This window comes from Pseudomonas sp. URMO17WK12:I7, from assembly GCF_003269045.1.
GTDB lineage: Bacteria > Pseudomonadota > Gammaproteobacteria > Pseudomonadales > Pseudomonadaceae > Aquipseudomonas > Aquipseudomonas putida_J.
Genome location: NZ_QLTL01000007.1, coordinates 115,192 through 292,451 on the forward strand (window position 1 = coordinate 115,192; position 177,260 = coordinate 292,451).

At 61.9% G+C, this 177,260-nt stretch carries 148 protein-coding genes, 2 tRNA genes and 6 pseudogenes (1 of these 156 running past the window's edge); 85 read left to right on the forward strand and 71 right to left on the reverse strand.

What is annotated here, in order from left to right; translation table 11 throughout:
* On the forward strand, positions 1-1,740 hold the 3' portion of the coding sequence (locus tag H040_RS11435; protein WP_027917519.1) for a dermonecrotic toxin domain-containing protein. 1,278 nt of this gene lie to the left of the window's left edge; the window shows 1,740 of its 3,018 coding nt (coding positions 1,279-3,018); the start codon falls outside the window, past its left edge; its stop codon occupies positions 1,738-1,740.
* Here the strand turns inward: H040_RS11435 and H040_RS11440 are convergent.
* The 8 genes from H040_RS11440 to glnE all read right to left on the reverse strand — a co-directional run bounded on the left by H040_RS11440 (position 1,701) and on the right by glnE (position 11,817).
* Positions 1,701-3,143, reverse strand: coding sequence for a lipopolysaccharide kinase InaA family protein (locus H040_RS11440; protein ID WP_027917520.1), 1,443 nt, complete (start codon positions 3,141-3,143; stop codon positions 1,701-1,703). The two genes, H040_RS11435 and H040_RS11440, sit on opposite strands and share 40 nt — an antisense overlap.
* Positions 3,143-3,895, reverse strand: coding sequence for a lipopolysaccharide kinase InaA family protein (locus tag H040_RS11445; RefSeq protein WP_027917521.1), 753 nt, complete (start codon positions 3,893-3,895; stop codon positions 3,143-3,145). Before H040_RS11445 ends, H040_RS11440 begins: the two co-directional genes overlap by 1 nt.
* Entirely contained in the window at positions 3,892-4,626 is a 735-nt protein-coding gene (locus H040_RS11450; protein WP_027917522.1) for a lipopolysaccharide kinase InaA family protein, read from the reverse strand. Before H040_RS11450 ends, H040_RS11445 begins: the two co-directional genes overlap by 4 nt.
* Positions 4,626-5,432 carry a lipopolysaccharide core heptose(I) kinase RfaP gene (gene rfaP, locus H040_RS11455; protein WP_027917523.1) on the reverse strand — a complete coding sequence of 269 codons (807 nt, stop codon included), beginning with the start codon at positions 5,430-5,432 and terminating at the stop codon, positions 4,626-4,628. The genes H040_RS11450 and rfaP overlap by 1 nt, the downstream gene beginning before the upstream one ends.
* Positions 5,429-6,553 carry a glycosyltransferase family 4 protein gene (locus H040_RS11460; RefSeq protein WP_027917524.1) on the reverse strand — a complete coding sequence of 375 codons (1,125 nt, stop codon included), beginning with the start codon at positions 6,551-6,553 and terminating at the stop codon, positions 5,429-5,431. Before H040_RS11460 ends, rfaP begins: the two co-directional genes overlap by 4 nt.
* Positions 6,553-7,611 carry a lipopolysaccharide heptosyltransferase I gene (gene waaC, locus H040_RS11465; RefSeq protein WP_027917525.1) on the reverse strand — a complete coding sequence of 353 codons (1,059 nt, stop codon included), beginning with the start codon at positions 7,609-7,611 and terminating at the stop codon, positions 6,553-6,555. The genes H040_RS11460 and waaC overlap by 1 nt, the downstream gene beginning before the upstream one ends.
* Positions 7,612-8,661: a lipopolysaccharide heptosyltransferase II gene (gene waaF, locus H040_RS11470; RefSeq protein ID WP_027917526.1), complete on the reverse strand. Its 1,050-nt coding sequence runs from the start codon at positions 8,659-8,661 to the stop codon at positions 7,612-7,614. It lies immediately after the preceding gene.
* Between the two features lie 222 nt (positions 8,662-8,883).
* Complete coding sequence (glnE, locus tag H040_RS11480) at positions 8,884-11,817, reverse strand: bifunctional [glutamate--ammonia ligase]-adenylyl-L-tyrosine phosphorylase/[glutamate--ammonia-ligase] adenylyltransferase (RefSeq protein WP_027917527.1); 2,934 nt, start codon at positions 11,815-11,817, stop codon at positions 8,884-8,886.
* 383 nt (positions 11,818-12,200) lie between these two features.
* Here glnE and aceE point away from each other — a divergent pair, with 383 nt between their 5' ends.
* The 5 genes from aceE (at position 12,201) to H040_RS11505 (ending at position 21,175) form a co-directional block, all read left to right on the forward strand.
* Complete coding sequence (gene aceE / locus H040_RS11485; RefSeq protein WP_027917528.1) at positions 12,201-14,846, forward strand: pyruvate dehydrogenase (acetyl-transferring), homodimeric type; 2,646 nt, start codon at positions 12,201-12,203, stop codon at positions 14,844-14,846.
* Positions 14,847-14,859: 13 nt separating this feature from the next.
* Positions 14,860-16,500: a dihydrolipoyllysine-residue acetyltransferase gene (gene aceF / locus H040_RS11490; protein WP_027917529.1), complete on the forward strand. Its 1,641-nt coding sequence runs from the start codon at positions 14,860-14,862 to the stop codon at positions 16,498-16,500.
* A 526-nt stretch (positions 16,501-17,026) separates the two neighbouring features.
* A complete protein-coding gene (locus H040_RS11495; RefSeq protein ID WP_027917530.1) occupies positions 17,027-19,711 on the forward strand; it encodes a putative bifunctional diguanylate cyclase/phosphodiesterase in 2,685 nt (894 codons plus the stop codon).
* A 168-nt stretch (positions 19,712-19,879) separates the two neighbouring features.
* The gene (msrA, locus tag H040_RS11500) at positions 19,880-20,548 is read left to right on the forward strand and encodes a peptide-methionine (S)-S-oxide reductase MsrA (RefSeq protein ID WP_027917531.1); all 669 of its coding nucleotides are present in this window, start codon (positions 19,880-19,882) and stop codon (positions 20,546-20,548) included.
* 3 nt (positions 20,549-20,551) lie between these two features.
* Positions 20,552-21,175 carry a glutathione S-transferase gene (locus tag H040_RS11505; RefSeq protein ID WP_027917532.1) on the forward strand — a complete coding sequence of 208 codons (624 nt, stop codon included), beginning with the start codon at positions 20,552-20,554 and terminating at the stop codon, positions 21,173-21,175.
* Between the two features lie 84 nt (positions 21,176-21,259).
* Here H040_RS11505 and rloA2 read toward each other — a convergent pair whose 3' ends face one another.
* Positions 21,260-21,760 (reverse strand): retropepsin-like aspartic peptidase RloA2, encoded by a 501-nt coding sequence (gene rloA2, locus H040_RS11510; RefSeq protein ID WP_027917533.1) that lies wholly within the window; start codon positions 21,758-21,760, stop codon positions 21,260-21,262.
* 182 nt (positions 21,761-21,942) lie between these two features.
* On the opposite strand from rloA2, the gene H040_RS11515 reads away from it, so the two are divergent.
* Positions 21,943-22,830, forward strand: a complete 888-nt coding sequence (locus H040_RS11515) for an acyltransferase (protein WP_027917534.1) — start codon at positions 21,943-21,945, stop codon at positions 22,828-22,830.
* A 245-nt stretch (positions 22,831-23,075) separates the two neighbouring features.
* Positions 23,076-24,425 (forward strand): APC family permease, encoded by a 1,350-nt coding sequence (locus H040_RS11520; protein WP_027917535.1) that lies wholly within the window; start codon positions 23,076-23,078, stop codon positions 24,423-24,425.
* A gap of 199 nt (positions 24,426-24,624) precedes the next feature.
* Here the strand turns inward: H040_RS11520 and H040_RS11525 are convergent.
* Positions 24,625-24,930, reverse strand: a pseudogene (locus H040_RS11525) (DUF2780 domain-containing protein); the annotation flags it as partial.
* 186 nt (positions 24,931-25,116) lie between these two features.
* On the opposite strand from H040_RS11525, the gene H040_RS11530 reads away from it, so the two are divergent.
* Positions 25,117-26,097, forward strand: a complete 981-nt coding sequence (locus tag H040_RS11530; RefSeq protein ID WP_081784244.1) for an RHS repeat-associated core domain-containing protein — start codon at positions 25,117-25,119, stop codon at positions 26,095-26,097.
* 222 nt (positions 26,098-26,319) lie between these two features.
* Here H040_RS11530 and H040_RS11535 read toward each other — a convergent pair whose 3' ends face one another.
* Positions 26,320-26,895, reverse strand: a complete 576-nt coding sequence (locus H040_RS11535) for a DUF2780 domain-containing protein (protein ID WP_027917536.1) — start codon at positions 26,893-26,895, stop codon at positions 26,320-26,322.
* 311 nt (positions 26,896-27,206) lie between these two features.
* On the opposite strand from H040_RS11535, the gene H040_RS11540 reads away from it, so the two are divergent.
* From H040_RS11540 to H040_RS11575, 8 genes and pseudogenes are all read left to right on the forward strand, one after another.
* Entirely contained in the window at positions 27,207-28,097 is an 891-nt protein-coding gene (locus tag H040_RS11540) for an RHS repeat-associated core domain-containing protein (RefSeq protein WP_081784245.1), read from the forward strand.
* Between the two features lie 256 nt (positions 28,098-28,353).
* Positions 28,354-28,559 (forward strand): annotated as a pseudogene (locus H040_RS27735) (hypothetical protein).
* 174 nt (positions 28,560-28,733) lie between these two features.
* Positions 28,734-28,994: pseudogene (locus tag H040_RS27740) on the forward strand (DUF3077 domain-containing protein).
* A gap of 87 nt (positions 28,995-29,081) precedes the next feature.
* Positions 29,082-30,056 carry an RHS repeat-associated core domain-containing protein gene (locus tag H040_RS11555; protein ID WP_256208030.1) on the forward strand — a complete coding sequence of 325 codons (975 nt, stop codon included), beginning with the start codon at positions 29,082-29,084 and terminating at the stop codon, positions 30,054-30,056.
* Positions 30,057-30,311: 255 nt separating this feature from the next.
* Complete coding sequence (locus tag H040_RS11560; protein ID WP_050437182.1) at positions 30,312-30,584, forward strand: hypothetical protein; 273 nt, start codon at positions 30,312-30,314, stop codon at positions 30,582-30,584.
* A gap of 96 nt (positions 30,585-30,680) precedes the next feature.
* Positions 30,681-30,935 (forward strand): annotated as a pseudogene (locus H040_RS11565) (DUF3077 domain-containing protein).
* Positions 30,936-31,105: 170 nt separating this feature from the next.
* Positions 31,106-31,309 (forward strand): hypothetical protein, encoded by a 204-nt coding sequence (locus tag H040_RS11570; RefSeq protein WP_027917537.1) that lies wholly within the window; start codon positions 31,106-31,108, stop codon positions 31,307-31,309.
* Positions 31,310-31,511: 202 nt separating this feature from the next.
* A complete protein-coding gene (locus H040_RS11575) occupies positions 31,512-32,420 on the forward strand; it encodes an RHS repeat-associated core domain-containing protein (RefSeq protein WP_081784247.1) in 909 nt (302 codons plus the stop codon).
* Positions 32,421-32,478: 58 nt separating this feature from the next.
* On the opposite strand, the gene fdhA is transcribed toward H040_RS11575, so the two are convergent.
* The 7 genes from fdhA to H040_RS11610 all read right to left on the reverse strand — a co-directional run bounded on the left by fdhA (position 32,479) and on the right by H040_RS11610 (position 41,518).
* A complete protein-coding gene (gene fdhA / locus H040_RS11580) occupies positions 32,479-33,678 on the reverse strand; it encodes a formaldehyde dehydrogenase, glutathione-independent (protein ID WP_027917538.1) in 1,200 nt (399 codons plus the stop codon).
* A gap of 273 nt (positions 33,679-33,951) precedes the next feature.
* Positions 33,952-34,809 carry a formyltetrahydrofolate deformylase gene (gene purU, locus H040_RS11585; protein ID WP_027594310.1) on the reverse strand — a complete coding sequence of 286 codons (858 nt, stop codon included), beginning with the start codon at positions 34,807-34,809 and terminating at the stop codon, positions 33,952-33,954.
* Positions 34,810-34,821: 12 nt separating this feature from the next.
* On the reverse strand, positions 34,822-35,454 hold the full coding sequence (locus tag H040_RS11590; RefSeq protein WP_027917539.1) for a sarcosine oxidase subunit gamma: 633 nt from the start codon (positions 35,452-35,454) through the stop codon (positions 34,822-34,824).
* Positions 35,455-35,634: 180 nt separating this feature from the next.
* Positions 35,635-38,652: a sarcosine oxidase subunit alpha gene (locus tag H040_RS11595; protein WP_027917540.1), complete on the reverse strand. Its 3,018-nt coding sequence runs from the start codon at positions 38,650-38,652 to the stop codon at positions 35,635-35,637.
* Positions 38,649-38,984, reverse strand: a complete 336-nt coding sequence (locus H040_RS11600; protein ID WP_027917541.1) for a sarcosine oxidase subunit delta — start codon at positions 38,982-38,984, stop codon at positions 38,649-38,651. The genes H040_RS11595 and H040_RS11600 overlap by 4 nt, the downstream gene beginning before the upstream one ends.
* A 14-nt stretch (positions 38,985-38,998) precedes the next feature.
* Positions 38,999-40,249, reverse strand: a complete 1,251-nt coding sequence (locus tag H040_RS11605; protein ID WP_003255680.1) for a sarcosine oxidase subunit beta family protein — start codon at positions 40,247-40,249, stop codon at positions 38,999-39,001.
* 15 nt (positions 40,250-40,264) lie between these two features.
* Complete coding sequence (locus tag H040_RS11610; RefSeq protein WP_027917542.1) at positions 40,265-41,518, reverse strand: serine hydroxymethyltransferase; 1,254 nt, start codon at positions 41,516-41,518, stop codon at positions 40,265-40,267.
* A 550-nt stretch (positions 41,519-42,068) separates the two neighbouring features.
* Between H040_RS11610 and H040_RS11615 the strand changes: the two genes are divergently transcribed.
* Complete coding sequence (locus H040_RS11615) at positions 42,069-43,109, forward strand: threonine aldolase family protein (protein ID WP_027917543.1); 1,041 nt, start codon at positions 42,069-42,071, stop codon at positions 43,107-43,109.
* Positions 43,110-43,220: 111 nt separating this feature from the next.
* On the opposite strand, the gene H040_RS11620 is transcribed toward H040_RS11615, so the two are convergent.
* The 3 genes from H040_RS11620 to H040_RS11630 form a co-directional block, all read right to left on the reverse strand.
* The gene (locus tag H040_RS11620) at positions 43,221-45,158 is read right to left on the reverse strand and encodes a methyl-accepting chemotaxis protein (protein WP_027917544.1); all 1,938 of its coding nucleotides are present in this window, start codon (positions 45,156-45,158) and stop codon (positions 43,221-43,223) included.
* 193 nt (positions 45,159-45,351) lie between these two features.
* Positions 45,352-45,654, reverse strand: a complete 303-nt coding sequence (locus H040_RS11625) for a cell division protein ZapA (RefSeq protein ID WP_027917545.1) — start codon at positions 45,652-45,654, stop codon at positions 45,352-45,354.
* Entirely contained in the window at positions 45,651-45,881 is a 231-nt protein-coding gene (locus H040_RS11630) for a hypothetical protein (RefSeq protein WP_027917546.1), read from the reverse strand. Before H040_RS11630 ends, H040_RS11625 begins: the two co-directional genes overlap by 4 nt.
* 293 nt (positions 45,882-46,174) lie before the next feature.
* Here H040_RS11630 and H040_RS28090 point away from each other — a divergent pair.
* Both H040_RS28090 and H040_RS28095 read left to right on the forward strand, forming a co-directional pair.
* Positions 46,175-46,930 (forward strand): annotated as a pseudogene (locus H040_RS28090) (MCP four helix bundle domain-containing protein); the annotation flags it as partial.
* The gene (locus tag H040_RS28095) at positions 46,922-47,785 is read left to right on the forward strand and encodes a methyl-accepting chemotaxis protein (RefSeq protein ID WP_371260234.1); all 864 of its coding nucleotides are present in this window, start codon (positions 46,922-46,924) and stop codon (positions 47,783-47,785) included. The pseudogene H040_RS28090 and the gene H040_RS28095, both read left to right, overlap by 9 nt.
* Positions 47,786-47,913: 128 nt before the next feature.
* Here the strand turns inward: H040_RS28095 and gbcB are convergent, their stop codons facing one another.
* Entirely contained in the window at positions 47,914-49,014 is a 1,101-nt protein-coding gene (gene gbcB, locus H040_RS11640) for a glycine-betaine demethylase subunit GbcB (RefSeq protein WP_027917548.1), read from the reverse strand.
* Positions 49,015-49,309: 295 nt separating this feature from the next.
* Here gbcB and gbcA point away from each other — a divergent pair, with 295 nt between their 5' ends.
* Positions 49,310-50,602 carry a glycine-betaine demethylase subunit GbcA gene (gene gbcA, locus H040_RS11650; protein ID WP_027917549.1) on the forward strand — a complete coding sequence of 431 codons (1,293 nt, stop codon included), beginning with the start codon at positions 49,310-49,312 and terminating at the stop codon, positions 50,600-50,602.
* Positions 50,603-51,087: 485 nt separating this feature from the next.
* On the opposite strand, the pseudogene H040_RS27745 reads toward gbcA, so the two are convergent.
* The 7 genes and pseudogenes from H040_RS27745 to H040_RS11690 form a co-directional block, all read right to left on the reverse strand.
* Positions 51,088-51,261 (reverse strand): annotated as a pseudogene (locus H040_RS27745) (RHS repeat-associated core domain-containing protein); the annotation flags it as partial.
* A gap of 1,118 nt (positions 51,262-52,379) precedes the next feature.
* Positions 52,380-53,150, reverse strand: a complete 771-nt coding sequence (gene etfB / locus H040_RS11665; protein ID WP_027917550.1) for an electron transfer flavoprotein subunit beta — start codon at positions 53,148-53,150, stop codon at positions 52,380-52,382.
* Positions 53,151-53,160: 10 nt separating this feature from the next.
* The gene (gene etfA, locus H040_RS11670) at positions 53,161-54,393 is read right to left on the reverse strand and encodes an electron transfer flavoprotein subunit alpha (protein WP_027917551.1); all 1,233 of its coding nucleotides are present in this window, start codon (positions 54,391-54,393) and stop codon (positions 53,161-53,163) included.
* Positions 54,393-56,345, reverse strand: a complete 1,953-nt coding sequence (dgcB, locus tag H040_RS11675; protein ID WP_027917552.1) for a dimethylglycine demethylation protein DgcB — start codon at positions 56,343-56,345, stop codon at positions 54,393-54,395. The genes etfA and dgcB overlap by 1 nt, the downstream gene beginning before the upstream one ends.
* A 209-nt stretch (positions 56,346-56,554) precedes the next feature.
* Positions 56,555-58,615, reverse strand: coding sequence for a dimethylglycine demethylation protein DgcA (dgcA, locus tag H040_RS11680; protein WP_019096852.1), 2,061 nt, complete (start codon positions 58,613-58,615; stop codon positions 56,555-56,557).
* Between the two features lie 15 nt (positions 58,616-58,630).
* Positions 58,631-59,161 carry a DUF5943 domain-containing protein gene (locus tag H040_RS11685; RefSeq protein WP_008091518.1) on the reverse strand — a complete coding sequence of 177 codons (531 nt, stop codon included), beginning with the start codon at positions 59,159-59,161 and terminating at the stop codon, positions 58,631-58,633.
* A gap of 77 nt (positions 59,162-59,238) precedes the next feature.
* Positions 59,239-60,216 (reverse strand): dipeptidase, encoded by a 978-nt coding sequence (locus tag H040_RS11690; protein WP_016392223.1) that lies wholly within the window; start codon positions 60,214-60,216, stop codon positions 59,239-59,241.
* Positions 60,217-60,502: 286 nt separating this feature from the next.
* On the opposite strand from H040_RS11690, the gene H040_RS11695 reads away from it, so the two are divergent.
* The 3 genes from H040_RS11695 (at position 60,503) to H040_RS11705 (ending at position 62,355) form a co-directional block, all read left to right on the forward strand.
* Positions 60,503-60,904, forward strand: coding sequence for a lysozyme inhibitor LprI family protein (locus H040_RS11695; protein ID WP_027917553.1), 402 nt, complete (start codon positions 60,503-60,505; stop codon positions 60,902-60,904).
* Positions 60,905-61,019: 115 nt separating this feature from the next.
* Positions 61,020-61,736, forward strand: a complete 717-nt coding sequence (locus H040_RS11700; protein WP_081784249.1) for a hypothetical protein — start codon at positions 61,020-61,022, stop codon at positions 61,734-61,736.
* A gap of 67 nt (positions 61,737-61,803) precedes the next feature.
* Positions 61,804-62,355 carry a hypothetical protein gene (locus tag H040_RS11705; RefSeq protein ID WP_027917555.1) on the forward strand — a complete coding sequence of 184 codons (552 nt, stop codon included), beginning with the start codon at positions 61,804-61,806 and terminating at the stop codon, positions 62,353-62,355.
* Here the strand turns inward: H040_RS11705 and H040_RS11710 are convergent.
* Positions 62,346-63,308, reverse strand: a complete 963-nt coding sequence (locus H040_RS11710) for a GlxA family transcriptional regulator (protein ID WP_027917556.1) — start codon at positions 63,306-63,308, stop codon at positions 62,346-62,348. The genes H040_RS11705 and H040_RS11710 overlap by 10 nt on opposite strands.
* A 145-nt stretch (positions 63,309-63,453) precedes the next feature.
* Here H040_RS11710 and choX point away from each other — a divergent pair, with 145 nt between their 5' ends.
* From choX to H040_RS11735, 5 genes are all read left to right on the forward strand, one after another.
* Complete coding sequence (choX, locus tag H040_RS11715) at positions 63,454-64,398, forward strand: choline ABC transporter substrate-binding protein (RefSeq protein WP_027917557.1); 945 nt, start codon at positions 63,454-63,456, stop codon at positions 64,396-64,398.
* A 120-nt stretch (positions 64,399-64,518) separates the two neighbouring features.
* Entirely contained in the window at positions 64,519-65,403 is an 885-nt protein-coding gene (locus H040_RS11720) for a 3-keto-5-aminohexanoate cleavage protein (RefSeq protein WP_027917558.1), read from the forward strand.
* 164 nt (positions 65,404-65,567) lie between these two features.
* A complete protein-coding gene (locus H040_RS11725; protein WP_027917559.1) occupies positions 65,568-66,533 on the forward strand; it encodes an L-carnitine dehydrogenase in 966 nt (321 codons plus the stop codon).
* Between the two features lie 10 nt (positions 66,534-66,543).
* Entirely contained in the window at positions 66,544-67,014 is a 471-nt protein-coding gene (locus H040_RS11730; protein WP_027917560.1) for a thioesterase family protein, read from the forward strand.
* A gap of 270 nt (positions 67,015-67,284) precedes the next feature.
* Positions 67,285-67,542: a hypothetical protein gene (locus H040_RS11735; RefSeq protein ID WP_027917561.1), complete on the forward strand. Its 258-nt coding sequence runs from the start codon at positions 67,285-67,287 to the stop codon at positions 67,540-67,542.
* A gap of 120 nt (positions 67,543-67,662) precedes the next feature.
* Here the strand turns inward: H040_RS11735 and H040_RS11740 are convergent, their stop codons facing one another.
* Positions 67,663-68,769, reverse strand: a complete 1,107-nt coding sequence (locus tag H040_RS11740; RefSeq protein WP_027917562.1) for a GlxA family transcriptional regulator — start codon at positions 68,767-68,769, stop codon at positions 67,663-67,665.
* A gap of 492 nt (positions 68,770-69,261) precedes the next feature.
* Positions 69,262-70,638, reverse strand: coding sequence for an L-serine ammonia-lyase (locus H040_RS11750; protein WP_027917563.1), 1,377 nt, complete (start codon positions 70,636-70,638; stop codon positions 69,262-69,264).
* 442 nt (positions 70,639-71,080) lie between these two features.
* Between H040_RS11750 and H040_RS11755 the strand changes: the two genes are divergently transcribed.
* The 3 genes from H040_RS11755 to choV all read left to right on the forward strand — a co-directional run bounded on the left by H040_RS11755 (position 71,081) and on the right by choV (position 74,133).
* Positions 71,081-72,028 (forward strand): choline ABC transporter substrate-binding protein, encoded by a 948-nt coding sequence (locus H040_RS11755; RefSeq protein WP_027917564.1) that lies wholly within the window; start codon positions 71,081-71,083, stop codon positions 72,026-72,028.
* A gap of 81 nt (positions 72,029-72,109) precedes the next feature.
* Positions 72,110-72,958, forward strand: coding sequence for a choline ABC transporter permease subunit (choW, locus tag H040_RS11760; RefSeq protein WP_177326675.1), 849 nt, complete (start codon positions 72,110-72,112; stop codon positions 72,956-72,958).
* Positions 72,955-74,133 carry a choline ABC transporter ATP-binding protein gene (choV, locus tag H040_RS11765; RefSeq protein WP_027917566.1) on the forward strand — a complete coding sequence of 393 codons (1,179 nt, stop codon included), beginning with the start codon at positions 72,955-72,957 and terminating at the stop codon, positions 74,131-74,133. The genes choW and choV overlap by 4 nt, the downstream gene beginning before the upstream one ends.
* Before the next feature lie 117 nt (positions 74,134-74,250).
* Here choV and hisF read toward each other — a convergent pair whose 3' ends face one another.
* The 6 genes from hisF to H040_RS11795 form a co-directional block, all read right to left on the reverse strand.
* Complete coding sequence (gene hisF, locus H040_RS11770; protein ID WP_011536177.1) at positions 74,251-75,021, reverse strand: imidazole glycerol phosphate synthase subunit HisF; 771 nt, start codon at positions 75,019-75,021, stop codon at positions 74,251-74,253.
* Positions 75,022-75,031: 10 nt separating this feature from the next.
* Positions 75,032-75,769, reverse strand: a complete 738-nt coding sequence (hisA, locus tag H040_RS11775) for a 1-(5-phosphoribosyl)-5-[(5-phosphoribosylamino)methylideneamino]imidazole-4-carboxamide isomerase (RefSeq protein ID WP_027917567.1) — start codon at positions 75,767-75,769, stop codon at positions 75,032-75,034.
* Positions 75,770-75,796: 27 nt separating this feature from the next.
* On the reverse strand, positions 75,797-76,057 hold the full coding sequence (locus H040_RS11780) for a DUF2164 domain-containing protein (protein ID WP_027917568.1): 261 nt from the start codon (positions 76,055-76,057) through the stop codon (positions 75,797-75,799).
* Positions 76,058-76,696: an imidazole glycerol phosphate synthase subunit HisH gene (gene hisH, locus H040_RS11785; protein WP_027917569.1), complete on the reverse strand. Its 639-nt coding sequence runs from the start codon at positions 76,694-76,696 to the stop codon at positions 76,058-76,060. It abuts the gene before it with no gap.
* Positions 76,697-77,290, reverse strand: a complete 594-nt coding sequence (hisB, locus tag H040_RS11790; protein ID WP_027917570.1) for an imidazoleglycerol-phosphate dehydratase HisB — start codon at positions 77,288-77,290, stop codon at positions 76,697-76,699.
* Positions 77,291-77,562: 272 nt separating this feature from the next.
* Positions 77,563-79,224 (reverse strand): OFA family MFS transporter, encoded by a 1,662-nt coding sequence (locus H040_RS11795; protein WP_027917571.1) that lies wholly within the window; start codon positions 79,222-79,224, stop codon positions 77,563-77,565.
* A gap of 457 nt (positions 79,225-79,681) precedes the next feature.
* On the opposite strand from H040_RS11795, the gene H040_RS11800 reads away from it, so the two are divergent.
* The 6 genes from H040_RS11800 to H040_RS11825 all read left to right on the forward strand — a co-directional run bounded on the left by H040_RS11800 (position 79,682) and on the right by H040_RS11825 (position 85,144).
* Entirely contained in the window at positions 79,682-81,919 is a 2,238-nt protein-coding gene (locus H040_RS11800; RefSeq protein WP_027917572.1) for an AsmA family protein, read from the forward strand.
* Positions 81,916-82,983: an A/G-specific adenine glycosylase gene (gene mutY / locus H040_RS11805; protein WP_027917573.1), complete on the forward strand. Its 1,068-nt coding sequence runs from the start codon at positions 81,916-81,918 to the stop codon at positions 82,981-82,983. Before H040_RS11800 ends, mutY begins: the two co-directional genes overlap by 4 nt.
* Entirely contained in the window at positions 82,980-83,252 is a 273-nt protein-coding gene (locus H040_RS11810; protein ID WP_027917574.1) for an oxidative damage protection protein, read from the forward strand. Before mutY ends, H040_RS11810 begins: the two co-directional genes overlap by 4 nt.
* Before the next feature lie 91 nt (positions 83,253-83,343).
* A tRNA-Phe gene (locus tag H040_RS11815) sits at positions 83,344-83,419 on the forward strand.
* 190 nt (positions 83,420-83,609) lie between these two features.
* On the forward strand, positions 83,610-84,599 hold the full coding sequence (gene ppk2, locus H040_RS11820) for a polyphosphate kinase 2 (RefSeq protein WP_027917575.1): 990 nt from the start codon (positions 83,610-83,612) through the stop codon (positions 84,597-84,599).
* A gap of 101 nt (positions 84,600-84,700) precedes the next feature.
* Positions 84,701-85,144, forward strand: a complete 444-nt coding sequence (locus H040_RS11825) for a hypothetical protein (RefSeq protein ID WP_027917576.1) — start codon at positions 84,701-84,703, stop codon at positions 85,142-85,144.
* A 180-nt stretch (positions 85,145-85,324) separates the two neighbouring features.
* Here the strand turns inward: H040_RS11825 and gabP are convergent, their stop codons facing one another.
* The gene (gene gabP, locus H040_RS11830) at positions 85,325-86,710 is read right to left on the reverse strand and encodes a GABA permease (RefSeq protein WP_027917577.1); all 1,386 of its coding nucleotides are present in this window, start codon (positions 86,708-86,710) and stop codon (positions 85,325-85,327) included.
* 632 nt (positions 86,711-87,342) lie between these two features.
* On the opposite strand from gabP, the gene H040_RS11835 reads away from it, so the two are divergent.
* From H040_RS11835 to H040_RS11860, 5 genes are all read left to right on the forward strand, one after another.
* Positions 87,343-88,116: an ABC transporter ATP-binding protein gene (locus H040_RS11835; RefSeq protein ID WP_027917578.1), complete on the forward strand. Its 774-nt coding sequence runs from the start codon at positions 87,343-87,345 to the stop codon at positions 88,114-88,116.
* A gap of 11 nt (positions 88,117-88,127) precedes the next feature.
* Complete coding sequence (locus H040_RS11840; protein ID WP_027917579.1) at positions 88,128-88,877, forward strand: ABC transporter substrate-binding protein; 750 nt, start codon at positions 88,128-88,130, stop codon at positions 88,875-88,877.
* 53 nt (positions 88,878-88,930) lie between these two features.
* On the forward strand, positions 88,931-89,623 hold the full coding sequence (locus H040_RS11845) for an ABC transporter permease (protein WP_027917580.1): 693 nt from the start codon (positions 88,931-88,933) through the stop codon (positions 89,621-89,623).
* On the forward strand, positions 89,623-90,312 hold the full coding sequence (locus tag H040_RS11850) for an ABC transporter permease (protein WP_027917581.1): 690 nt from the start codon (positions 89,623-89,625) through the stop codon (positions 90,310-90,312). The genes H040_RS11845 and H040_RS11850 overlap by 1 nt, the downstream gene beginning before the upstream one ends.
* Positions 90,313-90,447: 135 nt before the next feature.
* Entirely contained in the window at positions 90,448-91,653 is a 1,206-nt protein-coding gene (locus H040_RS11860) for a methyltransferase (RefSeq protein ID WP_027917582.1), read from the forward strand.
* 380 nt (positions 91,654-92,033) lie between these two features.
* Here H040_RS11860 and H040_RS11865 read toward each other — a convergent pair whose 3' ends face one another.
* Both H040_RS11865 and H040_RS11870 read right to left on the reverse strand, forming a co-directional pair.
* Positions 92,034-92,306: a DUF3077 domain-containing protein gene (locus H040_RS11865; protein WP_027917583.1), complete on the reverse strand. Its 273-nt coding sequence runs from the start codon at positions 92,304-92,306 to the stop codon at positions 92,034-92,036.
* Positions 92,299-92,571 carry a hypothetical protein gene (locus tag H040_RS11870; protein WP_027917584.1) on the reverse strand — a complete coding sequence of 91 codons (273 nt, stop codon included), beginning with the start codon at positions 92,569-92,571 and terminating at the stop codon, positions 92,299-92,301. The genes H040_RS11865 and H040_RS11870 overlap by 8 nt, the downstream gene beginning before the upstream one ends.
* Positions 92,572-93,054: 483 nt before the next feature.
* On the opposite strand from H040_RS11870, the gene H040_RS11875 reads away from it, so the two are divergent.
* The 5 genes from H040_RS11875 to H040_RS11905 all read left to right on the forward strand — a co-directional run bounded on the left by H040_RS11875 (position 93,055) and on the right by H040_RS11905 (position 96,586).
* Positions 93,055-93,303: a hypothetical protein gene (locus tag H040_RS11875; RefSeq protein WP_027917585.1), complete on the forward strand. Its 249-nt coding sequence runs from the start codon at positions 93,055-93,057 to the stop codon at positions 93,301-93,303.
* Between the two features lie 97 nt (positions 93,304-93,400).
* Positions 93,401-93,476 (forward strand) — tRNA-Thr (locus H040_RS11880).
* Between the two features lie 247 nt (positions 93,477-93,723).
* Positions 93,724-94,047 carry a helix-turn-helix domain-containing protein gene (locus H040_RS11885; protein WP_027917586.1) on the forward strand — a complete coding sequence of 108 codons (324 nt, stop codon included), beginning with the start codon at positions 93,724-93,726 and terminating at the stop codon, positions 94,045-94,047.
* Between the two features lie 930 nt (positions 94,048-94,977).
* Complete coding sequence (locus H040_RS11895; protein ID WP_027917587.1) at positions 94,978-95,958, forward strand: integrase domain-containing protein; 981 nt, start codon at positions 94,978-94,980, stop codon at positions 95,956-95,958.
* Positions 95,959-96,226: 268 nt separating this feature from the next.
* Entirely contained in the window at positions 96,227-96,586 is a 360-nt protein-coding gene (locus H040_RS11905; protein ID WP_081784252.1) for a hypothetical protein, read from the forward strand.
* A 116-nt stretch (positions 96,587-96,702) separates the two neighbouring features.
* Here the strand turns inward: H040_RS11905 and H040_RS11910 are convergent, their stop codons facing one another.
* Positions 96,703-98,628 (reverse strand): ATP-dependent helicase, encoded by a 1,926-nt coding sequence (locus tag H040_RS11910; RefSeq protein WP_027917588.1) that lies wholly within the window; start codon positions 98,626-98,628, stop codon positions 96,703-96,705.
* A complete protein-coding gene (locus H040_RS11915) occupies positions 98,613-100,751 on the reverse strand; it encodes an ATP-dependent nuclease (protein ID WP_027917589.1) in 2,139 nt (712 codons plus the stop codon). Before H040_RS11915 ends, H040_RS11910 begins: the two co-directional genes overlap by 16 nt.
* Positions 100,752-101,461: 710 nt before the next feature.
* Between H040_RS11915 and H040_RS11920 the strand changes: the two genes are divergently transcribed.
* Positions 101,462-101,662: a hypothetical protein gene (locus H040_RS11920; RefSeq protein ID WP_027917590.1), complete on the forward strand. Its 201-nt coding sequence runs from the start codon at positions 101,462-101,464 to the stop codon at positions 101,660-101,662.
* A gap of 40 nt (positions 101,663-101,702) precedes the next feature.
* On the opposite strand, the gene H040_RS11925 is transcribed toward H040_RS11920, so the two are convergent.
* Positions 101,703-103,982 (reverse strand): TonB-dependent siderophore receptor, encoded by a 2,280-nt coding sequence (locus H040_RS11925; protein WP_371260233.1) that lies wholly within the window; start codon positions 103,980-103,982, stop codon positions 101,703-101,705.
* A 158-nt stretch (positions 103,983-104,140) separates the two neighbouring features.
* Here H040_RS11925 and H040_RS11930 point away from each other — a divergent pair, with 158 nt between their 5' ends.
* The 3 genes from H040_RS11930 (at position 104,141) to H040_RS11940 (ending at position 108,003) form a co-directional block, all read left to right on the forward strand.
* Entirely contained in the window at positions 104,141-104,860 is a 720-nt protein-coding gene (locus tag H040_RS11930) for a response regulator (protein WP_027917592.1), read from the forward strand.
* 1 nt (position 104,861) lies between these two features.
* Entirely contained in the window at positions 104,862-106,229 is a 1,368-nt protein-coding gene (locus tag H040_RS11935; RefSeq protein WP_027917593.1) for an ATP-binding protein, read from the forward strand.
* A gap of 103 nt (positions 106,230-106,332) precedes the next feature.
* The gene (locus H040_RS11940) at positions 106,333-108,003 is read left to right on the forward strand and encodes an FMN-binding glutamate synthase family protein (RefSeq protein ID WP_027917594.1); all 1,671 of its coding nucleotides are present in this window, start codon (positions 106,333-106,335) and stop codon (positions 108,001-108,003) included.
* A gap of 30 nt (positions 108,004-108,033) precedes the next feature.
* On the opposite strand, the gene H040_RS11945 is transcribed toward H040_RS11940, so the two are convergent.
* The gene (locus H040_RS11945; protein ID WP_027917595.1) at positions 108,034-109,353 is read right to left on the reverse strand and encodes an OprD family porin; all 1,320 of its coding nucleotides are present in this window, start codon (positions 109,351-109,353) and stop codon (positions 108,034-108,036) included.
* Between the two features lie 444 nt (positions 109,354-109,797).
* Between H040_RS11945 and H040_RS11950 the strand changes: the two genes are divergently transcribed.
* Entirely contained in the window at positions 109,798-111,900 is a 2,103-nt protein-coding gene (locus tag H040_RS11950; RefSeq protein WP_027917596.1) for a TonB-dependent receptor, read from the forward strand.
* Between the two features lie 79 nt (positions 111,901-111,979).
* Here the strand turns inward: H040_RS11950 and H040_RS11955 are convergent, their stop codons facing one another.
* Positions 111,980-112,177 carry a hypothetical protein gene (locus H040_RS11955; protein WP_081784253.1) on the reverse strand — a complete coding sequence of 66 codons (198 nt, stop codon included), beginning with the start codon at positions 112,175-112,177 and terminating at the stop codon, positions 111,980-111,982.
* Positions 112,178-112,360: 183 nt separating this feature from the next.
* Complete coding sequence (aguA, locus tag H040_RS11960) at positions 112,361-113,467, reverse strand: agmatine deiminase (protein ID WP_027917597.1); 1,107 nt, start codon at positions 113,465-113,467, stop codon at positions 112,361-112,363.
* Between the two features lie 453 nt (positions 113,468-113,920).
* On the opposite strand from aguA, the gene rfbC reads away from it, so the two are divergent.
* Genes rfbC through H040_RS11985 form a run of 5 tightly spaced genes read left to right on the forward strand, consistent with a single transcriptional unit; the run spans position 113,921 to position 119,031 of the window.
* The gene (gene rfbC / locus H040_RS11965) at positions 113,921-114,463 is read left to right on the forward strand and encodes a dTDP-4-dehydrorhamnose 3,5-epimerase (protein ID WP_027917598.1); all 543 of its coding nucleotides are present in this window, start codon (positions 113,921-113,923) and stop codon (positions 114,461-114,463) included.
* Complete coding sequence (rfbD, locus tag H040_RS11970) at positions 114,460-115,320, forward strand: dTDP-4-dehydrorhamnose reductase (RefSeq protein ID WP_027917599.1); 861 nt, start codon at positions 114,460-114,462, stop codon at positions 115,318-115,320. Before rfbC ends, rfbD begins: the two co-directional genes overlap by 4 nt.
* Before the next feature lie 38 nt (positions 115,321-115,358).
* Positions 115,359-117,173 carry a sensor histidine kinase gene (locus tag H040_RS11975; protein WP_027917600.1) on the forward strand — a complete coding sequence of 605 codons (1,815 nt, stop codon included), beginning with the start codon at positions 115,359-115,361 and terminating at the stop codon, positions 117,171-117,173.
* Positions 117,170-118,579 (forward strand): sigma-54-dependent transcriptional regulator, encoded by a 1,410-nt coding sequence (locus H040_RS11980; RefSeq protein WP_027917601.1) that lies wholly within the window; start codon positions 117,170-117,172, stop codon positions 118,577-118,579. Before H040_RS11975 ends, H040_RS11980 begins: the two co-directional genes overlap by 4 nt.
* Positions 118,576-119,031: a thioesterase domain-containing protein gene (locus tag H040_RS11985; RefSeq protein ID WP_027917602.1), complete on the forward strand. Its 456-nt coding sequence runs from the start codon at positions 118,576-118,578 to the stop codon at positions 119,029-119,031. The genes H040_RS11980 and H040_RS11985 overlap by 4 nt, the downstream gene beginning before the upstream one ends.
* A 127-nt stretch (positions 119,032-119,158) precedes the next feature.
* On the opposite strand, the gene cysQ is transcribed toward H040_RS11985, so the two are convergent.
* Entirely contained in the window at positions 119,159-119,977 is an 819-nt protein-coding gene (cysQ, locus tag H040_RS11990; protein ID WP_027917603.1) for a 3'(2'),5'-bisphosphate nucleotidase CysQ, read from the reverse strand.
* Positions 119,974-120,540, reverse strand: coding sequence for an ADP compounds hydrolase NudE (gene nudE / locus H040_RS11995; RefSeq protein ID WP_027917604.1), 567 nt, complete (start codon positions 120,538-120,540; stop codon positions 119,974-119,976). The genes cysQ and nudE overlap by 4 nt, the downstream gene beginning before the upstream one ends.
* Before the next feature lie 64 nt (positions 120,541-120,604).
* Between nudE and yrfG the strand changes: the two genes are divergently transcribed.
* A complete protein-coding gene (yrfG, locus tag H040_RS12000; protein WP_027917605.1) occupies positions 120,605-121,267 on the forward strand; it encodes a GMP/IMP nucleotidase in 663 nt (220 codons plus the stop codon).
* Positions 121,268-121,360: 93 nt separating this feature from the next.
* Here yrfG and lysM read toward each other — a convergent pair whose 3' ends face one another.
* Entirely contained in the window at positions 121,361-121,798 is a 438-nt protein-coding gene (gene lysM / locus H040_RS12005; RefSeq protein ID WP_027917606.1) for a peptidoglycan-binding protein LysM, read from the reverse strand.
* A 177-nt stretch (positions 121,799-121,975) separates the two neighbouring features.
* On the opposite strand from lysM, the gene fdhD reads away from it, so the two are divergent.
* The 3 genes from fdhD to H040_RS12020 all read left to right on the forward strand — a co-directional run bounded on the left by fdhD (position 121,976) and on the right by H040_RS12020 (position 125,851).
* Complete coding sequence (gene fdhD / locus H040_RS12010; protein WP_027917607.1) at positions 121,976-122,806, forward strand: formate dehydrogenase accessory sulfurtransferase FdhD; 831 nt, start codon at positions 121,976-121,978, stop codon at positions 122,804-122,806.
* 5 nt (positions 122,807-122,811) lie between these two features.
* Positions 122,812-125,157, forward strand: a complete 2,346-nt coding sequence (locus H040_RS12015; RefSeq protein WP_027917608.1) for an FdhF/YdeP family oxidoreductase — start codon at positions 122,812-122,814, stop codon at positions 125,155-125,157.
* 214 nt (positions 125,158-125,371) lie between these two features.
* A complete protein-coding gene (locus H040_RS12020) occupies positions 125,372-125,851 on the forward strand; it encodes a glycine zipper domain-containing protein (RefSeq protein WP_027917609.1) in 480 nt (159 codons plus the stop codon).
* 56 nt (positions 125,852-125,907) lie between these two features.
* Here the strand turns inward: H040_RS12020 and H040_RS12025 are convergent, their stop codons facing one another.
* The 3 genes from H040_RS12025 to hslO all read right to left on the reverse strand — a co-directional run bounded on the left by H040_RS12025 (position 125,908) and on the right by hslO (position 129,182).
* Positions 125,908-126,348: an acyl-CoA thioesterase gene (locus tag H040_RS12025; protein WP_027917610.1), complete on the reverse strand. Its 441-nt coding sequence runs from the start codon at positions 126,346-126,348 to the stop codon at positions 125,908-125,910.
* A gap of 213 nt (positions 126,349-126,561) precedes the next feature.
* Positions 126,562-128,103 (reverse strand): phosphoenolpyruvate carboxykinase, encoded by a 1,542-nt coding sequence (locus H040_RS12030; protein ID WP_027917611.1) that lies wholly within the window; start codon positions 128,101-128,103, stop codon positions 126,562-126,564.
* A gap of 179 nt (positions 128,104-128,282) precedes the next feature.
* On the reverse strand, positions 128,283-129,182 hold the full coding sequence (hslO, locus tag H040_RS12035) for an Hsp33 family molecular chaperone HslO (protein ID WP_027917612.1): 900 nt from the start codon (positions 129,180-129,182) through the stop codon (positions 128,283-128,285).
* Positions 129,183-129,290: 108 nt separating this feature from the next.
* Between hslO and H040_RS12040 the strand changes: the two genes are divergently transcribed.
* Complete coding sequence (locus H040_RS12040; protein WP_027917613.1) at positions 129,291-130,085, forward strand: phosphatase PAP2 family protein; 795 nt, start codon at positions 129,291-129,293, stop codon at positions 130,083-130,085.
* A gap of 126 nt (positions 130,086-130,211) precedes the next feature.
* Here the strand turns inward: H040_RS12040 and H040_RS12045 are convergent, their stop codons facing one another.
* Positions 130,212-130,613: an RNA-binding S4 domain-containing protein gene (locus H040_RS12045; RefSeq protein WP_027917614.1), complete on the reverse strand. Its 402-nt coding sequence runs from the start codon at positions 130,611-130,613 to the stop codon at positions 130,212-130,214.
* A gap of 109 nt (positions 130,614-130,722) precedes the next feature.
* Here H040_RS12045 and rimB point away from each other — a divergent pair, with 109 nt between their 5' ends.
* Both rimB and rimK read left to right on the forward strand, forming a co-directional pair.
* Positions 130,723-131,205, forward strand: coding sequence for a retropepsin-like aspartic endopeptidase RimB (gene rimB, locus H040_RS12050; protein WP_027917615.1), 483 nt, complete (start codon positions 130,723-130,725; stop codon positions 131,203-131,205).
* Positions 131,202-132,107 carry a 30S ribosomal protein S6--L-glutamate ligase gene (gene rimK, locus H040_RS12055; RefSeq protein WP_015268602.1) on the forward strand — a complete coding sequence of 302 codons (906 nt, stop codon included), beginning with the start codon at positions 131,202-131,204 and terminating at the stop codon, positions 132,105-132,107. Before rimB ends, rimK begins: the two co-directional genes overlap by 4 nt.
* A 98-nt stretch (positions 132,108-132,205) precedes the next feature.
* Here the strand turns inward: rimK and H040_RS12060 are convergent, their stop codons facing one another.
* Both H040_RS12060 and ompR read right to left on the reverse strand, forming a co-directional pair.
* Positions 132,206-133,519, reverse strand: coding sequence for an ATP-binding protein (locus H040_RS12060; protein WP_027917616.1), 1,314 nt, complete (start codon positions 133,517-133,519; stop codon positions 132,206-132,208).
* A gap of 13 nt (positions 133,520-133,532) precedes the next feature.
* On the reverse strand, positions 133,533-134,273 hold the full coding sequence (gene ompR, locus H040_RS12065; protein ID WP_012270052.1) for an osmolarity response regulator transcription factor OmpR: 741 nt from the start codon (positions 134,271-134,273) through the stop codon (positions 133,533-133,535).
* Between the two features lie 217 nt (positions 134,274-134,490).
* Here ompR and H040_RS12070 point away from each other — a divergent pair, with 217 nt between their 5' ends.
* The 4 genes from H040_RS12070 to H040_RS12085 all read left to right on the forward strand — a co-directional run bounded on the left by H040_RS12070 (position 134,491) and on the right by H040_RS12085 (position 139,562).
* Positions 134,491-136,815: a Tex family protein gene (locus tag H040_RS12070; RefSeq protein WP_027917617.1), complete on the forward strand. Its 2,325-nt coding sequence runs from the start codon at positions 134,491-134,493 to the stop codon at positions 136,813-136,815.
* Positions 136,815-137,198, forward strand: coding sequence for a PaaI family thioesterase (locus H040_RS12075; RefSeq protein ID WP_050437180.1), 384 nt, complete (start codon positions 136,815-136,817; stop codon positions 137,196-137,198). Before H040_RS12070 ends, H040_RS12075 begins: the two co-directional genes overlap by 1 nt.
* A gap of 154 nt (positions 137,199-137,352) precedes the next feature.
* Complete coding sequence (gshA, locus tag H040_RS12080) at positions 137,353-138,930, forward strand: glutamate--cysteine ligase (protein WP_177326673.1); 1,578 nt, start codon at positions 137,353-137,355, stop codon at positions 138,928-138,930.
* Positions 138,930-139,562, forward strand: coding sequence for a TetR/AcrR family transcriptional regulator (locus H040_RS12085; protein ID WP_027917619.1), 633 nt, complete (start codon positions 138,930-138,932; stop codon positions 139,560-139,562). Before gshA ends, H040_RS12085 begins: the two co-directional genes overlap by 1 nt.
* Positions 139,563-139,605: 43 nt before the next feature.
* Here the strand turns inward: H040_RS12085 and H040_RS12090 are convergent, their stop codons facing one another.
* The 7 genes from H040_RS12090 to H040_RS12125 all read right to left on the reverse strand — a co-directional run bounded on the left by H040_RS12090 (position 139,606) and on the right by H040_RS12125 (position 146,369).
* Positions 139,606-139,821 (reverse strand): TOBE domain-containing protein, encoded by a 216-nt coding sequence (locus H040_RS12090; protein WP_008095172.1) that lies wholly within the window; start codon positions 139,819-139,821, stop codon positions 139,606-139,608.
* A gap of 44 nt (positions 139,822-139,865) precedes the next feature.
* Positions 139,866-140,678 carry an aliphatic sulfonates ABC transporter ATP-binding protein gene (gene ssuB / locus H040_RS12095; RefSeq protein WP_027917620.1) on the reverse strand — a complete coding sequence of 271 codons (813 nt, stop codon included), beginning with the start codon at positions 140,676-140,678 and terminating at the stop codon, positions 139,866-139,868.
* Positions 140,675-141,472: an aliphatic sulfonate ABC transporter permease SsuC gene (gene ssuC / locus H040_RS12100; protein ID WP_027917621.1), complete on the reverse strand. Its 798-nt coding sequence runs from the start codon at positions 141,470-141,472 to the stop codon at positions 140,675-140,677. The genes ssuB and ssuC overlap by 4 nt, the downstream gene beginning before the upstream one ends.
* A gap of 10 nt (positions 141,473-141,482) precedes the next feature.
* On the reverse strand, positions 141,483-142,631 hold the full coding sequence (gene ssuD, locus H040_RS12105) for an FMNH2-dependent alkanesulfonate monooxygenase (RefSeq protein WP_027917622.1): 1,149 nt from the start codon (positions 142,629-142,631) through the stop codon (positions 141,483-141,485).
* A gap of 60 nt (positions 142,632-142,691) precedes the next feature.
* Entirely contained in the window at positions 142,692-143,657 is a 966-nt protein-coding gene (locus H040_RS12110) for a sulfonate ABC transporter substrate-binding protein (RefSeq protein WP_027917623.1), read from the reverse strand.
* A 567-nt stretch (positions 143,658-144,224) separates the two neighbouring features.
* The gene (locus tag H040_RS12120; protein ID WP_027917624.1) at positions 144,225-144,863 is read right to left on the reverse strand and encodes a peroxiredoxin; all 639 of its coding nucleotides are present in this window, start codon (positions 144,861-144,863) and stop codon (positions 144,225-144,227) included.
* A 162-nt stretch (positions 144,864-145,025) separates the two neighbouring features.
* On the reverse strand, positions 145,026-146,369 hold the full coding sequence (locus H040_RS12125; RefSeq protein WP_027917625.1) for an OprD family outer membrane porin: 1,344 nt from the start codon (positions 146,367-146,369) through the stop codon (positions 145,026-145,028).
* 500 nt (positions 146,370-146,869) lie between these two features.
* Here H040_RS12125 and tauA point away from each other — a divergent pair, with 500 nt between their 5' ends.
* The 4 genes from tauA to tauD are packed head-to-tail and all read left to right on the forward strand — an operon-like array spanning position 146,870 to position 150,372.
* Entirely contained in the window at positions 146,870-147,841 is a 972-nt protein-coding gene (tauA, locus tag H040_RS12130; RefSeq protein WP_027917626.1) for a taurine ABC transporter substrate-binding protein, read from the forward strand.
* A 23-nt stretch (positions 147,842-147,864) separates the two neighbouring features.
* Positions 147,865-148,653 carry a taurine ABC transporter ATP-binding subunit gene (gene tauB, locus H040_RS12135; protein WP_027917627.1) on the forward strand — a complete coding sequence of 263 codons (789 nt, stop codon included), beginning with the start codon at positions 147,865-147,867 and terminating at the stop codon, positions 148,651-148,653.
* A complete protein-coding gene (tauC, locus tag H040_RS12140; protein ID WP_027917628.1) occupies positions 148,650-149,489 on the forward strand; it encodes a taurine ABC transporter permease TauC in 840 nt (279 codons plus the stop codon). Before tauB ends, tauC begins: the two co-directional genes overlap by 4 nt.
* Before the next feature lie 49 nt (positions 149,490-149,538).
* The gene (tauD, locus tag H040_RS12145; protein ID WP_027917629.1) at positions 149,539-150,372 is read left to right on the forward strand and encodes a taurine dioxygenase; all 834 of its coding nucleotides are present in this window, start codon (positions 149,539-149,541) and stop codon (positions 150,370-150,372) included.
* A gap of 133 nt (positions 150,373-150,505) precedes the next feature.
* On the opposite strand, the gene betT is transcribed toward tauD, so the two are convergent.
* Positions 150,506-152,467 carry a choline transporter BetT gene (betT, locus tag H040_RS12150; RefSeq protein ID WP_177326678.1) on the reverse strand — a complete coding sequence of 654 codons (1,962 nt, stop codon included), beginning with the start codon at positions 152,465-152,467 and terminating at the stop codon, positions 150,506-150,508.
* Between the two features lie 311 nt (positions 152,468-152,778).
* Positions 152,779-153,711 carry a serine O-acetyltransferase EpsC gene (gene epsC, locus H040_RS12155; RefSeq protein ID WP_027917631.1) on the reverse strand — a complete coding sequence of 311 codons (933 nt, stop codon included), beginning with the start codon at positions 153,709-153,711 and terminating at the stop codon, positions 152,779-152,781.
* A 274-nt stretch (positions 153,712-153,985) separates the two neighbouring features.
* Here epsC and tcyJ point away from each other — a divergent pair, with 274 nt between their 5' ends.
* The 9 genes from tcyJ (at position 153,986) to H040_RS12210 (ending at position 162,955) form a co-directional block, all read left to right on the forward strand.
* Positions 153,986-154,780: a cystine ABC transporter substrate-binding protein gene (tcyJ, locus tag H040_RS12160; RefSeq protein ID WP_027917632.1), complete on the forward strand. Its 795-nt coding sequence runs from the start codon at positions 153,986-153,988 to the stop codon at positions 154,778-154,780.
* Entirely contained in the window at positions 154,777-155,445 is a 669-nt protein-coding gene (gene tcyL / locus H040_RS12165; RefSeq protein WP_027917633.1) for a cystine ABC transporter permease, read from the forward strand. The genes tcyJ and tcyL overlap by 4 nt, the downstream gene beginning before the upstream one ends.
* A 1-nt stretch (position 155,446) precedes the next feature.
* A complete protein-coding gene (gene tcyN / locus H040_RS12170; protein WP_027917634.1) occupies positions 155,447-156,205 on the forward strand; it encodes an L-cystine ABC transporter ATP-binding protein TcyN in 759 nt (252 codons plus the stop codon).
* A 262-nt stretch (positions 156,206-156,467) separates the two neighbouring features.
* A complete protein-coding gene (locus H040_RS12180; protein ID WP_027917635.1) occupies positions 156,468-157,709 on the forward strand; it encodes an SfnB family sulfur acquisition oxidoreductase in 1,242 nt (413 codons plus the stop codon).
* A gap of 135 nt (positions 157,710-157,844) precedes the next feature.
* Positions 157,845-159,026 (forward strand): SfnB family sulfur acquisition oxidoreductase, encoded by a 1,182-nt coding sequence (locus H040_RS12190; RefSeq protein WP_027917636.1) that lies wholly within the window; start codon positions 157,845-157,847, stop codon positions 159,024-159,026.
* A complete protein-coding gene (locus H040_RS12195; protein WP_027917637.1) occupies positions 159,026-160,417 on the forward strand; it encodes an LLM class flavin-dependent oxidoreductase in 1,392 nt (463 codons plus the stop codon). Before H040_RS12190 ends, H040_RS12195 begins: the two co-directional genes overlap by 1 nt.
* Entirely contained in the window at positions 160,410-161,210 is an 801-nt protein-coding gene (locus H040_RS12200; protein WP_027917638.1) for a MetQ/NlpA family ABC transporter substrate-binding protein, read from the forward strand. The genes H040_RS12195 and H040_RS12200 overlap by 8 nt, the downstream gene beginning before the upstream one ends.
* A gap of 1 nt (position 161,211) precedes the next feature.
* Entirely contained in the window at positions 161,212-162,321 is a 1,110-nt protein-coding gene (locus H040_RS12205) for a methionine ABC transporter ATP-binding protein (protein ID WP_027917639.1), read from the forward strand.
* Positions 162,311-162,955 carry a methionine ABC transporter permease gene (locus H040_RS12210; RefSeq protein WP_027917640.1) on the forward strand — a complete coding sequence of 215 codons (645 nt, stop codon included), beginning with the start codon at positions 162,311-162,313 and terminating at the stop codon, positions 162,953-162,955. The genes H040_RS12205 and H040_RS12210 overlap by 11 nt, the downstream gene beginning before the upstream one ends.
* 94 nt (positions 162,956-163,049) lie before the next feature.
* On the opposite strand, the gene dibA is transcribed toward H040_RS12210, so the two are convergent.
* Entirely contained in the window at positions 163,050-164,945 is a 1,896-nt protein-coding gene (dibA, locus tag H040_RS12215; RefSeq protein ID WP_027917641.1) for a phosphodiesterase DibA, read from the reverse strand.
* Between the two features lie 148 nt (positions 164,946-165,093).
* Between dibA and desA the strand changes: the two genes are divergently transcribed.
* Positions 165,094-166,278, forward strand: a complete 1,185-nt coding sequence (gene desA, locus H040_RS12220; protein WP_027917642.1) for a delta-9 fatty acid desaturase DesA — start codon at positions 165,094-165,096, stop codon at positions 166,276-166,278.
* Between the two features lie 139 nt (positions 166,279-166,417).
* Positions 166,418-167,404: a GGDEF domain-containing protein gene (locus tag H040_RS12225; protein ID WP_050437181.1), complete on the forward strand. Its 987-nt coding sequence runs from the start codon at positions 166,418-166,420 to the stop codon at positions 167,402-167,404.
* A gap of 26 nt (positions 167,405-167,430) precedes the next feature.
* On the opposite strand, the gene H040_RS12230 is transcribed toward H040_RS12225, so the two are convergent.
* The 5 genes from H040_RS12230 to H040_RS12250 form a co-directional block, all read right to left on the reverse strand.
* Positions 167,431-168,693 (reverse strand): response regulator, encoded by a 1,263-nt coding sequence (locus tag H040_RS12230; RefSeq protein WP_027917644.1) that lies wholly within the window; start codon positions 168,691-168,693, stop codon positions 167,431-167,433.
* Between the two features lie 137 nt (positions 168,694-168,830).
* A complete protein-coding gene (gene gabT, locus H040_RS12235) occupies positions 168,831-170,108 on the reverse strand; it encodes a 4-aminobutyrate--2-oxoglutarate transaminase (protein ID WP_027917645.1) in 1,278 nt (425 codons plus the stop codon).
* A 182-nt stretch (positions 170,109-170,290) separates the two neighbouring features.
* On the reverse strand, positions 170,291-171,733 hold the full coding sequence (gene gabD, locus H040_RS12240; RefSeq protein ID WP_027917646.1) for an NADP-dependent succinate-semialdehyde dehydrogenase: 1,443 nt from the start codon (positions 171,731-171,733) through the stop codon (positions 170,291-170,293).
* Between the two features lie 340 nt (positions 171,734-172,073).
* A complete protein-coding gene (locus H040_RS12245; protein ID WP_027917647.1) occupies positions 172,074-173,750 on the reverse strand; it encodes an aryl-sulfate sulfotransferase in 1,677 nt (558 codons plus the stop codon).
* A gap of 17 nt (positions 173,751-173,767) precedes the next feature.
* Positions 173,768-176,104, reverse strand: a complete 2,337-nt coding sequence (locus H040_RS12250; RefSeq protein ID WP_027917648.1) for a TonB-dependent receptor — start codon at positions 176,102-176,104, stop codon at positions 173,768-173,770.
* A gap of 193 nt (positions 176,105-176,297) precedes the next feature.
* Between H040_RS12250 and H040_RS12255 the strand changes: the two genes are divergently transcribed.
* Positions 176,298-177,212: a LysR family transcriptional regulator gene (locus H040_RS12255; RefSeq protein ID WP_027917649.1), complete on the forward strand. Its 915-nt coding sequence runs from the start codon at positions 176,298-176,300 to the stop codon at positions 177,210-177,212.
* Positions 177,213-177,260 lie beyond the last annotated feature (48 nt).

Below are 177,260 nucleotides of genomic sequence, written 5' to 3' on the forward strand. Positions count from 1 at the left end.
GCCCGCCAGATCGGCCCCTCCTTCAACCCGCTCGACATCAGTGCCTACATTCCCGTGGCCAGCCGCCCTCAGGTAGGGCCCAGTATCGAACTGGTCAAGCAGACCTATCGGCTCGATAAACTGGCACTGCTCAACATCGCCTGGTTCGATGTCGACTACTGGCTCACCGCCCGCGTGCACCTTGCCGATGGCCAGCCACTTCCAGCCCTCACGCCGCTGCGGGTCAAACAGATCATTCGGCGCTTGAATGCCGGCAATGGTTACCAGGCCTACCTGCGCACGCACCTGCTTGACTCCCCCCACGGCCATTGGCGTCAGCGGGCACATGTTCAACTCAACCGCACGCGCATGAAGGCCGAGGCGGTCAAGGCACGCTACGCAGGCCACTTTCAGCCGGACACCTTCGAGCAAGGGTATGGATGGGCCAGCACGGTGATCCGTTGGCCCGACAGCCATGCCCGGCCGCATTACAACGAACAGCAGGTTATCGCCCGCCAGTTGCTTGTCCAGGGTCAGAGCCTGCAGGGCGTTTTCCTGCTCGTTTCGCCGGAAAACTCCAACCGTATCGTCGCCTACTGCCCGGATGCCCCAGACCGTCGACCCTGGCGTGAATACACCAACACCAGGGCCCTGATAAGAGCAGTACGCAACGATGCCGACTTGCGCAGCTATGTGCTCGAGCGACTGCCACTGGGCAACGGCAAAGCGCTTGAGGCGCTGCTGCGCAAAGGCCGCCTGGGCACGCACATCAAGCTGCAGACCATCACCGGCAACCTGTACGAAGCCCAGTATCGTGCCGAGGTCAACTTCCTGATGGCACAGGCCGATGCTGCCACCCGCAGCAATAGCGAGCTGCTGGGCGAATACTCGGTCAACGTGCTCAGGGTGTTGCTGGATATAGTCGCACTCGTGCTGCCACAAGCGGGTGCCACAGCCCTGGCGTTCGGGCGCTTGGGGATTTCCATCTGGGATGGCTTCGAAGCGTTCGACCAGGACGACCATGCCGGTGCACTGCACCACGCCACCGCCGCATTCGGCCATGCAACAGCAGGCCTCCACAACATGGCAGGTACGGGGCTGATGCGCCGGGTCATGCGCGGGCTGCCCAAGCCACCGCCCGTACCGCTACCGCCGCACTATGAAGTAACCCCCGACGAGACCAGGCTGCGCTACCGCATCGATGCGCTCCACGGCGAGGCGGTCTATGAACGCCAGACGGCGAACCCCGGCCTGACGCAGTACTACGTCACAGATAACCTGGGCCGCTATTTCGGTGTCACCTTCAACGGCAACCGCTGGCGCGCAATTGACCCTGACTTGCCAAATGCCTACCTGAAGCTGCCCATCAAGCGCTGCCGTGAAGGTAACTGGGTGGTCGACTCACCCCTGCTCTGGCATGACGGGCTGCCGGATATCCAGCAACTGCTTGGCGACTGCCGGTTGGCTGCGCCTGTGCAGGGCACCGTTACCGCAGACGATGCCAACCTGTTCGAAGACAACACCCTGCTGTACCTTCAGCTCGGCCTGCATCAGTTGCCCGTGCGCCGCCATCCGCTCAGCAACCATTACCACCTGGTGCTGGCAGATGCCTTGCGCGGCAGCGTGCCTGGCGGCGCGGTGCTGCGCCGGCAGGACGAAGAATGGCGCATACGCGTGCGCCAGACCGGCCGCAGCAGCAACTGGCTGCCACTGCCGGCGGATTATTCCGACAACCGAGGCAGCAGCCGGTCCAGCCGCTGATGCAATGCGCTGCCGCTCGGCCAGTTGCGCAAAAGCCGTGCCCGGTCACGGGCATAGGCCGGGGCGAAACTGAGCTGGGTGGCGTGCTGGCACATGGCGTCAAGGTCGATCAGCGACCATTGGCCGTTGTCCCAGAACAGGTTGTGCCCCTTGAAGTCGCCATGGCTGATGCGCTCGCGGATCAGCTGCTGCATCACATGCACCAGCGCGTCGACCTGCTCTTCAGGTGCCTCGCCGTTGTCCACATAGGGCGCAAAGCATGCGGTCAGGTCCGGGCCATCGACATATTCTGTGACCAGGTAGGCGCGGCTGCGCAGGCCCATCACACGTTGTTCCAGCACCGCCAACGGGCGTGGCGTGGCGATGTCGAGGAACTCCAGGCGGTGCCCTTCGATCCACGAGTGCCAAGCCCTGCTCGGGCGCCAGAAGCGCTTGAACCAGTGCGCGGTGTTCTTGATGTTGTAGCGCTTGAGTACCAGCTTGCGGCCGTTTACCTCGATACGCGCCACGCTGGCAGCACCACCGGTCTTGTACAGGTGGCCCTTGTCGATCAGTTCATCCGCCTGCTCCAGCACCGGCAGCATGGCATCCACTTCATTGCGACGAATCGCCCGCAGGCCTGAAAGGCTGCGCTCGACACTGAACAGGCTGCACTCGCGGCCAGCTTTTTCCAGGTAGTCCTTCTGCCGCCAGTTACGCACCTTGTCCACCTGCTTCTGCAGCGCTTCCAGCGGCAGCGCATGCTCGGCGTTGGCCAGCAGGTAGTGCACCAGCAACGCTTCGATGAACGGTTCCAGGCGCTTGGGCAACTGGGCGAAGAACACCCCGAGGTTTTCCAGCACGCGCGGGCGTGAAAGCTGCTGACCGGGTGTTTCGGCCTTGATACCGGCGCCGTCGATCAGGTACAGCTTGCCGTCGTGGCGCAACAGGTTGTCCAGGTGCAGGTCTTCCTGCCACAAGCCTTGTGCATGCATCTGTGCCACGGCAGTGAGGGCTTCGCCCAGCACCAGAAGCTGCTCGTCAGCCAGCACAGGCAGATCTTCTACCGCTGCCCAGGCATCGGCCAGGCTTTCGGCACCCTCGAGGAACTCGAACAGCAGCCAGCCACCCTCGCCTTCCTTGAGGCCGTCGGCAAGCAGTTGTGGCGTGGTCAGGCCTTCTTTGGCCAGTAGCTTCACGCCGTCCAGTTCGCGCTGGAAGTGCCGTGCGGCATTGCCGCCGACCAGCAGCTTGGCCAGCACCGGGGTGCCGCGCCAGATGCCAGCGCCGACATAGCGCTGACCGGGCAGCACCCGCAACAGGCTGAACAACTGCAGGTCAGCCGTGCCGGCGGCATCGGCCAGGGTAATGCTCAGGGGGAGCGACGGGCTGCGCCCGGCCGCCTTGAGTTCAGACAAACGCATCAGCGGGCCTCTTTTTCACGACGGCGTTGCGTCAGGCGTTGCAGCCAGGTACCGACCAGCGCGCTGTCAGCAGGCTGCTGCAGGTAGGCGGCCAGCAACTGGCGAACCTCTGCCTCGCCCCAGGCGGGGGCACGGCGCAGCAGCGGCTCAAGGTCACGCAAGCGGTCACGCATGCCAAACAGCAGCGGCCGGGTCTTTTCCAGGTCGATCAGCTGCGCATCCCAGCCTTCGCGGCGTTGGCGCAGAAAGATGTGCTTGGGATAGAAGCAACCGTGTACCTGGCCAGCACCGTGCAGGGTGCGCGCCAACTGGCCGCAGGCCTTGAGGATGCCCGCCTGGGCGCCCTCGGCGAGCTGCGGCCACTGGGCCAGCAGGCCCTCCAGGTCGCTCCATTCGTCCAGCGCACGGGTCATCAGGATCGCCCGGTGCTGGCCGTTGTGCTTGCGCTCGCCGTAGAACACAGCCTGCAAAGCCGGAATGTGCAGCTTCTGGTAGCGGCTGATGTTGCGGAACTCGCGGGCGAAGGTCGGTTCGCCAAACGGCCGGTGCAAGGTGCGGGTCAGGTAATCACTCTGGCGCTTGAGGTAGTAGCCCTTGCCTTCGAGCTCCAGGCGGTAGACGCTGCTCCAGCCACCGCGGCCAGTGTTGGGTTCGTCCACGGCGTCGAGCTGCAGCGCCCACAGCGCTTCGAAGTCGTTCAAGCCATGGCGTTTGAGCAGCGCGAGGTCCGCGCTGGCCAGGTAATCGGTCATTCCCTTCCCTCGAAGAAGCTCAGCACCTGGCGAATGCGCCGCTTGTCGCGCACATTCAGGCGCTGGCGCCCACGGTACTGCAGGTAGAAACGCAGGCGCTGGGTCGCCGACAGGTGATATTTGGCCACCTTGTCCAGGCAGGCCAGGTCTTTGATCATGCGGTGGCGCCACATGAAACCACGCCAGAAGTCGCCGGTCGGGCAGTCGATGAAGAATAGCGTGCCCAGATCGTCGACCAGCAGGTTGCGCCATTTCAGGTCGTTGTGGGCGAAACGGTGCTCGTGCATTACCCGGGTGTGGCGCGCCAGCTGGCGGCTCAGCTTGTCGACCCAGACACGGTCGGCCAAGCGTGGGTCGTTGCGTTCGGCCAGGGCCGAGAGGTCTTCGGTACGCGGCAGTTCGCGGGTGATCATCGCACCACGGCCAAAGGCCAGGCCTTTGCGTTCCAGCCCCCAGGCCACCACTTCGGCAGTGGGAATTTCCCACTTGGCGAACTGTTTGAGGTTCTGCCATTCGGCCTTGATGCGCGGCCGGCCCAGGTAGCGGCGCATGTGCTTGCCAGCACCGGTGTAGCGTTTGACGTAGTAGTTGACCCCGTCACGCTCGATGCGGATGACCTCGCTGAGTGGGTCACGCGTGAGGTGTTCACCCTTGAGGGCAAACACCGCATCGAGGCTGCCGAAGTCCGACGCCAGATGTTCGTAGCCTGGCGCCAGTGTCCAACTCGCCATCAGAGTGCATCCCCATAGCGTTGCTTGCGATCGTAAAGTTTCTGCGCCTTGCCTTCGAGCCAGGCGAGCAGCGCAGCCTCTTCGGCCAGAATCTGCCGCAGCGGGCGCTGGAAATAGCCACGCAGGAAGCGCAGCTTGTCGCGCCGCGTAAGGCCGATGTCCAGCGCCGAAAAGTACAGCGCAGCCAGGTCCTTGTCGCGCCAGCGGCGGCTGATTTTCGCCCGGGTCTGCGCACGATGCAGGTCGATCACCGACAGTTTGAAGTCTTCAGGCGTCACCGGCCTGTCCGTGTGCAGCAGGAAGTGGCAGATGTAGCAGTCGCGGTGGTTCACCCCGGCGCGGTGCATGCCGCCGGTCATCTTCGCCACTTCAGCGATCAGCGCGCGCTTGAGGCGCGGCTCGGGCGGGTTCTTTACCCAGTCGATGCTGAAGTCTTCCAGGCTGATGGTCGGCGCCAGCTCTTCGGTGACGATGAACGAATGCTGAGTCGCCGGGTTGCTGCCACGCTCGCCATAGGCCACGGCCGTCATGGTCGGCACGCCAACCTCATGCAGGCGCTGGATGGCTTGCCATTCCTGGCCGGCACCGAGTACTGGCAGCTTGGCGGTGAGCAGGTTCTTGAAGATCTCGCCCCAGCCGATGCCGCGGTGGATCTTGACGAAGAACCCTTCGCCAGCGACCTCGGTACGCAGCGTGCGGCGGCCTTCCAGCTCGCGATAGACCTCGCCTTGCAGCGCTTCCACGGCCTCGAAGGCGTCACGCCCGGCCCACAGGCGCTTGAAAGGTTCGGCCAATATCAGCTTCATGCGTTCTCCTGCCCCAGGATCACATCGGCAGCATGCTGCGGCATGCTGTACAGGTCGGCGCTGTCGGCAAAGGCCAGGCCATTGCGCGACCAGCCGGCGCGGGCCTGCCCGTCTTCGAGCATGCGTTGCAGGTAGCTGTTGAGCTGCTCCTGTTCGAACGGCTCGTCCAGCACCAGGCCGCAGTCGGCCTCGGCGATGTAATGGGCGTAGCCGCAAACCTTGGACACCAGCACCGGCAGGCCGGCCACCAGGGCCTCCAGCAGTACCGTGCCAGTGTTTTCGTTGTACGCCGGGTGAATCAGCAAGTCGGCGCCCAGCAGGAAGCGCGGGATGTCGCTGCGGCCCTTGAGGAACTGCACCTGCTCGCCCAGGCCCAAGGTGGCGCTCTGCAGCTGGAAACCCTTCGGGTCGTCCTGGCCGATGACCATCAGCTTCGTGCGCTTGCGCAGGGCCGAGGGCAGCGCGGCCAGGGCCTTGAGGCTGCGGTCGACACCCTTGGTCTTGAAGCCTGAACCGATCTGCACCATCAGCAAGTCGTCATCGCCCAGGTTGAACTCCTTGCGGAAATCAGCGCGGATCTCGGCGGCATTGGCCGGCGCGCGACGGTCCTGGGAGATGCCCGGCGGCAGCAGGTGGAAGCGTTCCACCGGGGTGCCGTAGTGCTTGATGAACAGCGGCTGCTGCACCTCGGAAATCATCAACACTTCGGTGCGGGCGTCCTTGGCGAACACGGCGCGCTCGTACTCGGCGAAATGCCGGTAGCGGCCCCAGCGGCGGTACAGGCCGCCGCGCAGGGTCTGCGCCTTGTCTTCGAAGCAGCCGTCGGCAGCGTAGTAAACGTCCAGCCCGGGCATCTTGTTGAAGCCGATCAGGCGGTCGACAGGGCGCTTGGCCAGGTCCGCTTCCATCCAGGCGCTGAGCTTCTCGTTGCGCCGGTGGTTGAAGATCGCCTTTACCGGCGCCACCAGCACCTCGAAGCCCGGCGGGATGTCACCCTCCCAGATCAGCGTGTACACGCGGATCTGGTGGCCCCGCTTCTGGCATTCCAGGGCAATGCGCATGAAGTCGCGCTGCAGCCCGCCGAAAGGGAAATATTTGTAAAGCACGAAAGCCAGTTGCATCAACGAACATCCTCAGCCAGCAGCAGCGCGCTCAGGCGGCTCGCTACATGCTCGGGATTCAGGCGAGTGAAGCACAGCGGCCACTCGCGTTTCAGATCGAACCGGCGCTGGTCATCAGCGCTCGGTTTGTAGGTGCATTTCTTCTGCAGGCACGGTGCGCAAGGGAAATCGCTGGCCTGGTGAACCTGCACGCGGCCATAGGCGCCAGTCAGGCCCGGGTTGGTCGGGCCGAACAGCGAAATGGTCGGCACATCCAGCGCTGCGGCCAGGTGGCCGAGGCCGGTATCCACCGCCACACACGCCTTGGCCGCCGCCAGCACACGGGCGACGCCGGCAAGGTTCAATTTGGGGAGCACCTGGCAGTTGTTCAACCCCTGGGCGATGCGCTCGGCGCGGGCCTTCTCGGCCGGGTTGCCCCATGGCAGGCGCACCTGCAGCTTGCGCCGGCCAAGGCGTTCGGCGAGTTCGCGCCAGTAGGCTTCGGGCCAGTGCTTGGTCGCCCAGGTCGTGCCGTGCAGGAACACCACGTAGGGCGCGGCCGGCGGCAGCTGCAGGCGGTCGAGGTCGAGGCCGTAATGGCCGATGCCTTCCGGCAGGTCGTAGGCCAGGGCCATGGCGAACAGCTGGCGCACACGCTCCACGGCATGCTGGCCGACGGCAACCGACAGCGGCCGGTCGTAGAAGCGGCTGGCCCAGCCTTCACGGGCCGAGAAACGGTCCAGGCCGGCGACCGGTGCCTTGACGTAGCGGGTCAGCCAGGCCGACTTTACCAGGCCCTGGGCATCGATCACCAGGTCATACTTGCGCTCGCGAACGCGCTGCTTGAACGCCTTCCACTCGCCGCTCCTGATCGTCTGCCAGATATTCTTGCGCCAGCGGCGGATCGCCACCGGGATGACCTGGTCGACCGCCGGGTGCCAGCTGGGGATCTCGGCGAAGCCTTCTTCCACTACCCAGTCGAAACGGATGCCCGGGATGGCATGGGCAGCGTCGGTAAGCGCCGGCAGGGTGTGGATCACATCACCCAGCGACGAGGTCTTGATGATCAGTACCCGCACTTAGTCGACCTCGGCCACGGTATCGATCAGGTTCGAGCCACCCAGGCTGTGCAGGGCGGCGATGACTTTGCCGGGCTCCAGCAGGCGCAGGCAGTTGTAATGTCCGAAGCGGCAGGTGCGGTCGAAACACGGGCTGCACTCGATGCCGGTGCGCACCACTTCCACTTTTTCAGCCAGTGGCGGCGTAAAGCCTGGCGAGGTAGAGCCGTACACCGCTACCAGCGGACGGTTCAGCGCGGCAGCCACATGCATCAGGCCGGAATCGTTGGAAACCACGGCGTCGGCGCAGGACATCAGGTCGATGGCCTCGGCCAGCGAGGTTTCACCCGCCAAATTGTACGACTCTTCACGCAAGCCCGGGATCAGGCGGTCACGGATCTGCTCACCAACCGGGTGATCGTTCTTCGAGCCGAACAGCCATACCTGCCAGCCCTGGCGGATCATCGCGTCGGCAACGTTCGCGTAGTGCTCGGCCGGCCAGCGCTTGGCCTCGCCGAACTCGGCGCCTGGGCACAGCGCCAGCACCGGGCGATCCAGCGCCAGGCCGAACTTGGCCATGGCGGCTTCACGGCTCTGTGCTTCGATCTGCAGGCTTGGCCGCGGATACGGCTGCGGCAGCTCGGCGCCGGGCGCGTAGGCAAGCGCCATGAAGCGCTCGATCATCAACGGGTAGCGGGCTTTGTCCAGCTTGCGCACGTCGTTGAGCAGGCCGAAACGCATTTCGCCGCGCCAACCGGTGCGCTTGGGGATACCGGCAAAGAACGGCACCAGCGCCGACTTCAGCGAGTTGGGCAGCAGGATGGCCTGGTCGTACTGGCCAGCCAGGGACTTGCCGATGCGCCGCCGCGTGGCCAGCTCCAGCGCGCCGTGGCCGAGCGGGAAGCTCAAGGCCTGGCGTACTTCGGGCATGCGTTCGAGGATCGGCCGGCTCCACTCGGGCGCCAGCACGTCGATCACGCAGTCGGGGTGCTGCTGTTTCAGGCACTGGAACAAGGTCTGCGCCATCACCATGTCGCCGACCCAGCTGGGGCCAATGATCAGTATTCTCATGCTTAGTCCAGAAACGCTCGGGGAGGCTACAGGCTGCTTACAGCCTGGCCTCCCCTCTTTATATTCAGGCTATGTGGCGGACAGTGTACCACTCAGGCATATCCGTCGCTGATTGCAGACCCTGTGGGAGCGGGTTTACCCGCGAACACCGGCGAAGCCGGTGCCATGCACCGCGTGGCCTTCTTCGCGGGTGAACCCGCTCCCACAGGGTTGGCGGGGCCTTCAGGTAAGGCCCAATTCGCTCCAGATCCGCCGCACCTCGCGGCGCTCATCGGCAAACTGCGCCGCATCGATCACCCCGGCCTGCTTCTGCAGGGCCTGGCGGTGCGACGCAGAGCGGAACGCCTTGTACACCTCACGCAACAGCACCGCGTCACTGGCCGGCATCAACCCTGCCTGCTCCAGCTCTTCCAGAATGCGGATGTTATCGGTCCATCGAAGTATGGCCGGATGCGCGTGAGACCAGGCCAAAGCGGCGTATTGCACCATAAATTCGATATCGACGATACCGCCGGCATCCTGCTTGATATCGAACGCAACGCCAGCATCGAAGGCATTGGCCGCGGTGCCGGCAGCCGTGGCTTTGGTGCCAAGGTTGTCACGCATCTTGGCGCGCATCTCGCTCACTTCGCTGCGCAACTTGCCAAGGTCGCGGGCCTGGCCCAGGACCTTGGCCCGCACACCCTCGAACGCCGTCGCCACCTGCTTGCAGCCCACCAGCACACGGGCGCGCACCAAAGCCTGATGTTCCCAGGTCCAGGCTTCGCTCTGCTGGTAACGCTCGAACGCCCCCAGCGAACTGACCAGCAGCCCCGCCGCACCGGAGGGGCGCAGGCGCATGTCGACGTCGTACAGCTGGCCGGAGTTGGTCTGGGTGGTCAGCAGGTGGATGATGCGTTGGCCCAGGCGCGTGAAGAACTGCGCACTGTCGATCGGCTTGGCGCCGTCGGTTTCCGCTTGCGGGTCGCCATCGTGGATGAACACCAGGTCCAGGTCCGAACCGTGGCCCAGCTCCAGGCCGCCGACCTTGCCATAACCGATGATGATGAAGCCTGGGTCGCACAAGCTGCCGTCGCTGCGCTTGGGCTGGCCATGGCGGGCCACGGTCTGGCGCCAGGCCAGGGCCAGCACCTGGTCGAGAATCGCTTCGGCCAGCCAGGTCAGGTAATCGCTGACTTTCATCAACGGCAGGTTGCCGCTGATTTCCGACGCGGCGACACGCAGGCTGTGCGCCAGCTTGAAGTGGCGCAGCGCTTCCATCTGCTGCTCCAAGTCGTCCTCGGGAATGCGCGTCAGCCGCTCACGCAGCTCGGCGGCCAGCTCCGGCGCCAGCGGCGGGCTGAACAGGCGGCCTTCGTTGAGCAACTCATCGAGCAGCAACGGGTAGCGGGCGATCTGCTCGGCGATCCATGGGCTGGCCGCACACAGCGTCAGCAAGCGCCGCAGGGCACCCGGGTTTTCGGTGAGCAGCACCAGATAGGCCGAACGCCGCGCCACGGCTTCGACCAGTGGCAGCACGCGCTCCAGCACCAGGTCCGGGTTGTCGTGCTCCACGGCCTGGGCCAGCAAACGTGGAATGAAGGCATCCAGTCGCTCGCGGCCGATACGTTGCATCGACCGCAGCTGCGGGCTGGCACGCAGCCCGGCCAGGCGGCGCAGGGCTTCGGCCGGTTGCTTGAAACCAGCCTCCTCCAGTTGGCGACCTGCAGCATCTTCATCCTGGGCCTGTTCCCAGAGGGGCGACCACTCGCCACCCACTACCAGCTCGCCTTCACTTTCGTCTTCATCCGGGTCGGCAATCACCTGGCGGAAGTGCCAGTCGACCCGACCGCGCCAGTACATCAGCTGATCGTGGAAGCTCTGCCAGTCGGCAAAGCCGAGGATATAGGCAACACGCTCACGGTCGAGCTCGCTGTCCGGCAGCATCTGTGTCTGGCGGTCGGCGATGGCCTGGATGGCGTGCTCGGTATAACGCAGGAATTCATAACCTTCGCGCAGCTCCGCCACCACTGCCGGCGGCAGGTAACCCTGGCCTTCCAGCGTCGCCAGCACCTTGAGCAGCGGCCGCTGCTGCAGGCTCAGGTCGCGCCCGCCGTGGATCAGCTGGAAGGCCTGGGCGATGAACTCGACCTCGCGGATACCGCCAGCGCCGAGCTTGATATTGTCGGCCATGCCCTTGCGCCGCACTTCCTGCTGGATCAGCTGCTTCATGGTGCGCAGCGCTTCGATCGCCGAGAAGTCCAGGTAACGCCGGTATACGAATGGCCGCAGCATTTCCTGAAGTTGCGCACCTGCGGCCTGGTCGCCAGCCACCACCCGCGCCTTGATCATCGCGTAGCGTTCCCAGTCGCGGCCCTGGTCCTGGTAATACTGCTCCAGCGCATTGAAGCTGAGCACCAGTGCGCCGGCCGAGCCGTAAGGGCGCAGGCGCATGTCGACGCGGAACACGAAGCCGTCGACGGTGACCGGGTCGAGTGCCTTGATCAGGCGCTGGCCCAAACGGGTGAAGAACTCCTGGTTGTCCAGCGAGCGCTTGACCCCTTCCGTTTCACCACCTTCGGGGAAGCCGAAGATCAGGTCGATATCCGACGACAGGTTCAACTCCACCGCGCCCAGCTTGCCCATGCCCAGCACCACCATGTGCTGTGGCTGGCCGCTACGGTTGCCGATTGGCGTGCCGAACTGCTGGCAGTGGCGCGGGTACAGCCACTGGTAGGCTTCGTCGATGGCGGCATCGGCGAGGTCGGACAGGTCGCGGCAGGTCTCGCCCAGCTCGGCCTGCCGTGTGATGTCGCGCCAGATGATGCGCAGCTGCTGGCGGTTGCGCTCGCGGCGCAGGTTACGCGCCAGCTCGTCTTCGCTCTGCGCGGCCTGGGCCGCAGCGGCGATCTGCCCGCGCAACTCGCCTGCGGCGTAACGGCGGTCCAGCTCACCGCTGGCGATCAGGGCAAACAACATGGCCGGTTCACGCTGGGCCAGGCCAAGCACGAAGTCGCTGGCGGCGGCTACTTGATCGAACTGTTGCCGGTGCAGCGGGGTCCAGGTTTGCAGGTCGAGTTCAGCGTGGCCTGCCACGGCATCGCTCAGAAACTGCTGGTTGCGAACGACCAGCGGTTGCAGGGAAGCAGGCAGTTCGAGCGGCAAAGGTAGGCGCATGGTCTATCCTTGATCGGCGTGAAATGGAGGGGAAAACGCGGCCAAGAGGAAGCCGGACCACGGTTGGACTGTCATACAAAAGTTGGAAATAGCTGAAAAAAACGAATCATTGGCACGAAACATCAAGATCCACCTGTTCGCGACACACCGCCAACCAACATGAACGTTTTTCCTCACAAGCCGAGGTGCGACCAAACGTCGCATTTGTGTAGTTTTACTACTACCCATGGCGTGCAAAAGCATGAAATGCCGAAGCAAATGTAGTAAAACTACACGGCGCCGGGAGACACCCCGGTAATCCAAGAATTCACGACGTCTGCCCATAAGGCCAGTCGCAAACTCAGGCCCCCGATTCTGGTGGCCTTTCCGCCCTGGAGCAAGCCATGCAAGACCTCGATCCAATCGAAACCCAGGAATGGCTGGATGCCCTGGAGTCGGTCCTCGACAAAGAAGGCGAAGACCGCGCTCATTACCTGATGACCCGCATGGGCGAGCTGGCCACCCGCAGTGGCTCCCAGCTGCCGTACGCGATCACCACGCCATACCGCAACACCATCCCTGTCACCCACGAAGCACGCATGCCTGGCGACCTGTTCATGGAACGCCGCATTCGCTCGATGGTGCGTTGGAACGCGCTGGCCATGGTGATGCGCACCAACCTGAAGGACTCGGACCTGGGCGGCCACATCTCCAGCTTCGCTTCCAGTGCCACCCTGTACGACATCGGCTTCAACTACTTCTTCCAGGCGCCGACTGAAGAACACGGCGGCGACCTGATCTTCTTCCAGGGCCACGCATCGCCAGGCGTTTACGCCCGTGCCTTCATGGAAGGCCGCATCAGCGAAGACCAGATGAACAACTTCCGTCAGGAAGTGGACGGCAACGGCCTGTCTTCGTACCCGCACCCATGGCTGATGCCTGACTTCTGGCAGTTCCCGACCGTTTCGATGGGTCTGGGCCCGATCCAGGCTATCTACCAGGCACGTTTCATGAAGTACCTGGAAGCGCGCGGCTTCATCCCGGCCGGCAAGCAGAAGGTCTGGTGCTTCATGGGCGACGGCGAGTGCGACGAGCCGGAATCCCTGGGCGCAATCGCCCTGGCCGGCCGCGAGAAGCTGGACAACCTGATCTTCGTCATCAACTGCAACCTGCAGCGCCTCGACGGCCCGGTTCGCGGCAACGGCAAGATCATCCAGGAACTCGAAGGCGTGTTCCGTGGCGGTGGCTGGAACGTCAACAAAGTCGTCTGGGGCCGTTTCTGGGACCCACTGCTGGCCAAGGACACCAACGGTGCCCTGCAGCGCCGCATGGACGAAGTCATCGACGGCGAGTACCAGAACTACAAAGCCAAAGACGGCGCGTACGTTCGTGAGAACTTCTTCAACACCCCAGAGCTCAAGGCCATGGTCGAAGACCTGTCCGACGACGAGATCTGGAAGCTCAACCGTGGCGGCCACGACCCGTACAAGGTCTACGCGGCTTACCACCAGGCTGTGAACCACAAAGAGCAGCCGACTGTCATCCTGGCCAAGACCATCAAGGGCTACGGCACCGGTGCTGGCGAAGCCAAGAACACCGCGCACAACACCAAGAAGGTCGACGTCGACAGCCTGCGTCACTTCCGTGACCGCTTCGACATCCCGGTCAAGGATGCGGACCTGGAGAACCTGCCGTTCTTCAAGCCGGAAGAAGGTTCTGCCGAAGCCCGTTACCTGGCCGAGCGCCGCGCAGCCCTGGGTGGCTTCGTACCGCAGCGCCGTGCGAAGAGCTTCAGCGTACCGACCCCCTCCCTGGAAACGCTTAAAGCGATCCTGGACGGCTCGGGCGACCGCGAAATTTCCACCACCATGGCCTTCGTGCGTATCCTCGCGCAACTGGTCAAGGACAAGGAAATCGGCCAGCGCATCGTTCCGATCATCCCGGACGAAGCCCGTACCTTCGGTATGGAGGGCATGTTCCGCCAGCTGGGCATCTACTCGTCGGTCGGCCAGCTCTACGAGCCAGTCGATAAAGACCAGGTGATGTTCTACCGCGAAGACAAGAAGGGCCAGATCCTCGAGGAAGGCATCAACGAAGCCGGCGCCATGTCGTCGTTCATCGCTGCCGGTACCTCGTACAGCTGCCACAACCAGCCGATGCTGCCGTTCTACATCTTCTACTCGATGTTCGGCTTCCAGCGCATCGGCGACCTGGCCTGGGCCGCTGGCGACAGCCGCACCCGTGGCTTCCTGATCGGCGGTACCGCCGGCCGTACCACGCTCAACGGTGAAGGCCTGCAGCACGAAGACGGTCACAGCCACATGATGGCGGGCACCATCCCGAACTGCCGCACCTACGATCCGACCTACGGCTACGAGCTGGCGGTGATCATCCAGGACGGCATGAAGAAGATGACCGAAGAGCAACAGGACATCTTCTACTACATCACCGTGATGAACGAATCCTACCAGCAGCCAGCCATGCCGGCCGGTGTTGAGGAAGGCATCATCAAGGGCATGTACCTGCTCGAAGAAGACACCCGCGAAGCCGCGCACCACGTACAGCTGATGGGCTCCGGCACCATCCTGCGCGAAGTCCGCGAAGCGGCGAAGATCCTGCGTGAAGAGTTCAACGTCGGTGCCGACGTGTGGAGCGTCACCAGCTTCAACGAACTGCGTCGCGACGGTTTGGCCGTGGAACGCGCCAACCGCCTGAAGCCTGGCCAGAAGCCACAGCAGACTTACGTCGAGCAGTGCCTGAACGGTCGCAAGGGCCCGGTCATCGCGTCCACCGACTACATGAAGCTGTTCGCCGAGCAGATTCGCCAGTGGGTTCCAAGCAAAGAGTTCAAAGTCCTGGGTACCGACGGTTACGGTCGCAGCGACAGCCGCAAGAAGCTGCGTCACTTCTTCGAAGTCGACCGCCACTTCGTGGTGCTGGCTGCCCTGGAAGCCCTGGCTGACCGCGGCGAGATCGAACCCAAGGTTGTGGCTGACGCCATCGTCAAGTTCGGCATCGACCCGGACAAGCGCAACCCACTGGACTGCTGAGGAGTATTTTTAAGTGAGCGAACTCATTCGCGTACCTGACATCGGCAGCGGTGAAGGTGAAATCATCGAGCTGTTCGTCAAGGTCGGTGACCGTATCGAGGCTGACCAGAGCCTGCTGACCCTGGAGTCCGACAAGGCCTCCATGGAGATCCCGGCGCCCAAGGCCGGTGTGATCAAGGAACTGAAGGTCAAGCTGGGCGACCGCCTGAAAGAAGGCGACGAGCTGCTGGTCCTGGAAGCCGAGGGCGCCGCTGCTGCGGCCCCTGAGGCCCCGGCGGCCGCCGAAGCTCCGGCTCCAGCGGCTGCGCCTGCTCCGGCCGCCGAAGCGGCTCCTGCTCCGGCAGCAGCTCCGGCTGCCGCCAGCGTGCAGGACATCCACGTGCCGGACATCGGTTCGTCGGGCAAGGCCAAGATCATCGAAGTGCTGGTCAAGGTCGGCGACACCGTCGAAGCCGACCAGTCGCTGATTACCCTGGAGTCCGACAAGGCCTCCATGGAAATCCCGTCGCCGGCTGCCGGCGTGGTCGAAGAAGTCCTGTGCAAGCTGGAAGATGAAGTTGGCACTGGCGACCTGATCTTCAAGCTCAAGGTTGCAGGCGCTGCCCCTGCTGCCGCTCCGGCTCCAGCCGCTGCAGCACCAGCCAAGGCCGAAGCTGCTCCAGCTGCCGCGCCTGCCGCTGCCGCCCCGGCTGCTGCCCCGGCTCCGGTCGCTACCGCCCCGGCTGCCGGCAGCAATGCCAAGGTTCACGCCGGCCCGGCGGTTCGCCAGCTGGCCCGTGAATTCGGTGTCGACCTGGGCGCAGTTGCCGCCACCGGTCCGCACGGCCGCATCCTGAAAGAAGACGTGCAGGTCTACGTCAAGGCGATGATGCAAAAGGCCAAGGAAGCCCCGGCAGCCGCCGGCGCAACCGGTGGCGCTGGCATCCCGCCGATCCCTGCCGTGGACTTCAGCAAGTTCGGTGAAGTGGAAGAAGTGGCCCTGACCCGCCTGATGCAGGTCGGTGCCACCAACCTGCACCGCAGCTGGCTGAACGTGCCGCACGTGACCCAGTTCGACTCCGCCGACATCACCGAGCTGGAAGCCTTCCGCGTTGCGCAGAAGGCCGTGGCCGAGAAGGCTGGCGTCAAGCTGACCGTGCTGCCACTGCTGCTCAAGGCCTGCGCCTTCCTGCTCAAGGAACTGCCGGACTTCAACAGCTCGCTGGCGCCAAGCGGCAAGGCCATCATCCGCAAGAAGTACGTGCACATCGGCTTCGCCGTGGACACCCCGGACGGCCTGCTGGTCCCTGTGATCAAGAACGTCGATCAGAAGAGCCTGCTGCAACTGGCTGCCGAAGCCGCTGCACTGGCCGAGAAAGCGCGCACCAAGAAGCTGTCGGCTGACGACATGCAAGGCGCCTGCTTCACCATCTCCAGCCTCGGCCACATTGGCGGCACCGGCTTCACGCCGATCGTCAACGCGCCGGAAGTGGCGATCCTGGGCGTCTCCAAGGCGACCATGCAGCCAGTCTGGGATGGCAAAGCCTTCCAGCCGAAGCTGATGCTGCCACTGTCGCTGTCCTACGATCACCGTGTGATCAACGGTGCTGCCGCCGCGCGCTTCACCAAGCGCCTGGGCGACGTGCTGGGCGACATCCGCACCATGCTGCTGTAAGGCGGCCCCCTGCCCCTCCTTGCGGGGGGCAGTACACTTTTCGAGCTGCCACGCTCGTCCCTCAACCCCGTCGATTGGCGGGGCTTTTTTTTGTCCGCCTTTAGCGTTTTAGCGCCTGGGAGACCGAGCGCCGCCCGCGCGGCGCATCGCGGATGAATCCGCTCCTACATTTGTTGCAACGTGGCCATGCCTGTGAGGCCATGGTTGCCCGCCTTGTCTGCAAGGCTCAAGTCGTGCGCGAGGCAGGCGATCATGGCCTGTCAGGTTCGGCACGTTGCAACAAATGTAGGAGCGGATTCATCCGCGATGCGCCGCACGGGCGGCGCTCGGTTTCACAGGCGGCAAAACCGTCAGGGCGAACACCCGCCTGCCCCCAAAAATCCGACAGGCGCCTAAGGATTTCAGCCCAGCGGCCGAAAACATATACATGACAGCCCTCATGGCCGCTTGCCAGCCTCAGGGACATGATGCAACCTTGCCAGATGCGCCGCCGACCAGGCCGCGTCCCCCTTCAAGCGAGTCTTCGATGAAAAGCCAACCCGATGCCGCCAGCCGTGTGGCGGCCGAGGTCGTCACGCAGCTTCCCGTGCCCTCGCGGCTCGGTATGCTGCGTTTCGAAAGGCTGAACGAAGCCAGCTGGGCGATGCTCTACCTGGACCCGGCCTGCGATCGCCAGTTCGGCCTGCCCGCTTCCGAGCTGTGCGCACTGATCGACTCGCCCTATGCCAGCCTGATGGAGCCTGAGGCACGCTACCGGCTGCACGATGAAATCCAGCTGCAACTGAGCAACCGTGGCTACTACCGCGTGCGCTACACCCTGCATGCCCAGTCGCGCGCCCTGCGCCTGCTGGAAGCCGGCGAGGCGTTCAAGCAGCACAACCGCCAGCTGCTGCGCGGGTTCCTGACGGTGCTCGACGACGAAGTCGACAGCGACCTCGACACCAACGACCTGGAATCGCGCAATAACCGCCTGCAACTGGCCCTTCAGATCAACCAACGTGCCCAGCAGGAACAGCTTGAGCATCTGGAGCGCGTGCGTGCCCAGCAGGACCTGATCCTGCGCCTGGCCCGCCAGCGCTACAGTGCCGAGAACTCGCTGATCGAAGCTGCCCAGCTGATTACCCGCAGCGCCTGCGAAATCTACAAGGTCGACAGCGCCAGCATCTGGCACCTGGAAGAGCAGCGCCTGGAGCCGATCAGTGCCTGGTTGCGCAACGAGCAGGCGCACCGCCTGCCCGAGCCGATCGATGCCAGCCGCTTCCCCGACTACCTGGAGGCCCTGCACGCCAGCCGTGCCATCGACGCGCACAACGCCAACCACGACCCTCGGACCCGTGAGCTGGCCGAGAGCCTGTATGCCGACAACAACGCCATGCTCGACGCCAGCATCCGCGTCGATGGCCAGGTAATCGGCGTATTGTGCCTGGAGCAGACCGGCCAGCCGCGTGCCTGGCAGTCGGATGAAATCGCCTTTGCCGGCGAGCTGGCCGACCAGTTCGCCCAAGTCATCACCAACCACAACCGGCGTACCGCCGCCAGCGCCCTGCACCTGTTCCAGCGGGCCGTGGAGCAAAGCGCCAGCGCCTTCCTGCTGGTCAACCGCGACGGCGTGGTGGAGTACGTCAACCCAAGCTTCACGGCCATCACCCAGTACAGCACCGAGGAAGTCCAGGGCCACCATCTGGCCGAGCTGCCAGCCCTGGAAAACCTCAGCGAGCTGCTGTTCGACTCGCCGTCGAGCCTGGCCATGGGCAACAGCTGGCAGGGTGAATTCAAGAGCCGGCGCAAAAACCTCGAGCCCTACTGGGGCCAGCTGTCGATCTCCAAGGTGTACGGCGACAACCGTGAGTTGACCCATTACATCGGCATCTACGAAGACGTCACCCAGACCAAGCTGGCCCAGCAACGCATCGAGCGCCTGGCCTATACCGACAACCTGACCAACCTGGGCAACCGCCCGGCGTTCATCCGCAAACTCGATGAGCGCTTCGCCCGTGACAGCGAGAACCCGATCTGCCTGCTGCTGGTGGACATCGACAACTTCAAGCGCATCAACGACAGCCTCGGCCATCAGACCGGCGACAAGCTGCTGATCAGCCTGGCCCGGCGCCTGCGCAATAGCCTGAGCGTCAACGGCGTGCTCGCCCGTTTCGCCAGCAACGAGTTTGCCGTGCTGCTCGATGACACCAGCCTGGAAGACGGCCAGGGTGTTGCCCTGCAGTTGCTGCGCACCCTCGACAAGCCGATGTTCGTCGACAACCAGCTGATCAACGTCACCGCCTCGGTAGGCCTGGCTTGCGCGCCGTTGCACGGCAGCGACCCGACTACCCTGATGAAGAACGCAGGCCTGGCCCTGCACAAGGCCAAGGCCAACGGCAAGCACCAGGTGCAGGTGTTTACCGAAGTGCTCAACGCCGAAGCCAGCTACAAGCTGTTCGTCGAGAACAACCTGCGCCGCGCCTTGACCCAGAACGAGCTGGAGGTGTTCTACCAGCCCAAGCTGTGCCTGCGCAGCGGCCGCCTGCTGGGGCTGGAAGCGCTGCTGCGCTGGAACCACCCCGAGCGCGGCATGATCCGCCCGGACCAGTTCATCAGCGTGGCCGAAGAAACCGGACTGATCATCCCCATCGGCAAGTGGGTGGTGCGCCAGTCGTGCCGCATGAGCCAACAGCTGCAGCAAGCCGGCATGGGCTGCCTGCACGTGGCCATCAACCTGTCGCCCAAGCAGTTCTCCGACCCCGACCTGGTGGCCTCGATCGGCTCGATCCTCAAGGAAGAAGGCCTGCCCGCGCACCTGCTGGAGCTGGAACTGACTGAAGGTCTGCTGCTGGAAGCCACCGAAGACACCCACCGCCAGCTCGACGAGCTCAAGGCCCTGGGCCTGACCCTGGCCATGGACGACTTCGGCACGGGTTATTCGTCGTTGAGCTACCTGAAGAAATTCCCGATCGACATCATCAAGATCGACCGCAGCTTCATCAACGAGATCCCCGACAACCAGGACGACATGGAAATCACCTCGGCGGTGGTGGCCATGGCCCACAACCTCAAGCTCAAGGTGGTGGCCGAAGGCATCGAGACGCCAGAGCAACTGGCGTTCCTGCGCCGGCACCGCTGCGACGTCGGCCAGGGCTACCTGTTCGACCGGCCAATCCCGGGCCGCGAGCTCGAAGAAAAACTCAAGCGCTACCCGCGCGGTCCAATGGCCTGACAGCCGCTTAAAGGTCGGGCACACTAGATCCCATTCGGGCCCTTTCGCGGGCAAGCCCGCTCCCACAGGTACTGCACAGTCTTCGAAATCTGTGCGGTACCTGTGGGAGCGGGTTCACCCGCGAAGGCCCAAACACCTATTCAACTGAATCAACACAGAGGAACGGCCATGGTCCTGCGTTCGGAAATCCTGGTGAACAAAAACGTCATGCCCACTGCGGAGCAGGCCCTGCCTGGCCGCGAGACGCCCATGCAGCTGCCCGAGTTCCACTACGTGTTCAAAAGCACCCCGCTGCTCGGCCCGTTCTTCGAAGGTGCCATCGACTTCGCCATCTTCGGCCTGGGCTGCTTCTGGGGCGCCGAGCGCCGCTTCTGGCAGCGTGAAGGCGTGGTCAGCACCGTGGTCGGCTACGCTGGCGGCTTCACGCCGAACCCGACCTACGAAGAAGTCTGCTCGGGCCTGACCGGCCACACCGAGGTGGTGCTGGTGGTGTTCGACAAGGACAAGGTCAGCTACCAGCAGCTGCTGGCGATGTTCTGGGAGCTGCATAACCCGACCCAGGGCATGCGCCAGGGCAACGACGTCGGCACCCAGTACCGCTCGGCCATCTACTGCACCAGCCCTGAACAGCTGGAGCAGGCCAAGGCCAGCCGCGACGCCTTCCAGGCCGAGTTGAACAAGGCCGGCTTCGGCGAAATCACCACCGAGATCGACCAGGCACCGACCGTGTACTTTGCCGAGGCCTACCACCAGCAGTACCTGGCCAAGAACCCGGACGGCTATTGCGGCATCGGCGGTACCGGCGTGTGCCTGCCACCGAGCCTGCAGGGCAACTGAACCATGAGCACGATGACCCTGTTCCACTCGCCACTGTCGCCCTTCGTGCGCAAGGTCATGGTGGTGCTGCACGAGACCGACCAGCTACAGCGCGTGAGCCTGCAACCGGTGAACATCAGCCCGGTGAGCGGCGACGAGCAGCTCAACCAGGGCAACCCGATCGGCAAGATCCCGGCGCTGCGCCTGGATGACGGCACCGTGCTGCACGACAGCCGGGTGATCTGCGAGTACCTCGACTTGCAGCATGTCGGCCTGCCACTGCTGCCGCGCGAGGGCTCGGCGCGCTGGCGGCGCATGACGCTGGCCTCACAGGCCGATGCGATCATGGATGCGGCAGTGTCCAGCCGGTACGAGAGCTTCCTGCGGCCTGAGGAGAAGCGCTGGGACGGCTGGCTTGAAGCGCAAGCCGAGAAGATTCGCCGCAGCCTGGCCGACCTTGAGCAGGAACACCTGGCCGAGCTGGCATCAGGGTTCGATCTCGCCGCGATTGGCGTGGCTTGTGCGCTAGGGTATCTGGACCTGCGTCAGCCGAAATTTGGCTGGCGGGAGCGCCAGCCTGGCTTGGCGGCGTGGTATGCCGAGGTAGCCAAGCGGCCATCGATGGTAGCCACAGCCCCGACAGCCTGACGAGCCAATCGCGGATGAATCCGCTCCTACACACACCTGTAGGAGCGGATTTATCCGCGATGAGGCCAGTACAGGAAACAACAATCAGCAGTCAGGCTTGCCAGCGGTAAACTTCTTGGCCGGGTTGACCGCCGCCTTGAACTCGCGCAGCGCCTTGGAGCCCACCAGCAGCGGGTAATTGAAGTGGCTGCGGTCCACCAGGTTGACCTCCATGGTGCGTTTCACACCCCCCAGGCACATCTCCAGGTCGACCACCGGCCGCTTGGAGATTTCCGGTGCATCACCCTCATCCTCTTCATCGGCACGGCCCTTGATCTTGCTGATGCGCGAGACCTGGTGCTCATAGACCTTGCCGTCGGCGTCCTTGGTCGCCAGGCGGAAACGTACCCACTCCTCGCCATCGCGGGTAAACAGCTCGATGTCCTTGGCCGACAGCGAGGCGGTCCAGGCACCGGTGTCCAGCTTGGCTTTCAGGGTCTGGCCAAGCTCGGGCAGCTTGATGTTCTCGTAACGGCCATAGAGCGTGGGTTCGGCGGCCATGACCGGCAACGCCAACAGCGATAACAGGGCAAGCAGGGATTTCACAGGCAGGCTTCCTTGAGAAGAGTCAGTGCTTAGACTGCAATGGCAGGATAGGTTCGCTGTCACAAGCCTAACCAACATGTTGTGAAACATTTGTCCTCGCCGTCGGGCATTGGACATTTGGCGTAGACCGCAGCGCTGCTTATCATTGCGCCCTGCTAATTTCTCACAACAAGAGTTTCCTTATGCGTCGCCTGTTTACCGGCATTCTTACGACCACACTGCTGCTGCTCAACACCGTGGTGTTGATCTGCCCGCTGCTGGTCTTCGCCCTGCTCAAACTGGTGCTGCCAGGCCGTGGGCGTGACTATGCCTCATGGGCGGTGATGTGGGTCGCCGAAACCTGGTCGGAAATCGACAAGGCCATCTTCGCCCTGTGCATCCCCACCCAGTGGGACGTCCGCGGTGTGGAAAACCTGCGCAAGGACACCTCGTACCTGGCCGTCAGCAACCACCAGACCTGGGTCGACATCCCGGCGCTGATCGAAAGCCTCAACCGCCGTACGCCGTTCTTCAAGTTCTTCCTCAAGAAAGAGCTGATCTGGGTACCGCTGCTGGGCCTGGCATGGTGGGGCCTGGATTACCCGTTCATGAAGCGCTACAGCAAGGCCTTCCTTGAAAAGCACCCAGAGCTCAAGGGCAAGGACCTGGAGATTACCAAGGCCGCCTGCGAACTGTTCAAGCGCCAACCGGTGACGGTGGTCAACTACCTGGAAGGCACCCGCTTCACCGAAGCCAAGCACCGTGAACAGCAATCGCCCTACCGCTACCTGCTCAAGCCCAAGGCCGGCGGCGTGGCATTTGTGCTGGCGGCGCTGGGCGAGCAGCTGGACGCACTGCTGGATGTGACCATCGTCTATCCCGGCAACCAGGCACCGGGGTTCTGGGCCTTGCTCAATGGCAGCATCAGCCGGGTGATTATCGACATTCAGGTGCGTGAGCTGGACCCGGCGTTATGGGATGGGGATTACGAGAATGACCCTGAGTTTCGGCAGACCGTGCAGGCCTGGGTGAACCAACTGTGGCTGGAAAAGGATCAGCGCATTGAGCGACTTCGCACGGAAATGAACTGAGATTTTCACGGCCTGTGCCGGCCTCTTCGCGGGTGAACCCGCTCCCACAGAGATTGCACAGGCCTTCAGCTTTGCGCAGTACCTGTAGGAGCGGGTTTACCCGCGAAGAGGCCGACACAGGCGTGCGCATAACCCCGATTAAAACCCAGGCTAATAATTAGAATAAGTAATACTTTTTTGTCATTACCCACCTAAGTGGATAAAAATCGACCAAAGCACAACTACAAAAAAGCCTGGATCGATCGATGGCCAACCCACCCAGCTCCAACCCCGCCCAACTGCGCCGTGTCCTCAGCCTCCCCGCCCTGGTGTTCTTCGGCCTGGTGTACATGGTCCCGCTGACCATCTTCACCACCTACGGCATCGTCACGGAACTCACCGGTGGCCGCACCGCCGGCGCCTACATGGTTACCCTGGTAGCCATGCTGTTCACCGCCGCGTCCTACAGCTTCATGGTCAAGCGCTTCCCGGTTGCGGGCTCGGCTTACTCCTACACCAACATGGCCTTCGGCCCCAACGTCGGCTTTCTTGCGGGCTGGTCGCTGCTGCTCGACTACCTGTTCCTGCCGATGATCAACTACCTGCTGATCGGCCTGTTCCTCAACATCGCCTTCCCCGCCATCCCGGCCTGGTCCATTGCCCTGGCCTCGATCGTGCTGGTGACGGTGCTCAACGTGGTTGGCATCCACTCGGTGGCCAAGACCAGCAACCTGATCGTCGGTGCGCAGATCGTCTTCATCGTGGTGTTTGTCGCGCTGTCCTGCCAGTCGCTGGCAGGCCAGCCGCTGGACCTGCTGTCGCCGCTGATGGGTGATGGTTCCAAGCCAGGTTTCGGCGCGATCATGGCCGGCGCGGCGGTGCTTTGCCTGTCGTTCCTCGGCTTCGACGCCGTCTCGACCCTGGCCGAAGAATGCCGCGACGCCCGCCGCGACGTGCCACGGGCGATCATTCTCACTACCCTGTTCGCCGGCCTGCTGTTCACCGTGCTGGCCTACATCAGCCAGCTGGTCATGCCAGGCACCACCTTTGCCAATGCTGATGCGGCGGCCAACGAGGTGATGTTCAAGGCAGGCGGGCAGTTCCTGGCCAACTTCTTTACTGCCGCGTACGTTGCCGGCAGCCTCGGCTCGGCGCTGGCCTCCCAGGCGGCGGTGTCGCGCATCCTGTTCACCATGGGACGCGACAACGTACTGCCTCGGCGCAGCTTCGGTTACCTGTCGCCACGCTTTGGCACGCCGGTGTTCGCCATTGCCCTGGTGTCGGCGTTCTCGCTGCTGGCGTTGGTGATCGACCTGGCCACCCTGGCCTCGCTGATCAGCTTCGGTGCGCTGGTGGCGTTCTCGGCGGTGAACCTGGCGGTGGTGAAGACCCACCTGATGGGCGAAGGTGCGCAGCGCAACCTCAAAGGGCTGCTGTGCTATGGCGCGGTGCCGCTGGTGGGCTTGGCACTGACGTTGTGGCTGTGGACCAGCCTGTCGGCGCTGACCTTGGTGATTGGCCTGTGCTGGTTTGCCCTGGGTCTGGCGTACTTGGCCGTACTGACCGCCGGCTTCCGCCGCCCGGTGCGCCTGGTGGACTTCACCGAAGCTGCATGACCCGGCGCAATACTGTCATGCTGGGATACATCGATCTTGTAGCCTGCACTGCACCTGTAGGAGCGGCCTTGTGTCGCGAAAGGGCCGCAACGCGGCCCCTGCAATCTTAAAGGTGAAGCTGAAATCCTGGGGCCGCTGCGCGGCCCTTTCGCGACACAAGGCCGCTCCTACAGATTCCAGCACTGGCGCTACAAATTCCTCAGACCGAAGGTTGTGTCAACGGCGCCGGAGTAGTCCACAAACTCCCCAGATTCTGCAACAGTGACCCGGCAATCCCCTGCTGCCCCAGGTACTGCAGAATCAACGGCGCAAACTGCCCGATCATCCCGGTATCCATCCCCAGCGCCTTGAAGGCATTGTCCAGGTCGCCACGGTTCTCCACATCGTTGCCCAACGCCTTGTCCAGGGCCGACTGGCTGCCCTTGTCGCTGCCCAGCAACTCACCCAACCCGCTCAGCCCGCCCAAGGCATAGGCGCCCGACAGCAGGTCCAGGCCCGGCACGGCCCACGGCCTGCTCAGGGGGCATGGGAAATCAGGGTTGTTCAGGACCGTAAGTCGGTGTTCTGGGAGCATCAAGCACGCCATGCTCCGCTTACCTATCAGTTTTGCCAGTAGCGCCAATACCTACGTACTCAGCATGCTTGTGACACCCTACGAGCAGACCGGGTGTTGAGCCACCAGGAGAATAAAATGCGAGCTGACAAGAAACTAAATCGTCTGTTTTATCAGGACGGCAAGGTGAGCGCTGTAAAAACGGGCGATACAACCAGGAGGTTACTACGCCACGGCGGAACGCTGCTCACTGACAAATCCAGTGCAGCCGATCTCGCCTTGCTGGCGACCAGTCACAGCGGATCTGTATTGCGGGTCGTCCATGGCGACCACGATGAAATACGCAACTACTCATGCTATGGCTTCGAACTCAATCAGTCACAAGAGAACGCCATTGGATTCAACGGTGAAATGTTAGACCTGGCTACCCAGTGTTATGCGCTGGGCAACGGCTATAGGCTTTTTAGCCCGACGGCAATGCGTTTCCATTCACCCGATAACTTAAGTCCTTTTGATCGCGGAGGGATCAACGCCTATTGCTATTGCGTGGGAGACCCCACTAACAAAATTGACCCGAGTGGACACTCAGCTCAATTCCGACCTCGACCCACATCGCTACCTGCACACTCCCGCCAAGCTAGGATCATGCAGGCAAATATCGAACTATTGAATGCTAGGCGGGAAGTCATCAATAAACGCCACTTTATAGCAACCGGATTGTCTACCCCAGACAGATTATACCCAAATAAGCACACGGAGTTAGCACGCGCCAGATCCCAACTTGCAAAATATGAAATTTTGGAACACAAGGCCGTTCAAAAACACATGGCCCTTGGGGTCGACATACCCTCTTACACCCGGGATGAAATCTTAACCAATAACCATTACCTTGCCGTGAAAGATCGACAACAACCCGCACGCACAACGAGAATCTCCAAGCCCACACCCAGTTCGTCAACTCACATATTGAATAGACAAGAAAGAGAAACTAAATATTCACACCTTACTCTTAAGGAGACACAGTATTACAATGATCAGCAACCCCTCCAGATCATATGGAGGCCTCTGGTAAAAATTCGTAATGCTCGCGGTCAAGAGGATCTTCAATCGCTCATATGAATGTTTAGACCCGCGGCCCGCTCTCGAAAATAAAGGGCCGACCCTAGCGCTTGTAGATTGCGCCAAAGCAATCACTCGCTAAAGAGGTTTTTTAACGATATCGCTACCTCAGGTGATGTCGGCACAAATAGGTAAAAGGCCCAGTGATTCCGCAGGGCCTTTATCTAGCGAGAACGGAACTGCCCGGGAGTTCGCTGTGGGTAGGTTGCAGAGCCAGCCCACTCAAACAGACGGCGTGGTCGTCGGCGCAGGGTTAGTCCACAGGCTGCCCAGGCTCTGCAGCAGCGACCCGGCAATGCCCTGCTGACCGAGATACTGGAGAATCAGCGGGGCAAACTGGCCGATCATCCCGGTATCCATCCCCAGCGCCTTGAAGGCGCTGTCCAGGTCGCTGCGGTTTTCGACGTCGTTGCCCAGGGCATTGCTCAGGGCAGACTGTTTCTCGCTGTTCTTGCCAAGCAGATCACCCAAGCCGCTGAGGCCGCCAAGCGCGTTGGCACCGGAGAGCAGATCCAGGCCCGGCACCGCCTTGGTCAGCTGGCCATAGTCGTCGCTGCTCAGGTTGTTGCGCGCCAGCCCCAACATCGCCCCTGCCCCGCCCACGGCCTGTTCGGGGGTGATGTTCAACTGGCTGCCCAGGGTATTGAGCAGATTGGCCTGCCCTTCCGGCGCTTGTACCTGGCCTTGTTGCTTCTGGGTCTGCATGGCGGAGACGGCGTTGGCGGCGTCGCTGAAGTTGAAGGCGAACACCGGGCTTGCGGCCAGGGTCATCAGGGTTGCCAGGGTGAATGCTTTCATCGGGAGGGACCTCATGGGCCGTGATGGCCTGCGGAAACGAGGCGTTTGACTGGAGGATCGGAGATTTGTTCCAGGCCCCGTGTCGCGTGATCAAAAGCACTTAATTAGCCCGATCTCCAAAACGTCACCTGAGGTCTGCTGGCCTATTCTGCGTACCTATCATTTTTGCCAGTAGCCGAGCATTCGCTTCTGGATTGATTCTATGGAGGTTGTGATCAGTATAAGTCAGTGGCGCAGATGATCCGACACTGCAACCGGGCTGAGCCACACTGATACAGCTCTATCGAAGCCACGGCAAAGGGAGCAACCTCATGAACAAACAAACATCCGTGCAATTCTTTTACAACAAAGGAAACATATCTAACTTAGGCAATGACAACCTCATAAACAGGATTTTTCGAACGCCTGAATTATCGTTAGCCGAACTGAAACCACAAAGAGCAAACGCCGACTTACTAATGATAAGTAATAGTGGCTCCGTGCTAGAGGCTTGCACACCTAACGCCAGCCAAAAAAACGTTTACTCAGCTTATGGCTACAGCAGCGCCGCAGCCGCGCTATCAGCTTTTAATGGGGAATATTTAGATGATTTTCTTGGCAACTATATTCTGGGCAGCTATCGCACGTTCAGTACGCACTTGATGCGCTTCCAATCACCTGACAATCAAAGTCCATTCGACAATGGCGGCATTAATGCCTATGCCTACTGTCAGGATGACCCTATCAATAATACCGATCCCTCTGGCCACTTCATTTGGAAATATCTCACCAGCGGATTTAGCCGCGAAACTTCAAGTTCACGGTATGGCTCCGCGACGCGTACGATCCGCACATATGCAGAGGTGAAACATCGATCGCTAAGCAAGAATGAATATAAAGCCACCAAATATGAAGTCACTCAAGAACATCGGTTTCTTACAAACAAGTTTAATAAATACCGAGCAATAAACGCACCAAACCATGGTCAAAAGACACTGCCCGGAAACACTCGCACCGAGAAGTTAAAACTCGAATATTACGAGAGCAGGTTAAATGAAACAACCAAGACGCTAGCAAATTTAAACGCCTTCATTGAAGCCTCAGTCAATACAAAAACCCGATACTTCACAAAAGAAAACCATCGTATCTATTTAGACCTTCTAACTAAAGACAGCAACCCCATTGAAGTAGCCGCTTCCATGGCGACCATCCGACAAGCATGAACATCACCGGCGCCGAATCATGTAACAACTTGAATGCTACCTGTGAGACGTAATGCGGCTCCAAACTCTGGGCGGACGATACAAAATCAGCGACCGGCTTTGACAGGCCGCTTTCGTCAACCACATGGCTTTGCTTCTATGGCAGCTGTGCGGGGCACTCACGTGCGCCGGGTTTTGGTTGACCTACCGGTCTGTCAACCCAGGTACAGCTGCCACCCTCTTGTTTGACAGCAGGTCGGTGGTGGCATCATTCATCATGCTAAAGATCGTCCCCGTTCAACCCACGCCTCCCATTCCCTCGAAAACACCCTCATCTAGGCCAAGAACTACGCGCTGTGCGCCCAAACCGTGGCGCATCAGGCGATTCTGCTGCAGCCCAAATCACCGGTCTCGATTCTGATGGTGGCCACAATGCATGAGCTTGAAGCGCTGCGGGTGCTGCTTGAGGCAGCGTTGATCTAGGCGCAGATGCCGGCGGAGCCGCGAACGCTGCGCTAGGACTTGAGCCTTGTGTTGGCTGGGCTGGCCCTTCGCGGCTGAAGCCGCTCCTACAGGGGCCGCACAAGGCCTGTAGGAGCGGCTTTAGCCGCGAAAGGGCGGGGCCTGTCAGTCGAGTAACTTCAGGGAGATTGAATCATGACCAGCGACGACACCAAGACCACAGTACGCAAGACATTTTTCTAGCAGGGCGAAGGCCACACCCACCCGTTGTTCTGCATTGCCCCGGGCATTCCCTGCCAGAGCGCGCGAACAGGCCTCGGAACTAATGGGCTATGTGCGGGACTTGACCCTTGACGGCCTGATGGACAACAAACCGCAGTTACTTTGGGCTTTACATTATTTGGCGCGTTGGCCAAGGCGCTGATGGATGATGCTGAGTTGGTGATGATGGGCTGAGTGATGGATTGGCGACTGCACCACGTTTGCAGACCGTCTCAATCTTGTGACCTGTTAAAATTGCTAGTTGTGATGGACTTTAAAGCCATGCAAAGTGCCGATACAGCAATGACTTCTCAGGCCGCCATCATGAGTACCTCTTCCACTCGCAAGCGCAAACAGACTCTGGCACCGCAGCAGAGCTTACATTTCTATAAAACCGATCAATTGGCAACAGAAGTAGCCGCCAACGGCAATCGGCACGTGTTATGGGCAAATGACGTGGCGCTGGCCCAACTTGCTCAATCGCGAACAGCAGAGATGCTTCGTGTTGACCATGCTAATTCAGTCCTGGGGCTTGCATCCGGATCAGTGGCGTATTCACCCTACGGATACTTGGCCACAGAAAAACTGCACGCATTGCTTGGATTTAACGGGCAGTGGTGTGATCCGCTTACTCAAGGGTACCCCTTGGGTGCTGGACGTCGAATATACAACCCCTCACTCATGCGCTTCTGCAGCAATGACAAATTGAGCCCATTCGAGAAAGGTGGGCTGCACCCATCGGCATACTGTGGAGGGGATCCGATCAATCGGCTCGACCCTACGGGTGAATTTCGGGTAACGGTGCTACAGAAACCGATTGCGGTTGTTCAAAACGGTCTCAGACAGATCCGGGCCGCAACGGCCAAATTTGGCACTTATGGGTTTCATAGCCCCAAAAGTACACCGCAGTTCTTTGACACACCACAAACCAACACCACAAGCCGAGCGATCAATGCATCACAACCCTCTGAACGACAACCACGACTTTTACCTGGTACAACTTCATCCTCTCCAGCGACCAATTACACTGTTGCATCAAGTATTATTTCAGCCCCCACACCTTCCTCCTCAAACACTATAATGCCTCGCAACCGTGATAATAACTCATCACAAAATACGAAAACAAAAGTCAACCGAAGGCCCTACGATTATGATAGCGCCGGCACTGGCAGGGGCTCGGCATTCGAGATATTAACTGCATTCGTGATAATTGGCGTAGGTATTTGGCTAATAGTGAAAAATACTCGACAAAGCTAAGCACTGCCTCGCGCTGCGCGCAAGCGCCTCTCCAGTCGAGAGGCCTCAATTGCTCATATCAACCCTGACAGCATTCATTGTTCGGTTCGACTTGGCCTACCCAAGCGCTTAGAGTCTGCGTGAAACGCCTTGAGACGAAGGTCAGGCAAGGCGAAACAGCCAAGGAAGCGGAGTTTACGGGTTGTAATGAGCATTCCGGGGCTGTTTCCAACGCAGCATCACCGAGTATCAAGGCGTTTCACACAGAGCCTAAGATTGTCCCCGATCTACCACAAATCCCATTCCCTCGAAGACACCCTCATCCAGGCCACAGACTACGCGCTGTGCGTTCAAACCGTCGCGCATCAGGCAATTCTGCTGCAGCCCAAGTCGCCGGCCTCGATTCTGATGGTGGCCACAATGCATGAGCTTGAAGCGCTGCGGGTGCTGCTTGAGGCGGCGTTGATCCAGGCGCAGATACCGGCGGAGCCGCGAACGCTGCACGAGGGCTTGAGCCTTGTGTTGGCTGGGCTGGCCCTTCGCGGCTAAAGCCGCTCCTACAGGGGCCGCACAGGGCCTGTAGGAGCGGCTTCAGCCGCGATAGGGCCGGGCCTGCCAGTCGAGAAACTTCAGGCAGATTGAATCATGACCAGCGACGACACCAAGACCACCGTACGCAAGACATTTTTCTAGCAGGGCGAAGGCCACACCCACCCGTTGTTCTGCATTGCCCCGGGCATTCCCTGCCAGAGCCCGCGCGAACAGGCCTCGGAACTGATGGGCTATGTGCGGGACTTGACCCTTGACGGCCTGATGGACAACAAACCGCAGTGACTTTGGGCCTCGCATTATCTGAGCGCGCTGGCCAAGGCGCTGATGGATGATGCAGAGTTGGGATGATGCGCTGATTGACGGGTTGGCAGGGCTGACCTCTTCGCGGGCAAGCCCTCCCACAGGCCCCCCCTTTCAGGCCACAAAACTAGTAATTCTGCCAGTATCAAAATCCCTGCGGCTGTTCAGAATGGGCTTCGAGCAGCCTCCATTCATCCAGCACGGCAGGGACTTGAATCATGAGCAAAACATCGAACCGCTCGCTTTTCTTCTACCAGGGCGACAAGCTGATCACCTTGAAACAAGGCGACCAGCATGTCGCCATCTTCCGCAATGCGGAACAACCGCTGGCAGAGCTGAGTACAGACAAAACCCAGACCGGCGGCTTGCTGGCCACCGATGACAAAGGCTCGGTACTTGTGGTGCAAAACCATGACGAGTAAGGCGCCGTTGAATGATGCTGAGTTGGGGATGATGCGCTTAGTCTCGCGTCGGCCCTGCCGGCCTCATCGCCGGCAAGCTGGCTCCCACAGGGCCCGCGTGAGCCTAAGAAACTGTTATTTCTGCCAGAATCAAAATCCCTGGTCCTATTCAAGATGAGCTTCGAGCAGCCTCCAATCATCCAGCACGGCAGTGACTTGAATCATGAGCAAAGCCTCGAACCGCTCGCTCTTCTTCTACCAGGGCAACAATCTGGTCACCGTGAAACAGGGCGATCAGCATCGCTCCATCTTTCGCGGTGCTGGGTTACCGCTAGCTGAGCAGCAACTACAAGGTGACTCAACGTCCAGCCTGCTAGCCACAGATGATAAGGGGTCGGTGCTCAAGGCGTTGGACGCTGAAAAAGAGCAAACCCGCAGTTATTCTGCATACGGACACGACCCTAGGTCGCTATCAACCCGCGCCGTGATGGGATTCAAGGGTGAGTTTTATGACGTGAGTTCCCGGGGGTATCTACTAGGCAATGGTTATCGAAGATACAGTACTGTTTCAATGCGCTTCTGTTCAACTGACCGGCTGAGCCCATTTGGTGCCGGCGGGCTGAACACTTACTGCTTTGTCAGATGCGACCCAGTAAACCTTTCAGACCCGTCCGGACATATGCCCCTCGCTAAAAAAATAACGAACCTGACTGAGCCTGATATATTTACCAACATTATCAAGCATCTTGACTTTGATTCTGCAATATCACTATCAAAAGCAAACAAACATTTGAACACAATGACAAAACCGGCCTTGCAAAGCATCAAGCGCTTACTTGACAAGCCCGAAAGATTGATCGGCGCCGCACTCGGCAAAGAGAAAAATATAGCCAAAGCACATGCAGGTGAACTGCTAGTTCGACGGTCAGATATAGATATCTCTCAGTTCCCCTCAACTGATGCACCAACAGAAGCGCTGCTGGACAACATTCGAATCGCGAGAAATTTCCGTGCGGCACAAAATCGCAGAACCCCGTCAACTGATTCAACACCGTACGGCTCAGATTCTGAGGACGAAATGCAAAGGATAAATGAGGGGATACGAAAAACTCTAAAAGTGCCTCAATTATAAGATTAAAAACAAAAAATATAGCCCCTCAATGCGAAGGGCTATATTCATTCAACGAATATTACGCCGCGCCCCACATCTTGTGCGGGTCAATCACAAACTTCTTCGGCACCCCTGCATCGAACTCGCCATACCCTTCAGGCGCCTGATCCAGGTTGATCACCTGCACACCCACCACCTCGGCAATGTTGATGCGGTCCCACATGATCGCCTGCATCAGCTGGCGGTTGTACTTCATGGTCGGGGTCTGGCCGGTGTGGAAGCTGTGCGACTTGGCCCAGCCCAGGCCGAAGCGGATGCTCAGCGCGCCAATCTTGGCAGCGGCATCCACCGCGCCTGGGTCTTCGGTCACGTACAGGCCCGGGATACCGATGTTGCCGGCAACGCGGGTAACTTGCATCAGCGAGTTCAGCACGGTGGCCGGTGCCTCGTGCTTGGCACCTTCGTGGCCATGGCCGCGGGCTTCGAAGCCGACGGCGTCGACGGCGCAGTCCACTTCCGGCTCACCGAGAATGTCGACGATCTGCTCGTGCAGCGGGGTGTCCTTGGACAGGTCGACCACTTCGAAGCCCTGGGACTTGGCGTGGGCCAGGCGGGCTGGGTTGAGGTCACCGACGATCACGCAGGCGGCGCCCAACAGGCGCGCCGAGGCGGCGGCGGCCAGGCCGACCGGGCCGGCACCCGCGACGTAGACGGTGCTGCCTGGGCCTACGCCGGCGGTGACGGCGCCGTGGTAGCCGGTCGGCAGGATGTCGGACAGGCAGGTCAGGTCACGGATCTTTTCCATGGCCTTGTCGCGATCCGGCAGTTTCAGCAGGTTGAAGTCGGCGTACGGCACCAGCACGTACTCGGCCTGCCCGCCGGTCCAGTCGCCCATGTCGACATAGCCGTAGGCGCCGCCAGCGCGGGCCGGGTTGACGGTGAGGCAGACACCGGTGTGCATCTCTTTGCACGAGCGGCAGCGCCCGCACGCGACGTTGAACGGTACCGACACCAGGTCGCCGATCTTCAGGCGCTCTACGTCACGCCCCAGCTCGACGATTTCACCGGTGATTTCGTGGCCCAGGACCAGGCCGACCTGGGCAGTGGTGCGGCCGCGGACCATGTGCTGGTCGGAGCCGCAGATGTTGGTGGAGACCACCTTGAGGATCACGCCGTGCTCGATCTTCTTGCCGCGTGGGTCTTGCATTTTCGGGTAGTCGATCTTCTGTACTTCGACCTTGCCAGCGCCGAGATACACCACTCCACGATTGCCAGACATGCTCTTACCTCGCTTGATTTTTATTTATGCAGCGGTGGTGGAACGCGCCGCCGTCCATGGGCGGCATGTGTTACTGGAATGCAGGGAATTGTGGGCTTGATACGGCGGTTTGCACTGACTGGAAACGACAGGGAGATGCCTTTTAACGGCAGGGGAAAAGCTGGGGCCGCTGTGCGCCCCTTTCGCGACGCAAGGCCGCTCCTACAGGAGAATGCGATACCTGTAGGAGCGGCCTTGTGTCGCGAAAGGGCTGCAAAGCAGCCCCAGAAATGTTCAGAGAACGACAGTCCGGTTGGCGTTGAGGAACACCCGGCGCTCGATGTGATACCCCACCGCCCGCGCCAGGGTCAGGCACTCGATGTCGCGCCCCTTGGCAATCAGGTCTTCCGGGTAATGGCTGTGGTCCACCACCTCGACGCCCTGGGCAATGATCGGCCCTTCATCGAGGTCGTTGTTGATGTAGTGCGCCGTGGCGCCAACCATTTTCACGCCCTTGTTGTACGCCTGGTGATAAGGCTTGGCGCCCTTGAACCCGGGCAGCAACGAGTGGTGAATGTTGATCGCCCAGCCATCCAGGCGCCGGCACAGCTCAGGCGACAGCACCTGCATGTAACGGGCAAGGATCACCAGCTCGGCGCCGGTCTCCTCGATCACCTGCAGCACCTTGCGCTCTTGCCCGGCCTTGTCGTTGGGGTCGAGTGCGAAGTGGTAGTAAGGAATCTTGTGCCAGTGCGCCAAGGGTTCGAGGTCGGGGTGGTTGGACACCACCGCGACCACGTCCATGCCCAGCTGCCCGATGCGCTGGCGGTACAGCAAGTCATTCAGGCAGTGGTCGGCCTTGGACACCATGATCACCACCTTGGGGCGGTGATTGGGTGCGGTCAGCTCGAAGGCCATGCCGAACGCTTCGCTGCGTTCGGCCAGGCCGGCACGGAAGCCCGCCTCGTCAAAATCGTCCGGCTGGCGGAATTCGACGCGAATGAAGAAGCGCCCCGACTGCCGGTCATCGAAGGAGTGGTGCTCCGTCACGTAGCAGCGCTGCTCGTAGAGGAAACGCGTCACCACGTCGACGGTGCCGAGCATGCTCGGGCAGTCGGCGGTGAGAATCCAGGTATCCGGTGCCCGACTCATGTTCTGCTCTCCTTAAGCCTCGATGCTCAGGCCGTATTCGGCCGAAGCGTCCTGCAGCCACAGCCACCAGTAGTCGGCGAAGCTGCGGCGGATCACCAGTTCCCAGGTGTCTTCGGCGGTGCGGCGGATCACCAGTTGCGACTTGGCGAACACGGTGCCGACTGCCTTGCCCACCGGGAAGTTGTTCGGGTGAACATCATAGCTGGTGGACTTCATCAGCACTTCGCGCACGTTCGGGCCGCGCAGCTCCAGCAGGCTCTGCCCGCCGCTGACGTTGACCACCTGGATGTGCTGGCCGTCGAGGGCCGCGCGCAGCTTCTGCTCCACTGCCAGCTCCTGGCCGCCGGGCACGATCAGCAGCCACTCATCCGGGCCTACCCATTGCAGCGACATCTCATTGTTGGCGACCACGGTCAGGGCAACCGGCAGCTCCAGGCCCAGGGCCTTGTGCACGCCAGCGGCGAATTCCGGGTTGTGGCCATCGCCACGCAGGGTCAGGTGGCCGAGGAACTTGCGTTCCCGCAGGGTCACGCCTGCGTTCTTGCGGCCCTTGCCGACCAGGCTGGCCAGGTCGGCGTGGTGCAGTGGCGACTGGGCCTTGGCATCGCTGCCGGGGTTTTGCTGGAAGACGTTGATAGCGCTCATTTCTTACCTGCCTTGAATTCTGTTGATCGCGAAGACCTGAGGTAGAACCTGTTGGCACTGACGGTGGAGATCCTGTGGGAGCGGGTTTACCCGCGAAGAGGGCGGTGAATCCACCATCGCAATCGCGGGTGAACCCGCTCCCACACAGACCGCATTCCAGCCAGTGCTACTGGTGAAGCCTCAAACGTTCTGCCGCTCACCCTTCGGATCGAAGAACACCGAAGACACGATCTCCGCCTCGATCACGCTGCCATCGGCCTGTGGCGAATAAACACGCTCGCCCATGCGCTTGAGGCCGCCCTTGACCACACCCATGGCGAACGAATAGCCCAGGGAGTTGGAGGCATAGCTGGAGGTAACGTGGCCGACCATGTCCATCGGGATCGGTTGCTTCGGATCGAACACCAGCTGGGCGCCTTCTGGCAGCCACTTGGTTGGGTCGATCGGCTTGAGGCCTACCAGTTGCTTGCGGTTGTCGCGCAGGCAGTCTTCGCGGTTCATGCCACGCAGGCCGATCCACGAGAACGGCTTGTTGCGGCCAACGCACCAGCTCATGTTGAGGTCGTCCGGGTTCATCGAGCCATCGGTATCCTGGCCAACGATGATGAAGCCCTTCTCGGCACGCAGGACGTGCATGGTCTCGGTGCCGTACGGGGTCAGGTTGTACTTCTTGCCCGCCTCGATGATCTGCTCCAGCACGCCCATGGCGTAGTTGGCCTGCACGTTGACTTCGTACGACAGCTCACCGGTGAACGAGATACGGAACACGCGGGCTGGCACGCCGCCAACATTGCCTTCCTTCCAGGTCATGAACGGGAAGGCTTCCTTGTCCATGTCGATGTCGGTCAGTTCGCTGAGCAGCTTGCGGCTGTTCGGGCCAGACAGGGTCATGGTCGCCCAGTGGTCGGTGACCGAGGTGAAGTACACCTTCATCTCTGGCCATTCGGTCTGGTGGTACAGCTCCATCCACTGCAGCACGCGGGCGGCGCCGCCGGTGGTGGTGGTCATGATGAAGTGGTTGTCGCCGACGCAGGCGGTCACGCCGTCGTCGAAGACCATGCCGTCTTCCTTGCACATCAGGCCGTAGCGGGCCTTGCCCACGTCGAGCTTGGTCCAGGCGTTGGTGTAGATGCGGTTGAGGAACTCGCGGGCATCCGGGCCCTGGATGTCGATCTTGCCCAGGGTCGAGGCGTCCAGCAGGCCCACGCTGTCGCGCACGGCCTTGCATTCACGCGCCACGGCAGCATGGATGTCTTCACCGGCTTTCGGGAAGTACCAAGGGCGCTTCCACTGGCCGACGTCTTCGAACTCGGCACCGTTCTTCACGTGCCAGGCATGCAGGGCGGTGAAGCGTACCGGCTCGAACAGGTGGCCACAGTGGCGACCGGCTACCGCACCGAAAGTCACCGGCGTGTAGTTCGGGCGGAACATGGTGGTGCCCATTTCCGGGATGGTGATGCCGATCGAACGGGCGGCGATGGCCAGGCCGTTGATGTTGCCCAGCTTGCCCTGGTCGGTACCGAAGCCCAGTGCGGTGTAGCGTTTTACGTGCTCGACCGATTCGAAGCCTTCGCGGGTGGCCAGTTCGATGGCGGCTGCGGTGACGTCGTTCTGCTGGTCGACAAACTGCTTGGGTGCGCGGGCCGTGCCTTTGTCGTGCGGCACCTGGAACAGCGCCACGGTGGCCTCTTCCTTGCGCGCAACGGTTTTCGGCAGGCTGCCAACGGTGGCTTTGAAGCCGGCTTCGGTGGCTGCGCGAGCGCCGCCTTCGAAGCCATCGGCAATCACGTCGCCCAGGGCGTAGACCCCGTTGATGCCGCCTACGCATTCGCGTTTCTGTGGGGCATCGCCCGGCACGAAGCCGAGGATGTCTTCACGCCATACCGGGCGACCGCCCAGGTGCGAAGCCAGGTGCACGATCGGGCTGTAGCCACCGGAGGTAGCGATCAGGTCGCATTCGAGGGTTTCGCCAGGGCTGGTGACCTTGTGCGCCTGCACATCGATGGCGGCCACACGGGCGCCGCTGACGTGCTTGGTGCCTTTGGCCTCGATCACGGCGCTGGAGGTGAGGATGCGGATGCCTTTGGCACGTGCTTCTTCAACCAGCGAACCGCGTGGGTTGTGGCGGGCGTCGGCAATGGCAACCACCTGCAGGCCAGCGTCGTGCCAGTCCAGCGCGGCGCGGTAGGCGTGGTCGTTGTTGGTCGACAGCACCAGCTTGCGGCCCGGCGCCACGCCGTAGCGGCGTACGTAGGTGGACACAGCACCTGCCAGCATGTTGCCCGGCAGGTCGTTGTTGCCGTACACCAGCGGGCGCTCGTGGGCGCCGGCAGCCAGGACCACGCGCTTGGCGCGGACGCGGTGCACACGGTGTCGAACCTGGCCGATCGGGGCGCGGTCGCCGAGGTGGTCGGTGAGGCGCTCGTGAATGGTCAGGAAGTTATGGTCGTGGTAGCCGTTGACCGTGGCGCGTGGCAGCAGGGTCACTTCCGGCAGGCCTTCGAGCTCTTTGACCACCGCGTTGACCCAGTCGGCGGCCGGCTTGCCGTCGAGGGTTTCGCGGGTGTCGAGCAGGCTGCCGCCGAACTCTTCCTGCTCATCGGCCAGGATCACCCGGGCACCGCTGCGTGCAGCGGCCAGGGCGGCGGCCAGGCCAGCAGGGCCGGCGCCGACGATCAGCACGTCGCAGTGCTGGTTCATGTAGTCGTAGCTGTCCGGGTCGTTCTGCAGCGGCGCACGGCCAAGGCCGGCGGCTTTGCGGATGTACTTCTCGTACGTCATCCAGAACGATTTCGGGTACATGAAGGTTTTGTAGTAGAAGCCCGGCGGCATCATGCTGCCACCGACCTTGCCAAGGATGCCCATGACGTCGTTGTTGACGTTCGGCCAGCCGTTGGTGCTGGTGGCGACCAGGCCTGCGTACAGCGCCTGCTGAGTGGCACGCACGTTAGGGATCTGTGTGGCTTCGCTGGAGCCGATCTGCAGGATGGCGTTCGGCTCCTCGGTACCGGCAGCGATGATGCCGCGTGGGCGCGAGTACTTGAAGCTGCGGCCGACGATGTCGACGCCATTGGCCAGCAAGGCAGCGGCCAGGCTGTCACCGGCATAACCCTGGTAGGTCTTGCCGTTGAAGGTGAAGTTCAGGACCTTGCTGCGGTCGATACGGCCGCCGCTGGCGAGGCGATAGGTCTGGCTCATACTTTTTCCCCTTGGCCTTTGACGGCGGACGGTGCGTTCGCAGCTTTGCCATCAGCAGTCACTTGCGGCTTCTGGCCAATCTTGTAGGTTTCCAGAATCTCGTAAGTCACGGTGTTACGGGTGACGTTGAAGTACTGGCGGCAGCCGGCAACGTGGTCCCACAGCTCATGGTGAATACCGCGTGGGTTGTCACGGTAGAACATGTAGGTGCCCCACTCCTCGTCGGTGCAGGCGTTGGGGTCCAGCGGGCGGGCGATGTGCGCCTGGCCAGAGGCGTGGAACTCTTCTTCGGAGCGCAGCTCGCCGCAGTGGGGACAGAAAATATGCAACATGACGGTGTCTCCGGTTAGTGGGCGACGGCGGCGGCGCCGTGTTCGTCGATCAGTGCGCCGTTGTAGAAACGGTCCATGGAGAACGGCGCGGCCAGTGGGTGCATTTCGCCCTTGGCCAGGCTTGCGGCGAAGACGTTGCCCGAACCCGGGGTCGCCTTGAAGCCACCGGTCCCCCAACCGCAGTTGAAGAACATGTTCTTGACCGGGGTCTTGGTGATGATCGGGCAAGCGTCCGGCGAGGTGTCGACGATGCCGCCCCACTGGCGGTTCATGCGCACGCGCGAGAGGTTGGGGAACATCTCGACGATGGCCTGCAGGGTGTGCTCGATCACCGGGTAGGAACCACGTTGGCCGTAGCCGACCCAGCCGTCGATACCGGCACCGATCACCAGGTCGCCCTTGTCGGACTGGCTGATGTAACCGTGAACGGCGTTGGACATGATCACCGAGTCGATGATCGGTTTGATCGGCTCGGATACCAGCGCTTGCAGCGGGTGCGATTCCAGTGGCAGGCGGAAGCCGGCCAGCTTGGCCATGTGCCCGGAGTTACCGGCGGTGACCACACCAACGCGCTTGGCACCGATGAAGCCTTTGTTGGTTTCCACGCCGATGACCGCGCCGTTTTCCTTGCGAAAGCCAATCACTTCGGTCTGCTGGATCAGGTCCACGCCCAGGGCGTCGGCGGCACGGGCGAAGCCCCAGGCCACGGCGTCGTGACGGGCCACGCCACCACGGCGCTGAACGGTTGCGCCGAGGATCGGGTAACGGGTGTTCTTCGAGCAGTCCAGGTACGGGATTTCGGCCGCGACCTGGGCAGTGTTGAGCAGCTCGCCATCGACGCCGTTGAGGCGGTTGGCGGAAACACGGCGCTCGGAGTCACGCATGTCCTGCAGGGTGTGGCACAGGTTGTAGACACCGCGCTGGGAGAACATGACGTTGTAGTTGAGGTCCTGGGACAGGCCTTCCCACAGCTTCATGGCGTGCTCGTACAGGTGCGCCGACTCGTCCCACAGGTAGTTGGACCGCACGATGGTGGTGTTACGGGCAGTGTTGCCGCCGCCCAGGTAGCCTTTCTCGATCACGGCAACGTTGGTGATGCCGTGCTCTTTGGCCAGGTAGTAAGCCGTGGCCAGGCCATGGCCGCCACCGCCGACGATAACCACGTCGTAGACCTTTTTAGGGGTCGGCGTGCGCCACATGCGCTGCCAGTTTTCGTGGTGGCTGAGGGAGTGTTTGAAGAGGCCGAAGCCCGAGTAGCGTTGCATGGTCGTTTACTCCACTCAGCGGTAAACAGGGAAGTCGGCGCACAGGGCCGCGACGTTCTTCGCCACATCGGCTTCGACGTCAGCGTCACCGAGGTTGTCGAGGATGTCGCAGATCCAGCCGGCCAGGGCTACGCACTGGGCGACCTTGAAGCCGCGGGTGGTCACGGCCGGGGTGCCGATGCGCAGGCCAGAAGTGACGAACGGCGACTGCGGGTCGTTCGGCACGGCGTTCTTGTTGACGGTGATGTGCGCGCGGCCCAGGGCGGCGTCGGCATCTTTGCCGGTCAGGCCCTGGCGAATCAGGCTGACCAGGAACAGGTGGTTGTCGGTGCCGCCGGAGACCACGTCGTAGCCGCGGTCGACAAACACCTGGGCCATGGCCTGGGCGTTTTCGATGACTTGTTTCTGGTAGTTCTTGAACTCAGGCTCCAGGGCCTCTTTGAAGCACACCGCCTTGGCGGCGATCACGTGCATCAGCGGGCCGCCCTGGGCGCCCGGGAATACTGCGGCGTTGAGCTTTTTCTCGATCTCTTCGTTGGACTTGGCCAGGATCAGGCCGCCACGTGGACCGCGCAGGGTCTTGTGGGTGGTGGTGGTAACCACGTCGGCGAACGGGATCGGGTTCGGGTACAGGCCCGCGGCAACCAGGCCGGCGACGTGGGCCATGTCGACGAACAGCAGCGCACCGACCTTGTCGGCGATGGCGCGGAAACGCGGGAAGTCGAGGGTCTTGGAGTAGGCCGAGAAACCGGCAACGATCATCTTCGGCTTGTGCTCGACCGCCAGGCGCTCGACTTCGTCGTAGTCGATCAAGCCAGTCTTGGTGTCGATGCCGTACTGCACAGCGTTGTACAGCTTGCCCGAGGACGACACCTTGGCGCCGTGGGTCAGGTGGCCGCCGTGGGCCAGGCTCATGCCGAGGATGGTGTCACCGGCCTGCAGCAGGGCCAGGTAGACCGCACCGTTGGCCGAGGAACCGGAGTGTGGCTGGACGTTGGCGTAGTCGGCGCCGAACAGCTGCTTGGCGCGCTCGATGGCCAGCGCCTCGACCTTGTCGACGTGCTCGCAGCCGCCGTAGTAGCGCTTGCCTGGGTAGCCTTCGGCGTACTTGTTGGTCAGGCCGCTGCCCTGGGCCTGCATCACGCGCTTGCTGGTGTAGTTTTCCGAAGCGATCAGCTCGATGTGATCTTCCTGACGCTGTTCTTCGGCATTCATCGCCGCCAGCAGTGCATCGTCGTAACCCTGGATCTGGTCTTGCTTGCTGAACATCGTGTATCTCCCGGCAGCGATCGTTTTTTGTCGTGGGGCACTGTGGCCCTTTGTGGCGATGTTATGACTGGGCGGGGTGGGTCAGATGCCTGCGCACGCCTTGCAATGGCGCGTTTACGACATTGGCTTGGGTGTTGACCGTGCCGGCCCTTTCGCGGGTAAACCCGCTCCCACAGGTACGGCAGTGTTCTGAAGGCTTTGGTATCCCTGTGGGAGCGGGTTTACCCGCGAAGAGGCCGGCATGGGCACCCGATAAATAGACGGTTGGGCTACTCCCACAGGTACGGCAGTGTTCTGAAGGCTTGTGGTATCCCTGTGGGAGCGGGTTTACCCGCGAAGAGGCCGGCATGGGCACCCGATAAATAGACGGTTGGGCTACTCCCACAGGTACGGCAGTGTTCTGAAGGCTTGTGGTATCCCTGTGGGAGCGGGTTTACCCGCGAAGAGGCCGGCATGGGCAACCGATAAATAGACGGTTGGGCTGCTTGTATAGGCAACCGCTGAATCGATGGTTTAGAGTGCTGTTCTGCGTCGTTCACAGGACAGTGTCATGACAGATAAGAGCCAACAATTCGCCAGCGACAACTATTCCGGCATCTGCCCCGAAGCCTGGGCGGCGATGGAGAAAGCCAACCGCGGCCACGACCGCGCCTACGGCGACGACCAGTGGACCGAGCGTGCCTCGGCGTACTTCCGCAAACTGTTCGAAACCGACTGCGAGGTGTTCTTCGCCTTCAACGGCACCGCCGCCAACTCCCTGGCCCTGGCCTCCCTGTGCCAGAGCTACCACAGCGTGATCTGCTCCGAGACCGCCCACGTCGAGACCGACGAATGTGGCGCGCCGGAGTTCTTCTCCAACGGCTCCAAGCTGCTCACCGCGCCCAGTGTCAATGGCAAGCTGACGCCGCAATCGATCCGCGAAGTGGCACTCAAGCGCCAGGACATCCATTACCCCAAACCGCGAGTGGTCACCCTTACCCAAGCTACCGAGGTCGGTACCGTCTATCGTCCTGACGAGCTCAAGGCAATCAGCGCCACCTGCAAGGAGCTTGGCCTTAACCTGCACATGGACGGCGCACGCTTCACCAATGCCTGCGCGTTCCTTGGCTGCAGCCCGGCCGAGCTGACCTGGAAGGCCGGTGTCGATGTGCTGTGCTTTGGCGGCACCAAGAACGGCATGGCGGTGGGCGAGGCGATCCTGTTCTTCAACCGCCAGCTGGCCGAGGACTTCGACTACCGCTGCAAGCAGGCCGGGCAACTGGCGTCGAAGATGCGCTTCCTGTCGGCGCCGTGGGTGGGGCTGCTGGAAGATGGCGCCTGGTTGCGCCACGGCAACCACGCCAACCATTGCGCGCAGTTGCTGGCGTCACTGGTGAGTGACCTGCCAGGGGTGGAACTGATGTTCCCGGTGGAGGCCAACGGGGTGTTCCTGCAGATGCCGGAGCCGGCGATTGAAGCACTGCGTGGCAAGGGGTGGCGGTTCTATACCTTCATTGGCAGTGGCGGCGCACGGTTCATGTGCTCATGGGATACCGAAGAAGAGCGGGTGCGGGAACTGGCGGCGGATATCCGCAGCATCATCAGCGCCTGACAGATGGCCGGTAGGGCTTCGCCGTCCTTCGACGCCGCTCCTACAGGAGGCCGCAACGCCTTGTAAGAGCGGCCTTGTGTCGCGAAAGGGCCGCACAGCGGCCCCCGCATGCTAAAGCTTGAACCCGCCCATCTGCCGCGCCAGGTCGTCGGCCAGCCCACGCAACGCCTGGCACTCCTCCCGGCAACCTTGCACCTCGGCCGCCGTCTCCCGCGCCAGATCGGAAATCCCCTGTACCGTCCGGTTGATTTCTTCAGTCACCGCCGACTGTTCCTCGGTCGCCGTGGCCACCTGATGGTTCATGTCGCTGATATGCTCGACCTGATCGGTGATCGCACCCAACGACGCGCCGGTCAGTTGGCTCGACTCCACACCACTGCCCGTCGCGCGCTGCCCTGCCTGCATCGAGCTCACCGCTGAGCCTGCGCCCTGCTTGAGGCGCTGGATCATCTGCTGCACTTCATCGGTGGACAGCTGTGTGCGCCGGGCCAAGGTGCGCACTTCGTCTGCCACCACGGCAAACCCACGCCCCATCTCCCCTGCCCTGGCCGCTTCGATTGCAGCATTCAATGCCAACAGGTTGGTCTGTTCGGAAATACTACGAATCACCGCCAGTACTTCATCGATCGAGGCGACTTCATCGGCCAACTGGCTCACCGCATCAGCAGCCATGCCGATGTCCCCCGACATGCCCTCGATGCCTTGGATCGAGCGCCGTACCACCTCACGCGCCTGCATGGCTTCATCCCGCGCAGTTTGCGATGCCTGGGCCGCATCACCGGCGTTACGGGCAATGTCCTGCACGGTCAGGCCCATCTCATGCACGGCAGTGGCGACCATCTCGGTCATCTCCTGCTGCCGCCCGGAACGTTCGGCGGTGTTATCCACAACCTGGGTCACCTGCTCCACTGCCTGATGCAGGCGCCCGCTGGTGCGCAGCACCTCACCGATCAAGCCGCGCTGGCTGTCGAGGAAGCGGTTGAAACCACGGGCCAGGTCGCCCAGTTCATCCTGACGGGAATCGTCCAGGCGATGGCTGAGGTCGCCACTGCCACTGCCAATCTGTACCAGCGCGGCGGTAACGCGACGAATCGGCCGCACCAACCCACGCGCCAGCACCACCACCAGCAGCAGCGAAACCAATGCAACCGCACCGCCGATAAGGCTGGTCAGCCACACCGCCTGGCGCATCTGTGCGTAGATTTCCGACTTCGGTACCTCGGCCACCAAGGTCCAGTTCAGGTCGCGCAAGGGCAATCCCAGCGCCAGATAGTCTTCGCCATCGCGGCTGAAGCGACCGCTGTGCAGTTGCCCCCCCTTGGCCATTACCGCCCTGGCGGTGTCCTCACCCATCTGTTCGGCGAGCTGGCGCTTGCCGCTGAAGGCGTTATCCGGGTGCACCTGGATCAGGCCATCGTTGCGCACCAGGAAGACCTTGCCGTGCTCGCCAAAGCTGAAGTCGTGGATGAGTTTCGACAACTCGGCCATGCGCAGGCCCATACCAGCCACGCCGACCAGTTTGCCGGCCTTTTCCACCCGGTAGTCGATGAACAGCGCCAACTCGCCCGTCGCATGATCGATATCGATGTTCACCAGGCGTTCGGCACCGCTGTCGATATAGCCGTAGAACCACTTGTCATTGGGGTTGCTGCGGCTGAGGGTGCGATCCAGGCCATTCTCGTTGTAGTAGTTGCCCGTTTCGGTCGAGGCGAACAACGCGGTGAATGCATGGTTGCGCTGCTTGGCAGCCTGGAGGTATTCCAGAAATTGAGGGGCTTGAGCGGGATCTTCGCCAGCGGCAAGCCAGTCGCGCAGCAGCGTATTACCGGCAATGTCGGCTGCAGCCACCAACGGCTGGCCGAGCATGCGCTCGATGTCATTGCGGATCGCTTCGATACTGGCCGGCAAGGCGGTGTCGACCAGGTAACGCTCGGTCAGGCGGTTGAGCGCCACCGTAAAGATGACCACCACCACCAGAATGCTCGCCAGCAGGGCGGCGCCCATGCTTGCGATCAATTGCCACTGGATGCTTTTACGCCAGATACGCATGCCCCTGCTCCCCGCTAATTATTGTTTTGCGAGAAGTGTATACACTTGCGTATTCAGTTAATCCAGTGATCTGGAACAATGGGACTGCTTCGCAGTCCTTTCGCGACACAAGGCCGCTCCTACAAAGGGCATGCGTTACCGGTAGGAGCGGCCTTGTGCCGCGAAAGGGTCGCAAAGCGACCCCAGGGATTGATCAAGACTCAGCAATAGTCTTGACGATGGCATCGACGGTGGCATCGATCTGCGCCTGGGTACGCTCGAGGGTCTGCTGGTGCTCCTTCTGCAGTTCGACCTGCTTGGAACACAGATTCAGCGCGGCCAGTACCAGCAACTTGTCACCGATCAGGGTCGGGTACTGGCGCTTGGTCTCGTTCAGCGCGGTATTGAGCATCCGCACTGCCTGGGCCAAGGTCTCTTCCTGGCCTTCGGGCGCCTTGATCGAATAGTCGCTGCCGAGGATCGACACGACATTGATCGGCTGCGCTTGCAGTCTCATGCGCCGACGACACCTGCGCTGGCGCGGTCAACCAGCGCCTGGATACGCGCGGCGGTAGCGCCATTCTTTTCTTCCTGCTCCATCAGCGACAGCTGCAGGGTCTCGTTTTCTTCCTTGGCCTGGGCCAGTTCCTGGCCGAGGGTGGTGTTCTGCTCGGTGAGTTGAGCGTTTTTCTGCATCAGGTCGCTGACCAGTTGCTCGAGTTGATTCAGGGAGGCTTCCAGCATGGGTCTATCTCGGGTTGTTGCAAAGGGCGCACACGATAAAGAAAAGCGTGAGCCCCCGCCATTAAATATCGGATTCTTAAGGTTTCTACCCCGCAGATTGACAGGGTATCGGGCCCCTTGTTCCGACCTGGATCAACCGCCGGTCAGGTAAATAGTTAGCAGGCTCACATTTTCCGTCAGTCAGCCTCAAGACTGATGAGTCACGACCGATAGACAGGCAGGTCATATTTCGTCGCACGGACCGCGCCCCCCCCTATTCCTTGCCTGGACTTTTACCCATGTCTCTTCGCAACATGAACATCGCCCCGCGCGCGTTGCTCGGGTTCGCCCTGATCGGCGTACTCATGCTCGGCCTTGGTATTTTCTCGCTCATGCAGATGGGCAACATCCGACAAGCCGGCGTGGCCATCGAAAATGTGAGCGTGCCCAGCATCAAGACCCTGGACGAGCTGACCGCACTCAACCTGCGCATGCGCACCCTGTCCTACCGCCTGCTGCTCAACCGTGAGCCGGAAACCCAGCGCGACACCCTCAATCTGCTGGACCAGCGCAACGCCCAGATCGACCGTGCCCGCCAGGCCTACCTGCCGATGATCGGTGCTGCGGACGAGCAGGCTGCCTTCGACCAGTACACCCAGTTGCTCAACCAGTACCGCCAGCTCGAGTCGCGCATGCGCAGCCTGAGCCAGGCCGGCCGCCTGGACGAGCTGCGTGACCTGCTCAACCGCGACCTGTTGGCCAACTCCGACCAGATCAACAAGGTCATGAACACCCTGGTACAGATCAATACCGACCAGACCCGCGCCACCAACCAAACCGCCGCCAACCAGTACGCCGCCGCCTTCGCCCTGGTGATCGGCCTGTTGATCGCCGCCACCGTGCTGACCTTCCTCTGCGCCTTCCTGCTGACCCGCAGCATCGTCAAGCCGATCGAAGAGGCCCTGCAGGCAGCCGAACAGGTGGCCGACGGCGACCTGACCAAGGTGATCCGCGCCGAAGGCAGCGACGAAGCCGCCCGCCTGCAGCGCGCCATGGCCCGCATGCAGGACAAGCTGCGCGACACCCTGCAGCTGATCGCCGGTTCCGCCACCCAGCTGGCCTCGGCAGCCGAAGAGCTGAATTGCGTCACCGACGAAAGCGCCCGTGGTCTGCAGCAGCAGAACAATGAAATCGAGCAGGCAGCTACCGCCGTCACCGAGATGACGAGCGCCGTGGAAGAAGTGGCGCGCAACGCGGTCAGCACTTCGGAGGCCTCAAGCGAAGCCAGCCGCTCGGCCGGCGACGGTCGTGACCTGGTCATGGAAACCGTGGGCGCCATCGAACGCATGAGCGGTGACGTGCAGGCCACCGCCAAGCTGATCACCCACCTGGCCGAGCAATCGCGCGACATCGGCAAGGTGCTCGACGTGATCCGCGGCCTGGCCGACCAGACCAACCTGCTGGCGCTCAACGCCGCGATCGAAGCGGCACGTGCCGGTGAGGCCGGTCGTGGTTTTGCCGTGGTGGCGGATGAAGTGCGGGCGCTGGCCCATCGTACCCAGCAGTCGACCAGCGAGATCGAGCGCATGATCGGCAGCATCCAGGGCGGTACCGAAGAAGCGGTGGAATCGATGCGTACCAGCACCGAACGCGCCGAGTCGACGCTGAATATCGCCAAGGGTGCGGGCATGGCGCTGGACACCATTGCCGGCGCTGTGGCGCAGATCAACGAGCGTAACCTGGTGATTGCCAGTGCGGCAGAAGAACAGGCCCAGGTGGCGCGGGAGGTGGACCGCAACCTGGTGAACATCAACGACCTGTCGGTGCAGAGTGCTACCGGGGCGCATCAGACCAGCGCGGCGAGTGCGGAGCTGTCGCGCCTGGCGGTGGATCTGAATGGCCTGGTAGCCCGCTTCCGCACCTGACTTGAGAATGCCGGGGCCGCTTTGCGGCCCGTTCGCGACACAAGGCCGCTCCTACAGGGAAACGCATACCCTTGTAGGAGCGGCCTTGTGTCGCGAAAGGGCTGCAACGCAGCCCCGGCAATCTCGGATCAGTAATCGATCCGCACATCCCCCTTCGGAACACTGCAGCACGACAGGATGAAGCCCTCGGCTTCGTCTTCCTCGGTAATCCCGCCGTTGTGCTCCATCTCCACTTCGCCGCCCAGCTTGAGCACCTTGCAGGTCCCGCAGATGCCCATGCCACAGGCTTTGGGAATCATCAGCCCGACCTTCGCCGCCGCCGCATGCACAGTCTCGCCCGGGGCGACGCGGATGCTCTTCTCGCTGCCGATGAACTCCACCAGGTTGAGGTCCGAAGCATCCACTTCCGGCGCATCGGCCGCCTGTTCGGCATGCTCCACCGCATCGGCCTTGGCCTCTGGGGGCGTGGCACCGAACGATTCCTCGTGGTAGTTCTTCATGTCGAAGCCGACCGCTTCGAGCATGCGCTTGACTGCGGTCATGTACGGCGTCGGGCCGCAGCAGAACACCGTGCGCTCCATGTAGTCCGGCGCGATCAGCTCCATCAGGCGCTGGTTGAGGTAGCCGCGGTAACCCGCCCACGGCTCACCCAGCCCGTGCTTCTCGCAGATGATGTGCAGGCTGAAGTTGGGGATGCGCGAGGCCATCTGTTCCAGCTCGCGGTGGTAGATGATGTCTTTCGGCGAACGCGCGCTGTGCACGAAGACCATGTCGACGTTGGCGTTGGTGTCGTAGAACCAGCGCGCCATCGACATCACCGGGGTAATGCCGACACCCCCAGACAGGTACAGCGTCTTGCCCGCCGGGAAATCAATGGCGTTGAACAGCCCCACCGGGCCATGCACCGGCAGCTCGGCGCCTTCGTGCATGGTGTCGTGAAGGAAGTTGGAAACCAGCCCGCCCGGCACGCGCTTGACCGTGATCGAGAAGCTGTAGGGCACCGACGGCGAGCTGGAGATGGTGTAGGAGCGCATCACCGGCTTGCCTTCGATCTCCAGCTCCAGGGTGACGAACTGCCCGGGCTTGAAGAAGAACATGATCGGCTGGTCGGCCATGAAACAGAAGGTGCGCACGTCCCAGGTCTCCTGGATGACCTTGACGCAGCGCACGATGTGGCGGCCGTTGGCCCAGGTCTGGGTGGTGACCGGATTGAGGAAGGTATCGGACATGTTCATCTCCAGCGGCCGACTATGGCCCTTTTTATGGCTGCGATAATGCGCAAGCTGAACGCGACGTACATTCCTGCCAGCGACATCGGCGTGCTTATCGCGACCAGCCCCGTGATACAAGGGCTGGCGCGTCGTAATTCAAATCGGCCATGTCGCCCATGGATACGGTTCGCGCCGCCTTCGGACGCACACTCCACGGCAAAAGAAGCTGCCTTTTTCCGGCAGTCAGTCTTGCGGCACCACAACAACGATTAGCCACCTTTTGCCGGCCGCACACGGCCCCGAGGATTACACGATGGACGTCACCGCAACCCTGAGCCTGGGCGATCCACTGGAACCTGCACGCAAGGCCACCGCCGAGATGCTGCAGACCCGCGAGCGCACCTACTCGCTGCCCCAGCCGTTCTACACCGACGAGCGTCTGTTCCAGATCGACATGCAGGAGATCTTCCAGAAAGAATGGCTGATCGCCGGCATGACTTGCGAGATCCCGGCAAAGGGCAACTACATCACCCTGCAGATCGGCAAGAACCCGATCCTGGTGGTACGCGGTGCTGAAGGCAAGGTGCACGCCTTCCATAACGTCTGCCGCCACCGCGGCTCGCGCCTGTGCGTCAGCGACAAGGGCAAGGTGGCCAAGCTGGTCTGCCATTACCACCAGTGGACCTACGAGCTGGACGGCCGCCTGCTGTTTGCGGGCACCGAGATGGGCGCCGATTTCGACATGAAGGAATACGGCCTGAAGCCTGTGCACGTGAAAGTGGCCGGCGGCTACATCTTCATCAGCCTGGCCGAAAACCCGCCTGCCATCGACGAGTTCCTGGCCACCCTGGACCACTACATGGAACCGTACGACATGGAGAACACCAAGGTGGCGGTGCAGACCACCTTGATGGAAAAGGCCAACTGGAAGCTGGTGCTGGAAAACAACCGCGAGTGCTACCACTGCTCGGGTTCGCACCCTGAGCTGCTGCAAACCCTGCTGGAGTGGGACGACACCAACGACCCGCGTGCCAGCCAGGAATTCAAGGACCACGTAGCCAGCTCTGCTGCTGCCTGGGAAGCCGAGAAGATCCCTTACCTGCACAAGAGCCATGGCCTGCGTAACCGCATCGTGCGCATGCCGCTGCTCAAGGGCACCGTGTCGATGACCATGGACGGCAAACAGGCCTGCCAGAAGCTGATGGGCCGCATCAAGAACCCGGACCTGGGCTCGATGCGCATCCTGCACCTGCCGCACTCGTGGAACCACTGCATGGGCGACCACATGATCGTCTTCACCGTGTGGCCGATCAGCGCCCAGGAGACCATGGTCACCACCAAGTGGCTGGTGCACAAGGATGCCGTGGAAGGCGTGGACTACAACCCTGAGCACATGCGCAAGGTGTGGGATGCCACCAACGACCAGGACCGCCGCCTGGCCGAAGAAAACCAGCGCGGGATCAACTCCACCGCGTACCAGCCTGGGCCTTACTCGAAGACTTATGAGTTTGGTGTGGTCAACTTCATTGATTGGTACAGCGGGCGGATGCTGAACAACCTGGGTGCGGAGCCAGCACCGTATCTCAAGGAAGTGCAGGCGCAGTAGTTTCTTGGCGCAAGCGGATAGCGACGGATGTCGCTATCCATGCTTCCAGAGCTGGATCAACCACCCCTGATATCTCCGGCATTAAGAGTTGACGGCTGCCCTAGAGGCGTCAAGGGCACCAACATTCGCGGATTGCTTGGCCGCCATGGCTTCGCCTGAGCCAACTTCCATGCTTCAAATGCGGTGGTACCCAGCGAGATAGAAGTCAACGTCGCCAATGCCCAGGTCTGCCAATTATTCTCCGGCTCAATCGTCCTCACTACACCAATGGTCAACCCCGCAGTGCCAGACACTAGACTGATGCTGGAGAGCCACCAATCCTTGCGCTCAGGTAACGGAATGGTCGGTGCAGTTTGATCCAAGGCACTACTGCGAGCAACACGGCTTTGCTTGAAGAATGACCTGAAGCGCAGTCCGCTAACAAATATCCCGAGCAGATTGCTAAAGATACTCAGCACGGGCAGCACATAGTCTTCTGCCTTCTCACCAGTGGGATCGCGATGGTTGACCGGGTCGCCCAGGCAATATGCATAGGCATTCACACCACCTTCACCGAATGGGCTCAGCCGGTCTGCTGCTTGAAAACGCATCAATGCAGGGTTGTAGGCACGGTAACCATTTCCCAAGTGGTAGCACCCCGTCAACGGGTCTCGCCACTGAGCGTTGAAAGCCAATACGCAGCCCACTGCATGCGGTTGATGGCCATGTGCAGAGTATCGACTGAAAGCGTGGGGTTTGGAGGGCATATGGCTATCCGGATGTGGGTTGCACCTGAAGATTCAGCGGCCAGCTTATCCCGCGAGCCAACGCTCAGAAACTAGCAATTCTGTCAGTTCAACGAGTTATCAACAGGCTCTTTGCCGCAAACGCCTCCGTGTCATCAATCAACTGTCATACCGCGCCTCATTCAAAATGAGCATTTTTTGATCATTTCGCTACAGGCCAAGCTACCATTGGTCTACAGAAGAGTTCGAACAACTTACCCACAGAGCCACCAACAGAGAATGTGGACGGTGCCTCTGCGCACCTTCCAGTGCTGTTGATAAGTCCCCCAAGGCGTTGTTTGACGCGCAGATAGCAAAAACTTTCGTTGCATGGTCACTTTTTGATCAGTGCATCGCAGCCCGCATCATGTATGGGCTTCAGCGTATCCCCAACATATTATCCACAGACCGGTTCACAGTGAATGTGGGTAAGTCAAAGGGCTTCGGGTGCAGATAGGCTCCGAGGCAGGACCTCTATGCTGATCAAATTTCAATCAATTACACGCACGCACCGAAATACAAGGCCTGCAGTGAAGCGCCAACACTTTATCCACAGCATGGCGAACAGATTCGGTGGGCAAAAAGAGGTGTACCTGATATTTCTGCCAGTTTCGTGAAATAGCGCGATGTGATGGGGTAATAGCTTCTACTCTGGCAGCACCCAGGAGTGACTTATGCACAGGCGCCAGGAGAGCACTGTGAGATGGTTCGATGAAGCGCGGGGGTTGGGGTCATCAGCGTAGAAGGGGAGCGCCGGGATTACTTGGTTTTGCGCTGTGCTGCAGTGAATAGGCGTTGTCGGAGGGGGCGCGGGTGTTATTCGATCCCGCGGGCGAGGCGCTGGCAGCTGAGCATTCAATGTGATCAAGATGGAGTGAAACGTGTAGGCGCGGCCTTGTGTCGCGATGGGCCGCAGCGCGGCCCCAATATCTCGAACCTGCTCAGGATTGCCGGGGCTGCTGCGCAGCCCATCGCGACACAAGGCCGCGCCTACACGAGGACCGCGTGAGGTTTCAGCGCAGCACGCCCTCTTCCACCAGCAGCTTGAGAATAGCTTCGGCGCCTTCCTGTGGTGAAACATCCTTCAATACCTTGCCGCCGCCACCACTGGCCTTGGCGGTGGCGGCCTTCATGCGGTCAGCACCGCTCTTGGCCTTGATCACCTTCAGGCGCTTGGGCCGAGGACGGGCCGGTTGCAACTCGGCATCGGCCAACAGCTCATCTTCGACAATGGCCACGTGACGTGCCGCCAGTACGCCCCGGCGCGCAGGGCCAAAGGCGCTCTGGCGCGGCTTTGGCGCGGCGTTATCCACAGTTGCCAGCAACGGCAGGCGCACTTTCAGCCGGCGCCGCTGGCCCCGCGGCAGAGCCTGCAGTACCTGGGCGGTGCCGTTCTCGATCGACTCTACCTCGGCCAACCCCACGATCAACGGCCAGCCGAGCTTTTCGGCCAACAGGAACGGCAGCATGCCCGACCCTTCACCGGTCTCGGCCTGGCTGCCGGTCAGCACCAGCTGGGCGCCAGCATCGCGCAGGTAATCACCCAGCACGCCTAGTACATCCGCTCCAGCCGGCTGCTCCAGTACATCCAGATGGTCCAGGCCCATGCCCAGGTAGGCGCGCAGTGCCTCTTCCCGAGGGTCGCCGGCATGCACCACCTGCAAGTTATCCCCAGCCAGCTGCAAGCCCAGCTCCACTGCACGCGCATCCTGCTCGGCGCGGCGGGCGCGGCCGGAGCTGGGGTGGGCACCGATGGAAACCAGGCTGATCACTTTCGTACTCATGCTCGTGCCCTTATGCCGCGTCGCGCTGGCCGCCGCTGCGGAAGTTGTCCACAGCCTCGATCAGTGCCTGGAGAATCGCCGAACTGTCGCCAATCACCGACAGGTCTGCCCGTTTGATCATGTCGCAGCCCGGGTCCATGTTGATCGCCACCACCTTGTCGCAGGCGCCGATGCCCTGCAGGTGCTGGATCGCGCCAGAGATACCCACAGCCACGTAGACTCGCGCTGTAACCCAGGTACCGGTGGCACCGACTTGGCGGTTGCGCGGCATGAAGCCGTCGTCCACCGCCACCCGCGAGGCGCCTTCGGTGGCGCCCAGGGCTGCAGTGGCCTTGTGGTAAAGGTCCCAGTCCTTGACGCCGTTGCCGCCAGAGACGATGAACTCGGCTTCGGCCATGGCGATGGTCGCCGGGTCGACGGCCACCGAGCCCAGGTCTTCGATCCGCGACAGGCTGCGCACCACGCTTGTGGACAACTCCACCGGCAGCGCTTCGTGACGGGTTTCGCTGACCGGTTCGGCACACTCCGCCGCGCCCAGGATCAGGCGTGGCACGGCGCGTTGCAGGTCTTGCTGGTCGGCACCAGCGCGGCCGATGCACTGGCCGTCCTTGACCTGCCAGACACGCGTCGCCGGGCGCTCGCCCAGGGCCGCGCCAAGGCGGCGGCCCAGTTCGCCGCCACCGCTGCGGCTGTCGGGCAACAGCCAATGGCGCGGGGTGAACTGGTTATCCACAGCGCGCAGGCCCTGCACCAGTTGTTCCGGTGCATAACCTTCAAATTGCTCGCCTTCAAGGACCAGCAAGCGATCGACACCGGCTGTGGAAAAGTTACTTTCCTTGTGTTCGCCAAACACCACCGCCAGCACTGCGCCGTCGCTGCCGGCCAGGCCATGGGCCAGGCCGAGCAAGTCGCGGTCGTGGCTGCTCAGGCGGCCGCCGACCATGTCCGGTACCACGGCAATGTAGAACGCGGGCGCTGGCACCTGGTGCAGCGGCAGTTGCACTTCGGCGGCCGCCGTACGCCGCCCGCCGACACCGGTACCCTGCTGGGCGCCGCTGCGGTCGATGCGCTTGAGGCCAGCCGGGCCGATGAAACCTGCGGCGATGGCATGGGGGTTCTTGCGGATCAGGCCGTTGGGGCCCATCCAGCGGGTCTGTTGCGTCTGCATCGCCGCGTGCAGCGGATGCAGACGGTTACGGGCGATCCACTCGGCGCGTGGATCGCGGCGGATGATGTCGCTCATCAATGCACCTCCGCAGGTTCGCGTTTAACCGTTGGCGACTTTGGGGCCGCGGGCGTTTCCTCTTCGATCAGCACATCGGCCACCAGCTCGGCGAGGTCCTTGATCTGTGGGCGCGGTTCGACCACACCTTCGAGCATCGCGGTGCACTGCGGGCAACCCACGGCCACCAGCTCGGCCTTGGTTTCGCGGATGTCGTCCATGCGCATGTCCGGAATCCGCTGCTTGCCAGGGATGTCGGTGATCGGCGCTCCGCCGCCGCCGCCACAGCAACGGGAACGGAAGCCCGAGCGTTCCATTTCGCGTACCTCGATACCCAGCGCCTTGAGCACTTCGCGCGGCGCTTCGTACTCACCGTTGTAACGGCCCAGGTAGCACGGGTCGTGGTAGGTGACACTGCCGCCCTTGTGCTGGCCGAGGTTCAACTTCCCGGCCGCGATCAGTTCAGCGATGTAGGTGCTGTGGTGCTGCACCGGGTACTCACCGCCCAGTGCGCCGTACTCATTCTTCAGTACATGGAAGCTGTGCGGGTCGCAGGTGACGATGCGCTGGAACTTGTACTTGGCCAAGGTCTGGATATTGCGCTTGGCCAGATGCTGGAAGGTCGCTTCATCGCCCAGGCGGCGCGCCACGTCACCGCTGTCGCGTTCTTCCAGGCCAAGCACGGCAAAGTCCACGCCGGAGGCCTTGAGCACTTTGACGAACGAACGCAGGGTGCGCTGGTTGCGCATGTCGAAGGCACCGTCACCGACCCAGAACAGCACGTCGGTAGCCTTCACCTCCGACAGCAGCTGCAGGTTGAGGTCGGCCGCCCAGTTCATCCGCCCGCCGGGGGCGAAGCCGCCGGGGTTGTCGGTGGCGATCAGGTTGTCCAGCACCTCGGCGCCCTTGTTCGGGGTCGCGCCTTTTTCCAGGGTGAGGTGGCGGCGCATGTCGACGATGGCATCGACGTGCTCGATCATCATCGGGCATTCCTCGACGCAAGCGCGGCAGGTCGTGCACGACCACAGCGTCTCGGCGTCGACCAGGCCATTGACGATTGGCTGATGGGGGTTGCCGCTGTGCTCGCCAATCGGCTTGCCAGGATAGGGGCTACCGGCAAAGTTGGCATCGCTGCCACCGGCCAGGCCGATGACCATGTCCTGAATGAGCTTTTTCGGGTTCAGTGGCTGGCCTGCAGCGAATGCCGGGCACATGGCTTCACATTTGCCGCACTGCACGCAGGCGTCGAAACCGAGCAGCTGGTTCCAGGTGAAGTCCACCGGCTTTTCCACGCCCAGCGGCGCATTCGGGTCTTCCAGGTCCAGCGGCTTGAGGCCGGTGGACCGGCCGCCGCCGAAGCGTTCGGCGCGGCGGTGCCAGGCCAGGTGCAGGGCACCGGCGAAGGCGTGCTTCATCGGGCCGCCCCAGGTCATGCCGAAGAACAGCTCCGACACGCCCCACAGCACACCCAGGCCGAGGATGCCGACCATCACCCAGCCACCGGTGTTGGCCGGCAGGATGCCAGCAACCGGCAAGGTGGCGATGAAGAAGCTGGCGGCGAACACCAGCAGGCTCTTGGGCAGGCGCATCCACGGGCCCTTGGACAGGCGCGAAGGCGGGTTCAGGCGGCGTTTGAAGACAAAGATGGCACCCGTGAACATGATCACCGTGGCGACCAGCAGCGCGTAGCCGAGGATCTTGCTCTGCAGGCCGAAGCCGTGCACCAGGATCGCCAGCGCGGCCGACAGCACGAAGCCGCCGGCAGTGGCCACGTGGGTCTTGGACATGTACTTGTCGCGCTCGACCACGTGGTGCAGGTCAACCAGGTAGCGCCGCGGCATGGCCAGCAGGCCGCCGATCAGGTCGACCTTGGATGCCCGGCCACGTCGCCACATGCGCACCCGGCGCAGGGCGCCGAGCACCGCCAGGCCAAGGGCAGCGAACAGCAGGATGGGTAAAAGGGTGTTCAACATGGGAGGCTCCCACAACAGCTGGATTCTTGCGCCGCCACGAAGGCCGACGCGGACCCCATGTAGGAGCGGCCTTGTGTCGCGAAAGGGTCGCGAAGCGGCCCCAAAATCTATACTGCTGTGAAGATCTTGGGGCCGCTTCGCAGCCCTTTCGCGACACAAGGCCGCTCCTGCACGGGGGGCCAGTCCCGCCTCTTAAAGAGGCGGTGCGATCAGAAGTCCTTGCACAGGCGCAAGGCGTCGTAGATCGCCGCATGCACGTTGCGCTGGGCCACGCAGTCGCCGATGCGGTAAAGCAGGTAGCCCTCGCCCGGCTGGCTGAGGATCGGCTGTGGCTTGATGGCGAACAGCGCCTCCACGTCGATCTGGCCCTTGTTGCGCGAACCTTCCTTCAGCGCGTAATACAGCTGCTCGTCCGGACGCACGCCGTTTTCCACCACCACCTGGTCGACCACGCGTTCTTCCTTGGCGCCGGTGTATTCGTTCTCCAGCACCGCGACCAGCTTGTCACCTTCGCGGTAGACCTTCTCCAGCATCATGTCGCCGGTCATGATCACTTCTTTCGGGTACATGCTGCGGTAGTAGGTCGGGAAGGTGGTACCGCCCATGGCCACGCCTGGCTTGATGTCGTCGGTGACGATCTCCACCTGGCTGCCCTTGTCGGCAATGAAGTCGGCAACCGACATGCCGGTGAATTCGCAGATGGTGTCGTACACCAGCACGTTCTTGCCCGGCGCAACCTTGCCGTCGAGCACGTCCCAGCTGCTGACCACCAGCCCTTCGGCGGCGCCCCAGTGCTCGTTCTGCTCCAGGAACGAATGCCCGCCCACGGCCAGCACGATCACATCGGGCCGCAGGTCCTGGATAGTGGCCACGTCCGCAGCGGTGCCCAGGCGCAGGTCCACCTTCAGGCGCGCCAGCTCCAGCTGGTACCAGCGGGTGATACCGGCAATCTGGTCACGCTGCGGGGCCTTGGCGGCGATGGTGATCTGCCCGCCGATCTGGTCTTTCTTCTCGAACAGGGTCACGTCGTGGCCGCGTTCGGCCGCCACGCGGGCCGCTTCCATGCCGGCAGGGCCGGCGCCCACCACCACCACCTTGCGCTTGACGCCGGTGGTCTTCTCGATGATGTGCGGCACGCCCATGTATTCACGGGAGGTTGCGGCGTTCTGGATGCACAGCACATCCAGGCCCTGGTACTGGCGGTCGATGCAGTAGTTGGCACCGACGCATTGCTTGATCTGGTCGATCTGGCCCATCTTGATCTTGGCGATCAGGTGCGGGTCGGCCATGTGTGCACGGGTCATGCCGACCATGTCGACGTAACCGCCTTCCAGAATACGCGTGGCCTGGTTCGGATCCTTGATGTTCTGCGCGTGCAGCACCGGGACCTTGACCACTTCCTTGATGCCGGCCGCCAGGTGCAGGAACGGCTCCGGCGGGTAGCTCATGTTGGGGATGACGTTGGCCAGGGTGTTGTGGGTGTCGCAGCCCGAACCGACCACACCGATGAAATCGAGCATGCCGGTGGCGTCGTAGTACGCCGCGATCTGCTTCATGTCCTCATGGCTGAGGCCATCGGGGTGGAACTCGTCACCGCAGATCCGCATGCCTACGCAGAAGTCGTCGCCAACTTCGGCACGCACGGCCTTGAGCACTTCCAGGCCGAACTTCATGCGGCCCTCGAACGTGCCGCCCCATTCGTCGGTACGCTTGTTGACCCGCGGGCTCCAGAACTGGTCGATCATGTGCTGGTGCACGGCCGACAGTTCCACGCCGTCCAGGCCGCCTTCTTTGGCCCGACGCGCCGCCTGCGCGTAGTTGCCGATCACGCGCCAGATCTCTTCCACCTCGATGGTCTTGCAGGTGGCGCGGTGCACCGGCTCACGGATGCCCGACGGCGACATCAGGGTCGGCCAGTTGAAGCCGTCCCAGCGCGAGCGACGGCCCATGTGGGTAATCTGGATCATGATCTTGGCGCCATGCTTGTGCATGGCGTCAGCGAGGTTCTGGAAGTGCGGGATGATGCGGTCGGTCGACAGGTTGACCGACGCCCACCACTCCTGCGGGCTGTCGATGGCGACGACAGAGGAGCCGCCGCAGATCGCCAGGCCGATGCCACCCTTGGCCTTCTCTTCGTAGTACTTCACGTAGCGGTCGGTAGTCATGCCGCCGTCAGTGGCGTAGACCTCGGCGTGCGCGGTGCTGAGCACGCGGTTGCGGATGGTCAGTTTGCCGATCTGGATCGGCTGGAACATTGCTTCGAATGCCATGACGCTATCTCCGGCTTACAACGGCTTTGTGACGAACAGGCCATCTTCGTGGCCCTCTTCCGACCCGCCATAGACCTGCTCGGCCACGGTGCGGATCTTGCTGCCGCGGGCAGCGAGAATCTGGTCCATGGCGCCGGCGAACCAGCCGGTGAACATGTAGTCGACCTTGCGCCCGCACTTGCCATAGACGTACACGAACGCGGAGTGCTTGAGCTTGACGCTGCAGGTGCCTTTATCCAGGTCGATGTCCTGGATCTCGAACAGGCCCCAGCCACGCTGGCTCAGGCGCTTCATGTAGTGCTCGAACACCGCCACGCCTTCCAGGCCATGGCATTCGGCTTCCTTCTCGCACCAGTGCCAGGCGGACTTGTAGCCGGCCTTGTAGAGGATCTCGGCATAGGCGTCGGCGCCCAGCACTTCCTCGATGCCGATGTGGTTGTTGACGAAGAAATGACGCGGTACATACAGCATCGGCAGGGCGTCGCTGGTCCAGACACCGGTCTCGCTGTCGACTTCGATTGGCAATTGCGGGGCGATCTTGGCCATGGAAACTCAACTCCATAAAAATTTTTATGTGGGTGCCCCGGCGTTGCTGGCAGGGGCTATCAGGCTTGGAGAGCGGCTTACTCGCCCCAGACGTCCTTGAGGACGTTGACCCAGTTCTCGCCCATGATCTTGCGTACCACGCGCTCGGAATGGCCGCGCTTGAGCAGGGTCTCGGTGAGGTTGGGGAATTCGCCGACCGTGCGAATGCCCAGCGGGTTGATGATCTTGCCGAAGTTGGTCAGGCGACGGGCGTAACCCTTGTCATGGGTCAGGTACTCGAAGAAGTCCTGGCCGTGGCCCTGGGTGAAGTCGGTACCGATACCGATGGCGTCTTCACCGACAATGTTCATGGTGTACTCGATGGCCTCGGCGTAGTCGTCGATGGTCGAGTCGATGCCCTTGGCCAGGAACGGCGCGAACATGGTCACGCCGACGAAGCCGCCGTGGTCGGCAATGAACTTCAGTTCTGCGTCCGACTTGTTGCGGGGGTGTTCCTTCAGGCCCGAAGGCAGGCAGTGGGAGTAGCAGACCGGCTTCTTGGATTCGAGGATGACTTCCTCGGACGTCTTGGAGCCGACGTGGGACAGGTCGCACATGATGCCGACGCGGTTCATCTCGGCGACGATCTCGCGGCCGAAGCCCGACAGGCCGCCGTCACGCTCGTAGCACCCGGTGCCGACCAGATTCTGGGTGTTGTAGCACATCTGCACGATGCCCACCCCCAGCTGCTTGAACACATCGACGTAGGCGATCTGGTCTTCGAACGCATGGGCGTTCTGGAAGCCGAAGAGGATGCCGGTCTTGCCCAGTTCCTTGGCCTTGCGGATGTCGGCGGTGGTACGTACCGGCATCACCAGGTCGCTGTTGTCGCGGATGAGCTTCTGGCTGGCAGCGATATTGTCGACGGTCGCCTTGAAGCCTTCCCAGACCGACACCGTGCAGTTGGCCGCAGTCAGCCCGCCTTTGCGCATGTCCTCGAACAGCTCGCGGTTCCATTTGGCAATGATCAGGCCGTCGATGACGATGCTGTCGGCGTGAAGTTCGGCTGGGCTCATCAGGCTGTCCCCTTTTGTTGATTTGGGCCGCGCCGAATCTTCTGCCGGCGCTTTGGGGCCAGCATATGCCTGTGCCCTGCGGCGCCCCGATGCAAAAACGACAGGGGGTTTGCCGAAAGCGTCAATGCGCGACATCACGCCGTCTGGCATGGGCTCTGGCGATGAGAGACAGTCTCGATAACGACATTTGTCGCCATTTCATGAACATTTCGTCAGGGAGCTATCGTCTTCTCTGCGGCTGAGCGAGAATCCAGCCGATTCGTCAGCCTTGTTGAGGAGAAAACGGATGAGATCAATGGCATGGCTGGTACTGCTGGCTGTGGTGTCGGGCGCACAGGCCGGCGAGGAAGAAAGCACCCCGTGCGACAACGTCGAGAGCGACCAGCAGACTTTCGCTTGCGCGGCGTTCAACAAACAGACCGCCGAGCGCGAATTGAAGTCGGCGTATGACGACCTGATCCAGCGTATTCGCGACCAGTATGCCGATGAAGGCGACAAGGCCAGTGCTTTGGCAGGGCGCATGGACGCCGCTGAAAAACTGTGGACACAGTTACGAGATGCCGATTGCAAGGTCGAGACCTATGCCGAGAAACCCGGCAGCAAGGCGTTCCAGGCAGCCTGGGATACCTGCGTGGCGCAGCGCAGCGATGACCGCTCGGAGTACCTGCAGTCGATTGGCCAGCAATAGAAGCTTCGGCTGAACGGGAAAAGCTTTCAGCTTATCTGTCTTGGCGATCCGAACCACAGTGCATCCCGAGCGCCTCACCCGAGGCGCCGGACTGTACTGAACAGGAATCCAAGATATGACCTCCAACATCAGCAAAACCGACATGGACAGCGCCATCGCTGCCCTGAAGAAGGAAGGCGAAGAACGCGCCGTCATGGTCGCCAACACCGTCTGCATCTTTGCCCCGGATGTACCTGCCAGCGTTGCCGAAGACGTACTGGATGGCATGCGCCTGATGAACCTGTCGGCAAACAAAAAGTTCGACAAGGAAACCCAACAGCGTGAGTGGTACAACTTCTACAACGACGGCCTGGGCAAGTTCGGCTGGACACTGACCGGTGCCGCCCATGTCGAAGAAGCCCTCGACAAGGACACCCACACGCTGGCCACCTTGGTGCCTGAAATCGTCACCGTGCAGATCGGCAGCACCCATCGACTGAGCCGTTGTGTCAAGCGCTCTTTCGAGGTGATCGTGAAAACGCCAAAGGCGCAGCAACTGCTCGAAGAGAGCAGCCTGAGTGTTTCAGGAAAATCCAGCACCATTCAGATTTCGGCCTGCGAGATGTCCCCGCAAGGGCTGCCGATCATGCACATGACCAGCGTTCAGCTCAGTTATGACAAGGCTGAAAAAGCTGCTGGCTCTGCCGGTCGGCTCATCGACAAGTCGAACACCCGTGTCTACCGGGCATCCCAGCAAGGCTCGTTCAGCGTTCGCCACTTCAACGCTATGCGCGAAGCCGTGAGGCAGAAGCTGGCCAGCCAGGCGCTCGACATCCTGGCACTGGACATCTGACTTGAACCTGGCGTCGCCTTGGCGGTGCCAGGTTTCCCTTCCGTCATTTGCAGCGAGGGCCAGCAACATGCCTCAAAAACCGGCCGCGCAACCCTACGATGACCTTCATGCCTGCCTGCGACTGGCACAGCTGGAGGCCAACCAGGCTCATGATCGCCAGCAAGACGGCCAGCGCTGGTTCAGCCGTTTTCTGCGGGGCCTGGAAGACAGCGGTGTCGAACTGATCGAACGTACGACGAAGAACATCAGCTTCGTCCCCACCGATGCCGTGTTTCAAGATGTCTTCACCGGCTGGATTCCCGCCCCCCAGAGGCGCAACCTCAAGTTCGAACGGGTTGCCAGCGACATACGCCATGGTTTGAAGCAGCCAGACCTCGCCCTGCTGCGCAGCACCTCGGCCAGCTCGCACATGCACATCGAATTTGGCCTGGATGACGGTGCCAGCCAGCTGGCAATCGTTTTTCACCTATGCTGTTCGACCGACCCCGACTCACCTCGGACGCGCCTGATCCTGCATCTGGACCACCTGGGCGCGAAACTCGACGCCCAGGCCTTCGAGGCGCGGCGGATACAAGTTGAAAACCGCCTACAAGCGCTATCCAACCTCGATCAGCTCTGATCCGACAATTGTGGCTTGAGCGCCTGACGCTCTTCACGTGGGCAGCGACCAAAGCGTCGCTTGTAACGGCGGGTGAAGTACGAAGGCAGCTCGAAACCACACGCCACGCTGACCTGCGTAATGCTCATCTGCGTCTGGCACAGCAGCTGACGTGCCTTGTCCAGACGCAAGCTGAGATAAAAGCCACTCGGCGTGTCATTCAGGTACAAGCGAAACAGGCGCTCCAGTTGTCGCCGGGTGATCATGGCTCGCGCGGCCAGATCCAATGTACTCAGCGGTGGCTCGGTATGCTTTTCCATATCGCCGATCACCTGCACCAGTTTGCGGTTGCTGATGCCATAGCGCGAGGCAATCTGCATCCGCTGGTGATCCTGCCGTGGCCGGATGCGGCCGAGCACGAACTGCTCCGACACCTGCACCGCCAATTCACTGCCATGGGATTGCGCAATCAGGTCGAGCATCAGGTCGATCGAGGCGGTACCGCCGGCACACGTGATACGCCGCCGGTCGATTTCGAACAGTTCCTGGGTCGCCTGCAGGCTCGGGTAGTTTTCCTTGAACGCCTCCAACGCTTCCCAGTGCAGGGTAGCGCGATGGCCATCGAGCAGGCCGGCCTCGGCCAATACCACCGCGCCGGTATCGATGCCGCCGAGGATCACCCGTTCATGGTCCAGGCAGCGCAGCGTTTGCTGCAGTGCCGGCCCATAGCACGCCAACGGATCGAACCCCGCCACGATCAGCAGAATGCCACACGGCTCGGCCGCCCCCAGCGCTGCGTCGGCGTTCACTGACATGCCATTGCTGGCCTGCACAGCACCACCGTCCAGGCTCAGCACCTGCCAGCGATACGAAGGGCCATTGAAACGGTTAGCCACGCGAAGCGGCTCGAGGGCACTGATGAACCCCATCGCCGAAAAACCCGGCAACAGCAGGAAATGAATGATGTGCGGCATTGCGTGCTCCCCGGCAAAGGTGGTCGCCTCCGTGCAATTGTTGGTCGCCAGGGTGCGATTTTCCACCCTGGCAGCAGCGTAGCGTGTTCACACGGCCCAAAGAGGCCAAAACCTATAAAAAATGCCCTGCCGATGGAGAGCCACCATGCACAGCTTGATCCGCCGCAGTCTGTTGTCGCTTGCCCTGAGCAGCATCGTTGCAACCCCGCTTTTTGCCGCCGAGCCCGCGGCCTGCAAGAACGTACGCCTGGGCGTGGTCAACTGGACCGACGTCATCGCCACCAGTGCCATGGCCCAGGTGCTGCTCGACGGCCTGGGTTACCAGACCAAGCAGACCAGCGCCTCGCAGCAGATCATCTTCGCCGGCATCCGCGACAAGCGCCTGGACATGTTCCTGGGTTACTGGAACCCGATCATGACCCAGACCATCACCCCGTTCATCGACGCCAACCAGGTCAAGGTCCTCGAAAAACCCAGCCTGGAAGACGCCCGCGCCACCCTCGCCGTGCCGAAGTACCTGTATGACAAGGGCCTGAAAACCTTCGCCGACATCCACAAGTTCGAGAAAGAACTGGGCGGCAAGATTTATGGCATCGAGCCGGGCTCCGGTGCCAACACCCAGATCAAGGCAATGATCACCAAGAACCAGTTCGACCTCGGCAAGTTCCAGCTCGTCGAGTCCAGCGAAGCCGGCATGCTCGCCGCCGTCGACCGCGCCGTACGGCGCAAGGAAGCGGTGGTGTTCTTCGGCTGGGCGCCGCACCCGATGAACGTGAACATCGATATGGCCTACCTGGGTGACAGCCAGGACGCCTTGGGCCCGGATGAAGGCCGCGCCACGGTATGGACGGTAACCGCCCCGGACTATGCCGAACGCTGCCCCAACGCCCACCGCCTGCTGGCCAACCTGAACTTCAGTGCCGAGGACGAGAGCCGCATGATGCAGCCGCTGCTCGACCACAAGGACGCGCTGGAATCGGCCCGCCAGTGGCTCAAGGACCACCCCGCGGACAAGGCCCGCTGGCTTGAGGGTGTGACCACCTTTGACGGCAAGCCCGCCGCCGACAACCTCAAGCTCACCGCCAACTGACCCGGCCTCTTCGCGGGTAAACCCGCTCCCACAGGTACAGCGCATGTCAGGGCCATAACGGTCCCCTGTGGGCGCGGGTTTACCCGCGAAAAGGCCAGAACCGACATACAAGGAACCGCCATGAACCACGACGTCATCATCACCTGCGCCCTCACCGGCGCCGGCGACACGGTCGCCAAGAGCCACCTGGTCCCGGTCACCCCGAAACAGATCGCCGAATCCGCCATGGAAGCCGCCAAGGCCGGCGCCACCGTGGTCCACTGCCACGTCCGCGACCCGCAAACCGGCCGCTTCAGCCGCGACGTGAACCTTTACCGTGAGGTCATGGAGCGTATCCGCGAAGCCGACGTGGACATCATCGTCAACCTCACCGCCGGCATGGGTGGCGACCTGGAAATCGGCCCTGGCGAATCGCCGATGGAATTCGGCCCCGGCACCGACCTGATCGGCCCGCTGGAGCGCCTGGCCCATGTCGAAGCCCTGCTGCCAGAGATCTGCACCCTGGACTGCGGCACCCTCAACTTCGGTGACGGCAACGCCATCTATGTTTCCACCCCCGCACAACTGCGTGCCGGCGCCAAGCGCATCACCGAGCTGGGCGTTAAGGCCGAGCTGGAAATCTTCGACACCGGCCACCTGTGGTTCGCCAAGCAGATGATGAAGGAAGGCCTGCTCGAAGACCCGCTGTTCCAGCTTTGCCTGGGCATCCCATGGGGCGCGCCAGCTGACACCACCACCATGAAGGCCATGGTCGACAACCTGCCGGCCAACGTCACCTGGGCCGGCTTCGGCATCGGCCGCATGCAGATGCCGATGGCAGCACAGGCGGTGCTGCTCGGCGGCAACGTGCGGGTCGGCCTGGAAGACAACCTGTACCTGGACCGTGGCGTGCTGGCCAGCAACGGCCAGTTGGTTGAACGCGCAGCCGAGATCATCACCCGCATGGGTGGCCGTGTACTCAGCCCGGCAGAAGGCCGGGAAAAGATGAACCTCAAGCGCCGCTGATCCCTTCAACGGTCGCACGTGCGCCATCAATCCTGTGGGAGCGGGCTTGCCCGCGAAGCAGGCAGCGCGGTGGATGGCACCGGCTGCCCCGGTGTTCGCGGGCAAGCCCGCTCCCACAAGATTGGCGTCAACCCAACTGTCACTGTTTGCCCTGAGGATTCGCCATGCCTTTCATCACCGAAATCAAGACCTTCGCCGCCCTGGGTAGCGGCGTAATCGGCAGCGGCTGGGTCGCCCGTGCCCTGGCCCACGGCCTGGACGTGGTCGCCTGGGACCCAGCGCCGGGCGCCGAACAGGCCCTGCGCAAGCGCATCGCCAACGCCTGGCCGGCACTGGAGAAACAAGGCCTGGCTCCAGGAGCGTCACAGGACCGGCTGAAATTCGTTGCCACCATCGAGGAATGCGTGCGCGACGCCGACTTCATCCAGGAAAGCGCACCAGAGCGTCTGGACCTCAAGCTTGATCTGCACGCGAAAATCAGCGCTGCAGCCAAGCCCGAGGCCATCATCGGTTCCAGCACTTCAGGCCTGCTGCCAAGCGAGTTCTACGAGTCAGCTACCCACCCCGAACGCTGCGTGGTCGGCCACCCGTTCAACCCGGTGTACCTGCTGCCGCTGGTCGAGATCGTCGGCGGCAACCGTACCGCGCCTGAAGCCATCGAGGCGGCAAAGACCCTCTACACAGCGCTTGGCATGCGCCCGCTGCACGTGCGCAAGGAAGTCCCAGGTTTCATCGCCGACCGCCTGCTCGAAGCCCTGTGGCGCGAAGCACTGCACCTGGTCAACGACGGCGTGGCGACAACCGGCGAGATCGACGATGCCATCCGTTTTGGCGCCGGGTTGCGCTGGTCATTCATGGGCACCTTCCTCACCTACACCTTGGCGGGTGGCGATGCTGGCATGCGCCACTTCATGTCGCAGTTCGGCCCGGCCCTGAAACTGCCCTGGACCTACCTGCCGGCACCAGAGCTGACCGACAAGCTGATCGACGATGTGGTGGACGGCACCTCGGAGCAACTCGGCGAACGTAGCATCGCCGCGCTGGAGCGCTATCGTGATGACACCCTGCTGGCGGTGCTGGAAGCCGTGAAAACCAGCAAGGCCAACCACGGCATGGCTTTCGGCGACTGAGGAGCCCACGATGCCCGCACTGATCACCTACCGCACCCCAGTCCAGGAGGACTGGGTCGACTACAACGGGCACCTGCGCGATGCCTTCTATCTGCTGATCTTCAGCTATGCCACCGATGCGCTGATGGAGCGCATCGGCCTGGATGCCGACAGCCGGGGGCAGAGCGGCAACTCGCTGTTCACCCTGGAGGCGCACATCAACTACCTGCACGAGGTGAAGCTGGGCACCGAGGTGTGGGTGCAGACGCAGATCATCGGCTTCGACCGCAAGCGTCTGCACGTCTATCACAGCCTGCACCGGGCCGGGTTCGACGAGGTGCTGGCCGCCAGTGAGCAGATGCTGTTGCATGTGGACTTGGCAGGGCCAAAGTCGGCGCCGTTCTCAGAGCGAAGCGTGGCTTTGCTGCAAAGCCTGGAAGATAGCCAGCGCGACCTGCCGGCTGCGCAGTTCATCGGCCGCGTCCTGCAACTACCTGGCTGATCGGGCAAAAAAATAACCCCGGAAAGCCGTGAGCATCCGGGGCCAAGAGCGAGCAACATCCACTGTGCATGAACGAGGGTGACCAAACCCTCTATTGCGGTAGATGGCTTGAGTGTGCGCACTTCCTGCCAGGTCGATTTAGCCGGGAACGACCTGTTCTTAGCCAAAGCAGCCATGCCGCCATTCTGTTGTTGCGGGCATGTCGCCGTCGTCACAGAATCGGTCGTAAATCACAGCAGCACTCTCTTAGCGATAAAAGGGACAACAGCCATGATGCATGCGGATTTGATAGACCAGGACGACCTGGCAGGCCACCTGCGCGCGCGCGGGTTCGACATTCCCGCCGGGGCCAGCGCCGAGCAGGCTTGCGAAGCGGTGATACGCGGGCTGACCGAGCCCAATGCACGGGCCCTGAAGGGGATGGTGGAGCAGATGTATACCGGGAGCGCGACGATCCTGCCAGCGGTGCGCCAGGCCATCGACAAGCAGCTGCTGCCGGCGTTGGCACAGTTCAATAAACGCGCCTGATCGATCTTTCCTGTACTGGCCTCTTCGCGGCTAAAGCCGCTCCTACAGGTATCGCACCGCTTGTGAATCCGGTGCAGTACCTGTAGGAGCGGCTTTAGCCGCGATGCAGGCGGCGCAGTATCAAAGCCTTACGCTGGCAAAAGTCGACTCGTTGCGCGCCTGGCTCAGGGCTGCCATCGGCCCGCTGTGCGGCGACAGGGTCATGGCTTGTGGAATCGGCATCATCGCCACCTGCTGCGCCGTGTTGGAACCCACACGCTCGTCACGCGGTGGAATGCCGAAGTACTCGCGGTAGCACTTGGAGAAGTGCGGCGTGGACACGAAGCCACACACCGAGGCCACTTCGATGATCGACATCGGCGTCTGCTTCAGCAGCTGCCGCGCGCGGATCAGGCGCAGCTTGAGGTAATAGCGCGACGGCGAGCAATGCAGGTACTTCTGGAACAGCCGCTCGAGCTGGCGGCGCGACACCGACACATACACTGCCAGTTCGTCGAGGTCGATCGGCTCTTCGAGGTTGGCCTCCATCAGCGCAACGATCTCCTGGAGCTTCGGCTGGTTGGTGCCGAGCATGTGCTTGAGCGGCACGCGCTGGTGGTCCTGTTCGTTGCGGATGCGCTCGTAGACGAACATCTCGGAGATCGCCGCCGACAGCTCGCGGCCGTGGTCGCGGCTGATCAGGTGCAGCATCATGTCCAGCGGCGCGGTGCCCCCGGAGCTGGTGAAGCGGTTGCGGTCGAGGGTGAACAGGCGGGTACTCATGTTCACCCGCGGGAAGGCCTCCTGCATCGCTGCCAGGCATTCCCAGTGCACGCTGCAGTCGAAGCCGTCGAGCAGGCCGGCACAGGCCAGCGCCCAGCTGCCGGTACACACCGCACCAAGGCGGCGAGACTGGCGGGCCTGGGCCTGCAGCCAGGTAACGTGCTCCCGGGTAACAGTGCGCTGGATGCCAACGCCACCGCAGACGATCACGGTGTCGATCAGCGGCGCACTGTGCATTGCGGCATCGGGGGTGATCTGCAGGCCGTCGCTGGCCCACACCTGGCCGCCATCGACGGTCAGCGTATGCCAGCGGTACAGCTCGCGGCCGGACAGCTGGTTGGCCATGCGCAGCGGCTCGACCGCCGATGCCAGGGAAATCAGGGTGAAATTGTCCAGTAGGAGAAAACCGATGGACTGGGGGGCTGTGCGGTTCTGGGTTGGGTTCCCGGAGGTGTACGACGTCATCGCGATTTCTCCTCACACAAATGCAGGGTGTGCCTCAGGCGGGCACTGATTTTCTTGTTATGACCCCCCGGTCAGTTCCAAAGGGGTAGGTTGCCAATCACAACGCAAACGCCGTGCCGGAAATTGAACGACCATTCTAAAACTCCTGAAAACGACGCCTTTGCTGGGCAATTCAGGGGCTTGCGACGGGCTTGCCAGTCGTCGCAAAGCGGCGAGCTAGCGCCTCTGGTGTAACCATTGAGCACTTTGGTGACACGCGCAGTGTAGGTTTCCCAGAAACGACACTCTTGAGTGTCACCGACAATGCCCATGCTGATCGCGACACCCGACGATCGGTATGCGTCGATTGCACCATAAAAAGGCATTGGTGATGGTGCCGCACCTGCATCAACCTCAAGGGCCCCTTCGCGGGTAAACCCGCTCCCACAGGTACGGCACCGTCTGTGGGAGCGGGTTTACCCGCGAAGGGGTCCTTGAGGTTGAATCAAGCAATCAGCATTCGATGGCGCTGACCGCCAGGCCACCGCGTGAGGTCTCTTTATATTTGTCGTGCATGTCGGCCCCGGTATCGCGCATGGTGCGGATCACCTGGTCGAGGGAAATGAAGTGCTCGCCATCGCCACGCAGTGACATCTGCACGGCATTGATCGCCTTCACCGCAGCAATCGCGTTGCGCTCGATGCAGGGCACCTGCACCAGGCCACCGACTGGGTCGCAGGTCAGCCCGAGGTTGTGTTCCAAAGCGATTTCGGCGGCGTTCTCCACCTGCGCCGGCGTCGCGCCAAGCACTTCGGCAAGGCCCGCAGCGGCCATGGCGCAGGCCGAACCGACCTCACCCTGGCAGCCGACTTCGGCACCGGAAATCGACGCGTTCTTCTTGCACAGGATGCCCACCGCGGCGGCGGCGAGGAAGTAGTCGACCACGCTGGAGTCGTTCACGGCATCGCTGAAACGCATGTAGTAATGCAACACCGCCGGGATGATGCCGGCCGCGCCGTTAGTGGGCGCGGTAACCATGCGCCCGCCGGCGGCGTTCTCTTCGTTGACCGCCAGGGCGAACAGGTTGACCCACTCCATGGCACTCATGGTCGAGCCGATCACGTTGGGCTTGCCGATTTCCTGCAAGCTACGGTGCAGCTTGGCGGCGCGGCGACGCACGTTCAGCCCGCCGGGCAGCGTGCCTTCGTATTTGAGGCCGTTGTTGACGCATTCCTGCATGGCATCCCAGAGCTTGTGCAGGCCGGCGCGGATCTCTTCTTCGCTGCGCCAGACCTTCTCGTTGGCCATCATCAATTGCGACACGCTGAGGTCGTTTTGCTTGCACAGGCGCAGCAACTCGGCGGCGCTGTTGAAATCGTACGGCAACACCGTCTGGTCGGCGTCCAGCACGCCGCTGGCGGCCTGTGCGGCGTCGACCACAAAGCCGCCACCCACCGAGTAGTAGGTATCGCGGTGCAGCTCGCCCTGGGCGCCTTCGGCGATCAGGGTCATGGCATTGGGGTGGTACGGCAGGTTCTCGTCCAGCAGCAGCATGTCGCGGGCCCAGATGAACTCGATGGGCAGGCGATTATCCAGCTTGAGGGTGTTGGTTTCGCGCAGGTCGGCGATCCGCGGAACGATCTGGGTCGGGTCGATGGCGTCCGGCCATTCGCCCATCAGGCCCATGATGGTGGCGTTGTCGGTGCCGTGGCCGATGCCGGTGGCCGACAGCGAGCCATACAGCCGCACTTCGATCCTTTGCACCTGGTCCAGCTCGCCGCGCTCACGCAGGCCCTGGACGAACAGCGCGCCAGCACGCATGGGGCCGACGGTGTGGGAGCTGGAGGGCCCGACACCGATCTTGAACAGGTCGAACACGCTAATGGCCATTGTCGCTTCACCTCTTGCTGGGCTTGTCTCTGCGCGCCATGCGCAGGGCGGGGCAACTGCTAGGCTGAAGCTGCGAGCCGCCACGAATGCACGCATCATCGGGCTTTTGCCTACCCCCTCGCCGTCTGCAACCGACGTACTTTTGTCCAGCAGCGCCGCAGCCTTTTCGGCCACCTGCGCGCCGCTTTCGAGCGGCCTGGTGACGCAAAAATACGGCTACAGGGGTGGAAAAACGCATAAGCGACATCGCCCGTACTGGATGCGACCCGTTCCGTACTGGTTACGACCCCACCAGTAGGCGATTGCCCGGCGCTGGAGGATTATCGAAAGCGACTCGTAAAGCACGGCCACGCATCCTGCCCTCTGCAGGCCTGGTCGACCGGACCCTGAGAAAGCCCGGCGACCCAAGCGAACCCGAAGACAAAATCACAGGAGTCCATCCATGAAAGGTTCACCCTCGCTGTTGCTGGTCGCGATGCTGTCAGCACCGGTCCTGGCCCAGGCCGCCGAACCCGAGCAGTGCCAGACGGTACGCTTCTCCGATGTCGGCTGGACCGACATCACCGTCACCACGGCGACCACCAGCGTTGTGCTCGAAGCACTGGGTTACAAGACCCACACCACCATGATCTCGGTACCGGTGACCTACAAGTCGCTGGCCACCGGCAAGGACCTGGACGTGTTTCTCGGCAACTGGATGCCGACCATGGAGAACGACATCAAGCAGTACCGCGACGCCGGCACTGTGGACACCGTGCGCGCCAACCTGGAGAACGCCAAGTACACCTTGGCCGTCCCCCAGTCGCTGTATGACAAGGGGCTGAAGGATTTCAGCGACATTCCCAAGTTCAAGAAGGAACTGGACGGCAAGATCTACGGCATCGAGCCCGGCAACGATGGCAACCGCACCATCCAGAGCATGATCGACAAGAACGCCTTCGGCCTGAAGGACGCCGGTTTCAAGATCGTGCAATCGAGCGAGGCCGGCATGCTGTCGCAGGTCGACCGCGCGCAGAAGCGTGGCGAAGCGGTGGTGTTCCTGGGCTGGGAACCGCACCCGATGAACACCCGCTTCAAGATGCAGTACCTGACCGGCGGGGACGAGTACTTCGGCCCCGATTTCGGCAAGGCCACCGTGCTGACCAACACTCGCAAGGACTATGTGCAGGAATGCAGCAACGTCGGCCAGCTCCTGAAAAACCTGTCGTTCGAGCTCAAGGATGAAAGCACCATGATGGGCTATGTCCTGGACGACAAGATGAAGCCTGAGGCGGCCGCCAAGAAGTGGCTCAAGGACAACCCCGGCAAGCTGGATACCTGGCTGGCGGGCGTCACCACCGTGGATGGCAAACCCGGCCTTGAGGCAGCCAAGGCCAAGCTCGCTCCATAACGCAATACGTCGTAGCGCTACCTCGGGGCGGGACCGTGCCCGCCCCGGACTGATTTCAATCTTTGCAGGTGGAAGCTCGCTATCATGCTTATCGATCAGAAAATACCCCTGGGCCAGTACATCGCGTCGTTCGTCGAATGGCTGACCCAGAATGGCGCGAATTACTTCGACGCCATTGCCCGAGGCCTGGAGTTCATGATCCATGGCGTCACCAGTACCCTGACCTTCTTCAACCCGTTCGTGCTCATCGCCCTGTTTGCCGCCCTGGCGCACCTCATCCAGCGCAAGTGGGCGCTGACCGCATTCGTCGCCCTCTCCTTCCTGCTGATCCTCAACCTGGGGTACTGGCAGGAAACCATGGAGACCCTGGCCCAGGTGACTTTCGCCACCGTGGTCTGCGTAGCCATCGGCGTGCCGCTTGGCATCGTCGCCGCGCACAAGCCGATGTTCTATACCGCCATGCGCCCGGTACTCGACCTGATGCAGACGGTGCCCACCTTCGTCTACCTGATCCCTACCCTGACCCTGTTCGGCCTGGGCGTGGTGCCAGGGCTGATCTCGACGGTGGTGTTCGCCATCGCCGCACCTATCCGCCTCACTTACCTGGGCATCTGCGACGTGCCGCAGGAGCTGATGGACGCCGGCAAGGCCTTTGGCTGCTCGCGCCGCCAGCTGCTCACCCGTATCGAACTGCCGCATGCGATGCCGAGCATCGCCGCCGGCGTCACCCAGTGCATCATGCTGTCACTGTCGATGGTGGTGATTGCCGCCCTGGTGGGCGCTGATGGCCTGGGCAAACCTGTGGTCAACGCACTGAACACCGCCGATATCTCCCTGGGCTTCGAAGCGGGCCTGGCGATCGTGCTGCTGGCGATCATGCTCGACCGTATCTGCAAGCAACCGGAACTGCCGGTAAGGGGTGAGGCATGAGCATCATTCGATTCGAAGACGTCGACGTCATTTTCTCCAACAAGCCGCGTGAAGCACTGGCGCTGCTGGACAAGGGCCAGACCCGCGAGCAGATCCTCAAGCAGACCGGCCTGGTGGTCGGTGTGGAAAAGGCCAACCTGGATATCAACAAAGGCGAGATCTGCGTATTGATGGGCCTGTCCGGCTCGGGCAAGTCGAGCCTGCTGCGCTGCATCAACGGCCTCAACACCGTGAGCCGCGGCAAGCTGTTCGTCGAGCATGAAGGCAAGCACATCGATATCGCCCATTGCACCCCGGCAGAGCTGAAGATGATGCGTACCAAGCGCATCGCCATGGTCTTCCAGAAGTTCGCCCTGATGCCCTGGCTGACCGTGCGCGAAAACATCAGCTTCGGCCTTGAAATGCAGGGCCGCCCGGAAAAGGAACGGCGCAAGCTGGTCGACGAGAAGCTCGAACTGGTCGGCCTGACCCAATGGCGCAACAAGAAGCCGGACGAACTCTCTGGCGGCATGCAACAGCGCGTGGGCCTGGCCCGGGCGCTGGCGATGGATGCCGACATCCTGCTGATGGACGAACCGTTCTCGGCGCTCGACCCACTGATCCGCCAGGGCTTGCAAGACGAGTTGCTGGGCCTGCAGGCCAAGCTGAGCAAGACCATCGTGTTCGTCAGCCACGACCTCGACGAGGCGCTGAAGCTGGGCAGCCGCATCGCCATCATGAAAGACGGGCGGATCATCCAGTACAGCAAGCCAGAAGAGATCGTGCTGAACCCGGCAGACGAGTATGTGCGTACCTTCGTCGCCCACACCAACCCATTGAATGTGCTGTGCGGTCGCAGCCTGATGCGCAGCCTGGACAACTGCAAGCGGGTCAACGGCTCGGTGTGCCTGGACCCGGGTGGCGATTCCTGGCTGGACCTGGGTGAAGGGAATTCGATCAAGCGTGCACGCCAGGGGCAGAACGGGCTGGACATGCAAAACTGGGCGCCGGGGCAGGCCGTGGAAGGGCTGGGCCGCAAGCCGACGTTGGTGCATGCCGACATTGGCATGCGTGAGGCGCTGCAGATTCGTTACCAGACGGGCAACAAGCTGGTGCTGCAGGAGAATGACAAGGTGGTGGGGATACTTGGGGATACCGAGCTCTATCACGCCTTGCTCGGCAAGAATCACGGGTGATGCAATTGGGGCCGCCTTGCGGCCCATTGCGGCTGAAGCCGCTCCTACAAGGGAACGCGTATCCCTGTAGGAGCGGCTTCAGCCGCGATGGGCTGCAAAGCAGCCCCAATCAATATTTCAGCGAACGACAATCCCGCGCGAAGCCATATAAGCCTTGGCCTCAGGCACGGTGTACTCACCAAAGTGGAAGATACTGGCCGCCAGCACCGCGCTGGCATGCCCTTCCAGAATCCCGTCAGCCAGGTGCTGCAGGTTACCCACACCCCCCGAAGCAATCACCGGAATCCCCAGCGCGTCGCTGATGGCACGGGTTACGCCCAGGTCGAAGCCGTTCTTCATGCCGTCCTGGTCCATGCTGGTCAGCAGGATCTCGCCTGCCCCCAGGCCTTCCATCTTCTTCGCCCATTCAACGGCATCCAGCCCGGTCGGCTTGCGCCCACCGTGGGTGAAGATCTCCCAGCGTGGTGCTTCACCAGGCCCGGACACCTTCTTGGCGTCGATCGCAACGACGATGCACTGCGAACCAAAACGGTCCGCTGCCTCGCCAACGAATTCCGGGTTGAACACCGCGGCGGTGTTGATCGAAACCTTGTCGGCACCGGCGTTGAGCAGGTTGCGGATGTCCTGCACGGTGCGCACGCCACCGCCCACGGTCAGCGGGATGAACACCTGGCTGGCCATGCGCTCGACCGTATGCAGGGTGGTGTCGCGGCCGTCGACGCTGGCAGTGATGTCGAGGAACGTGATTTCGTCGGCACCCTGCTCATTGTAGCGACGGGCGATTTCTACCGGGTCACCGGCATCACGGATGTTCTCGAACTTGACGCCCTTGACCACCCGGCCGTTGTCCACGTCCAGGCAAGGGATGATGCGCTTGGCCAGTGCCATGGTTCAGTCCTCAGCCTTGGTAGTTGTCGCAGAAGGCCTGGGCCTCGGCGACATCGAGGGTGCCTTCGTAGATGGCACGGCCGGTGATGGCACCGATGATGCCCGGGGCCTTGGCGTCCAGCAGGGCCTTGATGTCGCCCAGGTTGTGGATACCGCCCGAGGCGATCACCGGGATCGACGTGGCTTCGGCCAGCGCCTTGGTGAACGGCACGTTGCAGCCCTGCATCATGCCGTCCTTGGCGATGTCGGTGTAGACGATCGCCGAGACGCCATCGGCCTCGAAACGCTTGGCCAGTTCGATGACCTGCACCGAGCTGACTTCGGCCCAACCGTCGGTGGCGACGAAGCCGTCTTTCGCGTCCAGGCCGACGATGACCTTGCCCGGGAAGGCCTTGCACGCTTCGGCGACAAACTCAGGCTGCTTGACCGCCTTGGTGCCGATGATCACGTAGCTGACGCCGGCCTTGACGTAGTGCTCGATGGTTTCCAGCGAGCGGATGCCGCCGCCGATCTGGATCGGCAGGTTCGGGTAGCGCTTGGCGATGGCGGTAACCACTTCACCGTTGACCGGCTGGCCTTCGAAGGCGCCGTTGAGGTCGACCAGGTGCAGGCGGCGGCAGCCACCTTCGACCCACTTGGCGGCCATGCTCACCGGGTCGTCGGAAAATACCGTGGAGTCTTCCATGCGGCCCTGGCGCAGGCGCACGCAGGCACCGTCCTTCAGATCGATAGCGGGGATAATCAGCATCTTGGGAACCTGTCTGTTCTTGGGGTTTCAGGGCTTCTCGAGCGCCCAGAGATCGCTTTCGATGCTCTCGAACCGCTCCTTGAGGTGCAGCTGAACATCGGCAATCGCCCTGTTGTAGTAATGGGGTGCAATTTCTTTGCTGAACAGCTCGAGGACCTCGGCCACTTCGAACGACCCCAGCTGCAGCTCGAAGCGGTCTTCCAGAAAGCGCTTGAGCGTGTCGAGCGCCTCGCGTTCCTCTTCGGGAGCCAGGGTGATGATTGGGGCCTTGGTCTTCGAGCGGCTCATTTACCAGCGCCCGTCCCAGGCGACGAAGTTCTGCAGCAGCTGCAGGCCATGGGTGTGGCTCTTCTCCGGGTGGAACTGCACGGCAAAGCGCGAGCCATCGGCCAGCGCGGCGGCAAAGTCGACGCCATAGTGGCCACGGCCGACTACCTGGCCCGGCTTGCCGGCATTGATGTAGTAGCTGTGCACGAAATAGAAGCGCGCGCGGTCGGAAATGTCGTGCCACAGCGGGTGGTCGATGGTCTGGCTGACTTCGTTCCAGCCCATGTGCGGCACCTTCAGGTGCTCGCCGTCTTCTTTCAGGTCTTTGCCGAAGAAGCGCACCTGGCCAGGGAACAGGCCGATGCAGTCGACGCCTTCGTTCTCTTCGCTATGGTCGAGCAGCGCCTGCATGCCGACGCAGATGCCGAGGAACGGGCGGTCCTGGCTCACTTCACGCACCAGGCTGTCGAAGCCCAGGCGGCGGATTTCGGCCATGCAGTCACGAATCGCACCCACGCCTGGGAACACCACACGGTCAGCCTCGCGGATCACCGCAGCGTCGCTGGTGACCAGCACCTTGCCGGCGCCGACGTGCTCGAGCGCCTTGGCCACCGAGTGCAGGTTGCCCATGCCATAGTCGATTACGGCTACCGTCTGCATTTACAGGCACCCTTTGGTCGACGGCATCTGCCCGGCCATGCGCTCGTCGAGGGTCACAGCCATGCGCAGGGCGCGGCCGAAAGCCTTGAACACGGTTTCGATCTGGTGGTGGGTGTTGTGGCCACGCAGGTTGTCGATGTGCAGGGTCACCAGGGCGTGGTTGACGAAGCCCTGGAAGAACTCCTGGAACAGGTCGACATCGAAGCCGCCAACCGTGGCGCGGGTGTACGGCACATGCATCTGCAGGCCCGGGCGGCCGGAGAAGTCGATGACCACGCGCGACAGCGCTTCGTCCAGCGGCACGTAGGCGTGGCCGTAGCGGAAGATGCCTTTCTTGTCGCCGATGGCCTGGGCGAATGCCATGCCCAGGGTGATACCGACGTCTTCGACGGTATGGTGATCGTCGATATGCAGGTCACCCTTGCACTCGATATCCAGATCGATCAGCCCATGACGGGCGATCTGGTCCAGCATGTGTTCAAGGAAAGGCACACCGATATCGAATCGGGCCTTGCCACTGCCATCGAGGTTGATCGAGCACTTGACCTGGGTTTCCAGGGTATTGCGCTCGACGGAAGCCTTACGTTCGACCATCACCAGCTCCGCAAAATCATTGGGCGAAAAGGGCTCCATTATAGGCCCAGAACGCGCCAGCTTGAAACGCGGATGACATATGGCATGGCAAGGAATTACGGGGCCGGAGAGGCCTACAGGTCTATACAACCAGGGAAGGGGGGGCTGCTTTGCAGCCCATCGCGACACCAGGCCGCTCCTACAGGGACCGCGCGATCTCGAGGTCCACGCGGCCCCTGTAGGAGCGGCCTTGTGTCGCGAAAGGGGCGCGCAGCGCCCCCAGTGCAGCTACATCAATGGAACAGCACAGCAGTCTTCTGCAGGGTAACCCACACGCCCCACGCCAGCGGAATCACCACCACAGCCCAGGCCAGCAGCACCAGCGGCAGGCTACCCGGCGCAGCATGCCACTCCAGCGAACGGGCACCGTCAGCGCCTTTGTCGTGGCTCAACGCACGTTCGGCAGCCAGTTCGGCATCGGTCATGAAGTACTTGTCGGCCACCGGGCGGATCAGCATGTTGCAGATGAAGCCCAGCACCAGCAGGCCGGCGAGGATGTACAGGGTCATGTCGTAGGCCGCTGCACGTTCCACACCCGCCGCCAGCTGGTACTCGCGCAGGTAGGTGATCAGCACCGGGCCCAGCACGCCGGCAGCAGCCCAGGCGGTCAGCAGGCGACCGTGGATGGCGCCGACCATCTGCGTGCCGAACAGGTCGGCCAGGTACGCCGGTACGGTGGAGAAGCCACCGCCGTACATCGACAGGATGATGCAGAACGCCGCCACGAACAGCGCCACGTTGCCCAGGTGACCCATGTTCGGCACCAGGCTGTAGAGGCCAACGCCCAGGGCGAAGAAGGCGAAGTAGGTATTCTTGCGGCCAATGTAGTCGGAGAACGATGCCCAGAAGAAGCGGCCACCGATGTTGAACAGGCTCAACAGGCCGGTGAAACCGGCGGCGATGGCGGCGATCTGCGCCAGCTGCGCGGCGTTCAGCTCGCTGAAGCTCAGCGCGTTGCCCAGCAATTTGCCGGCGAACACCTCCTGCAGCAGCGGCGACGCCATGCCGAGGATGCCGATGCCGGCCGAGACGTTCAGGCACAGCACCAGCCAGACCAAGGCGAACTGCGGGGTTTTCCAGGCGACGCTGACGTGCACGTGGCGGTCGGTGACCATGCCATTACCGGCTTTTTTCGCCGGGGCAGTCCAGCCTTCAGGCTTCCAGCCGGTCGGCGGCACGCGGTAAGCCAGGGCACCGGCGGTCATGAACACGAAGTAGATCGCGGCCATGGCGACGAAGCTCTGCCACACACCCACTTCATGCTCGTTGCCGAAGTGGCCCATCAGCGCGGTGGCCAAGGGTGCGCCAACCATGGCGCCACCACCGAAGCCCATGATCGCCATGCCGGTGGCCATGCCTCGCTTGTCCGGGAACCACTTGATCAGGGTCGAGACCGGCGAAATGTATCCCAGGCCCAGGCCGATACCACCGATAACGCCGGAGCCCAGCCACATCAGCCACAGCTGGTGGGTCTTCACGCCGATCGCCGAGATCAGCATGCCGCCGCACCAGCACAGCGCCGACACCAGGCCAGCCTTGCGGGGGCCTGCGTGCTCCAGCCAGCCGCCCAGCACCGCCGCCGAGCAACCAAGGAAGACGAAGAACAGGGTGTAGATCCAGCTCAGCATCGAGATCGGCCAATCGCACTCGGCGCTGAACAGGCGGGCGATGAAGCCCATGTCCGCCGAACAGGCGACTGGCGCGGTGATGCCGATGGCTTGCGACAGTGGCAGCCAGAACACCGAGAAGCCATAGGCCATGCCGATGCACAGATGGATGGCCAAGGCGGCTGGCGGGACCAGCCAACGGTTGAAGCCCGGGCGGGCGATGATGCGCTCCTTCGACAGGAAGCTCGGCGCGCTGGCCAGCCCCCCTGCCGCGATTGTACTGCTCATGGATTCGATCCTTTTGTAGGTAGACAGTGCTGGCGGATGGCGTCCCGGGCTCTTTGTTCTCGCACGCAGGGCGAACTGGCCTTTTCCCTGGGTAACGGCCCGCGACAATGGGTCGCGGTCGCTCCGCAAAGCGGCACAAGGGTACCAGTTCGCAGATGACATGAAAGCAATCTGATATCGTTATTTTCCGCGTGGCTGAATCGGTATTTCTATGCCGGCCTCTTCGCGGGCTCGCCCGCTCCCACAGGACTTCCACAGCTCTCGAGTGCGCTGCAGCACCTGTGGGAGCGGGCGTGCCGCGAAGAATCCAGCGCCGAAGGAACTGCCAAAACCACAACTGTCGAATCTCACAATCATTGGAAATGCCCTGCATCGCTAGTCGAATACGCAGGGCACACCCCTGCGGCGCTATACTCTGGCGTTCGGAATTCACACTACGGACTACAAGGACTCGCCCATGAAAGCGTTCGGCAAAATCCTGGGACTGGGGCTTCTCGGGTTGCTGCTGATCATTGTGGCGCTGGGCTTCGCCCTGACCCACCTCTTCGATCCCAACGACTACAAAGACGAGATCCGCCAACTGGCGCGCGACAAGGCCCACGTCGAGCTGACCCTCAACGGCGACATCGGCTGGAGCCTGTTCCCCTGGCTGGGCCTGGAGCTGCACGAAGCCAGCATCGCCACCCTGACCAAACCCAAAGAACCGTTCGCTGACCTGCAGATGCTCGGCCTCTCGGTACGCGTGCTGCCATTGCTGCGCCGTGAAGTGCAGATGAGCGATGTTCGCGTCGAAGGCCTCAACCTGACCTTGGCACGTGACGAAAACGGCCACGGCAACTGGGAGGACATCGGCAAGCCGCTACCGGCTGCAACCGAGGGCACCGCCACTGCGCCGACCCAGGCACCTGCCGAACAACCCGCCAAACCTGCCGAAAGCGGCGGCGAACGCGCCGTCAAACTGGACATAGACAGCCTCACCGTGAACAACGCCCGGGTGCAGTACACCGATGCCAAAAGCGGCCAGAGCTACAGCGCCGAAAGCATCCAGCTGAGCACCGGCCCGGTCCACGAAGGCACCAATATCGCCCTCAAGGCCAGCGCCTTCCTCAGCGCCAGCCAGCCAGCCATCAAGGCCCGTACCGAGCTGGCCGGCGAATTGCGTTTCGATCGCAAGCTCAAGCGCTACAACTTCGAAGACATGCGCCTGACCGGCGAAACGTCGGGCGAACCTACCGCTGGCAAGACCGTCACCTTCGGCGCCCAAGGCCAGTTGCTGGTCGACATGGGCGCCAACGTGGCCTCGTGGAACGGCCTCAAGGTGTCGGCCAACCAGCTGCGCGCCCTCGGCGAACTGAACCTGCGTGACCTCGACAAGGCACCGCAACTGAGCGGCGGCTTGTCCATCGCCCAGTTCAACCTGCGCACCTTCCTCGACGGCATCGGCCACCCGCTACCGGCCACCACCGACCCGGCGGCATTCGGCAAGCTGGAGCTGGTGACCCGGCTGCAAGGCACGCCAACCAGCCTGACACTGGCCGACCTGGCCGTGAAGCTGGACGAAAGCACCTTCACCGGCCGCGTGGCCGTCGAAGACTTCGCCAAGCAGGCCCTGCGCCTGCAGCTAAAAGGCGACAAGTTCGACGCTGACCGGTACATGCCGGCCAAGAGCGAAGAGGCCAAGGGTGCCACTGCCGCACGCCAGGCCGAGGTCCAACAGCAGGAAGCCACAGCCGTAGCCGCTGCTGGCAGCACACCGCTGCCCAACGCCCCGACCCAGTTGGCCTGGAGCGACGACAAGCTGTTGCCGGTCGACCGCCTGCGGGTACTCGACCTGCAGGCCGACCTGGCCTTCGGCTCGCTGACCCTGGACAAACTTCCGATCAGCGATGCGCAACTGCAGGCCACCGGCCAGGGCGGCCTGCTGACCTTGCAAACCCTGCGTGGCGGCCTCTACAACGGCACCTTTGAAGCCAAGGGTAACGTCGATGTGCGCCCTGCCGTGCCACAGATGGGTATCAACACCAAGATCAACCGGGTCCCGGTCGAGCACTTCATCAAGGCCGAAGGCAAGGAGCAGACGCCACCGGTCAAAGGCCTGCTGACCCTGACCAGTGATCTGACCGCCACCGGTAACAGCCAGAAGGCACTGGTCGACACCCTCAATGGCAGCGCAAACTTCACCATCAACGACGGCGTGCTGGTCAACGCCAACCTGGAACAGCAACTCTGCCAGGCCATCGCCACCCTCAACCGCAAGGCATTGAGTGGCGAGCCACGCGGCAAGGACACCCCGTTCGAAGAACTGCGCGGCAGCCTGGTGATTCGCAATGGCGTGGCCAGCAACCCGGACCTCAAGGCACGCATCCCGGGCCTGACCGTCAACGGCCATGGCGACCTCGACCTGCGCGTGCTGGGCATGGACTACAACGTCGGCGTGATCGTCGAAGGTGACCAGCGCGCAATGCCCGACCCGGCCTGCCAGGTCAACGAACGCTTCGTCGGTGTGGAAGTGCCGCTGCGCTGCCGTGGCCCGCTGGAGCTGGGCGCCAAGGCCTGCCGCCTGGACCAGGACGGCCTGGGCAAGGTCGCGGCCAAGCTGGCCGGCAACCGCCTGAAAGACAAGATCGATGAAAAACTCGGAGACAAAGTGAGCCCAGAACTCAAAGACGCACTCAAGGGGCTGTTCAAGCGATGACCCCCGCGCAGTTCTCCAGCGCCGTGCTGGATTGGTACGACCAGCACGGTCGCCACGACCTGCCCTGGCAACAGGGCATCAACCCCTACCGGGTATGGGTTTCGGAAATCATGCTGCAGCAGACCCAGGTCAGCACCGTACTCAACTACTTCGACCGCTTCATGCAGGCCTTGCCAACCGTGCAGGCCCTGGCTGAAGCGCCGGAGGACGAAGTGCTGCACCTGTGGACGGGCCTTGGCTACTACACCCGCGCACGCAACCTGCAGAAGGCGGCGAAGATCGTCGTCGAGCAGCATGGCGGCGAATTTCCGCGCAGCGTCGAACAGCTCACCGAGTTGCCCGGCATCGGCCGCTCCACCGCCGGCGCCATTGCCAGCATCAGCATGGGCATTCGCGCGCCGATTCTTGATGGCAACGTCAAGCGCGTGCTGGCTCGCTACACCGCCCAGGCCGGCTACCCCGGCGAACCCAAGGTGGCCAACCAGCTGTGGGCCACGGCCGAGCGCTTTACGCCGCAGCTGCGTGCCAACCACTACACCCAGGCAATGATGGACATGGGCGCTACGCTGTGCACGCGCAGCAAGCCCAGCTGCCTGATCTGCCCGTTGCAGCGCGGCTGCGAAGCGCACCTGCACGGCGAAGAAACCCGCTACCCAGAGCCCAAGCCACGCAAGGCGCTGCCCCAACGGCGCACGCTGATGCCGCTGCTGGCCAACCACGAAGGCGCCATCCTGCTTTATCGCCGCCCATCCAGCGGCCTGTGGGGCGGCCTGTGGAGCCTGCCGGAACTCGACGACATCGCCCAGCTCGATGACCTCGCCTACCAGCACGGCCTGCGCCTGGCTGGCAGCCGCGCGCTGGACGGCCTGACCCACACCTTCAGCCACTTCCAGCTGGCGATCGAGCCCTGGCTGGTACGCGTCAACCCGGTCGGCCAGCACGTGGTCGAGGCCGACTGGCTCTGGTATAACCTCGCCACCCCGCCGCGCCTGGGCCTCGCCGCCCCGGTCAAGAAGCTGCTCAAACGCGCGGCCGACGAACTGATTGCAGGAGAAGCCCGATGACCCGCACCGTGATGTGCCGCAAGTACAAAGAAGAACTCCCAGGCCTGGCGCGCCCGCCCTACCCTGGCGCCAAAGGCCAGGACATCTTCGACCACATCTCGGAGAAAGCCTGGGAAGACTGGAAGAAACACCAGACCATGCTGATCAACGAAAAGCGCCTGAACATGATGAACGGCGAGGACCGCAAGTTCCTCCAAGGCGAGATGGACAAGTTTTTCGCTGGCGAGGAATACGCCCAGGCGGAAGGCTACGTTCCACCCTCCGAATGACCCCACGAATCGTAAGCGACGGAATTAATTTAAAATTTTTTAAAAAAAGTCGTTGACGGGCCGTCAGAAAATCTATTTAATTCACCTCGTCGCCCAGATAGCTCAGTCGGTAGAGCAGAGGATTGAAAATCCTCGTGTCGGCGGTTCGACTCCGTCTCTGGGCACCACCTTCAAGCTTCTGGTGGTTGCAAAGTTACCCGAAGCGACAACAAGAAACCCGCCTAGTGCGGGTTTTTTGTTGCCTGGATTTTTGCTCCCCTCCCCATTCCCTCCGCCATTGACCGGCATCAACAAGCCCCCTTTCGCTCGAACTCAAAATTGCAGGTGGACATTCGGCCCAACCTCGCAAGGCCCCCCATGAGCGAAGAACCCACCCTCCTGCTTCCCGCCCCGGGCGAATCCTCGACCCGCGCCACCACCACACCCCGCACGCGCCGCCCTCGCCAACGCAAGCCTGAGCCCACCATCACCCAGGTCAGCCAGGCCCCGGCCGCGCTGGAAGTCGCCAGCGCCCCGAAGGGCAGCAATGAAGACAGCACCTCGGCGCGCCTGCCAGCCAGTTACCCGTACCGCACCCGCCTGCGCCGCCAGGATTATGAAAAGGCCAAGCACGCGCTGCAGATCGAGCTGCTGAAGGTGCAGAGCTGGGTGAAGGAAACCGGCCAGCGCGTGGTGATCCTGTTCGAGGGGCGAGATGCGGCGGGCAAGGGTGGCACCATCAAGCGCTTCATGGAGCACCTGAACCCGCGGGGTGCGCGCATCGTCGCGCTGGAAAAGCCTTCCGAGCAGGAGCTGGGGCAGTGGTACTTCCAGCGTTACATCCAGCACCTGCCCACGGCGGGTGAAATGGTCTTCTTCGATCGCTCCTGGTACAACCGCGCCGGGGTCGAAAAGGTGATGGAGTTCTGCTCGCCCTTGCAGTACCTCGAATTCATGCGCCAGACGCCAGACCTGGAGCGGATGCTGTGCAACAGCGGCATCCTGCTGTTCAAGTACTGGTTCTCAGTGAACCGCGAGGAGCAACTGCGCCGCTTCATCTCGCGCCGGGACGACCCACTCAAGCACTGGAAGCTGTCGCCTATCGATATCAAGTCACTGGACAAGTGGGAGGACTACACCGCAGCCAAGGAGGCGATGTTCTTCCATACCGATACTGCCGATGCACCATGGACAGTGATCAAGTCGGATGACAAGAAGCGCGCGCGGATCAACTGCATCCGGCATTTCCTGCATTCGCTCGATTACCCGGGCAAGGACCACCACGTGGCGCATGCACCGGATGAATTGCTGGTGGGCCGGGCATCGCGCGGGTTCGAGGAGGATGAACCGGCTGCGGTAGCCAGCTAGATTGCCGGGGCTGCTGTGCAGCCCCTTTCAGCAACACTTGGGTTTCCCGGGCAACTGCGCTTCAATACGCGCACTTTTTCAGCCACACCCCAGGATCAGCCATGGCCACTCCAACCAAGCAACAGAAACGCGCCAAGCGCGCCGCCAGCAAGGCCAAGCAGAACCGCATGGTGCGCAGCGGCCAGGCAGTCAAGGCCAGCGCCGGTGACAGTGCCAGCATCGAGCAGGTATTCAACAAGGCCATGGAGACAGACAGCTATAAAGAGCTGTTCGACAAGATGAAAGCCGCACAGGAAACCAGCCTGGTCGCGATGATCTCGGTATTCCTGGTCGACCCTCTGCTGGCCTTGGTACTCAAGGGCCACAAGGAAGAACACGCCACCGACTACATCGTGCTGGTGTTCAACGCCTACCGCACCTGGCTCGACGGTGCCGACGAAGACACCACCATGGCCTGGCTGGAGAGCGATGAGTTCCAGGAAGCCTACATCGCCGCTTCCGAGCTGGTGGCCAAGCAGCAACAGCAGCAGAAGCAATTTGGCTGAACGGGCCATATCGCCTGTTACGGCCCTTTCGCGGGTAAACCCGCTCCCACAGCTTAACCACAGGCCCGAGGGCGTCGCGGTCCCTGTAGGAGCGGGTTTACCCGCGAAAGGGCCCGCACAGGCAATAAAAAAGGCCGCGTCCTGCACAGGACGCGGCCTTCTCATTTCAAGCAGCGCGGATCAGTTGTCCAGCGCTACCCGCCCGGCAGCTTCACGCTTGCGGTGCACCAGCAAGCCCGCCGCCACCACGCCAATACTCAGCAGCGCAGTCGCGATGATCTCGGCACGGTGATCTTCACGCAGCGCCATCACTACCAGCACGGCGACGATGAAGGCGATGGTCGCCCAGGTCAGGCCCGGGAACAGCCACATCTTGAAGGCGATCTTCTCGCCACGTGCCTCACGCTGGCTGCGCATGCGCAGCTGCGAAATGGCAATCACCAGGTACACCAGCAACGCGATGGCGCCAGAGCTGGCCAGCAGGAATTCGAACACCTGGGCCGGGGCCACGTAGTTGGCGAACACGCAGAGGAACGCGGCAGCAGTCGACAGCAGCACAGCCACATGCGGAGTCGCCGCCCGGGTGGTGCGCTGTGCGATGGCCGGGGCGTCACCACGCTTGCTCAGCGAGAACAACATGCGCGAAGAGGTGTACAGCGCCGAGTTCAGGCAACTGGTCACGGCCACCAGGACGACGATGTCGACGATCAGCTTGGCGTTCGGCACGCCGATGCGGCTCAGCACGGTCTGGTAGGAACCCACTTCGGCCAGCGCCGGGTCGTTCCACGGCACCAGGGCCACCACCAGGAAGATCGACACCAGGTAGAACAGGCAGATACGCCAGATCACCGAGTTGGTGGCGCGGCTGATCTGCTTGCCCGGGTCTTTCGATTCGGCAGCGGCGATAGTGACGATTTCGGTCCCCATGAACGAGAACATGGTGGTCAGCATGGCCGCCAGCACGGCACCCAGGCCATTGGGCATGAAGCCCTGGGTGTCGAACAGGTGCGAAGCACCGCTCACCTGGCTGCTTGGCACGAAGCCGAACATGGCGATACAGCCGACGACAATGAAGCCGATGATCGCCAGCACCTTGAGCAGGGCGAACCAGAACTCGAATTCACCGTAGTTCTTGACGCTGCACAGGTTGGTCAGGGTCAGCGCCAGGGTGATCAGCAGGGAGAAGGCCCACAGGTCCACAGACGGGAACCAGGCGTGGAGGATGGCCGCAGCAGCATTGGCTTCCAGCGGGATGACGAGTACCCAGAACCACCAGTACAACCAACCAATGGTGAAACCGGCCCAGCGGCCAATGGCGCGGTCGGCATAGGTAGAGAACGAACCCGTGTCCGGCGAGGCGATCGCCATTTCACCGAGCATGCGCATCACCAGTACCACAAGGGTACCGGCGGCGGCGTAGGCCAGCAGCACGGCCGGGCCGGCAGCTGCGATGGCATGGCCGGACCCCACGAACAGACCGGCGCCGATAACGCCAGCAATGGACAGCATGGTGACATGCCGTTGTTTGAGCCCCTGAGCGAGGTCATTGGAATTGTTACCGCTCATTAAAACTACCTTTGTAAGGAGTGGACCACTCCGACTGCGGGAACAGAGCGCACCTGGGGTTGACCTAGGCATCGCTGCAATCGGCGGTTTCCTACTGGCAATAAGCTTGCCACCTGCTGAATGCATTCGTCAGATTGATCGCCCGACCTTTAAACGGCGCGGGTTGCAGGGCATTCGGCCAACCTTTGACCGAAAGGCCGCCAAATGCCCATGCCAAGTCCGGATTACGGAAATACCCACTTACAAACGCACCAAAGGTGCTCCCCGGTAACACCTATGCACCGACGCAAGGCACAAAAGTGCAACCCGAAGGCGCAACCCTTTATCCCCGGGACAACGGGCCGAAGTCGCACCCACAGCAGCGGGCCAGACCCGCGAATGGTCTAAAACAGCTTTCAAGTACCGGCCAAAACTGGCACCATCGCGCCTTTTTCCATCAAGGCCATGGCGCCGGGCGAGACCCTTTGCGGACATCTGCGCGACGTTGCACTGCAACGATGCGACAAACTGCCCCGGCAATGCCTTGAGCCCCCTGCGACCCTGTTGGCCGTCTATTGCCGCTATGCTAGCGTGGCGCTCGCCAGGAAGGCCGCCAACAGCTGGGAACGCACCCGAATACATGAGGACCGCACATGGCCCAGGCCACGCCCGCGCTGGAAATCCGCAACTTGCACAAACGCTACGGCGAGCAGGAAATTCTCAAGGGCATTTCGCTGACCGCTCGCGACGGTGACGTGATCTCCATCCTGGGGTCGTCCGGCTCCGGCAAGTCCACCCTGCTGCGCTGCATCAACCTGCTGGAAAACCCCCACCAGGGCGAGATCCTCGTTGCCGGCGAAAGCCTGAAGCTCAAGGCCGCCAAGAACGGCGACCTGATCGCTGCCGACAACCGCCAGATCAACCGCCTGCGCAGCGAGATCGGCTTCGTCTTCCAGAACTTCAACCTGTGGCCGCACATGTCGATCCTCGACAACATCATCGAGGCGCCACGCCGCGTGCTCGGCCAGAGCAAGGCCGAGGCCATCGAAGCCGCCGAAGCGCTGCTGAACAAGGTCGGCATCTACGACAAGCGCCACAGCTACCCCGCCCAGCTTTCCGGTGGCCAGCAACAGCGTGCTGCCATCGCCCGTACCCTGGCCATGAGGCCCAAGGTCATCCTGTTCGACGAGCCGACTTCGGCGCTCGATCCGGAAATGGTCCAGGAAGTGCTTAACGTTATCCGCGCACTGGCCGAAGAAGGCCGTACCATGCTGCTGGTGACGCACGAGATGAACTTTGCCCGCCAGGTGTCCAGTGAAGTGGTCTTCCTGCACCAGGGCCTGGTTGAAGAGCAAGGATCGCCGCAGCAGGTCTTCGAGAACCCGACCTCGGCGCGTTGCAAGCAATTCATGTCCAGCCACCGCTAACGGAGCAATACATGCACACTTACAAGAAGTTCCTCCTGGCAGCCGCTGCCACGCTGGTGATGTCGGCAAATGCCATGGCCGCGGAAAAACTGCGCATGGGTATCGAAGCCGCTTACCCACCGTTCAACAACAAGGATGCCAGCGGTAACGTCGTCGGCTTCGACAAGGACATCGGCGACGCCCTGTGCGCCAAGATGAAGGTCGAGTGCTCGGTGGTTACCTCCGACTGGGACGGCATCATCCCGGCCCTGAACGCCAAGAAGTTCGACTTCCTGGTGTCGTCGCTGTCGATTACCGACGAGCGCAAGCAGGCGGTCGATTTCACCGACCCGTACTACTCCAACAAGCTGCAGTTCATCGCGCCGAAGAACGTCGACTTCAAGACTGACGAAGCGTCGCTGAAAGGCAAGTCCATCGGTACACAGCGCGCAACCTTGGCCGGTACCTACCTTGAAGACAACTTCAAGGGCGTCGACGTCAAGCTGTACGACACCCAGGAAAACGCCTACCTGGACCTGATTGCCGGCCGCATCGACGGCATCCTTGCCGACAAGTACGTGCAGTACGAGTGGCTGAAGAGCAAGGACGGCTCGAACTTCGAGTTCAAGGGTGAGCCAGTGATGGACAGCGACAAGATCGGCATCGCCGTGCGCAAAGGAGACCCGCTGCGCGAGAAGCTGAACGCCGCCCTGGCGGAAATCAAGGCTGACGGTACGTACAAGAAGATCAACGACAAGTACTTCCCATTCAGCATCGAATGATCCGCTTGACCTGCGCGCCCTCGCGGCGCGCACGTCCCTAGAATGACCTGCCCATGAATATTGACCTGCACGGATTCGGTCCGGCCATGATGGCCGGCACCCTGATGACCGTAAAACTGGCGCTCTGCGCCCTGCTGCTGGGGCTGGTCCTGGGCCTGCTCGGCGCCCTGGCCAAGACTTCCTCGATCAAGCCGCTGCAATGGCTTGGCGGCTTCTACTCGACCCTGGTGCGCGGCGTGCCCGAACTGCTCTGGGTCCTGCTTATCTACTTTGGCACCGTCGGCCTGATGAACAGCCTCGGCGAAGCCCTGAACCTGCCAGGCCTTGAACTGAGCGCCTTTGCCGCGGGTGTCATCGCCCTGGGCCTGTGCTTCGGCGCCTATGCCACTGAAGTGTTCCGCGGTGCGATCCTGGCGATCCCCAAGGGCCACCGTGAGGCTGGCCTTGCGCTGGGCCTGTCCAAGGGCCGCATCCTGTCGCGGATCATCCTGCCGCAGATGTGGCGTATCGCCCTGCCGGGCCTTGGCAACCTGTTCATGATCCTGATGAAGGACACCGCGCTGGTGTCGGTAATCGGCCTGGAAGAAATCATGCGCCATGCGCAAATCGGCGTGACCGTGACCAAAGAGCCGTTCACCTTCTACATGGTCGCCGCCTGCATCTACCTGAGCCTGACCGTGGTCGCCATGACCGGCATGCACTTCATGGAAAAACGCGCCGCTCGCGGCTTTGCGAGGGCTGAATAATGAATTGGGAAGTCATCTTCAAGTGGCTACCGCGCCTGGCCGAGGGCGCGACCCTGACGCTGGAGCTGGTGGCCATTGCCGTGGTCGCCGGGTTGATCCTGGCCATCCCGCTGGGTATCGCCCGCTCTTCGCGCCACTGGTACGTGCGCGCCGTGCCGTTCAGCTACATCTTCTTCTTCCGTGGCACGCCGCTGCTGGTGCAGCTGTTCCTGGTCTACTACGGCCTGGCCCAGTTCGATGCCGTACGTTCCAGCTCGCTGTGGCCGTACCTGCGCGATCCGTTCTGGTGCACGGTGCTGACCATGACCCTGCACACCGCCGCCTACATCGCCGAAATCCTGCGCGGTGCGCTGCAGTCGATCCCCAAGGGCGAGATCGAAGCGGCGCGGGCGCTGGGCATGTCGCGGGGCAAGACGCTGTTCTACATCATGCTGCCGCGCGCCTCGCGCATCGGCCTGCCGGCCTACAGCAACGAAGTGATCCTGATGCTCAAGGCCAGTGCCCTGGCCAGTACCGTGACCCTGCTGGAACTGACCGGCATGGCCCGTACCATCATTGCCCGGACCTACCTGCCAGTGGAGATCTTCTTCGCTGCCGGGGTGTTCTACCTGGTGATCTCGTTCGTGCTGGTGCAAGGCTTCAAGCTGCTGGAGCGCTGGTTGCGCGTGGACGCCTGCCAGGGCCGCTGAACCCTACTGGCCCTTTCGCGGGTAAACCCGCTCCCACAGGTGTCACCACAGGCCTGAAGGCAGTGGAGCTCCTGTAGGAGCGGGTTTACCCGCGAAAGGGCCCTTGAAACCACCACACACCTCAAGCCCTGCCCCATGTCCACCTACCTCCACAGCCACGCGTTGCACGACCGCTTCCAGGCCCTGGACCAGTTCCTGACCGAGCACCAGCCGCTGTGGAAACCCAGGCCCTTCACCGCCCTGCGCCTGGACTGGGAAACCGAATACCCTGAACTCGCCGCCCACCTGCGCCAGTGCACCCTGGCCGATGCCGAAGCCGACATCAACCCGCAAGGCCTGCCCGCCCCGTTCCCGCAGCTGGCCGCGCAAGCCGAGCAACTGTCAGCCCTGGGCGAACTCCCCGACACCGGCCTGCCCAACGCCGGCCACCGCCTGGACGTCAACGTCCCGGGCCGCAAATGGCAACAGATCGAAGCCTTCAGCCGCCGCCTGGGCTTTCGCCAACACACTCGCCACTGGCTCGACTGGTGTTCTGGCAAGGGCCACCTTGGCCGCCGCCTGCTGCAACCCGGCCAGCAGCTGACCTGCCTGGAGTACAACCCCGAGCTGGTCGCCGCTGGCCAGGCCCTGAGCGATCACCACCACCTGCCCGCGACCCACGTCCACCAGGACGTCATGGCCACCAGCAGCGCCCAGTATCTGGACCACGATAAAAGCGTGGTCGCCCTGCACGCCTGCGGCGAACTGCACGTCCACCTGCTGCGCCAAGCCAGCCAGCAAGGCTGTCGGCACCTGGCCGTTGCCCCTTGCTGCTACAACCGCATCCCCGGCGAGCACTACCCGCCGTTATCCACAGCCGCGCGGCACTCGCCACTGCATCTGAGCCTGATCGACCTCGGCCTGCCATTGAATGAAGCCGTCACCGCCAGCGCCCGCGTGCGCCACCAGCGCGACTGCTCCATGGCCCGGCGCCTGGGCTTCGACCTGCTGCAGCGCGAGCAACGCCAATGCGATGAATACCTGTCCACCCCTTCGCTGCCGGTTGCCTGGCTGGGCAAGCCTTTCGAGCAGTATTGCCGTGAGCTGGCCGACCTGCGCAAGGTCGAGCTGAGTGGCAAACCGGACTGGGCCGCGTTGGAGGCCGCCGGCTGGCAGCGCCTGGCCCAAGTGCGCAACCTCGAGCGCCTGCGCAACCTGTTCCGCCGCCCGCTGGAGCTGTGGCTGGTACTCGACCGCGCCCTGTTCCTCGAAGAACAGGGCTACGACGTTCGCCTGGGTACTTTCTGCGATTATCCGCTCACGCCGCGCAACCTGCTGCTGCTGGCCGAGCGTGACCGTTAGCCGCAGCAAAAGCTGTGGATAAGTCTGTGAACAAGCTTTTGATGAATGGATGGAGCCAAGCGCTATTTCAAGCGCTCGGCTTATTCCGGTGCACACCTCAAGCCCAGTAAAAACAGGTGTTTGCGCAAAGACCGGCGGTATACGAGAGCGGCATGCCTTTCGCGCAAGGCGCCGATGCCTCTTGTGCATAAGCTCTCATTGTGCATGCCGCGAAAGGCTAATTTCCCAACCGCACACAGCCCTTTTATAGGAGCGGCCTTGTGTCGCGAAAGGACCGCAAAGTGGCCCCAAGATCTAGGCATCAACGCTGATACCTAGGCCCGCCTTGCAGCCCTTTCGCGACACAAGGCCGCTCCCACAAAGCGTTGCGCACCTGCGCATCAATGCACGTTGTTCTTGGCAATTTCGATATCGTTCATCAGCGCCTTGGCCAGCGCCAACAGATAATCCGCAGCACCCAACAGCTTATGGTCGTCCTCCATGTCCCCCTCGCGCACCAGGTGCTTGATATAGCCGAGCAGCACCGACACATGCTCGTAGGCATGGTCAATCGGGATACCCGGCTGTACGCATAACAGGTCCATTGTTGGGTTTCCGGCTTCCAGGAAGGTCTCCACGCCGGCCGTGACGATGGTTTTAACGGCATCACTCATGCGCCGGCCCCTCTTCATCGCTCATGCTCGCTACCGCGTGCTGGAACAGGATCAATGCTGATTCTGCCGCAAAGGCAGCATTGGCCAAGGTGTTCAAGCCAGGCTCGCCGGCGTGGACGCGGCAGTGTTCATCGATGGTTTCGGCTACGCCACGGATCAGCTCGGCGCCGTGGGTGAAGGCATCTTGGGGGGAAATGTCGCTGTGGACAGAGAAATATGGGGTTTGGATTAAGCAGCGGGGTGGATCAGGAACGATCTTTTTCATAATGGAAATCCCTATGTTCTGACAGGGATTGCCACTCTCATTCTTTCTCACGGAACAAAGGCGGCAACCGTACACGGGGTGAGAAACCGAGTGAACATAGGAAGCTCGGCCAGACCGAAATCTGCCCGCGCACGGTTGCCATAACGCAGCCACTACATTCAAATCGGGTTCTCACACCCGGTCACCAGCATTGGCGACCCGAGAACGTTAGCCCCGGGTCATTTCACCGCCAACAGTGAACGGTCGACTGCGCGCGTAGGATAATTCCCAAATCCCCCAATCCTGAAGCATTTGGCCTCAAGTTCAGAAATCCCTCACAAAATCACCACGGCCCCTGTGGGAGCGGGTTCACCCGCGAAGAGGCCGGACGGTGTATCATCCGCTCCCCAAATCATTAAAAAGCTACGTCGCACGCTGCCCGCCAGCCCTGCGACCGTCTGGCGTTGCGCCAGAACCGACAATGGACTAACGGACTAAACCATCGTGACCCAAGCCAAATCCTTTGCCCTGCTGACCTTCACCCTCACTCTGGGCGCCTGCAGCCACAGCCCTGCCCCGCACCCTGCCAGCAACCTGGACTGGAACACCCCCGGCATGCAGCTGGGTGGCGACAACGGCCTACCCCTGCGCGTCGAAAGCCCCTGCCGCAAGCGTGGCTGCGACAACGACAAGCTGTTTTTCAACCCTGGAAAAACCGAGCCGAGCGTCAACACCATCCACCGCGGCTGGTAGGAAAATTCTCCTTTCAGACCGGTAACTTAGGTATTTGCACGCAATCGCAAGGAAGTGGTTTACAGGCGCCAAACGATCGTTATAATGACGCCCCATTGCCGGTATAGCTCAGATGGTAGAGCAACTGACTTGTAATCAGTAGGTCCCGGGTTCGATTCCTGGTGCCGGCACCATACGCAGTATCAAAAAAGGCTCACCGAAAGGTGGGCCTTTTTTGTTTTCAGTGCGCCGCACTCCCAAGCTCAATTGCGAACCGGAGGGAGCCGCGCTTGCCGGCGATGGGCTGCGAAGCAGCCCCAGCAATCTTGACCGACACGCAGACCGCATTGTCGGATCTCCAAGAGAAACGCTTTGACTTGCCACCCAGGGACCGCTACGATTTTATCGTAAATTTTAGATAATCCTTGATGAGGCCAGCCCATGGCGCTTCAATTTCACGAAAGCCCCTTCCACGCCACCCATGATGCGGACACCGCCAGCAAGATGGCCTTGAAGATGGACCTGTCGATCTTCATCACGGACTGCATCAAGAAAATGGGTCTCAAGCAGCATGAAGCTGCGCTCAGGTTGAACGTAACCCAATCGCGCATCTCCGAGCTGGCTAATGGCAAGATCGAGAAGTTCACGCTCGACGCCATGATGGACATGCTCGACAAGCTCGGCTTTCGCACGAGCCTGACCTTGCCCTCGAACGATGCCGGCTCCGCCCCCCAGATTGTTATCTCTCAAGCGCCTGGCAGCTAGACCCTGTAAGCCGCCGCACCACCTCAAACTCGCAGTGAAGTTACCCACAGCACCGCATGAGGCTCCTCCGCACGGGTCCTTTCAAACGGGCTGCAAAGCCCCCCGCTTGAAAGGACCAATCCTAAGAAAAGTCTAATGGCACAACGTACGTCTGTGAAAAACCGCTGATGTCCACCGGGGATAGTTTTATCCACAGGCGCTAAATCCCTGAAATCGCTTTGCTTGACGAACATTGTCCACATACGTAGACCGGGAGTTGCAAGCGCTGTGGATGACAGCACCCCAGATGACCCGAACCTTAAAGGTCACGCCGCTCCTGCGGTGGCTCTCCCCAAGGGCGATTAGCATTCGGCAGCTCGCCCGGTCACTACCCATGTGATGGATGCTGTTACACATAAAGCGCTCGTGCGCCAGATGCTCCGTACCTCGCTGCCCTGCAGCAACCTATCCGCTTGGCCGAATACTGCGCCAACCTGTGCCCGTCTCTTTTCCTGAAAAGAGACGGGCACTTCTACCACTGCTGCAGCCCTGATCGCACATGGCTTTGCGGCATTCCCCCTCGTGACAATCGGCGTGACAAACGCCGATGTCACCAGCAACAGCGCTGTAGATGATGGTGCCGCCGACCAAGGAATGGACTGCACCTGACTGACAGTCAGGCATGCCCCGGTCATCGCATTGCTGCTTGCACCTGGCTCAGGATATCGCGGCACTGGTCTCGTCAGCCAATGCAGCCTCCACCCGCCCACCGGTAAAGGTGTTCAGGAGGCCAGATCATGAGATGCCCTTGCTCCCGGTCGTAAGGAGCCGCCAGTCCCGCGTAGAGGACATTCCCCACAGGTCGCAGGGGCCTTGATCCCTAATAACACTCAACATTCTTGGCGGGATGACGTGGGCGAGGAGCGGAGAACGGCAGATGAGGTGACCGACATGGCACCGGTGGGTATACGCGATGGTCGCAATTTCGGCTACGGCAGGCAATTGAGCTACGCAGGACCGCAGGCGCTGAAAGACATGTTCTGCGGTGGCCACTACGGCACGGTCAAGGCGCACAGTGATCGGTGGCAAGCATTCGTGAAGTGGTGCCGCTCCGAAAAAGGGCCAGGTATCAATGATGCGCGGCTGATTGATCGGAAAGTGTTGGCCGACTACGCGGCATATCTGCGCGACGTGGCTGGGCGCGGTGACCTCGCCGTCAGCACTGCACAAAATCGGCTATCCACCGTTAACAGGACCATGGCAGCGCTTCGCGGTGATCAGTGCGTGAAGTTACCAAGTCCGAGCAAGGCGTTAGGTATGCAGCGCACCGGGCTTCGCCAGTCGGTGCCGCAGGGCCAAGATCGTAAACAGGTTAAGCAGATCGTCGATACGCTTTGCCGCCATCATCAGCTACGGGCCGCCGCGATCATTCTGTTAGCACGAGCTACCTGTATGCGCTTGCGTGAGGCCATCTTGGCTGACCTGCCACGGTTAAGCCGTGAGGCTAGCAATCTAGGTAGGATTAACATTCAGGATGGCACCAAAGGCGGCCGCGCCTGCGCCTCGGCGCCCCGTTGGATTGCAGTGGATCACCATGTTCGAAGTGCACTTGAGTTTGCACGGCAGGTGTCGCCTGCGGGTAGCCGCAACTTGATCGCGCAGAATGAATGCTACCTTGATTTCCATCGACGAATCGTTCGCCCTGCGCGAGACATCCTGCAAACACACCACCTCAAAGGCTTCCACGAGCTAAGAGCTGCCTTTGCGTGTGAACGTTATGAGCAACTCACTGAGCATCCTGCCCCGATTAACGGTGGACACTGCTACCTAATCGACCGACGCCTAGATCAGGATGCTCGGATACAAATCAGTTATGAACTGGGGTATAACCGTGTCGTCGTAGTGGCCTCGTACATTGGTGGTCGAGCATGAGCACGGGATTCGACATGGATCTTTTCCTAGCGGGCGTCCTAACCGGATCGTATACCACGCGCCAACGCCATCTGCATCAGGCGAAGGCCATTCAAACAGCAATAGCTGAGCGCTGGCACCGAGACAATCCTTGGACATGGCAAAGAAAACATGTGATATGGTTTCTGCGTACGAAAATACAACATCGAGCCGCTTACACGCGCTACTTCTATAAGCTGACTGCTGAGCTCATTACTTTACGATTGAATAAAAAATGGAGATATGATTAGTGAAAGAAACAACACGAGTTAGAGTTGCCGCAGTTGTCGGAGCTGCCGCCAATAAGAAAAAAATTAGCTCTATCTACGATTACTCGGCTTCATGCCATAGGAGTATTTCAGCTAACATCGCCCATGGAAAAGTTGAAGGATACGACTACACAACATCTACCTTTTTTTCCGGAAATAGTAACAACTCGCTGGACTTTTATGACTACGGAAATTCAAAGCATGTAAACCTGAAAATTAATGGAGAAAAATTTGATGGCTATGACTACGACACGCAAAAGCATTTTTGTGGAACCGTAAATGGTAAAAGCATTTCCCTTTACGATTACGACACTGGAAAATATTATAACTACAGCATTTAGGCGCCAACAATCAATCAAAATTTTACCAAGTAGATATGTTCTCACAATCAGTAAGCATTGCCTGACGCGACCTGACATCCCCAGGTAGTATCAGGCACTACTTTTCATTTGGAAACTTAATCTAAGCTTCTAACATTTTCATTCCCAAACCAAACCTTCGCCTTCTCAATAACGGCATCAGATGGTGAATGATAAAATAAAGCTAAATTCGACTTTGCACGGGTACAGCATACATACAGAATCTTTCGCGTTCGGCTCACTACACTCTCTTTATCCGCACGATCAGTGAATAGATACTCAAAGTTATAGGAATTCCACCGACCATTATTGAGAACAACTAGAACATCAGGAAACTCCCGGCCTTTGGTTTTATGCTGAGTAGAGAACGGCGTAAACCCTTCAAGATATTCAAATAGCTTTTGAAATTGTACAAATGGGAGCGCGGCCACTTGGTTGTAGATATAGCGTTTTGACTCAACAAATGATTGAAGACGATCATCAACTCTAACAAGCCCCCCTGTATTTGCCTCATCGATAACTTGCTGTACCGTCTTGCCATCGACTTGAGATAAACTTACAACCTTCTCCTTCAATCTAACTTTATCATTTTTCGATGTAACGGCATGCTCAGTTATCCGGAGAAACTCGTTAAAGTTCCCTTCCAAATACAATTGGACATTTTTTTGTATTTTAAACAAATGCTTTATAAGGTCATCCCTGTTACCACCACCCCGTCCCAACTCACCTCTATCAGACTTTTGATCATCTATTAGTTGGTCTTTATCCACATATAGAGAAGCCAACTCACTATATTGATATCCCAGTGCTTCATTATATACGGCTTGATGCTCCGCAATATATGCCGCCATGCCGTCTGTGGGCTCAATGTCTTTTAGGGCTTTACCAACTTTCCCACACTTCAACTCGAGCAGGACTTCTCCAAATGTTTTTCCATCAGAGACGAAATCAGCATCACTCTTCTTAATATAATTTTTTACTCTACGGACATACTCTAAAATCTTGTCACCATCATAAATCCTCATCAACTCACTAAAGCCTGCTTTTGCAGCGATTAGGTTATGAGTAAGATTCAGCTCTTTCGCGCCTGATGGCTCAGAAAAGTTCCAGCCAAGAAATTTCTTTACGATATTAACATCATCATTCGAAGAGTATAGAAACTGTATACACCCGCTCTTTACATTTCCATCTTCGTCCATATTAGGAGCATTCAAATCTTTAGAGGGCACTTGGTGAAGTCCATCACTCCGAAGCTTGTTTGCCAAATCGATTACATTTTTTGGATTCCTCCTATTTTCTTCCTTCTTTATTTCCCTTACCTGCCCAACCCCCTCCCCTTTGTATGAATCTAAATCACCTATTCCCTCGTCATAAATTGCTTGCATTGCATCACCGAAAAACCCAACAACATTCGGATCGCCAACTCTAGTCAACTGAGTGAGAAGTATATCCACAACCTCAGCCTGAGTGTCTTGATACTCATCTACCAGTACATATGGATAGCAATCTTTCAGAATTCGACATAGTTTGTCATATCGCTTAAACATCTCATTAGCAAGCACAATAACTTCATCATGAGAAATAACCCCCTCCCTAAATTTTACGTACTCTTTATACCTAACCTCCCCCTCAATCTCAGCTAACTTTGTCGATTCACCATTAGCATCCAAAACTTTAAAAGCCGATATTTCATCATCATTGATCAGCGCTAACAGAACTTCTTTTAGCTCAACCTGAAAATGCTTGATTACTCCCCAAAGAAAGTCATGAATCGTAGAAACGTGTAGATTTGGATGACTAGCTCTACCCTCAATCTCCCGCACCGCCGCGTTCGTGTAGGTTATACACGCTACACGCGCTAAAGGCTTGAGGGTAACCAAATTCGTTATGACCTCTACCAATGAATATGTTTTTCCACTTCCAGCACCACCACTCAGTAAAAAACTCTTGCCCTCACTGATAGTATCTAGAATCTTTCTCGTCTCTTCACTAACCCCCACTAAGCTCTTCATTTGCGCAACCATTCCAAACCCTCCTGGATATAGTGAGGTGTTTTCCAATTGGAAAAGTCAGATTTCTTGTCAGGTATACTATTAAGCAAAATCTCAATCGCTAACGAAGGTTTTTTGCCAACTGCTTTCTCTGCAAATTCGAATGCATCGCACTCGCCTTTTACATACTTATTGAACCACTTAGGCGTTAGAGAGGGGAACTTCTCATGGTCAGTTCCAAGCAGTGCCTTGTTAATAGAAAAAAATGCATCCTCGAAGCTTCTTCCATGATAGCCGTCATCTTTAGTTTGATATGCTAGGAAAACACAGCCATCGACATCTACCTTCCACTCGTTTCCGACTTTAGATAAAGCCTTACCTTCAACACCAAGTGAAGTAAAGTAGCCCAAGTCCTCTCTAACCTTACCGTGATAAAATATTAACGATCCATTCGCTGTATGGTCTGCCGCAGGGTCATCTGGACGACATTTTATAGTCTCTATTTTTTGAGTACCTTTTTTATACAGCTGTGGAGTAATCCCATCCTTTTCAAAAAGCAGCTCTTTAATACCACTATCTATATCGGTCAAAATCAAAGCTTTAATGCCAATAAAATGAATAAATTTTTCAAAAATTTGAGCATGCGCCCCTACCTCAACAATTGAGATGTTCTGAGAAAGTAGCGGTATGGCACCAGCATCAGGAACCTCTTGATCAAATTTCCGCATCATTGCTGGCAAAAGAATTTTCTCAGTATCGCCCTCAACTAGTATTGCTTTATCGGCAAAAAATAGCTCAGCGCGATTTAACGTAAGATACTGCTTAAGAAACTTATAGTAGAGTTCAGCCTGGGCATTATCATCCGCATTATCAGACGAATACTCCGACTTGAGAGCTTTGAGATTTTTTGCATCCACACTGTTAGCAAGAGGCGACTTTCTTAAATACTTAATATCATCAAAATCACACTCCGCCACTATATGAGAAGAATGAGTGCTTATAATCGTTTGAAGATGGATCTCTACCCCATCCTCTCTCAGCCTACTTTCTTTTAATAAAGATTTAATATTTTTTATAAAAGTATATTGCATTTGAGGGTGCGTATGCGCTTCCGGCTCCTCAATAAAAAGCAAATTAATAGCGGCAGGATTTTCTTTGCTAGGCCGCCTAAAAGAACTCATCAACATTTCTATTTCAAAAATCATGCTGATTAAGTTCATATAGCCAAGACCATTAAAATGTTCTGGCAAATCATGCTTATCATGGGTATACATCACAGTCGTATTTCCATCCAGCAACTCTCGGTGCTGCAAGGTGGACGCAATTTTTATATGCGTCTCCGACAATCTAGACCCTCCAAATTTTGCTACTTTACTCAACAACCCAGAAAACATATCCTGATAGATTTCGCTTAGCTCTATATCCGTTGATCGCAATTGTTTCTTAAAACCCTCGACAGCCTCCTGCTGCTCTTGGTTCTCAGATGTCTTTTTGTATATAATTGCAGTTTGAGATGAGAGGGTTTTATCGTTATCTTTATTCGTAACACTCCGCTTCGCACCGATAGATCTGAATGATACAACGTCAGCCAGGCTGATATTTTCTTTAGTTAAGTCTGTGAACACTTTCGGATCACTATAGGAAAAGCTTTTTTTCCGGACTTGGTCAAAGTAAATATGCTGATTCTCTTTAAGAAACAAACTCGGATCGTTGTCATACTTGTCTTTTACAGCACTATAATCATTGCGCATCGACGTCAACTGGGAGTAAGTAATCAGATACTCAAAGCCAAGCACAATATGATTGTCATCCGGATCCAAGCTCATTATTAACTGACTTACCGCTGACAAATTATCGACATCATCGTACTCAATATACAACTTTAACGTTATACCTAAGGGTGAATAAGTACTTTCCGAACCTATCGGATCGACCCCTCCCACCAATTTATTCAAGGCTGCTTTTAGGTCAACATTAAAGTCGTCAAAAACTATTTTATGTCTCTCAGAAGAGTTTATAAATTTCTCTAAGGCAGATAGCAGCGAAGTTTTCCCGCTATTGTTTTTACCCAGCACCAGAGAAAGATTGCTCTCAAGATCAAGAGAAAAGCTCTTCAACAAACGAAAATTGCTGACTTCGATCCTTACTACTTTCATGTCCCAATCCTTGAATTAGAGTAATACTACACCGCATTTAAATATCAGGCGCATCTAACTCCTGGCATAAAACAACCAGTAATCGATCAACAAAAATTATATCTATCGGTGTGTATCGTGCTGATATTAATTGGCTTAATCGCTTAAGCGGATCCTCTGCATCCATGCAAACCAAACCTCCTGCTGCCCAGGGTCGTATGACCCATGGTACTGGCCACTTGCCAGACAGTAGCTAAAGCTTGGCGCGGCCGGCAAGTAGCTTCAACATGTGCAGCAGGTATCACACACTGTAAATACGGAGACTGTCGTGGATGTCAGGATAGATTTAGAGATAGAATTTTTTAATAATCGCTAAAATACCAATAAAAACATGTACTAGATAGCGATTCGACTCCTGGTGCCGCACCATACGCAGTAAAAAAAAGGCTCACCGAAAGGTGGGCCTTTTTTGTTTTCAGTACGCCGCACTCCCAAGCTCGATAGCGAACCGGTGGGAGCAAGCATGTCTGCCCCGACGAACACTTTTCCAGTAACCGTCCCTACCTCAGAAACCGGGGGACGCTTTGCGGCCCCTCGCCAGCAAGCGAGGCTCCCAAACGGTATGCACTGCGCGACGAGTGGCGAGTACCGGAAATCAACAGGTTGGCATAATGGCATCGCGATTTACCCGCCCCTGAGTTTTTCAGTCCTCCTCTGCGAGCCCTTCTGCAATGAATGCCGAAATCCGTTACTCGATCATCCTGGAGCACAACGCTGAAGTGCTGCTTGCCAATGCCTCCATGGCGCAGGTCGAGGCATTCTGGGATGCCAACGACTCCCGTTACTTTGGCTTGCGCATGGAAGACCCGTGCGGCGCACATGTGCGGGTCATGGTTACGGATGAAATGCCTGAAGAAGAGGCTGCGCTCTAACCGCCGCGCAAAAGGGGCCGCTCTGCGGCCCCCCCTTTGATCAGAACGCGGTGCTGACCGTCAGCGACATATTGCGCGGATCGCCGTAAATAGCCCCCGCATAGAACCCGTACTGGGTGTAGTAGTGCTTGTCGAACAGGTTATCGACATTGAGGCTCACCGACGTGTCATCGGTCAGCTGGTACTTGGCCATGGCATTCCAGATCGCATAACCGGACCAGTTCACATCGGTCGCCCCCGCACTCACACCGTTGACCGGCTGCCCCGCCGGGCTTGAGATGGCGCGGATGTTGGTCTGGGCCTTCACCCCTGCACCAACAGTCAGGCGGTCCAGCGGGCCGGACAGGCGATAGGTGGTCGAAGCCTTGAACAGGTGCGACGGGTCGCTGCGCCCATCGCTGTCGACGCGGCGGAAGTGCAGGTAGGTATAACCGCCATACACGTTCCAATTCGGCGTCAGCGCACCGGCAATTTCCAGGTCGATACCGTCGGTTTCCTGCCCGGTGCCAGCCTTGTAGGCGTCACCACCGGTTGGCGTGGTCAGGCCATCGTCGAGCACTGCCTTGTTCTGCTGCTTGGTGCGGAAGTACGCGGCCGACGCGTTCAGGCGGCCATCCAGCCACTCACCCTTGATACCGGTCTCGTAGCTCTGGCCACGAATCGGCTCGACTTTGGTGCCGCTCTCGGTCTCGGCTGTCTGCGGGTTGAAGATATCGGTGTAGCTGGCGTACAGCGAGTAGGTGTCGTTGAGGTCGTACACGGCCCCCAGGTACGGGGTGACAATACCGGTGTTCTGCTGGTTGCTGCGCACCCCGGCGACGCTGTTGGTGGTCGCCGAATAGTCGGTGGTGCGCACGCCGACGATTACCGACAGCGGGTCGGTGATGCTTAGCCGGGTCGCGGCATACATGCCCTGCAGGCGGGTGGTGGTCTTGCTGTGGCGGCCGGTGCGCGAGGCGATCATGGCGTAGTCGCTGTCCACGCCATTGTGCCAGTCGGTGAGCGGGAAGCCGTTGTTGGCGCGGAACTGGCAGCCCACCGAGGGCGCGCTGACGCGGTCGTCGCTGACCATGGTGCAGCTGTATTCCGGCGACCAGGCCACGGTGCGGCTGTCGTTGTAGCCGACCATCGCCTGATGGGTGCGGCCGAACAGCTGGAACGGGCCGGACAGGTCGATCTGCGCGGACTGCTGGGTGGTGTCGCTGGAGCTGTGCAGGCCGTTGAGCACTGCGCCGCTGCCATCCTGGTCCCAGTAGCCGCCGTAGCTGCCCCGGCCAGCCGAGTTGACCTTGGCCAGGCCACGGTGGTTAAGCACTTCGGCAGTGCTTTGAGCTGCTTTCAGGTCCAGGGTCCAGTCGTTGTCGAAGCGGTGCTGCAACGAGCCAAAGGCGGTGCGGGTGGTGTACTCGCCAAAGCTCCAGCTTGGCACCACGTTGGTGCTGCGTGGCAGGTCGGTCTTGCTGCCGTCCTTGTACCAGATCGGGATGTTGGCACCCCAGCCGCCACCGACCACCTTGTTGTATTCATACTGGTAACCGGCACCCAGGGTAGTGGCGTCGTCGAGGTCGAACTCGAAGTTGGCCAACGCTGCACGCGAGCGCTCCGACTGGTTGTCGCGGAACGAGTTGGCGTCGCCCTGTGTCATCACGAACCGCGAACGCAAGCGGCCGTCTTCGGACAGCGGCAGGTTGAGGTCGGCGCCCAGGCGGCGCTTGTCCCAGCTGCCGTAGGTGGCGTAGGCGCTGCCGCCAAATGTTTTGGTAGGTGCCTTGCGGATCAGGTTGACGGTGGCTGACGGGTCGCCGGTGCCGCCAAGCAGGCCGTTGGCGCCGCGGACGATGTCGATGCGCTCGTACAGGTCCATGTTCAGCGCGTTGCCGCCGCCGCTGAAGTCGGAGCCCCCCTGGAACTGCAGGCCATCGACCTTCCAGTTGCTGATCGAGTAGCCCCGGGCACGGAAGTCAGTGCGCCCGCCCACTTCGGACTTGGTGGTGCTTACACCTGGCGTGGTGTCCAGGGCTTGCTCGATGGAGTGCACGTTGCGGTCATCCAGCTGCTGGCGGGTGATGGTGGTGACCGATTGCGGTGTTTGCCGTGGGGTCAGCTTCAGGCCCGTGGAGCTGCGGGTGCTTTCCACCGTGTAGCCGAGCTGGCCGGTTTCATCTGCGGTGACAAGCGCACTGTCTTCGATCTGCGTGGCATCCAGCTCCAAAGGCTGGCTTTCGGCAGCCAAGGCGCTGCCACTGATGGCGACGGCAACAAAGAAGGCAAGCGGGTGCAGGCGGCTGCCGCCCCGGACAACAGAACTGAAGTTGTTCATGGCGCTCTTGTGATTCATTTGGGAAGGCTTCGTATTCGCAGATGATTTTTTGTTACGATTCTAGGGATCCGCCCCTTGGGCTCCATACCCGGCTTGTACGGGGATGTAATTGAACGTAACGAGCGCTGCCCGCCCTCCCCGCACAGGTGTTTTTCCCGATGAGCACAACCTTGCTGGTTGTCGACGATGACGACGAGATCCGCGAACTTCTTTGCGATTACCTGACCGATGCCGGCTATACCGTTCTGGCGGCCGCCGACGGTGAGGGCATGCGCCAGCACTTGGCCGAGAGCAAGGTCGACCTGGTGGTGCTCGACCTGATGCTGCCGGGCGAAGACGGCTTGAGCCTGTGCCGCCAGTTGCAGGGGACGCCGGGCCTGGCAGTGATCATGCTGTCGGCAAAGGGCAGCACGCTGGATCGCATCATTGGCCTGGAAGTGGGCGCTGATGACTACCTGGCCAAGCCCTTTGAACCGCGTGAGCTGATCGCCCGCATCAAGGCGGTTCTGCGCCGCCCGCAACGCCTGGATACCCCTGTCGAAGCGCCCACCGCCGAAGCCCAGCGCTTCGCCGGCTTCAGCCTCGACCACGTCAAGCGCCTGCTGACCCGCCCGGACGGCGCAACCCTGACCCTGCCGCGCTCCGATTACCGGGTGCTGCGTGAACTGCTGGAGGCCAACAACCGCGTGGTCTCGCGTGATCAGCTGACTCGCAGTGCGTTTGGCCGCGACCACCACCCCGACGATCGCTCGGTAGACATGTGCATCAGCCGCCTGCGCCAGCAACTGCGCCGCGCGCCAACCGGCAATATCCAGATCCTGACCATCCGCAACGAGGGCTATTTGCTGAGCATCGCCCGCGACGAGGCCGACTGCTGAAATGCGTTGGCTCCGTCGCCTGTGGCCGCGCACGTTGTTTGGTCAGCTGTTGCTGATCATGGTCAGCGGCACGCTGGTGATCCAGTTGATGTCGAGCAGCATCTGGTTCGATGTGCGGTTCGCCCAGGTGCTCGAGGCCCCCGTCCGGGTCATGGCCGCGCGCAGCGCCCCGCTGATAGCCCAGGCCGATTGCCACACAGAGCACCGGCAGGTGCCCGCACACTATCAACTGCGTTGCACCGAGAGCGAACCCGCGCAACTGGAGCATCAGCGACGCGGGCACCGGCGCGCCGAGCTGTTGCTGCAACAGGCGCTCAACTACGAACTGGGCCACGCCCAGAAAGTGCGCCTGCTGAAGGTGCAACTGACTGATGAACTGGGCCAGCCGATCGTCTGGCGCAGCCTGTTCGGCCTGCGCACCGCCCAGGCGCACATCCAGTTCGCCGTACCGTTGGCCGATGGCCACTGGCTGAGCATCGACGGCCAGGAGCTGCAGGGCTGGAGTGGTGAGTCCGCGTGGGTGCTGATCAGCGACTACCTGCTGCGGGTCTACGCGCTGCGCATCGTCGCCGTGCTGCTGGTTTGCCTGATCGCTGTGCGCCTGTGCTTGCGCCCACTGCGGCGCCTGGCCGACGCGGCTCGCGGACTGGGCAGCAACCTGGAGCAGCCGGCGCTGGCCCTGGACGGCCCAGAAGAGGTGCGCCAGGCCGCACTGGCCTTCAACGCCATGCAGCAGCGCCTGATTGCCATGGTCAACGACAAGGCCTACTTCCTGGCAGCCGTGTCCCACGACCTGCGTACCCCGCTGACGCGCATGCGCCTGCGCCTGGAGCGGCTGCCAGACGACGAGCAGCGCGAACGCCTGCGGCAGAACATCACCCAGATGGACGACATGATCGGCCAGGTGCTCGACTACCTGCGCGCCGGCGAGCAGCAGAACCTCCAGCAAGTCGACCTCGACCGCCTGGTGGCGCGGCTGTGCGCCGACCTTGCCAGCAGCGCGGAACCCTTGCCTGTACATGGCAAGGGCGGCAGCCTGCGGGTCGATGCCCTATTGCTGCAACGCTGCCTGCAGAATCTGGTGGTCAATGCCCTGCGATATGCCAGCCAAGTATCGGTGACGCTGGAAACCGCCATCACCGGCGTGTACATCCACGTCGACGACCGCGGCCCTGGCATTGCCCCTGGCCTGTTGGCCACCCTCACCGACCCGTTCGTGCGTGGCGAGGGTTCGCGCAACCAGGCATCCGGTGGTTATGGCCTGGGGCTGAGCATTGCCCAGCGCATCGCCACCAGCCATGGCGGCGAACTGCTGCTGCAAAACCGCGAGGGCGGCGGTTTGCGCGTGAGTGTATTGCTGCCCAGGTGAGCCAGCCCCCTCGCTCAGGTAATAGTCTTTTACCAAAACCCCTGGTTTTCCGAACCTGCGGTTTGCCTATCCTAGGCCGCGTCATCCAGCCTGCGATGGACCCATGAAAGATTCCCTCCCCAGCCGTTATGCCTGCCTGGCCCTGTGCCTGCTGTTCACCTTCGCCAGCATCCCGTTCCTTGCCCAGCACAGTTGGCTCTGGCCGCTGACGGTGGTCACCACCCTGCTCAGCCTCGTCGGCCTCAACGACCTGCGCCAAAGCCACCACGCGGTGCGGCGCAACTACCCGATCCTGGGCAATATCCGCTACCTGATCGAGACCATCCGCCCAGAGATCCGCCAGTACCTGATCGAAGGCGATGACGACAAGCTTCCGTTCTCCCGCTCGCAGCGCTCGCTGGTGTATGCCCGGGCCAAGAACGAGAGTGCCGAGAAAGCCTTCGGCACGCTCAACGACGCCTACAAGCCTGGCTTCGAGTTCATCAGCCACTCGATGCTGCCGGTCGCCACACCCGACCCGGCCTCGTTCCGCATCGCCATTGGCGGGCCGCAATGCCGCCTGCCCTACTCCGCTTCGATCTTCAACATCTCGGCCATGAGCTTCGGCGCGCTCAGTGCCAATGCGATTGCCGCGCTCAACCAGGGCGCACGCCTTGGCCGTTTCGCCCATGACACGGGCGAGGGCAGCATCAGCCCATACCACCGCGAGCACGGCGGTGACCTGATCTGGGAAATCGGCAGCGGCTACTTCGGTTGCCGCACCGAAGACGGCCGCTTCGACGCGCAACGCTTCGCCGAGCAGGCACGCAGCCCGCAGGTGAAGATGATCGAACTCAAGCTCAGCCAGGGCGCCAAACCCGGCCACGGCGGCATTCTGCCGGCACACAAGGTCAGCCCGGAAATCGCCGCCACCCGTGGCGTGCGCGTTGGCGAAGACTGTATCTCACCCGCCGCGCACAGTGCGTTCCGCACCCCGGTGGAGTTGCTGCAGTTCATTGCCAGCCTGCGCGAACTGTCGGGCGGCAAGCCGGTGGGTTTCAAGTTCTGCCTGGGCCACCCGTGGGAGTTCATGGGCATCGCCAAGGCCATGCTGGCCACCGGCATTACCCCGGACTTCATCGTCGTCGACGGCAAGGAAGGCGGCACCGGCGCGGCACCTCGGGAGTTCAGCGACAACATGGGCGTGCCAATGCGCGAAGGCCTGATGTTCGTGCACAACACCCTGGTTGGCCTGAACCTGCGTTCGAGCATCCGCATCGGTGCAGCGGGCAAGATCGTCAGTGCGTTCGATATTGCCAGCGTATTGGCCATCGGCGCCGACTGGGTCAACTCGGCGCGTGGCTTCATGTTCGCCATCGGCTGCATCCAGTCGCAGAGCTGCCACACCAACAAATGCCCGACCGGCGTCGCCACGCAAGACCCGTTGCGCCAGCGCGCATTGGTCGTACCCGATAAAGCCGAGCGGGTAGCCAGCTTCCATCGCAACACGCTGCATGCCTTGGCCGAGATGCTCGCCGCAGCGGGGCTGGAGCACCCCTCGGAACTCAAGCCCAAACACCTGGCGCGACGTATCAGCACCAGCGAGATCAGCCTGTTTTCCGACCTGCACCAATTCCTCAAGCCCGGCGAATTGCTCAGTGGCTCGATCAAAAGCGAGTTCTATGCGCGGATGTGGCGGATGGCGCGCAGTGACAGCTTTGCGCCGGAGACGGGAGAAGTACCGGCTACGCCGGCAGCGGCCAGCGTGCGCCGTAAAGAAACAGCCCCGGCCTAGGCCGGGGCTGCTCGAGACGCTCGGTCAGGATCAGAAGATGCTGATCGGGTACTCGACGAATACGCGGACTTCGTTGCCGTCGTCGTTGTAGCCGTTCTGCTGTACAGCGTTGTTGGTGCGAACGAACGAGCTGCGCAGCTTGATCGACAGGTCCTTGGCCGGGCCGTCCTGAACGACGTAGCGGATCTGGTTGAAGATCTCGCGCTCTTTACCTTCGCCGAAGCCCTGCGGGTTCTTGACGTTGCGGGTGTTGATGTTGTCACCCACCACGTAGGCCAGCTTGTAGGTCAGGCCCGGGATGCCGTAGGCACCGAAGTCCAGGCCGTAGCCCAGCTGCCAGGAGCGCTCGTCTTCGGCGTTGAAGTCGGACCAGTAGGAGTTGGCCAGGTAGATGGTCGAACCACCGTCACCCACGCCGCCTTCATTCTGGTACCAGCCGTAGTTGTAGCCGGTGCTGCCAGTGCTGCGCTGGTGCGCGAGGGTGAACGAGTGGGCGCCGTAGGCGTAGGTCGCAGCGAGGCTCCAGATGGTGTTGGAGTCGCCGTTCAGGCCGGCTTCCTGCACGTACTTGTGGTCGATGTCCGATTTGTAGCCGTTGAAGTCCAGGGTCAGGGACTGGTCGCTGGCGATCGGGAAGACGTAGTTCAGGCCCAGGTAGTGCTTCTTCATCACATCTTCGTTGTCTGCGGTGTACAGCGAAGCGGTGAAGTTGTCGGTGAACTTGTAGCTGCCGCCGAAGACGTTGATCGACTTCAGGCCGCCACCGTCACGACGCTCGGCGCTCTTGCGAGCTTCCTGGGTGAAACGGCCAGCGTTCAGCTCCAGGCCGGCGATCTCCTTGGAGGTGATCAGGGTGCCGGTGAAGCTTTCTGGCAGCAGGCGGGCATCGTCGTATTGCAGCACTGGCAGTGCCGGCATCTGGTCACCGTACTTGAGCACAGTGTTGGAGATGCGGAACTTCACGGCCGCGCCGGCACGGGCCAGGTCGTGCGGGCCGCTGGCGTTGCCATCGGCATTCACGGTGTTGTGCGGCTTGAAGAAGTCGACACCGGCGCCACCGTTGTGGCCTTTGCCGCCGTCCAGACGCACGGCGTACAGGCCGAATGCATCGACGCCGACACCGACGGTGCCCTGGGTGAAGCCAGAGGAGAAGTTGGCAATGGCTGCCTGGCCCCATTCGATCTGGTCATCGGTACCGTGCTTCTTGTCACGGTTGATGTATGCGTTGCGCAGAAGGACGTTGGCGTGGCTGTCCTCGACGAAGCCCTTGCTGTCGGCCTGATCGTTGGCCTGAGCCTGGGTCGCGGCGATCATCGCCAGGGCGACCAGGCTGATCCTGGTTTTCAACATGTTGTTTTCCTTATTTCTAAATCAAAAACGCTTTGCACAATTACGCCAGGAACCAACGCCCCTTCGTAGGTTCGACGCTATGCGGATCCGAACTGAAAAGCCCGCCGATCATCGTGTGGCGGGCCTTTCGCAGCAGCATGGCCATGGGTGGCCAGCAAGCGTTGGCCGAATCCTAGCTGTGTGCGATTACAAATGTCAAAAACTCGTGAATTGCAGGTTGATATAACCAATTTAACGGCCGTAGCTGGTGCTTTCTTACATCGCTAAACGCAATCGGCAGGCATTTTTTCTTCTGTGAGGATGTTCGGATTCGACGCGAGGGAAAGCGTAATTTACAAACTGATACATATGTAAAGACAAGTCTTTACAAATACCCAGGCAGCCGTAAATAACAAGCATTATCATTCGCGCCTATTTTTCATTTACCCCTGCCCGGATGTTCTGATGCTTGCCCCCAACCGCCTGCCCTCACTTGGCCTTGGCCTGTCACTGTTGATCAGCGCCAGCCTGGCCAGCGCCACCAGCACCACACTTCCCGAGCTTTCGGTAACTGCAGAAAGCGAGCGCGAAGAAGACAACCCACAGGTCAGAGAGGTCAGCACCGCGACCCGTACGTCAACGCCGGTGCGCTATGTGCCGCAAGCCATCGACACAGTGAAGACAGCCAACGTACTGGACTACGGCAGCAATACACTGGGCAAGGCGCTGGAAGGCATTCCCAACGTCAGCAGCGGTGCCGATACGCGCTTCGACAGCGTACGTATTCGTGGCTTCGAGGCCAGCAACGACTTTTATCTGGACGGCATCCGCGACGACAGCCAGTACATTCGCGACCTGCATAACATCGAGCGGGTCGAAGTACTCAAAGGGCCGGCAGCCGTGCTGTATGGCCGTGGCAGCCAGGGCGGCATCGTCAACCGGGTGAGCAAGGCACCGGAGCAAGGGCGGCGCTCGTCGATCGAAGCCCAGGGTGGCAGTGAAGACCTGCGCAGCCTGTACGCCGACCTCAGTACCGACCCGACCGACAACATGAGCCTGCGCCTGAACATGGGCAACCAGGACAACAACAGTTTCCGCGATGGCATCGACGGTAGCCGGCAGCTGTTCGCGCCGTCGATGAGCTGGCAGCTTTCACCCGACCTCAACTGGCTGGTGCAGTACGAATACAGCCGCTACAACCGCACGCCTGACCGTGGCATTCCCGGTGTCGACGGGCGCCCGGCGGATGTCGGCCGCAGCACCACCTACGGCGACACCCAGCGCGACTACATCGACGACCGTGCGCAGTCGTTGCGTTCTCGCCTGAACTACCAGCTCAACGAAGCCTGGCAACTGCGCCACACCCTGGGCCTGTTCAAGCTCGACAGCGAGTTCGACAACACCTACCTGACGGGCTACAACGCCAGAACCAGGACGGTTACCCGCCAACGCTGGCAGCAAGACCTGACCACCCGCAACCTGTTCAACAACCTGGAAGCCGAAGGTGATTTCGCCACCCTTGGCCTGGAGCACAAACTGTTGATCGGGCTGGAGTTCGGCAATCAGCGCCGCGACCCGACGCTGTATATCGCCGCACCGGTCTCGGCCGGTGGCAGCCCGGTGCCGAGCCTTGATGTCTACCACCCCGACCGCAGCCTGCAGCACACTGGCCGTATGGTGGTGTCGAGCGACAACCACACCGTGGTCGACAGCCGCGGGCTCTACCTGCAAGACCAGATCCGCCTGAATGACCAATGGCAATTGCTGGCCGGGGTGCGTTTCGACCAGTTCGAGGTGCAGACCACCAACAAGGTCCGCAACCTGTCCGAGAAGCAAGACAGCAATAGCACCAGCCCGCGGCTGGGCGTGGTCTACACACCGTGGCGTGATCACGCCTTCTATGCCTCGTGGAGCAAGACATTCTCGCCCGTCGGCGGTGGTCTGATCGGCATTACCCCCGGCGCACCGGGCAACACCAACGACACCCGCCCCGAGCTGACCCGCCAGAAAGAGATCGGGGTGAAGAGCGACTGGCTGGACGAACGCCTGAGCACCACCCTCGCCATTTATGAACTGGAACTCTACAACCGCCGCACGCGCGACCCGAACAACCCGGAGATCACCCTGCTCAGCGGCCTGCAGCGCTCACGCGGCATCGAACTGACGGCCACCGGCAATGTCGTCGGCAACTGGTACGTACGCGGCGGCATTGGCTTGCAGGACGCCACCATCGTCAAGGACAACAACGGCCAGGAAGGCAATCGCATCAACGATGTGGCAAAACGCAACGCCAGCCTGTTCGTGACCTGGAAACCCGAACTGGGCTGGTATGCCGAGACCGGGCTGACGCTGGTCGGCGAACGCTATGCCGACAACCAGAACACCACGGTATTGCCAGGCTATGGCCGTTGGGATGCGCTGGCGGGGTTCCGTACCCATGACTGGGATGTGCGGGCAGCGCTGAGCAACATCACCGACAAGACCTACTACAGCTCGGCGACCAGCGCCGCGCAGATCCAGGTCGGCGACCCGCGCAGCCTGGTGGTGACCGGTACCTACAGTTTCTGATCAGCTTTTGGCTCCGTGCACAAACGAAAACGCCACCGCATTTGCGGTGGCGTTTTCATGGGGCGGGCTCCTGCCCTGGTCAGTGCCAGACCCCCAGCAGCGCATCCAGCTCAGCATCGCTGATCAGCCCTTGAGGATAGCGGCCGTCAAGCAGACGTCGTGGGTCGGTCGTCCTGACCCGTTTGCCTCCATGGTGTTTCAACCACTGCGCCAGAACCTTGAGCGAATGATGATTGACTGCCGATGGGCGCAAAGCCGTCTCACTTGCTGCGTTCATGTCCACACGTACTCCCTGGGCCCGTGAGCGGCTAATTTACGTCGTGATTGTTACAGTACGGAGAGCCCGGCCTGCTTGGGTAACTCGCTGAAAACAATACAAAACGTATGCCATCCAGGCTTCCGGATGTCGTCGGAGCAAAAAAAAGCCCGTCATCTGACGGGCTTCTTCATGGGGCAGGTATCAGCGCTTGACCGGTGCCGGCTGCTGCTGTGTCAGGCAATGGATGTTGCCACCGCCAAGCAGCAGTTCACGACCCGGGATCATCACCACTTCGTGGTCCGGGAAGACTTTAGCCAGAATCGCTCTGGCCTGCGCATCTGCCGGGTCATCGAAGCTCGGTGCGATGATGCCGCCATTGACGATCAGGAAGTTCACATAGGAACCGGCCAGGCGCACCGACGGGTCGCGCTCCTGGCTGCCGGCCACCTGATCGACACCGGCGCATTCTTCTTCAGTGGCGAACAACGGGCCGGGGATCGGCATCTTGTGCACCACAAACTGGCGGCCTTTGGCATCACGGGTGTTTTTCAGCACCTCGTAGGCGGCGTGGCAACGGGCGTAGTTGGGGTCGTTGGAATCATCGGTCCAGGCCAGTAACACTTCGCCCGGGCTGACGTAACAGCAGAAGTTGTCGACGTGGCCGTCGGTTTCGTCGTTGTACAGGCCATCGGGCAACCAGACGATGGTTTCCACCGCCAACTGCTCGCGCAGGATCTCTTCGATCTGCTCGCGGTTCAGGTGCGGGTTGCGGTTGCGGTTGAGCAGGCACTCTTCGGTAGTGATCAGGGTGCCTTCGCCATCGACGTGGATCGAACCGCCTTCAAGCACAAAACCTTCGGTGTGGTAGCGCTGGCAGCGCTCCATTTCCAGCACCTTGGCCGCCAGTTCCTCATCCCGGTTCCAGGGTGCATACAGGCCACCGTCGAAACCGCCCCAGGCGTTGAAGCCCCAGTCCACGCCACGCACTTCACCGTGGTCGTTGATCACGAAGGTCGGGCCGGTGTCGCGCACCCAGGCATCGTCGTTGCTGATTTCAACCACACGAATGTTCGGCAGGTCGAGCTGGCGACGGGCGTTTTCGTACTGGCCGGCGGAAACGGCTACGGTTACCGGCTCGAAGCGGGCGATGGCCTTGGCCAGGGTGACATGCGCTGCCTGGGCTGGCTTACCGCCAAGGCGCCAGTTGTCCGAACGCTCTGGCCAGACCATCCAGACCTGGCTTTGCGGGGCCCATTCGGCGGGCATGTGGAAACCGTCGGCACGGGGGGTGGAGTTGAGGGTTTTCATGGGTAACCTCTGCAAAGGCACTAGGCCGATGGTCGATGGATAGCAAGTGAATGTGACAGTTCCGGCGGTGCGTGATGCCCGTCGCGATTGGCTAATTTATAACCGATAGATATCGACTTTAGAAGCCTTTTTAACAATCAAGCTTCTACAAAACTCTAATTTTTATCGATATAGATCGATAAGCGGTCAACCAAGGTCAATCCACCCTCGACGTTCGATATAATCGCTTGGCGCAAGCTGCATCAGGGTGCCAAAAAGCCTCAAGATGAAACCTGTTTCATCTTCAACCTTGGGAAACCGTGCTTGTGGCCGATAACCCGGTGCGAAGATGAAATCAACAGGTGGGCTCGTGCTGGCTCACCGCCAGCCGATCTAGGCTCAGTTGGCCAAGGCGGCGGACTTAGAGCGGACCTTTCAAGGTCGGACCATCAGCACACTGACCGAAGAATCTCCATGAACATCATAGCGACCGAGATACCCGACGTAGTCATCATCGAACCGAAGGTCTTCGGCGACAGCCGTGGCTTCTTCTTCGAAAGCTTCAATGCCCGCGAATTCAAGAAACAGACCGGGTTCGACGGCCATTTTGTCCAGGACAACCATTCGCGCTCACAGCGCGGCGTGCTGCGCGGCCTGCACTACCAGATCGACAACCCTCAGGGGAAACTGGTGCGCGTGGTGCAGGGCGAAGTGCTGGACGTGGCGGTGGACATCCGCCGCAGTTCGCCTTACTTCGGACGCTGGGTGGCCCGGCGCCTGACCGCCACTGACCACCTGCAGTTCTGGATCCCGCCCGGGTTCGCCCACGGCTTCCTGGTGCTAAGCGAATCGGCCGACTTCCTGTACAAGACCACCGACTACTACAACCCTGCCGCGGAGCGCTCGATCCGCTGGGACGACCCTGACCTGGCTATCGACTGGGGTGTCGAGAAGCCGACCCTGTCGGCCAAGGACCAAGCGGCCGTGCTGTTGAAAGACGCGGACCTGTTCCCATGAAAATCCTCGTCTGTGGCCACAATGGCCAAGTCGCCCAGGCACTCCAGGCGCAGTTGAGCGGGCTCGGCGAAGTGCATGTGCTTGGTCGCGATCAACTGAACCTGGCTTGCGCCGAGGCGCTGCGCGAGCCGCTGCGGCGCCTGGCCCCGCAGCTGATCATCAACGCTGCCGCCCACACTGCGGTGGACCAGGCCGAAAGCGAACCTGACCTGGCCTTCGCGATCAACGCAGAAGGCCCGCGGGTTCTAGCCGAAGAGGCGGTGCGCCTGGGGGCGCCGCTGATTCACTACTCCACCGACTATGTCTTCGATGGTGAAAAGGCCTTGCCCTACACCGAGCTCGACCACCCCAACCCGCTGGGTGTCTACGGCCGCAGCAAACTGGCCGGGGAGCAGGCCATAGCCGCCGTGGATGGCGAGCACCTGATTCTGCGTACCAGCTGGGTCTATTCGCTGTACGGGCGCAACTTCCTGCTGACCATGCAACGCCTGCTGCAGGAAAAACCGCAGCTGCGCGTGGTCAGCGACCAGATCGGCGCGCCCACCTGGGCCACGACCATCGCCATCGCCACCCGCGAACTGATCGAGCGCTGGCAAGCCGGGCAGCGCGGCGCCTGGGGCACCTACCACCTGGCCGCCCAGGGCGAAACGTCCTGGTTCGGCTTCGCCCAGGCTATCGGCGAACAGCTCAAGGCGCGCGGCCTGCCCTGCGCCGAGCTGCTGCCGATTCCTTCCAGCGAGTACCCGACCCCGGCGCGTCGCCCGGCCAACTCACGCCTGGACTGCTCGCGCCTGGCCCGTGAGTGGGACGTACACCTGCCGCACTGGCAGCAAGCGCTGATCGACTGCCTCAAGTAGCGCATAATTGCGCCAGACCCATCTGGCGCATTTACGCGATGATTGCAAAACCCACGCCCCCTCGCCGTCCCCGCTGGCGCAGCCTGGCCCTGTTGGCCCTGTGCCTGACACCCCTGCTGTGGCCACTGCACCATCTGGCCGAGCGCTACTACCAGGACGAGCTGGCCTCGCAGAACCGCCAGACCCTCGACCTGTACGTCGCCAACCTGCTGGGCACCCTGCACCGCTACGAAACCTTGCCGCAGATCCTTGGCGACCTGCCGGCGCTGCGCGGCGTGCTGGCCGATCCGTTCCGCCTCGAGGCGGTGACCAACGCCAACCGCCTGCTCAAAGACATCGTCCACCAGACGGGCGCTGAAGTGATGTACCTGATGGACATCAGCGGCAATACCTTGGCTGCCTCCAACTGGGACAAGCAGGACAGCTTCGTCGGCCGCAATTTCTCCTTCCGCCCGTATTTCAACGAAGCGATGGCCGGGCACCTGGGGCGCTTCTTCGGCCAAGGCACCACCTCGGCCAAACGCGGCTACTTCTTCGCCGCCGCCGTGCGCGACCGCGAGCGCATCGTTGGCGTGCTGGTGGTCAAGGTCGACCTGGACCACACCGAAACCCTTTGGGGCCGTACCCCCGAGCAACTGCTGCTGACCGACCACAATGGCGTGGTGATCCTCACCTCACGCCCCGACTGGCGTTTTCGCGCCACCCGCGCGCTGACCGAAGCCGAGCGCCAGGCGATCATCGCCATCCAGCCCTACCCGACCCAGGCCCCTCAGCCCCTGGTGCTCAACCAGGACGCCTGGCTCACCCAGACCCGCGACATCAAGGAAACCGGCTGGCAGGTAAGCATCCTCGCCCCCCGCCTGCTGGTCGACCGCTCGGTGCAGACGGTAATGGCCATCGGCGCCGGCGCACTGCTGGTGCTGATACTGTTCGCTGGCCTGGTGATGCAGCGGCGGCGCCATTACATCGACCGCATCGACTTCGAAGCTCGCGGCCGTCAAGAGCTGGAATCTCGCGTGGCCGAGCGGACCGCCGCACTCGAAGGCCTCAACACCCGGCTGAAAAGCGCCGTACTGGAGCGCGAGAACGCTCAGCAGGAGCTGGTGCGCGCCCAGGACGAACTGGTCCAGGCCGGCAAGCTGTCGGTGCTCGGCACCATGTCGGCGAGCATCAGCCACGAGCTCAACCAACCCCTGGCGGCGATTCGCAGCTACGCGGAAAACGCCGAAATCCTGCTCGACCACCAGCGCACCGAGGACGCCCGCGGCAACCTCAAGCTGATCGGCGAACTGACCGGGCGCATGGCCTCGATCATCGCCCACCTGCGCGCCTTCGCCCGCCGCGACCGCCACGCGCCGGAAAGCGTTGCCCTGCAACCGGCACTGGATGACGCCCTGGCCCTGCTGGCCAAGCGCCGCCGGGCCATGGCCGTGGAGCTGATCCGCGACCTGCCCGAGGCCACGCTGTGGGTGCAGGCCGGCGAAACCCGCCTGCGCCAGGTGCTCGGCAACCTGCTGGCCAACGCCCTCGACGCCCTGACCGAAAAGGCCAACCCTCGGCGCCTGTGGCTGAGTGCCGAACAGCGCGATGACTACGTCTACCTGTACATTCGTGACAACGGCCCGGGCTTCAGCCGCCAGGCCATGGAGCACGCCAAGGAGCCGTTCTTCACCACCAAGACCCGGACCCAAGGCCTGGGCCTGGGGTTGGCCATCTGCGAAAGCCTGATGCGCGCCCTGGGCGGTGAACTGCTGCTGGCCAACCACCCCGAAGGTGGCGCCCTGCTCACCCTGCAACTGCGCGTGGCCGCACCCGGCGCTACCTTGCCCACTTCGGAGGACCCCTCGGCATGACGACCGAGCCTTACATCGACAGCCAGGCCCAGGTGGTCCTGGTCGATGACGACCCACACCTGCGCCAGGCCCTGAGCCAGACCCTCGACCTGGCCGGGCTCAAGGTGGTCGCCCTGGCTGACGCCCAAGGCCTGGCCGAGCGCATCGAGCCCGATTGGCCGGGCGTGGTGGTCAGCGATATCCGCATGCCAGGCATCGACGGCCTGCAGCTGCTGGAGCAGTTGCACGGCCGCGACAGTGAACTGCCGGTGCTGCTGATCACCGGCCACGGCGATGTACCGCTGGCGGTGCAGGCCATGCGCGCGGGCGCTTACGATTTCCTGGAGAAGCCCTTTGCCAGCGACGCCCTGCTCGACAGCGTGCGCCGGGCGCTGGCCTTGCGCCGCCTGGTACTGGACAACCGCAGCCTGCGCCTGGCCCTGAGTGACCGCCAGCAACTGGCCACCCGGCTGGTCGGCCACTCCTCGTCGATGCAGCGCCTGCGTGAGCAGATCGGCGCCCTGGCGGGCACCCGCGCCGACGTCCTGATCCTTGGTGAAACCGGTGCTGGCAAAGAGGTGGTCGCCCGCGCCCTGCACGACCTGTCCAGCCGCCGCGCAGGCCCGTTCGTGGCCATCAATGCCGGCGCACTGGCCGAGTCGGTGGTCGAAAGCGAGCTGTTCGGTCACGAACCAGGTGCCTTCACCGGTGCGCAAAAGCGCCGTATCGGCAAGTTCGAGTTCGCCAACGGCGGCACGCTGTTCCTCGACGAGATCGAGAGCATGAGCCTGGACGTGCAGGTGAAGCTGCTGCGCCTGCTGCAGGAGCGGGTGGTCGAGCGCCTCGGTGGCAACCAGCTTATCCCGCTGGATATCCGCGTCATCGCGGCCACCAAAGAAGACCTGCGTACCTCCGCCGACCAGGGCCGCTTCCGCGCCGACCTCTACTACCGCCTGAACGTGGCGCCGCTGCGCATCCCGCCCTTGCGCGAACGCGGCGACGACATCCTGGTGTTGTTCCAGCACTTCGCCGATGCCGCCAGCCAGCGCCATGGCCTGCCACCCCACAGCCTGCAACCTGCCCAGCGGGCCATGCTGCTGCGCCATGACTGGCCAGGCAACGTGCGCGAACTGCAGAACGCCGCCGAACGTTTTGCCCTGGGCCTGGAACTGGCCCTCGATGGCCAGGCACCGGCGGCGGCTGCCACCGCGGCGCCGACCCTGCCGGGCAATCTCAGCGAGCAGGTTGAACACTTCGAACGCTCACTGATCACTGCCGAACTGGCCCAGCGCCACAGCTCCATGCGCAGCCTCGCCGAAGCCCTCGGCATCCCGCGCAAGACCCTGCACGACAAGCTGCGCAAGCACGGCCTGCATTTCGAAGGCGGTAGCAGCGGCAGTGACGACCACGAGGAAAATCGCCCATGAGTTCCGATAGCCAATACCTGCAGTCCGTGCTGCACGGCGACATTCCACTGACCCGTGAAATGGGCCTGGAGGTCATCGATTGGCAAGCCCAGACCCTGCGCCTGCAACTGCCGCTGGCAGCCAACGTCAACCACAAGAGCACCATGTTCGGTGGCAGCCTGTACTGCGCCGCGGTGCTGGTGGGTTGGGGCTGGCTACACCTGCGCCTGCGCGAACTGGGCATCGATGACGGGCATATCGTCATCCAGGAAGGCCAGATCAGCTATCCGCTGCCGGTAACCGGCGCAGCGGTGGCGCGCTGCGCTGCACCGGAGGAAAAGACCTGGGAGCGGTTCCTGACGATGTACCAGCGCCGTGGTCGGGCCCGGCTGACGCTGGCGACCACGGTCAGCAATGCCGGCAGTGATGAACCCGCCGTCACCTTCAGCGGGCAGTACGTGCTTCATCGCTGACAAAGCTGACGCGCCCCTGCCCTGTGGGAGCGGGCTTGCCCGCGAAGCAGGCACCGCGGAGGATGGCACCGGCTTCGCCGGTGTTCGCGGGCAAGCCCGCTCACACAAAGGGCGAGCGAGCTTCAGATCAGATCAGATCAAGGAATGCCTGGCGCCAGGCAGCGTTTGCAGGCAAGGCCAGGAAGAACGGATTGAGCAACGATTCACGCGCCGGGTAGCGGAACGGCTGGCCATCCACCTCGACCACCTCGCCACCGGCACCTTCCAGTACACCCTGCGCCGCCGCCGTGTCCCATTGCGAAGTCGGCGCCAGGCGCGGGTAGCAGTCGGCGCTGCCTTCGGCCAGCAGGCAGAACTTCAGCGAGCTGCCGATATTCGCCAGCTCCAGTTCACCCACAGCAGCACCCAGGCCAGCCAGCAGCGCTTCCTGCTGCGGGCTGGAATGACGACGGCTGGCCACCACGGTGAAACGGCCACCGGCAGGCGGCGCATTACGCACGTGAACAGGCGTTGCCTCAGCAGCCCCTTCGGAGCGCCAGGCACCCAGGCCACGGCCGCCGAAATAACAGCGCCCGTTGGTCGGCATCGAAACCACGCCAAACACCACTTCGCCGTTCTCGACCAGCGCGATGTTGACGGTAAATTCCTCGCTGCCGGCGATGAATTCCTTGGTGCCGTCGAGCGGGTCGACCAGCCACCAGCGGCTCCAGCCCTGGCGCTCGGCCAGCGGAATATTGCAGTCTTCTTCGGAAAGCACCGGAATCTGCGGCGCCAACGCCAGCAAGCCATCGGCAATGACCCGATGTGCAGCCAGGTCGGCGGCCGTCACCGGCGAATCATCGGCCTTGTTGGTCACGGCCACGTCGGCCCGCCAGAACGGCATGATGGCCTCGCCCGCCAGCTGCGCGAGCTTGACCACTTCGTGCATCAGTTGTTGGTCGTTCATGCTTCGAGCAGCCCCCGCTGGATCAGCAGGTCGCGGGCCAGGTACAGCGCCGCCAGCGCCCGCCCCTCGCTGAACTGTGGGTGCATGGCCAAGGCCGCAAGCTCGCGCAAGTTGACCTTGTCGACCCGCATGGGCTCTGGCTCATCACCCTCCAGGCGCTCCTCATAGAGGTCGCTGGCCAGCACCACCTGGATCTTCTGGCTCATGTAGCCAGGTGACAGCGACAGCTCGGTCAAGTGCTCCAGCTGGCGAGCGCCAAAGCCGGCTTCTTCCTTGAGCTCACGGTCGGCGGCGGCCAGCACGTCTTCACCCGGCTCGATCAGGCCTTTGGGCAACGACAGCTCGTATTCGTCGGTGCCGCCGCAGTATTCCTCCACCAGCACCGCGTGCTCGGCGTCGAGCATGGCCACGATCATCACCGCGCCGTAGCCATTGCCACGGCCAACCAGGCGCTCATAGGTGCGTTCGTTGCCATTGCTGAAGCGCAGTTGCACGGCCTCGACCCGGAACAGGCGGCTGCTGGCGACGATTTCGCGGCTGAGGACGGTGGGTTTCTGGCGCATGGGGCGGCTCCTTGGCGTGAACGCGTTACTATACCGTGGCTAGCCGACTGAACGAGAGTTTCCCATGCCTGTTCTTCCCTGGTCCGCCATCGATACCGTCCTGCTGGACATGGACGGCACCTTGCTCGACCTGCACTACGACAACCGTTTCTGGCTCGACCACCTGCCCCAGCGCTACGCCGAGCTGCACGGGGTGAGCCGGGCCATGGCGGAACTGGAGCTGCAGCCACTGTTCGAGCGCAACGCCGGCACCCTCAACTGGTATTGCCTGGACTTCTGGAGCCGCGAGCTGAAACTGCCGGTTCACGAGCTCACGCGCGAAATCGCCAACCTGATCGCCCTGCGGCCCGATGCCGATACCTTCCTCGCGGCCATCCGCGAGGCAGGCAAGCGTGTGGTGATGATCACCAATGCCCACCGCGATTCACTGTCGCTGAAGTTGGAGCGGGTGGAACTGGCACCGTATTTCGAGCGGCTGATCAGTTCGCACGATTATGGTTTTCCAAAAGAGAACCCGCAGTTCTGGGATGCCTTGCAGGCGGATATTGGCTTCGATCCCCAGCGCAGCCTGTTCATCGACGACACCCTGGCCATCCTGCGCAGTGCGCGGCGGTTTGGCGTAGGGCATCTGCTGGCGGTGCGCCAGCCGGACAGCAAGGCGCAGCCACGCGATACCGAGGAGTTCGCGGCGGTCGAGGATTACCGGGCGTTATTGGTTGGCCTGTGAGGGCCCTTCGCGGATAAATCCGCTCCTACAGCGATTCGCAATCTCCTGCAGGAGCGGATTTATCCGCGATTGGGCCGGACCAGGCAGCAGAGATCAGTCTGGAATACGCAGCACCTGCCCCGGATAGATCTTGTCCGGGTGCTTGAGCATCGGCTTGTTGGCCTCGAAAATCTTGTTGTAATCGGCCTTGCCATACGCGACCACCGCAATCGCCGACAGCGTGTCACCCTTCTTCACGGTAACGAACCTTGCCGCCGCCACGACCGGCCCGGTCACTGTGATCTGATCGTCGACGCTGGCCACCCCTTCGATGTTGCCTGCAGCAAGAATGATCTTCTCTTTCTCCTCCTGGCTGGCCACCTCGCCCTTGAGAATGACCTTGTCACCCTCTACAGTGGCCGAGATGTTCGGGTTGCCCAGGCCGACATCCTCTACGTGTTTCTTCAGCTGCTCCTCGGCATTGGCGTTGCCGGGAGTCAGCAGGTCGATCAACTTCTCGCCGGCTTCCTTCACGAAACTGAACAGGCTCATGACGTGCTCCTTGTTGACGTTAACCTCGGAGCAAGGAGTCTAGGCCAGGATTGCCCCGCCCGCCCCACTGTGACCAATCGACGCGGTCTATCAAGGCATAGACCCTAGCGATTAGACGCGACCGGCCCACAAGCCTAGGCTTGGTGATATCAAACAGCCGCCGGTAGTCAGCCTCCGATGCAAAGCAAACCTCCGGTCTGCGCGGCCTCCATGCCCCTGGCCTTGCCCGCCGCCAGCAACACTTACGACTACGTCCAGCTCAGCGACGGCGAGCGCGCCTGCACGCCGCTGGCCGAAGAAGTCGCCCTGGCCATTGCCTACAACGGCCTTAACCAGGCGGTGATGTTGGTCAGCCCCACCGATCTGGAGGACTTCGCGGTCGGCTTCAGCGTGGGCAGCGGCATCGTCGAAGGCACGGCCGAGATTTATGACCTGAAACTTTCCGGCAGCGGCTCGGCGATGTATGCCGACCTTGAGATCTCCAGCCGTGCATTCTGGAACCTGAAGAACCAGCGCCGCCAGTTGGCCGGTACCAGCGGTTGCGGCCTGTGCGGGGTGGAAGCCCTGGAGCAGGCGCTGCCGGAACTGACCGCATTGCCTGGCGCACCGCTGCCCCCGGCGCAATGGCTGGCGGGCCTGCGCGAGCGTATCGATGCGTTCACCCCGCTGGGCCAGCACTGCGGTGCCGTACACGCGGCCTTGTTCATGAACGCCCAAGGCGAATTGCTGATGGGCCGCGAAGATATCGGCCGGCACAACGCACTCGACAAGCTGATCGGCGCCCTGCTGCGCCAAGGCATCAGCACCGAGGGCGGCCTGGCCATCGTCACCAGCCGCTGCAGCCTGGAGCTGATCCAGAAAGTGCTGCGCGCCGGCATCCAGACACTGGTCAGCCTTTCGGCGCCCACCGGCCTTGCCCTGCAATGGGCGCGCAAGCACAACCTCAACCTCATCCATCTGCCCAAACACAGTGCACCGCGGGTCTACAGCCCAGCGGCGGAGTCGTAACAGTCGTGACCTCGTACCAGCAACTTCCGGACAACGCCCCAGCCTCCACCCCTCGCTACCAGCCCTACCACGGCCCCGCCGGCGGCTGGGGCGCGCTGCGCAGCGTGGCCAAGGCCTGGGTCGGCAGCGACAACGCGCTGAAGAACATCCGCGCCTTGCTCAAGACCAACCAGAACGGCGGCTTCGACTGCCCTGGCTGCGCCTGGGGCGATTCGCCCGAGAGCGGCATGGTCAAGTTCTGCGAGAACGGCGCCAAGGCGGTCAACTGGGAGGCCACCAAACGCCGCGTCGATGCGGCGTTCTTCGCTCGCTATAGCGTCAGCGCATTGCTGCAGCAGAGTGACTACTGGCTTGAGTATCAGGGCCGCCTGACCGAGCCGATGGTCTACGACCCTCAAAGCGATCGCTACCAGCCGATCGCCTGGGAGGCCGCCTACGCCCTGATCGCCCGTGAGCTGAACAAGCTGGCCAGCCCTGACCAGGCCGAGTTCTACACCTCGGGCCGTGCCAGCAACGAAGCAGCCTACCTGTATCAGCTGTTCGTGCGCGCCTACGGCACCAACAACTTCCCCGACTGCTCGAACATGTGCCACGAAGCCAGCGGCGTGGCCCTGGGCCAGAGCGTGGGGGTCGGCAAGGGCACCGTCACGTATGACGACTTCGAGCACGCCGATGCGATCTTCGTCTGGGGCCAAAACCCCGGCACCAACCACCCACGCATGCTCGACCCCCTGCGCGACGCGGTGAAACGTGGCGCCCAGGTGGTCTGCGTCAACCCGCTCAAGGAACGTGGCCTGGAGCGTTTCCAGCACCCGCAGAACCCGCTGGAGATGCTGACCAACAGTGACCGCCCGACCAACACGGCGTTCTTCCGCCCGGCGCTGGGCGGCGACATGGCAATGCTGCGCGGCATGGCCAAGTTCGTCTTGCAATGGGAGCGCGAAGCGCAGGCCAAGGGCGAGCCGGCGGTGTTCGACCATGTATTCATCGCCGAGCATGGCCATGGGGTGGAGGCTTACCTGGCAGCGGTAGACGCCACCTCGTGGGAACACATTCAGGAGCAATCCGGCCTGACACTGGCCGACATCGAACTGGCTGCACGCATGTACTGCCGCGGCAAGCGGGTGATCATGTGCTGGGCGATGGGCATCACCCAGCACCGCCATTCGGTGCCGACCATCCAGGAAATCGTCAACCTGCAGATGCTGCGCGGCAACATTGGCGCCCCGGGTGCCGGCCTGTGCCCGGTACGTGGCCACAGCAACGTCCAGGGCGACCGCACCATGGGCATCAACGAGCGCCCGCCGGTGGCCCTGCTCGATGCCATCGAAAAGCGCTTCAACTTCCCGGTGCCACGGCACAACGGCCACAACACCGTAGAGGCGATCCACGCCATGCTCGAAGGCCGTGCGAAAGTCTTCATCGGCCTTGGCGGCAACTTCGCTCAGGCGACCCCGGACACCGAACGTACCGCCCAGGCCCTGCGCAACTGCGAACTGACCGTGCATATCAGTACCAAACTCAACCGCAGCCACCTGATCCACGGCAAGCAGGCACTGATCCTGCCGTGCTTGGGCCGCACCGACATCGACCTGCAGGCTGATGGGCCGCAGGCAGTCACCGTGGAAGACTCGTTCAGCATGGTCCATGCCTCCAATGGCCAGCTCAAGCCGCTGTCGACCCAGATGCGCTCGGAACCTGCCGTGGTTGCTGGTATCGCGGCCGCCACCTTGGGCAAGCAACCGGTGGACTGGCACTGGCTGGTGGCTGATTACGCTCGCATCCGCGACCTGATCGGCGACACCATTGCCGGGTTTGCCGACTTCAACCAGCGCCTGGCCCACCCGGGCGGTTTCTACCTGGGCAACAGCGCCGCCAGCCGCCAGTGGAAAACCACCAATGGCCGCGCCAACTTCAAGGCCAACCTGCTGCCCGACACCCTGATCGACGAACGCGTGCGCGCCAGCGGCCAGTTGCCAGACCTGATCATGCAGTCGATGCGCTCCCACGATCAGTACAACACCACCATCTATGGTTTGGATGACCGCTACCGCGGTGTGCGCGGCCAGCGCGAGGTGCTGTTCGCCAACGAGGCCGACATCATCCGCCTGGGCTTCCAGCCGGGCCAGAAGGTCGACATCGTCTCGTTGTGGGGCGATGAACATGTGCGCCGCGTGCATGGTTTCACATTACTGGCATTCGATATCCCTGCCGGGCAGGCAGCGGCGTACTATCCGGAAGTGAACCCGCTGATTCCGCTGGAAAGCATCGGCGATGGCAGCCATACGCCGACATCCAAATTCGTTGCCATCAAGCTGGAACGAGCGCGCGACGATGGCCGAATCCTGTAAGTAGACGTACCCCGGCAAAAACGAAAAAAGCCCTGAACCGCGAGGTCCAGGGCTTTGTCACAATAAGCTCTGACAAGCGAAAATCTATAAAGTTTCAGTGCAAATACAGCAACTTAGAGAATTGTGTACAACTCGTGCTACTCGTCGGATTTTCGTTGCCAGCCGCCCTTCATAGCCTCAAATTCGCCCTCGTCATCCCTCTGAGGCTCTCTTGATGAAGAAGTACTCCTCGATTCTGTTGTTGTCTTTCAGCTTGCTCAGCGGCGTTGCCATGGCCGGTGGCAATACCGAGGCCGGCATTGGCGGCGCATTGGGTGGGGTACTCGGCTCCGTAGTGGGCAACTCCATCGGTGGTAGCACTGGCGGTGCCATTGGCGCAGGCCTGGGCGGCGCGGCGGGCGGTGCCCTGGGTGCCGACAAGCGCCAGCGTGGTGAGGCTGCCATTGGTGGCGCACTGGGCGCTGCAGGCGGTAACGTGGTCGGTCGCTCGGTGGGCGGCACCACCGGTAGCTACATTGGTGCGGCCGCAGGTGGCGGCGCCGGTGGTGCGCTGGGTAACTACATGGGCAACAAGGCCGATGAAGACGAGCGCCATGACGACCGCCGCTACCGTCGTGACTACGATGACCGTCGCCACTACGACCGTGGCCACCACTACGGCCATCGCAAGCACAAGCGCCACTGGCGCGACTGATACCCGAGGCTCAGCCCACGGGTAAAAACAGCCCTGCCCTTACCGGCAGGGCTTTTTCATGCCTGCGGATCGAGCTGCAGTCCAGTCAGGATCACCTGCAACGCCTCAGGCAGTGGCACTGGGCTGCCACTGGCGCGCTCGATGAACACCTGCACCACCGTCCCCGCAGCGCACGCATCGGCCTCCCCTGGCCGGTAAAGCGCCAGGCGGTACTCCACCGTACTGCCTGCCAGCCGTGTCACCCCCAGCCCCACCTCCAGCACATCCGGGAAGCCCGGCAAGGCGAAGAAGTCTGCCGCCGAGCTCACCACGAAGGCCGCCAGCTCGCCATCGCGCAGGTCCAAATCCGCCTGTTCCATGAGGAAGGCCTGGATAGCGGTTTCGAAGAAGCCATGCACGGTGGCGCCAGCGATGTGGCCGTTGACATCGTTGTCCTGGGGGCGGGTAAGGATCGGGTGGAAGTGGGAGAAGGCCGTGCGGTTGGGAGATTCGCTCATCTTTTAGTCCCGTGTCTTGGAAGTGGATGCAGACAGTGAAACAGAAATTCCAGAGACGTGTCGTTTGGGCAGGCCCTTTCGCGGCTAAAGCCGCTCCCACAGGGACAGCGGTGATCTGTAGGAGCGGCTTTAGCCGCGAAGAGGACGGCACAGGCAGCCGAAAACAAAAAAGCCGCCCCAAGGGGCGGCTTTCTCGTTACAACCGGCGTCAGCTTACAGCTGTGGGCCAGCAGCCTTGATGGCGTCGGAAACTTCGAACTTCTTGAAGTTTTCGATGAACAGCTTGGCCAGGCCTTGAGCGGCCTCGTCGTAGGCCGCTTTGTCAGCCCAGGTAGCGCGTGGGTTGAGCAGCTCGGTATCGACGCCCGGAACGGCCTTCGGCACGTCCAGGTTGATGATGTCCAGGTGCTCGGTTTCAGCGCCGACCAGAGCACCGCTCTGGATGGCAGCGATCACGCCACGGGTGGTCGGGATGCTGAAGCGCTTGCCAACGCCGTAGCCACCGCCGGTCCAGCCGGTGTTGACCAGGTAAACCTTGGAGCCGAAAGCGTTGATACGCTTGATCAGCAGCTCAGCGTATTCGCCAGCCGGGCGCGGGAAGAATGGTGCGCCGAAGCAGGTGGAGAAGGTCGACTTGATGCCGCCGCCCGAACCCATTTCGGTGGAACCGACCAGCGCGGTGTAGCCGGACAGGAAGTGGTAGGCCGCCTGCTCGTTGTTCAGGATCGAAACCGGAGGCAGAACACCGGTCAGGTCGCAGGTCAGGAAGATGACTGCGTTCGGCTCGCCACCCAGGTTGGCTTCGGCGCGCTTAGCGACGTGCTCCAGCGGGTAGGCGGCGCGGCTGTTCTGGGTCAGGCTGACATCGGCGTAGTCGGCGTGCTTGTTGGCGTCGAGAACGACGTTTTCCAGCACGGCACCATGCTTGATGGCTTTCCAGATGACCGGCTCGTTCTTCTCGGACAGGTCGATGCACTTGGCATAGCAGCCGCCTTCCATGTTGAAGACAACGCCTTCGCCCCAACCGTGCTCGTCGTCACCGATCAGGTAACGGCTTTCGTCGGCCGACAGGGTGGTCTTGCCGGTGCCGGACAGGCCGAAGAACAGGGTCACATCGCCTTCTTCGCCGATGTTGGCAGCGCAGTGCATTGGCAGCACGTCGGCGGCCGGCAGCAGGAAGTTCTGCACCGAGAACATGGCTTTCTTCATTTCGCCGGCGTAGCGCATGCCAGCGATCAGCACTTTCTTGGCGGCGAAGTTGATGATCACGCAACCGTCGGAGTTGGTGCCGTCACGCTCAGGCTCGCACACGAAGTTGGCGACGTTGAGGATCTGCCACTGGTCGCGGCCAGCCGGGTTGAACTGCTCAGGGTTGATGAACAGGCAACGGCCGAACAGGTTCTGCCAGGCAGTCTGGGTGGTCATCTTCACCGGCAGGTAGTGCTCGGCAGCGGCCCCTACGTGAACGTAGGAAACGAAGTGATCCTGAGCGTTGTTGAACGCCTCGACGCGGTCCCACAGGGCATCGAACTTGTCGGCCGGAAACTTGCGGTTGATCGGGCCCCAGGCGATGGCGGCCTGGGTGGAAGGTTCTTCGACGATGAAACGGTCAGCCGGCGAGCGGCCAGTACGGTGGCCAGTTTCGACGACCAGTGCGCCAGTATCGGCTAGCACGCCTTCACCGCGTTGCAGCGCTTCTTTTACCAGCTCATCGACGCTCAGGTCGGTGTACACGGTGTTGTTGGCTTGCGTCATGAGATACCCCATCCGGCCCGAGGCCGAGTGCTCCAAACGTTTTGTAGTTGTCTCGAAAAAACTACTACAGCGAAAAAAGTGGCCGGATTATGCCAGAAACGCCCAAAAAAAGTAGGCCCCTCCTGTCAGAACCGCGCTTTCGCGCAATTCGACAGGAGATTCTCCTGAAATTAAACGTTTCAGTGGCGAGTTTCTGACGCCGCATCCGTGCCGCCGCCGGCAAACAGCTGCGCCACATCGCTGGCATCGAAGAAATAGCGCTGGTTACAGAACTGGCAATCGATTTCTACCGTACCACCGCACTCCACGACCAGCGCCTTGGCATCGTGCTCGCCCAAACTGACCAGCGCATTGCCGGAACGTTCGCGCGAGCAGCTGCACTTGAAGCGCAGCGGCTGGATATCGAACAGGCGTACCGCGTCTTCGTGATAAAGGCGGTGCAGCAGGGTTTCGTTGTCTTCCGACCACTCCTCAGGCTTGAGCGTCTTGGCCAGGGCAATGACGTGCTGCCAGCTGTCTTCGCGCTCTTCATCGTCCGGCTGGCGGTCGCGTGGCAGCTGCTGCAGCAGCAGGCCACGGGCCTTGCCGCCTTCGGCGTTGAGCCAGAAACGGGTATTGAGCTGCTGCGATTGAACGAAGTAGTTGGTGAAGCACTCCGACAGGTTGGCACCGTCCAGGTCGACAGTGCCCTGGTAGCGCTGGCCTTTGACCGGGTCGATGGTCAGGGTCAGGTGACCGTCGGGCATCAACTGCTCTAGAGTGGCACCGGCCGGGATCTGCTCCGCTTCGTAGCGGGCCATGCCCCGGATGTCGCGCTCGCCCGAGCACTCGACCATCAGCAGCGGGATCGGCCCCTCGGAACGCGCCTGCAGAATCAGCAGGCCGTCGAACTTCAGCGCGCCCACCAGCAAGGCGGTGGCAGCCATCAGTTCGCCAAGCAGTGCCTGCACCGGCTGCGGGTACTCGTGACGCGCCAGCACCGCGGCGTAGCTGTCATCGAGAGACACCCACTCGCCGCGCACATCGCGCTCGTCGAAGATGAAACGTTGGGTGAAATCTGTATCTGGCAAGTCGCTCATGGTTGTCTGGCTATCTGAAAATGATGACAAAATAATTACCGGGATTTGAAAGTCCCGTCGCAGAGCGCCCGCAAGGCACTCATTTACTGCTGGAGATCGAGGTATTTTATGGACAATCGACCACTGTTCCAAGCAAGGTGGTCCTGGGGACCCTTGGCAGCCTGCACGTTGCTGCCCATTGCCCTACTGTGTTTCTGGTTATGGCCCATTGGCCAGATCCTGTGCCTGACTTTCGACGAATGGTTATTCCACAGCCTGAATGGGCCATTGGCCGACCATACGGCCTGGCGCTACATCTGGACCGTCGGCAGCCTTCGCCCCTTCGATATCGTCGTCGGCCTGATCTTGCTGGCCGTGCTGATTCGGGGCAACTGGGTGTTCAGGGCCAGCCAGGTTCGCGAAGCCTTCTTTGGCTTTCTGGTCACGCTGCTCCTATTAGTGGTGATTCGCGCGCTGTTTTCCAAGTGGGTGGATGCAATGGGCTGGCAACATGACAGCCCATCGATGGTATTCGACAACGTGGTGCACCTCAGCAGCTACTACCCGAACCTGGAAAAGGCCTGGGAACTCAAGGACCGGTCCAGCAACAGCTTCCCTGGCGACCACGCCTCGGTGCTGCTGATCTGGGCATTGTTCATGAGCCTGTTCAGCCGCCGCCTGGTGCAACACCTGGTGGTCTGGGGCCTGGCATTCCTGTTCATGATGCCGCGGCTGGTGGCCGGGGCGCACTGGGGGCAGGACGATTACATCGGCGGCCTGCTGATGGCGGTGCTGGCGTTGGGCTGGAGTTGCCATACGCCGTTGGCGGCCAAGGGCAGTGCCTTGCTGCTGCGCTGGACGGCACCGTTGTTTGCCATTGCGAAGAAGGTGCCGTTGGTCGGACGGTTGGCGGTCATCCGCTAGAACCCAGGGGCTGCTTTGCAGCCCATCGCAGGCAAGCCAGCTCCCACAGGTATTGCGCAATTTCCAAGATTTTTGCCATTCCTGTGGGAGCTGGCTTGCCTGCGATGGGCCGCACCGCGGCCCCGGCTATTCAAAGCTCCCGTGCAATTGGTGAATCTGCCGCCGCTGCTTCTTGTTCGGCCGGCCATCGGTGGTCACCCCCATCGCCCCCGCCTTGCGCATCTCGGCCGCCTGCTCGCGGCGGCGCACGCTGTCCTCGGTCTCTTCGTACAGCGTCTGCGCCTCAGGCGCCCCGCGTCGTACCACCGACAGCGCCTTGACCACGACCGTGCGCTCATCGAACCCGGTGCGCAGCACGAATTCATCACCCACCCGCGGCTCCTTGCCCGGCTTGCAGCGCTCGCCACGGCAATGCACCTTGCCGCTTTCGATTGCCGCCTTGGCCAGTGCACGGGTCTTGTAGAACCGCGCCGCCCACAGCCATTTGTCCAGGCGGACCTTGTCGTCGTCCTCGGCTTTTTGTGCCATCTCGTTACCTCGAATTCTGTCTTTCATCGAACTGTACTACCGTAACTGACGGATGCAAAAAGTCCCCGCCGTGCTTACAGTTCACCACCTTATCCGCAGGGTGTGCTTCGTGAAGAAATTTGACCATCTGACAGTGATCGGCCTGCGCGAGTGGGTGGCCTTGCCCGACCTCGGCGTGGCGGGCCTGCGCGCCAAGATCGACACCGGCGCCAGCACCTCCAGCCTGCACGCCACCGAAGTCGAGCCGTTCGAGCGTGACGGCCAACCCTGGGTACGTTTCACCGCTCACCTCGGCTCGGTGGTGCAATTGCGCCACCGCCGCTGTGAAGCGCCGCTGGTGACCATGAAGAACATCAAGAGCTCCAACGGCCAGGCGCAGACCCGTTATGTGATCCGCACCACATTGGCCCTGGGCGACGCCGTCTGGGAAGTCGAGTTCACCCTGGCCTGTCGCAAGAACATGCGCTATCGCCTGTTGCTGGGCTCCAAGGCACTCATACACGGCCAACTGGTGGTCAACCCTGGCCTGAAATACGTACAAGACAAACCGGCCTATCCGGCCACCCTCTCCCCTGTCACAGGTGCTGCATGAAGATCGCTGTGCTGTCGCGCAATCCGCGTCTGTATTCCACCCGCCGTCTGGTCGAAGCCGGTACCCAGCGGGGCCATGAAATGGTGGTGATCGACACCCTGCGGGCCTACATGAACATCGCCAGTCACAAGCCGCAGATCCACTACCGCGGCAAACCACTGGAGGGCTTCGATGCGGTGATCCCGCGCATCGGCGCCTCAGTGACTTTCTACGGCTGCGCGGTGCTGCGTCAGTTCGAAATGATGGGCGTGTACCCGCTCAACGAATCCGTGGCGATCGCCCGTTCACGTGACAAGCTGCGTTCACTGCAATTGCTGTCTCGTCGCGGCATCGGCCTGCCGATCACCGGCTTCGCCCACTCACCGGACGACATCCCCGACCTGATCCAGATGGTCAACGGCGCACCGCTGGTGATCAAGGTACTCGAAGGCACTCAAGGTATCGGTGTGGTGCTGTGCGAGACCACCAAGGCTGCCGAGTCGGTGATCGAGGCATTCATGGGGTTGAAGCAGAACATCATGGTTCAGGAGTACATCAAGGAGGCCGGCGGTGCGGATATCCGCTGCTTCGTGGTGGGCGACAAGGTGATTGCCTCGATGAAGCGCCAGGCCAAGCCAGGGGAGTTCCGCTCCAACCTGCACCGCGGTGGGGTCGCGAGCCTGATCAAGATCACCCCCGAAGAGCGCATGACAGCCATTCGTGCGGCCAAGGTGATGGGGCTGAGCGTGGCGGGTGTGGATATCCTGCGTTCGAACCACGGGCCCTTGGTGATGGAAGTGAATTCGTCGCCTGGGCTCGAAGGCATCGAGGTGACCACGGGCAAGAACGTCGCCGGGATGATCATCGAACACCTGGAAAAGAATGGCGGGCCGAATCAGACCCGGACCAAGGGCAAAGGCTGATTCCAGCCTGCACTGGCCGCTTCGCGGCTAAAGCCGCTCCCACAGGGACCGCGCAGCACCTGTAGGAGCGGCTTTAGCCGCGAAGAGGCCGGAGAACCTCACACAGCATTGCGAGGCAGCAGCAACCCCAACGGCAGCCTTACCCGCGCCTCGATCCCGCCACCGGACCGGTTGCGCAACTCCACATTCCCGCCGTGCTGCGCCGCGATCCGCTTGACGATTGCCAGCCCCAGCCCGGTCCCCTTGCCCCCTCGGGCACGGTCACCGCGGATGAACGGGTTGAAAATGGTCTCCAGCTCAGACTCGTCGATCCCGGTACCCCGGTCCAGCACGCTCAGCACCACATAGGGCGCGCTCTCGTCACCGGACACGTAGGCAGCCACCTCGACGCCCTTGCCAGCGTGATGCAGCGCATTGCCGATAAGGTTGCCGAGCATGCGCTTGAGCGAAACCCGACGCAGCGGAAACGGGGGAATCGGCTCCAGGCAAAGGCGCACACGTTCTTCCGGCTGGTTATAGGGCGCCACCACTTCGCGCACCAGATCAGCCAGGTCAACCTCCTCGACCGGCTCGTCCCGCCCATCGCGAATGAACGCGAGGAACTGGTCGAGAATCGCGTCCATGTCCTCGATATCGCGGACCATGTCGTCACTCAGCTCGCTGTCGCTGTTCAGCAACGACAACGACAAGCGCAGCCGCGTGAGCGGCGTACGCAGGTCATGGGAAACCCCCGCCAGCATTAACTCACGCTCACGGCCGGCCTGTTCGACATCTTCGGCCATCTGGTTGAACGCGCGATAGACCTCGGTCATCTCGCTGGGCGTGTCGCTGATTGGCAACCGCACGCTGCGCCCCTGACCCACCTGCCGGGCGGCGAATACCAGGCGCTTCAAGGGTTGGTTAAGTTGACGCACGAAGATCCAGGCCGAGGCGGTCGACAACAGGCCGATGGCCAGGAACCAGCCGAGCACGTTCCAGATCTTCTGCCCACGCAGCGGGTGCGGGTACAACGGCACCTTCAGCCAGCCCGGGCCCAGGCTCGGTGCGTTCACCCACAGCGCTGGCGGCGCATGGATACGCAGGCGCACTTCGGTATCGTCACCCAGCTCGGCCTGCATCTGCCGCTGGTAGATCTCGCTGTATGGCCAGTGCTGTTCGCCCTCAGGAACGCCGGAACCGGTGACCCGGATCAGCCCCGCGGCTTCGGCGATCTTGTCCCGGTTCTCTTCATCTGCCGCCCAATAGGCGCGCAGGGTCAGGGCCACACCGTGGCTGTACTGCCGATCGACCAGCACGTCCTCGTTCATCAGCAGGTAGACCAGCGTCAGTGCCTTGGAGAACAGAACAACGATCAGCACCAGCCACAACGTGCGGGCGAAGAAGCTTTGCGGAAACCAGAGCGGTGTTTTCATCGACGACGAAGCATCATTTGCCGGCGTTTCCGTCTGGTACGAACACGTAACCTACACCCCATACCGTCTGGATATAGCGAGGCTTGGACGGATCCGGCTCGATCATGCGGCGCAGACGCGAAATCTGCACGTCGATGGAACGCTCCAGGGCATCCCACTCGCGGCCGCGGGCCAGGTTCATCAGCTTGTCGCGCGTCAGCGGCTCACGGGCGTGCATCACCAGTGCCTTGAGCACGGCGAACTCGCCGGTGGTGAGCATGTGCACTTCGTCGCCACGCTTGAGTTCGCGAGTGGCCAGCGACAGCTCGTAGTCACCGAAAGTGACCGACTCGTCCTCGCTCCCCGGGGCACCCGGCACGCTCGGCGCTTGGCGGCGCAGCACGGCCTTGACCCGCGCCATCAGTTCGTCCGGGTTGAATGGCTTACCCAGGTAATCGTCGGCACCCAGCTCCAGGCCCTTGATGCGGCTGAGCTCGTCACCCTTGGCAGTGAGCATGATGATCGGGATCTGGTTGTTCTGCTGACGCAGGCGCTTGCACGCGGACAGGCCGTCCTCGCCCGGCAGCATCAGGTCGAGCACCACCAGGTTGAACACCTCGCGCTGCAGCAGGCGGTCCATCTGTTCGGTGTTGGGCACCGCACGGGCGCGGTAGCCCTTGCTGGTGAAGAAACGTTCCAGCAGGCTGCTGAGCCCCGGATCGTCGTCGACGATGAGAATCTTGTCACCTTCAGCGGTGTTTGGGGTGCCGGTCATGAATAACTCCTCTGATTTCGCCGCGCATTATGGCGTAGCCATTGCTGCACGTTGCGTGAGCATTGTTAGCAGATTTTTCCCCGGGCGCCAGTTCCGGCTGGCCGGGCGCCATCACCGCAAGCCGTTTGCGATGGGTATAATGCGCGGCTTTCATCCAGCGCCATCGGGCCGAAGGCCCACCGGCGACCCCCGTATTCATAAATGTCAGGTGGTTTACATGGACAGCATCAACAGCCGTATCGCCGAGGAACTGGGCGTACGCCCTCAGCAGGTCGAGGCGGCCGTGGGCCTGTTGGACGAAGGCTCGACCGTGCCCTTCATCGCCCGTTACCGCAAGGAAGTGACCGGTAGCCTCGACGACACCCAGCTGCGCCACCTGGAAGAGCGCCTGCGCTACCTGCGCGAACTCGACGAGCGCCGCGCCAGCATCCTGTCCAGCATCGAGGAACAGGGCAAACTGACGCCGGAACTGGCCCGCGAAATCAAGCTGGCCGACACCAAGACCCGCCTCGAAGACCTCTACCTGCCGTACAAGCAGAAGCGCCGTACCAAGGGCCAGATCGCCCTGGAAGCCGGCCTCGGCGAACTGGCCGACGGCCTGTTCAACGACCCGAACCTCGCTCCGGAAACCGAGGCAGCACGTTTTGTCGATGCCGAAAAAGGCGTAGCCGACGTCAAGGCCGCGCTGGAAGGCGCCAAGTACATCCTCATGGAGCGCTTCGCCGAAGACGCTGCGCTGCTCGACAAGCTGCGCAACTTCCTCAAGCAGGAGGCGGTGCTCAGCGCCCGCGTGGTGGCCGGCAAGGAAGAAGAAGGCGCCAAGTTCCGCGACTACTTCGCCCATGACGAACTGCTGCGCACTGCCCCCTCGCACCGTGCCCTGGCCATCTTCCGCGGGCGCAACGAAGGCGTGCTGAGCGCCTCGCTCAAGGTCGGTGAAGAGCTGCCCGGCACCCTGCACCCGTGCGAACTGATGATCGGCAACCACGTCGGCATCGAAAACCGCAGCCGCCCGGCAGACAAATGGTTGGGCGAAGTGGTGCGCTGGACCTGGAAGGTCAAGCTCTACACCCACCTGGAAACCGACCTGTTCGGCGAGCTGCGCGACAATGCCGAAGGCGAGGCGATCAACGTCTTCGCCCATAACCTGCACGACCTGCTGCTGGCCGCACCGGCCGGTCCGCGTGCCACCCTGGGCTTCGACCCGGGCCTGCGCACCGGCTGCAAGATCGCCGTGGTCGATGCCACCGGCAAGCTGCTGGACCACACCACGGTCTACCCGCACGCACCGAAGAACGACTGGGACCGCACCATTTCCATCATGGCCGCCCTGTGTGCCAAGCACTCGGTGGAGCTGATCGCCATCGGCAACGGCACCGCCAGCCGCGAGAGCGACAAGCTGGTGGCCGAGCTGGTCAAGAAATACCCGGCACTGAAGATCACCAAGATCATGGTCTCCGAGGCAGGCGCTTCGGTGTACTCGGCGTCGGAGCTGGCCGCCCGTGAGTTCCCGGACCTGGACGTGTCGATCCGTGGCGCCGTATCGATCGCCCGCCGCCTGCAGGACCCGCTGGCCGAACTGGTGAAGATCGACCCGAAATCCATCGGTGTCGGCCAGTACCAGCACGACGTTTCGCAAATCAAACTGGCCCGCGGCCTGGACGCCGTGGTCGAGGACTGCGTGAACGCCGTGGGCGTCGACGTCAACACCGCGTCAGTGGCGCTGCTGACGCGCATTTCCGGCCTTAATGCCACCCTGGCCCAGAACATCGTCGCCCACCGCGACGCCAACGGCCCGTTCGCTACCCGTGCAGCACTGAAGAAGGTCAGCCGCCTGGGCGAAAAAACCTTCGAGCAGGCCGCCGGCTTCCTGCGCGTGATGAACGGCGACAACCCGCTTGACGCCTCTGCCGTGCACCCTGAGGCGTACCCGCTGGTGCAGCGCATTGCGGCTGACACCGACCGTGACATCCGCTCGCTGATTGGTGACAGCGGCTTCCTCAAGCGCCTGGACCCGAAGAAATTCACCGACGAGACCTTCGGCCTGCCAACCGTCACCGACATCCTGCAAGAGCTGGACAAGCCCGGCCGCGACCCTCGCCCTGAGTTCAAGACCGCTACCTTCCAGGACGGCGTCGAGGACCTCAAGGACCTGGAACCCGGCATGATCCTCGAAGGCGTGGTGACCAATGTCACCAACTTCGGTGCCTTCGTCGACATCGGCGTGCACCAGGACGGCCTGGTGCACATCTCGGCGCTGTCGGAAAAGTTCATCAAGGACCCACGCGAAGCGGTCAAGGCCGGCGATGTGGTCAAGGTCAAGGTCATGGAAGTGGACATCCCGCGCAAGCGGGTCGGCCTGTCCATGCGCATGAGCGACACCCCGGGCGAAAAGGTCGATGGCAACCGCGGCGGCAACCGTGGCAATGGCGGCAACCGTCAGCAGCAGGCGCCACGTCAGCGTGAAACCGCCACTGCCGCCCCGGCCAACAACGCCATGGCCGCACTGTTCGCCAACGCCAAGACGCTGAAGAAGAAGTGATGGACATTCCCAAGGAATTGCTCGAAAGCGCCTATAGCCAGCTCCTTGGCTGCCGCGTGCAACGCCTGGACACAGGTGTGGCCGAGGTGGCCCTGGCGCTGGAGCCGCATCTGCGCAACCGTGGCCAGAAGCTGCACGGCGGGGCCATCTTCAGCCTGGTGGACATCGCCATGGGCCTGGCCTGCTCGGCCAGCCATGGTTTCGACCAGCAGAGCGTGACCATCGAATGCAAGATCAACTACCTGCGCGCCGTCAGCGACGGGGAGGTGCTGTGCACGGCCCGTGTACTGCATGCCGGGCGCCGCACCCTGGTGGTCGACGCCGACGTCGTTCAAGGCGACAAACTGGTGGCGAAAGCGCAAGGAACCTTCGCGGTTCTCTAGCTCACCAAGGGGTATCTGCGGTATTTTTCGGCAGTGCGCTGGCACTGCCGGAACCGCGTAAACCAGGCGACAACGCCAGTTCCTTTCCTCCTACCCTTGTAGACCGTCTTTGCTACCCCCATATTGGGGCGACTGACGCGTGAAGGAATACATCTTGAGCGACCTCCTCAACCGCCGCCTGAGCCTGCTCGGCGCCAATCTCCCCCTGCTCAAGCAGTGCCTGCACGGCATTGAGCGTGAATGCCTGCGCGTGACCGACGAAGGTCGCCTGGCCCAGACCCCGCACCCGGAAGCACTGGGTTCGGCGCTGACCAACGAGCAGATCACCACCGATTATTCCGAGTCGCTGCTGGAGTTCATCACCCCGGCCCTGGCCGACCCGGCCAAGGTGCTCGAAAGCCTCGAACAGACCCACCGCTTCGTCTACAGCAAGCTCGGCGACGAATACCTGTGGAGCCCGTCGATGCCTTGCACGCTCCCGGCCGAGGAGGACATCCCGATCGCCGAGTACGGCACCTCGAACATCGGCAAACTCAAGCACGTCTACCGCAAGGGCCTGGCCCTGCGTTACGGCCGCACCATGCAGTGCATCGCCGGCATTCATTACAACTTCTCGCTGCCTGAGGCACTGTGGCCACTGCTGCGCGATGCCGAAGGCGGCGAGGAAAGCGACCGCGACTACCAGTCCTCGGCGTACATTGCGCTAATCCGCAACTTCCGCCGCTACAGCTGGCTGCTGATGTACCTGTTCGGTGCCTCGCCGGCGCTGGACAAGGGCTTCCTGCGTGGCCGCCCGCATCAGCTCGAAGAGCTGGATGCCGAAACCCTCTACCTGCCCTACGCCACCAGCCTGCGCATGAGCGACCTGGGCTACCAGAGCAACGCTCAGGCCGGCCTGACGCCTTGCTACAACAACCTCGCCAGCTACACCGACAGCCTGCGCAAGGCGGTGGGCACGCCTTACCCGCCCTATGTCGAGGTCGGTACGCACGTGGATGGCGAATGGGTGCAGTTGAACACCAACATCCTGCAGATCGAGAACGAGTACTACTCGAACATCCGCCCGAAACGCGTCACCTACACCGGCGAGCGGCCGATCCAGGCACTGACCTCGCGTGGCGTGCAGTACGTGGAAGTGCGCTGCCTGGACATCAACCCGTTGCTGCCGGTGGGCATCGACCTGACCGAGGCGCGCTTCCTCGACGCGTTCCTGCTGTTCTGCGCCCTCGAAGATAGCCCGCAGCTGGACAACGGCGAATGCGGCCAGTGCACCAACAACTTCCTCACCGTGGTCAAGGAAGGCCGCCGTCCGGGCCTTGAGCTGCACCGCAACGGCCAGCCTGTCGGCCTGCGTGAGTGGGCCAGCGAGCTGATCGAGCGCATCGGCCAGTTGGCCGGGCTGCTCGACCAGGCTCAGGGCAGTGACGATCACGCCAAGGCCCTGGCTGCACAACAGGCCAAGGTCGACGACGCCTCGCTGACCCCGTCGGCCCAGGTGCTGGCACGCATGACCGAGCATGACGAAACCTTCGTCCAGTTCTCCCTGCGCCAAAGCCGCCTGCACGCCGAGGCATTCCGCGAGCAACCGCTGTCGGCCGAGCAGCAACTGGCCTTCGAGACCCTGGCTCGCGAGTCGCTGGCCAAGCAGTCCGAGCTGGAACAAGAAGAAGTCGGCGACTTCGACCTGTTCGTCGGCGCTTACCAGGCCAGCATTCTGGCGATCAGCAACTGATGAATCGCACTGCCACCCAGCGCAAGCCGCGCGCCAGCAGCCAGGCCAGGATCGAGGCGATCCTGGTCGCTGCACGTGAGCTGCTGGCAGAACAAGGGGTGGCGGGGTTGTCGATCTACAGCGTGGCCGAGCGGGCGCAGATCCCGCCGTCGTCGGTGTATCACTTCTTTGCCAGCGTTCCAGCACTGCTCGAAGCACTGACTGCCGACGTACACCGGGCGTTCCGCGAGGCACTCAGCGCCCCGATAGACAGCAGTGCGCTAACGACCTGGCATGAGCTTTCGCGGTTGATCGAGCAACGCATGCTCGATATCTACAACGGGGATGCCGCGGCGCGGCAATTGATTCTGGCCCAGCATGGGCTCAGCGAAGTGGTACAGGCCGACCGGCAGCACGACATGGAACTGGGCGACCTGATGCACAAGTTGTTCGACCAGCATTTCCACCTACCGGTGATGCCGGAGGATGTGGATGTGTTTGCCTTGGCGATGGAGCTGAGTGACCGGGTGTATGCGCGCTCGGTGCAATTGCACGAAGCGATCACACCGCGCATGGCCGAAGAAGGCAAGCGGGTGTTCGAAGCCTATCTGGGGCTTTATCTGCCGCCGTTTCTGGCCAAGCGTACGCGCTGAAAGTATTGGGGCCGCGTTGCGGCCCCGATATCAAGCAACAACATCACAGCTTGGCAATGGACACTTCAGTCGACTTCACGAAGGCAATTACTTCGCTGCCCACCTGCAGTTCCAGCTCTTTGACGGAGCGGGTGGTGATCACCGAGGTGACGATACCGGAGGCAGTCTGCACGTCGATTTCCGACAGTACCGGGCCTTCGAGGATTTCTTTCACGGTGCCTTTGAACTGGTTGCGAACGTTGATGGCTTTGATGGTCATGGCTTGATTCCTTCTCTTTGGCTTCAGTCTGGTAAGTGAGTCATTCAGTGCGCCCAACGCAGCTGCGTGGGCAAAGGGGCTACAGGGTCCGGCTCGGGCGCGGCGCCCGGGGCCGACAGAACACGGTTGAGCACTTCGCTTTCCAGCGCGGCCAGGCGGTGCGAACCGCGCGCTCTGGGCCGTGCCAGGTCGACAGTGAGGTCCAGGCCGACTTCGCCGTCCTCGATCAGGATCACCCGATCAGCGACGGCCACCGCTTCGTTGACGTCGTGGGTGACCAGCAGGACGGTAAAACCGTGCTGACGCCACAGACGTTCGATCAGTTGCTGCATCTCGATGCGGGTCAGCGCATCCAGCGCACCCAGCGGCTCATCCAGCAGCAGCAGGCGTGGTTGGTGAATCAAGGCGCGGGCCAGGGCCACACGCTGTTTCTGGCCGCCGGACAAGGCCGCCGGCCATTCATTGGCGCGATCGGCCAGGCCGACCGCCTCCAGGGCATCCAGCGCACGTTGGCGCCAGTCACCACGCAGGCCCAGGCCGACGTTGTCGATCACCTTCTTCCAAGGCAGCAGGCGCGCATCCTGGAACATCAGACGGGTCTCTTCGCGGGCCTCGCTCAGTGGCGCGGCACCGGCCAGCAGCTCGCCAGAGGTTGCCTGATCGAGCCCGGCCAGCAGGCGCAGCAAGGTGCTCTTGCCGCAGCCGCTGCGGCCAACGATGGCGACGAACTGGCCAGCCGGGATATGCAGGTCGATGCCTTTCAACACTTCCCGTTGGCCGAAGGCCTTGCGCAGGCCGTTGGCGGCCAACGGGATGCCACGCAACAGGCGTGGCGGCTGTTCCTTGAGCACGGTCATGCCCCCTCCTTCCTGGCCACTTGATAGGCCGGGTGCCAGCGCAACCAGACACGTTCCAGGCCGCGGGCGGCGAGGTCGGCGAGTTTGCCGAGCACGGCGTACAGGACGATGGCCAGCACCACTACGTCGGTCTGCAGGAATTCACGTGCGTTCATGGCCAGGTAACCGATGCCGGCGTTGGCAGAAATGGTCTCGGCAACGATCAGCGTCAGCCACATGAACCCCAGCGCAAAGCGCACCCCGACCAGAATCGATGGCAGCGCACCGGGCAGGATCACCTGGCGGAACAGGCCGAAGCCGGACAGGCCGTAGCTGCGGGCCATTTCCACCAGCGCCGGGTCAACATTGCGAATACCGTGGTAGGTGTTCAGGTAGATCGGGAACAACGTACCCAGCGCGACCAAGAAGATCTTTGCCGACTCGTCGATGCCGAACCACAGGATCACCAAGGGGATCAGCGCCAGGTGCGGCACGTTGCGGATCATCTGCACCGAGCTGTCGAGCAGGCGTTCGCCCCAGTTCGACAGGCCGGTGATGAAACCCAGCACCAGGCCGATGCTGCCGCCGATAACGAAGCCCAGCCCGGCCCGCCAGCCACTGATGGCCAGATGGGTCCAGATTTCACCGCTGCGTACCAGCTCGACACCGGCGCTGACGACTGCGCTGGGCGCAGGCAGGATGCGGGTCGACAGCCAGCCGGCACTGACCGCCAGTTGCCAGGCCGCCAGCAGCAGCACTGGCAAGGCCCACGGTGCCAGGCGCTGGCTCAGGGTGGTGGAGGTTGCACGACTCATGGCTCGGCCCTCAGCTCTGCGCGACGGACTTGGGCAGGATGTCGTTGGCGACCATTTCGCCGAACGGGCTCACATAGCCACCGCTCTTGGCCTGCTCAGGGCGTTGCACATCGAGATGCGGGAACAGCAGTTCGGCGACGCGGTACGACTCCTCCAGGTGCGGGTAACCGGAGAAGATGAAGGTATCGATGCCCAGGTCGGCATACTCTTTCACCCGCGCAGCCACAGTCGGGCCATCGCCAACCAGCGCAGTACCGGCGCCGCCACGCACCAGGCCGACACCGGCCCAGAGGTTGGGGCTGACTTCCAGCTTGTCGCGGTTGCCGTTGTGCAGGGCAGCCATGCGTTGCTGGCCGACCGAGTCGAAGCGCGCCAGCGAGGCCTGGGCACGGGCGATGGTGTCGTCGTCCAGGTGCGAAATCAGTTTGTCGGCGGCGGCCCAGGCCTCTTCGTTGGTTTCGCGCACAATCACGTGCAGGCGGATGCCGAAGCGTACTTCGCGGCCCTGGGCTGCGGCTTTCTCACGCACCTGGGCAATCTTCTCGGCAACGGCGCTTGGCGGCTCGCCCCAGGTCAGGTACAGCTCGACCTGCTCGGCCGCGAGGTCCTGGGCCGCTTCCGACGAGCCACCGAAGTACAGCGGCGGGCGCGGTTGCTGGATCGGCGGGTAGAGCAGTTTGGCGCCCTTCACCTGGATATGCTTGCCGTCGTAATCGACGGTTTCGCCTTCCAGCACCTTGCGCCAGATGCGGGTGAACTCGACCGAGGCTTCGTAGCGCTCCTGATGGTTCAGGTGCAGGCCGTCACCCGCCAATTCGTCCGGGTCGCCACCAGTCACCAGGTTGAACAGCGCACGGCCGTTTGACAGGCGGTCGAGGGTCGCGGCCTGGCGTGCGGCCACGGTCGGCGAAATGATGCCTGGGCGCAGGGCCACCAGAAACTTCAGGCGCTGGGTTACCGGGATCAGCGACGCTGCCACCAGCCAGGAGTCCTCGCAGGAGCGCCCGGTAGGGATCAACACACCCCCGAAACCAAGGCGGTCGGCAGCCTGGGCGATCTGCTGCAGGTAACCGTGATCGACCGCGCGGGCGCCGTCGGAAGTGCCCAGGTACTTGCCGTCACCGTGGGTAGGGAGGAACCAGAAAATATTAAGGCTCATTGGAGTTGTCTCCTCAAGGGTGGCTCAAGCCGGGGCGACGCCCCGGCGCAGGCGAATCAATCAAGGCGCTGTGGCGACCTTGGCCGGGGGTGTCCAGATCACATCCTTGATGCTCAGCGGCTTGGGAATCAGCTTGAGCGCCTGGAAGGTGTCGGCGATCTTCTGTTGTGCGGCCACCACTTGCGGGGTGAGCGGCTGGGCGCCATAGCCTTGGCGTTTCACCGAGGTCAGGGTGATGTCGGCGGGCAGGCCGAGCAGTGGCGCGACCTGGTCGGTGACCTCCTGCGGGTTGGCCTGGGACCACTTGCCCACGGCGCGCACTTCGTCGATCAGGGTGCTGATCACCGCAGGGTGCTGGGTGGCGTAGTTGCGGGTGGCGAGGTAGAACTGGTGGTTGTCGACCAGGTCCTTGCCATCACGCAGGGTACGGGCCTGCAGCTGCTGCTCGGCGGCAGCCTGGTACGGGTCCCAGATCACCCAGGCATCGACACTGCCACGCTCGAAGGCGGCGCGGGCGTCAGCAGGTGGCAGGTAGACGGGCTGGATGTCGCTGTACTTGAGACCGGCATCTTCCAGGGCGCGGACCAGCAGGTAGTAAACGTTGGAGCCTTTGTTGAGGGCGACTTTCTTGCCTTTGAGTTCTTTCACCGACTGGATCGGCGAGCCTTTCGGCACGAGGATCGCTTCGCTGTGCGGCGCGGGTGGCTCGTAGGCCACGTAAAGCAGATCAGCGCCAGCGGCCTGGGCGAACACCGGTGGTGTCTCGCCGGTGACGCCGAAGTCGATCGAGCCGACGTTCAGCCCTTCGAGCAGCTGCGGGCCGCCGGGGAACTCGGTCCACTGCACTTGCACGCCCTGCTCGGCCAGGCGCTTCTCCAGCGTGCCCTTGGCCTTGAGCAGCACCAGGGTGCCGTATTTCTGGTAACCGATACGCAGGCTCTCGGCCTGGGCTTGGGTGATGGCGCCGAAGGATACAGCCGCCGCAAACAGGGCGACCAGACCACGACGCAAGAAGACTGTGCGCATGGCGCTCTCCTGTGCGATTGAGGTTCGGGTTGCACCTGCTTGCCTCGTTGACGGGCGAGTAAGGTGGTGGAGCGATGGCTCGGCCGGTCAGTGGTTTCGGCGTTGCCTTGTGTTCTGTTGAGGTGACATTAACAGGGCATACATATATCTAGAAATCATATTTTTTCATTTGTTTATTCCATTTGAACCTTACGCCGTGACGCTTTCATCGCCCGCAAGATCGAGCGCCGCCCGCGCGGCGCATCGCGGATGAATCCGCTCCTACATCTGTTTCGGGCCAGTTATTCCTGCGCCATTGGCGCGCGCACACTTGGCGCATGGCAGGAGATAGGTGAAGCGGCAGCAGCGACACCAATCGATTCGAATGGAACAAACAAGGCGGACAGCGGTGACCTCACAGGATGGACGGGCCCGAAACGGACGTAGGAGCGGATTTATCCGCGATGCGCCGCGCGGGCGGCGCTCGATCTCACTGGCGCTACACATGCCCAGGCAAACATAAAAAAGGGCCGTCGAAACGGCCCGAAAATCCCTGCTATGGCTAAGAGCAATGCAACGAGGAATTCATCAACGGTTAGGTTGCGGGGTCAGCCGCAGATAGGGTTTCACCGCCCGATAACCCTTCGGGAAGCGCTGCTTGATCTCGTCTTCGTCCTTCAGCGAAGGCACGATCACCACCTCGTCGCCGTCCTGCCAGTTGCCTGGCGTGGCGACCTTGTGGTTGTCGGTGAGCTGCAGCGAGTCGATCACCCGCAGGATCTCGTTGAAGTTGCGCCCGGTACTGGCCGGATAGGTGATGGTCAGGCGCACCTTCTTGTTCGGGTCGATGACGAACAGCGAGCGCACGGTGAGGGTGTCGCTGGCATTGGGGTGAATCAGGTCATACAGGTCCGACACCTTGCGGTCGGCGTCGGCGATGATCGGGAAGTTGACCACGGTGTTCTGGGTCTCGTTGATGTCCTCGATCCACTTGTGGTGCGAGTCGACCGGGTCGACCGAAAGGGCGATGGCCTTCACGCCGCGCTTGGCGAAGTCTTCCTTGAGCTTGGCGGTCAGGCCCAGTTCGGTGGTGCACACCGGGGTGAAGTCCGCCGGGTGGGAGAACAGCACACCCCAGCTGCTGCCCAGCCATTCGTGGAAGCGGATCTTGCCTTCACTGGATTCCTGCTCGAAGTCCGGGGCGATGTCGCCGAGTTTGAGGCTCATGGGGTGCGGCTCCTGTGCTGTGTTCTGGCTGATGGGTTCAATGTGCCTGCAATCGATGAGAAACAAAAAGAATAAATAATGATTTATTTATAACTTTTCAGCATACGAAATGACGGCCACAAAAAAGCCTCGCACTAGGCGAGGCTTCTGTGGAGCTACGGCTTACAGGAAGCTGTAAGTGTAGTTCACGATGAAGCGAGCCTGATCCTGGTCTTTGGTGAACTCGCTGGTCGAGCCACCGCTACCACGGTAGACACCTTGACGCAGGCTGAAGCCCAAGCCTTTGAGGGTGCCTTCCTGGATGGTGTAATCGATACGGGCGTCACGCTCCCACTCATTGTAGGTGCCGTGGCCAGAACGGTAGCGAATGTCGTCACCACGCAGGTAGGAAACAGAGGCCTTCAAACCAGGAACACCCAGACCGGCAAAGTCATAGGAGTACTGGCCGAAGTTGGTGTTCTCACCAGCACGAGCGAACTGATTGATCATGCTATCAGTGAAGAGATAGAAGCTCGAACCACCCGCACCTTCGGAGCTGCCGTTGTCATTAACCAAGCTACCTTGGTTCAGCCATACGAAGCCGCCGTCATCACCTACCTGCTGGCGACCAACCAGGAAGGAGTGGCCACCCAAGGTGTAGGTGAACATTGCCGACCAGGTTTTGTTGTCGATTTCGCCAGTGTTCTTGGCGTAGCCGCCGTTGTTGTTGAAGTTGTAGGTGCTGTCGTTGCCATTCTTGCCGTCACTGCTGCTGTCGAAATAGCGCAGGTCAGTCTTAAACGACTGGTTGTCCGAGATTTTGAAGACGTGAGTAGCACCCAGGAAGTGCTGCTTGTAGAAGTCTTCCAGATTCGAGTAGTAGTACTGCAGGGTGAGGTCTGGAGTCAGCTTGTAGTCCAGGCCACCGTAGCGGAACTTGTTGCTTTCTGCAGTAGCGCCAGCAACCGACAGACCGGTGCGGTTGCTCGAAGCACGACCCATGGCGTGGGTCAATTGACCGGCGTTGACGGTCAGGTTGTCGATTTCCTTCGACTGGATGGTGCCACCTTCGAAGGTCTGCGGCAGCAGACGGCCATCGTTGGAGACCAGAATCGGCAGGTTTGGCGCCAAGGCGCTACCATAATGAACTTCAGTCTTCGAGAAGCGCGCTTTGGCGTTCGCACCGAGGCGAGCCCATTGGCTCTCTGCCGACTTATCATGAGCGCTAGGGAAGAAGCTGCTGTTATCAGGGTGCTTGCCTTTACCACCATCGAGGTGGATGCCCCACAGCGCCTGAGCGTCAACACCGAAGCCAACAGTACCCTGAGTGAAACCAGAGATGTAGTCGAGCTTGAAGCCCTGACCCGACTCGCGGTTGTCGTTCACGCCACCCTCACGGGTATCGTTGTTGAAATACATGGTACGCGAGCTCAACGCCAGTTTGCTGTCTTCAACGAAACCGGCGGCACCTGCTGCTTGGGCGAAAACCCCCACTGCCACGGCCAGAGCCAGGCTGGACTTGTACATGTTTTGCTCCTCTACGTTCTAATTCTTGTGTATCTCTGGCGGCAGGATCTGTTGCCCCGCTCTACCGTGGATGGGCGATTAGCCCCAAAGCGTGACCATTAAGTCAATCGTTTCTAAACGTTTCTCGACTTTGGTCTAAGACGCCCCCTGCGCTACAGGATAATGACAATCCTATAAATCCAAAATGACCGTCTTATGAAATTGTAAGATTTTTACGGAATATCGTAGGAACCTTTACTGCGAAAAGTTGTATCGGCGCCGTCAATCATACCTTTAGGTTATTTGCAAACGTTTGCCGACCAACAACCGGTCGCTCACCCTCGCAAAGGGAAAAAAGGGTAGCAGCGGATTGCTGCTGCGCCAGTCGCCTTTTTAGCCTTCGGCCAGGGTTAAAGCGTTTGGCTCCTAAGCTAATTCTAAAAAGTTATTTATTTTAGATTTCTTAGATCATCTAGTCTTCTCGCCATCCAAGACATCCATTGCCTGACGAGAGGTTCACCATGATCCCGCATGCTCCGCTGCGCCTGTTCGCTGCCCTGACCCTCGCCAGCGCCAGCTGGTTGGCCCAGGCCGCCGACCTGACCGTTGCCTACCAGACCACGGTCGACCCGGCCAAGGTGGCCCAGGTCGATGGCAACTACGAAAAAGCCAGCAAGGCCAGCATCGACTGGCGCAAGTTCGATAACGGTGCAGACGTGATCACTGCCGTGGCCAGCGGCGACGTGCAGATCGGCTACCTCGGCTCCAGCCCATTGGCTGCCGCCGCCACCCGCAAGCTGCCGGTCGAGACCTTCCTCATCGCCACCCAGATCGGCGCCGGCGAGGCCCTGGTCGCCCGCGACAGCATCAAGACCCCGCAGGACCTGGTTGGCAAGAAAGTCGCCGTGCCGTTCGTTTCCACCGGCCACTACAGCCTGCTGGCCGCACTGAAAAGCTGGAACATCGACCCGTCCAAGGTACAGATCCTCAACCTCGCACCACCGGCAATCATCGCGGCCTGGAAGCGCGGCGACATCGATGCCACCTACGTCTGGGACCCGGCCCTGGGCGTGGCCAAGGAAAACGGCAAGGTGCTGATCACCTCGGGTGAGCTGGCCGAAAAAGGCGCACCAACCTTCGATGCCTGGATCGTGCGCAAGGACTTCGCCGCCAAGCACCCGGACGTGGTCAAGGCCTTCGCCAAGGTCACCCTCGACGCCTACGCCGACTACCGCAAGGACCCGCAAGCCTGGCTGGCCAACCCGGACAACGTGGCCAAGCTGGCCAAGCTGTCCGGCGCCAAACCGGCTGATATCCCGGTGCTGCTGCAGGGCAACGTCTACCCGCTGGCCGCCGACCAGGCCAAGGAACTGGGCGCCCCCACCACCCAGGCGCTGACCGACACGGCCACCTTCCTCAAGCAGCAAGGCAAGGTCGAAGCGGTGCTGCCGGACTACTCGCCGTACGTCAGCGCACAGTACATCCCCAACTAAGACTGCATTGCACGGAGCCTGCCATGGCCTTGCTCGAACTGGAGCGCATCAGCGCACAGTACCCCGGCGCCACCGCCCCGGTGCTGGCCGACATCAACCTGAGCCTGGGCCCACGCCAGCTGCTGGTGGCCCTGGGGCCATCCGGCAGCGGCAAGACCTCGCTGCTGAACCTGATCGCCGGCTTCGTCGCCCCCAGCGCTGGGCGCATTACCCTCGACGGCCTGCCCGTACAGGGCCCGAGTGCCGAGCGTGGCGTGGTGTTCCAGGATGATGCCCTGCTGCCATGGCAGAACGTGCTGGGCAACGTTGCCTTCGGCCTGGAGCTGGCCGGTGTGCCACGCGCCCAGCGTGAAGCCAAAGCCCGCGAGATGCTGGCGCTGGTCGACCTCGACGGTTTCGGCGATCGACGCATCTGGCAACTGTCCGGCGGCCAGAAGCAGCGCGTGGGCCTGGCCCGGGCGCTGGCCGCCGACCCGCGGGTGCTGTTGATGGACGAACCGTTCGGCGCGCTCGACGCCTTCACCCGTGAACAGATGCAGGAACTGCTGCTGCAGGTCTGGCAGCGCACTGCAAAACCGGTGTTCCTGATTACCCACGACATCGAAGAAGCGGTGTTTCTCGCCAGCGAGCTGGTGCTGCTGGCACCCAACCCCGGCCGCGTGGTCGAGCGCCTGCAACTGGACTTCGGCCAACGCTATGCGGCTGGCGAGTCGGCCCGGGCGATCAAGTCCGACCCACGTTTCATTGAAACCCGCGAGCATGTCCTGGCCCGCGTGTTCTCCCAACGCCAAAGCCTGCAGGAGCGCGCATGAGCAGCCTGGATCTGCCGGTCGCCGGCAAACGCGACAGCCACACCCGGCCCGCCCCCGTGGCGCGCCGCCCATTGTCTACCCGCTGGATCAGCACCCTGACCCTGGCCAGCCTGCTGCTCGCCTGGTGGCTGGTGACTGCCGCCGGCTGGATCGAGCCGTTGTTCCTGCCCTCACCTGGCGACATCCTGGCCAAAGCCTGGGCCCTGCTCACCCAGGGCTACATGGACGCCAGCCTGTGGCAGCACCTGGGCGCCAGCCTGGGCCGCATCGGCCTGGCACTGGGCGCTGCGACCCTGACCGCCATCCCGGTCGGCATCGCCATCGGCTACAACCGCGTGGCCCGCGGCATCCTCGACCCGCTGATCGAGTTCTACCGGCCGATCCCACCGCTGGCCTACCTGCCACTGATCGTCATCTGGTGCGGTATCGGTGAGCTGTCCAAGGTGCTGTTGATCTACCTGGCGATCTTCGCTCCGATCGCCATCGCCACGGCCACCGGCGTGCGCACCGTCGACCCGACCAAGCTGCGCGCGGCGCAGTCGCTGGGCGCGACACGGGTGCAGCTGATTCGCCACGTGATCCTGCCCAGTGCCTTGCCCGACATCCTGACCGGCATCCGCATCGGCCTGGGCGTCGGCTGGTCGACCCTGGTCGCCGCCGAACTGATCGCTGCCACCAGCGGCCTGGGCTTCATGGTGCAGTCGGCGGCGCAGTTCCTGGTAACCGACGTGGTGGTGCTGGGCATCCTGCTGATCGCCCTGATCGCCTTCGCCCTGGAGATGGGCCTGCGCGCCCTGCAACGCAAGCTGGTGCCTTGGCACGGGCAGAGCCACTGAATTCCTGTTGACCACGCCAGCAGCCTGGCGCCTGATTGAAGAGACCGACATGAGCCTGACCATCACCCCCCTCAGCCCGGCGCTCGGCGCGCAGATCAGCGGCGTGGACATCAGCCGCGACATCACTGCCGAACAGCGGGACGCCATCGAGCAGGCGCTGCTTCAGCACCAGGTGCTGTTCTTCCGCGACCAGCCGATCAATCCGCAGCAGCAGGCGCGTTTCGCCGCTCGCTTCGGCGACCTGCACATCCACCCCATCTACCCCAACGTGCCAGAGACTCCGCAGGTGCTGATTCTCGACACGGCGGTCACCGACGTGCGCGACAACGCCGTATGGCACACCGACGTGACCTTCCTGCCGACCCCGGCGCTGGGCGCGGTACTCAGCGCCAAGCAGTTGCCAGCCTATGGTGGCGACACCCTGTGGGCCAGTGGTATCGCGGCGTTCGAAGCCTTGTCGGCGCCACTGCGCCAGATGCTCGATGGCCTGACCGCTACCCATGACTTCACCAAGTCGTTCCCGCTGGAGCGCTTCGGCACCACGGCAGAAGACCTGGCCCGCTGGGAGGCCACCCGGCGTAACAACCCGCCGCTGTCACACCCGGTAGTGCGCACGCACCCGGTCAGTGGGCGCAAGGCGTTGTTCGTCAATGAAGGGTTCACCACGCGCATCAATGAGCTGAGCGAGCTGGAGAGCGAGGCGCTGCTGAAGCTGCTGTTCGCCCATGCGACGCAGCCGGCGTTCAGCATTCGCTGGCGTTGGCAGGAGAATGACGTGGCGTTCTGGGACAACCGCGTGACCCAGCATTTTGCGGTGGATGACTACCGGCCGAACCGGCGGGTGATGCACCGAGCGACCATCCTGGGGGATGCGCCTTTCTGAGGGGCCCAGGGGAGGCCTTCGGCCTCCTTTCGCGACGCAAGGCCGCTCCTACAGGAGATCGCGTTCCCTTGTAAGAGCGGCCTTGCCGGGGCGCCGGACCGGTCGGAAAGGGCCGCAAAGCGGCCCCGGAGATCTAGCGGACCAGGTGCAGGAACTGCATGTGCCGTTCGTACTGGTCGAGGATGTCGTTGATGATCTGCTCCTTGCTGTAGCCCACCAGGTCATAGTTCTGGCTGCCTTCGCTCAGGTGCACCTCGGCCCGGTAGTAACGGCGGTTCCTCAACTCCTGCGTACCCAACCCGCCCAGCGCGAACGACGGCGTGAAGTAGCCGCGCATCTGCACCTGGTAGATGAACGGCTGCTCCTCACCATGGCCAACCTTCAGGCTGACGTTGTCATGGCTCGGGTCATCCTGGGTCACCAGCACCAGGCCCTTCTGCTCGAACACCTCGCGCACATCGGCAATCGCCGGGCGCACCACGTCGTCCATGAAGCGGTACACCTCATCACGCGACGGGAAGTGCACGGCCTGGCTCAGGCGTTGACGCCAGCCACCGCGGCCACGGCGTGACTGGGCGAACGGCGCCAGCGAGTGCATCTGCGCGATCTGCCGCTGGCTTTCCAGGTAGAAGGCCTTGTGCAGCCCCCACATCATGCACAGCAGAATCAGCGAGAACGGCAACGAAGTCAGCACCACCGCAGACTTCAGCGAGTCGATGCTACCGGCGAACAGCAGGCCGCTGGTGATCAGCGCGGTCATCGCGCCCCAGAAAATGCGCAGCCAGTTCGGCCCGTCCTCGTCGGCACCGCCGCCCTTGGCAGACAGGGTCGACAGCACCACGGTGCCGGAGTCGGCCGAGGTAACGAAGAACACAAAACTGATGAACACCGTCACGGCGATCACCACCTTGCTCCACGGGTAGGTTTCCAGCAGCAGGTACAGGCTCATCGACGGGTTGTCCAACGCCGACTGGCCGAGCGCGGTCATGCCGTGGTTGATTACCTGGTCCAGCGCGCTGTTGCCGAATATCGACATCCACGCCAGGGTGAAGCCCAGCGGAATCAGCAACACGCCGAAGACGAACTCGCGGATGGTGCGGCCACGCGAGATACGCGCGATGAACAACCCCACGAACGGCGCCCAGGCAATCCACCAGGCCCAGTAGAACACTGTCCAGCCGCCCAGCCAGTCGCGTTGCTCGCCGTAGGCATAGACGTCGAAGCTCTTGCGCGGCAAGGCGCCCAGGTAATCGCCGAGGTTCTGGATCAAGGTATTGAACAGGTGCTGGGTGGGGCCGGCGAAGAGCACGAACAGCAGCAGCGCGCAGGCCAGGAACAGGTTGATGTCGCTCATCACCCGCACGCCCTTTTCCACACCCGCCACGGCTACCGCTACCGCCGCGCCCATCATCAGCGCGATGAGGATGACCTGCACCCACTGGCTGTGGCTGATGCCGAACAGGTAGTCGAGGCCGGCATTCAGGTGCAGCACACCAAAGCCCATGTCGGCGCCCAGGCCGAACACCGTGGCGATGATGCCAAAGCCGTCCACTGCATAGCCGATCGGGCCGTTGATACGCTTGCCGATCAGCGGATACAGCGCCGAACGCAGGGCCAGCGGCAGGTTATGCCGGTAGGCGAAATAGGCCAGCGCCATGCCGACGAAGGCGAACACGCCCCAGCCGTGCAGGCCCCAGTGCAGGAACAGGATCTGCATCGCCTGGCGCCCGGCCTCGGCAGTGCCCCCTTCGCCCTGGGGCGGGGTGAGCATGTGGGTCAGCGGTTCGGACACGCAGAAGAAGAACAGCGTGATGCTGATGCCGGCGGCGAACAGCATGCCGGCCCATGACAGGTAACTGAACTCGGGCTCGTCGTGGTCGGCGCCCAGCTTGATCTTGCCGTAGCCAGACAACGCAGTGACCACCACGAACACCAGGTACAGAGTCATGGCCAGCATGTAGTACCAGCCGACCGTGTTGGCCGCCCAGTTCTGCGCTGCCAGCAGCCACTCGCCGGCAGCCTGCGGGAAGGCGATGACCACCAGGCCGAACAGGAGAATGAAACTTGCCGCGAAATAGAACACCGGCGGGTTCATGCGGATCTTGCCACTGGCAAGGGATGGGGACGGTGCACTCATGAAACAGGCACCTCGTCGATAGACGTGAGGTTCGGAATGAACGGGTTCAGCAAAGGAATCCTCCTGTTGAACACCGGCAGCGGACCAGCGTTTTTCATTGAACAAGCGTTCAAGTTAAACATGGATCGTCTTTCAAAGCTAACCGGGGCGCCGATTGGCGCCCTCCTGTTCTGGCGCTTTCGCGGGCAAGCCCGCTCCCACCGGGGCATCACACGTTTTGATTACTGTGGGAGCGGGCTTACCTGCGAAGAGGCCGGGACAGGCAATGGTCAGTTCTTGTCCTGGCAATCCAGCTGCAGGTTGGCCTGGGTGATGTTGCTCTCGGCCGGCACACTGCGGGTCAGCCAGACATTGCCACCAATGGTCGAGCCCTTGCCGATGGTAATCCGGCCCAAGATCGTCGCCCCGGCATAGATCACCACGTCATCCTCGACGATCGGGTGGCGCGCCAACCCTTTGTGCAATGTGCCCGACTCATCGCTCGGGAAGCGCTTGGCGCCCAAGGTCACGGCCTGATAGATGCGCACCCGCTCACCGATAATCGCCGTTTCGCCGATCACCACGCCAGTGCCGTGATCGATGAAGAAGCTCTGGCCAATCTGCGCGCCTGGGTGAATGTCGATACCGGTGGCCGAGTGCGCCAGCTCCGAGCTGATGCGCGCCAGCAGCGGCAAACCCGCCTGATAGAGGTGGTGGGCCAGGCGGTGGTGGATGATCGCCAGGATCCCCGGATAGCACAGCAATACTTCATCAACGCTGCGCGCCGCCGGGTCACCGTGGTAGGCCGCCAGCACATCGGTATCGAGCAGCACACGCAGGCCCGGCAAAGCCGCAGCAAACCCCTGGATCAAAGCCAGGGCCTGGGCATCGACAGCAGTCAGGTCGCCCTTGCGCTGGCGCGCGGCATAACGCAACTCCAGGCGCGCCTGCACCAGCAGTGCCGTCAGCGCCGCGTCGAGGGTATGGCCGACGTAGAAGTCCTCGCTCTCTTCACGCAGGTCAACCGGGCCCAGGCGCATTGGGAACAGGGCCCCGCACAGCTGCTCGAGAATCTGCCGCATGGCCTCACGCGAAGGCAACTCGCGCCCGCCCTGCTCGCCTATGCTGCGGCCATTGCGGCTGCGCCATTGCTCGCGGGCACCGCGCAGGCCACTGACGATGCTGTGCAGTTGCCAGTGCCCAGATGATGGTTGTTCGCTCACGCTGTTCTCCTGCCGATGTTGGCCAATCTGTCTTTATGCAATCCACTTTACGGCAAATCCGTCCCTTGGAAAAAACAACGCTTTATTCCATCCTGCGCTAAGTCGGGCATAAGCCGCGATGACGGCCTCAGCATCCTGGCCTAACCTCAAAGCAGCCAAAACCTGGCACGGATCAAAAACGGGAATAACAAAATAAGTTTTTATTATTTCCAGGCCTAACAAGCCAACTCTATAGTCGCCACCCACTACTTCCACAACAAGCGCGGGGCCTGACATGTCGAAATTTGCCAAACCGCTTCTCAACGCCAGCCTGGCCATCCTGCTGGGTGCCGGCCTGCTCGGCCAGGCCTTTGCCGGCGAGCAACTGAAGACCATCCAGGAAAAAGGCGTGATCAACGTGGGCCTGGAAGGCACTTACCCACCGTTCAGCTTCCAGGACGAGAACGGCAAGCTGGCCGGCTTCGAGGTGGAGCTTTCGGAACTGCTGGCCAAGGAGCTGGGGGTCAAGGCCAAGATCCAGCCGACCAAGTGGGATGGCATCCTCGCCGCGCTGGAATCCAAGCGATTGGACGTGGTGGTCAATCAGGTGACCATCTCTGAAGAACGCAAGAAAAAATACGACTTCTCCGAGCCCTACACCGTCTCCGGCATCCAGGCGCTGATCCTGAAGAAGAAAGCCGAGCAGCTGAACATCAAGACTGCGCAAGACCTGGCCGGCAAGAAGGTCGGCGTGGGCCTGGGCACCAACTACGAACAGTGGGTCAAGCAGGACGTGCCGAAAGCCGAAGTGCGCACCTATGAAGACGACCCAAGCAAGTTTGCCGACCTGCGCAACGGCCGCATCGACGCCATCCTGATCGACCGCCTGGCTGCGTTGGAATACGCCCAGAAGGCCAAGGACACTGAACTTGCCGGCGACGCCTTCTCGCGCCTGGAAAGCGGCGTGGCCCTGCGCAAGGGCGAGCCTGAACTGCTGGCAGCAATCAACAAAGCCATCGACAAGCTCAAGGCCGACGGCACGCTGGCCAAGCTGTCCGAGAAATACTTCGGTGCCGATGTCACCAAATGATCGCTGAAAGCCTGCAACTCGTTGCCGACTCCACGCCCTTCCTGCTGAAGGGCGCGGGTTATACGGTGCTGCTCAGTGTTGGCGGCATGTTCTTCGGCCTGGTGCTGGGCTTTGCCCTTGCGCTGATGCGGCTGTCGAAGATCCTGCCGCTGAACTGGCTGGCCCGGGTCTATGTTTCGTTCTTCCGTGGCACGCCGCTGTTGGTGCAGCTGTTCGTGATCTACTTCGGCATGCCGCAGATCGGCATCGAGCTCGACCCGATCCCTGCCTCGCTGATCGGCCTGTCGCTGAACATGGCGGCCTACATCTGCGAAATCCTGCGTGCGGCGATCTCCTCGATCGACCGTGGCCAGTGGGAAGCTGCGGCCAGCATCGGCATGACCCGCACCCAGGCCATGCGCCGGGCGATCCTGCCCCAGGCGCTGCGCACCGCATTGCCGCCACTGGGCAACAGCTTCATCTCACTGGTCAAGGACACCGCGCTGGCAGCGACCATCCAGGTGCCCGAGCTGTTCCGCCAGGCGCAGCTGATCACGGCGCGCACCTTCGAAGTGTTCACCATGTACCTGGCCGTTGCCGTGATCTACTGGATACTCTGCAGCATCCTCGCGCACTTCCAGAACCGCATGGAAGCGCGGGTCAACCAGCACGACCAGGAGCAATGAGATGATCGTCGCCAAAGGCCTGACCAAGCAGTTCAAAGGCCAGACCGTGCTCAACGGTATCGACCTGACCGTGCAACCCGGTGAAGTGGTAGCCATCATCGGCCCCAGCGGCTCGGGCAAGACCACCTTCCTGCGCTGCCTCAACCTGCTGGAAACCCCAGATGCCGGGCAGATCCAGATCGGCGCCATCAGCATCGATGCAAATCGCCCGCTCGGCGGCCAGCAAAGTGCGATCCGCCACCTGCGCCAGCAGGCTGGCTTCGTGTTCCAGAACTTCAACCTGTTCCCTCACCGCACCGCCCTGGAAAACGTCATCGAGGGCCCGGTGATCGTCAAGAAGACGCCGCGTGATCAAGCCCTCGAACTCGGCCGGCGGCTGCTGGCCAAGGTCGGCTTGGCGGGCAAGGAAGACGCCTACCCACGGCGCCTTTCCGGCGGCCAGCAGCAACGCGTGGCGATTGCCCGCGCACTGGCCATGGAGCCTGAAGTCATCCTGTTCGACGAACCCACTTCGGCGCTCGACCCGGAGCTGGTCGGTGAAGTGCTGGCGACCATCCGCGGCCTGGCCGAGGAAAAGCGCACCATGATCATCGTCACCCACGAAATGAGCTTTGCCCGGGATGTGGCGAACCGGGTGATCTTCTTCGACAAGGGCGTGATCGTGGAACAGGGCGACGCCAAGGCGCTGTTTGCCAACCCGAAGGAAGAACGTACCCGGCAGTTCCTGCGCAAGTTCCTCGGGACTGCCGCTTCCGAATAAATCCTCTGCGGCCTCTTCGCGGGTAAACCCGCTCCCACAGATACTCCACAGTATTCAAACCTGTGCGGTCCCCTGTGGGAGCGGGTTTACCCGCGAAAGGGCCGGAGCATCCACAGCAATTCCCTCTCTTCTATGTATATTCCAAAGAGTTAGTTCATAAACTTTTAATAAGCCATTATGGTATATAAACCGGACCACCGGACCAGCAAACGTTGTCGCCATCAGCTGAAGCGACGCATCCACTTTGTGAGGTTCGGTTCTGATGACCACCCAGCCAAATACCCGATTCCACAGCGACCTCGACAGCTCGCCCCTGCTGCTGCCGGCCAAGGTCCTGCGCAATGACGCCGAAGCCCTGCAAGCCGCCCATGAGCTGGCCGCCATTGCCCGCGAGCAGGCCGCCCGTCGCGACCAGCAACGCAAGCTGCCTTGGGCAGAAATCGAACAGTTCACCCGCAGCGGCCTGGGCAGCATCAGCGTACCGAAGGCCTATGGCGGCCCAGACGTTTCGTTCGCAACCGTCGCCGAGGTGTTCCGCCTGATCAGCGCCGCCGACCCGGCCCTGGGGCAAATCCCGCAAAACCAGTTCGGCATGCTGCAACTGCTGCGCCTGACCGCTACCGAAGCCCAGCAGGCGCTGATCTTCCGCAGCGTGCTGGACGGCTGGCGCATCGGCAACGCCGGCCCCGAGCGCGGCACCAAAGACACCCTGACGCTCAAGGCCAGAATCACCCACAGCGCTGACGGCTATCGCATCAGCGGTGAGAAGTTCTACTCCACAGGCGCCCTGTTCGCCCATTGGGTGGCGGTCAAGGCGCTGGACGACGAAGGCCGACAGCGCCTGGCCTTTGTCCGTCGCGGCAGCCCTGGGCTGCGCATCGTCGACGACTGGTCCGGCTTCGGCCAGCGCACAACGGCCAGCGGTACCGTGCTGCTCGATCAGGTGCCGGTGGATGCCGAACTGGTCATCGACAACTGGCGCCAGCGGGACCTGCCCAATATCCAGGGTGCGGCCTCGCAGCTGATTCAGGCGGCCATCGATGCCGGCATCGCCGAGGCAGCCATCGACGATGCCATCGCCTTCGTCCGTGAGAAATCCCGGCCCTGGATCGAAGCCAAGGTCGAGCGCGCCAGCGAAGACCCGTACGTGATTGCCGATATCGGCCGCCTGAAGCTCGAACTGCACGCTGCAGAGGCGCTGTTGCGCAAGGCTGCGCGCGTACTCGACGAGGTCAATGCCGGGCCGATCGATGCTGACGCCGCAGCGCGGGCGTCGATTGCCGTGGCCGAAGCCAAGGTGCTGACCACCGAGATCTCGCTGCAAGCCAGCGAGAAACTGTTCGAGCTGGCTGGCAGCCGCGCGAGCCTGGCCGAGTTCAACCTCGACCGGCACTGGCGCAATGCCCGGGTGCACACCCTGCACGACCCGGTGCGCTGGAAGTACCACGCGGTTGGCGCTTACCACCTCAACGGCACCCTGCCCGCCCGGCATTCCTGGATCTGATTTGAGGGCCTCGGGGGCTGCCTTGCAGCCCTTTCGCGACACAAGGCCGCTCCTACAGGCGATCGCGGTTCCTTGTAGGAGCGCCCTTGCGTCGCGAAAGGGCCGCAGAGCGGCCCCATGGCCCCGGAGAACACCATGACTACATCCGTTATCACCAGCGACGCCCAGGCACTTTCCGTCGCTGAACACATCGCTCAGCAACTCAAACGCGACAGCGCCCTGCGCGACCGCGAACGCCGCCTGCCCCACGCCGAACTGGCGCTGTTCACCCGCTCCGGCCTGTGGGCCATCAGTGTGCCCAAGGCCTTCGGCGGCGCGGGCGTGTCCAACGTCACCCTGGCCCAAGTCATCGCCCGCATCGCCCAAGCCGATGCTTCGCTCGGCCAGATCCCGCAGAACCACTTCTATGCCCTGGAAGTGCTGAGGGTGAACGGCAGCCCCGAGCAGCAACAGCGCCTTTATGCCGAAGTGCTGGCAGGCCGCCGCTTCGGCAACGCCCTGGCCGAGCTGGGCACGAAAACCGCCCACGACCGCACCACCCGCCTGACCCGTGATGGCACCGGTTACCGCATAAACGGCCGCAAGTTCTACGCCACCGGCGCGCTCTACGCCCAGCGTATTCCGACCTCGGTGATTGACGATCAAGGCCGCCAGCAGTTGGCCTTTGTCCCAGCCGACAGCCAGGGCCTGCAGGTAATCGACGATTGGAGCGGCTTCGGCCAGCGCACCACCGGCAGCGGTTCGGTGACTTTCGACAACGTCTGGGTCGATGCTGGCGACGTGGTGCCCTTCCAGAGCGCTTTCGAGCGCCCGACCCCGGTGGGCCCGCTGGCGCAGATTCTCCACGCAGCCATCGACACCGGTATCGCCCGCGCCGCCCTGGATGATGCTCTGCATTTCGTGCGCACACGCAGCCGGCCATGGGTCGACTCCGGCCTGGACAAGGCCAGCGATGACCCGCTGACCCTGAAAAGCTTCGGCCAACTGGTGATCCGCCTGCATGCCGCTGAAGCGCTGCTCGAACGCGCCGGCGAATTCCTCGACCACGCCCAGGCCGACAGCAACACCGACAGCGTCGCCGCCGCTTCGATTGCCGTGGCCGAAGCACGGGCGATCAGCACGGAAGTATCCCTCGCCGCCGGCACCACCCTGTTCGAACTGGCCGGCAGCCAGGCCACCCTGGCCGAGCACAACCTTGACCGCCACTGGCGCAACGCCCGCGTGCACACCCTGCACGACCCGGTGCGCTGGAAGTACCACGCCATCGGCAACTACTACCTGAACAACACCAACCCACCGCGCCGGGGGACCATCTGATGGCCAAGCAGATCCTGCTCAATGCCTTCAACATGAACTGCATCGGGCACATCAACCACGGCCTGTGGACCCACCCACGGGACACCTCGACCCAGTACAAGACCCTGGAATACTGGACCGACCTGGCACGCCTGCTGGAGCGCGGGCTGTTCGATGGCCTGTTCATCGCCGATATCGTCGGCACCTATGACATCTACGGCAACGCCGTCGACGTGACCCTCAAGGAGTCGATCCAGCTGCCGGTCAACGACCCGCTGCTGCTGGTTTCGGCCATGGCCGCCGTCACCCGCAACCTGGGCTTCGGCCTCACCGCCAACCTGACCTACGAAGCGCCGTACCTGTTCGCCCGGCGCCTCTCCACCCTCGATCACCTGAGCAACGGCCGGGTCGGCTGGAACATCGTTACCGGTTACCTCGACAGCGCCGCCCGTGCCATGGGCCTGGCGCAGCAGCCCGAGCATGACCGCCGCTACGACCAGGCCGATGAATACCTGCAGGTGTTGTACAAGCTGCTGGAAGGCAGCTGGGCCGATGACGCCGTGGTCAACGATCGCCAACGCCGGGTGTACGCCGAGCCGGGCAAGGTGCGCAAGGTGCAACACCAGGGCGAGTTCTACAAGGTCGAGGGCTACCACCTGTGCGAACCCTCGCCACAACGCACGCCGGTACTGTTCCAGGCGGGCAGCTCGCCTCGTGGCCTGGCGTTTGCCGGTAACCATGCCGAGTGCGTGTTCATCAGCGGCCAGGATAAAGCCGGCACCCGCGCCCAGGTCGACAAGGTGCGCGCGGCCGCCCAGGCCGCCGGCCGCGATCCGCAGGCAGTGAAAGTGTTCATGGGCATCACGGTGATCGTCGCGCCCACCGAGCAGCAGGCGCAGGCCAAGTACGCCGAGTACCTGCAACATGCCAGCGCGGAAGCCGGCGTGGCCCACTTCGCGGCCTCTACCGGCATCGACTTTGCCACATACGGGCTGGACGAGCCCATTGGTGCAAGCAAAGGCAACGCCATCCAGTCGGCCACCCGCCAGTTGCAGGACAACGCCTGGACCCGCCGCCGCCTGCTGGAGCAGCACGCCCTCGGCGGGCGCTATGTAACCCTGGTCGGCGCGCCGGATCAGGTAGCCGAACAGCTGATCGCCTGGATCGACGACACCGGCCTGGACGGCTTCAACCTGACCCGCACCGTCACCCCGGAAAGCTATGAGGACTTTATCGAGCTGGTGGTCCCGCAACTGCAGCAGCGTGGCCGTTACAAGACCGCCTACGCCGACGGCACCCTGCGCCAGAAGCTGTTCGCCAGCGCTCACCCGCACCTGCCCGCCGACCACCCCGGTTCCGCCTACCGCAACACCCACATCCCTGCCCCGACTGGAGCCCTGCACCATGCTTGAAAAACTGTTCCGGCCCGTCGCGGCCATCGCCATCACCCTCGGCCTGTCTGCCAGCGCCTTCGCTGCCGAACCGCTGAAAATCGGCACCACCGCAGCCTTCGCCATCCCCCTGGAGGCGGCGGTGGAGGAAGCCCACAAGCAAGGCCTGGAAGTGAAGCTGATCGAGTTCAGCGACTGGATCGCGCCGAATGTCAGCCTGAATAGCGGCGACATCGACGTGAACTACTTCCAGCACATCCCCTTCCTGGAGAACGCCAAGGCTGCAGCCGGCTTCAACCTGGTGCCCTATGCCCCAGGCATCATCAACAACGTCGGCCTTTACTCGAAGCGTTACAAGAGCTTCGCCGAACTGCCCGAGGGCGCCAGCGTGGCCATCGCCAACGACCCGATCAACAGCGGCCGTGGCCTGCAGCTGCTGGCCAAGGCCGGCTTGATTACCCTCAAGCCGGGTGTCGGCTACAAGGCCACCGAGGACGACATCGTCGCCAACCCGAAGAAGCTCAAGATCCTGCAGGTCGAAGCCGTGCAGCTGGTGCGCGCCTATGACGACGCCGACCTGGTCCAGGGCTACCCGGCCTACATCCGCCTGGCCAACACGTTCGATGCCACTTCGGCGTTGCTGTTCGATGGCCTGGAAAACAAGGAGTACGTGATTCAGTTCGTCATCCGCCCGCAGAGCAAGGATGACCCGCGCCTGGCCAGGTTCGTCGATATCTACCAGCACTCGCCTGCCGTGCGTTCGGCACTGAACAAGGCCCATGGCAGCCTGTACCAGGCCGGTTGGGAAGGCTGACATGAGCCAGGCCAACGCGCTCAGGGCGCCCACCGCACAACCATCGCCGCCAACGGCCAGGGAGCAGGCCCTGCGCCCGGAGGTCAACGACGCCCATGTCCGTTTCATCGGGCTGGGCAAGACCTACCCTGGCCAGCAACAACCCGCGCTGCAAGGCATCGACCTGAACATCCGCCGTGGTGAAATCTTCGGCATCATCGGCCGCAGTGGCGCTGGCAAGTCGTCGCTGCTGCGCACCATCAACCGCCTCGAACAGCCGAGCCAGGGGCGCGTGCTGATCGACCAGGTAGACATCGCGCCATTCGATGAGGACCACCTGGTGGCGCTGCGCCGGCGCATCGGCATGATCTTCCAGCACTTCAACCTGATGTCAGCCAAGACCGTGTGGCAGAACGTCGAGTTGCCGCTGAAGGTGGCGGGTATTGCCAAGGCCGAGCGCCAGCGCAAGGTCCGTGAGTTGTTGGAGCTGGTTGGCCTGCAGGAAAAACATCACGTCTATCCGGCGCAGCTGTCCGGCGGGCAGAAGCAACGGGTCGGCATCGCCCGGGCCTTGGTGCATGATCCCGAGATTCTGCTGTGCGACGAAGCCACCTCGGCGCTGGACCCCGAGACCACGGCGTCGATCCTCGAACTGCTGCGCGACATCAACCGGCGCCTGGGCCTGACCGTGGTGCTGATCACCCACGAAATGGCGGTGATCCGCGACATCTGCCAGCGCGTGGTGGTGCTGGAACGTGGCGCAATCGTCGAACAAGGCGAAGTCTGGCGCGTGTTCGGCAGCCCACGTCATGAGGTCACCCGCACCCTGCTCGCGCCGTTGCAGACCAAACTGCCTGCGGCTTTGCAGGCAAGCCTGCGCGCCAGCCCGGTGGGCCGTGACAGTGCGCTGGTGCTCAAGCTCACCCTGCTCGGCGAGCCCGCGCTGTCGGACCTGTTCGCGGAGTTGGGCGGGCGCGTGCGCCTGCTCCAGGGGGGTGTGGAGACCATCGGCGAGCATGCGCTCGGGCAGCTGATCCTGTCGATACAGGGCTCACCGCACGACACGCACCAATTGCTCGAACGCGCCCGCCGCTGGGCTGAAGACGTGGAGGTACTGGGCCATGTGGTTTGATCGCTTGCTCGAAGGCCTGCTCGACACCCTGCTGATGGTTGGCGTGTCGTCGCTGGTCGCGCTGCTGGTAGGTGTGCCGATGGCGGTGCTGCTGGTCACCAGCGACAAAGGCGGCATCTTCGAGGCACCCTTGCTGAACCGGGTGCTGGGTGCCTTCGTCAACCTGTTCCGCTCGATCCCGTTCCTGATCCTGATGGTTGCGCTGATCCCCTTCACCCGGCTGGTGGTGGGAACTACCTACGGCGTCTGGGCCGCCGTGGTGCCACTGACCATCGCCGCCACACCGTTTTTCGCACGGATTGCCGAGGTGAGCTTGCGCGAGGTCGACCATGGCCTGGTCGAGGCGGCGCAAGCCATGGGTTGCCGGCGCTGGCATATCGTCTGGCATGTGCTGCTGCCCGAGGCGCTGCCGGGGATTGTCGGTGGGTTCACCATTACCTTGGTGACGCTGATCAACTCGTCGGCCATGGCCGGGGCGATTGGCGCGGGGGGGCTGGGGGATATTGCCTATCGGTATGGCTATCAACGCTTTGACAGCCAGATCATGCTGACCGTGATTGCCATGCTGGTGGCCTTGGTGGGGCTGATCCAGCTAAGTGGCGACCGCTTGGCGAAAGGTTTGAACAAGCGCTGAGGGGCCCGTCGCAACATCTTCTGCGCCTGTGAGACCGAGCGCCGCGCGGGCGGCGCTCGGTCTCACAGGCGCAGAACAAATTCAGCCGTACCTCTCAGCCCCAGTGCAGATCCCCAGCCGGCACCGGCCGCCCGAACCAGTACCCCTGCCCCAGCTGGCACTGCTGCTCCAGCAGGAACCGCGCTTGCTCGGACTGTTCGATGCCCTCGGCATGCACCTGCATGCCCATGCTCCGCGCCAGGGCAATGATCACCCGCACAATCGCGATGTCATCATCATCCAGCGGCAAGCCGGCGACAAAGCCCTGGTCGATCTTCAGCTTCTGCACCGGCAAGCGCTTGAGCCGCAGCAACGACGAATACCCCGTGCCGAAATCATCGATTGCCAGATTCAGGCCTAGCTCACGCAGACGATGCAGTTGCTCCAGCGCCACCTCCGGGTCTTCCATCACCGCACTCTCGGTCACCTCCAGCTCCAGCAGTGCCGGGTCCAGGCCCGTCTCGTGCAGCACGTCCGCCACCTGCCGGTACAACTCGCGCTGGCCGAACAAGCGGCTGGAAATATTGACGGCAACGAATTCCAGCGCGCGTCCTTGTTCCTGCCACTGAACCATCTGCCGGCAAGACTCACGCAACACCCAGGCATCGACCTCGGCAATCAGCCCGGTACGCTCGGCGATCGGGATGAACTCGCCAGGCGGCACCAGCCCACGCTCCGGGTGTTGCCAACGCACCAGCGCCTCGACACCGACCATCTTCGCCGTGAACAGGTCATGCACCGGCTGGAAGAACACCCGCAGCTCATCCTTGGCCAGCGCCCGGCGCAGCTCACTCGCGGTTTCCACCCGGTGCTGGGCGTGGGCAGTCAGCTCTTCGGTGTACAGCGCGTAGCAGGCACGCCCATTACCCTTGGCCTTGAACAGCGCCGAATCGGCATTGCGCAGCAGTTGCTCGGCGCTCAGGGCGTCGTTGGGGAACAGGCTGATACCTACGCTGGCACTGATGAACAGGCGGTGGCCATCGAACTCGAAGGGTTCACGCATACGCTCGATGATGCCTTGCGCCAGCTTGCCGGCCTGACCGACCTGCTGGCAGTTCTCGGCCAGCACACCGAATTCGTCACCGCCCAGGCGCGCCAGGGTCACGGTGTTGCCCACGGTCTCACGCAGGCGTTCGCCGACCAGTTTGAGCAACTGGTCGCCAATGGTATGGCCAAGGCCGTCGTTGATGCTCTGAAAGTGGTCCAGGTCGAGCAGCAGCAAGGCGCAGCCACGCTTGTTGGCCTGCGCCGCAGCCAGCGCCTGCTCGGCGCGGTCGTTGAACAACAGGCGGTTGGGCAGGCCAGTGAGCGGGTCATGGTGGGCCAGGTAAGCCAGTTCCTGCTCGGTATGCCTGATCGCACTGATGTCGCTGAACACCGCCACGTAATGGCTCAGCTCACCGCTGTCATCGTGGATGGCGCAGATCGTCTGCCATTGCGGATAGATTTCACCGCTTTTACGGCGGTTCCAGATCTCGCCGCTCCACTCGCCCTTTTCGGCCAGCGCGGCATAAATCTGCTGATAGAACGGCACGCCGTGGCGGCCCGACTTGAACTTGCTCGGGCGCTGACCCAACACTTCGTCCTGCTGGTAGCCGGTAATGCGCATGAAGGCGCGGTTGACGTGCACGATCAGGCCTTGGCGGTCAGTCACCAACACTCCCTCCAGCGTGCTGTCGAACACCGCCGCGGCCATGCGCAGGCGCTCACGGTCCTCGCTGCGCAGACGCGCACCGACACCGATGAAGTTGAGCAGGCGCGCGCGGGACACGAAGATCAGCAAGGCACTGACCAGCACCCACACCACCACGTTGATCTGCCGGCCCACGGTCAGCGCCAGGGGGTCGTCAGTCATACTGTGCAGGACCACCTCGGCCAGCACCAGCCAGAGGAACGAGAGCACCACATACAGCGCGGCCATGCGCAAGGCGTCGCGAACGGAAACAGACATGTCGGGGGGGAAAGCCCATAAAAAAGGATGGGGCATTATAAAGGCTGAAACATGCCGTGACTTCCTATCTGAAAGGGTGACTGGTTTTATTTCCCCGCCAAGGGATAATCACACCTTTCTCCCTGCATTCCCGAGGGCATCTACACCTATGTGGTACAACGGTCTGCTCGACTTGTCGGCCTGGCAACTGGTTGGCGTCACCCTGCTGATGACCCACGTGACCATCGTCAGCGTCACTATCTACCTGCATCGCTACTCCGCCCACCGTGCGCTGGCGCTCAATGGTGCGCTCAAGCATTTCTTCCGCTTCTGGCTGTGGCTGACCACGGCACAGAACACCCGCGAATGGACGGCCGTGCACCGCAAGCACCACGCCAAGTGCGAAACCCCGGACGACCCGCACAGCCCGGTCTACAAGGGCCTTGGCACAGTGCTGCGCAAAGGGGCCGAACTCTACCGCGAAGAGGCACGCAACCCAGAGACCCTGCGCATCTACGGCAAGAACTGCCCGGAAGACTGGATCGAGCGCCACCTCTACTCACGCTACAAGCTCGGCGGCATCGTGCTGATGGCGGTCATCGACCTGCTGCTGTTCGGCACCATCGGCATCACCATCTGGGCGGTGCAGATGATGTGGATTCCGTTCTGGGCCGCCGGCGTGGTCAACGGCCTGGGCCACGCGGTCGGCTATCGCAATTTCGAATGCCGCGACGCCGCCACCAACCTGGTGCCGTGGGGTATCGTCATCGGCGGCGAAGAGCTGCACAACAACCACCACACCTACCCCAACTCGGCCAAGCTCTCGGTCAAGCGCTGGGAGTTCGACATGGGCTGGGCCTGGATCCGTGTGTTCTGCCTGCTGCGCCTGGCCAAGGTGCAACGCGTGGCGCCCATCGCCCACCGGGTCGAGGGCAAGGCCAGCCTGGACATGGACACTGCCATGGCCATCCTCAACAACCGCTTCCAGATCATGGCCCAGTACCGCAAGCTGGTGATCGCCCCGCTGGTCAAGCAGGAGCTGGCCAAGGTCGACGCCTCGGTACGCCACCGCTTCCGCCGTGCCAAGCGCTTGCTGTCGCGTGAAACCAGCCTGCTCGAAGACCGCCACCACGTGCGCATCGAAAGCATGCTAGCCCACAGCCAGGCCCTGAAGACCATCTACGAGAAGCGCCTGGCCCTGCAACAGATCTGGGCCCGCACCAGCGCCAACGGCCACGACATGCTGGCGGCCATGAAGGACTGGGTACACGAGGCCGAGGCCAGCGGTATCCATGCCCTGCACGACTTCGCAGCTCAGCTGAAAACCTACTCCCTGCGTCCCACCGGCGCCTGATAGCCGCTGATCGGCACGCCCCGCAACGGGGCGTGCCTGCAGGAACTTCCCCCCTGAAAATCCACTCAAACCGTGCATCGTCCGCGTGGCGGGCCGGTTCGTGGCCGCGCGCCCTATCAATGAGAACTGCTCCGTGCTCATGGCCAAGAACCTACCTCCATCCTTGTCAGGTACCCCGCCTCCTGAAGCTGCACAAACCTTGCTGGCTCTGCTCCACGCCCAGGGCGAAGTTGCCCGCCTGAGTGAACGCGAACAGCTGTACAGCTCGCTGCTCGACAGCGTCAACGCCGTGCTCTGGGCCTTCGACTGGGAAACCCGTCAGGTGCTCTACGTCAGCCCCGCCTACGAACGTATCTTCGGTCGACCGGCCAGCCTGGTGCTGGCCGACTACAACGAATGGCGCGACAGCATCTACCCTGACGACCTGGAGTTCGCCGAGCGCAGCCTGGCCCAGGTACTGCTCAAGGGCGCAGTGGAAGACCGCGAATACCGCATCCTCAACGCCAATGGCCAGGTGCGCTGGCTCAGTGACAAGTGCTACATCAACCAGCAGAGCGAAGATGACCGGGTGATCATTGTCGGCATCGCCGAGGACATCACTGAAAAGAAGCAACTGGAAAGCGAACTGCAGCGCCTGGCCACCACCGATGTGCTGACCCAGAGCAGCAACCGGCGGCACTTCTTCGAGTGCGCCCAGCAGGCCTTCGACAGCGCCCGAGAAGACGGCACGCCATTGGCTTTCCTGCTGATGGACATCGACGACTTCAAGCGAATCAACGACAGCTACGGGCACCAGGAAGGCGACCAGGTGCTGCAGCGCATCGCCGACAGCGGCAAGGCCGTATTACGCCGTGGCGATCTGTTCGGGCGTATCGGTGGAGAGGAGTTCGCGGCGGTATTTCCGGGATGCAATGCACAGGTGGCCGAACAGATCGCCGAGCGACTGCAGCGGGAAATCCAGCGGCAGAGCTTCAGCCATGGCGATGAGGCGTACAGTGTGACGGTGAGCCAGGGGCTAACCGGGCTGACCGATGAAGACGAATCGCTGGACAGCGTGTTCGCCCGTGCCGATGCGGCGATGTACCGGGCCAAGCGGCAGGGCAAGAACCGGATAGTCCGTGGCTGAAAGGGGCGCGAAGCGGCCCCGAAATCTCAAGTCGAAGCGGGTTCTTCAGGAGCAGGTGGTGCCTCCCCCTGCGGCTTCACCTCAGGGTTGTCCACTTTGCGCAACCGGCTGAGCTCAGCCAGCCCAACCTTCAGCAAGCGCGCGGTCTTGTTGCTGGCCACCTTCTCCAACCCCTGACCCGCCGGCAGGCGAGCCAATTGCCCGGCCAGGTTCAAGGCCAGGATCTCCCGTGAATACACCCCGCCACCCAGCTGATAGATCGCCGCGATCAGCTCGCGCAGGCTCAGCGGCAGGCGCCAGCGGGTGCGCAACGCCGAGCCGAATGCCGCGCCGAATTCATTGAGCGACAGCTGCACGCGGTCCTCGTCCAGCTCACCACCGGCCAGGCGCCACTCCTGCAGGCTGCGCAACACCGCCAGATCGCCCAGGCAATGCAGCAGGCCGGCGCAGTAACAGCGCTCCTGGTCCAGCTCGAGCATCCGCGCCAGTGAGCGGGCGTACTCGGCGGTGTGCAGCGAAAGGTTCCAGTAATGGGTAGCATGTTGCGTCAGCAGCGGGTCGCTCAGGCGCGCACTGCGCTTGAGGGTGAGGCCCAGGATGAGGTTCATGCTCTGGGTGCTTCCGAGCTTGTTCAGCGCCTGCATCAGCGTCTGCACAGGTGCATCACGGTGTAGGCCGGCACTGTTGGCAGCGGCGATGAGCACAGCCGTGATCTGCGGGTCGTCACGCACTTCCTCTTCGAGCACCTTGAGGTTCAGGCCCTGAGGGTTGAGCGCACGCTTGATCGCCACCTGCACGTCGGCAAACAGCGGCCCACCATCGGCGGTGGCACGGCGCTGTTCGAGGTAGGCCGGCAGGCTGGCGCCCGGCTGCAGCGGCGGCACCGGGCAGGCGATCTGCTCGCCCACGGCCAGCAAAAGCTCTTCAAGGCTCTTGCGCAGCTTGTCCAGGTTCAGTGGCTTGCTCAGGTAAGCCGTAGGGTGCAGCGGCAACGCTTCGCGCACGCTGGCGCTGTCGCTGCGCTCGCTCATGAGAATGAACGGCAGCCCCGGGCCCTTGGCGCGCACTTTGCGCAGCAGGTCGAGGCCATCCAGGCCTGCCAGTTCGCGGGCCGCGATGATCAGGTCGGGTTTGTTGGCCAGCGCCGTGAGCGCCTGCGAGCCGTCGGCGCAGACCTGCAAGCGGGCATCGCAACGCACGCTGAGCAGCATTTCGCTCAACATTTCACGTACCCAAGGGTCGCCTTCGGCGATCAGCACGCACGGTGGGGTGGGGTCTGCAGCACTCATGGCCAACTCCTGAAAATCCCTGACACACAGTCCTTCGCAGCTTCCAAGGCAAATCCTTCCACAACCATAGCGCCATGAGGCATTTCTGGGCACAAAAAAAACCCGCCTAAGCGGGTTTTTTTATGAAGCGCATCACATCAGGCGAGTTCAGCGAAGCACTCTTCGATGATGGCCAGGCCTTTGTCCAGCAGCGCGTCTTCGGCGGTCAGCGGAACCAGGATACGCAGGACGTTGCCGTAGGTGCCGCAGGACAGCAGGATCAGACCCTTGTCGCGCGCCTTGGCCACAACCTGGGCAACGGCAGCAGCGTTCGGGGTGTGGGTGCCTTTTTCGAAGACTTCCACAGCGATCATCGAGCCCAGACCACGAACATCGCCGATGATCGGGTGCTTTTCCTGGATCTTGCGCAGGCCAGTGGTCAGGTGCTCACCGACAGCCTTGCTACGGTCCAGCAGCTTCTCTTCCTCGAACACCTGGATAACGGCCAGAGCCGCCGCGCAGGCGATTGGCGAGCCAGCGTAGGTACCGCCCAGGCCGCCCGGAGCGATGGCGTCCATGATCTCGGCCTTGCCGCACACACCGGCCAGCGGGAAGCCGCCAGCGATGGACTTGGCGAAGGTGGTCAGGTCAGGCGCGACGCCCATTTGTTCCATGGCGAAGAAGGTGCCGGTACGGCCAGCGCCGGTCTGCACTTCGTCGGCGATCAGCAGGATGCCGTGCTTGTCGCACAGTTCGCGCAGACGCTTCATCAGCTCTTTCGGCGCAGGCAGGAAGCCGCCTTCGCCTTGTACTGGCTCGAGGATGATCGCGGCGATGTCGCGCGGCTCGGCGTCGTTCTTGAAGATGCGCTCGACCGAAGCGATGGCGTCGTCAACGCTGACACCGTGCAGCTCGCTCGGGAACAGGGCGCGGAAGATGCCGCCTGGCATCAGGCCCATGCCAGCGGAGTACGGCACGACCTTGCCGGTCAGGCCCAGGGTCATCATGGTACGGCCGTGGTAACCGCCGGTGAAGGCGATCACGCCAGCGCGGCCAGTGGCGGCACGGGCGATCTTGACGGCGTTTTCAACGGCTTCGGAGCCGGAGGTGACCAGCAGGGTCTTCTTGTCGAAGTCGCCTGGGACCAGCTTGTTGATCTTTTCGCACAGCTCTACGTACGGTTCGTAGGCCAGCACCTGGAAGCAGGTGTGGCTGACTTTGGTCAGCTGCTCTTGCACAGCTGCAACCACTTTCGGGTGCAGGTGGCCAGTGTTCAGTACTGCGATGCCGCCGGCGAAGTCGATCAGTTCGCGGCCTTCAACGTCGATCACCGTAGCGTTCTTCGCGGACTCGACGAAGATCGGGTGGATTTGGCCGACGCCACGTGGGACGGCGGCTACACGACGTTGCATCAAGGATTCGTTGGTCTTGCTCATAATGCCCTCATTTGCGCCGATCAGCGGCGCTTTTATTCGGGGGTGGCTGGGAGTGCTCGCGAACAGTATTCGTTGATCGACTGCCGTAAACGCCCTGGCCACCAGGTACTGCGATGTCAAAAAGGCCAGCGAGACGTCGCTCTCGCGCCCCGCTGGCAGAGGTAAAACCGTTTACCCGGCGATCAGACGCTGATGCACAGGTATTTGATTTCGAGGTAGTCCTCGATACCGTATTTGGAACCTTCACGGCCCAGGCCCGAAGCCTTGATACCGCCGAATGGCGCGACTTCGTTGGAGATCAGGCCGGTGTTGATACCCACCATGCCGTATTCCAGGGCCTCGGCGACACGGAACACACGGCTCATGTCACGGGCATAGAAGTACGAGGCCAGGCCGAACTCGGTGTCGTTGGACATGGCGATGACTTCGGCTTCGTCTTTGAAGCGGAACAGCGGCGCCAGTGGGCCGAAGGTCTCTTCTTTGGCGACAGCAGCGGTTTTCGGCACGTCGACCAGGATGGTCGGCTCGAAGAAGTTGCCTTCGATCAACTTGCCACCGGACAGCACCTTGGCGCCTTTGCCAACGGCGTCTTCGATGTGTTCCTGGACCTTGGCGACAGCCTTGCCGTCGATCAGCGGGCCAGTGGTGGTGCCTTCTTCCAGGCCGTTACCGATCTTCAGCTTGGCGACAGCAGCGGCCAGCTTCTGGGCGAACGCGTCGTAGACGCCGTCCTGCACGTAGATGCGGTTGGCACAGACGCAGGTCTGGCCGTTGTTACGGTACTTGGAGATGATCGCGCCCTCGACTGCCTTGTCCAGGTCGGCGTCGTCGAACACGATGAACGGGGCGTTGCCACCCAGTTCCAGGGAAACCTTCTTGATGTCCTTGGCGCATTCTTCCATCAGCTGGCGACCGATTTCGGTCGAGCCGGTGAAGGACAGTTTGCGTACCAGGGAGTTGCCGGTCAGTTCGCCGCCAACTTCGCCAGCGCTGCCGGTAACGACGCTCAGCACACCAGCCGGGATGCCGGCGCGGGTGGCCAGCTCGACCAGGGCCAGGGCGGAGTATGGGGTCTGCGAAGCAGGCTTGAGCACCATGGTGCAGCCAGCGGCCAGGGCAGGGCCGGCTTTACGGGTGATCATCGCGGCCGGGAAGTTCCACGGGGTGATGGCCGCGGTAACGCCGATTGGCTGCTTGATGACGATCAGGCGCTTGTCTGGCTGGTGACCTGGGATGGTGTCACCGTAGACGCGCTTGGCTTCTTCGGCGAACCACTCGATGAACGAGGCCGCGTAGGCGATTTCGCCCTTGGCTTCGGCCAGCGGCTTGCCTTGTTCGGTGGTCATCAGGCGAGCCAGGTCGTCCTGGTTCTCGATCATCAGTTCGAACCAGCGACGCAGCTTGTTCGAACGCTCCTTGGCGGTCAGTGCACGCCAGGCCGGCAGGGCCTTGTCGGCAGCTTCGATGGCGCGGCGGGTTTCCGCGGTGCCCATCTTCGGCACGGTACCGATGACTTCACCAGTGGCCGGGTTGGTCACATTGATGGTCTGGCCGCTGTCCGCATCCAGCCACTCACCGTTGATGAAGGCTTGCTGGCGGAACAACTGAGCGTCTTTGAGCTGCATGTCGGCTTCCCGAATTGTTGATTGTTTGAAAAGCGCCCAAGGCAGGGCATCGAGCGTTTGAAATCTCAAACGAATGCTAAGCGGCTGCTGGGGTGTTGGACAATAGGCTGTTCGAAAAAAAGAACGAATGGTTGAACACCCTGGGCAAAAATCCATGATTCTGCACAATGGCAACTGGCCTTTTCGCGGGTAAACCCGCTCCCACAGGTACTCCACAGGCACTGAAAGCCGTGGAGATCCTGTGGGAGCGGGTTTACCCGCGAAGAGGCCGGTACAGGTTAGACGATGCTGCTGAAGGAAATGTGATGGGAGGACCGACGGCCCTCCCGGCAGGAATCGATCAGAATGCCTTGGCCAGGTCGATCACCAAGGCCCGGTAGCCAACGGAGCCCGGCTGGCGGCTGTGCACCTTCAGTTCCACCAGCACCTCTTGAGTGCCGCGGCGCACTTCATTGAGCACCGTGGTGGTGAGCTTCTCGGGCGTGAGGAAATTCACCGACGCCGAATAGATGAACTGGGTATCGGTCTCTGGCCGGTAGGCAACCACCGAGGTCACCGGGCTATACCACTCGTCGCCGCGCTCCTTGCCATACGCCCAGACCTGCTCGACCGTGCCCTTGGCTTCATCGATCTTGTACTCGACCGCCCGGCTGTAGTTGCCGCTGAGCTTGGTCGGGGCAAAGTCGCGGCCCCAGCCGTTGTCGAACACCGTCAACGTACCTTTGCCGGTGAGCCAGGCCGTGTGCTGCGTCCACGACCAGTCGAAGCCTTCGCTCTGGACGGGGGTCAGCACCTTCTCGCGCAAATGCTGTGGCCAGCCTTGTGGAGAAGCGAGGATCCACTTCACCTGCTTGTCGCGACCGATCTTCACCACGCCCTGATGACGCGCTGAAACGATAATGCTGTCGTCATCGGCATCGTAGTCAATGGCATTGACGTGCGCCCAGTTACGCCCGGTGCCCACGCCAGGGGTATCGCCGAACGGCAAGTCGCCCTCGGCCAGTTCGTTGGCCAGCCGATCATCCTGCTTCTGCACACCTTCGGGCAGCTGGATCGCCGCCTTGCCCAAGGTTTCCAGCAAGTCGCCGCGATAGGGGTCGAGAATCTGGTTCAGGTCCCAGAAGTCCAGCACGTCGCCGGTTTCGTCGACTTCGATGATGTGGTCACGGATCGAGCGCACCCGCTTGCCATCGGGGCGACGGTAATCGCTGGTCCCCACCCGCAGCAGGTACGTACCGTTGGTCGTTTCGCGGATCTCATGGGAGAAGTCGGCGAACTTGTCCGGCAGGTTGCGCTGCCAGATGCGCCGGCCCAGCAGGTCAAACTTGGAGTAGGTCTGGCCCTGCCCCCAGATCAGCTTGCCATCGCGGGTCTGCTGGAAACCCATGGTCCCACCCAGGCCGTCTCGGCGGTTGGAGTCGTGGATCTGTTCGATGTCCAGGTACCAGCGCACGTCGCCATTGCTGTCGGCGATCCAGTTGTTGCCCACCTGGTCCCATTCGGCGGCGCCGCCCAGGCCGTTCCACTTGAAGGCGCGGCCGCCGGGGATATCACCTTGCAGATGGTTGAACAGGTACAGGCGCTGCTCGAAGCCTGGCGCCACCTTGACCGGCTCCACCTCCGGCAGTGCGGCGGTCTGTTTCGCCACCACCGGCAGGCGCACGGCCGGGGCGTAGATCTGGTACTGCTCGCGGATGCGCTCGCCGTCGAGCTTGTAGGTCACTTCCACCTGGTTGACGTGGTCCGGGTACAGGCCGAATACCGGGATGCCGCCGTAGGTCCACAGCGAGCGTTCGGACACCTCGTAGGCAATGTCCACACCGCGCTCGCCCTTACCGCGCACCCGCACATGGGCCGCGCTCAGGCTGCGCCCACCGTCGCGGATGATCGCGGTCAGCGGCGCCAGGCGGTAAGGGTTGACCACCACATCGCCGAGCAGCGCCTCGGCGCGCTCCGGGACTTTGGCAGTGAGGCAGGCGCCTTCAGGCAGTGCGGGGGTTTCAGTCTTGGCATTCATGGCAAAGCTCCTTGTGCTCAGAAGTCGTAACGGGCAGTGGCGCCGAAGGTGCGCGGGGTACCGAGCACGCCGGCATAACCACCGTTGGCGGAGTTCCACAGGCTGGTGAAATAGGTCTTGTCGCCAGCGTTCTTCACCCACAGCGACAGGTCGACCACGCCGTCGCCCTGATCCAGGCGCACACCGGCGGAGAGGTTGACCAGCGCATAGCTGGGGATCTGGCCGAAGTCGGAATCGTCGATGGTGCCCACCGCCCTAGAGCGGAACGCGTAGCTGGCAGTGACGTAAGGCTCGACGTGCTGGCTGGCTTGCCACGTGTATTCGCCGTTGAGGTTGGCGATGTACTTGGAGGCGCCGACCACCTGGTGGCCGGACAGGTCGCAGGTGGCGGTGGCATTGGCCAGGCTGACTTCCGGTGGGCACGGTGCGTCGTCGTACTTCAGGTAGCGCACATCGTTCCACGAGCCGTTGAAGTTCACCGTCAGGCCGCTGATCGGCAGCGCCGTGGCCTCGAACTCCAGGCCGCGCGAACGCACGCTGCCGGCGTTGGCCAGGTACTGCACGCGGTTGATCTGGTCGTAGACGTTGGCCTGGTAACCATGCACCTCGGTCCAGAACAGGTTGGTGTTGAGTTGCAGGCGGTTGTCGAACAGCGTGCTCTTGAGGCCCAACTCGGCGTTGTTGGCCCGCTCGGTACCGACCAGTAGTGAGTCGGTGCCCAGGCGTGGCGCGGCGCCAACAGTGAGGTTCACGCCCCCCGACTTCTCGCCGTGGGTCAGGGTGGCGTAGCCGAGCAGTTGGTCGTTGAAGCGGTAGCTCAGCCCCAGCAGTCCGGAAGGGCTAAAGCTGTACTGGTTGAGATCTCCCGAATCGTAAGCCCCCACCCTGCCCTGGCGCGCAGCAGCGGCAGCCCCGGTAACTGCCGCACCACCGGTTGGTGCATCGCGGGTCACCCAGGCGCTCTTTTCCTCGTAGGTGCCGCGGATGCCGGCGGTGAAGTCCAGGCGGTCGGTGAGGTGCCAGGTGCCTTGGGCGAACAGCGCGTAGCTGTCGGTATCGATATGGCCGTCGCCAAGGGTGTTGACGTTGTTCAGTGCGCCGGCCGGGGTGATGTTCCAGATATCGGCCTGCGGGCCGTAATAAGTGAAGGATTTGTTGTCCAGGTCCTGCTTGAAGTAGTACGCGCCCAGCACGTAGTCGAAGGCGCCACCGGTAGGCGAAGCCAGGCGGATTTCCTGCGAGTACTGCTTGTCGCGCACCGACACCCCGGCGCTGTAGAACACCGGCACATTCAGACCGTCGTCGTTGCGCGGGGTAAAGTCCCACCAGCGATAGGCGCTGATCGAAGTCAGGGTGAAGTCGTTGGGCAAGGTCCAGTTGGCCTCCACCGAAGTACCGCCCTGGAACACCGTTACCTGTTGGTCGGCATCGAAGTTGACCTTGCGGTCCTTGCCCGACACAAGCGTGGCGCCAGCCTGGGCGGCCAGGCTTTCATAGCGGTTGACGCCGTTGATGGTCGGCCCGGTGCTGTACAGGCTGAGGATGCCGTTGTTGGAGTCCTCTTCGTTGTATTCGCCGATCCAGCGCAGGTTGAAGGTTTCGCTCGGTTTGAACAGCAACTGGGTACGAAAGCCCTGGCGCTTGCCGCCGTTGAGTTCGTCGCCGTTATGGATGTTCTTCACATAGCCATCGTCTTCGGTGTGATAGGCGCTGATACGGCCAGCCAGCGTCTCGGTGATCGGCCCGGAATAACTGCCCTGGGTCTGCAGGTAGCCGTCCTCGCCAATCGATTGCTGGACGCTGCCTTCTGTATGAAAGGTTGGCTTGCGCGTGGTGATGTTCAGCACGCCCGCTGTGGTGTTCTTGCCGAACAGCGTGCCCTGCGGGCCGCGCAGCACTTCCAGCTGCTCGACATCGAGCAGGTCGAACACTGCCATGCCCGGGCGGCCGAGGTAGACGTTGTCCAGGTAGATACCGACGCTGCCTTCCAGGCCATCGCTGGCCGGGTTATTGCCCAGGCCCCGGATCGAGATGCTCGACTGGCGTGCATGCACATAGGCGACGTTGGTGCTGGGCACCAGCTGTTGCAGATCCTGCACACGGTAGATGCGCTGGGTTTCCAGGGTTTCGCTACTAAGCACGCTGATGGGCGTGGGCACGCTCTGCGCGGTTTCTTCGCGGCGGCGGGCATTGACCGTGACCGTGCCGAGCTTGGCCTCCTGTTCCACAGCCGGGGTAACGCTGACGGGTTCTTCGGCGAAGCTGCCGTTGGAAGCCGCCAGCAACACGCCGGCGGCCAAGGGTTGCAAGGCAAAACGCGACGCGCGCGCAGGCCAACGGGAAAGTCCAGTCATGCAAATGCTCCTTGAGGCATGGGCCCTGGGCGAGCATTTCCGTTGGCGGAACCGAATCGCGGTCAGTCGGGCTTATATTCTTTTAAGAGATATAAATATTTGTAATTCATATTTTGTGGAATAAGTAACACCCTTTATAAGGGGACTCGCCCTTGTCAGCAATTGCATTTGACCGAAGGTTTTAATGTAGAAAATGCATATCGATCTGCGTCAGTTACGCCACTACATTGCCCTTGTCGAGCACCGCAGTTTTGTCGCCGCAGCCGCGGCGGTGAACCTGTCGCAATCGGCCTTCAGCCGCAGCATCCAGACCCTGGAGCACAACATCGGCTGCCGCCTGGTCGACCGCGCCAGCAAGGAACTGTCACCCACCCGCCAAGGGTTGCTGGTGCTGGAGCACTCGCGGCGCCTGGTGCATGGCGCGCATAACCTGGTCAACGAGATTCATCAGTTCAATGGCGCCACCACCGGCGTGGTGCGCTTCGGTTCCGGCCCAGCGCCCGCTGGCGGGCTGGTGCCGCGGGCGGTGGCGCGCTTCGTTGCCGAATACCCGGCAGCGCGCACTTGCTTCCAGGTGGATCACTGGCAAGCGCTGAACCGCAAGCTGATCGCCGAGGAGATCGAGTTCTTCGTTGCCGACACTCGCCAGTTCGAGTCCGACCCGGATTACCGGGTGCACAAGCTGGCCCCGCAGCGCTGGCACTTCTGCTGCCGTGCCGGGCACCCGCTGACCGAGCAGGCTGAAGTGCGGGCACGGGACGTATTCGATTACCCGCTGGCGACCACGTTCCGGCCGCCGAACATCCGCAAGATCCTGAGCGACCTCAGCGGGCGCCAGGACTTTCTGCCCACGGTGGAGTGCGAGCATGGTTATGCGCTGCTGAATGTAGTGAGGCATTCGGACACCATTGGCATCGCCTGCAATGCAAACTTGCGGCCTTACCAAATGGAAGGTGGGCTGGTCGCGTTGAAACTGGTGGACCTGGCAGCGGATCAGGAAGAGGCGTTCTATACCCGCTATGGGGTGGTGAGCCGGGTGGGATATGGCTTGTCGCCATTGGCTCAGGGGCTGGTCAGGCAGCTGATTGCCTGTGATACCGAGATCTAGAGATCTGACCGCAATCCCTGTGGGAGCGGGTTTACCCGCGAATGCGAT

What these genes read in the sequence shown, in the direction of transcription:
- H040_RS12230 (WP_027917644.1), bottom strand. Translation starts at nt 168,693, where the DNA reads ATGAGTGCTGCAGACCCCACCCCACCGTGCGTGCTGATCGCCGAAGGC.
- H040_RS11690 (WP_016392223.1), bottom strand. Translation starts at nt 60,216, where the DNA reads ATGAGCCCAGCCGAACTTCACGCCGACAGCATCGTCATCGACGGCCTG.
- H040_RS12025 (WP_027917610.1), bottom strand. Translation starts at nt 126,348, where the DNA reads ATGAGCGAATCTCCCAACCGCACGGCCTTCTCCCACTTCCACCCGATC.
- H040_RS11740 (WP_027917562.1), bottom strand. Translation starts at nt 68,769, where the DNA reads ATGACGTCGTACACCTCCGGGAACCCAACCCAGAACCGCACAGCCCCC.
- etfB (WP_027917550.1), bottom strand. Translation starts at nt 53,150, where the DNA reads ATGAGTACGAAAGTGATCAGCCTGGTTTCCATCGGTGCCCACCCCAGC.
- H040_RS11850 (WP_027917581.1), top strand. Translation starts at nt 89,623, where the DNA reads ATGAATTGGGAAGTCATCTTCAAGTGGCTACCGCGCCTGGCCGAGGGC.
- betT (WP_177326678.1), bottom strand. Translation starts at nt 152,467, where the DNA reads ATGAACCCGCCGGTGTTCTATTTCGCGGCAAGTTTCATTCTCCTGTTC.
- H040_RS12040 (WP_027917613.1), top strand. Translation starts at nt 129,291, where the DNA reads ATGGACAATCGACCACTGTTCCAAGCAAGGTGGTCCTGGGGACCCTTG.
- H040_RS11610 (WP_027917542.1), bottom strand. Translation starts at nt 41,518, where the DNA reads ATGTTCAGCAAGCAAGACCAGATCCAGGGTTACGACGATGCACTGCTG.
- yrfG (WP_027917605.1), top strand. Translation starts at nt 120,605, where the DNA reads ATGCCTGTTCTTCCCTGGTCCGCCATCGATACCGTCCTGCTGGACATG.
- H040_RS11945 (WP_027917595.1), bottom strand. Translation starts at nt 109,353, where the DNA reads ATGTTGAAAACCAGGATCAGCCTGGTCGCCCTGGCGATGATCGCCGCG.
- rfbC (WP_027917598.1), top strand. Translation starts at nt 113,921, where the DNA reads ATGAACATCATAGCGACCGAGATACCCGACGTAGTCATCATCGAACCG.
- H040_RS11985 (WP_027917602.1), top strand. Translation starts at nt 118,576, where the DNA reads ATGAGTTCCGATAGCCAATACCTGCAGTCCGTGCTGCACGGCGACATT.
- H040_RS11445 (WP_027917521.1), bottom strand. Translation starts at nt 3,895, where the DNA reads ATGACCGATTACCTGGCCAGCGCGGACCTCGCGCTGCTCAAACGCCAT.
- H040_RS11735 (WP_027917561.1), top strand. Translation starts at nt 67,285, where the DNA reads ATGATGCATGCGGATTTGATAGACCAGGACGACCTGGCAGGCCACCTG.
- H040_RS12020 (WP_027917609.1), top strand. Translation starts at nt 125,372, where the DNA reads ATGAAGAAGTACTCCTCGATTCTGTTGTTGTCTTTCAGCTTGCTCAGC.
- H040_RS11705 (WP_027917555.1), top strand. Translation starts at nt 61,804, where the DNA reads ATGCCTCAAAAACCGGCCGCGCAACCCTACGATGACCTTCATGCCTGC.
- H040_RS11895 (WP_027917587.1), top strand. Translation starts at nt 94,978, where the DNA reads ATGGCACCGGTGGGTATACGCGATGGTCGCAATTTCGGCTACGGCAGG.
- H040_RS11615 (WP_027917543.1), top strand. Translation starts at nt 42,069, where the DNA reads ATGACAGATAAGAGCCAACAATTCGCCAGCGACAACTATTCCGGCATC.
- H040_RS11600 (WP_027917541.1), bottom strand. Translation starts at nt 38,984, where the DNA reads ATGTTGCATATTTTCTGTCCCCACTGCGGCGAGCTGCGCTCCGAAGAA.
- H040_RS11630 (WP_027917546.1), bottom strand. Translation starts at nt 45,881, where the DNA reads ATGCTGGAAGCCTCCCTGAATCAACTCGAGCAACTGGTCAGCGACCTG.
- H040_RS11460 (WP_027917524.1), bottom strand. Translation starts at nt 6,553, where the DNA reads ATGCAACTGGCTTTCGTGCTTTACAAATATTTCCCTTTCGGCGGGCTG.
- H040_RS12180 (WP_027917635.1), top strand. Translation starts at nt 156,468, where the DNA reads ATGACCACCCAGCCAAATACCCGATTCCACAGCGACCTCGACAGCTCG.
- H040_RS11555 (WP_256208030.1), top strand. Translation starts at nt 29,082, where the DNA reads ATGCAAAGTGCCGATACAGCAATGACTTCTCAGGCCGCCATCATGAGT.
- H040_RS11575 (WP_081784247.1), top strand. Translation starts at nt 31,512, where the DNA reads ATGAGCAAAGCCTCGAACCGCTCGCTCTTCTTCTACCAGGGCAACAAT.
- H040_RS11695 (WP_027917553.1), top strand. Translation starts at nt 60,503, where the DNA reads ATGAGATCAATGGCATGGCTGGTACTGCTGGCTGTGGTGTCGGGCGCA.
- ssuB (WP_027917620.1), bottom strand. Translation starts at nt 140,678, where the DNA reads ATGACCGTGCTCAAGGAACAGCCGCCACGCCTGTTGCGTGGCATCCCG.
- H040_RS11540 (WP_081784245.1), top strand. Translation starts at nt 27,207, where the DNA reads ATGAACAAACAAACATCCGTGCAATTCTTTTACAACAAAGGAAACATA.
- H040_RS12030 (WP_027917611.1), bottom strand. Translation starts at nt 128,103, where the DNA reads ATGACGCAAGCCAACAACACCGTGTACACCGACCTGAGCGTCGATGAG.
- H040_RS11520 (WP_027917535.1), top strand. Translation starts at nt 23,076, where the DNA reads ATGGCCAACCCACCCAGCTCCAACCCCGCCCAACTGCGCCGTGTCCTC.
- H040_RS12210 (WP_027917640.1), top strand. Translation starts at nt 162,311, where the DNA reads ATGTGGTTTGATCGCTTGCTCGAAGGCCTGCTCGACACCCTGCTGATG.
- choX (WP_027917557.1), top strand. Translation starts at nt 63,454, where the DNA reads ATGCACAGCTTGATCCGCCGCAGTCTGTTGTCGCTTGCCCTGAGCAGC.
- H040_RS12245 (WP_027917647.1), bottom strand. Translation starts at nt 173,750, where the DNA reads ATGAATGCCAAGACTGAAACCCCCGCACTGCCTGAAGGCGCCTGCCTC.
- aguA (WP_027917597.1), bottom strand. Translation starts at nt 113,467, where the DNA reads ATGAAAACCCTCAACTCCACCCCCCGTGCCGACGGTTTCCACATGCCC.
- H040_RS11730 (WP_027917560.1), top strand. Translation starts at nt 66,544, where the DNA reads ATGCCCGCACTGATCACCTACCGCACCCCAGTCCAGGAGGACTGGGTC.
- H040_RS11700 (WP_081784249.1), top strand. Translation starts at nt 61,020, where the DNA reads ATGACCTCCAACATCAGCAAAACCGACATGGACAGCGCCATCGCTGCC.
- H040_RS11955 (WP_081784253.1), bottom strand. Translation starts at nt 112,177, where the DNA reads ATGAACGCAGCAAGTGAGACGGCTTTGCGCCCATCGGCAGTCAATCAT.
- H040_RS12250 (WP_027917648.1), bottom strand. Translation starts at nt 176,104, where the DNA reads ATGACTGGACTTTCCCGTTGGCCTGCGCGCGCGTCGCGTTTTGCCTTG.
- H040_RS12225 (WP_050437181.1), top strand. Translation starts at nt 166,418, where the DNA reads ATGGCCAAGAACCTACCTCCATCCTTGTCAGGTACCCCGCCTCCTGAA.
- H040_RS12075 (WP_050437180.1), top strand. Translation starts at nt 136,815, where the DNA reads ATGGACATTCCCAAGGAATTGCTCGAAAGCGCCTATAGCCAGCTCCTT.
- desA (WP_027917642.1), top strand. Translation starts at nt 165,094, where the DNA reads ATGTGGTACAACGGTCTGCTCGACTTGTCGGCCTGGCAACTGGTTGGC.
- H040_RS11505 (WP_027917532.1), top strand. Translation starts at nt 20,552, where the DNA reads ATGAGCACGATGACCCTGTTCCACTCGCCACTGTCGCCCTTCGTGCGC.
- gabP (WP_027917577.1), bottom strand. Translation starts at nt 86,710, where the DNA reads ATGAGCGGTAACAATTCCAATGACCTCGCTCAGGGGCTCAAACAACGG.
- ssuD (WP_027917622.1), bottom strand. Translation starts at nt 142,631, where the DNA reads ATGAGCCTTAATATTTTCTGGTTCCTCCCTACCCACGGTGACGGCAAG.
- etfA (WP_027917551.1), bottom strand. Translation starts at nt 54,393, where the DNA reads ATGAGCGACATCATCCGCCGCGATCCACGCGCCGAGTGGATCGCCCGT.
- tcyL (WP_027917633.1), top strand. Translation starts at nt 154,777, where the DNA reads ATGATCGCTGAAAGCCTGCAACTCGTTGCCGACTCCACGCCCTTCCTG.
- H040_RS12190 (WP_027917636.1), top strand. Translation starts at nt 157,845, where the DNA reads ATGACTACATCCGTTATCACCAGCGACGCCCAGGCACTTTCCGTCGCT.
- H040_RS11865 (WP_027917583.1), bottom strand. Translation starts at nt 92,306, where the DNA reads ATGAGTGATGCCGTTAAAACCATCGTCACGGCCGGCGTGGAGACCTTC.
- gabT (WP_027917645.1), bottom strand. Translation starts at nt 170,108, where the DNA reads ATGAGCAAGACCAACGAATCCTTGATGCAACGTCGTGTAGCCGCCGTC.
- hslO (WP_027917612.1), bottom strand. Translation starts at nt 129,182, where the DNA reads ATGAGCGACTTGCCAGATACAGATTTCACCCAACGTTTCATCTTCGAC.
- H040_RS11950 (WP_027917596.1), top strand. Translation starts at nt 109,798, where the DNA reads ATGCTTGCCCCCAACCGCCTGCCCTCACTTGGCCTTGGCCTGTCACTG.
- H040_RS11530 (WP_081784244.1), top strand. Translation starts at nt 25,117, where the DNA reads ATGCGAGCTGACAAGAAACTAAATCGTCTGTTTTATCAGGACGGCAAG.
- tcyN (WP_027917634.1), top strand. Translation starts at nt 155,447, where the DNA reads ATGATCGTCGCCAAAGGCCTGACCAAGCAGTTCAAAGGCCAGACCGTG.
- H040_RS11710 (WP_027917556.1), bottom strand. Translation starts at nt 63,308, where the DNA reads ATGCCGCACATCATTCATTTCCTGCTGTTGCCGGGTTTTTCGGCGATG.
- mutY (WP_027917573.1), top strand. Translation starts at nt 81,916, where the DNA reads ATGACCCCCGCGCAGTTCTCCAGCGCCGTGCTGGATTGGTACGACCAG.
- H040_RS12195 (WP_027917637.1), top strand. Translation starts at nt 159,026, where the DNA reads ATGGCCAAGCAGATCCTGCTCAATGCCTTCAACATGAACTGCATCGGG.
- H040_RS11625 (WP_027917545.1), bottom strand. Translation starts at nt 45,654, where the DNA reads ATGAGACTGCAAGCGCAGCCGATCAATGTCGTGTCGATCCTCGGCAGC.
- H040_RS11860 (WP_027917582.1), top strand. Translation starts at nt 90,448, where the DNA reads ATGTCCACCTACCTCCACAGCCACGCGTTGCACGACCGCTTCCAGGCC.
- H040_RS11925 (WP_371260233.1), bottom strand. Translation starts at nt 103,982, where the DNA reads ATGAACAACTTCAGTTCTGTTGTCCGGGGCGGCAGCCGCCTGCACCCG.
- glnE (WP_027917527.1), bottom strand. Translation starts at nt 11,817, where the DNA reads ATGCGCCTACCTTTGCCGCTCGAACTGCCTGCTTCCCTGCAACCGCTG.
- purU (WP_027594310.1), bottom strand. Translation starts at nt 34,809, where the DNA reads ATGAGTCGGGCACCGGATACCTGGATTCTCACCGCCGACTGCCCGAGC.
- H040_RS11755 (WP_027917564.1), top strand. Translation starts at nt 71,081, where the DNA reads ATGAAAGGTTCACCCTCGCTGTTGCTGGTCGCGATGCTGTCAGCACCG.
- H040_RS28095 (WP_371260234.1), top strand. Translation starts at nt 46,922, where the DNA reads ATGCAGGACAAGCTGCGCGACACCCTGCAGCTGATCGCCGGTTCCGCC.
- H040_RS11885 (WP_027917586.1), top strand. Translation starts at nt 93,724, where the DNA reads ATGGCGCTTCAATTTCACGAAAGCCCCTTCCACGCCACCCATGATGCG.
- H040_RS11720 (WP_027917558.1), top strand. Translation starts at nt 64,519, where the DNA reads ATGAACCACGACGTCATCATCACCTGCGCCCTCACCGGCGCCGGCGAC.
- fdhD (WP_027917607.1), top strand. Translation starts at nt 121,976, where the DNA reads ATGCAAAGCAAACCTCCGGTCTGCGCGGCCTCCATGCCCCTGGCCTTG.
- H040_RS11980 (WP_027917601.1), top strand. Translation starts at nt 117,170, where the DNA reads ATGACGACCGAGCCTTACATCGACAGCCAGGCCCAGGTGGTCCTGGTC.
- H040_RS12060 (WP_027917616.1), bottom strand. Translation starts at nt 133,519, where the DNA reads ATGAAAACACCGCTCTGGTTTCCGCAAAGCTTCTTCGCCCGCACGTTG.
- choV (WP_027917566.1), top strand. Translation starts at nt 72,955, where the DNA reads ATGAGCATCATTCGATTCGAAGACGTCGACGTCATTTTCTCCAACAAG.
- tauB (WP_027917627.1), top strand. Translation starts at nt 147,865, where the DNA reads ATGGCCTTGCTCGAACTGGAGCGCATCAGCGCACAGTACCCCGGCGCC.
- msrA (WP_027917531.1), top strand. Translation starts at nt 19,880, where the DNA reads ATGGTCCTGCGTTCGGAAATCCTGGTGAACAAAAACGTCATGCCCACT.
- dgcB (WP_027917552.1), bottom strand. Translation starts at nt 56,345, where the DNA reads ATGTTGAACACCCTTTTACCCATCCTGCTGTTCGCTGCCCTTGGCCTG.
- H040_RS11800 (WP_027917572.1), top strand. Translation starts at nt 79,682, where the DNA reads ATGAAAGCGTTCGGCAAAATCCTGGGACTGGGGCTTCTCGGGTTGCTG.
- H040_RS11975 (WP_027917600.1), top strand. Translation starts at nt 115,359, where the DNA reads ATGATTGCAAAACCCACGCCCCCTCGCCGTCCCCGCTGGCGCAGCCTG.
- H040_RS11910 (WP_027917588.1), bottom strand. Translation starts at nt 98,628, where the DNA reads ATGGTTGCGCAAATGAAGAGCTTAGTGGGGGTTAGTGAAGAGACGAGA.
- tcyJ (WP_027917632.1), top strand. Translation starts at nt 153,986, where the DNA reads ATGTCGAAATTTGCCAAACCGCTTCTCAACGCCAGCCTGGCCATCCTG.
- dibA (WP_027917641.1), bottom strand. Translation starts at nt 164,945, where the DNA reads ATGTCTGTTTCCGTTCGCGACGCCTTGCGCATGGCCGCGCTGTATGTG.
- H040_RS11450 (WP_027917522.1), bottom strand. Translation starts at nt 4,626, where the DNA reads ATGGCGAGTTGGACACTGGCGCCAGGCTACGAACATCTGGCGTCGGAC.
- H040_RS11590 (WP_027917539.1), bottom strand. Translation starts at nt 35,454, where the DNA reads ATGAGCGCTATCAACGTCTTCCAGCAAAACCCCGGCAGCGATGCCAAG.
- rfaP (WP_027917523.1), bottom strand. Translation starts at nt 5,432, where the DNA reads ATGAAGCTGATATTGGCCGAACCTTTCAAGCGCCTGTGGGCCGGGCGT.
- tauC (WP_027917628.1), top strand. Translation starts at nt 148,650, where the DNA reads ATGAGCAGCCTGGATCTGCCGGTCGCCGGCAAACGCGACAGCCACACC.
- ppk2 (WP_027917575.1), top strand. Translation starts at nt 83,610, where the DNA reads ATGAGCGAAGAACCCACCCTCCTGCTTCCCGCCCCGGGCGAATCCTCG.
- H040_RS11605 (WP_003255680.1), bottom strand. Translation starts at nt 40,249, where the DNA reads ATGCAACGCTACTCGGGCTTCGGCCTCTTCAAACACTCCCTCAGCCAC.
- H040_RS11845 (WP_027917580.1), top strand. Translation starts at nt 88,931, where the DNA reads ATGAATATTGACCTGCACGGATTCGGTCCGGCCATGATGGCCGGCACC.
- hisF (WP_011536177.1), bottom strand. Translation starts at nt 75,021, where the DNA reads ATGGCACTGGCCAAGCGCATCATCCCTTGCCTGGACGTGGACAACGGC.
- H040_RS11725 (WP_027917559.1), top strand. Translation starts at nt 65,568, where the DNA reads ATGCCTTTCATCACCGAAATCAAGACCTTCGCCGCCCTGGGTAGCGGC.
- tauD (WP_027917629.1), top strand. Translation starts at nt 149,539, where the DNA reads ATGAGCCTGACCATCACCCCCCTCAGCCCGGCGCTCGGCGCGCAGATC.
- H040_RS12110 (WP_027917623.1), bottom strand. Translation starts at nt 143,657, where the DNA reads ATGCGCACAGTCTTCTTGCGTCGTGGTCTGGTCGCCCTGTTTGCGGCG.
- H040_RS11570 (WP_027917537.1), top strand. Translation starts at nt 31,106, where the DNA reads ATGAGCAAAACATCGAACCGCTCGCTTTTCTTCTACCAGGGCGACAAG.
- dgcA (WP_019096852.1), bottom strand. Translation starts at nt 58,615, where the DNA reads ATGGCATTCGAAGCAATGTTCCAGCCGATCCAGATCGGCAAACTGACC.
- H040_RS11515 (WP_027917534.1), top strand. Translation starts at nt 21,943, where the DNA reads ATGCGTCGCCTGTTTACCGGCATTCTTACGACCACACTGCTGCTGCTC.
- H040_RS11935 (WP_027917593.1), top strand. Translation starts at nt 104,862, where the DNA reads ATGCGTTGGCTCCGTCGCCTGTGGCCGCGCACGTTGTTTGGTCAGCTG.
- H040_RS12120 (WP_027917624.1), bottom strand. Translation starts at nt 144,863, where the DNA reads ATGAGCCTCAAACTCGGCGACATCGCCCCGGACTTCGAGCAGGAATCC.
- H040_RS11915 (WP_027917589.1), bottom strand. Translation starts at nt 100,751, where the DNA reads ATGAAAGTAGTAAGGATCGAAGTCAGCAATTTTCGTTTGTTGAAGAGC.
- H040_RS11750 (WP_027917563.1), bottom strand. Translation starts at nt 70,638, where the DNA reads ATGGCCATTAGCGTGTTCGACCTGTTCAAGATCGGTGTCGGGCCCTCC.
- H040_RS11595 (WP_027917540.1), bottom strand. Translation starts at nt 38,652, where the DNA reads ATGAGCCAGACCTATCGCCTCGCCAGCGGCGGCCGTATCGACCGCAGC.
- gbcA (WP_027917549.1), top strand. Translation starts at nt 49,310, where the DNA reads ATGGACGTCACCGCAACCCTGAGCCTGGGCGATCCACTGGAACCTGCA.
- H040_RS12070 (WP_027917617.1), top strand. Translation starts at nt 134,491, where the DNA reads ATGGACAGCATCAACAGCCGTATCGCCGAGGAACTGGGCGTACGCCCT.
- H040_RS12255 (WP_027917649.1), top strand. Translation starts at nt 176,298, where the DNA reads ATGCATATCGATCTGCGTCAGTTACGCCACTACATTGCCCTTGTCGAG.
- H040_RS11440 (WP_027917520.1), bottom strand. Translation starts at nt 3,143, where the DNA reads ATGCGTTTGTCTGAACTCAAGGCGGCCGGGCGCAGCCCGTCGCTCCCC.
- H040_RS11620 (WP_027917544.1), bottom strand. Translation starts at nt 45,158, where the DNA reads ATGCGTATCTGGCGTAAAAGCATCCAGTGGCAATTGATCGCAAGCATG.
- H040_RS11795 (WP_027917571.1), bottom strand. Translation starts at nt 79,224, where the DNA reads ATGAGCAGTACAATCGCGGCAGGGGGGCTGGCCAGCGCGCCGAGCTTC.
- H040_RS11780 (WP_027917568.1), bottom strand. Translation starts at nt 76,057, where the DNA reads ATGAGCCGCTCGAAGACCAAGGCCCCAATCATCACCCTGGCTCCCGAA.
- H040_RS12125 (WP_027917625.1), bottom strand. Translation starts at nt 146,369, where the DNA reads ATGTACAAGTCCAGCCTGGCTCTGGCCGTGGCAGTGGGGGTTTTCGCC.
- tauA (WP_027917626.1), top strand. Translation starts at nt 146,870, where the DNA reads ATGATCCCGCATGCTCCGCTGCGCCTGTTCGCTGCCCTGACCCTCGCC.
- ompR (WP_012270052.1), bottom strand. Translation starts at nt 134,273, where the DNA reads ATGACCGGCACCCCAAACACCGCTGAAGGTGACAAGATTCTCATCGTC.
- hisA (WP_027917567.1), bottom strand. Translation starts at nt 75,769, where the DNA reads ATGCTGATTATCCCCGCTATCGATCTGAAGGACGGTGCCTGCGTGCGC.
- H040_RS11825 (WP_027917576.1), top strand. Translation starts at nt 84,701, where the DNA reads ATGGCCACTCCAACCAAGCAACAGAAACGCGCCAAGCGCGCCGCCAGC.
- H040_RS11535 (WP_027917536.1), bottom strand. Translation starts at nt 26,895, where the DNA reads ATGAAAGCATTCACCCTGGCAACCCTGATGACCCTGGCCGCAAGCCCG.
- H040_RS12045 (WP_027917614.1), bottom strand. Translation starts at nt 130,613, where the DNA reads ATGGCACAAAAAGCCGAGGACGACGACAAGGTCCGCCTGGACAAATGG.
- H040_RS11940 (WP_027917594.1), top strand. Translation starts at nt 106,333, where the DNA reads ATGAAAGATTCCCTCCCCAGCCGTTATGCCTGCCTGGCCCTGTGCCTG.
- ssuC (WP_027917621.1), bottom strand. Translation starts at nt 141,472, where the DNA reads ATGAGTCGTGCAACCTCCACCACCCTGAGCCAGCGCCTGGCACCGTGG.
- H040_RS12200 (WP_027917638.1), top strand. Translation starts at nt 160,410, where the DNA reads ATGCTTGAAAAACTGTTCCGGCCCGTCGCGGCCATCGCCATCACCCTC.
- rfbD (WP_027917599.1), top strand. Translation starts at nt 114,460, where the DNA reads ATGAAAATCCTCGTCTGTGGCCACAATGGCCAAGTCGCCCAGGCACTC.
- lysM (WP_027917606.1), bottom strand. Translation starts at nt 121,798, where the DNA reads ATGAGCCTGTTCAGTTTCGTGAAGGAAGCCGGCGAGAAGTTGATCGAC.
- H040_RS12205 (WP_027917639.1), top strand. Translation starts at nt 161,212, where the DNA reads ATGAGCCAGGCCAACGCGCTCAGGGCGCCCACCGCACAACCATCGCCG.
- H040_RS11835 (WP_027917578.1), top strand. Translation starts at nt 87,343, where the DNA reads ATGGCCCAGGCCACGCCCGCGCTGGAAATCCGCAACTTGCACAAACGC.
- H040_RS12085 (WP_027917619.1), top strand. Translation starts at nt 138,930, where the DNA reads ATGAATCGCACTGCCACCCAGCGCAAGCCGCGCGCCAGCAGCCAGGCC.
- H040_RS11840 (WP_027917579.1), top strand. Translation starts at nt 88,128, where the DNA reads ATGCACACTTACAAGAAGTTCCTCCTGGCAGCCGCTGCCACGCTGGTG.
- rimK (WP_015268602.1), top strand. Translation starts at nt 131,202, where the DNA reads ATGAAGATCGCTGTGCTGTCGCGCAATCCGCGTCTGTATTCCACCCGC.
- H040_RS12090 (WP_008095172.1), bottom strand. Translation starts at nt 139,821, where the DNA reads ATGACCATCAAAGCCATCAACGTTCGCAACCAGTTCAAAGGCACCGTG.
- H040_RS11930 (WP_027917592.1), top strand. Translation starts at nt 104,141, where the DNA reads ATGAGCACAACCTTGCTGGTTGTCGACGATGACGACGAGATCCGCGAA.
- gbcB (WP_027917548.1), bottom strand. Translation starts at nt 49,014, where the DNA reads ATGTCCGATACCTTCCTCAATCCGGTCACCACCCAGACCTGGGCCAAC.
- fdhA (WP_027917538.1), bottom strand. Translation starts at nt 33,678, where the DNA reads ATGTCTGGCAATCGTGGAGTGGTGTATCTCGGCGCTGGCAAGGTCGAA.
- H040_RS11920 (WP_027917590.1), top strand. Translation starts at nt 101,462, where the DNA reads ATGAATGCCGAAATCCGTTACTCGATCATCCTGGAGCACAACGCTGAA.
- H040_RS11685 (WP_008091518.1), bottom strand. Translation starts at nt 59,161, where the DNA reads ATGGCCAAGATCGCCCCGCAATTGCCAATCGAAGTCGACAGCGAGACC.
- hisB (WP_027917570.1), bottom strand. Translation starts at nt 77,290, where the DNA reads ATGGTCGAACGTAAGGCTTCCGTCGAGCGCAATACCCTGGAAACCCAG.
- H040_RS11495 (WP_027917530.1), top strand. Translation starts at nt 17,027, where the DNA reads ATGAAAAGCCAACCCGATGCCGCCAGCCGTGTGGCGGCCGAGGTCGTC.
- aceE (WP_027917528.1), top strand. Translation starts at nt 12,201, where the DNA reads ATGCAAGACCTCGATCCAATCGAAACCCAGGAATGGCTGGATGCCCTG.
- hisH (WP_027917569.1), bottom strand. Translation starts at nt 76,696, where the DNA reads ATGCAGACGGTAGCCGTAATCGACTATGGCATGGGCAACCTGCACTCG.
- H040_RS11810 (WP_027917574.1), top strand. Translation starts at nt 82,980, where the DNA reads ATGACCCGCACCGTGATGTGCCGCAAGTACAAAGAAGAACTCCCAGGC.
- H040_RS11870 (WP_027917584.1), bottom strand. Translation starts at nt 92,571, where the DNA reads ATGAAAAAGATCGTTCCTGATCCACCCCGCTGCTTAATCCAAACCCCA.
- gabD (WP_027917646.1), bottom strand. Translation starts at nt 171,733, where the DNA reads ATGCAGCTCAAAGACGCTCAGTTGTTCCGCCAGCAAGCCTTCATCAAC.
- nudE (WP_027917604.1), bottom strand. Translation starts at nt 120,540, where the DNA reads ATGCGCCAGAAACCCACCGTCCTCAGCCGCGAAATCGTCGCCAGCAGC.
- waaF (WP_027917526.1), bottom strand. Translation starts at nt 8,661, where the DNA reads ATGAGAATACTGATCATTGGCCCCAGCTGGGTCGGCGACATGGTGATG.
- cysQ (WP_027917603.1), bottom strand. Translation starts at nt 119,977, where the DNA reads ATGAACGACCAACAACTGATGCACGAAGTGGTCAAGCTCGCGCAGCTG.